Source organism: Pseudomonas mandelii (genome assembly GCF_006438925.1).
Classification (GTDB): domain Bacteria; phylum Pseudomonadota; class Gammaproteobacteria; order Pseudomonadales; family Pseudomonadaceae; genus Aquipseudomonas; species Aquipseudomonas mandelii_C.
Window position 1 is genome coordinate 56,126 of sequence record NZ_RCZA01000013.1, and the last position, 225,944, is coordinate 282,069.

Below are 225,944 nucleotides of genomic sequence, written 5' to 3' on the forward strand. Positions count from 1 at the left end.
GCGCAGCAGGACTTCGACCCGGGCGGCCATTTCATCGGTGGCGAACGGTTTGGTCAGGTAATCGTCACCGCCCGCGCGCAAGCCGCGCACACGCTCATCGACGTCGGAAAGGGCGCTGATCATCAGAATCGGCGTGGCCACGCCCATGGTCCGCAGCGTGGTGACAATCGCCAGACCATCGAGCTCGGGCAGCATGCGGTCGAGGGTAATCAAGTCGTAGTTGCCGCTGACTGCGCGTGCCAGACCTTCGCGGCCGTTGTCGACCCAATCCACGTCGAGGCCGTGGCTGCTCAATTCGGCGACGATTTCCCGGGCGGTCACGGCGTCGTCTTCGATGGTCAAGATGCGGGTCATAGGGCGGGCCTGATTAGGAGTACTCAACGTTGAGCGGCATTTTGCCAAGAAATGACCGCAGGCTTTCTAAATAAAACTTCATGCAGGTGCCTATTTGATCAATGCATAAAACCCGCCGCTACAGGCAGGTTCCTTGCAATTTGCAAGGCCATAGGAAGTTCAAACTTTCTAAATCACTGAAATCCCGAAATTTATTCAAAGTGGGCGACTGGCACGGTGACTGCACTTACTTTGTTGAAGAGTTGTAACACCATCTTTCCTGCCAGGAGCGATATAACAATGAATAGATCCTCTGATGGTTTCTATCCTGCCCTCGAAGAAACGAGCACGCTCTCTGGCGTGTCCTGGGGCGCGATCTTCGCGGGGGCCGCTGCGGCGGCGGCGTTGTCGTTGATTCTCGTGCTGCTCGGCTTTGGCCTGGGTTTTTCGGCGGTGTCGCCGTGGGCCAATGAAGGGGTGAGCGCCAAGGGCCTGGGCATTTCAACGATTGTCTGGCTGGCGGCTACGCAAATCGTGGCTTCCGGGCTTGGCGGTTACATCGCCGGTCGGCTGCGGGTGAAGTGGGCGTACATGCACGGTGATGAGGTTTACTTCCGTGACACTGCCCATGGCTTTCTGGCCTGGTGCGTGGCCACGCTGGTGACGGCGACGCTGGTGGTCGGCTCGGTCAGCAGTATTGTCAGCGGTGGCGTGCAGGCCGGGGCGAGCATGGTGGGTGGCGCTGCGAGTGCCGCGACTCAAGCAGCGGGCACGGCTGTCGGCAACACTGACAGTGATAAGTACGGTTACTTCGTCGACAGTCTGTTCCGCGATGATCGTCCGGCGGCGGTCAGTGATGACGCCGTTGGTGGCACCGTGACGCGCATCTTCGTGCGCAGCCTGAGCAACGGCGGTCAACTGGCTGCCGAAGACCGCACCTACCTGGCGCAACTGGTTGCCCAACGGACCAACCTCACTCAAGCGGACGCGGAACGTCGTGTTGATGAAGTCTATGCCCGCACGCAAAAAGCCGTGGCCGACGCCAAACTCGCCGCCCAACAAGCCGCCGACACCGCCGCCAAAGTCGCTGCCTGGACTTCGCTGTGGATGTTCATTGCGCTGCTGATCGGTGCGTTTTTCGCCAGCCTCGCTGCAACCTTTGGCGGCCGTCGTCGGGATGCCGTGGTGTATCTGGAATCCGACGCTTACGTGACCCCCACTTCACTGCCTGTTCGCTAACCCAGGAGAACTACCATGCGCTCATTACTGCTGTTCTTTCTCGGCGTACCGATCCCGATCATCATCCTGATCGCCCTGTTCATGCACTGACTTACGCTGGGGCACATGCCTCTGCCGCTTCTGCCTCTGGTGGAAGCGGCGTTTTGCGTTTTTGGGGGTGAAACAAGATCAAAAGATCGCAGGCTGCGCCAGCTCCTACGGATGTATGCGGATCCCTGTAGGAGCTGGCGCAGCCTGCGATCTTTTGATCTCTCTTCAAACCATCATTCGATCGGCGTACTGATAAATTCCTCAAGCCCTTCGGCATACGCCGTAAACGCACTGATCTGTGGAAACCGATTCACATCCACCTGATCCGGCACCACCAGATGGGTGAAGCTCCACGCCACCGCCAACGTAATCCCGTCTTGAGCAATCGTCCCGTCAGTCTTCAGCGGCTGCATTTCCAGCTCCCGCTCCAGCGCCGAATAGGCGGCCGCCAATTGTCCTTCGACCCGCTCCACCCACGGCTCAAACTGAATATGCGCGGGCCGCAGGTTGCGTTCGTAGTAAAGCTGCACCGACTTTTCGCACGCCGCCAACGCCAGACCGATCAGGCGCAGCGAGCGCAAGCGTTGAGCGAGATCGCTGGGCATCAGGCTTTTGCCAGGACCGGCCAAGGCTTCCAGGTAGTCGATGATCAGCGTCGAGTCGATCAACACCTCGCCGTCGTCGAGCACCAGGGTGGGCGCCTTGACCACCGGGTTGATCTGCTGGAATTGCTCGAAATGCCGAAACACCGAAACCGACTCGTGTTCCAGTGGGATGCCAAGGCGTTTGGCGGAGATGGCGACGCGCCGCACATAGGGCGAATCCAGCATGCCGATCAGCTTCATTGAACCGCTCCTTCAGATATCCGTTGCAGGACGGACTACCTTGGCTGAGGTTCAGCGACCTGCAACTGGCGCCGGGCTAATCCTCGAAGCCGACCTGTTCGTGAATCTCATCGACCTTCAATTCCAGCCGATAGGCCACGGCAATAAACAGCGCCTGGCACAAGCACAGTGTGGCACTCAGCGAACGGAAGGCAAACGAGCTGCCTTCGTTGACCAGCAACACGGTGCTGGCGCGCTTGGCCAGGGGCGAGAGGTTGCTGTCAGTGATGATCAGGGTTTTCGCTTGATGGTGCTGGGCAATGCGCAGGCAGTGCTGGGTTTCCTTGCCGTAGGGCGTGAAGCTGATGGCGATCACCAGATCATTGGCGCGCACGCTGCGCATCTGCTCGCGGTAGCTGCCGCCGAGCCCCGAAACCAGATGGATGCGCTTGTTGGTGTGTTGCAGGTTGTAGACCAGGTAATCAGCCACCGCGAACGAACGGCGCACCCCGACCACGTAGATATTGTCGGCATTCACCACCAGGTCGACGGCCTTGTCGAAGGCCTGATCATCGAGTTCCAGCCCCAGCCGCTCGATGCCTGACAGGGTCGCGTCGATGCACTCGCGGGCCAGATCGCCGCCGCTGGCCTTCTGCGACTTGTTGGCGATCATGCTGCGAATGCGCTGCTGGTAGTTCTGAACCGGCGTGGTCTTGTGGGTATAAGCCTCGCGGAACAGCGCCTGCATTTCGCTGAAGCCGCTGAAGCCGAAGCGCTGGGAAAACCGCACGATCGCCGACGGGTGCACTTCGCACTCGCGGGCGATGTCGCTGATGCGGTCGACCATGATCCGGTCGCTCTGCTGGCTCATGTAACTGGCGATGCGTTTGAGCTGGCGCGGCAGGCTTTCGTATTCGTTGGTGATCAGCTGCAGCAGACGCTCGGCATTGATCGGGGGGCTGGCGAGATCGCTGTCGGGCGTGCTCTCGGTCGTCGCCGGCTGATCGGTGCGGGTCATAAGGAATCCTTCTGGCTTGTTCTTATAGAGACGACAGAGAGCGTCATCCCCTGACAATAGGTTGGCTGTGCGCAGTCTACAGGGTAGGCCGGAATAAAATCTTGAGCTTGCGGTCAGTACGAGGGGTGCTGAAACGATGCACTGCCTCTGAAACGCCTGCGCCAAAGTTTATTGGAAAAAATATTCCACGTAAAAAATATTTGGAATAATTATTGATTATTCGGTCCCGGACGTTTTAGTCTGCATCCACCAAGAGTGTTCGGCGCGGCCATCGCCCCGAACGCAGGCTGATAAAAATAACAGGAGCCAGCATGGGCCAGACTCGTTTTGCCAGTGGGCGTCAATTGGATCTGATTTGCCTGGGGCGCCTTGGCGTCGACCTCTATGCGCAGCAAGTCGGAGCGCGGTTGGAAGATGTTTCAAGCTTCGCCAAATACCTCGGCGGGTCGTCCGCCAACATCGCTTTCGGCACGGCTCGGCTTGGCCTGAAATCGGCGATGCTGAGCCGGGTAGGGGACGACCACATGGGTCGCTTCCTGGTTGAATCCCTGACCCGCGAAGGTTGCGACGTCAGCGGCATCAAGGTCGATCCGGAACGCCTGACCGCCATGGTCCTGCTGGGCCTCAAGGATCGCGAAACCTTTCCCTTGGTCTTCTACCGCGAAAACTGCGCCGACATGGCACTGCGGGCCGAAGACATCAGCGAAGCCTTCATCGCTTCCAGCAAAGCCTTGCTGATCACCGGCACCCATTTCTCCACCGACGGCGTCTACAAGGCGAGCATCCAGGCGCTGGATTACGCCGAGAAGCACAACGTCAAACGGGTGCTGGACATCGACTATCGCCCGGTACTCTGGGGCCTGGCCGGCAAGGCCGACGGTGAAACCCGTTTCGTCGCCGACCAGAACGTCAGCCAGCATGTGCAGAAGATCCTCCCGCGTTTCGACCTGATTGTCGGCACGGAAGAAGAATTCCTGATTGCCGGCGGCTCCGAGGATTTGCTCACCGCGCTGCGTAATGTGCGGCGCCTGAGCGCGGCGACCCTGGTGGTCAAGCTCGGCCCGCAGGGCTGCACGGTGATTCACGGGGTGATCCCAGCACGTCTTGAAGACGGCGCCATTTATCCCGGCGTTCGGGTGGAAGTGCTGAATGTACTGGGCGCCGGCGATGCCTTCATGTCGGGCTTCCTCGCCGGTTGGCTGGAGGACGCGAGCGACGAGCGCTGCTGCCAGTTGGCCAATGCCTGTGGCGGTCTGGTGGTGTCGCGCCATGCCTGTGCACCGGCCATGCCGACCCGTGCCGAACTCGACTATCTGTTTAATAGCCCGGTGCCGATTACCCGGCCGGATCAGGACGCGGTGTTGCAGCGTCTGCATCAGGTCAGCGTGCCGCGCAAACAGTGGAAGCAGCTGTTCATTTTTGCCTTCGACCATCGCGGGCAACTGGTGGAACTGGCGCACAAGGGCGGTCGCGACCTGAACGCCATCGGCGAACTCAAGCAACTGTTTATCAAGGCTGTGGAGCGGGTCGAAGCCGATTTGCGCGAGCAGGGCATCGAGGCCGATGTCGGGCTGCTGGCCGATCAACGCTTCGGCCAGGACTCGCTGAACGCCGCCACCGGTCGCGGCTGGTGGGTGGCGCGTCCGGTGGAAGTGCAGGGTTCGCGGCCATTGGCCTTCGAACATGGTCGCTCCATCGGCAGCAACCTGATCGCCTGGCCGCAGGAACAAATCATCAAGTGCCTGGTGCAATTCCACCCCGACGACGAGCCACTGCTGCGACTGGAACAGGAAGCGCAGATCAAGGGTTTGTACCAGGCATCCCAGGTCAGCGGTCATGAGCTGCTGCTGGAAATCATCCCGCCCAAGGATCATCCGTCGACCCATCCGGACGTGCTGTATCGCGCGCTGAAACGCCTCTACAACCTGGGCATTTACCCGGCGTGGTGGAAGATCGAAGCGCAGAGCGCCGAGGAGTGGAAACAACTCGACGAACTGATTCAGGAGCGTGATCCGTACTGCCGAGGCGTGGTGTTGCTGGGGCTGAATGCACCGGCAGCGGCACTGGCCGAAGGGTTTCAACAGGCCAGCCAGAGCCAGACTTGCCGTGGTTTCGCCGTGGGCCGGACGATTTTCCAGGAGCCAAGCCGCGCGTGGATGGCCGGTGAAATCGACGATGAAACGCTGATCCGTCAGGTGCAGGGCACGTTCGTTGAACTGATCGATGCCTGGCGCACAGCACGCGCATGACGCAACACCGCAATACCTGTGGGAGCGAGCTTGCTCGCGATGACGGCGGCATATTCAACATCAATGTCGACTGATACACCGCCATCGCGAGCAAGCTCGCTCCCACAGGGTTTTGTGTCGCTCTTACTGGTTAGGTAAAACAATAAAAGGTGCAGCCATGCCCGCTATTCGAATTGGCATCAACCCGATCTCCTGGAGCAACGACGACCTGCCGTCCCTCGGTGGCGAGACGCCGCTGAGCACCGCCCTGAGCGAAGGCAAGGAGATCGGCTACGAAGGTTTTGAACTCAACGGCAAGTTCCCCAAAGACGCCAAAGGTGTCGGCGATGTACTGCGTCCCTATGACCTGGCGCTGGTGTCCGGCTGGTATTCCAGTCGTCTGGCCCGCCGCTCGGTGGCCGAAGAAATCGACGCCATCGGCAGCCATGTCGAGCTGTTGGCCAAAAACGGCGCCAAGGTGCTGGTGTACGGTGAAGTCGCCGACTCTATTCAAGGCCAGCGCATCCCGCTGGTTGAACGCCCACGTTTCCACACCGAACACGCCTGGCAGGAGTACGCCGACAAGCTCACCGAACTGGCGCGCTTCACCTTGTCCCAAGGCGTGCGCCTCGCGTACCACCACCACATGGGCGCCTACGTCGAATCCCCGGCCGACATCGACAAGTTGATGGCGCTGACCGGGAGTGAAGTCGGCCTGCTGTTCGATTCGGGCCATTGCTACATGGGCGGCGGCGAGCCGTTGCAGGTGCTGCGCAAACACATCGAACGCATCTGCCACGTGCATTTCAAGGACGTGCGCAAACCGGTGGTGCAACTGGCGCGCAACAACCTGTGGAGTTTCCCGGACTGCATCATCAACGGCACCTTCACCGTGCCCGGCGATGGCGACATCGACTTCGGCACCTTGCTCGACGTGCTGCTGGCGGCCGGTTACCACGGCTGGCTGGTGGTCGAAGCCGAGCAGGACCCAGCGGTGGCGCCAAGTTATGTCTACGCCAAAAAAGGCTACGACACCTTGCGTGCGCTGCTCGACGAGAGGATTGCATTATGAGCCTGCTGGTCAAAAGCAACGCCCGTGGCCGGACCATGGTCGAGCTGGGCAAAGGTGAGCTGGAATACGTCGGCTTCGCCGCTTACCGCCTGAGTCTGGGCGAAACCCTGCCGGTGTCGGCCGGTGATAAAGAACTGTGCCTGGTGCTGCTCAGCGGTCGGGTCAGCATCAAGGGTGAAGCGCCGGGGCAGGGCGCGTTCGACTGGGACAACATCGGCGATCGTCAGTCGGTGTTCGAAGACAAATCACCCTTCGCCGCGTACTTGCCACCCGGCAGTCAGGCGCAAGTGGTCGCGCTCAGCGATGTGCAAATAGCCGTGTGCTCTGCACCTGGATTCACTACTGAATCTAAAAGCGAAAAGATCGCAGCCTTCGGCAGCTCCTACAGCCCACGGCTGATCAAACCCGACACCATGAAGCGCAGCGTGCGCGGCAAAGGCGCCAACACCCGTTACGTTTGCGACATTTTGCCGGACACCGAACCGGCCCATTCGCTGCTGGTGGTGGAGGTGCGCACGCCGTCCGGGCACTCGTCGAGCTATCCGCCGCACAAGCACGACACCGACGATTTGCCGCACCAGAGTTTTCTCGAAGAAACCTATTACCACCAGATCAACCCGCCCCAGGGTTTCGTGTTCCAGCGGGTGTACACCGACGATCGCAGCATCGATCAGGCCATGGCCGTGGAAAACAGCGACCTGGTCGTGGTGCCCAAGGGTTACCACCCGGTCAGTGTGCCGTATGGCTACGAGTCGTATTACCTGAACGTCATGGCCGGGCCGAAACGCGTCTGGCAGTTCCACAACGATCCGCAGCACAGCTGGCTCCTGGATCTCTGAATTCCAACCTTTGCACGGAGAACAAGAACAATGAGCAACGCCCCGGTTTTAGGCCATTACATCAACGGCCAGGTGCAGGACAGCGGCAGCGAACGCTTCAGCAACGTGTTCAACCCGGCCACCGGTGCGGTGCAGGCGCGGGTGGGATTGGCGAGCGAGAAGACCGTCGACGAAGCCGTCGCCTCGGCCCTGAAAGCCTTTCCGGCCTGGTCCGAACAATCGTCCTTGCGCCGTTCGCGGGTGATGTTCAAGTTCAAGGAATTGCTCGACCAACATCACGATGAACTGGCAGAAATCATCAGCCGCGAACACGGCAAGGTGTTTTCGGACGCCAAGGGCGAAGTCACCCGGGGCATCGAAATCGTCGAGTACGCCTGCGGTGCGCCGAACCTGCTGAAAACCGAATTCAGCGACAACATCGGCGGCGGCATCGATAACTGGAACCTGCGTCAGCCGCTGGGCGTGTGCGCTGGCGTCACGCCGTTCAACTTCCCGGTGATGGTGCCGCTGTGGATGATCCCGCTGGCGCTGATTACTGGTAACTGCTTCATCCTCAAGCCGTCCGAGCGCGACCCGTCCGCCAGTTTGCTGATGGCCCGTTTACTGACCGAAGCCGGGTTGCCGGACGGCGTGTTCAACGTGGTCCAGGGCGACAAAGTGGCGGTGGACGCCTTGCTGCAACACCCGGACATCGAGGCGATTTCCTTTGTCGGCTCGACGCCGATTGCCGAATACATCCACCAGCAAGGTACCGCTCGCGGCAAGCGCGTGCAAGCGCTGGGCGGGGCGAAGAACCACATGATCGTCATGCCCGACGCGGACCTGGATCAAGCCGCTGACGCCTTGATCGGCGCCGCTTACGGCTCGGCTGGCGAACGTTGCATGGCGATCTCGATTGCGGTGGCGGTGGGTGATGTCGGCGACCAGTTGATTGCCAAGTTGCTGCCGCGCATCGACCAACTGAAAGTCGGCAACGGCATGCAGGGCGACAGCGATATGGGGCCGCTAGTTACCGCCGAGCACAAGGCCAAGGTCGAAGGTTTTATCGGCGAAGGCGTGGCCCAGGGCGCGCAGTTGATCGTCGATGGCCGCAACTTCAATGTGCCGGGGGCCGAGAATGGCTTCTTCGTTGGCGCGACGCTGTTCGACAACGTCACGACCGAAATGAGCATCTACCAGCAAGAAATCTTCGGCCCGGTGCTGGGCATCGTTCGCGTCCCGGATTTCGCCAGCGCCGTGGCGCTGATCAACGCCCATGAATTCGGCAATGGCGTGTCGTGTTTCACCAGTGACGGCGGCATTGCTCGCTCGTTTGCCCGCACCATCAAGGTCGGCATGGTTGGCATCAACGTGCCGATTCCGGTGCCGATGGCCTGGCACTCGTTCGGCGGCTGGAAACGTTCGCTGTTCGGCGACCACCACGCTTATGGCGAAGAAGGCATTCGTTTCTACAGTCGCTACAAAAGCGTGATGCAGCGTTGGCCCGACAGCATCGCCAAGGGTCCTGAATTCAGCATGCCAACCGCCAAATAATTTACCTGCGGAGAACAACAATAATGAGCAAGCCCCTGCGTTTCGCCCTGAACCGTATGGTCGCCCCACGTTTGTCCCTGCCGGCGTTCATCGAACTGGCGGTGACCCTCAAGGCCGACGCCATCGAAATTCGCAACGACCTTGAAGGCGTCGAGATCGAAGACGGTACCGCACCCGAGCGCGTCCGTGAGTTGTGCGCGGCCAAAGGTATCACCGTGCTGTCGATCAACGCGCTGTACCCGTTTGATGTGTGGAATGACGAACGCCGTGTGCAGGCGCTGAAACTTGCCGCATATGCCCGTGATTGCGGCGCGCAGGGTTTGGTGATGTGCCCGTTGAATGATCGCGCCGATTCGCGCAATGAAGCCGAACGGGCTTCGGGGTTGCGCACGGCGTTGACTGAGCTGGCACCGATCCTGCGGGATCACGGCATTCTCGGCTTCATCGAACCGCTGGGTTTCGAAGAGTGCTCGCTGCGCCGCAAGCGCACGGCAGTGGACGCGATCAAGGCCATCGGCGGGCTGGATGTGTTCCGTCTGGTTCACGACACCTTTCACCATCACCTGGCCGGCGAACATGAGTTCTTCCCTGAGCTGACCGGGCTGGTGCACATCTCCGGTGTCGAGGATGCCGAGGTACCGTTGGCGACCATTCGCGACGGCCATCGGGTGCTGGTGGGCGAGGGCGACATCCTCGGCAACGCGGCGCAAATCGACACCTTGCTCAGCAGCGGTTACAGCGGCTACCTGTCGTTCGAACCGTTTGCCGACAGCGTCCATGGCCTGGCGGATATCGAACAGGCGATCGGCGCAAGCATGGATCACCTGCAAAAAACTCTGGCCTGAGACATCCCCCTGTAGGAGCTGCCGAGTGAAACGAGGCTGCGATCTTTTGATTTTAAAGATCAAGATCAAAAGATCGCAGCCTTCGGCAGCTCCTACAGGGATCGGGTGTGTATTTGAAAGGATCGGTTATGACCACAACAAGACTGACCATGGCCCAGGCCCTGGTGAAATTCCTCGATAACCAGTACATCGAGGTCGATGGGGTTCAAAGCAAATTCGTCGCCGGGATTTTTACCATTTTCGGCCACGGCAACGTGCTGGGCCTGGGCCAGGCCCTGGAGCAGGACAGTGGCGACCTGATCGTCCATCAGGGCCGTAACGAGCAAGGCATGGCCCACGCGGCCATCGGTTTCGCCAAGCAGCACCTGCGGCGCAAGATCTACGCGTGCTCCTCATCGGTAGGCCCTGGCGCGGCGAACATGCTGACCGCCGCCGCGACGGCGACCGCCAACCGCATTCCCTTGCTGCTGTTGCCCGGCGACGTTTACGCCTGCCGCCAGCCGGACCCGGTGCTGCAACAGATCGAGCAGTTCCACGACCTGAGCATCAGCACCAACGACGCGTTCAAGGCCGTGAGCAAATACTGGGACCGCATCAACCGTCCCGAGCAACTCATGACGGCGGCGATCCACGCCATGCGCGTGCTCACCGACCCCGCCGAAACCGGCGCGGTGACCCTGGCCTTGCCACAAGATGTGCAGGCCGAGGCCTACGACTATCCCGATTACTTCCTGCAAAAACGCGTGCACCGCATCGAGCGTCGTCCGGCGACTGAAGCGATGCTCGGTGATGCGCTGGCGTTGTTCAAAGGCAAGCGCAAGCCACTGATCATTTGCGGTGGCGGGGTCAGATACTCCGGTGCCAATGCCGCCTTGCAGGCGTTTGCCGAGCGCTTCGATATTCCCTTCGCCGAAACCCAGGCCGGCAAAAGTGCGGTGGTGTCCAGCCACCCGCTGAACGTCGGCGGGATCGGTGAAACCGGCTGTCTGGCGGCGAATCTGTTGGCCAGGGACGCGGATCTGATCATCGGTGTCGGCACCCGCTACAGCGATTTCACCACGGCGTCGAAATCCCTGTTTCAGCACCCGGATGTGCAATTTCTCAACCTCAACATCAGTCCCTGCGATGCCTTGAAGCTCGACGGCGTGCAACTGTTGGCGGATGCCAAAGTCGGCTTGCAAGCGTTGGCTGAAGCCTTGGGTGATTACCGTTCTGCGTGGGGTGATCAACCGCGTCAGGCCAAGGTGCAACTGGATGAGGAAGTCGATCGCATCTATCAGGTCGAATACCAGGCGAAAGATTTCGTCCCGGAAATCAACGACCACATGGACCCGGCCGTACTGCGGGAATTCATCGAGCTGACCGGTTCCTGCCTGACCCAGAGCCGCGTCCTCGGCGTGCTCAATGAAACCCTCGCCGATGACGCCGTGATCGTCGCCGCCGCCGGCAGTCTGCCCGGAGACTTGCAGCGCAGCTGGCGCAGCAAGGGGGTGAACACCTATCACGTCGAGTACGGCTATTCCTGCATGGGTTACGAGGTCAACGCCGCACTGGGCGTGAAACTCGCCGAGCCGGATCGCGAGGTCTATGCGCTGGTTGGCGATGGCTCTTACATGATGCTGCATTCCGAGCTGGCGACTTCGATTCAGGAGCGACGCAAGATCAACGTGGTGTTGCTGGACAACATGACCTTCGGTTGCATCAACAATTTGCAGATGGAACACGGCATGGACAGCTTCGGCACCGAGTTCCGGTTCCGCAACCCGGAAACCGGCAAGCTCGACGGTGGTTTCGTGCCAGTGGATTTCGCCATGAGCGCGGCGGCCTACGGCTGCAAAACCTACAAGGTGAACACGGTTGAAGAGCTGCAAGCCGCATTGGCCGATGCGCGATTGCAGACCGTGTCGACGCTGATCGACATCAAGGTTCTGCCCAAAACCATGATTCACAAATACCTGTCGTGGTGGCGGGTCGGCGTGGCGCAAGTCTCCACCAGCGCCCGCACCGATGCGGTGGCCAAGACCCTGAATGAACGACTGGCCAAGGCCCGTCAGTACTGATTGCCCTGAACGAACAACAACAAATCTAGGAGTCATTAAATGTCTTTGAAGCTTGGAGTCATCGGTACCGGGGCCATCGGCCAGGATCACATCCGTCGTTGCAGCCAGACCCTGCTCAACAGCCAGGTGGTCGCGGTCACCGACATCAATTTGCAACAAGCAGCGAACGTGGTTTCCGACCTGAAACTGACCGCCGAGGTTTATCCCGACGGCCACGCGCTGATCAAGGCGCCAGAAGTCGAAGCGATCCTCGTTACCTCCTGGGGCCCGAGCCACGAAGAGTTCGTGCTGGCGGCGATTGCGGCGGGTAAGCCGGTGTTCTGCGAGAAGCCGCTGGCGGTCACCGCTGAAGGCTGCCGCAAGATCGTCGAGGCCGAAGTAGCCCACGGCAAACGCTTGGTGCAGGTCGGTTTCATGCGTCCTTACGATGAAGGTTATCGCGCACTCAAAGCAGTGATCGATAGCGGTCAAATCGGCGAACCGTTGATGTTGCACTGCGCGCACCGCAACCCGACCGTGGGGGAAAACTACAAGACCGACATGGCGATCACCGACACGCTGATCCATGAGCTGGATGTGTTGCGCTGGTTGCTCGACGACGATTACGTGTCGGTGCAAGTGGTGTTCCCGCGCAAGAGCAGCAAGGCCCTCGCGCATTTGAAAGACCCGCAAATCGTGCTGCTGGAAACCGCGAAGGGCACGCGCATCGATGTGGAAGTGTTCGTTAATTGCCAATACGGCTACGACATCCAGTGCGAAGTGGTGGGGGAGACCGGCATCGCCAAACTGCCGGAGCCGTCGCAGGTTCAGTTGCGCAGCGGGGCGAAGTTGTCCAACGCGATTCTGATGGACTGGAAGGATCGGTTTATTGCTGCGTACGACGTCGAGTTGCAGGCGTTCATCGATGGCGTGCGGGCCGGGCAGGTGGGTGGGCCGTCGGCGTGGGATGGCTTCGCTGCTGCCGTCGCAGCAGACGCGTGCATCGAAGCACAGAACAGCGGCCAGATCGTTAAAGTCGGCCTGCCAGAGCGCCCACACTTCTACGGCTAACCCCCGATCCCCTGTAGGAGCTGTCGAGTGAAACGAGGCTGCGATCTTTTGATCTTGATCTTAAAAATCAAAAGATCGCAGCCTCGTTTCACTCGACAGCTCCTACAGGAGGGCGGTGTCGAATTTGGGTGAAGGAGAACAAGAACATGCGCATCGCACTAGACCCCTACATGTACCGCACCCTGTCCCTGGGCAAGATGGTCGATAAGGTCGCCGAGCTCGGTTACGAACACATCGAACTCTCGCCCCGGGAAGATTTCCTGCCGTTCTACAAAGCTCCGCGGGTCGACAAGGCGCGAATCAAGGAATTTCGCAAAGCCCTGAGCGACACCGGGGTCAAGCTCTCTTCCTTATTACCGATGTACCACTGGGCCGCTGCCGACGAAGGTTTGCGAGTTGCCGCCGTACGCAACTGGAAACGGGCGATCCAGATTGCCGTGGAGATGGACTGCGAGCTGGTCAACACCGAGTTCACCGGCCAGTCAGACAACCCGCTGGTGTGCGAGAACCAGTTCATGCGCTCCATGGACGAGCTGATCCCGGAGTTCGAGCGCGAAGGTATCAAACTTGATATCCAGGCCCATCCGTACGATTTTTGCGAGCGCAACAACGAATCGGTGGACATCATTCGCGGTCTGGATCGCGAGTGGATCAACTACCTCTACGCCGCGCCGCACACCTTCTTCTATGACGACGGCAAAGGCCATATTGCCTCGATGCTCAAGTATGCCGGGTCGAAGCTGAGCCACCTGATCATCGCCGACACCTACAACCACAAGGCTTCTTCCGGGTTGCGCTACATCGTCAACCCACCGGGTGTCGTTGCCACCGTGCACCAGCATCTGGACATCGGTCAGGGTGAAGTCGATTGGGACGCGTTTTTCGGTACCTTGCGCGAGATCCAGTTCGACGGTATCGCCACGGTCTCGGTGTTTGCCTGGGAAGACCGGCCGGATGAATCCAACCGGATGATGCTTGAACGAGTCAAAAGCGAACTCTGCCACTGACGACACCACAAACCCCTGTAGGAGCTGACGAGTGAAACGAGGCTGCGATCTTTCAAGATCAAAAGATCGCAGCCTCGTTTCACTCGTCAGCTCCTACAGGAGCGTTTCGATCGTCATAACAACAAGAAGGAGTTGATTCATGCGTATCGGACTTGTCGGTTACGGCCATGGCGGCCGGTTTTTCCATGCTCCGCTGATCAGCAGTTTGCCGGCGGCGACGTTCGTGGGTGTGGTCACCCGTTCACCGGAACGCCGACAATTGCTGAGTGCCGAGCACCCAGGGGTGCCAGCGTTCGACAGCATCGGCCAACTGGTGGAGGCCGGGATCGATGTGCTGGTGGTGTCCACGCCGCTCAAGGGCCGTCCGGCACTGGTGCTCGATGGCATCGAACACGGTGTGGCGGTGGTCAGCGACAAACCGTTCGCCGCTGATGCGCAGCAAGCTCAAACCCTGATCACCATGGCTGAGCGCCAGGGCGTGCGGCTCAGCGTCTACCAGAACCGTCGCTGGGATTCGGACTTCCTGACCGTGCGCAAACTCATCGAATCCGGTGCGCTGGGCCAGGTCACCCGTTTCGAATCGCGGATCGAGCGTTACTCACCGCAGGCGGTGAACAACGGCAGTGGCGGTGGCTTCCTGCGCGATCTCGGTAGCCATCTGGTGGATCAGGCGTTGCTGTTGTTCGGCCCGGTGACACGGGTCTACGCCGAACTGGATTACCTGGAAAAAGGCCAGGTCTTCGATAACGGCTTCTTTATGTCCCTGACCCACGCCAGCGGCGTCACGTCCCACCTGGGCGGTAGTTGTCTGCAAAACACACCCGGCCCGCGCTTTCGGGTGACCGGCACCCAAGGTTGTTACAGCGTCGATGGCCTGGACGGGCAAGAAGCATCGGCACTCGCCGGGCTCTCGCCGAAATCCGAAGGTGAGCGTTGGGGTGTTGAAGAGCATCGCCGCTGGGGTTGGTTCGAACAGGGCGAAGTGCGCGAACGGGTTCCCTCCGAGCGCGGTTGCTGGAATCAGTTCTATTTACAGCTGCAAGCCGCGTTGCAGAGCGGTGGCCCGCTGCCTGTGGACGCCCGTGATGCACTGGCGACTACCCGCGTGCTAGACGCTGCGCGACTGAGCGCCGAGCGGCATCAAGTGGTGGAATTGGGCCCGTTCGAGAGTCATGGAATAAAATCAGAATAAAATTCTAAAATGAGTTGATATAGAAATTATATTCTAATAGAGTCATTTCCAGCGACCTGCCTCGCAACCTGTTTCAACCCTTTTCCCGCTTGCCTGCTTACTGAAATCGTCACGCCTCATCCATAAAACCAACAAGAATGTGGAGAAAGACTTTTCATGAAGACCAAGACCCGCTTCGCCTCACTTGCCTTGTCCCTGATGTTCGCCAGTGGCGCGGCGCTCGCCGATATGAAGATCGGCGTCAGCATGTCCCAATTCGATGACACCTGGCTGACCTACCTGCGCGAATCCATGGACAAGAAAGCCAAGTCCTATCCCGATGGCGTGCAGCTGCAATTCGAAGACGCCCGCAGCGACGTGGTCAAGCAGTTGAGCCAGGTCGAAAACTTCATCAGCCAGAAGGTCGATGCCATCGTGGTCAACCCGGTGGATACCGCCGCCACCCGGAAAATCACCGAAGCCGCCGTCAAGGCCGGCATCCCGCTGGTGTACGTCAACCGCCGGCCCGATGACCTGAAACTGCCCAAAGGCGTCGTGACCGTCGCCTCCAACGATCTGGAGGCCGGTGAAATGCAGATGCAATACCTGGCCGACAAGATGGGCGGCAAGGGCGACATCGTGATTCTGCTGGGCGACCTCGCGAACAACTCCACCACCAACCGCACCAAGGGCGTCAAAGACGTACTGGCCAAATACCCGAATATCAAGATCGAGCAAGAGCAGACCGGCACCTGGCTGCGGGATAAAGGCATGACCCTGGTCAACGACTGGCTGACCCAGGGCCGCAAGTTTGACGCGATTATCGCCAACAACGACGAAATGGCGATCGGTGCTGCGATGGCCCTTCAACAGGCTGGCGTCGAGAAAGGCAGCGTCCTGATCGCAGGTGTCGACGGTACGCCGGACGGCTTGAACGCGATCAAGAAAGGCAACATGACGGTGTCGGTGTTCCAGGACGCCAAGGGGCAGGCCGACGGTTCGATCGACACCGCTGTGAAAATGGCCAAGAACGAGCCGGTTGAACAGGCCGTGTGGGTGCCATACCGCTTGATCACCCCGCAAAACGTCGACACGTTCAAATAGCCCGTCCGTTCAATAACAACAATAAACACGCAAGGTTGCGACCGCGACCTTGCTGATGGAGTACCTGATCATGTTCGCTTCAGCGACTGCTTCGAGCACCCCGTTGGTGGGTAACCAGCCAGCTGCAACACCTGTCGATGAGCCGTACCTGCTGGAGATCATCAACGTCAGCAAGGGATTTCCCGGTGTGGTGGCCTTGTCCGATGTGCAGCTTCGGGTACGCCCCGGTTCCGTGCTGGCCCTGATGGGCGAAAACGGCGCGGGCAAATCCACCCTGATGAAAATCATTGCCGGCATCTATCAGCCGGACGCCGGTGAACTGCGCCTGAGAGGCAAACCGGTGGTCTTCGAAACGCCATTGGCTGCGCTCCAGGCCGGAATCGCGATGATCCACCAGGAACTCAACCTGATGCCGCACATGAGCATCGCCGAGAATATCTGGATCGGCCGTGAGCAGCTGAACGGTTTCCACATGATCGACCACCGGGAAATGCATCGCTGCACCGCGAAACTGCTGGAACGCCTGCGGATCAACCTCGATCCGGAAGAGCAGGTCGGCAACCTGAGCATCGCCGAACGGCAGATGGTCGAGATCGCCAAAGCCGTGTCCTACGATTCCGACATCCTGATCATGGATGAACCGACCTCGGCCATCACCGACAAGGAAGTTGCGCATCTGTTCTCGATCATTGCCGACCTCAAGAGTCAGGGCAAAGGCATCATCTACATCACCCACAAAATGAACGAAGTGTTCAGCATCGCCGATGAAGTGGCGGTGTTCCGTGACGGCGCCTACATCGGCCTGCAACGGGCCGACAGCATGGACGGCGACAGCCTGATTTCGATGATGGTCGGCCGCGAGCTGAGCCAGTTGTTCCCGGTGCGTGAAAAGCCGATCGGCGATCTGCTGCTGTCGGTGCGCGACCTTAAACTGGACGGCATTTTCAAGGATGTTTCCTTCGACCTGCACGCCGGCGAGATCCTCGGCATCGCCGGGTTGATGGGCTCGGGGCGGACCAACGTCGCCGAAGCGATTTTCGGCATCACCCCGAGCGACGGTGGCGAGATTCGCCTCGACGGCGAAGTGGTGCGCATCAGTGATCCGCACATGGCGATCGAGAAGGGCTTCGCGTTACTGACCGAAGATCGCAAGCTCAGCGGCCTGTTTCCGTGCCTGTCGGTACTGGAGAACATGGAAATGGCGGTGTTGCCGCATTACGCCGGCCACGGTTTCATCCAGCAAAAAGCCCTGCGCGCCTTGTGCGAAGACATGTGCAAGAAGCTGCGGGTCAAAACCCCGTCGCTGGAGCAGTGCATCGACACGCTGTCCGGCGGTAATCAGCAGAAGGCCTTGTTGGCTCGCTGGCTGATGACCAATCCACGGATCCTGATTCTCGACGAGCCGACCCGCGGTATCGACGTCGGCGCCAAGGCCGAGATCTACCGGCTCATCGCCTACCTCGCCAGCGAAGGCATGGCGGTGATCATGATTTCCTCGGAGCTGCCGGAAGTGCTCGGCATGAGTGACCGGGTGATGGTCATGCACGAGGGCGACCTGATGGGCACCCTCGACCGCAGCGAAGCGACCCAGGAACGAGTGATGCAATTGGCCTCGGGCATGTCCGCGGTTCACTAATGGATGTCGGCGCTGGTTGTGGCCAGCGCCGACGACGCGATAGAAGGGTGAGTGTTTATGAACGCGATACTGGAAAACAAGCCAGCAACGGCACCGGTCAAGAGTCGCCGGCGCTTTCCGACCGAATTGAGTATTTTTCTGGTGCTGATTGGCATCGGCCTGGTCTTTGAAGTGTTTGGCTGGATCGTGCGCGACCAGAGTTTCCTGATGAACTCCCAGCGTCTGGTGCTGATGATCCTGCAGGTGTCGATTATCGGTCTGCTGGCGATCGGCGTGACCCAGGTCATCATCACCACCGGCATTGACCTGTCTTCCGGCTCAGTGCTGGCGCTGTCGGCGATGATCGCTGCCAGTCTGGCCCAGACGTCGGACTTCGCCCGGGCGGTGTTCCCGTCGCTGACTGACTTGCCGGTGTGGATCCCGGTGATTGCCGGGCTCGGGGTGGGACTGCTGGCGGGGGCGATCAACGGCAGCATCATTGCCATCACCGGTATCCCGCCGTTCATTGCCACCCTTGGCATGATGGTCTCGGCCCGTGGCCTCGCGCGTTACTACACCGAAGGCCAACCGGTGAGCATGCTCTCGGATTCCTACACGGCGATCGGACACGGCGCGATGCCGGTGATCATTTTCCTGGTGGTCGCGGTGATCTTTCACATCGCCCTGCGTTACACCAAGTACGGCAAGTACACCTACGCCATCGGCGGCAACATGCAGGCGGCGCGTACCTCGGGGATCAACGTCAAGCGGCATCTGGTGATCGTCTACAGCATCGCCGGTTTGCTGGCAGGGCTCGCGGGTGTGGTGGCGTCGGCACGGGCCGCGACCGGGCAGGCCGGGATGGGCATGTCTTATGAGCTGGACGCGATTGCCGCGGCCGTGATCGGCGGCACCAGCCTGGCCGGCGGAGTAGGGCGCATCACCGGCACGGTGATCGGCGCACTGATCCTCGGGGTCATGGCCAGCGGTTTCACCTTTGTCGGCGTCGATGCTTACATTCAGGACATCATCAAAGGCCTGATCATCGTGGTCGCAGTGGTCATCGATCAGTACCGCAACAAGCGCAAACTCAAGCGCTGAGCCTCAGATAAAGCAGCCAATGCGCCACGCCTGACCCGCGTGGCGCAACCATTTGTCTTCTATATACAGCCGCGCGATTGAATTTCTTGCTATAAACGCACTCCGATAACCATCGCAAAGACTGCCGTAGAGCACTTTCAGGGCTTAGTCGGACAAATTCGCTGTCTTTTCAGTTGCTGAGGCCTCAAGTCGGCCTTAGACTGCCGCCCCTCGTAAATTGAGTGCCGGGTGGCGCTTGGAATTAAACGGCGCCTTTCCGATGGCCAACCCAGGTCCGCCGGAACGCTCCCTAATTCGCCTTAATGCACGTTTTTTTATAGAGATATCAATGACAAAGGACAAGTTGCTGGCCATGCCGGCGGATGACTACATGAATGCCGAGCAACATGCTTTTTTCTCTGAGCTGTTGCAGAACATGAAAGTCGAAACCCATGAGCGCATCGAACAGAACCGCATCGCCATCGAAAGCCTGGACACCCCGGCCGATCCGGCCGACGCTGCTTCTGTTGAAGAAGAGCGCACCTGGCTGGTGAACGCGATCGATCGCGACCAACGCATGCTGCCTCAGTTGGAACAGGCTCTGGAACGCATCAAGGAAGACAGCTTTGGCTGGTGCGACGACAGCGGCGAGGCCATTGGCCTGAAGCGCCTGCTGATCAGCCCGACCACCAAGTACTGCATCGAAGCTCAAGAGCGTCACGAACAGATCGACAAGCACCAGCGTCAGGCCTGATTTCGTAACGCCCCGCATCGCGGGCAAGCCTCACTCCTGTCAGGAGCAAGGCTTGCCCGCGATGCTTTTTTTCGTCTGCGAAAAACCCGCGCACTTCTATTGATCTGCTGCAATGCCCACTACTAATGGACCATAGATAATGGCCTTGTAGTGGCGTTTAATGCCGATACAACAATTAGAATTATTTGTGGGGTGACGAAGATGACGCGTGACGGATCTCTGGTTGCAGCAGCGTCTGCACCCGTGCTTTTGCCGAAAAACCTTTGGCTGACGCCGACCCTGCAAAGCATCGCCCTGATGCTGTTGTTGTGCGGCATGACGCTGGGCGGTTGGTCGCTTTACCTTGGCCTGCCATTGGCGATGCTGGTTATATGGCTACCTCGCTTGCGCTCGCGCGCCATCCCTGAGGCAACCCCCGTCGACAGCGCCAGCGCGATTGCCGAGTTGACTCGCGATCTTTCCTACACCACCAGTCATAACGCGTTGTCTGCCGCCGGTGTGGCCTTTTCGGTCAAGCAACTGGCCGACAAACTGCAATCGCAGCTCGGTGCCGCGGCGCAGATTGTCAGCAACGCCGAAGTAATGATCGCGACCGAACAAGCCACCTCGACACTCAGCCGGGAAGCGCTCAGCGCGGCCAGCGAGGCTCATCGGAGCAGCGCGGCAGGGCGTACGGAGCTGATCGAGTCCATCGCCCGTATGCATCAACTCAGTCAGCGCGCCAGCAACAGCCGTGAACTGATCGAAGCCCTGAGTCTGCGCAGTGATGATATCCAACGGGTCACCCTGGTGATCCAGTCCATCGCCAGCCAGACCAATCTGCTGGCATTGAACGCGGCTATCGAGGCGGCGCGGGCCGGCGAGCATGGTCGCGGATTTGCGGTGGTGGCCGATGAGGTTCGCGGCCTGGCCGCGCGCACCGCGACGGCCACTGGTGAAGTCGGGGAGATGGTCGCTGATATTCAGCAACGCACTGCGCAAGTGGTGGAGCAGATCCGTCAACTGTCCAGCGACCTCGACACCGGTGTCGAACAGGTCGAGCACACCGGTCAGCATCTGGAGAACATTGCGCGTCTGGCTGCTGGCGTCGAAAGCCAGGTCGGGGAAATCGCCAGGGGCGCCGACACCAACCGCGAACAACTCGATAGCCTGTTTCACGCCATCGAACAGATGCGCAGCGATCTGGCGATCAGTGATCAACAGACCCAGCGTCTGGCCCAGGCCGCCGTGCAAATGGAAGGTCAGGCCGAAACCATCAGCGAACGCCTCGCCGAAGTCGGGCTGGATGACTATCACCAGCGGATTTATGACCTGGCCCGTGAAGGCGCGAGTCAGATTGCAGCGCGCTTTGAAGCGGATATCGACGAGGGCCGCGTGAGCCTCGATGACCTGTTTGACCGCAATTACCAAACCATTCCCAACACCAGCCCGGCCAAATACCAGACCCGCTTCGATCGCTATGCCGATCGGGTCTTGCCGGCGATCCAGGAACCCTTGCTGCCGCGTCATGAAGGCCTGGTGTTCGCCATCGCCTGTACGCAGCAGGGCTATGTGCCGACCCACAACAAGGTCTTCAGCCAACCACTGACCGGTGATGCCCAGGTCGATACCTTGCAGAACCGCACCAAACGCAAATTCGCCGACCGCACCGGTATCCGCTGCGGCAGTCACCAGCAGGCCGTACTGCTGCAAACCTACACCCGCGACACCGGTGAACTGATGCACGACCTCTCGGTGCCGATCATGCTCAAGGGCCGGCATTGGGGTGGTTTGCGCTTGGGCTATAAACCGGAAAAATCTCGTTGAGCCGTTTTGCATACACCCCTCCCTGTAGGAGCTGTCGAGTGCAACGAGGCTGCGATCTTTTGATCTTGCCCTTTCCCAGAGGCTGAACACACGCATTAGGTCGGGCAAAGCCTACGGCAAGATCAAAAGATCGCAGCCTCGTTGCACTCGACAGCTCCTACAGGGGAATGCGTGCACTAGTCGCGATGAATCTGAGGAATGCAGGGCTGTCTGGCTGGCGCAATTGAAGGTCGACACACCCGACAGCCTGCATTGAACCGCAGGCTAGTGAATCTGATGCATGCGCAGGTTCAGGTCGTCGACCACCCGCGCCCAATCCGCGTCTTCACGCAATTGTTCTTTCAGGAAGCCTGCTTGCTGCGGGGTCCAGAACTCGGCATCGATGAGTTTCTTGTCGTCGGCCAGGGGTGAATGACTGGCAATGAAATCGTCGATGGCCTTCTCGCTGGAGTCCAGGCCGAGTTGGTCGAACAAACCTTTCAAGTCATGTGTCGGTGAATCCATGTTCATCTCCTTGCGGGTCGCGTCGAGTGCGAGATCTGAGGGGCGGCTTCAATACCTCTGAGAGAGCCGCGCTTCAGGAGTTCGATGGCGATGTTCAAAAGCAGAAGTGAGCATAGACTGCAAACCGACTATCAGGCTTTCAATGCACCTTCATCGACGGCAACCTTCAGCGCCTTGGCGGCATCCTGGGCGGCAACGGCGGCGACGTCCGAGGTCTTGAACCAGCGATCCTTCTCGACCTGGTGATACGTCACGGTGGTCAGCGGTGGTTTGGCGCGCATGACAATGACTGCCTGGAATTCGCCTTCGACCTCTCTGGCTTCGCCCCGGATAAAAAATTCACCGATATCAAATTCCGTCACGTAGCCGCCTTCCCTTGAAAATATTCTGTTGTTTTGAACGCCGCCCACCCTGGGGACGGATTTCATTGGTCGGGCAGTATGGCAGTAGTTGCATGCCGGCGGCTGAGTTAAGTCGCCGGCGTGACGAAGCGTCTATGGAAATGAACGTGGCGGGACCGTCAACCGCGTAACTCGAGGGAGCGGGCAAGGGCGCAGGCTTCGTTATGATTGCCGCGGAAACCTCTGACGCGGCCGGTGGAAGTTTCTTTGATATGAAAAAAGGCATTGCCGGCCAGAATGACCTGAAAGCGTGGCCGGGCGAGCTCTTCAGGGTAGTATTCATGCGGTTGAAACATCCCTGGGGGTAGTGTCCTCGAACTGTACGTATTGGGCGCCGGAGGGTGAGCAAAATGTGTCAGCGTGCACATATGAAGTCCTTTTCGTTGTTTTACCGACGTGCGTACGTGGTTTTGGGTAGTCTCGATGAGCATCGCTGCTCTAGAATCACCGTCAGTGTTTGGCGATCGATGTTCATCTAAAGCAATTTTTTGCTGGCGATATGTCGGAAAAGTGCTTTTTTTAAAGAGTTTTTTCCCTAAAGTTGGTAGTCCCGTTTTTCTGGCCGTCGGAAGGGCTTTTTCCTTCAACCTCTGACGAACGCCAGGCAAGACGACGTGAGTGTTGTTCCAGTAGTCTTCTCAAGCCTCGCGATGGATGAGCCCTCTGCTCGTTCCAGGATTTCAACCCGGGCCTTTTTGTAACACCTTCGGCATTGCCGCTTTTTTCTGCTGTGCGCTGTTTTCCTGCGTGCAGCATCATTTTCAGATGTGGGGATGTTTCCTTGGCAGTAAGTAATCTCGATATGCATGCTTTGTTCGTGCTGGGTGATTTGCGCGCAAAGCTGGTTAAACAGTTCCAGTCACGTTTTGTTTACATCACCGAACAGAACGCTGAAGGCATTTATATTGCCGAGATCGACACCGAAGAGGCGCTGGTGGTTGATGACAAGCCAGGGCTTAAGCTCAAGGTCGGCGATCATTTCAGCGCCTCTGTATTGCCCAGTCGCGAAGGCGGCAAGCTGGACATCAAGTTCCGCGAAATCAAACTGACGGTTTACGGCCTGGGTGATTACGCGTTCGTCACCACCGCTGATGGCCACGGGATCGTGTTCAAGGAAGGTCATAGCGTGGTGATGGTGTTCGCCGCTCACCAACAGCTGCAGGAAGGCCTGACCAAAACCCTGAAAGCCGTGACCGCCAAGGCTGCCAAGTGGCGCAAAGGGGAACTGGTCACCTTCAAGGCCAGCGAATAATGACCCTGACCCGCGCCGACTTCCACGAACAGAACCAGGCCAGTGCGCAAGCCGAAGCCCAGCGCCTGTTCGAGCAGAAGGCTGTTTTGCAAGGTGCATGGCTGGGTTGGGTGGCGTCACAGATCTATACGTTGCGTCCGGCGGAATACGCCAGCATGGTACGAAGAGCGTTGGCGCGCTTGCAGGAACCTCCCGAAAACTGATTGACCTCCCTCGAAAGCAGGAACCTCTACTACAGTCAGTTGACTGAGTATTCAGAGGCTTTGCGGTCTTCTGCCAGGCCATCCTGCTATTGCTGTGAACAGCACGAGGTGCAAAAGCATGAACGGATTTCGACGGTTACTGGCCGCTACCCTGGCCACTTTCGGATTGTTGGCTTCACCCGTTCCGGTGTTCGCTGCCCAGGCGCCGATCCACTTCGCCGACCTGAACTGGGAAAGCGGCAGCCTGATCACCGATATCCTGCGGATCATTGTCGAGAAGGGCTACGGGCTACCGACCGATACGTTGCCGGGGACGACCATCACCCTGGAGACCGCACTGGCCAACAATGACATTCAGGTGATTGGCGAAGAATGGGCTGGTCGCAGTCCGGTCTGGGTCAAGGCTGAGGCCGAAGGCAAAGTCGCGAGTCTCGGCGATACGGTCAAGGGCGCCACCGAGGGTTGGTGGGTGCCCGAATATGTGATCAAGGGCGACCCGGCGAAAGGCATCAAGCCGCTGGCGCCGGGCCTGCGCAGTGTCAGCGACCTGCCGAAATACAAGGACGTGTTCAGAGATCCGGAAACCCCGGGCAAGGGACGCTTCCTCAACAGCCCAATCGGCTGGACGTCGGAAGTGGTCAACAAACAGAAACTCAAGGCGTATGGGCTGGACGACAGCTATGTGAATTTCCGCAGCGGTTCCGGCGCAGCGCTGGATGCGGAGATCAGTTCTTCGATTCGGCGCGGCAAACCGGTGCTGTTCTATTACTGGTCGCCAACTCCGTTGCTTGGCCGCTTCAAACTGGTTCAGCTCGAAGAGCCGCCGTTCGACGCCGATGCCTGGAAAACCCTGACAGACGCCGACAATCCAAATCCGAAACCGACTCGCTCGCTGCCCTCGAAGCTGTCCATTGGCGTGTCCGCGCCATTCCAGAAACAGTATCCGCAGATTGCCGAGTTCTTCACCAAGGTCGATTTGCCAATCGATCCATTGAACAAGGCGCTGGCCGAGATGAGCGTAAAACACACTCCGCCACGGCAGGCGGCGCAGGCGTTCATGAAGGCGCACCCGGACGTGTGGCAGGCCTGGGTGCCCAAGGAAGTGGCCGACAAGGTGTCTGCAGAATTGAAGTAAAGGGTGGGCCATGGCGGTGCAAAGTCATCGATCAGCGCTGATGGCAGTCCGCCATTGCTGACGAATACCCTTACAAAATCGTTCAAGGAAGTTCATTCTGCTGCGACATTTCACGCTGGAAGTCCGAAACATGAGCCTATTGATCGCGCAATGGATGGCTGCCATCTTCCTGTTGATCAGCCTGATCCACCTGTACTGGGCGGCAGGTGGCACGTTGGGTAGCGAGGCGGCGGTCCCGCGAATATCCGCAGAGGGCGGCGCGCAATCCAGGCCGGCCTTCAAACCTTCAGGCTTTGCCACGTTGCTGGTGGCGGTCGGGTTGCTGCTGATTGCGATGCTGGTGTGCTTGCGAGTCGGTCTGTATCTGCCGACGGTGAATCACTGGTCGCTGCAATGGGTGATCAGCGCGATTGCGATGCTGATGTTCGCCAGGGCGATCGGCGATTCGCATCTGATGGGGTTCTTCAAACAGGTGAAGGATTCGAAGTTTGCCCGGCTCGACACCTGGGCTTATTCGCCGTTGTGCGTGGTGTTGGGGGCTGGATTGTTGGCAGTTGCCTGGATCTGATCTGAGGTAATGCAAGATCAAAAGATCGCAGCCTCGTTTCACTCGACAGCTCCTACATGGGTTATGCATTCCCCTGTAGGAGCTGTCGAGTGAAACGAGGCTGCGATTTTTTTCGCGATTAACTCCCGCTTTCCGTGCGCCGACTGCTCACCTCGGCCGGCACATCATCCCCCGCCATACGCTTGCGAAACAGCGCCGCCCGCGCCAGCAGCAACGTGGTCACCGGCACCGTAATCGACAACAGAATCGGAATCAGCCAGGCATGCAACACCGGCCCGGACTTGAGTGCCGAAAAGTAAATGATCGAGGCCAGCGCCACACACCAGGCGCCCAAGGTCGACGCCAGCGCCGGCGGGTGCATACGCTGGAAGTAGTCCTTCATCCGCACCAGGCCAATGGCGCCGATCAGCGCAAACAGACTGCTGAGCACCAGCAGGAGCGCCACTGGAATTTCAACCCACAGAGGCAGTTCTGCGCTCATTCGATCACCTCGCCACGCAGGAGGAATTTCGCCAGGGCAAACGAGCCGACGAAGCCGAACAGCGCAATCAGCAGCGCCGCCTCGAAGTAAGTGTCACTGGCATAACGAATGCCCAGCGCCAGCATCATCAGCATCGCGATGATGTACAGGTAATCCAGCGCCAGAACCCGGTCCTGGGCCGACGGCCCCTTGAACAGCCTGATCAGGGTCAGAATCATCGCCAGCGAAAAGATGAACAGGCTCAGCAGGATTGCGTTCGACAGCAAGGCGCTCATTCGAAGATCTCCATCAAGGGGCGCTCGTAGGTCGCCTTGAAGTGCTGCATGAACAGCGCTTCGTCATCCAGATCGAAGACGTGCAGCAACAAAATGCTGCGGTCCAGCGCCAGTTCCGACCACACGGTGCCGGGAATCACCGTGCAGATCATCGACAACGCGGCCAGGCCATTGGCGTCACGCAAGTCCAGCGGTACCTTGATGAAGTGTGAACGCGGTGGACGGCGACCGGCGTTGAGCACGCTCCAGGCCACGGCGAGGTTGGACACCACCACATCGCGACCGACAAGAAAGAACAAACGCACAATCACGCCCGGCCGACGAATACGAATCGGCAGTGGCCGCAGCTTGCGCATCATCAAAGGCGCGCAGAACCCCAGCACCGCGCCCAGCAGCAGATTGCCGGGACTCATCGACAGGTTCAGCACCAGCCACAGCAACCACAGGGCCAGCGACAACCAGGGAGCAGGAAACAGACGCTTCATGGTGTGACCTCCGCTACCGCGGCTTTGGCTTCCGGGCTTGGAATCGCACGGGTGCCGAGCACCGCCATCACGTATTGTTGCGGGTTGTTCAAGGCTTGGGCGGCCGCCTGGGTGTAGCGCAGCAGCGGTTCAGCCTTGAAGGTCAGCGCAATGCTCAAGCCTAGCAACGCAATGATCGGCACACATTCGAAACGTCGCAGCAACGGCGACGGCCGCTCCTCGGGTGTCCAGAAACGCTGGATGCCCAAGCGCGAGAACGCGATCAACGATGCCAGCCCGGACAGTATCAACAACGCGAGCAAGCCCCATGCCGCGTTCGAAACCGGCTCATCGCTGCCATTGCCCAGGCCCAGCGGATTGAGCAGGGCGCTGAGCAAGCCGAGTTTGCCAATGAATCCCGAGAGCGGCGGCATGCCGATGATCAGCAGCGAGCAGGCAATGAAGCTCAACCCGAGGAACGCCATGGTCCAGGGAATCACCTGGCCGACCACGGCTTTCTGTTCGTCATCGAGGTTGATGCCTTTGGGCGGCTGCAAGGATTCCATCGGTCGCGGCAGATCGCCGTCATCGAACAACGGCATTTCATTGGCCGAACGCGAACGCTCGATCAACTCGGCCAACAGGAACAACGCGCTCAACGCCAGGGTCGAGCTGACCAGGTAGAACAGCGCCGCGCCGATCAGGTTCGGCTGGGCGAAACCGATGGCCGACAGCAGAATCCCGGCAGACACCAGAATACTCAGGCTGGCCAGGCGCTCGAGTCGTTGTGCGGCCAGGATCGCGACGGCGGCGCAGACGATGGTCGCCATGCCGCCGTAGATCAGCCAGTCGCCGCCAAAGTACGCCGAGGCGCCGGCCTGGCCGGAAAACAGCAAGGTCCACAGACGCAGCAAGGTGTAGACGCCGACCTTGGTCATGATCGCGAACATCGCCGCCACCGGCGCGCTCGCCGCGGAATAGGCCGGCACCAACCAGAAGTTCAGCGGCCACATCCCGGCCTTGGCCAGGAACGCCACGGCCAGAATCCCTGCGCCGGCATGCAGCAGGCCACGATCGGCTTCCGGCACCAGCGGGATTTTCAGCGCCAGGTCAGCCATGTTCAGAGTGCCGGTGACGCCGTAGATCAGCGCCGCGCCGATCAGAAACAGTGACGAGGCCAGCAGGTTGATCGAGATGTAATGCAGCCCCGACGACACCCGCGACCGACCCGAACCATGGAGCATCAGGCCATAAGAGGCCGCCAGCAACACTTCAAAAAACACAAACAGGTTGAACAGGTCCGCCGTCAGGAACGCGCCATACAGGCCCATCATCTGAATCTGGAACAGCGCGTGGAAACTCGAACCGGCGCCGTCCCAACGGGCCATGGCGAACAGCAGGGCGCTGACGCCGATGATCCCGGTCAGCACCAGCATCAGCGCCGACAGTCGATCGACCACCAGCACGATACCGAACGGCACTTGCCAGTTGCCCGGCAGGTACACGCCGATGGAGCCGGGGACACCCATCTCCTGGGTCCATTGCAGCAACAGCACCGCGATGCCCAGTCCCACCAGGCTGGAAAACAGGTTGATCTTGGCCTTCAGCGGACGGTGTTTCTCGCCCAGCATCAGCATCACGGCGGCGGTCAGCAGCGGCAGCAGAATCGGTGCAGCGATCAGGTGCGGCATCAGATTCATTCTTTAGGCTCCCGGCCATCCACATGGTCGGTACCGGTCAGGCCCCGGGAAGCCAGCAGCACCACCAAAAACAATGCGGTCATGGCGAAGCTGATCACGATGGCGGTCAACACCAGCGCTTGCGGCAGCGGGTCGGTGTAGTGCAACAGATTCTGCGGCACGCCGTCCTTGATGATCGGCTCCTTGCCGATAAACAGGCTGCCCATGCTGAAGATGAACAGATTGACGCCGTAGGACAGCAGGCACAGGCCCATCACCACCTGAAACGTCCGTGGCCGCAGGATCAGCCAGACCCCGGACGCGGCCAGCACGCCGATGGCGATTGCGATGACTTCTTCCATCAGACGGTTCCTTGCGTGGCGACGGATCGAGGCAGGGCAGCGGTCTTGTGACCCCGTACCGATTGGTGAGCGAGGGCGGTGAGGATCAACAGGGTCGAACCGACCACCACGGCGTACACGCCAATGTCGAAGAACATCGCACTGGCGATGTGAATGTCGCCGAATACCGGCAGTTCGAAATGCCAGGTGTGGGTGGTCAGGAACGGATACCCGACGGCCATCGCCCCGAGCCCGGTGACCGTGGCGAACAGCAGGCCGGTGCCCATCCAGCGCAGCGGTCGCAGGCTCATTTGCGCCTCGACCCACTGGGTGCCGGCGACCATGTATTGCAGGATGAACGCTACGGACATCACCAGACCCGCGACAAAACCGCCGCCCGGTTGATTGTGGCCGCGCATGAACAGGTAGACCGACACCACAAAGGCGATCGGCAACAGCAGGCGCACCAGCACCGCCGGTACCATCATGAACCCGAGCGCGGTGTCGCTGGCGTGACGCGGGTTGACCAGGTCGGTGACCACGTCGGGTGCCAGCAGACGTTGCTGGGCCGGCAATTGCAGGCTTTCTTTCGGAGGTCGGAAGCGTCGCAGCAGGGCGAATACGGTCAGGGCCACGGCCACCAGCACGGTAATTTCACCGAGGGTGTCGAAGCCGCGGAAGTCCACCAGCATCACGTTGACCACGTTGCTGCCGCCGCCTTCGGGCAGGGCACGGCTGAGGTAGAACGAGGAAATGTCGTTCGGCGTCTGGCGCGTCAGCATCGCGTAGGCTAGCAACGCCATGCCGCCACCGACCACGGTCGACAGCAGCAAGTCGCGGATACGGCGGGTGCGCGCCTTGCGCAGGCTGCTCGGTAGCGGCGACACCTCTTCGATCCGTCGAGGTAGCCAGCGCAAACCGAGGAGGATCAACACCGTGGTCACCACTTCCACGGCCAATTGCGTCAGCGCCAGGTCCGGCGCCGAGAACCAGACGAAGGTGATGCAGGTCATCAGGCCACAGACGCTGACCATGGTCAGGGCCGCGAGCCGGTGATACTTGGCCTGCCACGCCGCGCCGAGGGCGCAGGCAATCGCCAGCAGCCAGAGGGTCACGAATACGATCGAACCCGGAATCTTCGGCCGGTCGCCCCAGCTCAGGCTGCTGTGGAGCATCGGGATCAACCCGGCCAACACGGCCGCGAGCACCACCAGGAACAATTGGGTTTGCAGGCGCTTGGTGCTGATCCGCCGCTCGAGACGACGGGCCAGGCGCATCATGATCACCAGGCTGCGTTCGAACAGGCGCTTGCCGTTGAACCGGCCAATGATCGGCGGGTACTTGAAACGCCCGTGTTTGAGCTGATTGCGCAACAGCAGATAAAGCACGATGCCGCAGGACATGGCGATCAGGCTCATGATCATCGGCGCGTTCCAGCCGTGCCAGATCGCCAGGCTGTATTCAGGCAAGGTGCCGCCTACCACCGGCAGGGCCGCCGCGGCCAGCAACGGGCCGACCACCTGCGCCGGGAAAATCCCCACGACCAGGCAGGCGAATACCAACAATTCCACCGGCGCGCGCATCCAGCGTGGCGGCTCGTGTGGGGTGTGCGGCAAGTCGGTGGCGGTCGGGCCGAAGAACACATCGACGGTAAAGCGCAGCGAGTAGGCAACGCTGAAAGTGCCGGCGATGGTCGCGACGATGGGCAGCGTCATCTCGATCCAGGCCGTGGCATTGATGAACACGGTTTCGGCGAAGAACATTTCTTTGGAGAGGAAGCCGTTGAGCAGCGGCACGCCGGCCATCGAGGCGCTGGCGACCATGGCCAGGGTGGCGGTGAACGGAATCAGCTTGATCAGGCCGCTGAGCTTGCGGATGTCCCGGGTGCCGCTTTCGTGGTCGATGATCCCGGCGGCCATGAACAGCGAAGCCTTGAACGTGGCGTGGTTGAGAATGTGAAACACCGCGGCCACAGCGGCCAGCGGACTGTTCAGGCCCAGCAGCAGGGTGATCAGGCCCAGGTGGCTGATGGTCGAGTAGGCCAGCAGCCCCTTGAGATCGTTCTGGAACATCGCGCAGTACGCGCCGAGCAACAGGGTGCAGGCACCGGCGCCGCTGACGATGTAGAACCATTCTTCACTGCCGGACAGCGACGGCCACAGCCGTGCGAGTAGAAACACCCCGGCCTTGACCATGGTCGCCGAGTGCAGGTAGGCCGAAACCGGTGTCGGCGCCGCCATGGCGTGGGGCAGCCAGAAGTGGAAGGGGAATTGCGCGCTTTTGCTCAGGGCGCCGATCAGGATCAGGGGTAGCAGAATAGGGTAGAGGGCGTGTGCGCGAATCAGATCGCCGGCGGCCAGGACCTTGTCCAGGTCATAGCTGCCGACCACATGGCCGAGCAACATGACCCCCGCCAGCAAGCACAAACCGCCTGCGCCGGTGACCATCAGCGCCATATAAGCACCGCGTCGCGCATCGGCGCGGTGGTGCCAGTAGCCGATCAACAGGAATGAAAAGAGGCTGGTCAGCTCCCAGAAAAACACGATCTGGATCAGGTTGCCGGAGATCACCAGCCCGAGCATGGCGCCCATGAACGCCAGGAAAAACGCGAAGAACCGCGGCACCGGATCGTCCGGCGACATGTAGTAGCGGGCGTACAACGAAACCAGCGTGCCGATGCCCAGCACCAGCATCGAGAACAGCCAGGCGAACCCGTCCATGCGCAGGACGAAGTTCAGGCCAAGGCTGGGCAACCAGAAAAATTCTTCGCGGATCACGCCGCCATCGGCGATTTGCGGGTACAGCAGGGCGACCTGAATGGTGCCTATCAAGGCAACCAGACCCGCCAACAAAGATTCGGTGTTACGCGCGTTGTGCGGCAGCAAGGCTGCCAGACAGCTGCCGATAAAAGGCAGAAGCAGTAGAACTATCAGGGACATAGGCTTCTAATCTGCGGAAGTTTGTGAAGCATCATACGTGCCAGCTCTCGGATCACCAAACGCCAAGCTGTCGCAGAATCCTACAAGGTAGACGGAAAAAACCTGATTCACATTGTTTCAAAGTTCTGTATGCCGCAGGTCTGGCCCCTTCGCGAGCAGGCTCGCTCCCACAGGGGAATGCATTCCAAATGTGGGAGCGAGCCTGCTCGCGAAGGCGATCTACCAGACGCTACAGATCTTGAAGCTTAACCCTGTGTTTCCCGCTCCAGCTCTTCCTCAGCTGCAACAGCCTTACCCTTGGTCTTCAACTCACTGACAATCACCGCCGCCACAATCAACCCCGCACCCACCAGCGCAATCGCCGGCAACCGCTCCCCGGCAATCCTTCCGACAATCCCGGCCCAAACCGGCTCACCCGCATAAATCAACGTCGCCCGGGTCGGCGAAACGCTCTTCTGCGCCCAGTTCATCGCCACCTGAATCGCCGCACTGGCCGCGCCCAACCCCAGCGCGCTGCATAACAGCAGCCAGGAGAAGTCCGGAATACTTTCCTGAGTCGGCACCACCATCAAAAACGCCAGCGCCGAGGTGACCGCCAATTGCACCACCGTCACCCGACGCACATCGACCTGGCCGGCATACGTGCTGATCAGAATGATCTCCGCCGCAATCGCCACGGCGCTGATCAACGTGGCAATTTCACCCGGGCTGAAATTGAAAGAAGCACCGGCCGGTCCCGACAGCAACATCAACCCGGTAAACGCCAACATGATCCCGATGCTCGGCATCAACCCCGGACGCCGCCCCAGCACCAGCCATTGCAGCAACGGCACGAAGGGCACGTACAACGCGGTAATAAACGCCGACTGACTGCTGGGAATGCTCTGTAACCCGACGGTCTGCAAACCATAACCGAGCATGATCGCCACGCCGATAAAAGCCCCGGCCTTCAATTCGAATAGGGTCAGGTCTCGCAGGTGTCGCCAGGAAAACAGCGCAACAATGATCGCCGCCGCGGCAAAGCGCAGACCGACGAAGAACATCGGCCCGCTGACGGTCATCGCATGCTGCACCAGCAAGAAGGTGCCGCCCCAGACCATGGTGATCAGCACCAGCACGCACTCGGCCTTGCTGAACCGCGAGAAACGGGAGGAAGTGTGAGGGGTATTCACCGACGTCATGACCTTGCGCGCTACCTGAGGGGGACGCACAATGCGCCGAATGTTGCGCAGTATACTGCCCAGCCCCATCGAGTGAGCAATATAGTGCACAAAGATTCCACGCAACGGACTTCGGTCCTTCAGCACGTCAGCCAAAACGTTCGACGCTTGCGCCACGCCGCCGACATGAGCCAGGCGACGCTGGCGGAAAAATCCGGGGTCAGCCGCCGGATGCTAGTGGCCATCGAGGCCGGCGAGAAGAACGTCAGCCTGACCACCCTCGACCGCGTGGCCGAAGCGCTGGACGTGGCGTTCAGCGACCTGATCCAGGCCCCGGATGCCCGTGACCCGAGCCGCATCAACGAAGTGGCCTGGGCCGGGACGATTCCTGGCAGCAAAGCCGTTTTACTGTCCAAAGCCACGGCTACCCGTGAGGTGGAACAGTGGGAGTGGTGTCTGCAACCGGGGGAAATTTACCCGTCGCAACCGGACGCCGAGGGCTGGAGTGAGCAGATCTATGTGTTCGAAGGCTGCCTGACGCTGATGCTCGGTGACACGCCACAGGAAATCGCTACCGGCGAGTTCTACATGTTCGCCAGCAACCAGCCCCACGCCTATCGCAACGATGGGCCTGTGGCGGCGCGGTTTGTGCGAAATGTGGTGATCTGACCTACCGTTCATCCGATATGAGTCCATACCTGTTATTTCTGACAGTAGACAATTACCTGACGCGAAGGCCAAATCGATGCAGCACTGTCAGGTGCTGTAATGATTGTTGTCGTGTGTGGCGATGATCTTCTAGCTCGAACTAAGGAGAGTTGAGAGGTGACTTATGAACTGAAAGAGATCCGCATTAATTCGGAGTTGTTGGCGCCCACAATCCTTCAGGCAGAAGGGTCGATTATTTACAGAGAAGCGGTAAAAAATGGAGGTACGATCCGGGTGCCAGTCATTTCACAGGCTCGGGTCGGCGACATACTAACTGTTTGGCTGAGGGCTTACGGTACATGGTCTACGGATCTGGAATTTAACGAGATTAACCTGGGCAAACCATTGGATGTTAACGTGCGATACCTTTCTTTTTCCCAAGGGAACTCAGCAGTTGTCAGTTATTCGTTGCAGCAAGGTGAGGACAAGTTACCTTCACCAGAGACGAGTTATGAACTGAAAGACTGATCGTCCACTCAGGCGATTGGCTGCACCCTTCGCCGATCCAGCCCATAACAGTGAGCTTGATGACAGGTTCTGTCCGGCGAATTTCGATTTGCTATTGAGTCATCTGGATCGGCTTTTTCGTTGATTGGATACTGCCAGGCACTACTGTCCGCCTATCAACAGCTAACAAACAGTTTGTTGTTTTTCTGTAGGTGAAACCTCTCAAGATAGTTCGGTAACCTGTTGATATTGTGTAACTCCTTTTCAGGCATGACTTCTGCAATAGGCTCTGGGTACTCACCCGAAACCCCGGAGTCGGCCCATGACAGCCTCTGCCCAACCCTCTCGCACCGCCCACGTGATCCGCTCGGACGCCGAAGCCATCGCTGTCGCTCACAAGCTCGCCGCCCGCTTCGCCATTGAGGCCAGTGTCCGCGACCGTGAGCGACGCCTGCCAGTCGCCGAACTCGACGAATTCTCCGCCAGCGGCCTCTGGGGCATCACCGTTCCCAAGGAGTACGGCGGCGCCGGCGTTTCCTACGTGACCGTCGCGGAGGTGATCAAGATCATTTCCGCTGCCGACTCATCCCTCGGCCAGATTCCGCAAAACCACCTCGGCGTACTCGACATCCTGCTGCAAACCGCCACCGAAGAGCAGAAGCGTTACTACTTCGGCAAAGTCCTGCAGGGCTATCGTTTCGGCAACGCCTTCTCCGAATCCAACAGCAAAAACGCCGGGGCCTTCGAAACCCGAATCCGTTTCGATAAAGACACCGCGCAAATCGATGGCGAAAAGTTCTACTGCACCGGCGCCTTGTTCGCGCACATCGTGCCAGCGGTGGCGGTCGATGAAGAGAACAAGGCCTTTATCGCCTTCATCGAGCGTGACACTCCCGGCTTGACCGTTATCGACAGCTGGGACGGTTTCGGCCAGCGCACCACGGCCAGCGGCGGTGTCACCCTGAACGCGGTGAAAGTCCCGCTCAGTGCGGTGATCCCGGCCCACAAGGCCTTCGACGAACCCACCGCCGACGGCCCGATTTCACAAATCATTCAGGCTGCCGTGGACACCGGCATTGCCGTCGGCGCCCTGGAAGAAACCAAACGCTACGCCCGCGAAGCCCGACCATGGATCGACAGCGGACAGGATCACGGCTGGCAGGACCCGTTCAGTATCGCTGCGATCGGCGACCTTGAATGGCGGGTCCACGGCACCGAAGCGATCCTCAAAAAGGCCGGTCGCGCCATTGACCATGCCTTGCTCAACCCCAACGAAGACACGGTGGCCCGCGCTTCGGTGGTGGTCGCCCAGGCCAAAGTGCTATCGGCCGAGATCGCCTTGCTTGCCAGCAGCAAACTCTTCGAGCTGGCCGGCACTCGCTCGGTGCTCGGCAAGTACAACCTCGATCGCCACTGGCGCAACGCCCGGACGCACACCTTGCACGATCCGGCACGCTGGAAATACCACCTGATCGGCAATTATCTGCTCAACGGCGTGAAGCCTGCGCGCCACGCCTGGAACTGAGGAGCCCACCATGAACGCTTTGACTCAACCGATTGTTGCCGGGCAGACCCTGGCCAAAAGTCAGCATGATTTGCATAACGCTCGCAGCGTGCTTGATGCGACGTTGCGTTTCGTCCGGCAGCAGGCCCAAGCCACGGATGATCCTTACGTCATCAGCCGCTTCGGCGATTTGCACATCCGCATCGAAGTCGCCGCCGCGCTGCTCGAACGCGCCGAAGACTTTCTGAACAGCGTTGATGACGACACGGAAATCAGCGTCGCTATCGCCGAGTCGCACCTGGCCAGCGCCGACGCGCTAAATGCCGTCAGCAACGCTGAATTCGAACTCACCGGCCAACGCAGCGCATTGCCTGGATCGCTGGAGGATCCGTTGCGCTGGAAACTCCACCTGATCGGTAACTTCCGCCTCAACGGTATCCATCCTCCAAGCTTACGGAGTGCGGTTTGATGGCCCGTGAAATTCGACTCAACGCGTTTGACATGAACTGCGTCGGTCACCAGTCGCCAGGTTTGTGGGCGCATCCGCGGGATCGCTCCTGGCAGTACAAGGATCTGGAGTACTGGACCGATCTGGCGAAAACCCTCGAACGCGGCAAGTTTGACGGTTTGTTCATCGCCGACGTGTTGGGCATCTACGACGTCTACAACGGTAATGGTGACGCGGCGATCCGTCAGGCGGCGCAAGTGCCGGTCAACGATCCGCTGCAATTGATTCCGCCGATGGCGCTGGTCACCGAGCATCTGGGGTTCGGCCTGACCGCCTCGCTGTCCTTCGAACACCCGTATCCGTTCGCCCGACGCCTGTCGACGCTCGACCATCTGACCAAGGGCCGCGCCGGCTGGAACATCGTCACCTCTTATCTGGAAAGCGGTGCGAAGAACCTCGGCCAGAAAAACCAGACCGAACACGACGCCCGTTACGACTTCGCCGAAGAGTACCTGGAGGTTTGCTACAAACTCTGGGAAGGCAGTTGGGAAGAGGGCGCCATCCTGCGCGATCGTGAACGGCGGATCTTCAGCGACCCGAGCAAAATCCACGAGATCCGGCACGTCGGTAAGCACTTTCAGGTGCCGGGCATTCATCTTTGCGAACCTACGCCGCAACGCACGCCGGTTCTCTATCAGGCTGGCGCATCGAGTCGCGGCAAGCAATTCGCGGCTGAGCATGCCGAGTGCGTGTTCGTCGCTGCGCCGTCGAAAGTGCTGCTGAAGAAAACCGTTGCCGACATCCGTCGTCGCGCTGCCGAGGCCGGCCGCGATCCGTCGAAGATTCTGATCTTCAACCTGCAAACCGTGATCCTTGGCGAGACTGATGCCAAGGCCAAGGCCAAGTTCGAGGAATACAAAACCTGGGTCAGTTACGAAGGGGCAATGGCGCTGATTTCGGGCTGGACCGGGATTGATTTCAGCCAGTTCAAACCGGATGAACCGCTCAAGCATGTGCACACCAACGCGATTCAATCGGCGGTGGAAGCGTTTTCCACGGCGGACCCGAACAAGGTCTGGACCCCCAACGAACTGGCTGACTGGGTGGGCATCGGCGGTTTTGGTCCGTTGTTTGTCGGCAGCCCCGAGACCGTCGCCGATTTGCTGCAGGAGTGGGTCGAGGAGACCGATGTGGACGGCTTTAACCTGGCCTATGCATTGACTCACGAAACCTTCATCGACGCCGTGGAATTACTGGTGCCGGAGTTGCAGAAGCGTGGGGTGTACAAGACCGAATACGCGCCGGGGACCTTGCGCGAGAAGTTGTTCGGGGAACGGGCGAGATTGCCGGAGATCCATCCGGGAGCGGGTTATCGAGACCTGGCGGCGTTGCGGCAGCAGGAAAAGAAAGTGGCGTCCGCATAGAAGACTCGAACACCACACAAATCCCCTGTGGGAGCGAGCCTGCTCGCGAAGAGGCCGGCAAATTCAACATTGATGCTGACTGATCCACCGCTTTCGCGAGCAGGCTCGCTCCCACAGGGGACGGTGGTGTTTTACAGATCTCAGCCCAGCGGACCACCGCACGCTTTTGCCCATGAACAGGAGGTCAATCCCATGAGCGTGCACGAACTCAAACGTCCGCCAATCGCGGACATCACCGAGTGGCGAGTGGAAGTGCCCCAGGCGTTGGAGCAATTGCGCCACTGGGCTCAGGTCAGCCCCTTGCAACCGGCCTTGCGCCACAAACGCCATGGCCAGTGGTTCGTCTGGCGCTGGATCGATGCCTTGCGCGATGTCGAGCGTTTGGCCGACGGGTTGAGTCAGCAAGGATTCACAAAAGAATCGCGTCTGGTGTTGAGCGGCGCCTTCGAGCCGAATCTATTGCTGCTGGCCCTGGCATCGCAACACATCGGCGGTGAGTTGCTGACCTTCCCGGATAACCTCGACCCCGAATCACTGCACAAAAATCTATGGCGCAGCCGTCCCACTCACGCGTTCGTCCAGGACCGACAGACCCGACAACACTGGCTCAACGAAGGCCAGTCGCTGCTGAACTTCGCTGATCTGCTCGGTCCGGTTGAACTCCCGCAACGCCTGAACCGCTGGGCACAAGGCAAGCCATTGTGGAGTGAAGAGGGCACCCAATGGCAGGCCGGCCTCAGCGTTTTGCTCGAGCATTGGCTGACCAGCGGCCAATCATTGGCCTTCCCGGAAAGCCCCGACAGTGCCAGCCGCGACCGTCGTGAAGTGGCACCCTCGGGATTGCTGTTATCGGCCGAGCGCCTGCAATTGCTGGCCGCCGAAATCGACAGCCGTCTCGCCCCACAAGGCACCTGGCGGCGACGCCTCTGCGACTGGGCCATCGCCCACCCGGAAAAAGGCCTGCAACGCCTGATCAAAAACCGCGTTCGCGGACGGCTGGGTTTTCAAAACCTGCATTTCATCTGGCAAGCCACGCGCGCCCCCGACGCGCAACCTGCGCCTGCCTGGCTATCCGAATTCAAACGGGACATCGCATGAGCTCGACCGATTCCATCCTGCAAGTCAGCGGTATTCCTCTGTCCTACTTTGGTACTGCTTGATGAACCTTCCATGGTTTGGCGCCTATTATCGTCCAAGAGATTTTTGAGATGAAACACTGAGCAGTGAGAACGCCATGACTGAAACCCAAAGCGGACAGGCCACCGACGCCATCCGCCACGCGGACATCCTGATCGTCGGCGGCGGCCTCAGCGGCGCAATGCTGGCGGCGCAGTTGCTGCGCCTGCCGGGCAAACGCCAGGTGCTGGTGATCGAACCCCGCGCCGAACTGGGACGGGGCGAGGCGTATAGCGCGGTCGAATTGGGCCATACGCTCAACGGCAATGCGGCGCGGATGAGCGTCGACCCGGACAACGCCGACGACCTGACCCAATGGCTGGCCGAGTACATCGCGGCCGGCGGCTGGCCGGAGTCTGACGAGCAACATGTGCCGGTCAGCGAATTGTTCCCGCCGCGGGGGATTTTCGGCCTGTACGTGCAGCAGCGGCTGGCCGAAGCGCGAGCGGTGGGGGCGTTGAATGGGTCAACGGTCGAGCATGTGCGGGCCGAGGTCGTTGACCTGCAAACCCGAGACGATTCTGTGTTGCTGACGTTGAGTGACGGGCAGCACTTGCAGGGCGCTTATGCGGTGTTGGCCACGGGGATGTTTCCCGCCGCGCGTACGCCACAGACCGAGTCCAGCGGCTTGAACGCGGCGGCACTTGATCCGTGGGATGTCACCGCCATGCAACAGCTCGATCCGCAGTCGACCGTGCTCATCATCGGTTCGGGCCTGACCATGGTCGATGCCGTGGTGTCGCTGGAACAGGCCGGGCATCGCGGGCCGATCGAAGTGTTTTCCCGACATGGCTTGCTGCCTCACGTGCGTCGGCAACCTCCGGCCTGGGCAGACTTTCTCGCCGAGGATCAGAGCATTCGCACACCGCGACAGCTGGTGCGCGAACTGCGTCGGCATTGCCGGGACGCCATCGCTCAAGGCATCGACTGGCAGGCGCCGCTCGACACGGTGCGGGCGCATATCGGCCGCTTGTGGAATCAGGCAACGGATGTGCAGCGTCGACAGTTTGTGCGACATGTGCGGCCGTGGTGGGAAAGCCATCACCACCGCTCGCCGCCGTTGAGTGCCGAACTGGTGGAGCGATTGCACAAGGAAGGGCGGTTGCGGATTCAGGCGGCGTCGTTCAAAGGGTTGGAGCCTTCCTCGGGCGGTGAAGTCAGTATCCGCATCCGTCGTCGGGGTGAGGCAGAAACCACCGTTGTCAGCGGCGCGGCATTGATCAATTCCAGCGGCATCGAATACGACTGGCGGCGGGTCGCCCGACCGCTGCCACAGCAACTGCTGGCCCGCGGACTTGTTCGGCCGGGGCCGTTGGCGCTGGGGATTGCGGCGGCAGTCGATGGCGCGGTGCTGGATGCAGATGCACACGTCGCCAGCCGTCTGTTCGCCATGGGGCCACCGTTGCGCGGCATCTGGTGGGAAAGCACCGCAGTGACTGACGTCGCGAGCCAGGCCAAGGCGCTCGCCGCTCGCCTGACAACAACGCCGGCCCTGTAGCAGCTGCTACAGATATCTCGAGTCTGTATTTCAACACTAAAGACAAGAAACCCCGGGGAGATCGGATCTACCCGGGGTTTGTTGTTTCAAGCGGCGCAACGCCGTTGATCAATAACGCTGATACTTCGACCCGAACTCAGGGCGGTTTTCAGCAACGTAGAGCTTGCTCACCTGGCTGTCTTTTTGATCAACACCGACGGTGTTCACGTTCAGTGTGGCCGGTTGACTGACTTTGGCCGCTGCAACGACCTGCGAGGTGGCGTGAGGGGAGGCGATGGCGGAGGTAGCGCCAAGAACCGAAAGGGCGAAACCAAGACCGATGATGCTTTTCATGATGGTGCTCCAGAGCGTGGGGAGAAGATGGGGCCACTGTAGTGCTGGAGCATCGCGATGAAAAAACACCCTGACGCATAGTTGTTATCGAGCGCGTTGATCCACTGTCAGCGGGGTGTGTTGTCGCTGAGCCAGCGCTGCTTGAGTTGTTCCAGACGCCCATCGCGGTTCATCTCGTCAAATGTCCCGAGGAATTGTCGGGGCTTTTGCGTCAGATCTCAGGACTTATGGCTGTGGCTTGACACAATCAACTGTGGGAGCGAGCTTGCTCGCGATGGCGGTGTGCCATTCAACATTGATGTTGATTGACAGGGCCTCATCGCGAGCAAGCTCGCTCCCACAGTTGATCCTCGTTGTGGGAAGGTTTTGATCAATACCGCTGATATTTCGAGCCGAACTCGGCGCGATTTTCCGCGACAACTACTCCACCGCGTACCGCAATGCTCGGGCTGACCAATGCCACACGTTCGCGCAGTTCTTGCAGACGGTCGGCACCGCCTTCGGCCACGCGATTCTCGATCAGACGATCGGAGCCGCCTTCCACCAGCAGTTGTTGAACCTGGCCAAGGGACGCAGCATTGCCGGTGTGGGCCGACGCCAGGCTCGACAGGCCGAGACCACTAACCAGTGCCAGACCGAGTGCCAGGGACGAGACTTTCGAGAAGTTGAACATGGGTAATTCTCCGTGCGTTTAGTTTGAGTGGGTCGGTAGCTGCTGCTATCCGGTGATCACAGTTAAACGCTCGGGTGTATCGGTGATGTGTGCTCGAACAAGCCGAAATCGGCGTCTGCGTATCTGTCGCGGGTTCTTATACAGACGGATACAAAACCCTATGAAAAAGTCTCCTCAGGTTCTGCTGGGGGAGCGCTTCATGATTCTGCGCCGAGCAATTCCACAGGGTAGGAGAACACGTAGCCTTCGCTGCGCACGGTTTTGATGTAGGTCGATTCCCGTGAGTCATCCATCAATCGCTGGCGCAGACGGCTGACCAGCAAATCAATCGAGCGGTCGAACAGGTCGGCGTCGCGACCCTGGGTCAGGTTGAGCAACTGGTCACGGCTGAGCACCCGTTGCGGGTGATCGAGGAACACCCGCAGCAGACGGTATTCGGCGCCACTGAGGGCCACCATCGTGCCGTCTTCGTCGAGCAAGTGCCGGGCGGTGGTGTCCAGGCGCCAGCGGCCGAAGCCCAGCAGCCGGCCGCTTTCGGTGATCAGCAGGTTGGGCGGCAACATCCGGGTGCGGCGCAACACGGCATTGATCCGCGCGAGCAATTCGCGGGCGGCGAAGGGTTTTGTCAGGTAGTCGTCGGCGCCCATTTCCAGGCCGAGGATGCGATCGGTTTCGTCGTTGCGTGCGGTGAGCATCAGGATCGGTGTGGCTTTGTGTTTGCCCGAGCGCAGTTCACGGCACAGCAGCAGGCCGTCATCGCCGGGCATCATGATGTCCAGCACGATCAGGTCCACCTGATTGGCTTCCAGAAAACTGCGCATCTGCCGGCCATCGGCGACCATGGTGGTTCGCAGTCCGTTCTTCTTCAGGTAATTGCCGACCAGCTCGCGAATCTCCCGGTCGTCGTCGACGATCAGGATGTGGTTCACATGTTCCATCGCTCAAGCCTCTTGTTGTTCGCTTTGTATCGCACTGTATCTCGCGCCCCCGGAGACACCTTACGCCTTATTAATTCCGGTTCTACGACACATGGCAGATACCTCGGGCCGATTAAATGGGTTCCATCGAGACAACACAGCTGCCTCGCAACCACCGCCCATTTGCAACCCTGAGGAAATCACCATGAACTGGAACAAACTGATTGCCGCCAGCTTCTTCGCGGTCCTGAACGTTGCAGCGTTTTCGGCCCATGCCGATGTTCAAGCTCCGTCGCAGACAACTTCTCACGGCACCCACCTGGATATCAAGAAAGTGGTTTCCGTCGTCGACAACGGCGGCGGCAATTGCGGCATTGTCGATGCTCGCCTGACCTACCTCGATTCCAGCGGCGCGCAGAAAGTCCTCGATTACAGCAAATTCGCAGAGTGCGGCAATCAGGGCAGCTGATCTTTCCACTACGCTCATCGCTGTCAAAACCGTTGAACGCGCAGTCTGCTCATCCCCCCGCGATGGCTGACTCACGTCGTCGAGAACACCAGGTCAATGACTTCCAGGGAAATCACCATGAAGATGAATGTATTGAGCAAAAAAAACGACTCACGTCGTCGTTTCTTTGGCCCATCGGTCCTCGCTTTCGCGCTGATGCAGTTAGGTGCCCTTGGTGCTGCCAATGCGCAAACCGCGACGCCAGAGCCCGTGGTGGCCAGCGCCGCTACTCTGAAGGCGGACTCGTTCGGCCCGCTGAAGCATGTCAACGCCGGGTTGCTGAATGTGGCTTACGCCGAAGTCGGCCCCGCCGATGGTCCGGTGGTGATTCTTCTGCACGGTTGGCCCTACGACATTCACAGCTATAGCGAAGTGGCGCCCTTGTTGGCGGCCAAGGGTTACCGGGTGTTGATCCCGTATGCACGGGGCTACGGCGACACGCATTTCCTGTCCGAAAAGACTGTTCGCAACGGCCAGCCCGCCGCGTTGGCCAGTGACGTCATCGACTTTATGGATGCGCTCAAGATCAAGAAGGCGGTGTTCGGTGGCTACGACTGGGGCGCGCGCTCGGCGGACATCGTTTCGGCGCTCTGGCCGGAGCGGGTGGAGGCGCTGGTCTCGGTGAGCGGCTACCTCATCGGCAATCAGGCCGCCGGCAAGAATCCGTTGCCGCCCAAGGCCGAGCTGCAATGGTGGTACCAGTTCTACTTCGCTACCGAACGCGGCCAGGCCGGTTACGAAAAAAATCGCCACGACTTCGCCAAGTTGATCTGGGAGCTGGCCTCCCCGAAATGGACGTTCGACGACGCGACTTTCGACCGCAGCGCGGTGGCCCTGGACAACCCCGATCATGTGGCTATTACGATCTTCAACTATCGCTGGCGGTTGGGCATGATTCAGGGCGAGCCTCAATATGAAGCGCTGGAGCAGCGGCTGGCCAAGGCCCCGGTCATTACGGTGCCGACCATCACCATGGAAGGTGATGCCAACGGGGCGCCACATCCGGCTGCCGAGGATTATGCCAAGCGTTTCACCGGAAAATATGAGTACCGACTCATCAATGGCGGCATCGGCCACAACTTGCCGCAGGAAGATCCGCAGGCCTTTGCCAAGGCAGTGATCGACGCGGATCACCTCTGAGATCGCGCACCTGTTGCAAGTCAGGCAGCAATCTAATGTGGGAGCGAGCCAGCCCGCTCCCACAGGGGGGATGGCCTGCTACGCAACCACTTGATAACACGGCACATACGCCGCGCCACCTGGCAGTTTCATCCGGTGCTGGGCGACGAAGGCCTTGAGCAGTTGATCCAGCGGTTGCATCACCGCCGCATCGCCACGGATCTGGTACGGCCCGTGTTCTTCGATCAGGCGGATGCCCTTGTCCTTGACGTTGCCGGCGACGATGCCGGAGAACGCGCGGCGCAGGTTGGCGGCCAGTTCGTGGGCCGGCAGGTTGCGGCTCAGTTTCAGGTTGGCCATGTTTTCGTGGGTCGGATCGAAAGGACGCTGGAAGCCTTCGTCGATCTTCAGCAGCCAGTTGAAATGGAACGCGTCATTGCGCTCGCGGCGGAACTGTTTGACCGCTTTTAGGCCTTGAGTCATTTGACGCGCGACTTCCGCCGGGTCGTCGATGATGATCTCGTAGTGTTGCTTCGCGGCGTCACCCAAGGTGGCGCCGACAAACGCATCCAGTTGCTCCAGATACGGCGCGGCATGTTTCGGACCGGTGAGGACCACGGGGAAGGGCAGGCCGGCGTTGTCCGGGTGCATCAGGATGCCGAGCAGGTACAGGAACTCTTCGGCCGTGCCGGCGCCGCCCGGGAAAATGATGATGCCGTGGCCGACGCGGACGAAGGCTTCCAGACGTTTTTCGATGTCCGGCAGGATCACCAGTTCGTTGACGATCGGGTTAGGCGCTTCGGCGGCGATGATGCCCGGCTCGGTCAAGCCGAGGTAGCGGCCGCCGTGGATACGCTGCTTGGCGTGGGCGATGGTCGCGCCTTTCATCGGGCCTTTCATCACGCCAGGACCGCAACCGGTGCAGATGTCGAGGCTGCGCAGGCCCAGTTCGTGGCCGACTTTCTTGGTGTATTTGTATTCTTCGGTGTTGATCGAGTGGCCGCCCCAGCACACCACGATCTTCGGCTCGACGCCGGGGCGCAGGGTGCGGGCGTTGCGCAGCAGGTGGAACACGTAGTCGCTGATGCCCTGGGAGGTGCTCAGGTCGATGCGCTGGGCGTCGAGTTCGTTTTCGGTGTAGACGATGTCGCGCAGGGCGCTGAAGAGCATTTCCCGGGTGCTGGCGATCATTTCGCCATCAACGAAGGCATCGGCCGGGGCGTTCAGCAGTTCCAGGCGTACGCCGCGGTCCTGCTGGTGAATGCGGATTTCGAAGTCCTTGTAGGCTTCGAGGATGGTTTTTGCGTTATCGACATGGGCGCCGGTATTGAGGATGGCCAGGGCGCACTGGCGGAATAAGGTGTAGGTGCTGCCGGATCCGGCTTCGCTCAGTTGCTGTACTTCACGTTGAGAAAGGGTTTCCAGGCTGCCTTTTGGGCTGACCGAGGCGTTGATTACTTGTCGTTGGGTCATTCAATGATCCTTAAAACGATGCCATTCATACAGGCAAAGGGCATCCGAATAGTATGTATCCATGAAAGAAGATGGCACGAACTGCGCTGTATCGCCATTTCCCCGTTTGACGATGAAAAGATGAAAAGGAGCCTCAGCATAGCTAAATCCCCTGCAGAGGCGATAATGCCCCGCAGCCTTTTTACCCATGCCCTCAAGGAACCCCGTCGCGATGTTCGAAATCCAGCCGCAGAACCCCGAACGCTATCGAAGCCAGACGCGACGCAGCACGATAATCATAGCCTTGATTTTCCTGGCCCTGGCGATGGTGTTGTCCACCACGGCGGTGGCGCTGTTCGGCGAACCCGGTGGCGACAATCTGCGATTTAACGTCGGCGGCGTGTTTGTGTCGGTGCTGCTGATGGCCGCGCTGATGCGCGGCGCGTTCTGGACCCAGCCATGGATGGCCCCGGCGGTTTACGGCTGGCAGCTCAAGCGCAGCCTGATGAGCATCACCAATGTCATGCATCAGGTGACGGCGGCGGTGGAGAAGGAGGATCCGGCGGCCATGAAGCTGCTGCGTTTCTACCATCTTGGGTTGAGCCAGATGCACGAGCTGGACGGCAACTCCAGTGATCACAGCCAATTGACCCGCGAGATGGATCAGCACAAGGCGCGGATGGCAGCGCTGGGCATCGAGACTGATCAGACGCAATTGAATCCCGCCTGGATCGAGGCGGTGAAGCAGACGCCACGCTAAAGCATTGGATCTAATGCCATTCAGCCAACGCGATCCCTGTAGCAGCTGGCGAAGCCTGCGTTCGGCTGCGCAGCAGTCGTAAAACCTGAGTGCGAGGTTTTTCTGAAACACCGCGTCGTCTGATTTCACGACGGCTTCGCCGCCGAACGCAGCCTTCGGCAGCTGCTACATGGATCGTGTTATGGCGCTTAAACCCGCAGCCGCAAGGTTTCAAACAGTTCCCTGTCTTCCTTTCTGGCCGAGCGCGCATGGCGCCGAATGACCTGCAACAGGCAATCGGTAAAGCACAGCGCTGCATTGCTCAGCGAGCCATTGCGTCGTGTCACGATGCTCAGCTGCCGGGGGTCGAACTGCTCGGCCAGCTCCAGGGCAACCACCCGGCCGAGGAAGGGCGGGGCAACGCTCACGATGGACGGCCCCCAGGTACACATGTCGGCCCGCTCGACCATCATCTGCAAGATGGCCAGTGAATGGGCCCGAACGATTCTGTTCTCATCGATCTGCGCACCGTGTTTCCAGAACAACGCTTGCATCAGCCCGTCGTGTCCGTCCGGCGCGTAGTTCAGCGTCCAGTTCTGCTCCAGTAACTCATGAATTGACCGAGCGTCCTGCCGAGCATGACCCTGACGGACCAGCACTGACGTCTGGTAATCGAGCAAGGTTTCGCAGGCAAACTCCTGGGTCGATTGCGCCGGGTGCAACTGGCCAATCGCAAAATCCATGCTGCCATCACGCAACAACGGCTGGGCCACGGCCATCAGGCTTTCGTACAGCTCCAGGCGGATTTGCGGCATGCGCTCGCGAAACGCCAGAACCACCTCGGGCAAGAAGGTCAGGGCGATCCAGGGCGTGACCCCGACACAGAGCCGCCCCTGGGCCTTGCCCCGCATGTGATCGAGTTCGGTCTGCGCATGTTCAAGTTGCTTGATCACGAGCCGGGCGTGGGTCAGCAATACTTTGCCGTATTCGGTGAAGTTCAGGCCGCTGGGGGTTCGGGTGAACAGCGGTAACTGCTGACTGGTTTCCAGCTCGCGCAGCGCTTTGGTCACGGCGGCCTGGGAGATGTCCAGCGAACGCGCGGCGGCGCGGATGCTGCCGGTTTCGGCGCTGGCAATCAGTGCTTGTAATTGATGGAGTTTCATCTGCTCACCCTGGTGACAACCTAGGGTTGTCATCATAACCAAACTGGGCCTCCCCAGCCCAGAGCCCGTTCCCTAAGATCCGACTCAGCAACCGCTCAGGTCTTATCGAAGGAATACAACAATGATCGCCGATGCAGTCTTGCCGGGAATTGCAGCCATCCAAGAGGAAATGATCGCGTTGCGCCACAGCCTTCACGCGCACCCCGAGTTGGGCTTTGAAGAATTCGCCACCAGTGAGCGGGTTGCCGCGTGTTTGACACAGTGGGGGTTTGAGGTCTGCACGGGTGTAGGCAAGACCGGTGTCGTCGCTACCCTGAAAAATGGCGAGGGCCGCTCCATTGGTTTGCGCGCCGACATGGATGCACTGCCGATTCAGGAAACCACCGGTTTGCCCTATGCCAGCCGGATCGACGGCGTCATGCATGCCTGCGGCCACGACGGTCATACGGCAACGCTGCTAACGGCTGCCAAACACCTGGCGCAGACCCGGGCGTTCAACGGCACGGTGAATCTGATTTTTCAGCCGGCCGAAGAAGGCCTGGGCGGCGCCCGGAAAATGCTCGAGGAGGGCCTGCTCGAACGATTCCCGTGTGACGCGATCTTCGCCATGCACAACGTACCGGGTTATCCCGTTGGGCATCTGGGGTTTTACAGCGGCCCGTTCATGGCGTCTGCCGACACGGTGAACATCAAAATCATCGGCAACGGTGGTCATGGCGCGGTGCCGCACAAGGCGGTCGACCCGGTGCTGGTCTGCTCCTCGATCGTGATCGCCCTGCAAAGCATCGTCTCGCGCAACGTCAATCCGCAGGACATGGCGATCATCACGGTAGGCTCCCTGCATGCCGGCAGCGCTTCGAACGTGATTCCGTCCAGTGCCGAAATGAGCCTGAGTGTGCGCGCACTGACGCCCGAGATTCGCCACTTGCTCGAAGTCAGGATTACCGAGTTGGTCAACGGTCAGGCAGCCAGTTTTGGCGCCCGGGCCCACATCGATTATCAGCATTGTCATCCGGTGTTGATTAACCATCCCGAGCCCACCGCGTTTGCCCGAGAAGTTGCGCGCGAATGGTTGGGAGAAGGGCAACTGATCGACGACCTGCGGCCCTTCACCGCGAGTGAGGATTTTGCCTTTGTCCTGGAAAAATGCCCCGGCAGTTACCTGGTGATCGGCAACGGCGAGGGCGATAGCGGGTGTCTGCTGCACAACCCCGGCTATGACTTCAATGATGCTTGCTTGCCGATCGGTGCGAGTTACTGGGTCAAGTTGGTCGAGGGTTTTCTGGGTTGAGTCGCCGTATTTTCGTTGGGCCTGAGAGGAACAAAAATAATGAACAAGATGATTGCGGCTGTTTCACTGGTGTTGTTGACGGCCACGGGTATGGCCGGCGCGGCCGACTGGTCTGGCAAAGTCCTGAAACTGGGGGTCGACCCCACGTATCCACCGCTGGAATACAAGAACCAGGATGGCACGCTGACCGGCTTCGGGGTCGACATCGCCGAGGCGCTGTGTGCCGAGCTGAAGGCCCGCTGCATTTGGGTTGAAAGCAGCTGGGACGGCATGATCCCGGCGCTGCTGGCGCGCAAGTTCGACGCGGTGGCGTCCTCGATGACCGTGACGCCCAAGCGCCTGGAACAGATTGCGTTCACCGACAAGGTCTCCAATGCGCCGGCCCGCTTGGTCGTCAAGCGTGGCTCGGGCCTGCTGCCCACCCTCGAGTCGCTCAAGGGCAAACGCATTGGTGTGGAGCAGGGGTCGACTCAAGAGGCGTATGCAAAAGCTGTCTGGGGTTCGAAGGGCATCGACGTGCTCTCCTACCAAAATCAGGACCAGGTGTATGCGGACCTGGTGGTGGGCCGACTCGATGCCTCGGTGCAGGGCGCCATTCAAGCCAGCCACGGCTTCCTCAACACCGAGCAGGGCAAGGACTATGAATTTGCCGGCGAGACTCTGGATGACCCAGCCTTTTTCGGCGTCGGTGACGGCATCGGTTTGCGCAAGAGCGATGTCGAGTTACGCGAAGACTTGAACAAAGCCCTGGCGACGATTCTGGCCAATGGCACGTACGCGCGGATCAATAAAAAATACTTCGATTTCGACGTCTACGGCGCGAAGTAACGCCCCTTCGACCATTGAAACAGAGCGGTCGCCTGGCCGCTCCATCGCAGCATCCCCCCTTCACCTCGACCTAATAAGAACAAGGAGAGTGAAATGCTTCTGGAAGGCTTTGGCCCGCAGATCCTGCTGGGCACCCTGGCCACTATCAAACTGGCGTTATGGTCATTGTTGATCGCGGTCCTGGCCGGGCTGCTCGGCGCCAGTTCCAAGTTGTCCTCCAACCGTTTGTTGCGAGCGCTGGCCACCGGTTATACGACGGTGATTCGCAGCATGCCGGACCTGGTGATCATGCTGTTGCTGTTCTTCAGCCTGCAAATGCTGCTCAACCGGATGACCGATTGGCTGGGCATCGCTCAGATCGACATCGACCCGTTTCTGGCCGGCGTCATCACCCTGGCTTTCATTTACGGGGCTTACTTTACCGAGACGTTTCGCGGCGCCTTCCAGGCGGTCCCGGCTGGCCAGATCGAAGCGGCAAGGGCGTACGGCATGACCCGTGGCAAAACCTTTCGCAAAATCCTGTTCCCGCAAATGCTCCGCCACGCATTGCCGGGCATTGGCAATAACTGGCAGGTGTTGATCAAGTCGACCGCGCTGGTATCGATCATCGGCCTGACCGATGTCATCAAAGCCACGCAGGATGCGGGCAAGGGCTCGCTGCAGTTCTTCTATTTCACGCTGGTCGGCGGCCTGATCTACCTCGCCATCACCACGGTGTCCAACGTTGTCTTGATGTGGCTCGAACACCGCTATTCGGTGGGTGTCAGGAAGGCTGCGCTATGACCGGCATTCTCGAAAACTACTGGCAGGCGTATCTGTGGAGTGACGGGCCACACTTGTCCGGGTTGGCGGTGACCTTGTGGCTGCTCATTCTTTCGGTGGTGATGGGCTTCCTGCTCGCAGTGCCGCTGGCGATTGCCCGCGTCAGCCGCAACCCGCTGATCCGTGTGCCGGTCTGGTGCTACACCTACGTGTTTCGCGGCACCCCGTTGTACATCCAGCTGCTGTTTTTCTACACCGGGGTGTACAGCTTGCATGTGGTTCGTTCCCAGGACTTTCTCAACGCGTTTTTCCGTGACGGGTTCAACTGCACGGTGCTGGCGTTCGGGCTCAATACCTGCGCCTACATGACCGAAATTTTCGCCGGTTCCATCCGGGCGACTGCCCATGGCGAAATCGAAGCCGCCAGCGCCTACGGCATGAGCCGATTCACCCTCTATCGCCGGATAGTTTTGCCGTCGGCGTTGCGTCGGGCCCTGCCGTTTTTCAGCAATGAAGTGATTCTGATGCTGCATTCCACCTCGGTGGCATTTACCGCCACAGTCCCTGATTTGCTGAAGATTGCCCGGGACGTCAACTCGGCGACCTATGCATCCTTTGCCGCGTTCGGGATCGCCGGGGTGCTGTATGCCGCCAGCGCGTTTTTCCTGATCTGGCTGTTTCGTCGCGGCGAACTGCATTGGCTCGGCTACCTCAAACCGCGGACGCACTGACCCCTCACTGGACATGCTCGAATGTATAAATTGATCGTTGAAGATGTGCATAAGAACTACGGCAGCCATGAGGTATTGAAGGGTGTCTCACTCAAGGCCAGGGCGGGTGACGTGATCAGCATCATCGGCTCTTCGGGGTCGGGGAAAAGTACCTTCTTGCGCTGTATCAACCATCTCGAACAACCGTCCGCCGGGCGCATCATCGTCAATGCCGAAGAGCTGCTCACCCGCAAGAACTCAAGGGGGGATTTGTGTGCGGTCGATCCCGCGCAGTTGCAGGGCATGCGCAGCAAGCTGTCGATGGTGTTCCAGCACTTCAATCTGTGGAGCCACATGACGGTGCTGGAAAACATCATCGAGTGCCCGATGAGCGTGCTGGGTGTCAGTCGGGCGGAGGCTCTGGAGCGGGCGCGGCATTACCTCGCCAAGGTAGGTTTGCCGGCGAAGGTCGAGACGCAGTATCCGGTCCATCTTTCCGGTGGACAGCAACAGCGCGTCGCCATTGCGCGTGCGCTAGCCATGGAACCGCAAGTGATGCTGTTCGACGAACCGACCTCCGCCCTGGATCCCGAGCTGGTAGGTGAGGTGCTCAAGGTCATGCAGCAACTTGCCGAAGAGGGGCGGACGATGGTGGTGGTCACCCATGAGATGGCGTTTGCCCGTCAGGTGTCGAACCACGTCATGTTTTTGCATCAGGGACGGGTTGAAGAACAGGGGACACCGTCTACTGTTCTGGATAAGCCGGACAGCGAGCGGTTGCAGCAGTTTCTGGCGGGAAGCCTCAAGTAACGACAAACACTGAACCGCAGCCCTGGCGAACCGGGGGGTGAGAATAGTTCTCGCGCAATTCACCTATCGGGTGTTTGATGAGGCATAGTCGCCTGCCACCAGGCGGCTCATACCCGTCAGGGGTCATAAAAAGGGTGAACGGGAAGATTCGCCCTGTGATCAATATTCAGGGAGCGTCATGGGTCATCCGTCCGTTAACAATCGAATTGAACAATCCCGCCATGGCGTGCCTGGGGTCGCCGAGCAAGTCGGGGCCACACTCAAGGTTCGCTCTGCGGTGATTCTGCTGGTCGCGGTGTGCCTGTCCATGACGGCGATCGTGATTTGGGAAGCCTGGAATTCGCGTCAGTACCATCTGCACGACAAAGAAGTGGCGATGTCCAACCTTGCCCAGACTCTGGCCTCGCAAGCGCAGGCATCGATCAAGCAAGCCGATACGTTGCTGTTGACCCTCGTGGATCGCCTCGAAAACGACGGTGTCGACCAGGCCCGGGTACCCCGATTGGAGCGTTTGCTCAGTGCCCAGCGCAGTGAGCTGAGCCAGCTCCATGGACTGTTTGTTTATGACGAAGAAGGGCGCTGGGTTGCCAATTCCAACGGCGCCGTGGTGCCCGATGCCAACAATTCCGACCGCGGATATTTCATTTTTCATCGTGATCATCCCGATCGTGGGCCTCACATTGGTCCGTCGATCAAGAGCCGTTCGAGCGGTGAATGGATCATGACGGTGTCCCGTCGCGTCAATCATCCGGATGGCCGTTTTGCCGGTGTGGCGCTGGCAACGATCTATCTCAGCCATTTCCTCGGGCTCTACGACAGCATTGACATGGGCCATAACGGCGTGATCAACCTGATCGCCGATGACGCCACCATCGTCGTTCGCCGGCCGTTCAAAGAATCTGAAATCGGCACTAGCGTCGCCAAGGGGCCGCTGTTTACGCAACTGTTGCCCAAGGGTAATTCAGGCACGGCAACGGTTCCGTCCTATGTGGATGGGGTCGAGCGGGTGGTCGGTTTTCGCAGGGTCGACGGTTATCCGCTGATCATCTTTGCGGCGCTGAATAAAGATGAAGTCCTGGCCGCCTGGCGTAAGGAGGTACTGCTGAGTACGGGCATCGTCTCGTTATTTCTGGGGTTTTTGGGCATCCTCGGTTATCGCCTCATTCGCCTGATGAAGCAGCAGAACCACGTGCAGGGTGTATTGCTGGATGCGCAGGAAAAGCTGATTGAGGTCAACCGCAGTCTAGAGTTGCTGGCGCTGGAGGACGCACTGACCGGACTGTCCAACCGGCGTCAGTTCGATCTGTTCATCCTCGCCGAAATGGGCCGCGCCAGGCGCAACCAGACCCACCTCGCGCTGCTGATGATCGATGTCGATCACTTCAAGAGCTTCAATGATCTTTACGGCCATGTGGCCGGCGATGAGTGTTTGCGTAGCATCAGCACGATCATCAGGGACAACATCAAGCGCCCCGGCGACCTGGCTGCCCGCTATGGCGGCGAAGAGTTTGCGGTGGTACTGCCCGGCACCGACTATGTGGGGGCATTTCTGGTGGCGGAAAAAATCCGCCGCGCGGTTCAGCAGGCGGGTATCCAACACAGTGAAGGGGCTGAAGGCACGGTGACGGTCAGCCTGGGGGTCGCCGCTTACGATCCGGCGTCACAAGCCCAGCCCAATGATCTGGTGGGGGCCGCCGACAAGGCGCTCTACGTGGCCAAGGCCAGCGGCCGGAACATGAGCGTCATTGCCAACTGAATTCAAACAAATCGGTCACTGCCCTGAACCAGTTTGGTGGACAGGTACGATTGCTTGAGTTTTTCCAGCCACCAGCCCAAGGCGCGGCCGTCATGATCGCCACGCCAGCCGGCATACAAAATGTTCGGCTCACGCGGGTCGGCCATCTGTTTTTCAACCAGCGTGCCGTTTTTCAGTAACGAGCTGACCCGATGCTTCGGTAACCAACCCACGCCCAACCCGTCGCACTGGGCGAGGATCTTGGCGCGCATCGTCGGCACGGCGAGCACCGGTTGGCCGCCGGAGACGCCGTAAGTGCTGCCCTCGGTAACCCTGGACGAATCGGCCACGACAATCGCCCGGTGCTGCGCAACCATGGCGCGTGATATCGGCTCCTGGGCCTTGGCCAGCGGGTGCTTGGGCGAAACTGCGAACACCCATTCCATTTCCCCCAGTTGTATCCAGCGCAAGGAAGGGATCGCCGGTGGTTCGTTGGTGGCGCCAATGATCAAGTCCGCGCGGCCTTCACGCAGGGCTTCCCAAACACCTTTCAGGACTTCCTGAGTGATGCGCAACGGCACGCCGGACTCCAGCGCATCGAACTCGTGAATCACCGGGATCAACGCTTCGAATTCGAGCAACTCATCGGTGACGATCCATAGGCGGCTCTCCCAGCCATTGGCCACTTGCTGCACCCGCTGGGTCAGTCGCGAGACGTCTTGCATCAGTCGCGCCGCCTCGTTCACCAGCAATTCACCCGCCGGGGTCAGCTGCAAGCGGTAGCGACGACGGTCGAACAGCAGGGCGTCAAAGCGTTCCTCCAGTTGCCGCGCCGCGTAGGACACCGTCGAGGGCGCCTTGCCCAAGTGGGCAGCGGCCCGGGACAGGCTGCCGGTTTCGCGGATGGCTTCGAGCAGCGTGAGATCTTCAATGGATAACATGGGTCGGAATCCTTGCACGGACAAGATCAAAAGATCGCAGCCTGCGGCAGCTCCTACGGGAAACGCATATCGCAGTGTAGGAGTTGCCGCAGGCTGCGATCTTTTGATCTTGGTGTCAGGTTGCCCGACGTAACTTCCACAACCTGATCAACCGAAGGTAGACCAGCACGTTGATCGCCAGCACCACGCTGCCCAGTCCCAGCTGAATTGCCGGCGTCAGGCCCGCCGGGTAAATGACCGGCCACACGTAATGTTCGATGAAACCGCCGCTATAACCGGTTTGCCCGGCCGCATCGCGCATGAGGTTTTCCCACTGCGTCAGCGGGCAGGGCAGGTGGAAGACTTCCACCGATACGCCCCACGCAGCCGCAGGCAGGTGCCACCAGATCAGGGGGCGCCATTTGAGCACCAGCAGCCCGCCGAACAGCACAAACAGAATGAACAACAGGTGGAACAGGACCAGCCCGTCGGCGGCGATTCGGTAAAGCATGTCGACTCCCTGACGCGTTATGCGAATGGCTCCATGGTACTCGGGCGGGTTGCTGGCGCTCTATCGATTGTTGCTGTTCAACGTCGCCAGCACTTCCTTCAGACGCACCACCGTGGTTTCGCTGCTGCGTTGCATCGGCGCGCGCAGTTCGTCGTCGATCAAGCCTTCGAGGGCCAGGGCGGTTTTCACCGGGGCGGGGTTGGGTTCGATGAACAGGCTGTGAATCAGCGGCAGCAGTTGGAAGAACGTGGCTCGACCGGCCGCCAACTGGTTGTCGCGGATCTGTTGATACAACGCCACGAACAGCTCCGGATGAACATGCGCCGAAGCGGCAATGGCGCCTTTGGCGCCCAGACACAAGGCGCTGAAGATCTGGTTATCTTCGCCGCACAGCACGTCGACCTTGCCACTGCCCAGCAGCGCCAGGGTATTGGCCTGATTGCCGCCGCAATCCTTGATCGCGACGATTCGCTCATGGGCGACGATGTTGAGCAGGGTTGCCTGCTCGAACGCCACGCCGGTGCGGTAAGGGATGTCGTAAAGAATGAGCGGAACGCTGGAGGCATCGGCGACGGTTTTGTAAAACGCTTCGAGGCCTGCCTGGGAAGGGCGGATGTAATACGGCGGCGGTACCAGTAAACCGGCCAGTGGACGTTTCAGGATCTCGCTCTGAAATTGCAGCAGCTCGGTCATATTGTTGCCGGCCAGGCCCATGACCACCCGTTCCGCCGGCACCTGCGCCAGCACCGCATCGAGTACCGCCAGTTGCTCGTGTTTGCTCAGTGCCGCCGCTTCCGCCGTGGTACCGCAGACCACAACGCCATCGACACCTTTTTCCAGCAGATGATTGACCAGCCGGCGCAAGCCGACGAAATCGATCGCACCGTTGCGAAACGGCGTAACGAGGGGAACCCAAATACCTTGAAACGATGACATGCACGTACTCCTGAAGGTTGACCGATTTCGTCACCGTCAGAAGCGTAGAAGGCAGTAAGCAAGGGGAGGGTGTCCGTAGCGCTCAATGTCCTGTCAGCTCATCTGACGGGACAGCGCGCCCCGGTCACATGAGCGACTGTTTCTTCGATTTGAGGGCGTGCGCAACGCAACCTTGCGCCTTGGCATTCAAGCCAATGACTACAGTGTTGAGGTTGAAGGTTGCGGACATACTTGCTTACACCCTGAATGAGGCGCTCAGTTTTAAAAGCCCGCGCGATTTTTGTCAATCGCGAAAATCAGCGAACTCCGCACGCATTCTGCCGTTGTGCCTGGCCGCGGACCAAGTGCGCAAGATTGTTCAAGCCAGCCGCCGCGGCTGCTGGCACAGTCTGAGGTCTTTCCCTGGTTGTAGAGCGTTATGTCCAATTCACTCATGCCGCGCAGTGCCTTTCTTCGCGGCGCTGCGGCGATCATGCCGTTGTCCCTGGCCACCGCGCCGTGGGGACTGCTGGCTGGTTCCATGGCCATCGAAGCCAATCTCACGCCCCTGCAAGGCCAGGGGTTGTCGAGCATCGTGTTTGCCGGGGCGGCGCAACTGGTGGCGATCGGCATGCTCAAGGGCGGCGCCGGGATCTTTTCGATTCTGCTGACCACGCTGTTGCTGACCTCCCAGCATTTGCTCTACGGGATGAGCATGCGTTCGGTGATTTCGCCGTTGCCGGGGCGCTGGCGTGTGGGGTTGGGCTTTTTGCTCACCGACGAGCTGTTCGCCCTGACCAGTGCGCATGACAAACAACAGTTCAACCGCTGGTATGCGTTGGGTGTCGGCCTGACGTTTTACATCGCCTGGAACCTGTTCACCCTGGCCGGCATCATGCTGGGCAGCAGCATTCCGGGGCTGGAACATCTGGGGTTGGATTTCTCCATCGCGGCGACTTTTATCGCCCTGATCACCCCGGTGGTGCGAAACGTGCCGACCGTGGTGTGCGTGGCGGTGTCGCTGTTCTGCTCGGTGCTGTTCAGCTACTGGCAATGGGGCTCGGCGCTGGTGCTGTCGGGGTTGGCGGGCATGACCGCAGGTTTTATCTGCAACAAATTCTACGGTGAACGCACATGATGGTCTGGGCGGTGATTTTCGGCATGGGGCTATTGGTGTTCCTCAACCGCTATGTGTTTCTGGAGCCGCGGCTGCCCGTGCGCTTGAGCAGCAATGCGCGGCAGTTCCTGGGTTTTGCGGTGCCGGGCATGTTGACGGCGATCTGTGGGCCGATCGTGTTCATGCCGGACAAGCAGCTGAATCTGCAGTGGGATAACCCGTACCTGATCAGTTCGCTGGTGGCGGTGGGGCTGGTGCTTTACACCCGTAATACCTTGCTCAGCATGTTGTTGAGCATGGGGTTCTTCTTTTTGCTGCGTTGGTGGCTCTAAGTCGTTCCCGTCGAAATTGTTCTACGCTTAAAGGAGATCCCTTCAGGAAGAGAGGTGAGCATGGCTAATGATCCAAAGCGTCCGGACCCGGATGAAGAGGTGGATGAACCCACGGAAGAGGAGATCGAGCGGCAGAAGCATGAGATACCGGACTGGAAACACCCCGATGACGGCAAAAGCCTGTCAGACCGCGATGTAGAGATTCCGTTGAAGCCCTGACAGCACATACAAAAAGCCCCGCTATCAAGCGTAATGCTGTTCACTTAAGCTCGGTGTTTCCAGGCAGGGCCGACCTGCCTTTTGTTGATCGTGTACATATCCGTTTCTGGGGTCACGGCGGCTTATGGTTCCGCTCTGACAGCGGGTCACTTGGAAAAGCCCCAAGTAACCAAGGGCTCTTGCCCCTTTCGTTCGGTGCCTCGCCCAGGCTCGGCATGCCCTCGCTCCGGTCCTGCTCCGTGGGCCCGCCGCCATCGGCCATCCATGGCCGCGGGCGGCTAACCCGGCATCCATGCCGGGTTGCCCACTACGCAGAACCTCCACTCGGCCTCACGAGGGGGCGTGCACCGCAAAAGCCAAAGCGAGGCGGCCTACCGGCCGGCCTGGCTTCAAGTGAACGCATTTCCCTGTAGAAGCTGTCGAGCGAAGCGAGGCTGCGATTTGTTGATCTTGCCGTTGCTGTTGCTTTGCTTTGGCTTCAGATCTGCCGCCCCTTTCCCAGAGGCCGAACGCAGGCGTTGCGCAGGGGGCACCGCGGCAAGGATGCCGCGGTAGCCGCCCCCCGGCCATGGATGGCCGATGGCGGCGGGCCCCCGGAGCAATGCCTCCGTTACGGCATGCCGAGCCTAAGCGAGGCACCGAATGGAGGGGTGAAGCCTTTTGGTTCCTTTTTGGCGTTTGAAAAAGGGACTCGCTGTAAGAGCGAAACCGCCAGCAGCCGTTACCGCAGAAACGGATATGCACCCCAACCTTAAGTGAACAGCATTACGCTATCAAAGCGGGGCTTTTCATTGGGCGATTATTAAATCAGATCGCTTCATTCCAGCGAATGTGTGTAATGCCCAATTGCTGCGCTTTGGTACGCGCAGTTTCGAGGTTGGCGTGTGCGGCGATTTGACGACCGGAGTCGGGATAAGCATGGGCGGAAGCCGAATGTATCGCATCGACATCGGAAAACTGTTCAGCCAGTTTGAAAAAGTGCTGACGAACGCCGTCGAACATATAGTGCACGGCATAAGGGACGAGTTTGCTCATATATTCCTCCTCGGGCCGAAGCTCCGTTATTGAGAGTGGTTCGATGTTGGGTCCGTTCAGTTCTTTGGCTGAATGAACCCGTGCCATCAACTCAAACGTCTTCCAGCAGAAAATCGGGGTGGGCGGCCCGATAACCCAAGGCCTTGTCGATCCAGGCGTTCAGCTCGTTGACCATGACCGGAGGTTTACCCGGATAGCGTTCGAGGGTTGTACGCAGGAGGTTGCCGATAGTGGCAATTGAATGCAGGTTGCGGGTCTTTATGTATTGCCCGATAAAACAGTCGAGTGGGTAATGTTCTGTCTTCGAAAGATAAATACACGCAAGACCATCGACTTGATTAATTGTGAAATCGTCGCGCAATTTAATTCTCTGCAAGGCTTGTTGTTGTAGGGATTTCCTTGGTTTATTGACTCTTTGGTCAATTGCGGGGTGCCGAGGGAATGCGGCGCGCATGCTATCCATAGTTATTCTAAATGTATCGAAGTGTCAGACAGGCGGTTGTCAGGTTAAGTCGCAATCAAAGCGAGGTGTTTCTTGGGTGAGACAACATGTGTAACGATCAAGTGTTCAATATGTATATATAACTGTTACTGATGCCTGCATATATGTCTGTATTGATACGTTTATGGGATTTCATCAATCAGCGCAGCGCCTTGATTTCTTGAATTGCCCACCGCTCTGTCAACCTTGTACCACTCGAAAACCTCGCTCACTTCGCCTTGCAACAGCACCAGCTGCTCCGCGCGTTCTTTGGGGGTGGCCGGGTCAAGCCATTCCCGCGCCAGCGGCGCAGACAACACCACGGGGCGCCGGTCATGAATGTCGAGCATGCCGCCCGCACTGTCGGCAGTGATGATTACAAAACCGTCATCGGCCCGCGGCTCACCACCCGGGCCGGGAAACTGTCCGATCGCCGCGCATAAAATCGGCGCCCGGTCCCGTCGGCGGATGAGCCACGGTTGCCTCGTCGAATCCCCGGCGTCGACCCATTCGAACCAGTTGTCGATCGGAACTATCGCGCGGTGCGGCCAGATCGCCCGGAAGAACGGGCCGTGGGCGACTTTTTCGACCCGCGCATTGATCGGTGCCGCCCGATCTTTCGCCCAGTGCGGCCGCCATCCCCAGCGCTGAAAATCGGCGTGCAGGCCGTTGCTCTCCAGATGCAGGAGGGCGAGTTGCGTGGTGGGCGCCGCGTTGTAGCGGGCCAGCGGTTCGTCCCCGACGTGGTTGATGAGCGCGTCGGGGATGCTCAGCACCGCGACAAAATCGTGAATGCCACGGTACTGCGACAGGCGTCCGCACATAGGCTGATGCTCTGATTGAAGCGCTCTGGCTGAAGATTTCAGCTTAGTTGCTCAGATTACTGTTCAAGGGAAAACAGTCTGTTTTGTCGCTGTTGCTGGGCAAACACTGTTCGCAGCTGGTCATGAGCTTATGCATAAATCGAATTTTAAAAGCTTCTTGTAAGAGCGTTATGGTCTATCGCAATCACCCTCAAGGAGCCCCCGATGAACCTGTCCCGATTCGTGCGCAGTCTGCTGACCAGCGCACTGTTCGCCGCACCACTGGCTTACGCCGCCGAGCCCGTCGTCCTGCACGTCGGTGATCAGAACTACTACAACATTCGCGCTTCGGTGGAGGCCTCGGGCGTACTGAAAGACGCGCCGTATACCGTCGACTGGAAGCACTTCCAGGCCGCCGCGCCACTGGCCGAAGCGCTGAATACCGGCGCGCTGGATCTGGGTTTTCTCGGCGATTCGGGTTTTCTGTTCCTCGTCGCCAGGCAGGCGCCGGTGAAGCTGATCGGCGTGTCGCGGCAGAACCCCGACACCATCGCCTTGCTGGTGCCCAAGGATTCGCCGGTCAAATCCATCGCCGATCTGAAAGGTAAGAAAGTCGCTTACTGGCCCGGTGCCTGGAGCCAGCAACTGACCCTGCGCGCCCTGGAAAAAGCCGACCTGCCGGAAGACTATGTCGACTTCATCAAACTGATGCCGATCGATGCCGCCGCCGCGTTGCCTCAGGGCAGCATCGACGCGTTCCCGGTCTGGGAACCTTACATCTCCCAGCAGATTCTGTTCTCCGGCGCCCGGCCGATCCTCACCGCCAAGAACCTGATGCCCGGCCTGAGCGCTATCGCCGCCTCGACGCCGTCGATCGACAGCAAACGCGAAGCCATTGCCGATTTTCTGGTACGCCTGAAAAAGGCCCGGGCCTGGGTCGACAACCACACCGACGAGTACGCCGATCTCTGGGCGAAGAAAGCCAACCTTGACCAGAACGTCTCGCGCCATTGGTTACGCCAGGCCCACATGACCGTCGGCCCGGTGGATGCGCAGGCAGCAGAGGATCTGCAAAGCACCGCGGACTTCCTGTTCAAGGTAAAAGCGCTGCCGGCTGCGTTGGCGACTGCGCCGATTATCGACAGCTCGTTTCAGCAGGCGTTGGCTGAATAAACGTGCGGCGTTACGTCATCACCGGGTCGCTTCTTGCGCGAATGTGTGCAAGCCGGTCGAGGTGCTTTGCAGCATCTCGATGAAGCGTAGCGCGGCGGGCGCCATGGCTTGCCCCGTGCGGGTGATCAGGCCGATAGAGCGTGTGACGCCCGGATGATCCACCGGCACTTTGACCAGATCATCGCGGCCGTCGTCCGCCGACTCAGGCAGCAGGCTCATGCCCAGCCCCTGACGCACCAGCGCCAGCACCGTCGACATGTAATTGGCCTCCAGTCCCGGCGACAACGGCAGTTGCGCGTCTGCGAACAGTTGCTCGACCAATTCGCGCACGCTGCTGTCGCGCCCGGTCAGGATGATCGGATGAGCCGTCAACTCGCCCAAGGTGACTGAGCGTCGCTGGGCCAGCGGGTGATCGGCGGGGACGAACAGACACAGCCGATCTTCCATGACCACCTGAAATTCCAGCCCATGGCTCATTCGTGCCCGGACGCCGAGGCCAAAATCCACTTCTCCATCGCGTACCAGCGTGTCGATACGCTGGGCGACGACGTCCCGCAGGCGAACTTCCACGCCCGGAAACTGCTCGCGAAACCGCTTCAGAAGCGGTGGCAGGGTTGAGGCGCACAGCGAGGGCAGGGCGGCGATGGTCACGACGCCGCGGCGCAACGATGCCAGGTCTCGCGAGGCGGTGACGATGTTTTCAAGGTCCAGCAGCAACTTCTCCATTGGCCGCAATGCGCTTTGTCCGGCGCTGGTGAGGCTGACGTGGCGTGGGCTGCGTTCGAGCAGGGCAACGCCGAGCCAATCCTCCAGTTGTTGAATTTGCACCGTCAATGCCGAAGGCGAGAGGTTCACCGCCACCGCCGCCCTGGAAAAACTTCCGGTTTGTGCAACGGCCAGAAAGGCGCGGATGTGTTGGATCGAATTCTTCATTTTGTTTTTCCGAATGCTGGCTACCGAACATTTCAATTTACAAAGATTACCTGCAATTCCAATACTCGGTGAAAACAACAACAGCGCGTCTCATCGCCCAGGCGATCAGAGATGACGAACAGGATCTGCCCATGCTTGCCACACTCGGTGTCATTACCATTCTCAGTTTGCTTGCTGCTGTCATGAGCAAACGCCTTTCACCCCTGGTTGCCTTGATCGCCCTGCCGATCATCGCCGCACTGATCGGTGGATTCGGTCTGCAGACCAGTGCCTTCATCATTACCGGAATCAAGAACGTGGCCCCCGTGGTCGGGATGTTTGTGTTCGCGATTCTGTTCTTCGGCGTGATGACGGATGCTGGCATGCTGGACCCGATCATCGACCGGATCCTGCACCGAGTCGGGACCCGCCCGACGCGGATTGTCATGGGCACTGCGCTATTGGCGTTGCTGGTGCACCTGGACGGTTCGGGGGCTGTCACCTTCCTGGTGACCATCCCGGCCATGCTGCCGTTGTACACGCGGCTGGGCATGGATAAGCGCATTCTGGCCTGCGTCACGGCCATGGCCGCCGGGGTCAACTTCCTGCCCTGGACCGGTCCGGTCCTGCGTTCTTCGGCCGCTTTGCATGTGCCGGTGGCCGACCTGTTTCAACCACTGATCCCGGTGCAGATCGTCGGGCTGGTGTTCGTCTTTACCTGCGCCTGGTTCCTCGGTCGTCGCGAAGAGCGGCGCTTGGGTCTGGGTGCCGGAGTGTCGGTGGATGTGATGCCGAAACGGGTGCTGAGCGACGCCGAGAACGCGCTGCGCAAGCCGCAGCTGTTTTGGGTCAATCTGGTGCTGACCGTGGTGGTGATGGGCGTGATGATTGCCGGGATTGTCGACCCGGTGGTGATGTTCATGCTCGGTACGGTGCTCGCTTTGTGCCTCAACTACCCCAACGTCGATGCCCAACGTGCACGTATCGACGCCCATGCGAAAACGGCGCTGACCATGGCCAGCATTCTTCTGGCGGCCGGTGTGTTCACCGGGATCATGCAGGGCAGCGGGATGCTCAAGGCCATGGCCGAGGTCGCGGTGGCGCAGATTCCCGCCGGGCACGGCAAGTTGATTCCGATGGTGGTGGGCTTCATCTCCATGCCCTTGAGCCTGCTGTTCGATCCCGATTCCTTCTATTTCGGCATCATGCCGGTGGTGGCTGAAGTCGGCCGGGCCTTGGGCGTCGACCCTGTGCAAGTGGCCCAAGCGTCATTGCTGGGGGTGCACACCACCGGGTTCCCGGTCAGCCCGCTGACCCCCGCGACCTTTCTGTTGGTGGGGTTGTGCAAGATCGAACTGGCGGATCACCAACGCTTCACCATCCCGTTTATGTTCGCGGCCTCGGTGCTCATGACCCTGACAGCGCTGCTTCTTGGAGTCTTCTGAATGAAAACCTTACGCATCGGCTCCGGTGCCGGTTACTCCGGCGACCGCATCGAACCGGCCATCGAACTGGCCGAGCACGGTGAGTTGGACTATCTGGTGTTCGAATGCCTGGCCGAGCGCACCATCGCCCTGGCCCAGCAGGCACGGCTGGTTGACCCGGAAGCGGGCTTCGACCCGTTGCTGGGGGAGCGCATGCGTCGCGTGCTGCCCTTTGTCGGTCGTGGCGCGGATGGCCAGCGCCGACGTTTGCGGGTGATCACCAACATGGGCGCCGCCAATCCGCTGGCCGCGGCGCGCGAAGTCCGACGGCTCGCCGCACAATTGGGTTTGTCAGGGCTGAAAGTGGCGGCGCTGACCGGTGACGATGTACTGGCGACACTGTTGCGCGATCTGTCGCAGCCCCTGGATAACGGCAGCACGTTGGCGTCCCTGGGTGATCGCGTCATTTCGGCCAATGCGTATCTGGGTGTGGAAGGCATCATCGACGCGCTGCACGCCGATGCCGATGTGATCATCACCGGCCGTGTGGCGGACCCTTCGCTGTTCCTCGCACCCCAGATGTTCGAATTCGGCTGGGCGGCGGATGATTGGCCGCTGTTGGGACGCGGCACGCTAGTGGGGCATTTGCTCGAGTGTGCAGGGCAGATCAGCGGTGGTTATTTTGCCGATCCGGGGTTCAAGGAGGTGGCGGATCTGGCGCGCCTGGGGTTCCCACTGGCCGAGGTGGATGCCACGGGGCGCGCGGTGATCAGCAAAGTCGCCGGTTCTGGCGGGCGCATCGATACAGCGACATGCACCGAACAGATGATCTATGAAGTGCATGACCCGGCCGCCTACCTGACACCGGACGTCACTGCCGATTTTTCGGGTGTGTCCTTCACGGCCCAAGGGCCGGACCGGGTGATGGCCCAAGGCGCCGACGGCCGGGCACGACCGCAGTCATTGAAAGTCTCGGTGGGTTATCTCGATGGCTGGATCGGCGAGGGCCAGATGTCCTATGGCGGGCCGGGCGCGTTGGCGCGAGGGCGATTGGCGCGAGAGGTGGTACTGGAACGCTTGAAACTGACGGGCGTGGTGTTTGAGGAGATCCGCGCTGAGTTGATCGGCGTCGATGCCTTGCACGGTACTGAATTGGGTTCACGGACGGACAGTGAACCCTGGGAAGTGCGCCTGCGAGTGGCGGCACGTTGCGCCGATCGCGCCGAAGCGCTGCGCATCGGCAATGAAGTGGAAACCCTCTACACCAATGGCCCTTACGGCGGTGGCGGAGCAAGCAAGTCGGTGCGGCAGGTGGTGGCGGTGGCTTCGCTATTGCTGCCGCGCGATGCCGTCACTCTGCAGGTTCATTTGGAGGACAGCGTATGAGTGGCATCAAACTGCGTGAACTGGCCCACTCTCGAACGGGTGACAAGGGCGATACCTCCAACATCTCAGTGATTGCCTTTCGTGCCGAAGACTATCCGCGCCTGTGTCAGTGGCTGACGGTGGAGCGGGTGACCGAGCATTTCGCCGAACTGCTCGGCCCACGCAGTCCGCCGGTGCGGCGCTATGAGTTGCCGAACGTCCATGCGCTCAATTTCGTCTTGCCGGGCATTCTGCGCGGCGGCGTGACCCGCTCCCTGGCGCTCGATGCCCACGGCAAAGCGCTGGGTGCGGCATTGCTCGACCTGGAACTATGAGCGCGTGATGAGGCGACGCCGGAACCAAACACTGTGTACCCTTATCCAACCTCGGCCCGCAGCGACCTGCGGGCCGACGAAGGATGAACGGGCGAAGGATTTTTGCCCTTTGAAGTGTTGACCGCAACGGTCTGGCCCAAGGCAAAACATGAAACAGCTGTTCAAGGTTTTCTCTGCACTCATCATCGCCACAGGGCTGGTTGGGTGTATCGCTTCTCCCATCGAAATGACGCCGCAGACCGAACAGCGTCTGAGCGCGCAACCACCGATCCGTTTTCTGCTGACCTTCGACGACGGTCCCAGCGCATCGAGTTTCTGGAATCCAACGATGACGGTGCTCGACAGTCTGGCCACTAACCCGGTGCAACCGAACCTCAAAGCGGTGTTCTTCGTGCAGACCCGTGCCTCACGCGCCGGCGGCAGTGAAATAGGGCGCCAGGTCATGCATCGCGAACAGGCCGAAGGTCAGATCCTGGGCTTTCACACGGCCACGCCCGGGCACACCAATCATCGCTCTCTGGACCCACAGGAACTGGAACAGTCCCTCACCAACGGCAGCGCCGACATCGCCGCGATCACCGGTGCGCCACCGACCCTGGTGCGCCCGCCATTCTGGAACTACGACAAACGCACTTTCGCGGCCTATCAGCAACACGGCATGCATGTGCTGCTGACCGACCTGAGCGCCAATGACGGCAAGATCTGGGGTTTCAACGCCAGTCCCCGACGTCGGGCCCACTTCTTGCGCACAATGTCCGAAGTGCGCGAGCGTATCGCCCTTGGCGAGTTACCGGTGGTGGACGGGGTGATTCCGGTGGTGGTGACCTTCCACGACCTCAATCGCTACACCGCCCGGCATACTCGCGAATACCTGCAAATCCTCCTCGACAGTGCACAGGCAACCGGTGTGAAAACCGCCGAAAAGCCGTTTTACGACGACACGGCAGCGCTGCAACGGGCCGCCATGGCGCGTACGGTTCGCGACAGTTCACAGCCGGTAAAATTGCCGGGGCTGTGGAATTGGATCTGGGGTGGGGATTCTCACTGAAAGGTCGCCAAAATGAGAAACAGCTAACACTTATTTTGAGCATTGGTGGGCGCAGGATGGGAAAAGCGCATCTATGCTGAGCAAGTTGGATCCGATTAATGGCCACGGAGGCGCCAGTCATGGTTTCAGTTCCTGAGCTTTGCCGCATTGTTGAGTCCGGTTTTCAACCGCTTTCCTGTGCCTGCACGGTGAATCCCGACGGAACGTTACGGATCAAAGTCTACGAACCCGCCGCCGGGCGAATTGATCTGTTGATTACTGGTGTATCACCCGAACGGCTGACCACCGTTCGTGATATCTCCAATCTGATTGGCGAGTTGCGCATCGAGATGCGCGCCGGTCGTCGGGCGTTTGCCGGCTAGGCCCGCGGTTGTAGTTCATCAATCATCTGCAAGCAATGATTCAACCCCGGCGATACGTCGCCCACGCGCCTGCTGAGAATAATCGGCGAGGTCGCGTTTTCTTCCAAAAGCGCAGTGAAACCAATGTCGTCGCGGTGCAGCAATTGCACCGAGGCCGGCACCAGGGTGACGCCGATTCCCGCTCCCACCAGACCGATGGCTGTTTGCAGCTCGTTGGTCCATTGCGCCACATGAATACTCACGCCATAGGATTCGAATAACGCGATCACATGGTCGGCGTAGCTCGGGCGCGGGTTGCCGGGGTACAGCACAAAAGGTTCTTTCGCCAGTTCGCGAAGACTGATCGGCCCGGCCAGTAATGGGTGACCCGCGGGCAGGGCGGCGACCAGCCGATCTTCGGTCAACACCGTCTGGATGATCGCCGGGTCGTCGATGCGGATTCGCCCGAAGCCGATATCGATACGCCCGGCCTTGAGCGCCTGCACTTGCTGCAACGTGGTCATTTCCGATAGCCCCAGTTCAAGCTCCAGGGGCTCGCCGCTGCGCAAACGGCGAATCAGTTCCGGCAGCACGCCGTAGAGCGTCGACGGGGCGAAACCGATGCCCAGCCAGGTCTTTTCGCCCAGACCGATCCGTCGCGTGTTGTCGCACACCTTGCTCAGTTGCTCAAGCAGGGCGGTGGAGTGCTCATGGAAAAACCGCCCGGCATCGGTCAGCTTCAGCGGCCGCCCGCGCTCCAGCAACAACACCCCGAGTTCATCCTCCAGTTGCTGCATCTGCCGGCTCAGCGGTGGTTGGGCAATGTGCAGAAGCTCGGCGGCACGGGTGAAATTGAGGGTTTGAGCCAACACCTGAAAATACCGCAGGTGACGCAGTTCCATGGGACCTCCGGAAACCAGTTTTCATACCTTAAAGGTATCAAGTCAGACCAATTCTAATTTGGCTTCCCGAAAAAAGCCGTACCAGAATCGGTTTCAGAACTTTAAGAACCTGACGGGTATCGACATGCTTGCAACAGCCATTGAATCGATCGAGACGATCATCGTCGATCTGCCGACCATCCGCCCGCACAAGCTGGCGATGCACACCATGCAGAACCAGACGCTGGTGATCATTCGCGTGCGCTGCGCCGACGGCATTGAAGGTATTGGCGAATCCACCACCATTGGTGGCCTGGCCTACGGCAATGAAAGCCCTGACAGCATCAAGACCAACATCGACAAACACTTCGCGCCGCTGTTGCTGGGCCAGGACAGCGCCAACGTGAATGCCGCGATGTTGCGCCTGGAACGCAGCATCCGTGGCAACACGTTCGCTAAATCAGGTATCGAAACCGCGTTGCTCGACGCTCAGGGCAAACGCCTTGGGCTGCCGGTCAGCGAGTTGCTGGGTGGCCGTGTTCGCGATGCACTGCCAGTGGCGTGGACCCTGGCCAGTGGCGACACCGACAAGGACATCGCCGAAGCGGAAAAGATGCTCGACCTGCGCCGCCATCGGATCTTCAAGCTGAAAATCGGTGCCGGTGAGGTCAACCGCGACCTGGCCCATGTCATCGCGATCAAAAAAGCCTTGGGCGACCGCGCCAGTGTGCGGGTCGATGTCAATCAGGCCTGGGATGAAGCGGTCGCGCTGCGCGCCTGCCGGATCCTGGGAACCAACGGCATCGACCTGATCGAACAGCCGATCTCGCGCAACAACCGCGCCGGCATGGCGCGCCTGAATGCCATGAGCCCGGCGCCGATCATGGCCGATGAATCCATCGAATGCGTGGAGGATGCGTTCAATCTGGCCCGTGAAGGCGCGGCGTCAGTGTTTGCCTTGAAGATCGCCAAGAACGGCGGCCCGCGCGCCGTGCTGCGAACCGCGGCCATCGCCGAAGCCGCCGGTATCGGCCTGTATGGCGGCACCATGCTCGAAGGTGGCATCGGCACCCTGGCCTCGGCCCATGCTTTTGTCACGCTGAACAAACTGGCGTGGGACACCGAGCTGTTCGGTCCATTGCTGCTGACTGAAGACATTCTCAGCGAGCCGCTGGTCTATCGCGATTTTGAGTTGCACGTGCCGAAAACACCGGGGCTGGGCTTGAACCTCGATGAAGAGCGTCTGGCGTTCTTCCGTCGTGACAAAACGTCTACTGCCATTCATCAAGCCTGAGGAGAGCATTATGCTGTTCCACGTAAAAATGACCGTGAACCTGCCGGTCGATATGAATCCGCAAGCAGCCGCCACATTGAAGGCTGACGAAAAAGCCCTGGCCCAACGCCTGCAAGAGCAAGGCAAGTGGCGTCACTTGTGGCGCATCGCCGGGCACTATGCCAATTACAGCGTTTTCGACGTCGACAGTGTGCAGGAACTGCACGACCTGCTCATGCAATTGCCGCTGTTTCCGTACATGGCGATCGAGGTCGAGGCGATGTGCCGGCATCCTTCTTCCATTCGCGAAGATGACCGCTGAACCCAGCCTGTTCAGTTCGCTACGCTAATAATTACAAGATGAGGAACCCACCAAAATGAACGTCAAGATTTCCCACACTGCCAGTGTCCAGAAGTTTCTCGAAGAGGCCAGCGGTCTGCTCAATGACGCCGGCGACCCACGGGTCAAGGCCCTGGTTTACCGCATCCTGCGTGATTCGGTGAACATCATCGAAGACCTGGCCGTAACGCCGGAAGAGTTCTGGAAAGCCGTCAACTACCTCAACGTGCTGGGTGCGCGTCAAGAGGCCGGGTTGGTGGTGGCCGGGCTCGGTCTCGAACATTATCTCGACCTGTTGATGGACGCTGAAGATGAACAGGCCGGCAAGGCTGGCGGCACACCGCGGACCATCGAAGGCCCGCTGTACGTGGCGGGTGCGCCGTTGTCGGAAGGCGAAGCGCGTCTCGATGACGGCGTCGATCCGGGTGTAGTGCTGTTCATGCAGGGCCAGGTCAAGAACACCGCCGGCGAACCGTTGGCTGGTGCCGTGGTCGATGTCTGGCACGCCAACACCGGCGGCACTTACTCCTACTTCGATACCACTCAATCGGAGTTCAACCTGCGTCGTCGTATCGTCACCGATGCCGAGGGTCGTTATCGCTTTCGCAGCATCGTGCCGTCGGGCTATGGCTGCCCGCCGGACGGTCCGACCCAGCACCTGCTCGATCAACTGGGCCGTCATGGTCAACGGCCGGCGCACATTCACTTCTTCATCTCCGCGCCGGATCATCGTCACCTGACCACCCAGATCAACCTCGATGGCGATCAATACCTGCACGACGATTTCGCCTATGCCACCCGTGACGAGTTGATCGCGAAGATCACCTTCAGCGACGATCAAGCACGTGCGGCGGCCCATGGTGTGAGCGGTCGTTTTGCCGAAATCGACTTCGATTTCACCTTGCAGACCTCCGCGCAACCCGACGAGCAGCAACGCCACGAGCGGGTCCGCGCACTCGAGGACTGATATCCTCGAACAGCGGAACTGGGCCACGAGAAACCGACCGTTTATCTCGTGGCCTTCTGTGTTTCTGGAATGGCCCGACGCAACCTATAACAACAATGAGAGTGACCCGATGATGCAAGCGCAACTGTTGAGTCAGCGCAGCACCGTATTCGACCACGCCGACCCTTACGCGGTGTCGGGGTACGTCAATCAGCATGTCGGTAACCATTGCATTCTGATGCCCCGGGCCGGGCGACCGCTGGCCAGCCTCAATCACCGCAAGTTTGCCAGCCTCGACCTGTGCCGCATCAGTTACGGCGGCAGCGTGCGCGTCACGTCGGGCGCGCTGGAAAGCATCTATCACCTGCAAGTGTTGTTGCGCGGCAATTGCCTGTGGCGCGGGCACGGCCAGGAGCACTACTTTGCGCCCGGCGAGTTGCTGCTGATCAATCCCGACGATCCGGTGGACCTGACGTATTCCGACGATTGCGAAAAATTCATCCTGAAAGTTCCCACGTCGTTGCTGGAATCCGTGTGCGATGAGCAGCGCTGGCGGTATCCGGGGCAGGGTGTGCGGTTTCTGGAGAATCGCTATCAGCTCGATGAGCTGGAAGGCTTTGTCGGTCTGCTGGCGATGATTTGCCAGGAAGCCGAGGCCACCGAGCAGATTCCCAAGGTGCAGGAGCACTACGCGCAGATCATCGTCAGCAAGATGCTCAGCCTGATGAAGACCAACGTCAGCCGTATCAGTCTCGGCTCACAGACGGCTACGTTCGAGGTGATTGCCAACTACATTGCGGGCCATCTCAAGCAGGACATCGACAGCGAAGAACTGGCACGCCAGGCGCGGATGAGTCTGCGCTCGTTGTACGGATTGTTTGAACGCAACGCCGGCACCACGCCGAAAAACTACATCCGGCAAAAACGCCTTGAGCGCATCAACGCCTGCCTGAGCGACCCGACCTGCAACGTGCGTAATGTCACGGAAGTGGCGATGGATTACGGTTTTCTGCACCTGGGCCGGTTTTCGGATAACTATCGCAAGCAGTTCGGGGAGTTGCCGTCGGATACGCTGAAGCGGCGGGAGTGAGATGCAGGGAGGCTTCACGGGCCTCTCGAAGTTAGCCAATCCACCGGTTATCCAAACTGATTTGCCTGCAAAAGGGATAAAGATTTTTTCAGACTAGTTCAAGCTCAGCGGCTGCGACAAGGCCAAACATTACGAGTAAAAGTCCCCAGCCGGTCCACTGTAAAACAATCAGCTTTCGCCTTAAGACAGCAGGGAAGTTCTTCAAGTCCTCGGCGCTGGCACCTCCATCGCGTAGGTAAAGGCGAGGTGTAGTCATTACTCCCATTATGGCGCCCAGTAAAAACATATTCCCCCAAGGTCCGCCGTTCCTGAATGGTGCTCGAATCATAACTGCGGGGCAATTTTGCAGGTGATTTAGCATCACATCCATTTTTGTGTAGGCAAGGTGGAGTGATATGCCAATTATTATGAATATGCCCGCAAAGTCGATTAAACCGACACAAAGAAATATTTTGTCCGCGGTACTTATGCTCACTTAATGGTCTCGTAGATTTTTTCTCTGCAGGAATGGGCGCGCCGATCAATAGAACAGTCCGGAGTTTCCGATCAACACAAGTAAAATTAGTGCTGCGAAAAGCCCCAGTGCGCTCCAGTGCATAATTATTAACTTACGTTTTAGGAAGCGAGGGAAGGCTTGCAAGTCTTCTGAGCTTAGCTCGCCCCTTTTGAGATAGAATCCGGGGAACGTGATAATTCCTGAAATTCCTCCTACAAGCATCAAGTTTCCCCACGGACCACCGTGCCTGAGCGGAGCACGAACCATGATGGCTGTGCAGTTCTTCAAATGATCCAGGATAAAATCCATTTTTGTGTATGCCACATGTAGCATTACAACGATCCAAATAGACATCGCGATAATCACTACCCCGGATGAATAACCGATAACTATTTCAATGCTGTTCATTTGTATTCTCATATATTAATTCGCCTAATGCTTCTCCCCTATCCCCCCCTAAAAACCCACCTGCAAAAGAACCTGCCCCGACTACTATCAGGCCGCATGCGAGAGTGGCCGTTCCTCCCGTCGGGATTGCTAAGCCCGCGCAGACCCAGCCCACCGTTGAGCCGGTCAATATTGCTGACGCGAAAGCACCACCTATCACTCCTCCGGCAAAACCACCAACTTCTGTAAATTTCACCCTCTTACAAGCCTCCTCATCCTCTGCCGCACATACGCCCTGAACTTTGATAACTGACCCTCCACCGCCCACAGCAGTGCCAACCCAACCGCCATACTTGACATACTTCGCCGCTTTAGAAACGCCTTCAATATGCGTGGCATAACCAGGGATCTGTCCAACAGCCCCAGCTTTTCTCCAGCGATGAACAAGACTTTTAGTCGATATGCCCAACACGTTTTTCAGATTGGGGTGATCCGGAAAGCCAATGCTCTTTTTTGTAAGTTTGGTGAGCTGGGTATTCAACTGAGCCAGCAGGCGCTTACGTTCGGAGTAAAACTCGGCGGTGTTCAAGTGATCATTGGCCTGGAAAGTCCGAGTATGCAAACTCTCGATGTCACGCAGAATGACATTCACGTCGTCCAGGTTCTTCGCGAACATGGAAAGTCCGAAGCTGGCACCGAGTGAGCCCTTCGAAAGAAAGAATGCAATCTCATCATAGTGACGCGCCATGAAATCGGCCTCTTCTGAACTGAGAGGCTTCAGGGCTCTATTTACATTACCCGCCGCTTGCATCAACAGCGCTTCTTCGAAGGTACATTGCTGGTTGTTCGGATCGCTGAGAACAATCATCGTCCCGGCTTTTACCTTATCCAGATTCGGATTCAGGGCCTTGAATTTGGCGATGACGGCGGGGGAGGCTGAAGTGAAAAGCTGAGCTTCCAGTTTGTCAGCGGTAGTGCTCCTGGGGACGACGTAGAACCCTGGTTCTTCTTGTGGGACGGCCGCAGGCCATTGCTCTTGAGGAAAAAACTTCAAGTCCGAGACTGGATGCGGCGAAGAGGTTGCCCTCAATGCGTCGGGCGAATTCGCGGTCGTCGACTCGAGGCTTTGAGCATGGACAAAGCGCAATAAGCGTTCCGGGTCGGGTTTTAATGAAGGCTGTGTGAGCGTTGAGTTCGGGATTCTTTTAACCCGTTCATTGATCGCGCCCTGAGCTTTTCGCGTAACGGCTTGCGATTGGCTAAGCAGGTCTCGTTGTTCTTGCACAAGCGCCTGTATGCCTTGCTCCGGAGTTATGTTGCCCTGCGCAACATCGTCCGCAACGCGCTTTGCATAAAAGGCGACTTCTCGATTGAACCGTTCACGCAGCATACCTTGCGCAAGATGACGGGTACCAAGAGTGCGAGCTTGCCCCACCAGTTTGCCCGCGGCACTGTTGACCTCCCATTGCTCATGACGATTCGGACTCATCCTTCATCGCCCCACGAGCTGTAACCCGCGGTTTTTGCCAGGTGGTGGGTCCAGGTAATGTCGCGGTAACGAATAGCCACCTGTTCCTGGGGCTCGGCGTCGTTTTGAAAAATGGCATGAGGCATTTCAAGCGTCAGGTCGGCAATAACTCCGCCATTGATCGAAACGGTATAAAACTTTTCCTGCATGCCAAAAGCCGACACGCGATAGAAACTTATCGTGCAGTTGATTTCTTCTCTGTTTGAAAGCGCTTGAGCAAGCAGCGGTGATGATTTATCGACGGCTTTTGTGATGATGATCGGACTATGCGTCGACTTTTTGATGTTCCCGATATTGGCGATGTTGTGGCTGTAGGAGAGCACCATGATTTCATCGGTGTGCGCTGCCTGATACTTGTTGCCGATAGAGTCCTGGGTTGAACAGCCCGCTGAAATCAATCCTTGAGCTTTTCCGTTTATGGTCATGTAACCGTGATTAGCCATAGAACCACTCCTTGTAGTCAGGCGGGCAGTCTATGGCAGAAGTTGTAAGCAGTTATGTAGTCCGATTCCGAAAATACGTTCTGCACTAAACGGATAAAGGTCTGCACCCAGCGGATAGTCCACCCCATTGCCCCGTCCTAGCATGAGCCTTGCCTGAACAATAACAATGGAGGCGGCGGCCATGACCCTGCGACCCGAATATCTTCAATCCCTGCTTGAGGACGATCCAGAACAAGGCATCTACCGCTGCAAGCGCGAGATGTTCACCGACCCGCGGCTGTTCGATCTCGAGATGCAGCACATCTTCGAAGGCAACTGGCTGTACCTGGCCCACGAAAGCCAGATCCCCAACAAAAACGACTTCTACACCACCACCATGGGGCGCCAGTCGATCTTCATCGCGCGCAACAAGGACGGTGAGCTCAATGCGTTCCTCAACGCCTGCAGCCATCGTGGCGCGACGCTGTGCCGGCACAAGTCCGGAAACAAGAGCTCGTACACCTGCCCATTCCACGGCTGGACCTTCAACAACTCCGGCAAGCTGCTCAAGGTCAAGGATCCGGCCGAAGCGGGCTACCCGTCGAGCTTCAACTGCGAAGGCTCCCACGACCTGACCAAAGTTGCGCGTTTCGAGTCATATCGCGGTTTTCTGTTTGGCAGCCTCAAGGCCGACGTAGTCCCACTGGTTGAACACCTGGGCGAGTCGGCGAAGATCATCGACATGATCGTCGACCAGTCCGCCGATGGCCTGGAAGTGCTGCGCGGTTCCTCCAGCTACATCTACGAAGGCAACTGGAAACTCACCGCCGAAAACGGCGCCGACGGCTATCACGTCAGCTCCGTGCACTGGAACTACGCTGCCACTCAGAACCAGCGCAAGCAGCGCGAGGCCGGCGATTGCAACCCGACCATGAGTGCCGGCAGTTGGGCCAAGCAGGGCGGTGGTTTCTATTCCTTCGACAAGGGCCACATGTTGCTCTGGACCCGTTGGGCCAACCCCGAGGACCGTCCGCTGTACGAGCGTCGCGATGAACTGGCCCAGGACTTCGGCAAGGCCCGCGCCGACTGGATGATCGAGAACTCGCGCAATCTGTGCCTGTACCCGAACGTGTACCTGATGGACCAGTTCAGTTCGCAGATCCGTATCGCCCGGCCGATCTCGGTCAACCGCACGGAAATCACCATTTACTGCATCGCCCCCAAAGGCGAAAGCGACCACGCCCGTTCGAGCCGGATTCGTCAGTACGAAGACTTCTTCAACGTCAGCGGCATGGCCACCCCGGACGACCTGGAAGAGTTTCGTTCCTGCCAGACCAGTTATCAGGGCAGCGTGACCGCCTGGAACGACATGTCCCGTGGCGCCGAACACTGGATCGAAGGCGCTGATGAGGCGGCCAAGGAAATCGACCTGCATCCGCTGCTCAGCGGTGTGCGCACTGAAGACGAAGGCCTGTTCGTGCTGCAACACAAGTATTGGCAGCAGACCATGCTCAAGGCCCTGGCCGCCGAGCAGTCCGAACTGATTCCTGTGGAGGCCGTGCAATGACCATCACCTATGACTCCGTGCGTGATTTTCTCTATCGCGAAGCCCGTTACCTCGATGACCGGCAATGGGACGAATGGCTGGAGTTGTACGCCCCGGACGCGACGTTCTGGATGCCGTCCTGGGACGACAACGATGAGTTGACCGAAGACCCGCAGCGGGAAATCTCGCTGATCTGGTACGGCAACCGCACCGGTCTGGAAGACCGCGTCTTCCGCATCAAGACCGAGCGTTCCAGCGCCACCATGCCGGACACCCGCACCTCGCACAACATCAGCAACATCGAGCTGCTCGAACAGGCCGACGGGTTCTGCAAAGTGCGCTTCAACTGGCACACCCTGAGCTTTCGCTACAAGACCGTCGACAGCTATTTCGGCAGCAGTTTCTACACCCTCGATGTGCGCGGTGAAAACCCGCTGATCAAGGCCAAGAAAGTGATCCTGAAGAACGATTACGTTCGCCAGGTCATCGATGTCTACCACCTGTGAGGCAGCGGTCATGACTCATTCCATTGCATTTAATTTCGAAGACGGCGTCACCCGATTCATCGACGCCAATGTCGGCGAAACCGTGGCCGATGCCGCGTATCGACAAGGCATCAATATTCCACTGGATTGCCGCGACGGCGCTTGCGGTACCTGCAAATGTTTCGCCGAGGCCGGCCGTTATGAGTTGGGCGAGGAGTACATCGAAGACGCGCTCAGCGCGGAAGAGGCCGAGCAAGGTTTCGTCCTGACCTGCCAGATGCGTGCCCAGAGCGATTGTGTGGTGCGCGTGCCGACCTCATCCGAGGTGTGCCGCACCCGTCAGGCCAGTTACGACGCGACTATCAGTGCCGTGCGCCAGTTGTCCGACAGCACCATCGCGCTGTCGATCAAGGGCGAAGCCCTGAGCAAACTGGCGTTCCTGCCGGGGCAATACGTGAACCTCGGGATTCCCGGCAGCGAGCAGACCCGCGCCTATTCGTTCAGCTCGTTGCAGCGCGACGGCGAGGTCAGTTTCCTGATCCGCAACGTGCCCGGCGGCTTGATGAGCAGCTTCCTCACCGGCATGGCCAAGGCCGGCGACAGTATGAGCCTGGCCGGGCCGTTGGGCAGTTTCTACCTGCGCGACATTCGCCGTCCGTTGTTGCTGCTGGCCGGCGGTACGGGGCTGGCACCGTTCACGGCAATGCTGGAAAAAATCGCCGAGCAGGGCAGTGAACATCCGCTGCATTTGATCTACGGCGTGACCAACGATTTTGATCTGGTGGAAATGGATCGACTCGAAGCGTTTGCCGCGCGAATCCCGAACTTCAGCTTCAGTGCCTGCGTCGCCAACCCGGACAGTCAGCATCCGCTCAAGGGCTACGTGACTCAACACATCGAGCCGCAGCATTTGAACGAAGGCGACGTCGATGTCTACCTGTGCGGCCCGCCGCCGATGGTCGAGGCGGTCAGCCAGTTCATCCGTGAAAAAGGCATTGCGCCGACAAACTTTTACTACGAGAAATTTGCCGCCAGCGCGGCGTAAGTATTCTCTGCGGCATTGTCCCTGTAGGAGCTGTCGAGTGAAACGAGGCTGCGATCTTTACAAGGGCGACATCAAAAGATCGCAGCCTCGTTTCACTCGACAGCTCCTACGCAGGGGTTGGCGCAAACACGAGGTGGGTATGAACAGATTTCACGAAAAAGTCGCGCTGATCACCGGCGCTGCCCAAGGTATCGGTCGGCGCGTTGCCGAGCGCATGGCGGCGGAAGGTGCGCGGTTGATTCTGGTCGATCGCTCCGAGCTGGTGTTCGAGGTTCAGCAGCAATTGGGGCAGGGCAGCCAGGTGCTCGCGCTGACCGCCGATCTTGAGCAATACAGCGAATGCAGCCGCGTCATGCAAACCGCCGTCGAGCGTTTCGGGCGTCTGGATGTGCTGGTCAATAATGTGGGCGGGACGATCTGGACCAAGCCTTTTGAGCATTACGAAGCGTCGCAGATCGAGGCTGAAGTGCGCCGTTCGCTGTTCCCGACGCTGTGGTGCTGTCACGCCGCGTTGCCGTTCATGCTTGAACAGGGAAGTGGCGCCATCGTCAACGTTTCCTCCATCGCCACGCGCAGTGTCAATCGCGTGCCGTACGGTGCGGCGAAGGGTGGGGTCAATGCGCTGACCGCTTGCCTGGCCTTCGAAACCGCCGGTCGCGGGATTCGGGTCAATGCCACCGCGCCCGGTGGCACCGAAGCGCCGCCGCGGGTCATTCCGCGCAACAGCGCCGATCAGAGCGAGCAAGAGAAGGTCTGGTATCAGCAGATTGTCGACCAGACGCTCGACAGCAGTTTGATGAAGCGCTATGGCACGCTGGATGAGCAGGCAAGCGCTATTCTGTTTCTGGCCAGCGACGAAGCGTCTTATATCACCGGCATGATCATGCCGGTCGGTGGCGGCGACCAGGGTTGATCCATTTACAAGCGACGCTGAAACGCTTTGATGATTTTGAGCGTGGCGTCGCTGGTGTTCAGGTTCTGGATCGCGTCCAGCGGATACCAGATGCAATCGAAAATTTCGTTTTGCGGACGGGCCTCATCGGCGTTCGCCACTGTGGCTTCGTACACATGGTGTCGGGTGCTGGCCGTTTGCAACTCCATCAGGTACAGCAACCCGTCGACCCCAAGCCCGGTCTCTTCCTGAAGTTCTCGCGTGGCGGCGTCGGCAATGGCTTCACCACGCTCAACCTTTCCGCCGGGCAGCATCCAGCGACTCCTTGGCTTGCGCACCAGGAGAATGTGCCGGTCCTGCTCGCAAATGACGGTCGCGCGTACTTTCATGTGTTACCCGATTGCCGTTTGTCATAAATCAGTCATAAAAATGCAATATTCGAGCCGGGGTGTCTGTCTCAATGGTTGGAGTGATTGACGAGGTTCAAAGTGCAACCGGATGTCGGAATCCTGGCGCGACGTCTGGTTGGCACTTCAGGGAAGGTCGGGTGTAAGGTATTCACGTGAATCCAGGATCATCACTGCCGAAATGGAGGTGACTATGAGCGTTCCGATGCTGACCAAAATGCACATGAACGGTTATGACGTACTCAGCGTGAACAACGGCCCATGGCGAGTGTGCACCAAAGGTAACCGGCTTGGAGCCTTTGGCAGTAGAGAGGAAGCACTGGCCTTTGCGGCCGCTCTTCCCGGCTACAAGGCCAGGGCAAGTCGGCCTGCACGCAGCCAGAAATCAGATAAATAGCGCACTTGCAGCCCCGGTTCGCCGGGGCTTTTCTTTGCTGGGCGCTGAAGTCCCGGGCTAATAACCGCCGCCGGTACTGCGGGAAGGCTCTCGGGCTTTTTGCTGCGCGTGGCTCCATTCCGCGCAGGTCATGAAGCTTGTATGGTCGACCTTGCCCCTGCCATCGAAACTGACGTTGTACGTCTGCTGATGGCCGGGCTGCGTTAGCTTGTAGTCAAAGCAAGTGCCAGGCTCAACGGTGCGATCCGTTATGGATAAAGGCTGGCCGCCAATCTGCTGGACTTGATCCTTGCTCATGCCAGTCTCGACCTTTGCGACCAACGGCTGATCCCGATAGATACTTGATTCGGTGCTGCAGCCACCCGACGCGGCCAGTACAACGGCCAGCGCGCATAGAGGCTTGTGCATGGCAGTGCGCCTGCTATTGAGCTTTCGTTCGAGTGATAATCTTGGCTTTCACTTCCTCGGCATAACCCTTCAGTCGTTCTTCATCGCCCTGAAACAACTCGCACAGCTTTAGGGTTGCTTGCGCATCCACATCATTGCCGGCCAGGCGTAGCTGCTCTGCGATGCGCAAAAGCTCTACCGCTGACCATCTCAAATCCGACGCAACACCTTGCAGGTTACGCCGAAGTTCGTTTTCAGATTCGTTAAGCCACATGATGACCTCCTGCCAATCTCTGCTACGAAATTTTAGTCCCATTTCCCGGATCAGGGCGTTTTGTTCGTCTGAGCCGTTGGTGCAGCCTTTTGTCGGGAAAATGAACGTGAACCCGCAGATCTGATGTCGTAGTGAGGTAGTGAATTTTTGCTAGGGCGAGGCAAACACAAATGACGACTACTGATGACTTTAGATTTCATGCCCATGAACTGATGGTTGATCTGGACGCGGCCACCACGGAAATGATGAAACTGATTTCTGCGCATCAGCTGAGCGGCCCGGAATGGGAGCGGGTCACTCAATGGCAGCATGAAGCGTATGAAAGATGGATGACTTATCTGAACGAGAGGTCGTATCCGGATCCCGGTGATCACAACGCCCCTTGCTGAGGTGAGTGCAACAGATGGATGTCTGGACAGCGACACGCTACATTCCCTTTTTTCGGGTTAAGGAAGCGTCATGCGCAAATTGATTGGGGGAGTAGGGTTGGCGTTGCTGGCGGGCTGTTCGTTGCCCGCGTCCTTGGTGCCAGGTGAGCCCAATCTCAGCAAGTACAGCAACAAGGTGCCTAAAGACTATGCCGCGTGCGTTCTGCCGGCGTGGCGACACGAGATACCCAACACGACCCAATTGGCGATTTCCAATGGCTACAGGGTCACGGCACCGAGCATCATCACGGCCGACGAGATTGTGGATATCGTGAAATCGAAGGATGGCAGTCACATATCGCTTTATCAGGGGCCGCCCTGGGCGAAATCCGGGGCGTTGCGTCAGGCAGTGCGTGATTGTCTGTAAGGTTTAGTCGGTGATATCGGTCACCTGGATGATCGGGTCGTCGCTTGCCTGAGTGCTCGCACTGGTTTTCTTTTCCCGACGATCGTTCATCCAGTTGTCCACCTGAGCATTGAATTGCGCCGGCGCTTTTCGTCCGACCTTCCTGGCGAGATCAAGAATGGTCTGCTGGGCGAGGGCGTCTTCCATCGCCGCCAGCGATGACATCGGCAACTTCGCACTGATGACCTGCCAGCACGCTATCTCGCTGGGGCGTCATGCCGGCAACAACGTTGCTGCACAGATTCTGGGCGTGGACCCGACCCCGTACAGCCAGCCTAAATACGTGACCTGTCTGGATCTGGGGGCCTGGGGAGCGGTCTACACCGAAGGTTGGGACCGCCAGGTGAAGTTGATCAAGGAGGAAGCCAAGGCGTTGAAGACCCAGATCAACACGATGTGGATCTACCCGCCCGCGGCTGATCGTGTCACTGCGCTGGCTTCGGCGGATCCGATGATTCCTGTCGCCTGAAACGTCGGCAGCGTTGCTTCGATAACGCTGCCGCTTAGAAAAAATCCCGCCCGGGTTTTCCTGGGCGGGATTTTTTTTGTGCCTTGACCGGTTGTCGCCGTGAAATTTAACGTGTACTTTTTCATGAAAATATAAGTATAAAAATTCACGAGGCCTGCATGTTTCAGCAATCTACCCAGCACGTCGCCAGCTATTACGCCCACACCTGCGCGGATCGCTTGGTGGATCGAGCGGTTCTTGAAGGCGAGCAGGATACCGAGGTGTTGATCATCGGGGCCGGCTTCAGTGGATTGCATACGGCGTTGCGTCTGGCCCTGGCCGGTAAGCGCGTGACGTTACTGGAAGCCAGTCGGGTGGCCTGGGCCGCCTCGGGGCGCAATGGCGGTCAGGCCATTCTCGGTTGGTCGTGTGACATGCCACCGTTGGAGGCAGCGCTGGGTTATGAGCGCGCGCGCCGGTTATGGGACAGCATGCGCTGGGCTGCACAGGAGTTGCGAGATTTGCCCGCGCGCCATGGTTTCGATTGTGACTATCGGCCTGGCCACCTCTGGACGTCGGTGATGCCGCGTCGGGTGAGTCTGCTGACGCAATGGCAACACGAGGCCAGTCACAAGTGGGGCCACGATGGATTGCAGTTTATTTCTCGCGAGGCGTTGCCTGATTGGGTCGCCAGTGAGCGCTACCAGGCGGGTCTGTTCGATCCTGAAGGCGGGCATTTGAATCCGCTGAAACTGGCGCTCGGCCTGGCCGCTGCGATTGAACAGGCTGGTGGACGCATTCATGAACAGAGCAAGGCGTTGAGTTATCACGAAGAAGGCGATCGTTATGTGGTCACCACTGAGCGCGGTCGCATTCGGGCTGACGTGCTGGTGCTGGCGTGCAACGCCTACCTTGATCGGCTCGATCCGAAGCTTTCGAGTTGCGTGTTACCGGTTGGCACTTATCAGGTGGCCACCGCGCCACTTTCAGAGCAACAGGCGACCGCGCTGCTACCCAGCAATGTGTGCGTCACCGACAACCAGTTTGTCCTCGATTATTTCCGCCGCACGCCGGACAACCGCCTGCTGTTCGGTGGTGGTTGCACTTACCTGGGCGGCATGCCGAAGGACATCGCCGCTGCGACACGGCCCTATCTGGAGCGCGTGTTTCCCCAGCTCAAGGACGTCGAACTGGACTTTGCCTGGGGAGGTCACATCGATCTGACCCTCAAGCGCACGCCTGACATCGGTCGACGTCGCGATCTGTACTGGCTACAGGGTTACTCCGGACATGGCGTGCTGCCGACATTGACCGGGGCGCGCGCCGTGTCCGACGCGATACTTGGCCAGCCGGATGAGCTGGCGTTGTACCAGGGTTTGTTCAATGGCAGCTTTCCCGGTGGAAAGTATTTGGCAGCACCGCTGGAAGCTATCGGCAAAGCCTGGTATCGGCTGCGCGACAGCCTTTGAAACATCAATTTCTGGAAGCCTTCAGATGGACATGCAAGAAGAAATCTCGGCGCTGGCGATCCTGATCCAGGACCTGCGCAAACACAAAAAATACACGCTGAAAGACCTGGCGGACAAAATCGGTCGTTCGGTCGGGTTTCTCTCGCAAGTCGAGCGGGGGTTGTCACGTCCCACGGTGGCGGACTTGACCGCCATCAGCGAAACACTCGGCGTGCCGACTACCTATTTCTACAGCTTGCCCAAGCCCATGGCATTGCCGTGGGTGACCCGTCCGGATGAGCGACGCACGCTGTATTACGCCGACGGGATTACCGACATCCTCGTCTCTCCGAAGATGAGGGCGTCCTTTTCAATGCTTGAAAGCCAACTGGAGCCTGGCGCCAGTAGTGGTGATCGGCACATGAACGACAGCTCGGAGCAGGGTGGCTATGTCCTCGAGGGTGAGCTGACGCTGTGGCTGGATGACGATAAGCCGGTGACATTGCGCACCGGCGACAGTTTTCAACTGGCCAGTCATACGCATTGTCGCTACGGCAACCTCTCGGATCAGCTCACCCGGGTGCTTTGGGTTTACACCTGATAAAAACAACAAGGAACACTAACGATGGATGCTGTCTGCTCTGATCTGGTTGCTGAGGTTCGCGCGTTTCGTCAGCGCTTCCCGCAGGTGCGTTACGTTGACCTGATTTCCCTGGACATCCCCGGGCATTTTTACGGTAAGCGCTACCCGATAGAAATGCTCGAGAAGGTCGCCGCCGGCAGCGCGCTCAAGCTGCCGCAAAACTGTGTGTTGCTGGGTACGCAGGGTGGTCTGTTCAAAATCGGCGACTACTGTTTCAACGACGGCGACCCGGATGCTCCACGCCGCCTGGTGCCCGGTACGCTCAAGCCCGTGAGCTGGGAAAACAACTGCTGGGGCAAATGCTGATTACCTCAAGCGGTACTGAAAAGCCTATCGTTTTCGAGCCGCGTGAAGTGTTGGCGCAGGTGCTCGAGCGCCTCGGCCGAAAAGGGATATTTCCTGTGGTCGCGTTCGAACTGGAGTTCTATCTGTTCGATCGCCAGCTACGTGACGGCTTGCCACAGTTCCCTCGCGATCAGCTGACGGACGATGCCGATGATCAGCCGAATATGCACATCGAACGGCTGTCGAGATTTTCACCGGTACTCGATGACATGGTCGAGACGGCGCGGGCGCAAGGCATCGATGCCACGGTGATCACTGCGGAGCTGGGCCCGGGCCAGTTCGAGATCAATTTCGGTCACCTTGACGACGGCCTGCGTGCGGCCGACTGGGCGGCCCTGTTCTGCCGCAGCACACGGGGGGTGGCCCTCAAGCACAACCACCGCGCCAGCTTCATGGCAAAACCCTACTTGCAGCACCCCGGTAGCGGCATGCATGTGCATGTGAGCCTTTACGACGAGGCGGGAACCAACCTGTTGGCGGCTAACGATCAGCAGGCGCTGCGCCATGCAGTGGCCGGTTGCCTTGAATTGTTGCCGCATTGCATGCCGATCTTTGCACCGAATCACAACGCAATGCGGCGCTTGAGCGGCACGGTGAATGTCGCGACGCGCGCCAGTTGGGGCTTTGAAGATCGTGACGCTTGCCTGCGGGTGCCTGAGTCGGACGCTAAAAATCTGCGCATTGAACATCGCCTGGCGGGCGCGGATGCCAATCCTTATCTCGTGTTGGCGGCGATTCTGGTCGGGCTGGAGCAAGGGCTGGAAGTGGGCCGTGAACCGATTGCATCCCTCAACGAAGATCGTGGCAGCGGAATCGACTTCCCGCTGGAGATGCTGGAGGCCGTGCGTTCGATGCAAAACAACGTGCAGCTGCGCGAGGGTTTGGGGGCAGAATTTGTAGATGTCTACTGCGAAAACAAGCGCCAGGACCATTTGGCATTCCTGCAGGACATCAGTGCGCGGGAGTATCGCTGGTACCTCTAGATCAGTCCTTTTCGTCGATCGTCCATAAAAAATGTGTGGATATTTAATGAGTTGGACGTTTTAGTAACTGAATAGTGAATCAAAATATATTGTTACAGGCGGAAATATTAAGTAATATTCGCCCCGCGTTCACCACCACGGTTTATGCATTTTGAGTCCCAGGCGTCCATCAGCTGCCTGGGATTTTTTTTGCCTGAAATTCGGCATTTGCTCAATTTCAGTGGACCGCCGAGGATCTCGGAACAGGTACGCGCTCAAACCTGGAAACCGCTTTGATCCAGAAACGCCGATAAGCTGTTTTATCCGGGGCCAACGGCTTGTGGCTGGACCATGCATGCTCGGCTTTCAAGCTGGTGCGATACGTCTCCCACTCCTTCTCCTCGGCGACTTCCTTAGCCTTGCGTTCATCATCGAAATAGCCCAGTACATACACTTCGCCCTGATCGATGCCGTGCTCGATCAGTAGATAGATATCTTTCATCAGCTTTAATCCGCTGCTACACATTCCAGGATCCCCAGACGAAGGGGCATTGTCCTGACTGTCGGCAAGTATTTTTGATTGTTGAGTTTTATCGATGAATGGCAAGGCAGCTGAGGGCGGGCACGAGCAACCCGACAATTATTGGAATCGACCCTACACGTCAGCCCCCCGGCTTCGCGTCCGAGAGGCAGGGCAGCGGACTCAGCGGAACGCCGGGACCACGTGTTTGATAAACAGCTCCAGGGATTTTTTCTTCTCCGCGTGGGGCAAGCTGTTATCGCACCAGAAGCTGAACTCGTCGACGCCCAGTTCCTGGTAGTACTTGATGCGCGGGATGATTTCTTCCGGGGTGCCGATCATGGCGGTCTTGTGCAGGCTCTCCAGTTTGAACTCCGGACGTTCGGCGAACTTCTCTTCCGGGCTCGGCGCCAGGAAGCCGTTGACCGGCACTTCCTTGTTGCCGAACCAGGCATCAAAGGTGCGATAGAACTTCGAGATCGCCTTGGCCCCGACTTTCCAACCCTCGGGATCATCCGCTGCGTGGACATGGGTGTGACGCAGGACCATCAGTTGCGGGCGTGGCACGTCCGGGTTGTTGTCCAGGGCCGCCTGGAATTTGTTTTTCAAATCGAGGACTTCTTCGTCGCCCTTCATCAGCGGCGTGACCATGACGTTGCAGCCGTTGGCCACGGCGAAGTTATGCGAGTCCGGGTCGCGGGCGGCGATCCACATCGGCGGGTTAGGCTTCTGGATCGGCTTCGGTACGCTGGTGGAGGTCGGGAATTTCCAGATATCGCCATCGTGAGCGTAATCGCCTTGCCACAGGGCGCGCACCACCGGAACCATTTCGCGTAGCGCTTGACCGCCGGAGGAGGCGGGCATGCCGCCGGCCATGCGGTCGAACTCCACCTGATAGGCGCCACGGGCCAGACCGACTTCCATGCGACCGTTACTGATCACGTCCAGCAGTGCGCATTCGCCAGCGACCCGCAACGGGTGCCAGAACGGCGCAATGATGGTGCCGGCGCCGAGGTGAATGGTGGTGGTCTTGGCGGCCAGGTAGGCCAACAGCGGCATCGGGCTCGGCGAGATGGTGTATTCCATGGCGTGGTGTTCGCCGATCCAGACGGTGCTGAAACCGCCGGCTTCGGCCATCAGGGTCAGTTCGGTCAAGTCTTCGAACAGCTGACGGTGGCTGACGCTTTCGTCCCAACGTTCCATGTGCACGAACAGGGAAAACTTCATGACGCTTACCTCGGATCTTTGTTGTTTTGTTGGTATGCCATAACACGACATATTTGCAAAATGTTTATCTTGAAAAGATCAAAAGATCGCAGCCTGCGGCAGCTCCTACATTCTAGCGGCGTACACCTGTAGGAGCTGCCGAAGGCTGCGATCTTTGCTTTCGAATCAGGCAAGAACGGGCAGGGCGCCCATCTTGCCGTGGCAATACACCAGTGGCCCGGCGTTGTGCTGGGGCACGATCAGGTTCTTCACCGCGCCGACCATGATCGCGTGGTCGCCACCTTCGTATTCGCGCCACAGCTCACATTCGATCACCGCCGTGGCGTTGGCCAGAATCGGGTTGCCCAGTTCGCTCAAGGTCCATTCGATGCCTTGCGCCTTGTCTTTGCCTTTGCGTGCGAAGGCATAGGCTTCGCTCTGCTGGCCGCCAGACAGGACGTGAATGGCAAAGCGTTTGTTCTTGATCAGTACCGGATAGGAATCGGAGCTGTAGTTGGGGCAGAACAGCACCAGGGCCGGGTCCATGGACAGCGAGCTGAAGGCGCTGGCGGTCAGGCCGACGATGTGGCCGTCGTCATCCAGCGTGGTAATCACAGTCACCCCGGAAGGAAACGAACCCATCACTTGTTTGTAGATGGCGGCATCGATCATGGGACGGTCCTCTGGCGGTGTAATGCGGGTTTTTATGTGTTTGTAGGTCTGATGGTATACCGTAATACATAGTTTGCAAGGGCTTTTTTTTCGACCCGATAAACGTACGCCTTCGGTCTTTAAGTCAATGTTTACGGGGCTTTCCCCTAGGTCTTGGGCGCGTTTATGCAGTGTGATTGCGGATCAGATGGGCTCTCAAAGACCGGATCAGCCTTGTTAAAAACTTGGAATACCATAATATTATCGACATCTGAGGGGTGGCCAAAGAGCTCCCCCGGTTTGGCTTCGTACAACTATAAGATCAGACAAACTAGAGTTCATGCACATGTCCCAGATGTCCCGGCAAGACCCCCTGATCGAGAATCACACGGTCGACTACGTCCCACTCGCGGAACGCCACGGGAAGGCCCGCGACCTTTTCACTTTATGGTTCAGTACCAACATCGCGCCGTTGCCCATCGTGACCGGCGCCATGGTGGTTCAAGTGTTCCACCTCGACCTGTTCTGGGGGCTGTTGGCGATTGCTCTCGGGCATATGGTCGGCGGTCTGGTGATTGCCCTCGCGTCGGCTCAAGGTCCGCGCATGGGGATTCCGCAGATGGTGCAGAGCCGCGGCCAGTTCGGTCGTTATGGTGCGCTGCTGATCGTGTTTTTCGCGGCGATCATCTACATCGGTTTTTTCATCTCCAACATCGTCCTGGCCGGCAAGTCCATTGTCGGCATCGCGCCTTCGGTTCCGGTGCCGGCGAGCATCCTCATCGGCGCTTTGAGCGCCACCGCGATCGGGGTGATCGGTTACCGTTTCATTCACACCCTTAACCGCATCGGGACCTGGGTCATGGGCAGTGCCTTGCTCGCCGGTTTCCTTTACATCTTCGCCCACGACCTGCCGGCGGACTTCTTCACCCGCGGCGGTTTCAACCTGTCGGGCTGGCTGGCCACGGTGTCGTTGGGGATCATCTGGCAGATCAGCTTCTCGCCTTATGTGTCGGACTACTCACGTTATCTGCCGGCGGATATCGGGATTGCCCGTCCGTTCTTCGCTACGTATCTGGGCGCGACCCTGGGCACCATTCTGTCGTTCACTTTCGGCGCGGTGGCGGTGCTGGCCACTCCGGAAGGCACCGAAGCGATGGCTGCAGTGAAGCAGTCCACCGGCTGGCTGGGACCTATTTTGATGGTGCTGTTTCTGCTCAACATCATCAGCCACAACGCCTTGAATCTGTATGGCGCGGTGCTGTCGATCATCACCTCGATCCAGACCTTCGCCAGTCAGTGGACGCCGAGCATCAAAGTTCGCGTGGTGTTGTCGAGTGTCGTGCTGGCGGGTTGCTGTTTTGTCGCATTGGGCGCGTCGGCGGATTTCATCTCGCAGTTCATCGGCCTGATTTTGGCGCTGTTGCTGGTGCTGGTGCCTTGGGCGTCTATCAACCTGATTGATTTCTATCTGATCAAGCGTGGCAGCTATGACATTGCCTCGATCTTCCGGGCGGATGGCGGGATCTACGGGCGCTTCAATCTGCATGCGATCGTTGCGTATTTCATCGGGATTATTGTGCAGCTGCCGTTTGCCAATACGTCGTTGTATGTCGGGCCGTATGCCAATCTGGTGGAAGGGGCTGATCTGTCGTGGCTGGTGGGGTTGGTGGTGACTTGTCCGTTGTATTACTGCCTGGCGACGCGTGGGCAGGGGCAGGAAAGCAAGGCAGCGAAACTGGGTTACACAAACTAGCGCCCGATTGAGTTCGCGTCTGGAATGCCCGGCCTTTGCCGGGCATTTTTGTTTGCGGGAGGTTATGTACATATCCGTTTCTGCGGTGATGGCTGATTACGGTTTCGCTCTTACAGCGAGTCCCTTTTTCAAACGCCAAAAAGGAACCAAAAGGCTTTGCCCCTCCATTCGGTGCCTCGCTTAGGCTCGGCATGCCGTAACGAAGGCATTGCTCCGGGGGCCCGCCGCCATCGGCCATCCATGGCCGGGGGTGGCTGCCGCGGCATCCTTGCCGCGGTGCCCCCTGCGCAATACCTGCGTTCGGCCTCTGGGAAAGGGGCAGGCAGATCAAGATCAAAAGCCAAAGCAAGATCAACAACTCTCTGCATCCCCTGATCGTTCCCACGCGCAGCAAAGGAATGCCGCCGGGGAGGCTCCGCCTTCCGCTGTCGACACAAGGCTTAAGTCCTGCGCATTGGTGACGCGGAGCGTCACGGGATGCATTCCTTTGCTGCGCGTGGGAACGATCAATACGCGCAGGCGGTGAGGAAACAGACCGGTCGGTAGGCCGCCTCGCTTTGCTTTTGCGCTGCACGCCCCCTCGAGAGGCCGAGTGGAGGTTCTGCGCAGTGGGCAACCCGGCATGGATGGCGGCGGGCCCACGGAGCAGGACCGGAGCGAGGGCATGCCGAGCCTAGGCGAGGCACCGAACGACAGGGGAAAGAGCCTTTGGTTACTTGGGGCCGGGCCGCGCAGGCTTTTCAAAGTGACACGCCGTAAGGGCGGAACCCTAAGCAGCCGTTACCGAAGAAACGGATATGCCCCCCAACCAAAAAGCAAAAAAAAAGGCCGCCACAACCCGACGTTGTAGCGACCCGAGGGTGACAGATAAATCACGGCCCACTGGCATGGACCGGCGCCAAATCAATGAGCCCCAGCAGCCTTGTTCAAATCACTCTCAGCCCATTCGGTATACACGCAAGCATCCGCAGTCGCCCAACGCACCCGAACCGGATCGCCAGTCTTCAGCGGCATCCCGGCGGCAGAGAGCGCCTTGACGGTCATCGAAGTACCGCCGGAAGTCATCACCGTGCAAGTCTGACTTTCACCGAGAAACAGCACTTCACCGACAATCGCCGACACTTCATTCCAGCCTGCCGCGAGCGGTTCCTGACGGGCTTGCTCAACGCTCAATGCCAAAGCCTTTTCGGGGCGAACCATCAGCAGCACATCCTGATGGGTTTGCAATCCTGCAGTCAGGCGAATCGACAACGATTGCCCTTCAAACGAAGCCACGGCATTGCCCTGAGCCTTGAGTTTGAGGAAGTTCGAGTTACCCAGGAACGAAGCAACAAAGGCATTCGGCGGATTCTGGTACAGGTCAAAACCGCTGCCCAGGCCGACGATCTTGCCGTGGCTGAAAATCGCGATGCGCTGGGACAGGCGCATGGCTTCTTCCTGGTCGTGGGTCACGTAAACAATGGTGATGCCCAGACGCCGATGCAGCTGGCGCAGTTCATCCTGCAAGTCTTCACGCAGTTTCTTGTCCAGAGCACCGAGCGGTTCGTCCATCAGCAGAATGCGTGGTTCATATACCAACGCCCGAGCAATCGCTACACGTTGCTGCTGGCCGCCGGACAGTTGCGAAGGGCGGCGATGCGCAAATTGCTCAAGCTGCACCAGTTTGAGCATCGCATCGACCCGGCGCTCGCGCTCGGCGGTGGCCAGTTTGCGAATGGCCAGGGGGAACGCGATGTTGTCGCGTACCGACAGGTGCGGGAACAGCGAATAACGTTGGAACACCATGCCGATGTCACGCTTGTGCGGCGGCACGTTGACCAGCGATTGGCCATTGACCAGGATCTCGCCGCTGCTCGGGGTTTCGAAGCCGGCTAGCATCGACAGCGTTGTACTTTTACCTGAGCCGCTGGAGCCAAGGAACGTGAGGAATTCGCCGTCCTTGATGTCCAGCGAGATGTCGTCCACGGCGGCAAAATCGCCGTAGTACTTGTTCAGGTTGCGCAGGCTCACCAACGGTTGGTCGTTCTGATGCGCGGAATCTTTGATCACTGCACTCATGTCGTACTCCTGGGCGCTCAGGCGCTGATTTCATTGCGCCGGCGAAGGGCGGCGGCGATCACCATGACCAGTACCGAGAGGCCGATCAGCAGCGTCGAGGCGACGGCGATCACGGGCGTCAGGTCCTGGCGCAGGGTGGTCCACATTTTCACGGGAAGGGTTTGCAGGGTCGGGCTGGCCATCATCACGCTCAGTACCACTTCATCCCAGGACACCAGGAACGCAAACAGCGCGCCGGCCACCATGCCCGGACGAATCGCCGGAAAGGTCACCTTGAACACCGCTTGCAAGCGTGAGGCACCGCAGATCACCGCGGCATCTTCGATGGACTGATCGAACAGCTTCAGTGAGTTGATGATCGAGATGATGGTGAACGGTAAAGCGACGATCACGTGGCTGACCACAAAGGCGAACATCGTCCCGGTGTAGCCCAGTTTCAGGAACAATGCGTACACCGCCACCGCGATGATCACCAGCGGCACGATCATCGGCAGGGTGAACAGACCGTAAAGCATCTCCCGTCCCGGGAAGCGCCCGCGCACCAGTGCAAAAGCGGTGGGCAAACCCAGCGCCACGGCGAAGAACGTGGTCAGTACCGCGACTTTGAGGCTGGCCACGGCCGCGTTCATCCAGTCGGCGTTGGAGAAGAACTGGCCGTACCATTTCAGCGTCCAGCCCGGCGGCGGGAACACCAGCCACTGGGAGGAACCGAAGGACAGCAGCACGATGAATACGATCGGCAGCAACAGGAACAACGCGATCAATCCGGTCGTGAAGTACAGGCCGAAGCGCATGCGCCGGCTCATGGCATTGGGGGTCAGGAGCATGACGGCTTACCTCGCGTTGCTGGCGCCAACCGGGGATTCCGGTTGGAGCGTCAGGTAGAAGTAGAACAACACCAGCGTAATGACGATCAGCAACGCGGCACCGGCGCTGGCCAGGCCCCAGTTGAGGAACGACTGCACCTGCTGAATGATGAATTCGGGCAGCATCATGTTCTGCGCACCACCCAGCAGTGCCGGGGTGACGTAGTAACCGAGCGACATCACGAACACCATCAGGCCACCGGAGAACAATCCCGGCCGGCACAGTGGCAGGAATACCCGGAAGAAGTTGGTCCAGGGGCTCGCGCCGCAAATGGAACCGGCCTGCAGGATCATCGGGTCGATGGCCTGCATGGTCGCCTGCAGTGGCAGCACGATGAACGGGATCATGATGTAGCTCATGCCGATCACCACGCCGGTGAGGTTATGCACCATCTCCAGCGGCTGATCGATGATGCCCATCGCCATCAACGCCTTGTTGATCACCCCGGACGCTTGCAACAGCACCAGCCAGGAGTAAGTCCGGGCGAGGAGGCTGGTCCACATCGACAGCAGCACGATGTTGAGGATCCAGCGCCCCCAGCCACGGGGCACCAGGGTGATGGCCCAGGCCAGTGGAAAGCCGAGCAGCAGGCTGAACAATGTCACCAGTCCCGCCACCGAGAAGGTGTTGAGCAATACCCGCGCATACGCCGAGTTGGCGAACAGCTGCTCGTAGTTGCCCAGTCCCGGTACCGGCTCCAGCACACCACGCAGCAGAAGCCCGATCAGCGGTGCCAGAAAGAACAGACCGAGGAACAGCAGGGCGGGGATCAGGTTGCTTGCGCCACGCCAGCGCTGTGCCATGGAAGGGGATTGGTTCATCGCAGCCGCCTTGCCGAGTGCCGAGCCGGCAGCGCCCGTGGCGCTCCCGACCTGCGTGGGTTGACGGGACGCGGTTACCGTCATTTTCATTTGACCAGCCATTCGTTCCACCGTGTCGCGATGGCCGGACCGTTTTTGGCCCAGTACGCGAAATCAAGAGTGATCTGATCCTTAGCGTAGGCAGTCGGCAGGTTAGGGGCCAGTACCGAATCCAGGCGCGCCACGCTGTCGACATTGACCGGCGCATAGGCGGTCAGGTTGGAGAAGTCAGCTTGTCCTTTGGCGCTGCTGGCGTTGGCCAGGAACTTCATGGCCGCAGCCTTGTTTTTTGTCCCTTTAGGCACGACCAGAATGTCGGCCATGACCAGGTTCTGTTTCCAGCTCACGCCCACGGGTGCGCCGTCTTCTTGCAGGGCGTGGATGCGGCCGTTCCAGAACTGCCCCATGCTGGCTTCGCCAGAGGCCAGCAACTGTTGCGACTGGGCACCGCCGCCCCACCAGACGATGTCTTTCTTGATGGTGTCGAGTTTCTTGAAGGCGCGATCCAGGTCCAGCGGGTAGAGCTTGTCGGCGGCTACGCCATCGGCCAGGAGGGCCAGTTCCAACACGCCCGGGCTTGGCCATTTGTAGAGGGCGCGTTTGCCGGGATACGTCTTGGTGTCGAACAGCGCGGACCAGTCCTGAGGTTTGCTGGCGCCGAGCTTGCTCTCGTTGTAGCCGAGGACGAAGGAGAAGAAGAACGAGCCAACGCCGTGATCAGAGACAAACCGCGGGTCGATTTTATCGCGCTGAATGACCGTGAAATCGAGGGGTTCAAGGAGGCCTTCGGCGGCGGCACGCAGGGCGAAATCGGCTTCGACATCGACCACGTCCCACTGCACGTTGCCGCTTTCGACCATGGCTTTGAGTTTGCCGTAGTCGGTCGGACCATCCTGGACCACGGTGATGCCGCTGGCCTTGCTGAACGGATCGGCCCAGGCCTGCTTCTGTGCATCCTGGGTGCTACCGCCCCAGCTGACGAAGTTGACGCTTTCAGCCGCCATTGCCACGTGACTGGCCGTGGCCAGTAAGCCGGCGAACAGTACTGCGGTTGCACGTTTGTTCAACACCATTTTCACGCCCTCATTTGTTGTGTTTTTGAGCGGGCTTGGTAATGCCCGCCTATCGGGAGCAGTAGGTCCATCTGGCCTCTAAAGGCGACCGTGCCAAGGGCTGTTATTGGTGCTTTCCCTGTAGGGCGCACTTGGCTGAAGCATCCGGTCTATGGAATATCATATTATGGTATTCCAAACTTTGTGCAAGCACTTTGCCTTACCGGCTATCAGCCAAAAAAGGTTTTTTTTAACGTCAGGCCACGGGTAGTGGCCTTCACGTTTATAGAAAGAAGCCAGGAATCATTCGGTGAAAGGGATACTTTCCACGACTTCCAGGTTGTAACCGGTCAAACCCGCGTATTTCAGCGGAGGACCAAGATGGCGCAGTTTGCCCACGCCAAGATCCTGCAAAATCTGCGCCCCGGTACCCACTTCAGAATAGATGCGCGATTGCGAACGGCTGAACTGCCTTGGCGGCTGGGTCAGCTGCGGCACTCGCTCCAGCAGCGCTTGCGATGACTCATGATTGGCGAGCACCACCACCACGCCGCGACCTTCCTCGGCGACTCGCTGCAGCGCCGCCCACAACGTCCAGTTGGACGGCCCGCTGTATTCGGCGCCGACCAGATCGCGCAGCGGATCGATCACATGCACGCGCACCAGCGTCGGCTCGTCGCGGTGCAACTTGCCCATGACCATTGCCATATGGACGCCGCCTTCGATGCGGTCTTCAAAGGTGATCAGCCGGAAGGTGCCATGCACCGTAGGCAGTTCACGTTCACCGATCCGCACCACGGTGTGTTCGGTGCTGAGGCGATAGTGAATCAGGTCGGCGATGGTGCCGATCTTGATCCCATGCTTGCGCGCGAACACTTCCAGGTCCGGGCGGCGGGCCATGGTGCCGTCATCGTTCATCACTTCGACGATCACCGAGGCCGGGGTAAAGCCGGCCAGGCGTGCCAGGTCGCAACCGGCCTCGGTATGACCGGCGCGGGTCAGCACGCCGCCTTCCTTGGCACGCAGTGGAAAAATATGACCGGGTTGCACGAGATCGGCGGGCCCGGCATTAACGGCGACCGCGGCTGCCACGGTACGCGCCCGGTCGGCGGCGGAAATGCCGGTGGTCACGCCGACGGCGGCCTCGATGGACACGGTAAACGCCGTGCTGAACACGCTGCCATTGCTCGGCACCATCTGCTCCAGCCCGAGGCGCTGACAGTGGTCGTCGGTCAAGGTCAGGCAGATCAGGCCGCGAGCTTCCCGGGCCATGAAGCTGATCGCCTCGGCCGTGCAGCAATCGGCGGCCAGCAGCAGGTCGCCTTCGTTTTCCCGATCCTCGTCATCGACCAGGAGCACCATCTTGCCTTGTCGATAGTCTTCGATAATTTCTTCGATGCTGTTGAAGGCCATGCTGGGATTCTCAGTGTTTGGTTGAATTATTTTGTGGTATACCATAATACAAAATAAACCGAGAGGTCACTATGAAGGCGTACTGGATTGCTCATGTAGATGTCACCGACCCCGATCAATACAGCCAATACACCCAGCGGGCGCCAGCGGCCTTCGTGTTGTATGGCGGGCGGATGTTGGCCCGGGGCGGGCGCAGCGAAGCGCTGGAAGGCGGGCCCACGCCGCAGCGCAACGTGGTGATTGAATTCGACTCGTACGAACAGGCGCTGGCCTGCTACCAGTCGGAGGAATATCAAGAAGCGAAACGGCACCGCGAGGGCGTGGCCCGGGCCCAGATCATCATTGTCGAGGGCGTGGAGACTTTGTGATGCCACCTGTAGGAGCTGCCGAAGGTTCGGGCCGCGTTCGGACGATTTTTTGGCGACTCGCAAACGGGCCAAGATCAAAAGATCGTCCGAACGCGGCCCGAACCTTCGGCAGCTCCTACCGAATAAAGTGGATCTTGCCGGTGTCGTCGTTGCCGATGTAGATGCCATACACACCGGCCTGGCGTTCCTCGATATAGCGTTCGAGGATCTGCCGGATCGCCGGGTAGTAGATGCTGTCCCAAGGGATGTCCTCGGGTGCGAAGAATTTGTAGTCGAGGGTTTCCGTGCCGTACTGGCCGGTGATCTCCAGGGCGATGGCGCGGAAGATGATGTACACCTCGCTGATCTTCGGCACGCTGAAGATCGAGTAGGGCGAGAGAATTTCCGCGCGCACGCCGCTCTCTTCCCAGACCTCGCGCAGCGCCGCCTGCTCGGTGGTCTCGCCGCCTTCCATGAAGCCGGCCGGCAGCGTCCAGGTGCCAGGACGCGGCGGGATGGCGCGCTGACACAGCAAATATTTGCCGTCCTGCTCGATGATGCAGCCGGCAATGATTTTCGGATTGACGTAATGGATGTAGCCGCAGCCGCGGCACATCAGGCGCTCGTGCGTATCGCCCGGCGGCAGCTGAGACCTGAGGTCATTGCCGCCGCACTTTGGACAAAAGCTCGGGCTGAACATCTTTAGCGACCTATGCGCGGTTCTTTAAGCGCGATCGGCAGGGTGATGTCGGGGATTTTTCCGGTCTCCTCCTGTTTGCGCTTGAGGTAATCCAGAGCGACGGCTGCGGCGGCGCGGACGTGGTCGACACACGCCTGATGGGCGGCCAGCGGGTCGCCGCTCTTGATGGCCTCGACCATGCGTTCCATTTCCTGATTGCTGGCGCCACGACGGTTTTCCTGGGACACCGATGTCGCCCGCAAGTAGCTGATTCGTGCCTGCAACTGGCGCAGCTGAGTGGCCGCCACATGGTTGCCGGAGCCTTCGAGCAGGACATCGTAGAAACCCTGAACCGAGTCGATGACCTGTTGCAGTTCACCTTCCTTGAGGGCCTTGCGGTTTTCCTCCAGGGCTTTTTCCAGGGCCTTGATGTCCTTGGCCTTGGCACGCAGGGTAAACAGTTGGACGATCAAACCCTCGAGCACGCAACGCAGTTCGTAGATATCGACGGCATCGGCCAGGGTAATGATGGCGACACTGGGCCCTTTGGCATCGGCGAATTCCACCAGGCCTTCGGATTCCAGGTGACGCAAGGCCTCGCGTACGGACGTGCGGCTGACGCCCAGGCGATCACACAAATCGCGTTCGACCAAGCGGTCTCCCGGCATGAGCTGGAAGTTCATGATGGCGCTTCGCAGTTTATCCAGCACGATTTCGCGCAGGGTAACGGGGTTGCGATTGACCTTGAAGCTGTCGTCGAGTGGCAGGCGTTTCATGGGGTCCGCTCTGAATGTGGCTGTCCATGCAAAAAGAGCACTTCGATCGCAAGAATCTCTGTGCTCGGTCAGGTCAAACAGCCAAGGGTTAACTGGAGGCCTCGGCATCGGCTTCGGCGAACGCTTCACGGGCGAGCCGGAAGCTGTCTACGGCAGCGGGGACACCGCAATAAATACCGACCTGAAGCAGAATTTCGCGTATTTGTTCACGAGTCAGTCCGTTACGCAAGGCGCCGCGTACATGCAGCTTGAGTTCGTGAGGCCGATTGAGGGCCGAAATCATGGCCAAGTTTATCATGCTGCGCTCTTTAAGCGACAAACCCTCACGGCCCCAGACATGGCCCCAGCAGTACTCGGTGACCATTTCCTGCAGTGGCCGGGTGAAGTCGTCGGCGTTCTCGATGGAGCGTTTCACGTAGGCTTCGCCCAGCACCTGGGTGCGGATTTTCAGCCCCTCTTTATATTTCTCGTTGCTCATCGCGGTGTGCTCCCGAAGTCTTCCAACCCGCCCATCAGGGTGTATTTGAGTTCCAGATAATCCTCGATGCCGTACTTGGATCCTTCACGGCCCAGGCCCGAGGATTTGATGCCGCCAAAGGGCGCGACTTCAGTGGAAATCAGCCCTTCGTTAATCCCGACCATGCCGTACTCCAAAGCTTCGCTCATGCGCCATGCGCGACCGAGATCGCGGGTGTAGCAATAGGCGGCGAGGCCGAATTCAGTGTCGTTGGCCATGTGGATCGCCTCGGCTTCAGTCTCGAAGCGGAACACGGCTGCCAGCGGACCAAAGGTTTCGTCTTGGGCGACTTTCATCGAAGCGGTCACGCCGGCCAGCACCGTCGGCTGGAAGAACCCGTGCCCCAGCGCATGACGTTCACCGCCGCAGAGCAGTTGCGCACCCTGAGCGAGCGCGTCCTGAACATGGTCTTCGACTTTGGCCACGGCGCGATCGTTGATCAGCGGGCCTTGATTCACGCCGGTGTCAAAACCGCTGCCGACGTGCAGTTGCTTGACCCGCTCGGCCAGGCGGGCGACGAAGGCGTCGTGAATGCCGTCCTGCACCAGGAAGCGATTGACGCAGACACAGGTCTGCCCGGCATTGCGGAATTTGGCGATCAGCGCGCCGTCCACGGCACGCTCCAGGTTGGCGTCGTCGAACACGATGAAGGGCGCATTGCCCCCCAGCTCCAGCGAGACTTTTTTCAGCGTCGGCGCGCACTGCGCCATCAGCAATTTGCCAATAGCGGTCGAGCCGGTAAACGACAGTTTGCGCACCAGCGGACTGGCGGTCAGTTCGCCACCGATGGCCACCGCGTCGCCGGTGATCACATTGAAAATGCCCGGCGGAATGCCGGCCTGTTCAGCCAACGCGGCCATGGCCAATGCCGAAAACGGCGTTTCCGGTGCCGGTTTAACAATGCACGGACAACCGGCAGCGAGCGCAGGGCCGGCCTTGCGGGTGATCATCGCGGCGGGAAAATTCCACGGCGTGATGGCCGCGACGACGCCGATCGGCTCCTTGCTGACCACGATGCGCGCATCGCCTTTGTGGCTGGGAATGGTGTCGCCGTAGATGCGCTTGGCTTCTTCGGCGAACCACTCGATAAAGCTTGCGGCGTAGAGGATTTCACCCTTGGCTTCGGCCAGTGGCTTGCCTTGTTCGAGGGTGAGGATTTCTGCCAGCGCATCGGCGTTTTCAATCATCAGCGCGTGCCAGCGTTTCAGCGTCTGGCTGCGTTCTTTGGCGGTCAGCGCACGCCAGGCCGGCCAGGCCTTGTTGGCGGCGGCGATGGCCTGACGAGCGTGCTCGGCGCCAAGATTCGGCACCCGGCCGATCAGCTCGCCGGTGGCCGGGTTGAAGATGTCCTGACAAGCGCCGCCCGGGGCATCCAGCCATTGGCCGTCGATATAGGCCTGCTGACGGAACAGTTGCGAAGCTGCTGGGTTCATATCGGCTCCTGACAAAATAAAAAGGGTCTGCGCGATTACCTGTGGGAGCGAGCTTGCTCGCGATGGCGATGTGTCAGTCACATTGATGTTGAATGTGCTGCCGTCATCGCGAGCAAGCTCGCTCCCACAGGGACCGCGCGCTGCACAAAAACGTCAGGCCAGGGTGGGCAGGGGACCCAGCTTGCCTTTGTGATAGATCATCGGCGTCACCGGTTGCTCGGGCAGAATCAGGTTCTTCACCGCGCCGACGATGATCGCGTGGTCACCGCCGTCGTATTCGCGCCACAGTTCGCACTCAATGATCGCCGTAGCGTTGCCCAGCAGCGGATTGCCCAGCGCGCTCAAGTGCCAGTCGATGCCATTGGCCTTGTCTTTGCCTTTACCGGCAAACGCATAGGCTTCGGCGGTCTGGTCGGCGGACAGCAAGTGAATCGCGAACTGCTTGCTGTCGCGCAGGATCGGGTACGTGTCAGAGGCATAGTTGGGGCAGAACAGCACCAGTGCCGGATCGATCGACAGCGCACTGAATGCGCTGGCGGTAATGCCGACGATGCCACCGTCCGGGTCCAGGGTGGTGACCACCGTGACCCCGGACGGGAACGAGCTCATGACGTCTTTGTAAATGCCGGGTTCGATCATTTCGTCAATCTCCTAGCGCATCACAAACGGATCAGGCATTGGCGCCTGGGAAAGGTTGATCCACACCGTTTTCAGCTCGGTGTAGGCCAGCACCGAATCGATGCCGCTCTCGCGTCCATAGCCGCTGTTCTTGAAGCCGCCAATCGGCGCCATGGCCGACACGGCGCGGTAGGTGTTGACCCAGATGATCCCGGAGCGCACGTCCCGGGCCAGTCGATGAGCGCGGCCCAGATCGCGAGTCCAGATGCCGGCGGCGAGGCCGAACTGCGAGTCGTTGGCAATCGCCAACGCTTCGGCTTCATCCTTGAAGCGAATCACCGAGGCCACCGGACCGAAGACTTCTTCCTGCATGATTTTCATCGAGTTGCGGTCGCATTCGAACAAGGTCGGCTCGTAGAACCAGCCATCGCCCAGATTCTGCGGACGCTTGCCGCCCAGGCGCAGGCGCGCACCTTCGGCGATGGCGTCGGCGACCAGGCCTTCGACCACGGCCAGTTGCTGCGCGGTGGCCATGGGGCCCATTTCGCTGCTGTCTTCCTGCGGGTTGCCGATGCGGATGCGTTTGGCGCGTTCGACCAAACGATCGACGAACTCATCGTAGATTTCGTCCTGCACCAACAATCGAGAACCGGAAACGCAACTCTGACCGGAGGCCGCGTAGATCCCGGCAATCGCGCCGTTGATTGCGCTGTCGAGGTCGGCGTCGGCGAAGATAATGTTCGGCGATTTGCCGCCCAGTTCCAGCGACAGCTTGGCGAAGTTCTCGGCGCTGCTGCGCACCACGTGCCTTGCTGTCGCGGCGCCGCCGGTGAAGGCGATTTTGCGGATCAGCGGATGGCGGGTCAGGGCCGCGCCAGTGCTTGGGCCGTAGCCGGTAACGACGTTGACCACGCCCGGCGGGATGCCGGCTTCCAGCGCCAGACGCGCCAGTTCGAGAATGGTGGCGGAGGCGTGCTCCGACGGTTTGATCACGATGGTATTGCCTGCCGCCAGGGCCGGGGCGAGTTTGATCGCGGTCAGGTACAGCGGGCTGTTCCAGGGAATGATCGCGGCGACCACGCCCATGGCTTCGTGCACGGTGTAGGCAAACAGGTCCGGCTTGTCGAGGGGCAGGGTGCCGCCTTCGAGTTTGTCCGCCAGGCCCGCGGTGTAGTGGAAGAACTCCGGCAAGTAGCTGACCTGGCCACGGGTTTCGCGGATCAGCTTGCCGTTGTCACGGCTTTCCAGCTGCGCCAGGTGCTCCTTGTTTTCAGCGATCAGATCGCCCAGACGCCTCAGCAGTTTGCCGCGGGCGGTGGCGGTCAGGCCACGCCAGGCCGGGCTGTCGAAAGCCGTCTGCGCAGCCTGTACGGCGCGTTCGACGTCGGCTTCGTCGGCATCGGGCAGTTCGGCCCAGGCTTGGGCCAGGGCCGGGTTCAGGCTTTCAAAGGTCTTGCCGGACAGGGCATCGACCCATTCACCGCCGATGCACATCTGGAAGCGTGCGAGTGTCATGCAACGATCCCCTTTATTTGGTTTTGTCGGGAGTACGCCGTGTCGAGAAACTCCAGCAGCAGCTGGTTGACCAGGCGCGGTGATTCTACGGGCATCATATGCCGCTGCTCGGCGAGCACGGCAACTGTCGCGCCGGGAATGCGTGCGGCCAATTGCTCGGCCATTTTCGGTGTGGAACCCGGGTCCAGTTCACCGGTGGCGATCAGTGTCGGCACCTGGATGCTGCCCAAGTCGTCAGCGCGGTACATGTCCTGGGTTGCGAACAGCTCATAGGTGGTCAGGTAACCCTGCGGGTCATTGTCTGCCAGGGTTTGGCGCAAGGCCGCAATCTGCGCCGGGTTGGCCGCCTGATATTCACGGCTGAACCAGCGCGACAGGGCAGCTTCGGCATTGGCATCCGGTCCGTGCTCGGCCGCTTGAGCGGTGCGGGCGATAACGCCGGCACGCTGTTCGGGGCTGCGATTGAACACGCTGTTGAGCACCACCAGACCTTGCAGGCGTTGCGGGTAATGCAAGGCAAATGCCCGCGCGACCAGCCCGCCCATGGAAAAGCCGATCACCGTCGCCTGAGGCACTTGCAGGTGATCGAGCAGCTCCAGCAACTGGTCGGCATAGCCGAGCAGGGGGGTGCCGCTTTCCGGGCGCGGGCTGGCGCCGTGGCCCAGCATGTCGTAGGCAATCACGCGGTACTTCGTGGCCAGGCCAACGACCTGGCCGCCCCACATTTCTTTGTTCAGGCCCACGCCGTGGATCAAAACCACGGGCTGGCCTTGGCCGGTCGCCAGGTAACTGGTGCCAGCCGGGGTGAGTTCAGCGGTGAGCCGAATCATGGAGCGCTCCTGCATGCCTTTTTGTTGTTGTTACCGACCTTGATTACTGGGCGTTCTCGGCAGCCAGTTCTTCCAGATCGATGTAACGGTTGCCGATGCGTGGGTGCAGGCGGCCGCCATCGGCGCAACCCAGTACCACCACGATTTCGTCGGCACGCGGTGCATCTTCGATTTGCATTTCCAGGGTGATGTAGTGCGAACGCAGGCCTTCGTCGTCCTTGTGCATCATCGGGATCTGGATCGAGGTGCCCGGGCCGCCGCGCTTGTTGGTGAAGCTCAGGTAGCTCTTGGCTTTCACCGCTTCGCGGTAATGGTTGCCAAAGCGCAGGGTGTGGATGACGGCGGAGGCGTGTTCGATTTCGCCGTCGGCGCCGACCACCGCGGCCTTGCCGTAAGCCTCGATCTTCTCGGCGCCGCCGATGATGCCGACCAGACGCTCGACCATCAGTGCACCGAGGTCGGAGCAGTTGGCACGAATTTCCGGTTTCAGGTCTTCGACAAAGCCGCGACCCAGCCAAGGGTTTTTCATCACGACGGCCAGGCCGACCATGGTCACTGGCTTATCGGTGGCCTTGCCGCCTTCGATAAAGGTTTCTTCGACATAGCTGACGATCTTGCGGATTTCGAAACTCATGAGCTGCTCCGTTTAGGGTGAGAGTGTCTGTGCGTCTGATGGTATACCATAATACCGGTAGCGCAAGTCCCTGAAACGGGTTTCTGGTCGGACGGTGGTGAAAAGGGAGGAGGGAACGGCTGTTGCCAATAAAAAACCAAAAAAAACCCGGCTGATGAGGCCGGGTTTTCCATTGAGTATTAATGCCTGCTACCGCGAGATGATCCCGTGATCGATCGCGTATTTGACCAGGGCCGCCGGTTTGTCGATGTTGAGTTTGCGCCGGATGCTCAGGCGATGGGTCTCTACCGTGCGAACGCTGATGTCCAGTTCGCGGGCCATCTCCTTGTTGTTCAGCCCTTGAGCCATCTTGTACAACACCTGGCTCTCGCGCGGTGTCAGCTCGTTGTCGGTATTTTTATCGGCGATGAGCCGCTGGGCGATCTCGGCGCTGTAGAACGTGCCGCCACTGGCGATGGCTTCGATCGCCGCGATGATTTCCCGCGACGGTGAGTTCTTCAGCACATAGCCGCTGGCCCCCGCGCGAACGGACTCACTCACGTATTCGTTATTGTCGTACATGCTGAGCACCAGCACCTTGAGCGACGGGTACTGGCTGCGTAACACCCGGGTCAGCTCGATCCCGTTCATGTCCCGCAGGCTGATGTCGACGAGCAACAGGTCCGGCTGGCAGCGCCCGACCATTTCAATGGCCTCCGCGCCACTCTCGGCTTCGCCCACCACTTCCAGGGGGGCCATGACCGACAGCAGCGCTTTGATCCCGTCGCGGACCAGGGCGTGATCGTCGACCAGGGCGACGCGGATCGGGTAGGGCAGGTTCATCGCGGGTATTCACTCTTGTTGTCAGGGGGCGAGTCAGCGTGTTGTACCGGGCATTTTCATTGGCAGCCAAACGTCCAGCTCGCTTCTTCCCGGCATCGAGATCAGGTCGAATCGTCCACCAAAATGTTCGACACGCTCACGGATATTACGCAGGCCAATGCCCGCATGACGACGTTCGACCTGGGCGACGTTGAAACCGATACCGTCATCGACCACCGTCAACCGTATGGAGTCGTCGGACCCGTGCAGGGTAATGGAGACGTTTTTAGCCTGGGCGTGTCGTTCAATATTAGTCAGGCCTTCTTGCACGATGCGAAACAGCGAGACCGCTGCCCCATCGACCAGGTGACAGTCGAATTCGTTGTCGTTATAGGTCACCACCAGGCCGCTGCGTTGCTCGAATTCTGCGGCGAGTTGACCGATCGCCGCCGGCAGGCCCAGGGTGTCGAGCAGCGAGGAACGCAGGTCGTGGGAGAGGCTGCGAACCTCGCCAATCGCTTCCCCCAGGCGTTCCGTGGCGTCTCTCAGCGTACTCAAACCCTTGTCGTGTGCTTGCCCATTCTCGAGCAGATGGCTGGCCAGTTCGAACTGAAACTTGATGGAGACCAGTAGCTGGCTGATGCCGTCGTGCAGTTCACGGGAAACCCGTGAGCGCTCTTCCTCTTGCAAGCTGACGATACGCTGAGTCAGGCGCTGAAGTTTCTTGTCGGCCAGACGATGCTCGCTGACGTTCAGCGTCATGCCGCTGGCGAAGACAAACAGCACCGCCACGAGGGCCACCGCGGCAATCGCCAGCATGGTTTTACGAATGCCCTGGGCCACTTCGTCACGCGCCTGCTGGGTCGCGCGCTCAACGTCTTCAAGGTAGATGCCGGTGCCGAGCATCCAGCCCCAACGATCGAGCATCACCACATAGGCGAGCTTGTCCGTCACTTGGCCGGAAGAGGGTTTGTTCCAGGCGTAGCGCTGAAAGCCTTCGCCCGATTGCGCACTTTTGAGCAGCGCCTGGATCACGGGCAAACCGTGAGGGTCCTTCATGTCCCACAGGTATTTGCCCACCAGCTCCGACTGGCGCGCGTGCATCAGGCTGCGGCCTTCGTGGTCGTAGACGAAGAAGTAGCCATTGATGCCAAAGCTGAGCTTGCGCAGTTCTTCCAGCACTTGTTGCTGTGCGTGTTCATCACCGTGGCCGTCGTCGTACAGCGGTTCGATCAGGCTTTGCGCCATTTCGACGTAGTTCTTAAGTTCTGCGCGCTTGCTCGCCAGAATGCTGTCTTCGATCAGTTGCGCCTGTTGTTCACCCAGTTGCCGGTTCATGGAAATCACCAGCGCGCAGATGACGGCGATGGCCAATACCAGCGGCAGAATCCCGAGCGCGACGATTTTGTGTTTGAGCTGCATCTCTGCTCCTGTCCGGACCGAGGGAAGGCGAAGGCCCGGCATCATATGCCAAAGATACGCGCGTCCAGTAGCGGTGCTGGACGGAATGACCTGCGGCTCAGTTGAAATGCAAAACCTGTGGGAGCGAGCCTGCTCGCGAAGGCGGCCTGACAGCCGACCATTTTCTTTCAGGTGTACATATCCATTTCTGCGGTAACGGCCGCTTAGGGTTTCGCCCTTACGGCGAGTCACTTTTGACAAACGCCCGGAGTGCCGGCCCAGCCAAAAGTAACCAAAAAGTCTCGCCCCGAGCGTCCGGCCCCTCGCCTGGGCTCGGCGTTCCTTCGTTCTGGCATTCATCTGGGGGCATCGCCTCCGGTTGGCTTCGCTTCAACCTCCTCTCGATGTGTGCGGCTTCGCCGCACGGCGCTGCGCGCCTACCCCCCAGATGAACGCCTCCACTCAGCCTCCCGAAGGGGCGGGAGGATCAAGATCAAGAGCTGCAGGCGAGCTAACGCTCGGCCTGTTGAGTGGTGAGGGGCGGAAGGCGAAAGGCGTGCGCCGATTCCCTGTGGGAGCGAGCCTGCTCGCGAAGGCGGCCTGACAGCCGACCAATTACTCGCAGGTGTACACCATTCCCCTGTGGGAGCGAGCTTGCTCGCGATGGCGGTATATCAGACGACATCAATGTTGAATGACAGATTGCATTCGCGAACAAGTCGGATCGCCGCACCGCCGCTCCTGCAAGAAGTTCAGCGTCATCTACGTAGAACTACGTAGACGCCGCGTACGTAGTAACGCGGATTTATTTGTAGACGGCATGCGGGGATATTGGGCCAGCTCCGCACAGCGGACACAATTATAAAAATTACCGCCGCAGTCCACTGGCTGTCGGCAGGAGACACGCTATGCCCCGTCTGGCTAAACACCTCGCCTGGTTTGCCGTGGCTGTCCTGGGAGCGTTTGCGCTAAGTGTCGTGGCCCTGCGCCGCGGCGAAGCGATCAATGCCCTCTGGATCGTAGTCGCAGCAGTCGCTATCTATCTCGTCGCATACCGCTACTACAGCCTGTTCATCGCTACCAAAGTGATGCAACTCGACCCCAATCGTGCCACGCCCGCTGTCGTTAACAATGACGGTCTGGACTACGTGCCGACCAACAAACACGTACTCTTCGGTCACCACTTTGCAGCCATTGCTGGTGCGGGGCCGCTGGTCGGTCCGGTCCTGGCGGCGCAGATGGGCTACCTGCCCGGTACGCTGTGGCTGATTGCCGGCGTGGTGCTGGCCGGTGCCGTTCAGGACTTCATGGTCCTGTTCATGTCCACCCGCCGCAACGGCCGTTCCCTGGGCGACATGGTCCGTGAAGAAATGGGCCGCATCCCCGGGACCATCGCGCTGTTTGGCTGCTTCCTGATCATGATCATCATCCTCGCGGTGCTGGCGCTGATCGTTGTAAAAGCCCTGGCCGAAAGCCCGTGGGGTATTTTCACGGTGATGGCGACCATCCCGATCGCGATGTTCATGGGCATTTACATGCGCTACATCCGTCCGGGCCGCATCGGTGAAATCTCCGTTGTCGGGGTACTTCTACTGCTCGGTTCGATCTGGCTGGGCGGGCAGATTGCCGCTGATCCGGTCTGGGCCAAGGCCTTTACCTTCACCGGGATCCAGATCACCTGGATGCTGATCGGCTACGGTTTTGTCGCCGCGGTATTGCCGGTGTGGCTGATTCTGGCGCCGCGTGATTACCTGTCGACCTTCCTCAAAATCGGCACCATCGTGGCCTTGGCGATCGGCATCCTGATCACCATGCCCGAGCTGAAAATGCCGGCGCTGACCCAGTTTGTCGACGGCACCGGGCCGGTATGGAAGGGCGGTCTGTTCCCGTTCCTGTTCATCACCATCGCCTGTGGCGCAGTCTCCGGTTTCCACGCGCTGATTGCTTCCGGTACCACGCCGAAGTTGTTGGCCAGCGAAGGTCATGCCCGTTACATCGGTTACGGCGGCATGTTGATGGAATCCTTCGTGGCCATCATGGCAATAGTAGCTGCGTCGGTGATCGAGCCGGGCGTGTACTTCGCCATGAACAGCCCGGCGGCGCTTGTCGGCTCTGACGCTGTTACGGTTGCTCAGACCGTCAGCAGCTGGGGTTTTGCAATTACCCCGGAAGCGCTGCAAGCGGTGGCCAAGGACATCGGTGAAACCACCATCCTGGCCCGTGCTGGCGGTGCGCCGACCCTGGCAGTCGGTATCGCGCAGATCCTGCACCACCTTCTGCCGGGTGAAAACACCATGGCGTTCTGGTACCACTTCGCGATCCTGTTTGAGGCGCTGTTCATCCTGACGGCGGTGGATGCCGGTACCCGTGCCGGCCGTTTCATGCTGCAGGACTTGCTCGGCTCGTTCGTGCCGGCGCTGAAACGCACCGAATCCTGGACTGCCAACCTGATCGCAACCGCCGGTTGTGTGGCGATGTGGGGTTATCTGCTGTATCAGGGCGTGATCGATCCGCTGGGTGGCATTAACACCTTGTGGCCGTTGTTCGGTATCTCCAACCAGATGCTGGCCGGTATCGCGCTGATGTTGGCGACTGTTGTGCTGATCAAAATGAAACGCCAGCGCTACGTCTGGGTCACCATGTTGCCCGCTGTGTGGCTGCTGATCTGCACCACCACCGCCGGCTTCATCAAGCTGTTCGATGCCAACCCGGCGATCGGTTTCCTGGCCCTGGCCAAGAAATACAGCGATGCCCTGGCCAACGGTCAGATCCTCGCCCCGGCGAAGAGCATCGACCAGATGCAGCACGTGATCTACAACGCGTACACCAACGCAACGCTGACCGCGCTGTTCTTGCTGGTGGTGTTCAGCATCCTGTTCTTTGCTCTCAAGGTCGGTATCGCCGCCTGGGGTACTAAAGAACGTACGGATAAAGAAGCGCCATTCCAGGCTCTGCCGGATGCGTAATCGAGGATTTCAGCATGTTCAATGACCTGAGTCGCCTCGGTAAATACCTCGGTCAGGCTGCGCGCCTGATGGTCGGCATGCCCGACTACGACACCTACGTCGAGCACATGCAAACCAAGCACCCGGACAAACCGGTGATGAGTTATGAGGTGTTCTTTCGGGAACGTCAGGAAGCTCGTTACGGAAGCAAGGCTGGGCCGAAGTGCTGTTGATGGACGGTGGCAGTGATGCCACCTGAATAGCTAAATAAAGAACCCGGCTGATGAGGCCGGGTTTTTTTTTGGGTGAATGGCATTGGCCGATCCGTGTTGAGTCAGCTTGCCGGGATGGTTTCGAGCGTTTCGAGATCCAGCAGGGTGAAATAACCACGGTCCGGCCTCCAGCCACCCGTATCGATGTGAATGACGTTGCCAAGGCTGACGGGCATATAAAGCGGCGTATGCCCTACGACCAGTGCGCGCAGGCCTTCAACGCCATGCGTCTCCTGCTGATCGATCCGCCTTCGTGACCACATGCAGTAGTGCTGCAACTCCTGCAGACGCCTGTTGCTTTCCGGCGACTCCAGTTCCTTTCGCAATTGCTGCCATGATGGAAATGGACAATCGGCGTGCACGATGCCGATCAGGCCGTATGCTGTTTCGACTTCGATCGCGATAGGAAGCTTGGCGAACTGCGCCGCGAATACTTGTTTCTCGAGCAGCGACAGGCCCCCGAACCATGAGCCGCCGTTGTCGATCCAGCTGTCGACATCGCAGGTATCGAAGTACACCACGTAGTCGTCATGGTTGCCTCGCACCGGGTGGAACCATGCCTTGTCCAGCCAATCGAGCGCATCATGGCACTCGGGCCCACGGTCAATCAGATCGCCAACACTGAACAGGCGATCTACCAAGCAGTTGAACCCGGCGGCATCCAGAGCGTCCTGCAACCGAGTGAAATGGCCATGAATGTCACCGACCGCGAAATCTCGGCCGGCAACGTTTGCGGCGAAACGCTTAACACGCGACATCTCTGAAATTTCGAGCATGGGAATGCCACTCCGGCAGCTCCCCAACGGGCTAGTCAGTTGAGTTTAGGCCAAGAAGTGGTACTTGACCTTTACCGCCTGCCCGACAGGATGCCCGGATCAAACACCGTCAGAGCAAGTAGGCCGTTGCTTGCCCGAAATGGTTGTCCTGCACTCCGGCGATAAGGTGCAGAGGCATGTGTTGCGCATCCATGGAGGGAACTTCGAAACTGTCCACAATCTGGGTGTGGCGCTCATTCAGCCCGGTCGACTCTTCGACAAGAGCCTTGGCCATTCTCGCGTGGTTCGCTGCGATTTCGTTGAGAGTTGACACGTTACATCTCCCGGTGACTGACCAAGCGCATCGCTGGCGTCCTAAGCGTTAATTAAAGTGCTGCCGCGTCAGAATTACGTCGTTTGGGGCTGCTACGAGCGTCTTCTGCAAACCTTGAGCCAGGCGTTGTCAAAAAAATCGCGCTACGTTTCTGATGCGACGAATGGTGGTGGTTGGCTTCTAAGGGGATATTTCCTGAGCCTATAAGGAACCTATAAGGCCGGGAAAAAGGTGATTAGACGTGCAGAAGTTGTTTTGTTAAAAAAATAGTGCATGGCTGCTATTGACGCGCCAATGCATCTCCATTCGGTTAGATGGAAATCGCCCAACATTGAGCTGGGCAACGATCAATGGGTCTGATGCCGATACAGGGATAAGTAACTGCGACTTTGGCCAACTGCTCGCGCACAGACATTGGGCTCATTGATCCCCTTTCTTTTCCACAGGTTGATCCTTTCGAACGAAGAACATCGCACAGCGTTCTGTTGGTTGCCGTTGGGTATTTCGCGCAGGGGAGTGCATGCGGACTGGCCCAAACTTGAAGGCTGACAGCGCTGGCTGCTCGGGCGATGCCGCGCTACAGTCAGCCCTTTCAGGACAAGGAAATATCATGTGGATTTTGAAAGCAGCAGTGACTCGACCCGTTTTCCGCCAATGGCTGATCACTGCTTCTATCGGCTTTTTTGCAGTGGCGGGCGGTGCGCAGGCTCAAACCACGCCACAGGCAAACCAGGAGATAAAAGGCTTGCTGGATTTTGTGGAGCGCAGTGAGTGCAAGTTCGTGCGCAACGGCAGTGAATACCCTGGGCCCCAGGCTCGGGCACACCTCGAAAAGAAGCTGAATTATCTTGAAGGCAAGAACCTGGTGAGCAGCGCAGAGGACTTCATCGACCTCGCTGCCACTAAAAGCAGCATGAGTGGCAAAGCCTATGAAGTGCGTTGCTCAACAGGCGTCCAGCCGACGAGCACCTGGCTGAAGACGGAGCTCCAGAGCCAACGCCAGCACCATTGAGCCTACCCCCCCGAAACGAGAAAGGCCGGCCCACTTGCCGTAATGCTGTTCACTTAAGGTTGGGGTGCATATCCGTTTCTGCGGTCACGGCTGCTGGCGGTTTCGCTCTTACAGCGAGTCCCTTTTTCAAACGCCAAAAAGGAACCAAAAGGCTTCACCCCTCCATTCGGTGCCTCGCTTAGGCTCGGCATGCCGTAACGAAGGCATTGCTCCGGGGGCCCGCCGCCATCGGCCATTCATGGCCGGGGCGGCTACCGCGGCATCCTTGCCGCGGTGCCCCCTGCGCAACGCCTGCGTTCGGCCTCTGGGAAAGGGGCGGCAGATCTGAAGCCAAAGCAAAGCAACAGCAACGGCAAGATCAACAGATCGCAGCCTCGCTTCGCTCGACAGCTCCTACAGGGAAATGCGTTCACTTGAAGCCAGGCCGGCCGGTAGGCCGCCTCGCTTTGGCTTTTGCGCTGCACGCCCCCTCACGCCCTGAGTCTCTCCGTCAACCCGCCGCCACCTCCACCGGTGCCTCTATCAATGTTGATCCTCGCTGTAAAAGCGGAACCATAAGCAGCCGTGACCGCAGAAACGGATATGTACCCACCCCTAAGTGAACACTATTACGGCCCACTTCCCGGGCTTTTTCGTTTCCGGGATTCGTACAGGCCGGTAGTTGTCATGAAATGAAAAGCCATTGTCGTCTGATGAGAAGCGACTCGCCAGACGGCGTCCTACAGTCCAATCAGCGCAATTCGACGCAGCACGCCCATATTGCAGACTGGAGAATAAGAAAAAATGGCCAAAGCCGTACGCTTCTACGAAACCGGTGGTCCCGAAGTCCTCCGTTATGAGGAGGTCGAAGTTGGCGACCCCGGTCCAGGCCAGGTTCGTCTTCGTCATGTGGCGGTTGGCCTGAACTATGCCGACACCTATTTTCGCAATGGCACTTACCCGATCCCGATGCCCAACGGCATGGGGGTTGAAGCCTCCGGTGTGGTCCAGGCCATTGGCGAGGGAGTGACCAATGTCCGTGTGGGTGACCGCGTCACCTATACCGGTTTTCTCAATACATTGGGGGCCTACAGCACCGAGCGTCTGATCCCGGCCGCGCCGTTGATCAAACTGCCGGAAACCATCAGTTTCGAGACCGCCGCGGCCATGACCATGCGCGGCCTGACGTCGTCGTACCTGATGCGGCGCATTTACGATTTCAAGGCCGGCGACAGCATTCTGCTGCACGCCGCCGCTGGTGGTGTGGGCCTGATCGTTTCGCAGTGGGCCAAGCAGCTCGGCCTGACCGTCATCGGCACCGTGTCCACCGAGGTCAAGGGCGAAATCGCCCGTGCCCATGGCTGCGGCCATGTCATCAATTACAGCCACGAAGATGTCGCCCAGCGCGTGCGCGAGTTGACTGATGGCGTGGGGGTCAACGTGGTGTTCGACAGCGTCGGCAAGAACACCTTCATGGGTTCGCTGGATTCGCTCAAGCGTCGTGGCCTGATGGTGTGCGTCGGCACGGCATCCGGTCCGATTCCGGCCTTCGACCCGGTGATGCTGGCGATGAAAGGCTCGCTGTTCATGACCCGTCCGGCCCTGGCCGATTACATCGCCGACCCGGCGGAAAAAGCCGCCCTGGCCGGCGAATTGTTCGACCACGTTGGCAGCGGTCGGATCAAGATCGAGATCAACCAGCACTATGCTTTGCAGGATGCCGTGCAGGCCCATCGCGACCTGGAATCACGCAAGACCACGGGCTCTTCGATTTTCGTCATTTAAGGGAGTCGTCTGCCATGAAAGTCGAACAATTGACCTGCAGCATTGGCGCCGAACTGATCGGCGTCAACCTCGCCGATGCGGTGCATGACGACGGTCTTTTTGCCGAGATTCGTGCTCAGTTGCTCAAGCATCGAGTGGTGTTCCTGCGCGATCAGGACATTACTCGCGCCGAGCACGTGGCCTTCGCCCGCAGCTTCGGTGAGTTGGAAGACCATCCGGTGGTCGGCAGTGATCCGGATCATCCCGGGCTGGTGCGCATCTACAAGAATCCGGACCAGCCGCTGGACCGCTACGAAAACGCCTGGCACACCGACGCGACCTGGCGCGAGGCGCCGCCGATATCAGTTCTGCCAGGATCTTGAGGCCGTCCTTGTCAATCCGAGGTTGGAGAATCCCCAGAAACGCCGGGCCGAGAATCAGACCGGCTAGCATGAACATGAGCGGACCATTGAGCAGACGTGACTCGAAACGCCCCGCAAATATGCTGTAGGTCAGGAGGAAAGCGGCAAGCAGGGCTAAGTTCTGATACATCGATGACCTGCTTGTCCAGGTTGATGCTACGGCAATGGCATCATTGCCATTCTGACTCGGCGCTTAAAACGCAGAAAAGTCAGGTTATTCCAGATGCTCGGGTTTGACCGGGTCCCCCGACTTCATATCCAGCTGTACCCTGACATCTTCGAACATCACGTCGTAGTTTTTGTGCATTGAACCGATGGCGCTGTACATCTTGGGTATGCCGTACTTCTCTGCAATATGCGTGACGTTGCTACCAAAATTGTAGGCTTGGTCCTTGGGCAGGAAGAATTTTTCTTCCATCTCCCTGCCCTGGATATTGCCGTGCATCGTGAACAGCATGCCTTTACCTTCCTTGGGATCCTGGTGGACTTCATAGTCGATGCATATGTTGTAACTGACATCGTCCTTGTTCAGCGCGTGGCGCTCGATGTGCAGATGACCGGGCTCAAAGGTAGCCATTGTTGTCTCTCCTTCAAAAAGGCATTGAATCAGGGCAGGTTTCAGGCCGTCCCCGGAGTTCTTTTATTGGTAGCTAATGCCAGGTTTCGCCGTACTGATGCGGGTGCCGGCCGGGCCCTGAACGATGGCCTCGATGTCCGAGAGTGAGCCGATCACCGCGACTTTGCCGGTGTGCCGGGCGAACTCGCAGGCGGCCTGAACCTTCGGTCCCATGGAGCCTGCTGCGAAGCCGAGTTTTTCCATTTCGTCGGGGTGTGCCTGAGCGATGGCCTTCTGGGTCGGTTTGCCGAAGTCGATGTAGGTGGCGTTGACGTCGGTGGCGATCACCAACAGATCGCTTTCCAGCTGTTCGGCCAGCAGTGCCGAGCACAGGTCCTTGTCGATCACCGCTTCCACACCTTGCAGTTTGCCGCTGGGGCCATACACCGTCGGGATGCCGCCACCGCCGGCGCATATCACAATGCTGCCTTTTTCCAGCAGCCATTTGATTGGACGGATTTCGAAGATGCGTTTCGGTCTCGGGCTGGCGACTACGCGGCGGAACTTGTCACCATCCGGGGCAATGGCCCAGCCTTTTTCGGCCGCGAGTTTTTCCGCCTCAGCCTTTGTGTAGACCGGGCCGATGGGTTTAGTGGGGGTCTGGAACGCCGGGTCATTGGCATCGACTTCGACTTGAGTGAGCAGGGTGGCGAAGGGCACTTCGAAGTCCAGCAGATTGCCCAGTTCCTGTTCGATGATGTAGCCGATCATGCCTTCGGTTTCGGCGCCGAGTACGTCCAGCGGGTACGGCGAAACCGAGGTGTAGGCGGCTTGCAGCGACAACAGGCCCACTTGCGGGCCATTACCGTGGGCAATGACCAGTTCATTGCCGGCATAAATCTTGGCGATCTGTTCGGTGGCGACGCGGATGTTGGCGCGCTGGTTATCCGCGGTCATGGGCTCACCACGGCGGAGCAGGGCGTTACCGCCCAGAGCAACGACGATACGCATAATGCAGTCCTTCTAAATGAGGTGACTCGGTCTCCCTGTCGAAACCCGGTCAATGTGGGAGCGAGCCTGCTCGCGAAAGCGGTGTATCAGTCGACATTAATGGTGAATGTAAGTCCGTCTTCGCGAGCAGGCTCGCTCCCACAAGGTTTGTATTCCTGCAGGAGGAGCCGCATGGGTCCTTAGATATCCGCCAACGCCGACACCAGGATCGCCTTAATAGTGTGCATGCGATTTTCCGCTTGATCGAAGGCGATGTTGGCCGGCGATTCGAAGACTTCTTCGGTCACCTCGACGCCATTGGCCAGGTGCGGGTAGCGCGCGGCGATGTCCTTGCCGACCTTGGTTTCGCTGTTGTGGAACGCCGGCAAACAATGCATGAACTTCACGCGCGGGTTGCCGGCGGCCTTCATCATCTCGGCGTTGACCTGGTACGGCAACAGTTGCTCGATGCGTTCGTCCCATGCCTCCACCGGCTCACCCATCGACACCCAAATGTCGGTGTGGATGAAGTCCACGCCCTTGACCGCTTCTTTCGGGTCTTCGGTGATGGTAATGCGCGCGCCGCTTTCTTCGGCGAAGGCTTTGCACTGGGCAATGAAGTCAGCGTGTGGCCACAGGGCTTTCGGCGCGCCGATTCGCACGTCCATGCCGAGTTTGGCGCCGATCATCAGCAGCGAGTTGCCCATGTTGTAGCGGGCGTCACCGAGGTAAGCGTAGCTGATGTCGTGCAGCGGTTTGTCGCTGTGTTCGCGCATGGTCAGGGTGTCGGCGATCATTTGGGTCGGGTGGAATTCAGCGGTCAGGCCGTTGAACACCGGCACGCCGGCAAACTTGGCCAACTCCTCGACGATTTCCTGTTCAAAGCCACGGTACTCGATGGCATCGAACATACGCCCCAGCACGCGGGCGGTGTCTTTCATGCTTTCCTTGTGGCCGATCTGCGACGACACCGGGTCGATGTAGGTGACGTGGGCACCCTGATCATGGGCCGCGACTTCGAAGGCACAACGGGTGCGAGTCGAGGTTTTCTCGAAGATCAGTGCAATGTTCTTGCCTTTCAGGTGCGCACGCTCGGTGCCGGTGTACTTGGCGCGTTTGAGGTCGCGGGAAAGGTCCAGCAAATAGTGCAGCTCGCGAGTCGTATGGTGCATCAGCGAGAGCAGGCTGCGGTTGCGCATGTTGAAAGCCATTTTGGATCTCCTTAGGTGTCGGTTATCCCCTTGGCCGCGCATGCCTTGGTGTAGGAGGTAGCGCGAGCCGAGGTGGGCAATTTTAATAGTCGATAGGGTCACGAATGATCGGGCACGTCATGCAGTGGCCGCCGCCACGGCCGCGACCGAGCTCGCCGGCGCTGATGGTGATGACCTCCACACCGGCCTTGCGCAGCAGGGTGTTGGTATAGGTGTTGCGGTCATAACCGATTACTACGCCTGGCTCCACGGCCACCACGTTGTTGCCGTCGTCCCACTGCTCGCGTTCGGCGGCGAAGCTGTTGCCGCCGGTTTCCACCACGCGCAATGCTTTGAGGTTAAGGGCCTTGGCCACAGTGTCGAGGAAGTTGGTTTCTTCGCGGCGAATGTCGATGCCACCCGGTTTGCTTTCGTCAGGGCGCAGGGTGAAGGCGACGATCTGGTTCACTACTTCGGGGAAGATCGTCACCAGGTCGCGGTCGCAGAAGCTGAACACAGTGTCCAGGTGCATCGCTGCGCGGGATTTCGGCAGGCCGGCGACAATCACTTTCTCGACTGCTTTGTGCTTGAACAAATTGACTGCCAGTTGGCCGATAGCCTGACGAGACGAACGTTCGCCCATGCCGATCAACACCACACCGTTGCCGATCGGCATCACGTCGCCACCTTCCAGGGTGGCGTTGCCATGATCCTGATCCGGATCGCCATACCAGATCTGGAAGTCGGCGTTGGTGAACTCAGGATGAAACTTGTAGATGGCGCTGGCCAGCAGGGTTTCCTGACGACGCGCCGGCCAATACATCGGGTTCAGCGTCACGCCACCGTAAATCCAGCACGTGGTGTCGCGGGTGAACTGGGTGTTGGGCAGCGGCGGGAGGATGAAGCTGGAGTGGCCGAGAAAATCGCGGAACATCTGGATGGTCTTGCCGCCGAAGCTGTCCGGCAGGTCGTCAGCAGAGACGCCGCCGATCAAGAATTCGGCGATCTTGCGCGGCTCCAGGCTGCGTAGCCAGGAACTGGTTTCGTTGACCAGGCCGAGGCCGACCGAGTTGGCGGTGATCTTGCGCTCCAGAATCCAGTCCAGGGCTTCGGGGATTGCAACGATGTCGGTCAGCAGGTTGTGCATTTCCAGCACGTCGACATTGCGCTCACGCATCTTGGTGACGAAGTCGAAATGGTCGCGCTTGGCTTGGGCGACCCACAGCACATCGTCGAACAGCAGTTCGTCACAGTTGTTCGGGGTCAGCCTTTGGTGAGCCAGACCTGGAGAGCAAACCATGACTTTACGCAGTTTGCCGGCTTCGGAATGGACGCCGTACTTAACTTTTTCGGTGGTCATTACAGTGATCCTCCAGATGAAAGAATTGTCGGGTGTTACAGAGTCAGGAAGCCGTCATACAGCCCGTAAGCGGCGACCAGAGCGCCCACAACGACTGCTGCGAAAATCAGCTTTTCGACGTTGGTGAAAACTGGTGTATTGATCTCAAGCTTCGCCTTGGCGAAGAGGATGACGCCAGGGGCATAGAGCAGGGCGGAGAGCAGCAAATATTTGACGCCGCCGGCATAGATCAGCCAAACCGCGTAAATCAATGCGACGGCGCCGATGAACAGGTCTTTCTTGCGTTCGGTCACGGCGTTTTCATAGGTTTCGCCGCGCACTGCCAGCAGAAAGGCATAAGCCGCGGACCACAGATACGGCACCAGAATCATCGAGGTGGCGAGGTAGATCAGCGACAGGTAAGTGCTGGCCGAGAACAGGGTGATGATCAGGAACAGCTGCACCATCGCGTTGGTCAGCCACAAGGCATTGACCGGCACTTGGTTAGCATTTTCCTTGCGTAAAAACGCCGGCATGGTGTGGTCCTTGGCGGCGGCGAACATGATTTCCGCACACAGCAGCACCCAGGACAGCAGGGCCCCCAGCAAGGAGATGATCAGACCGACGCTGATCAGCACTGCGCCCCACGGACCGACCACATGTTCCAGCACCGCGGCCATCGACGGGTTCTGCAGTTTGGCCAGTTCCGGTTGGGTCATGATACCCAGCGACAGCACGTTCACCAGCACCAGAAACAGCAGCACGGTGATGAACCCGATCACGGTGGCTTTACCGACGTCGCTGCGTTTTTCCGCGCGGGCCGAGAAAATGCTCGCACCTTCGATGCCGATAAACACCCAGACGGTGACCAACATCATGTTGCGCACCTGGTTCATCACACTGCCTAGGTCCGGGTTTTTGAGCCCCCAGATATCGGCGGTGAAGATCTCCAGTTTGAAGGCGAAGATTGCGATCAGCACAAACAGTAGCAGCGGTACGACCTTGGCAACGGTGGTCACCAGGTTGATGAATGCTGCTTCCTTGATCCCCCGCAGTACGAGGAAGTGCACCCCCCAGAGCAGCACAGAGGCACCAATCACGGCGGCTACCGTATTCCCTTCCCCAAAAATGGGGAAGAAGTAGCCGAGGGTGCTGAACAAGAGTACGAAGTAACCGACGTTACCCAGCCAGGCACTGATCCAATAACCCCAAGCGGACGAGAACCCCATGTAGTCGCCGAAACCGGCTTTGGCGTAGGCGTAAACACCACCGTCAAGATCAGGCTTGCGGTTGGCGAGGGTCTGGAAGACGAAGGCCAGAGTCAACATGCCGACGGCCGTAATGGCCCAACCGATCAGCACGGCGCCGACGTCGGCACTGGCAGCCATGTTTTGCGGCAAAGAGAAGATCCCGCCACCTATCATTGAGCCGACAACTAGCGCCACAAGGGCGCCGAGTTTCAGTTTTCCGGGGGATTCAGACATAAATGACGCCAATACAGGAGAAGAGATATGTCAGGTTGAATTCGTTCGTTGTTGAGTCTTCTGATTTAAATCAATGTATTGCCAGATTCCATTGCAGAACTTTAGCCAATGTTAGTTTTGCCAGGATCCTGAGGCCAAAAACACCAGTTCAAGAATCAAGCATGAACATTGAGCGGACCATGGAATAGACGTCACTCGAATCGCCCTTGGATGGGGACAGACCGCGACACCGCCCGAGGAAGTCTTACAAAGGAGCTACATTGATCTAGATGCACTTGAATGCGCGACGCGAATTGGCTTCAAAACAACCCCGAAAATCCGCCACGTACCCTTATTGACTCCGTAGATCTCACTGGCTGAATGCGGTGAATCTTGCCCGGGAGTTTTTCATGAGTCGGCACCCTCCGGAATCAAATGACCCGCAACGAACTGCCAGGTCCAAAGATGCACCCCGGCATGCGAGTGGGTTGCGTCTGTTCACTGACGACAAAAACCGTAGAGAAAATCATCAGGGCCGGATTGGCTGGAATGACCAATGATGGCGACGGCCTCTACTTGAAAGTTGGCCGTTCCGGTGGCGCCAGTTGGATCTTTCGCTACAAGATTGCCGGCAAGAGCCGAGACATGGGGCTGGGCGGGAGCCCCGAAGTAAGTCTCGCGAAAGCTCGTGAGAAAGCAGCAGAGGCCAGAAGTCGATCCGCTCACCAGTCATAAGTCGAAGCTGAGAGGCTCATAACGACCCAATGCGGACATTTACGATTGCTAAAATCAGCCAAAAATTCTCTCAGATGTGTCTACAAAACCAGGGTCGGTTCACCGCCCTACTGATTGCGGCTTTTAATTGTTATATAGAAGACCAAAAAGATAGATGCAGCATGTTCAATGGAAAATACAATAAAGAAAAAATTGTCGTCCACTGGATGCGGTATAGAAGTGATTATTGCGTAGACTTCCATCTGTCCGAATATCACTACGAAAACGGTCGCGATAGATATGGCTCCACCTAAAAATCTTTTCAGAAAATTGTCACGAAATCGCTGCAATGAACTCAGATACCAAAGCAAAACTCCCCACTCAACAAAGGCGAATGGTAGGATTGCCAACCTTCCGAGTAATAAATGTTCGCTTCCGTGGATCATTTTCAATACCCCCACTTTGAGGACTAACTTTGCCAGCTATCACCAAGGGTAGAAATCGACCATGGCGGTCATTCGCGGAATCGTTGGATCCGCGCATGTTTTTCTGCATCGTCAGGATTGCCACGAACTTACTTCAGCGTGAATGCTGTTTTGAGCGGCATGACAACCTTGTGCAAGTTGTCTTTAAGAGTGATATCTACCGTCCAGATACCTGTGGGATCACCTGGCTCTCCGATGAAATCGATCACGGGGGCGGCGAGGTACAGGTTGTTCGGCTTCCCCTTGAGGCGTCCTTGAAAACAAACGGTATCTCTCTGATTGATCGATTCTGTACCGTCTGGCCTGATGATTTTCAGATCGCACGTTATGTTTGCTTCATGATTGGCATCAAGCTCCGGGTTTGCAAAAAAAATCAGCGTGAAGATCCTTTTACCCTGGGTAACAATCTTTGCTTCGTTAAATACTGGAATGGTTTCGGGCGAAGTATTCCACTTTTTTTCCCAATCGGGATCGGAGGTGATTAATAGTAAGCCACCAAACTCGCCGACGGATCGTCTTGATTCAGTGTCTGGGGATGGATTGCCATTTGAATCCTTCCAGTAGCCGGCATGTACACTTGACCATGAAAGAGACATCGCGATGAAAACGGTGAGCAATCGACGGTTCATGAGCGACTCACTATAAGTGGGCGATATAGGTGGCGTAATGTTTTGCGCCACTTATGTCTGATAGCGCGTCTTGTCCATGTGTAATGCCCTGTTCCGCTTGAGTGTAGCGGCAGAAAGCGCGACACAGAGTCAAGAAAACGAATGACATGGTTTTTATGCACGTACGGTGTCTTGAGCATGGTGCTCACGGTCCGCTTCTGGCCGTTACTTGCCTGTCACGACCGCAGCCGACTGCTGCTGGATGCGAAGAGCCTCCCGAGCTTGTATTAATCCGAGATTGTTTATTAGCGATGTGCCCGCGAGAGGTCGACTGGCTCACCGGCATTGCCCCACAAGCCCTCAAACCTGAAATGGCTTTTAGATTTCTGTGCCTACCTCTCATCTCAAAAATCATCGATTTTTTGAAATCACACCACCCATGTATTGATTTAAATCGCGCAGATCTTTAATCCTCCATGAGTACGGCGATAGCTTTACACCATTCTCTCGCAAAGTTTTTGGAATCAAGTCTCCATTTGGACGAAGTATTATCGATGATACAATTACGCCCGGATAATCATTTAATCGTTTTTTGAAAGCGGATGTTGTTAGATCAGGTGTAGGAGGATTGCTTTTATTAGCCAATGGTCCTGTTGCTTTGAGATCTATTCCGTGGCACATGGTGCATCGCTGTAAATAAAGATTTTTTCCATTAACATTATCCGCGAAGGATAGTGATGTTTGAATTAGCGATAAAATTCCTAGCGAAGCGATGAATAATATTTTCATTATTTTTATCTTCCTTGATGGGATCAGCGTCGATTGGACGCGATTTGGTGCGCGGGAAAGATATCAGCCATCGTGTCGGCACACACAGTCATTTCTGATGCCCATTGAATCAACTCGTTTTCCAGGCGCATCCCAGTGACTGCTTCTGGCCGGACAGCGACCTCCACTCATTGTGACTGATCCACCCTTGTCCTCCCTCAACGTGGAGGACGAGCCATGAACATTATTACTACAAACAGCCATCAGGCTTGGAACAAGGGAAAGCTTGTCGGGCAGAAAGCCCCGCTTCGAGTCAGAGATATCTGGGCCATTCGGGTCAGACTCCAGCTTGCGGAGAAGACACGGATCTGGCGCTCTTCAACTTGGCTATCGACAGCAAACTGCGTGCCTGTGACTTAACCAAGCTGCGAGTACGGGATATAGCCCATGGAGAACATGTGTCGTCACGGGCCATCGTGATGCAGCAGAAAACCCAGCACCCAGTGCAATTTGAAATCACTGAGCAAACCCGAACGGTTCTGGAGGCTTGGATGCGACAGGCCCGCCTCCGCAGCGAGGACTTCTTGTTTCCGACCCGGCTGCACGACTCAGACCACCTCTCCACCAGACAATACGCTCGAATAGTCAAAGCGTGGGTGACCGCCATTGGCCTTGACCCAACCATGTACGGTACTCACACGCTACGGAGAACCAAGGCATCGCTGATTTATCGCAGGACGAAGAACCTGAGAGCTGTCCAACTCCTGCTTGGTCATACGAAGCTTGAAAGCACCGTCAGATACCTGGGAATCGAGGTTGATGATGCCCTGGAAATGGCGGAACAGACGGAAGTCTGACCATCCATAGTGACGGTCGATGCTAGACCGTCGCTATTCGACCCAAAGCTGTCGATCAATACCTGGCAGATAGCGACCAGAAAGTACCAGTGGGCGGCCTCTCTAACCTGCCAAGATCCCAAGAGCCGAAATGATACTCACCAAAATCGATATGCACCATCACTCTGAGTACTTCTGCGCGCTTTCTTGTGCGTCACTGATATAGATCACCGAACCCAACTTGGACGAACAAACTATGGTCGGTTGCGCCCAACAAAATAAAAAACAACGCTGAGCAGGAAAAACACTATGCCAGCGATGATCAAACCGTACAAAAAGTAATGCTCACGGAACGTTAGATATATAACCGATCCGTGCGTATCCAGCGGGTAGATTTTTCCACTTTGAGGATCCGGTGTTCTCAGCCCGTGAGCATCAAAGTACTTCCAGACAAAAAATGAAGAAAACCAAAAGCCTAAGGCCAGTACTCCCACGACGAGTTTAAGTGAATTCATTCTCCAGCCTCCCAGATTTTCGACCGTCCATTTTTCACCATGGTTTTGTCCACGTATGACCGCTTTTGGCTGTCACTCGTCTGCGGCAGCTGTCGACCGATTCTGTTGAAAAAGTCCGAGCGGATTGACTCATCAACCTACACTGAGTTTGAAAAGTGTCCGATTTACGCGTTGCAAGCCGTTCTGGCAGGGCAAGCGTATTGCAGTGAATCGCTCCAGCCCTATCACTTATGCCTGAGTCGTTAATCATGGATGAAGTCACTACCATGCCCTCGGATGATGTACCTGCTATTCAACATATAGTGCAGCGCAAGCTCGGACGCTGTCTGTTGCGCTTGCAACAATACGAACGGCAGCTGAAAGCCATTGTCGCGCATGGCGAGCTGAGCGGTCCCGCGGATCGGCTGCCTATCATCCGTGAGCAGAAGATCGCATGTGCCCAGAATAAGACGATGGGCACGTTGATGGGGATGTTGACCGAAAGCTTTCTGACCCCGCCGCTCCCAAATGAAGAAGAGTCACAGATGGAAGCCGATGTCGGTGACCAGATCTGGCTCAGGTATGGATGGCAGTTGGAAATGACAGCCGAGCATTATGAGGCAATGAAGGCCGACCTCAAGGAGCTGGTTGACCTGCGCAATAAACTGGTTCACCACTTCATTGAGCGTTTCGATCTCTGGTCTGAATCAGGCTGCCAGGCGGCGGATGGTTTTCTGGAGGAAAGCTACGAAACCATCAATCGGCATTGTCTGAATCTGCAATGTTGGGCCAAAACCATGATTGAGGCACGAGCTAAAATGGCTTCGTTTATACAGAGCCAAACATTTGAAGATGTGTTCGACGGTATCCGGGTGGATGGCTCAGTCGATTGGCCTGGCAGTGGGATATGCCACTGTTTACGTGAAGCAGAAACCAAGCTTGCCGAAGGTGGCTGGACTCGACTGGAAGCAGCCATCCGCTGGATTGGTGGTACCTATCCAGAGCAGATGCCCAAGCGCTACGGTTGCAGTAGCTGGAGGCATGCCCTGCACGAATCACGACAGTTCGAAATACGAAAATCCCAAGCTGATAATGAACCTACTGCCGTCTGGTATCGCAGCAAGGTCAGTTGAATGGGAAACTGAATCGTCCCTCCTTTTGTAAGTGCGTTGAGTGACTGCTCCTGGCCCAGAGTGTGTAAAAACGTCAGATTGGGTTTTCTATCATCGACGCCAGGAGACCGTGCTCACGTTTCGCAAACTGATCAAGGTCACGACGCTTTCAGGAACAGTTAAAACAGCTCAGCAGCCTTTTAAAGTCATTTGGAAGGGGTAAAAAAGACCGGTTTTTACGCCGTCAACGCTTTCATCAAGCCAGTGGTGCCGATGATTTTCATGACCCGTTTCAGGTTGTAGGCGAGCACGTTCAAGCTCATCTCGGCGCTCACCCCGTTAAGCTTTCGGGTCAAGAAATGCGTCGCACCGCGCGTTGCTCAGTCGGGCCTGCATTTCCTCCAATACGGCTTCATGCTCCCAGCGTCGAACCCGCCGTTCCGTGCTCGGTGTGCACTGCGGTTTCATTGCGCAGCCCCGGCATTTCGAACTCCAGTAACGGTGCAACGTCAGGCCTTTTTCAACGTTGGTATAGCGCCAGATCAGCGCCTCTCCAGCCGGACAAATGTATTCGTTTTTTGCCGCGTCATAGATGAAGGCATCGTTATTGAAACGCCCGTCAGCCTTGGCTCCAGAGGTCATCGGCTTGGGCACATAGGCGGTGATGCCGGCATCGTGACAAGCCAGGATTTCTTCGCTTTTGAAGTAACCTCGATCCGCCACTACCGACAACGTATCTGACGCCATCGCCTCGCGGGCCTGCTTGGCCATCGAGCTGAGTTGATCGCGGTCGGAACCGACGTTGGTCACCTCGTGCGCAACGATCAAATGGTGCTGGGTATCGACCGCTGTCTGCACGTTGTAGCCGACGATTCCCGTGCCGCGCGTCATCATGGAGCGGCTGTCTGGATCGGTCAGTGAGACCTGTTTATCCGGCGATTCGTTGAGCTGAATTTCAATGACCTGTAACTCTTTCATCTGAGCTTTGAGCTTGTCTATTTTCTCTTGCAGACGAGCAGCCTTGGGCTGAGCGATTGAGGGTTCTTGCTGATCGGCTTCGTCGAGCGCAGTCAGGTACCGATTGATACTCGATTCAATTTCTTCCATTCGCCGCTTCAGCTTGGCGCTGGTGAAATTGCGGTCGCGGTTGTTGACGGCCTTGAATTTACTGCCGTCGATGGCAACCAGATTTTCTCCGAATAATCCCAACTGCTGGCACAGCACCACAAACTGGCGGCAGACGCCTCGGATGGCCTTGCTGTTGTCTTTTCGGAAGTTGGCGATGGTCTTGAAATCGGGCATCAAACGCCCGGTTAGCCACATCAGCTCGACGTTGCGTTGGGCTTCTCGTTCCAGACGCCGGCTCGACTGAATGCGGTTCAGATAGCCGTAGATGTAGATCTTCAGCAGGACAGCGGGATGGTAAGCCGGCCGGCCAGTATCTGCCGGTATGGCGCCTTCAAAACCCAGTTTGACCAGGTCAAGTTCGTCGACAAAGACGTCGACTACGCGCACCGGATTGGTATCCGTGACGTAATCGTCGAGGCTCTCTGGAAGGAAGGTGCTTTGGCCTCGATGTTCACCTTGGATAAAGCGCTTCATGGGCGATCCTTGCGATGAAATCCTCAGAAATCATAGCAAGGGTTTGCGAAAGAGTTTTTACACACTCTGGNGCGGTTCAGATAGCCGTAGATGTAGATCTTCAGCAGGACAGCGGGATGGTAAGCCGGCCGGCCAGTATCTGCCGGTATGGCGCCTTCAAAACCCAGTTTGACCAGGTCAAGTTCGTCGACAAAGACGTCGACTACGCGCACCGGATTGGTATCCGTGACGTAATCGTCGAGGCTCTCTGGAAGGAAGGTGCTTTGGCCTCGATGTTCACCTTGGATAAAGCGCTTCATGGGCGATCCTTGCGATGAAATCCTCAGAAATCATAGCAAGGGTTTGCGAAAGAGTTTTTACACACTCTGGTTCGCTAGCTGCCATTGTCTACTCGTTTTTACGACTGTGGGGGGCTCTCGGGTGCCATCAGCACTGACAGTGTCACGCTGATGAACTTTCTCATTCCTGCTGATTGTGTCCAGCGCGCTGCGAACGTTGCCAGCGACCTCCGCACATCCGCGCTGCTCGACCCCAGAACGTCAGTTCCATAACTGCGGTCTCCAGGATGAGTTAGTTTTGATTGATTTTGAATAGTAGGGACGGGAGTAGGTCTGAGTTCGACATCGCGTTTCATCCGTGGGGAGCACAATGCAGTATGAAATCTACGATGATCAAAGCTCAATTCGAGTTCTTAGTAGCTTGAATGTCTGGCCGCCGCTGCTATAGGATGAAAGCAGGAGATGGCATTCCTCCTTTAACCGCCTTTGTGCTGATGATGCCTACGTGAACCCTGGACAGGGTGCGTAGGTGTGTCTCCCTGTCCTCCAATTTAGGACAGGATCGTGACTCAAAATCTCATATCAGCGCCCTCTCGAAATCTGCGGTTATCAGCAGCTCCTCGGCTCTACCAGCCCAGAGGAGACTTGCATCCATGCTGAAATCACTTCTAGTTATCGCCATCGGCGCATCCCTTGGTGCCTGGTTGCGCTGGATCTTGGGCATGAAGCTCAACGCCCTGTTCCCTACGATTCCCCCAGGTACTGTGGTCGCCAATATGGTCGGGGGCTACATCATTGGCCTCGCCATAGCGTTTCTGGCCGCATCCCCCTCCCTAAGCCCTGAGTGGCGCCTGCTGATCATCACGGGTTTTTGTGGGGGACTTACCACCTTTTCCACTTTTTCAGCCGAAACAGTCGCCCTGATTCAGGAAGGCAGACTGCTGTGGGCACTCGGCTCGATTTCATTGCACGTCGTGGGCTCGTAGGCGATGACGGCTGCCGGGCTTCTGTCCTATCAAATGATTGGCACGCGCTGAGGAGATGAAGATGAAAGGTTTTCTGGTGATTTTCTTTACCCAACAGAACCGTCGCTATCAAGGAAAGATGCTCGGCGACTGGATCGTTGATTTAGCCAAAGAAATGGGCCTGCGTGGCGCGACCCTCTCCACAGGTATCGAGGGTTTTGGTCACACCGGTAGGCTGCACTCCTCGCACTTTTTTGAACTGGCAGATCAGCCGACGGAGATTCGAATGGCTATCACCGAGGAGGAATCCGAAAGGTTATTCAAGCGATTGGAAGCTGAAGAAATCTCTGTGTTCTACATAAAAACTCCCATCGAGATGGGCACCGTCGGCAAAAAGGCCAATCCCCCGAACCCTTCCTGACCTTCTGGAGACAAGACTATGAGCTATGCGGACATCCCTGCTGGTAGTGCGATCCCCGATGACTTTTTCACCGTTATCGAAATCCCGGCAAACCACTCTCCGATCAAGTACGAAGTGGACAAACCAAGTGGGCAGATCTTTGTTGACCGCTTTCTTAGTACACCGATGTTCTATCCGGCCAACTACGGATTTATTCCGAACACGCTGAGCGACGATGGTGATCCGCTCGATGTACTGGTGGTTTGCCCTTACCCGGTATCGTCTGGTGTCGTCATTCGCAGTCGTCCTGTCGGTGTGATGTACATGACAGATGAAGCTGGAGCGGATGCCAAGGTGATCGCGGTACCTCATGAAAAACTCAGCTCGATGTACAGCAATGTGAAGGAGTGCTCAGACCTTCCTGCGCTGCTACTCGCACAGATCCAGCACTTCTTCGAAAACTACAAGGCACTGGAGCCGGGTAAGTGGGTGAAGATGGGCCGCTGGGGGAGCGCTGATGAGGCTAGAGGCGAGGTTCGCAAATCAGTGGCTGCCTGCCTCCAAAAATAGCCTTCTTCTCTGTAGCTTAAGGGGGAGACAAGTCCATCATTGCCCCTCGGAGGTAGGCGGCGAAATAGGAACGACAAGTTCTTGTCAGTCTCGGGGCTGTAGTATTTAAGCGTCATGTACGGGGCTAAGATATTGCTTCACGGCTGTCAAAGAGTCTCCTACTGCTCCGACAGCAGATTTGATCTCATTTCTTGATACTCCAAATTTTTTGGCCCAATGCTTGAGTTCAGTAATGTCGTTGATATTGATTCTAATCGAGTCGGTGTCGAACGTAGGATTCTGCCTTTGCATCGAAAACTCCATTGCAGGTTGAGAGGGCGAAACCAGGATGGTCGACTTAGCAAGTTCGCGCCCGTTTCTGTGGCAATCTTGTACGTTAGGTTGCGCGCTGTTTGCGGGGAATGAAACTGCGGCAGGCTTCAGAGCACTTACGAAAGATTGGATATTTTTTACGGCGTAACACCGCACGCAGATGTGCCAGTAGGTACGCCATGGCAAATTTGGTCACACCAAGGTGGAGCTTGCATTGGTTAGCGCGCCTTGAGTCGCTTCGCGAATCATCGAGTCGTCTGCGACTAGCAATATACGCATGTTACTCACCAAGACCAGCGCAGCGATCATGACCGGCGCGTCTGTATTGAAGCATCTGGGTCGATGGTTGCCCCCTGATGCATCAGCGACCTTGGAGCTTTGTCATGACTTACCCAACATAGAATCGAAGGTTTTCAACAGATCATCCATTGCCGCCTTGCAATCGGCTTGATTGGGTGTACTTGCACGCAGGGCGTCGAGTGCCCTATCAATTGCTTTGTCCAGCACATGCCAATCACTGGCAGCGCGGGGTTTAATTCCTGCTTCGGCAGAGTCCCATGAGGTTTCTAGATCCTTGATGCGAACTTTTGCTCCAGCGAGGTCGTTTTTTTCGGTGAGGCTGGAAGTATCAGCCGCGATGCTTCGGAACTCAGATAGGTCACCCAACTTTGAAGCAGACTGGGCTGATGCGCTGACCGGGGTGGGCTGTATTCCAGAGGCGACCTTATCGGAAGGTTTCGAGCAGCCAGCGGCAATGCTCAGCAAAAAAATAGACGACACGATAGCAACTTGACGGATCATAATTTGAAGAGTGGGCATGACGTTTCCTCAATGGTTTTTTAACCAGTTATTGATTTACGGATTTACGGATTTACGGTTACTGATACTTACTTGTGCTACGCCTACCAGAAGGATAATGACGCACAGGAAAATTGCGCTCGTCCAAGTAGCCCCCATGCCAAGGCCACCATAGGTTTTAGCTTGAGTAAGCAAGTCGCCGAGAGAGGCGCCAAAAGGACGGGTCAGGATGTAGGCCAGCCAAAAGGTCAGCACCACATTGCCGCCCAAGCGCCAAGCCACTAAAGTGGAGGCAATAAGCGCACCGAAAATAAAAACACCAAGCGTGAAACCCAAGCCCAGAGCTTCGGTGGCTAGATCACCGGCAGCTGTTCCAAGTGCAAAGGTGCAAAGTACGGTCGTCCAGTAAAAAAGCTCCCTTCTAGGTGTGACAATTTCACGGATCGACAGGTTTCGCTCAACCTTGTACCAGACTAGGAAGTTGACAGTCAGAAGCACAGAAAAGAGCGCGGTGCTGGTGTACAGGCTGATATCTAGCATGTCGGTCATGACGTCGGTGATCTGTGTCCCGACGATGCTTACGAGTACCACTGTTAACCAGTAGACCTTGGGGGAATATGCCTTGGTACGGAGTTGGAAATACAACGCAAGCGTCAGCAATGCTGCCATGCCGATGGAAGTCCAGGCGGCTCCTAAACCAGCGTTTACGGCCAGGAAGTCCGCCCCTGTTTCACCCACTGTAGTGGACAGTATTTTTATGACCCAGAATGACAATGTCACTTCAGGTACTTTGTTGAGCCATCCGGCTTTGTCGAGATTCATGTGATGACAGCCTCTTTTGATATGCGCTGAGCTTATGTAAAGGCGAAGTTAGATAGCGGAATTTTTCTGAGATTGAGCGAATACAGCTCTGTCGCCGCGCTTTAAAGTTTTATACCCTGTGTAATCTGATTGTACATCCTGACTCTTCTGTGGCTGCTGGTGTAGCCGCCTAGTGAGGAAATCGTCCCACTCTGAATGTGGTCTAGATAGCGAAACATTTTTCGAGGTGATATGAATCTAATTTTATAATTTAATTCTGCCATCCTATCCTGAAGCTCATAGCCTGGATTGCGTTCGTCCATTTGAAAATGTAAGCCGTGCCTTTTGATCAACCTTACATTCCATAGGGTGCAAAAGCTCTTTAAGTGTTTCTCTCTATATGGCTTCGGCTCCCTTGATTTTATTCCAAGCGCTTTAAGACTACGCCTGGTGTAATGTTTAAAAAACCGCGATGAAATTCTCCAGATCGAGCGAAAAAAACCTCTATTCAACTGCTCCAGGCATCCAACGGCTGCTACCTCTTGTTGTTCGGCGCATTGCGCGAGCATCATGTTAAAAACTTCAAGGTCATAAATGAAAGTGTCGGTATGCAAAAGAAATAGATATTCCGTTTCAATGAAACCTAAAGCGAGATCTAGAGCTCGGCCATGCGCAATGTTCCCAGCCTCAGGATGCTCGGGCTTTCGCTCAATCAGATTGATCCAATTTAAAGTTCGAAGATACTCTGTGCTTGAATCTCTGGAGTCGTTGTCCACCACATAAACAGAAATACCTTTTTCTTGTGCGACATCTTGCAGGAGTTGGAGGCACTTCTTGGTCAGTTCAAGCGACTTGTAATTAACCAAAGCGAGGCTGTAGTTTGCCTTTTCTGGGTGGTAATCGTTCATAACACACTAATTCTCGAAGTTGATAGCCTTTGTTATAGGAGGGTTGGTTTTTCTGCGCTGACTTATAGGGGGTAACAACCAGCGATGCCGCCCAGCTACTCCCCCCCCTCGAAAAATCATTCCCGTCTATTCCTGAAGTGTTTACATTGGATGCGAGCAATTAAACTGCCATAAAAGACAAGGCTTCTTGTTGCAGAACTTTTTTCGAGCGACGAACTCAACGCCTGCCTGTTTTGCTTTAGGGTATTTATTCTTTATTTATTTTGTGCCTAGGGACTTATAATTCAGTTCCCTTGCAGATGAATTTTTTGACAGGTTTGTCGCTATGGAGCGACGATGCCATGAGATGTGGTTGTTCCTCCCAATAATCGTGGCTCCTAATTGGTAGGCTAAAAATTCAGGACGTAATTCTGAAACGAAGGCAGGTCAGAGACCGCTAACGTGCATAGCGGGCGATCCAAATACAGGGGCATCAGTTGAGCCAAGAGGTAGGCATGCAATCGAACGGGTTGCCCGCCGAGTTACGAAAGCTTTAGATATGGATCCGAGGTCTCAAGCGTTTTGTGCTTTACCTATCAAGTCCACCCGGCATCCGGGCCGGGCATCGTGCACCTGTAGGGACATGTCATGTAAACGTGCCACAGCTGAAACCATACTTAAGCCCAGGCCATTGCCTGGCGTATGACGGCTGGACTCTGAGCGATAAAGTCTACGGAAAACCGCTTCCCGTTCCTCCTCCGGTATTCCGGGCCCATGGTCACGGATACTGATTCCGCAGTTGTTAGCATCTGCCGAGACTATTACTTCAACTTCACTTCCATCCGGTGAAAACTTGATGGCGTTATCGATGAGGTTGCAAACCGCATCAAACAGTAACTGCGAATCGCCCATTACTGTATCGACTCCCTCGCATGGCTTGAACACTAGACTCATACCACGCTCATCAGCGAGAGGTTCAAAGAGCTCAACTGCATCTGCGCAGATTTTATTGAAACCAACAAGGGTAAAATTGCTGCGTCTAGCACTGCCTTCTATTTCTGAAATGCGCAGCAGTGCCCGGAAGGTTTGCATTAGGCCCTTAGCATCCTCAATAGCTGTGTCGATGGCGCTGGCGTACTCTTTTTGCGTCAAGCTACGCCGCTGTGCACGTTCCAATCCAGCGATCAAGCGAGTCAGCGGTGTTCGCAGGTCATGAGCAATATCATCGCATACACCTTTGACTTCACTCATCAGCCGTTCAAGTGCATCCAGCATGCCGTTTACCACGCCGGCAATACGATCAATATCGTCGTTATTTCCCCGTGTAGGTAAACGCCCACTGAGATCGCCCTCCACAATTATTTTTATGGAGCGGCTAAGTACGTCTAAACGGCGGCGAGCAGATACGCCTAATGCAATCGCTCCTAGTAGCCCAACTACTATAAGTAGTGAGCCGCCTGAAACCAGAGCATTGACCAAAAGTTCGTCAAACTCACGAATATCGTGAATATCCTGGCCGATCAGAAGAGTGCTTCCATCATCCAGTTTGTGAACAAGGTAGCGGATAGGCCGATCATGCCCGTTAGCTTTATCCCAGAAAAATTCCGCAGGCTTATCGTATGCACTGAACGTAGGCAGGGTTGATAGCGCCCCCGTAATGGTTGTACCTGCAGAGTCGAATAGCGTATATGGGAGCCGCCCTTCGGGGTCTTGTTCCGTATGTTTAAGTATTTCTGTACGTCGTAGCGCAGGCTCTTGGGCGTTTTGGCGGTCTACCTCTCGATGCAGCGCAGTATCCACCTCTGAGATAAGATATCCGGTAGTCTGCCAATAAATATAACCAAATAACGCAAAGAACGAGCACCCAAATAGTGCCAGGAACATGAGAGCTGTTCGAAAGCTGATGGTACGTGGAATCTCACTCAGGCGAACGTAGGACATAACCAGCCCCCCGAATGGTTTGGAGCATTGGAGAATCGCCCTCGCCATCAATCTTATGACGCAGACGCCCAATATGAACATCTATCACATTGGTGCGGTCGTCATAACTATAATTCCAGACAGCTTCGAAGAGCATGGTTCGCGTGACGACTTGCCCGGCATGTTGAGCGAGATACTCCAGTAACGCATATTCACGAGGTAATAAGTCGATCTGTCTTTCGCCTCGGCGCACTGAGCGTCGTAGTAGGTCAATTTCCAGATTCCCAATGCGTAATCGACTGTCTCGATTTGCTGCGGAAGGAGGTGCCCTTCGGCGATTCAGAGCATCTAGTCGAGCAGTCAGCTCAATGAACTCGAACGGCTTGGTCAAATAGTCATCGCCTCCTGCACGAAGGCCTCGAACCCGCTCATCTAAAGCGCTTAGCGCACTGAGAATCAGAACCGGTGTGGTGATGCCGGAGGCGCGCAATGCGGTAAGCATACCTAGGCCGTCAAGCGCTCCAGGTAGCATGCGATCAAGAACAATGATGTCGAAGGTATCGCTGATGGCCGCTACCAAGCCTTCACGACCATTGTTTACCAGGGTCACGTCAAAGCCATGGTCGTTAAGGGCTGCCTCAATCTCCCGTGAGGTGACGGGATCATCCTCGATAACCAGTACGTGGGTCATAGGCGTCGCGCTGAGCTCCGGGCTGAAATTCATAGGTCGATGTAAATCAAGCGACCCCTTTGATGGCATAGTGTGCCAAGCCAGTCTATACACTGAGCTTCCGAGAAAATGAAAAAAAGTTTATTTAAGTCTTTGCGAGGTTTGTGTGCGTATTCTAGTCATTGAGGATGATGCCCGTACCGCTTCATACCTAGTGCGAGGACTCGGAGAAAGCGGACATGTGGTCGATGCCAGCGAAGATGGTCGTGACGGTCTCGCTATGGCGCTCGAGGGTATCTATGACGCTTTGATCGTTGATCGATGCCTACCCGGTATGGACGGTTTGTCGTTGGTTCGAGAGTTACGCAGGGAGGGGATGCAGACGCCAGTATTGATGCTCAGCGCCTTAGCCTCGACCCAGCAGCGTGTTGAGGGGCTTAAAGCGGGTTGCGACGACTACTTGGCGAAGCCCTATGCCTTTGTTGAAGTATTAGCTCGACTGGAAGGGTTATTGCGTCCTAGAGATCAGCAACCTGGTAAGGCGAGTACCTTGTGTATTGGCGAACTATGCCTTGACTCTGCAGCTCGGCAGGTAACATGGATGGGGCGCACGATATCGCTTGCTCACCGCGAAACCTTGATTCTAGAAAAACTCATGAGACATTGTGGTGAGGTTGTTACTCGCTTGATGCTACTTGAGAGTGCCTGGGACTATGAATTCGATCCAAACGACAACGTTATCGATAAACATATTTATCGCTTACGTCGAAAGTTAGATGATGGATTTGGAATTGCGCTAATTGCTACCATTCCTGGCGCAGGCTATCGCCTCAACGTGGTGACGAACTTGTCTGAAACTCCCGCTCGGTAATAACCAGAGCTGAAGCAGCAGGTTGGTGAAATGTTGGCGTATCATTAGAGCAGCTTTTTTGCTGCCGACCTATTACTCGGGTTGTCGGTGTACCCCGCAACCCGAGCAGGTCATTTTGACTGTTTTTTAAAGGATGAGTCCTACTGCCACACGGCGAGTAAGCGACTCTGGTTATGCGTCCTTGCGGCAGCTTTCCCGACTGCAATTCATGGCACTTAAAGCGCATGATTAAGTAGTCGGCTGCTAATGAACTTGATGAGTAAAACGTCCTGTCAATTCGAACGTGCGACATCGTTGGACGCCGCTGGGTGATTGCTGGCAACGGCGGTTGCGTGTTCAGACTGTTGGTACGTTACCATCGCAGACTCTCTTGCGGCCTCCATCTTTGCGGCTACTGTATCGCCGCCGCCTTCTGCCATCGCAGCTACAGAAGCACTCATCAAGGTTACGATCAAAAGAGCTTTCAGGGTTTTCATGGCAAATCTCCAGTGTTTAGGTTTAGCCATCACAATGCTTGCTGGCTTGGGCTAATACTGAAGCTGGGGGCATTTCACGCTCATCCCCGCAAAATGAATTTTTTGACAGGCAGATATCCTAGGTGTGTTCTGGGTAACCCTCATATCCTGGGCATCATTTCTTCCGACCACTATCTGCAGTCCAAGCGAATGAGATAGTAATGTAGAAGGGCCCCTGCCTTTCCAGGTCTCTCTGCAGCTCCGACGAGTACAGGATGAAAATATGAGTAGCGATAGTCCTAACACAAACGTTGAGCGTCTTCGTATTCCACGCACGATCTGGGCGTTGGGCTTTGTTAGCTTGTTCATGGATCTATCGTCTGAGCTGGTACACAGTTTGCTGCCTGTGTTTTTAGTCACTACGTTGGGCGCGAGTGCATTGACTGTAGGGGTGATAGAGGGGATTGCCGAGTCGACCGCCATGTTCGTCAAAATATTCTCTGGCGCCATCAGCGACTTTATAGGGCGACGCAAAGGACTAATGCTACTTGGATATGGTTTGGCCGCCCTGACCAAGCCGCTTTTCCCTTTGGCTCACTCGGTTGAGGTGGTCTTCACTGCTCGCTTTCTGGATCGTATCGGTAAAGGGATTCGTGGCGCACCGCGAGATGCACTGGTCGCAGATGTTTCGCCACCAGAGATCCGGGGCGCCTGCTTTGGGTTAAGACAATCGATGGATACCGTAGGAGCCGTTCTTGGCCCCGCTCTGGCCATATTGCTGATGTTGTGGCTCGCAGATATACAGCTTGTACTGTGGGTTGCAGTGATTCCTGCAGCGATAGCGGTGACTCTAATTGTCACGGGAGTAAAAGAGCCCGTACACGCCCCCAGCGAACACAAATTTCGCTCTCCGATTCACTGGAGAGCCTTGCTCGACTTCTCGTCTGGGTATTGGTGGGTTGTTGTCATTGGCGGGGTATTTACACTAGCCCGGTTCAGTGAAGCGTTTCTGGTATTACGGGCCCAGCAGTTAGGCTTTTCGGCCACCTGGATTCCTCTGGTGATGGTGGTAATGGCACTTTTCTATACCTTGTCTGCTTACCCTGCCGGTTGGCTATCTGATCGTATCAGCCGGACGAAACTGCTCGTTGTGGGGATGGGGTTACTCATCCTAGCGGATCTGGTGCTTGCTCAGTCCAGCTCTGCCATCACGATGATGCTGGGCGTTGCATTGTGGGGGCTTCATATGGGATTCAGCCAAGGCATTCTTGCCTCGCTTGTAGCCGATAAAGCGCCTGGAAAACTTAAGGGCACCGCCTTCGGTATTTTCAATTTGGTCAGTGGTGTATGCATGCTGATCGCCAGTGTTCTTGCGGGCTGGCTATGGCAAAGCATTGGATCAGACAGCACGTTCCTCATGGGGGCATTTCTTGCCGCAACAGCTCTGCTCTTGCTGTTACTTAAGAAACAATAATTCCAGGCAAATAGCGGAAGAATTTCGATCTGATCGAGCAACTCACCGGTTGAACAGAGCGTGTCAGTAGTAGCTAGACCCAGCATGGCGAGCTAGCAGGACTTTGCCATCCCAATCCACATCTGCCGTTCCTGGGGTTCGAGGTTGGAGCTGCCCATCGTCAAAAGCGGCAGCTAGTATGCTCCGTGGCGCATTCACACCAGGCTGGGTCGATGTCAACGTGACGAGGGATAGGGGATGATAAAGGCGCTCCTCGACAACCGAGCCCATCCACAGCGGTGAAGTACGCCCGTTCGTGAGCTCGAAATCGACGACCCACACTCGAAGAACGAGGCGCGAACGGGTCAGCGCACCATCACTATTCGGTCGAACGAGCGTCAGCCTGGGGAGGCGACCGTTGGCGAAAAGTGGAATAACCGGCAGAACTGCCGGGTCGGTCTGGACGGAAAGCCAATTCAGGGCATTCAACGGTGTCCAGTCCGCTGAGTCGCGCCACCCGTTATTCTGCAGGATATCTTGCAAGTCTTTCAGACCACCGGCCCACTGGAACGTCAGTGGCTCATTCGTCTCGCCAGTCAGATCAATACGCCGCGCCGGCAGTTGCCGCCAATCCGACGCCCACCAATCGGTGGCGGCCATGGACGGAGTTCTTACGTTGACGGCATAGCGGTCGCTGTCGGTCGCATGGCTACGATAGATATTGAATCCTCCGGCGAGAATCAGTGCTGAACATCCGGCGGCGAGCAGGCCCTTTGGCCCAATGTGTCCGACTTGGCGCCCCAGGTAGGACAGTCCGAGCAGTGCCAGCCACGCCGACCCGAATGCCAGTCCTCCGAGCACGTCGGAAAACCAATGAGCACCGAGGTAGAGGCGCGAGAACGCAATCAAAAATATCAAGGTGGCTGCACCGAGAGCGACCGCAAGGCGCCATGCCGGATGGATCTCACGCGCGATGAGAACAGTGAGGAAACCGTAGAGCACGACGTTGACCGTGCTATGCCCGCTAGGGAAGGAAAATGCGCTCCATCCGGAGTATAGAAGTTCACCGGGGCGAGCTCGATGCAACGCCACTTTGATGACGGTGTTGAGCGCTGAAGCACCGGCAATCGCAATCAGCCAATAGGCAGCGGTACGCCAGGCGCGTTTCCACATGAGCCACAGCAAGACAACCATCGTGACCGCCACCACGACGGTGGTGTCGCCAAGTTCTGTGATGGCGATCATCACCGCATCGCTTGGCGCTGTACGAAGATCCTGAAGCGCGTGGTATATCGCGCTGTCTGCGAGCAGCAATGGGTCACCGGTGACGACATCTTCAAGGATGCCAAAGAAGAGCCAGGCTGCACCGATGAGAAGCACCGCCGACAATGCGAGAGTCCGTGCTTCGGGCCGCGAAGGATCGAGTAAATGGGAGAGTCTGCGGCTCAACCAGGTGTCGTGGGTGCCGGCCCAGTACCGCAGCCGCCCCAGTGCGTCGATGAAGTAAGGGACGCCACGTCGCAACGTCCAACGCACGATATGCAGGAGCGCCCAGCCCGCCACAAGTAGAACGACCAGCAGAATCGCAAGCGGTTTTGCAGCCGCTCCGAGAATGCTGAACGTCGCGCCTACGAGAACACCGGACAGGATATGCGACGAAGCCCAAGCGAGCGCCGAGACCACATTGACGGCATAGAACCGGCTGACCGCCATGCCCAGCATGCCAGCGAGGAGTGGGATGAAGGCGCGGACACCCGGTACGAAGCGCGCGAGAAATACACTCTTGGCACCGTGACGCTCGAAAAAGGCCTCGCTGCTCTGAATCAGTTCAGGGTGACGATTCAAAGGCCAGAAACCAAGAATTTCGCGGTGGTATCGATGCCCGAGCCAGAACGAAAGACCATCACCCGCTATGGCACCTAATATGGCGGCGACCAGCAGCGGCCAGAGCAATAACACGCCACTCGGCACCAAGGCACTGAGCGCGAGGATCACGGCAGTGCCTGGAACGACGGCCCCGATGATCGGGATTGACTCGGAAAGTGCCAGAAGAAACACCGCCATATAGGCTACATGCGGATGTGCTGTCAGGAACTCGATGATCGATGAGACCAGTGACGTCATCATTCGCGGGCAACCTATGCGATGTCGGTTATGAGGCGATCAACATGTGTTTCTTTCCGGTAGATCGCACAATCGTTATGAAGTAGGTGCCACGTTAGTGGGGAACTCTTCTACGTGCTTTTCAAAGCGTCCAAAATGCAACGCCAAGGTCGGTAAGACCAACAGATTGAGTGCGGTCGAAGTCACCAACCCACCCAGGATAACGATAGCCATAGGCCCTTCGATTTCATTGCCTGCTGCACCACTGGCGAGCGCCAGCGGTAGCAATCCCAACGCGGTCACCACCGCTGTCATCAGGATCGGTACCAGTCGTTCAGCAGCACCTCTTCGAGCGGCTTCCGGGCCCCATGTCATACCTTCTTCATTCACGAGGTGTGAGTAATGGGAGATGAGCATGATGGAGTTGCGCAGCGTGATCCCAAACAGAGTGACAAAACCGACAAGCGATCCCAGTGAAAGATTTCCACCGTAGATCAGCACTGTCAGGACACCACCTACCAGGGCGAAAGGTAGATTCACGAGCACTAAAATCAATGCCCGCACGCTTTTGAGCGCGAGGAATAGCAGGAGGATGATTCCGATGATGGCAATCGCTGTGTAAACCAGTAAGTCCTGTTGCGATTGCACACGTGCTTGCTCCTCTCCGGCAAACAAGACGAAGGTGCCCTTGGGGAGCGTGACCTCGTTGTTGATTCGCTGTTGAGCCTCTTGAACGAAGTCACTCACCGCCCGACCATGTACGGCGGTCGAGACTGTTTGCAGGCGTTGGCCACCGCTGTGCATGATTTGGTAACGGCTGGTGGTTTGAGTGATCATGGCCAGTTGATCGAGAGGCACCGTTGTTCCTGTTCTATTACGCAGTAGCAATGATCCGACAGTCGCGATGCTGTGGTGGGCCGAGGGAGCCAATGAGACGGTGACGTCATAAGTCTGGTTGCCCTGATAGATTTGGCTGGCGGTCACACCGTCGTAGGCAGTCTGGATCGCTTCCATCACATCAATCGGCTCAAACCCCCAGTGCGTCAATTGTTCAGTCCGAAGCCTGATGGTCAATTGCGGCACATGCTGGGCTGACTCGACTCTCAGGCCGATGGTGCCTGGGATTTGAGCTATCACCTGGGCGATTTCCTGGGCTTTGCTGTCCAGCACATCCAGGTCAGGGCCAAAGACATTGATAACGACCGGCGCGGTGACGCCGGAGATGCTTTCGTCCACCCGTTCAGTCAGGAACGTGTTCACCGACGTTGTCAGTCCCGGGAAGCTGGCCAGCACTTGTTGAATACGCGCGACGGCCTGGGATTCCTCGGTGGCGGACAAGCTATTCAAATCCACTTCGAACTCACTGACGTGCACGCCGGTGGGGTCGACCACTTCACTGGCTCGCCCTGCGCGTTGCGCTACCAATCGCACGCCGGGGACTGTACTCAGTGCCTGCGCTACACGGTCGCCCACACGCATGGATTCGGTCAAAGAGGAGCCTGGGGCCAACGCCATATGGATCAGGTAATGCCCCTCCTTCAATTCCGGTATGAAGTTGCCGCCAAAAAACGGCAGTGCGCTGGCCGCCACGGTGCAGAGAATGACGATCATCCAGACGATTGAGCGAGAGTGCGACTCGATGCTCGCGAGTATTTTCAGATAACGCGCCTTCAGTCGCTGCACCAACTTTGGCTCTTGCGATTGAAGTGGCTTGGCGGTCAACAACATAAACGCCAGCGCTGGCGTGACCGTCAGGGCCACCACAAGGGAGGCCAAAATCGCCAGGATGTAGGCAAGCCCCAAGGGCGCGAACAGTTTTCCGGCGATCCCCGACAGTGCCAGTACGGGTAGGAAAATCAGTGCAACAACCAACGTCGCATACACCACGGCACTACGGACTTCGAATGAGGCGCGCAATACCACCAAGGCGGGTGATAAGGGATGCTCCAGCGTTTGGTTTTGGCGCAGTCGACGGAAGATGTTCTCAACGTCTACTACTGCATCGTCCACGACCTCTCCCAAGGCAATGGCCAGACCGCCCAAAGTCATAGTGTTGAGGCTCACACCGAAGTGATGGAGCACGATCACCGCCGTCAACAAAGACAGCGGAATCGCGGTAGCTGAGATGATTGCAGTGCGGATATTGAGCAAGAACAGAAACAGCACCAAGACAACTAACAACCCGCCCAATAGCAGTGCCGTCTGCAAGTGACCCATCGCGGTTTCAATAAACCTGGCTGGGCGGAAGATGTCCGGATGCAGGCTCACCTGTTCTGCTTCGAGCGCCGGTTTCAAGCTGTCCAGGGTGCTTTCAACCTGAGTGGAAACGCTCATCATGTCAGCGCCATATTGGCTTTCCACCATCAGCGATACCGCTGGCTTACCCTCGATGGCCGCCGCACCCACGGCGGGAGCAGGCCCATAGGCCACCGTTGCAATATCGCCCAAGCGTACAGCGATACCATTTTGGTAGTTGAGCACCGTTTGAGCCAACTGCTCTGGTGTAACGGTTTGACCCTCGGTGTTCAAGACGATGCGCTGGTTAGCGGTTTCCAGAAACCCCGCACCTCTAACCCCCGTGGCGCGCTGGGCAGCGCTCAACACGTCCTGCAGAGAAAAACCGTATTGCACCAGCTTTTTGGGATCTGCCTGAATCTGAAACTGCTTTAGATCGCCACCGAATACGATTACGTCCGCCACGCCGGGCACGCGCAACAATTGTGGTTTGATCGTCCACTCCGCCAGTGTGCGCATCTCCATCAGCGAGCGGGTATCGGAGGTAATACCTGCGACAAGGGTGACGCTGGTCGAAGACGTCAGTGGTAATAGCGCTGGTGTTTTGACTCCCTGCGGGAGAGTGCCGGTGAGCGTACTGAGTCGTTCCGCAGCCAGTTGTCTGGCTCGATAGATTTCAGCCCCATCCTTGAAGGTCAGCGTCACCATGGATAGCCCCGGTAACGACTTGGAGCGCATGCTTGCAAGCCCCAGCGTGCCGCCCATTGCATTTTCGACTGGCTGGGTGACCAGCGTTTCAACCTGTTCGGACGATAACCCGGGGGCTTCGGTTTGAATCACCGCGAGCGGTGGAGCGAACTCGGGGAAGACATCTTGCCGGGCCTGGGTCAGGGTGTAGATGCCATAACCTGCCAGCAGACATGCGAGGGCGATAACAACCCCTCGGAAACGGACAGCGAAGCGGATAATTGAATTCAACATGAGGTATTCGCTGCCGTCTGGTTAGTCGTCACATTCGGGGTCTTTGCAGGCCGATGCTGTGATGGGTGGGCGCTGCTCTTCGGATAACAACAGTTGTGCACCATGCACCACGACACGCTCACCGGACTCAAACCCTGTGCTTACCAGGTATCCATTGTTGTAGGGGGTTTGGTCTGCGACAGGGCGGCGGGTAAACCGGTCTTTGGCAATTTGCACATACGCCCACGGCTGTCCGCCGAACCAGAGGATGGCGGCTTCAGGTATGGAGAGACCGGTGCTCTCTGATGTGGGTAACGGTAAATAGGCAACCACTTTACTACCGACGGGGAAGGGTGCCGCCACTCGGTAAAGGTATGCGCGGCCTTCAGTCGAAGGGTCGACCTGAGGCGAGATAGAAATGAGCTGGGCTGTTTCCCTATGATGTTCGTTGGACTCAACCGCGATCAATTCAGGAGCGGTTAAATCAACTCCGAGGGGAAGAACAATGCGCAATAGCACTTCCTCGCGGCTTAACAACTTTTGCAGTAAAGGGGCGTCCTGCGCTCCGATCATGCTTGCCAGGGGCGCACCGAACTGTTGGCGTGCGTTGTTGTGTATCGACCGTATGCTGGCACCAGCAGCCTGTAACTTGGCCTTGTCTGTAATCCACGCCGCTTGCGAAGTTTGCAGTACCTTCAAAGACACACTCTGATTAGCCTTGAACAGCGCGAGGTTACGTTCATATTCCTGGCCAGAAGTCGAAGCGGCAGACTGTGCGGCTGCTGAGTCTGCTTGAGCCATTGTGTAACGGGTGCTCAGATCGTTGAGCCCTTGCACATCAAGCACGCTACCGTAAGCAAGGTGTTCCACTTGATGTTTGGACGCCGTGATCGGCTCACTTTGGATACCACTGATTGTTTGGGTTGCTTCATCCAGCGTGACGATGGTCAAACCTCCTTCGGTAGAGACCCTTGTCTGAGGGGCGGCGGCTGGAGTTGCTGGCGCGACCTGCGTGGTTTGATAGAAGAAAGAACCTAAGGCACCTAGTCCGACAGCAGCTATCACTGCGAGGGCGATCAGTAAGGTTTTCCTACGAAAAGGTGTGTTCATTTTCGAATGACCGCCTCGGTTGACTGGTCGTGCAATGGGATTCCATCGAGCGGTTGCTGAATGGCATTTTCAAGTTGGCTGATGGCTTGCTGGGTTTGAACCACTGCCTCCACGTGGGTCATTGCATCGACATTCACGGCTCGGCGTGACCGTGATAGCGCCAGTCGGTCTATCGCGCCTAAATCAAAGGAGCGTTGGTCAGCTTGAAAGGCGGCTGTTCTTGTCACCACCTGGGTGTCGATCAGCGCAAGGTTTTCCTTGGCCAGGTGATAGTGCTGTAGAGCGCTGTCGGTCTGATTGATCGCTTGGTCTTGAAGCGTTTCGACATGGATGGCGGCCTCTTTGCGATGCGCTTCGGCCTCCGCGATAGGCCCTTCATTACGGTTGAACAGGGGGAGGGTAATGCCTGCCGGTGTCACGCTGTACTTGTTCACCCCTTGGTCGAACGAGTATCCGAGCCCCAGTGACAGATTTGGATATTGCCGCGCAACTTCTAGCTGGAGAGCGGCTTGGCTCGCTTCGTACTCGGCCAGGGCGCCCAGGATGTCAGTGCGATTCAGAATGGTTTGGCGGCGGGCAGTGTTATCGGGGATCGGCGGGGTCAGGTGATCGAAATCTCTCAGATCTATCTTGATGGACTCAAGAGCCCTGAGAGGAATGCCAATAGTCTGAGCGATCAATGCTTTGGCGTCCAGCGTCAGCTTTTCACTATTAGCCAGGTCGCTACGGTCACGTTCCAGAATGATCTGCTCCTGGCTCAACTCGAACGTCGAGGCCGACCCCAACGAAAGCTGCTTCTCCAGCATGGTGACTATGTTTTGCTGGATGTCGGCTTGGCGCTCGATAATCGCGTGGTGCTGGCTGGCGGCGTAAAGGTCGAGCAACGCGCTGCGAAGACGACTCCTGATCTGCCAGGCGGTTTGACCGATATTCAGACGGGCTGCGTCTGAGAGTTGCTGCGCTTGCGCTACTCGATACCCACGTTTACCGGCCGTCTCAATTGGGATGTCGAGGGCCAGTCCGTATGTCCACGGTTTTATCGGTTGATCGGCGTATTGCAGTGGTAACGACAAGGTCGGATTGGGTCGTTGGTTCGCTGTTTCTGTCGCCGCCTCACCGCTAGCAAACCTGGCCCGTACCGCGTACAAATCGGGGCTGTAGTAGTAGGCCGCCAGCGTTAAGGTGTTCAGATCCCAGTCGTTAGTGGTTTTGGGCTGGTGTGCAGTTATGAAACGCTGAAGCTCCGTATTGGTCAGCGTCCGTTCTTCATAGGCAGCCATCATTTTCAGAGGCACCAGTGGTTGCGGCTGATAACTCGCGCAGCCAGTGAGTAGCACTACCACCGTGATAAAACACTGTTTTTGCATCCGCATTTTCTTTGAGAGCAAAGTGGCGGAGCGAGCAGGATTTCGCGAATAAAGCATTGCCTCTCCCCCTATTGATGAGTGTTGCGGCGAGTGGTTGCTGGAAAAACTCGTTGATATAGGCGCTCAAGAATGTCGAGCAGACGCTCGTCGAGATTCCTCCAAATCAGCACCTGTGGTACCAACCACGCGCTGATCAACGAGATCAGCAGCGACCCGGCAATATCGAATGGAAAATGCACGCCTAAATAGATACGCGCCCAGCCAACCGATGTTCCTAGCATCAAAATCAGCACACCAAGTTTGTGCCGCGATGCCAGTATCAGAGCCATGGCTAACGTGAACATCACAGTGGCGTGATCGCTGGGAAAAGACGATTCCGGGGCGTGTTCGAGGAAGTTTTGTCCTAGCCCCAGCATGAAGGGACGCGGATGAAACCAAAGGCTACTGATCAGCAGATTGCATCCAAGCGCGAACGCGATGCTCAGCGTGGCGGTCACTGCAGCGGCTCGATGGTGGCGTGTGCCTTTGAGCCACAATCCGATTAGTAATAGCGGTACGCCTGCGATGAGCCACTGCGCCAGAAAAGTCGCCAGTAGTCGCGTTTCCGCCGAGGAGTGCACGCTGGCGTTGATAGCCAAAAACAGAGTGCGATTGAGTTCTTCCATGAGGAGACCTCGTCAGGTGATTAGGAAGCCCCACGTTGTGATCACGGTGCGAGCGCACCATAGTGGTTGCTTCCTTAAGTCCACCTTAAGTCTGACGCTGGCAGTCTCATCGTCTTTGTTGGCCCGAGAGGTCGCGGGTTAAGAATGCTGAGAGGCCGAGTGGGGTCAGAATCATCTATGGCCTTGGCACCATATGCGCGCAGGCAAGACTTCGGCACACTGAGCGTTACTCCAGCGAAGCGCTGACTGATGTGAGGAGAGGGATCAGGTGATGCGGATTTTACTTGCAGAAGATGACCCGATGATCGGCAGCGGCTTGCAAAAAGGCTTGCGTCAGGAAGGGTATACGGTGGATTGGGTCGCGGACGGCAAGGCCGCCGTCCTCGCTTTGGAGACCACCCCGTATGCGCTGCTGCTACTCGACCTGGGACTTCCGCGCCAGGATGGCATGGAGGTACTCAAGGTTCTGCGCCAACACGACGAGACCTTACCGGTAATCATAATCACCGCCCGCGACTCGCTACCTGATCGGGTGGCTGGCCTTGATCACGGTGCTGACGATTATTTGGTTAAACCGTTTGCCATCGAGGAATTGGTGGCACGGATCCGAGCTGTCAGCCGCCGTCAATCAGGGCGTGTTCAGACCGAGCTTCGGGGAGGCCCATTGCGCCTTGATCCGGTACGACACCTGCTGTGGTTGCGCAATGAACCTGTCAGCCTGTCGGCCAAAGAATACGCATTACTACATGAGCTAATGAAAGAGCCGGATGCGGTGATCTCCCGTGAGCAGCTAGAGGATCGCCTGTACGGCTGGGGCGATGAAGTGGGCAGCAATGCGGTGGAAGTTCACATTCATAATCTTCGTAAAAAGCTCGGGGCCGAGGTCATTCGCACTGTTCGAGGTGTCGGTTATCACATTGGAGAAGACGCATGAGTTCACTCCGCCGGCGTCTGCTGTTATGGCTGCTGCCAGCCACTTTTCTGGCTGGGCTGCTGGCAAGTGTTGGTACCTATTGGGGGGCCGTCCTTGAACTGGATGATTTGCTCAATGAGCAAATGCGTTACATCGCAGAACATATCAGTGTGGATCCTGGTGAGCGCATTGCACTGACGGATACGAGGGATAAACCCAGTCCACTGCGTGATGATAATGCTGACGAAGTGCTGCTTCAGGTTTGGAATGCAGGAGTCTTGAGCTTTACGACCGACTCGGCCCTGATACTCCCGCCACCGATGCAAACTGGACTGAGTGATGTTCAGGTCGGGGATCAAACGTGGCACACATTCGTCAGCCAGCGAGGCGACAAGGTTTTCCGCGTAGCCCAAGCGCAAAATAAACGCTGGGAAGAGCTGGCCGGTTTAGCCGTGCACTTGCTGTGGCCAGTAGTGTCACTGATTCCCTTTCTGGCCCTGTTTTTGTGGTTTGGTATCAGCTACGGACTGAAGCCACTGAAAACAGTGGCGACAGAACTTTCGGAGCGCAACGTGAATAGTCTGCAGCCTATCGCTTCGAAAGAATTGCCTAGCGAAGTCAAACCTCTGGTCGATGCCCTTAACGATTTGCTGGGACGGCTGGCGAATGCCTTCACCATGCAAAAACACTTCATCGCTGATGCCGCGCACGAGCTACGAACACCCGTGGCGGCACTGAGCATTCAAGTAGAGCTGGCGCAGCGTGCCACTCAAGATGCAGAACGGGCGGTATCGCTGTCAGAGGTACAGGCGGGTGTCACACGGCTTACTCATCTCACACAACAGTTGTTAACCTTGGCTCGTTTGGAGCCTGACGCGCAATCATCAGTCATGCAGAGCGTCGACTTATCCGCTCTCTGCAAGTCCGTGATCAGTGATCAGGTTCGTAGGGCCGAAGCCTCAGGGATTGATCTTGGGTTGGCCGAGCATGCGGCTTCAAGCATTTCAGGAGATCCCGAAACGCTACGTATTCTGCTCAATAACCTGGTGGAAAACGCCATTCGTTATGCGGGGGCTCATGCAAAGGTTGACTTGGCAGTTCGCGATACTGAGCAAGGGGTCGTGCTTGAGGTCTGCGATAACGGCTCAGGAATAAATGCGGCAGAGCGTGAACGGGTGCTTGAGCGATTCTATCGAGGCAACAATCAAACAGGCCCCGGTAGCGGACTGGGGCTTTCAATTGTTAAAACGATTGCAGAGCAGCACGGGGCCCAGGTCTTACTTGATGCAGCCCCAAATGGCGTGGGGCTGCGGGTACAGATCATGTTCCCTACTAAATTGTGGAAACTTACAGAGCAGGAAAATACTCCATAACAAGACTCTATGCGATTGCTGATTCCAGGCTAAAGCAACTGATGACTATCAGACTCTTGCGGGGTTGGTCATGAGCTTGCTGGATCGTCTGCCGATCATTGGAGACAAGCTCAATTGGCAGGAATGGAGCATGACCGTTGTTGAGGTCGAAGAGCGCCGGGGTGACAAGGGTGTTGTTGCGTAAAGAGTAAATGTAGAAAGCGAGGCCGCATTTGCGGCCTCGTTTGTTTAAAGCATTAACCGCTTTTGGCGATCCGGAAACTCAACCGCACCTGGGTTCCCTCGTCTTCACGGCTGCACACACTGACCCACCAAAGCGTTCCATTATGCGCTTGACCATGACCAGCCCTACACCGAGCCCACCTTGCTTGTTCGTTGAAAAAGGTTGGAACAGCCTCTGTTTCTGTTTCTGTTTTGGCGTAAGCGGGCGGTGAACCCATCTTGCTTTTTATCATCGTGAGTTCGCAGCTCCAGAGGTAGCCAAAGTAGTGCCTTCATCAGTCGCGACAAAATGTGAGTGATCGACCTGGGCACGCTGGGTGAGATGTAGAAACAAAAAAGGCCGCAAATGCGGCCTTGTTTTATTCAGGGTGTTACTCGTGTGAATGGCCGTGCTCAGCGCTTTCTGAGGTCGCGCCTTTTTCACCGCCGCCGCATGCCGTTATCAGGCCAAGGAAGCAGGTCAGGAGCATTGATCGAATCAGCGTTGCTGGGGCTTTCATGGGAAGACTCTTCAAAAAATGGATGAAATAAATGGTCTGTGGTCAGGCCGAGCGCCGCATTTCGGCAGTAGAACAGCCATCGCCGCTTTGAATTACTGTTTTACGCTCAAGTAATCGCCGGCCGTTTTCAGTGAGATGGTCACGTCATTGTTGCTGCGATTACGCCAAAACCAACCATGGGTGCCGTCAAAAATGGCGGTGAATTCACCTTTATCACTTTTGACCTGCTTGCCCTTGTTGTAGCTGTGGAAGTAACCCTTTTCACCGTTGTAGGGCTCGCCATGTGTGTCGTAGTTCACTGGCCCACCAACCGCTGTCCATTCATAGCTGACAGTCTTGTTCTTTAGCACTTCCAGTTTGATTTCTGCCCCTTCACTTGGTCTGAGCGTGACGGTCATTTGATTCGTCCTCAATGCAGGGTCAGGTGTCGCCACTGGCTGAGCAGCAGGTTTCGCAGCAGGTTCGACTCGCGCAACTCGGGGAGCTGGAGCTGCCGGTTGCGGTGGCATGGTATCCGCCAACGCCTCCTGGGCAAGGGTGATCTTCAGTTCGCCCATCTGGGTCAGGCCCAGTGCGCGGCCTACACCAGTTGGATCAATGGCGTATTCCGATGGCATGACCACGGTCACCAGCAGGCCGACAGCAGTCAGTAGTGCAATTACAGTCGAACGCACCAGTTTGCGAGTGCTGGGTAATTCATTAACAGTTGGAAGCGGAGTATTGAACATAGTCAGAATTCCTTACGCGGAGACAAACAGGCCGGTGAACTGGTAGCCCATCAGCAGGAAACCGGCACTCATCATGGCGACGTTGGCGGTATAGGCGTGGCGCCAGAAACTGCCGGTGCGCCGCCAATACCCCATCAAAATGAGAATTGCGCTAAGGGCCAACAATTGGCCGATCTCAACACCAACGTTGAAGGCGATCAGGTTCGGAATCAGTCCATCAGGAGAGATCTCGTACTCCTGAATCTTCGTCGCCAGGCCGAAACCGTGGAACAGGCCGAATATCAGCGTGGCCACCTTGGTGTTGGGTTGGAAACCGAACCAGCGCTGGAATGCACCCAGGTTATCGAGCGCCTTGTACACCACTGAGAAGCCGATGATGGCGTCGATGATGTACGAGCTGATGCTGACCTCTGTAAGTACGCCAAGCAGCAGCGTGACCGAGTGGCCTACAGCGAACAGCGTGACGTAGAGCCCCACGTCTTTCAGGCGGTAGAGAAAGAAGATCACCCCGAACAGAAACAGCAGGTGGTCGTAGCCCGTCATCATGTGCTTGGCGCCCATGTAGATGAAGGGCAGCAACATGACGCCAGAACTTTCCTGGATGAAACCCTTGTCACCTTCCGCGACGGCATGAGCCATCGCCTCGGGCATCCCGAGGAAAAGTGCAGCGACAAGTAAAAACAACAGCAATAGCGGGCGGTGCGATGGCGCAGTGAATGCGACAACGCCGCTCATTGAATGCGAATGCATAGATCAATCCTACGTTGCAGGGATCAAAGGCCGCAGTGCGGCGATGGTCAGGATGCGAACGAAGGACGGGGTGGGCGCTCGATCAAGAAAATCGGCGGGCGAGGAACGGAATATCGGCGTGCATCAACTCGTATTGACAGCTTCGGTTGTGCAGCCAATCTCAACGCGGACGTGAGCTGTGGCGTTTCGTGCTGATGGTCAGGAGTGAGCGGCGAGTGGTAGTGATCCGAGTAGCTCGCGCTCGACATCTCTGCATGCTGCTCATGGGGGTGATAGCCGTCTTGCGTGATCTCCCAGGCAGGCGATTTTGTCGTTACCGACAACGTATAGGTATGCCCGGCCCAGGCCACAAACATGGCGAGAACAAGTGCGAATACCACTGTCGTTGTCAGGGATCTGCTAAGCATAGTGTCCGGAGTTTCTAACTCGTTCGTTGTGGCCGCGATACGTTTGACCATATCCCCCCAGGGGGGATAGGATGCCAGCGTAATTCATTGAGGCCTGAGGCTCAAGTCATGAGTGAGCACGAACACGAACACGAACACAGCCACACCCACCAAAGTCACGAGGCGATCATTAAACGCCTCAAACGGGCGGACGGCCATTTACGCGGCATCATCACCATGATCGAAGAGGGTCGTCAGTGCGTGGACATTGCTCAGCAGTTGCATGCAGTTGAGAAAGCCGTATGTCAGGCAAAACGAACGCTCATCCAAGATCACATTGATCACTGCCTCGAGGACACCGTTTCGGCCCTGAACAATGGCGAGCGTGCCCCGCTAGAAGCGTTCAAACAAATCACCAAGTACCTCTAGGTCTGATATGCCCAACTTCGCTGAACTCTTGCAACAGGGTGGTTCGCACGCCTGGCTGTACTTCCCGAGCGCCATTCTGCTCGGTGCTTTGCATGGGCTTGAACCGGGCCATTCAAAAACCATGATGGCGGCCTTTATCGTGGCCATCCGTGGCTCGGTCAAACAAGCTGTTTTGTTGGGACTGGCCGCGACGCTGTCGCACACCGCTGTGGTCTGGTTAGTCGCCATCGGTGGCATGTACCTGGGCAAAGGCCTGGACGCTCAAACCACTGAGCCATACTTCCAGCTGGCATCCTCCGCCCTGATCATCGTAATTGCGCTATGGATGCTGTGGCGTACCTGGCACGGTGAGCAGATGTTCAAGTTCGAGCAAGGTGATGATCACCACCATGGCGAGCATGACCACGGCCATCATGATGAGACCCACCGAATCGATACTGGCCATGGCCGTGTTGAGCTGTCGATCTTCGAAGACGGCATGCCACCGCACTGGCGCCTGAAGACATTGACCGGGCACGCTTGGGCAGCCTCAGATGTTCGTCTGATGACTACTCGTCCGGACGGCAGCACCCAGTCGTTCACCTTCGTCGAGCGCGAGGGCTTCCTGGAGTCGGCAGTCGATATCCCCGAGCCTCATGAGTTCAGTGCTCGCTTGAGTCTTGGGCACGCGGGGCACTCCCATGATTATGACTTGGAATACCAGGAGCATGATCACGGCCACGCGCATTCCCAACTGGAAGGGTTGGAACTGTCGATTGATGGGTATCAGGATGCACATGAGCGTGCGCATGCCAACGATATCCGTAAACGCTTCACTAACCGCGAAGTCACCACCGGCCAAATCGTCATGTTCGGTCTGACTGGTGGTTTGATTCCTTGTCCGGCTGCCATCACCGTTCTCTTGCTATGTCTCCAGGTCAAAGAGGTCGCCTTGGGTGGCGTGCTAGTCCTGTGTTTTAGCGTTGGTCTGGCACTCACACTGGTAACCGTCGGTGCTGCAGCCGCTATTGGTGCCAAGCAGGCTTCCAACCGTTGGCCATGGCTGGGTACCGTTGCGCGTCGTGCGCCCTACCTGTCCAGTGTCCTGATCATCGGTGTTGGTCTGTACGTGGGCTTTCATGGCTGGATCAGCCTGAACGCATAAGGCGACGCCCGGGTGTTTGAGATCACCAGTTACGTTGGTCTTTTTCTGGCGGCATTCGGTGCCGCCACGCTGCTCCCGATGCAGTCTGAAGCGGTGCTGGTTGGAATGTTACTTTCCGATCAGTACGTCACTTCATCGCTCTTGGCGGTCGCCACATTCGGCAACGTGCTCGGTTCTGCACTGAACTGGATTCTCGGTCGCTCTATTGAGCGATTTCGCCACAAGCGATGGTTCCCGGTGAGCGCGAAAAAGCTCGAAAAAGCCCAGCAGTCCTATCTGCGCTATGGGCGCTGGTCATTATTGCTGAGTTGGGTGCCCATCGTTGGTGACCCTCTGACGGTCGTCGCTGGAGTCATGCGCGAGCCACTCTGGAGTTTCCTGCTGATTGTCACCCTGGCCAAAGGCCTACGCTATCTAGTGCTGACCGCAGTCACGTTGGGGTGGGCATGATGACTGCTCATACGAACCAGCATTCCTTACTCAACAGCCGAAGCAGTAGCCTGGATCTGATCAAGTGGTTGGCGATGCTGACCATGTTTATCGATCACTTACGTTTGGTGTGGCCGGAGTTCAGCAACCTGTTCATTCCAGGGAGACTTTCGTTTCCGCTGTTTTGTGTCGCCATTGCGGCCAACGTGGCGCGCTCCAAACCGGGCGAGTGGCTAACGGCGGCGAACGCTCGATACCTTGCGTTGATGCTGTTATTTGCCGCCATTTCAGAAGTGCCTTATCGCTATATCAGCACCTCGGGATCATTCAAAGTATTGGTGACCCTCGCATTGGGGCTGGTGATTGCCTGGGGGTGGCAACATCGCACTCTGTTGAGCTGCGCTATGGCGTTGATGTCCGCAGCAATTGCCTACGTGCTGGATGATCCACTGATGTACGGTTTCTGCGGTGCACTCGCACCAGCGGCTGTCCTCGTAGCAATCAAGAGACCTGGTGTTCTTTGGTTGCTGCCAGCGGCACTATGCCTCTGGAGCAATAGCCGCAGTAGCATCGTAACCAGGGCGTTGGACTTGGATGTGTATTCACTGCTGGCCTTGAGCACTGCGTTCGCCGCTCCCCTGATCGGACTCTGGCTTCTGCGTCAGACCTTCACCTTTAGAGTCTTGCCGGTCGGGCAATGGGCCTACTGGTTCTATCCGGGGCACCTTGCTGCTTTGCAAGCTCTGCGGCTTCTGATCTGAGGGATGTCAACTCAGATAGGTAGGAGACTGGTGCTTATAGCTAGTTGCGGGAAGAAGTTATTCGTTCTGCTGAGCGCTTCACGCAGCATCGGCTGCTGAATGTCGCTTAACCCCTGCAGACCATATGTCATCGGTTAGTCAGTGAGCGGATACTGCATCCAGGCTATTTTCGAGGGCTGGTAATAATCGGTGCTAGAAATTACATTGAGCGACAGAACTATAAGTAAGCGAGAAATACTCGCCAACGCCGACAGGGGCTAGAAAAGATGGACGCATACCAGCGCCGCCGACGCATCCAATTCTGGTTGGGCTCATTCCCAGTGTTAGTAGGCTTTACCATTCTAGTTCTCGCCTTGATTCTGTCTGGCGGAGGGGCCACGTTAAGCCCTCAAGAACTTGATGGCTTAAGCTTGGGTCAGCAAACGAAGTCGGCCCCTCAAATGACCAACCATAAAGCAGCTGCAATTCTGGCGGTGTCTCAATAACCAAGCGTACCGATGCTGCAGATGTAGCAGCTGAGCCATGCGCATGCCTGGAAAACTCATCGCACGGGTATTAACCCACTTACCTTGATGGCAGTCCTAGCGGCCTTTGAGCTCATGAACTGCAACAACGCTGCAGCCTCCTTTTGCTGTCCGCCACCAGTAGAGATGGCCGCAGAATACATCGTCATTTTCTGCACCTGATCTGGAATAAGCCCGATCACATCAATACCTTCCGTATGCATCAATTCACTCAGTTGTTGGAAGCCTATCTCTGCTTCGCCACGAGCGACTGCTTCTCCGACGGGTTCGACGGAAATCGTCCGTGTCTTGATCCTCAAGCTTTCTGAAATGTGCATTTGAGGGAAGAGAATGCGGGACAGGTATGTTCCGCTGGGCGTATCCGATAGAGCCAGGGACTTGGCACTGAGTAGCGTTTTTTTGAAGGCTTTCATGTTGCCTATATCGGGCTTTCTTGCACCTTTTTGGACGGCCATGGCAATGAACGACTTGCCAAGATCAATTCGACTCGTTTTTTGCAGCTGCCCCTGATCGATCAGATTTCGAAGCTCCCAATCCTCCATGATTACGACATCTGCTTTTTCACCGCGCAAGAGCCGATTAGTGATTGCAATTGGGGTATTCCCGGTAGGTGGAGACTCTTTGATGACCAGGCTGAATCCCGTCTCTTTTTCATAAACGGGAGCTAAGGATTGAATCGCCGCGATGAAGCCTCCAGACACAAATAGGGTAAGCGTTTTGGTAGAGGTCGCATCCTGTGCCTCGATGCCATCTGCCAAGAACAACAAGCAGGCCAATGCGAGCCTCAGTAAGGTCTTCGTCATGACGGAGTATCCTGAATCCAGCGTAGAAATGAGGTTTAGCAGTGGAGGCGCGAAAAAATAGTCACATTTCAAGCAATGTCGAAATTAAGGAGGGTTAAGAAAAATTTAGTTTACCGTCCGATGCACCCTACCTAGGCTGCATCCATCTTGAGATCTACGGCGCTTGGAGCCTGCTTGAGTCTTAGGTTTGCAATCGTTGTGTGGAGTAAAAAATGAATCGCGCGCTAGTAATAGAGGACGATGAGGTTACAGCCAAGGCTATTGTTAACACGCTTACCTCTCATGGATTCGATGTTCAGTGGGCGGCTAACGGTCGTGATGGATTGTCAGCGGCTATTTCTGGCGACCATGACGTGATAACGCTTGACCGAATGCTGCCTGATTTTGATGGTTTGACGATAGTCAGCACGTTGAGAAGCCTCGGTATTCTGAAGCCAGTCTTGATGATCAGCGCATTGTCTGATGTCGATGAGCGGGTGAAAGGGCTTCGTTCGGGCGGCGATGACTACCTGACCAAACCGTTCTCTACGGTTGAAATGATCGCCAGGGTGGAGGTGCTGCTGAGGCGCCCAACCGCAGGTGAAAGTGAGCGTCATTTGAGCTTTGGCAACCTCCATATCGATCTCATTGAACACTCACTCAGTCGTTCGAATGTGCACATTCCGCTTCTCCCAACCGAATTCAAACTGCTCACTTATTTCATGCGCAACGCGGGTCAATTGGTCACTAGAACCATGCTTTTTCAGGCGGTTTGGGGATATCACTTCGATCCTGGCACGAACATTATTGATGTTCATATCGGTCGGCTGCGGAAAAAAATCGAGGGGAGCGGTTCCCCTGTCATTCAAACAATTCGCGGTTCTGGTTATGTACTTGCTTCCCAGGAGTGAGCGCTGGCGTTCTTCCAATAGTCGCCTTCTCGGGCTTTACGCCTTGTTTTTTATCGCTTGGGGAGCCGTTTTTACGGGGGTGCTTTATTGGAAAATCTCAACCTATCTCGGGGCTGTTGCCGAGCGGACATTGATGCAACGCGCCCACTATTATCAAAAAATCGATGATGCCAGTCTGGAGGGTGAACTGGCTGCCAGTGAGGTGTATTCGACTTCGGGGATCGACGCCTACGGTTTGTTCAAAGCTGACGGCACCCATATCGCCGGTGACCTTCTCCGGTTACGAGCAAGTCTCCCTGATGATGGCCAGGTACATTATCTGGAGCGAGGATTGAGCATCGCATTGCCACGCGAGCAAACCCGAAGCAGCCATGCGTTAATGCAACATCGGCGTGATGGTCGAATTTTGATCCTGTCGCGTGATGGGGGGTCTATTTCCGCAGTCGGCGGCATCATTGAGCAGGCATTATTTTGGGGGTTTTCTCTTACCCTGATTCCTGGGTTGATAGGTTGGTGGCTCTTGAGGCGAAGGCCCTTACGCAGGGTACAGCGACTTCAAAGCTGCACCGAGAGTATCGTCTCGGGCAACCTCGGCGAACGTCTGCCGCTTTCTTCACGCCTTGATGAACTCGACATGTTGGCCAATGCCGTCAATGTCATGCTTGAGCATATAGAACAGCTTATGCACGAGGTTAAAGGTGCTTGTGATGGTATCGCGCACGATCTGCGCACTCCCTTGACCCGTCTGCGTGCCCACCTTTACCAGCTGCAGCAGTTGCCCCTTGATAGCTCCCACGCAGAGACCTTGGACATGGCTTTTGAACGAGCCCCATGAAAGACAGGACACCGTTTCCCCCTTACGATAAGGGATAGGCAAACGGTTATGTTTATGACTAACAGCAACGATAAGAGTGGGGAGCTTTTGGGCCAGGAGCGGCGGCGCCGCTGGAGCCCAGAGCAAAAACTGGCCATGGTTCGCGAGAGCCTTGAGCCAGGGCAAAGCGTTTCGGTGGTGGCTCGGCGTAACGGCATCAATGCCAACCAGTTGTTCCTGTGGCGCAAGCTGTACCAGGACGGCAGCCTGTCGGCGGTCAGTGCTGGCGAGGCCGTGGTGCCTNTGAACGAGCCCCATGAAAGACAGGACACCGTTTCCCCCTTACGATAAGGGATAGGCAAACGGTTATGTTTATGACTAACAGCAACGATAAGAGTGGGGAGCTTTTGGGCCAGGAGCGGCGGCGCCGCTGGAGCCCAGAGCAAAAACTGGCCATGGTTCGCGAGAGCCTTGAGCCAGGGCAAAGCGTTTCGGTGGTGGCTCGGCGTAACGGCATCAATGCCAACCAGTTGTTCCTGTGGCGCAAGCTGTACCAGGACGGCAGCCTGTCGGCGGTCAGTGCTGGCGAGGCCGTGGTGCCTGCTTCCGAGCTGAGCGATGCGCTCAAGCAGATCCGTGAACTGCAACGGATGCTGGGCAAGAAAACGATGGAAGCAGAAATCCTCAAAGAGGCCGTGGAGATCGCCCGGTCGCGAAAATGGATTGCGCACTCACCCTTGTTGCCGGGGGACGACCAGTGAAGCTGGTCAGCGAATGTCTCGGTGTGGCGCGCTCGCAATTAACGGTTCGAATCAAGCAATCGGTATCGCCCAAAGTACGGCGCCGCAGGCCTGTGGACGATGCTGATCTGGTGGTTGAAATCCAGCAACAGGTCAGCGAACTGCCCAGCTATGGATACCGTCGCGTCTGGGGACTGCTGCGTCGTGCACGTGAAAAGCGGTCGCTGCCCGCGATCAACGTGAAACGGGTTTACCGGGTCATGCGTGATCACAATCTGCTGCTTGAACGCCGGATCAAACAGCCCGGCGTGCCGCGTCGGCACGAAGGCCGTATTGCCGTGAAAACCAGCGATACGCGTTGGTGCTCGGACGGCTTTGAGTTCCGCTGCGAGGACGGCGCCAAACTGAGCGTAACCTTCGCCCTGGACTGCTGTGATCGCGAAGCCATCGGCTGGGTCGCCAGCCCGACCGGGTACAGCGGCGATGATATCCGCGACTTGATGCTGGAAAGCGTGGAGAAGCGCTTCGGTGATCAACTGCCTGCCACGCCGGTGCAATGGCTAAGCGACAACGGCTCGGCGTACACCGCCGAACAGACGCGCCTGTTTGCTCGACAGATCGGTTTGCAGCCGGTGACCACACCTGTGCGCAGCCCGCAGAGCAATGGCATGGCCGAGAGTTTCGTGAAGACGATCAAGCGTGACTACGTGGCGCACATGCCCAAGCCGGATCGAGAAACGGCGTTGCGTAACCTGGCAATTGCCTTCGAACACTACAACGAGCAGCATCCGCACAGCGCCTTGAACTATCGCTCACCGAGGGAGTTCAGGCGCTTAGCGGCAGCATCAATTTAACAGGGAGTTGGTGTCCGGTTTTGTAGGGGCAAGTCCANCAGACGCGCCTGTTTGCTCGACAGATCGGTTTGCAGCCGGTGACCACACCTGTGCGCAGCCCGCAGAGCAATGGCATGGCCGAGAGTTTCGTGAAGACGATCAAGCGTGACTACGTGGCGCACATGCCCAAGCCGGATCGAGAAACGGCGTTGCGTAACCTGGCAATTGCCTTCGAACACTACAACGAGCAGCATCCGCACAGCGCCTTGAACTATCGCTCACCGAGGGAGTTCAGGCGCTTAGCGGCAGCATCAATTTAACAGGGAGTTGGTGTCCGGTTTTGTAGGGGCAAGTCCATTGGACTAGCTATAGACCGAACTCTCGCGTTCAAGTAGATCCAGCCATAGATACCCACGTAGAGGCCAACACCAATAATCAGCACGCTGGAAATCGAAAAGAGATCGTAGCTTTGTATTCTCTCACTGCCTGCGTTCCTGTCGATTACGGAATCATCCCAGGCATGTACCCAATTTGACACGATCGCCGCGTTGGAAGAAATTGATGATTCGCCTCTTCTCTTCGACCTGAAATCCTGTGGCTGTATCTGCAGCCCAAATTTTCAACACGACCGATTGGATGTTCCCCCCGACCTAGGGCCCAGTCGATTACTGGGTGCCTGGTTTCCTAATAGGAGTGACAAATTGCTGACTCGGCCCGACAAAGATGCGCTACGTGCGATGCTGGAATCGCAAGTACAAGAAAAGCTACAGCACGACCCTGACGTGGTAACGACTTATGCAGCACAGCCTGAACCCGAACGAAAGCCATACACCAGTAAGCCCACGGTTCAGGACAAGGCATTTCACAAGGAGCTCGAGCAGATGCGCGCGGACGCTGAAGCTGGAGTGATTCATAAGCCGAAGCGCGAACCTGAGGACGGAGGCGTGTCTAGCCTTGCGCTGGATGATTATCCGAATTTGTAAAACGTACCGCCGAGAGGCTATCAGGTGTGGGACGGCTTGGTGCCAGCTCTAGATCATTGGTGACCCCGCATCCATGGTGGGCCTATTCAATCAAGCGAGCACTTTTATTGCTTCACGCATAAAAATCTCAACGGTCTTAGGGCCCATCCCATCGAATTCTTTTAATCGTTTTTCGACATCACGGTGATCGCCACTCACCTTGAAGATATTTCCTACCTTTCCAGACTATTCGTCGTCGATCCTGCACAAGCAGCGTCGAACTCTTTCAACTGATCAGGTAAGAGCATTAGGTCGATAACTGTCCTTCTTGACGAGCAGCAATCGGCCGTGGCGGCTAACTTCATCTCGGCCCGATAAGTTCGCGGATCTGTCGCTTCGTCCTGGCCATCGCCCATGAACACACGCTAAAGCGGTGTGGCCATGAGTTTCATAATTTTTAAGGCTTGCTTAAGGACTTTAAAGGTCGCCGGCGGACAGACTTTCCCTAACGATCAGGAGAGCCGCACAAGGGCAGAAAATTTCCAGTGATTTGCATGTCGGCACACTGGGATGAAGCCACACTGGCCGAATCCAGCCGCTATGAGCCCATCGAATGCTTGCGTAAACCCTTCAGCGGCGATGCCTTGCTGAGCGCCGTCGAGTTTGCGCTGCGATGTGAGCGATGAACAATCACGTATTGGACGGCGATTGCGGCGTATCAGGATTGAGTTGCTGACGCCTGAATTGCCCAGGTGGCTGGCCATGAATCTGGCGAAAGCGTCGGGAGAAATAAGCCTCGTCAGCGAAACCGCACAACCTCGCCACCTCCCCCACCGGTCGTGTCCCATTGAGCAGGTAATTGCGTGCCGCGTGCATCCTGCGCTCGAGCACCAGCTCTGTGAAGGTCTTGCCGATTTCCTTGCGCAACCAGTGCGTCAGATACGTCGGTGACAGGTAAGTCGCAGCAGCCACCTTGATCAGGTTCAGATCGGGGTCGGCAATATTCTTGCGCAAGTATTCGGACATCCTGCTCAGCGCATCGCGTCGGCTGACTTCGGCGGCATTCTCTTCGGCCAACCGTTTGAGCGGCTCGGCATACAAGGCACAAACGCTCCCCACCAGTTGCAGCAGCAACCCCTTGAGCATCTCGCGGGTGCCGAACTGACGGTTCTCATCCAGGACTCGCATCTGTTCGATCAAGGCACAGACTTTGCGGAAGTCCTCATCGCCCAGAATGAAATCCAGATGCTCCTGAAAGCGGAACGGCGACAACTCCGGCGCCAGGAGAATCGAGACTTCCTCCAGGTCCATCGGGTCGCACTGCAAATGTGGCAGCAGGAAGGTCTGGGAAAAATTGATCACCATGAAATTGCTGTCGGCCGGATGCGGAATCACGTGCACGCGATGCGGCAGGATGAAGGCCAGCGTATTGCGCGGAAATGGACGTTCGACATTGCCGATGTGCTGCACGGTATCGCCACCGAGGTTGACCTGGATCTGGAAATACTCGTGGCGATGCGGGCTGGTTTCGGCGCGCCGTCCCTTTTTGTCGCGGATGTAAAAGTCCGTCAATTCGCTGCGTTGCTGCATGACGTAAGTGGGCACTCGATCGGGTGACGACATCGCCTGGGATTCCTCGACAGGTACATGGACAGGTTGTCGTCGCGCCGGGACGCAAGCGGCGACTGCGGTGATTGTGAAGGCAGACACCGCCGGCTTCAACACGTCATAGGATGACAACGAAATACAGAGAATTAATTGTATCCGTGTGTGATGTGTCGCCTGTCCAAAAAACCACGAGCACACGTAAATATTTAATCATTTAAAAACAATAACTTACTAAACACATAAAGCATAACTAAGGAAATGAGCTGATTTGATTTTTCTTGGACACCTGCATTAATCGCCTTTTCCAGAAGAAAAAACGATCTAACGGCTCCGTTGATTTTGAGAGGTTGTACGACCACTGTGACAACCAATGCAGCCCGACCCTTCCAAAAACAAATCAAAAGGTGCGCACGTGATGAACCTGTTTTTCCCCCTCGCCAACCCTCCCCCGATCGAGCCAGTCCGAAGGCGTATCTGAGCGCCTGACAGCGGCTGTCCGCGCCTCTCATTCAAGTAGCGATTGCTCTGCCCCGGCACTGCGGGCACGGCTTCGGCTGCGCGCGAACATCTCGATTCTTCTAAAAATAAAAAGGTCTACTCATGTCGAACTCACAAACCTCCCCGTCCACCGCGCCGTCGGTGAGTGCCGGCACCCGGGATGCCCTGCTGCCTCAGCGACTACCGACGCGTCGGCGTTGGTTCATGCTGTCGTTGCTGCTGATTGCGACCATCATCAATTACATCGACCGCGTAAACATCTCGATTGCCGCACCGTTCATGGCCAAGGACCTGGGCCTGGACAAGATCGAAATGGGCCTGATTTTTTCCGCGTTTGCCTGGACCTATGCACTCGCCTTGGTGCCTGCCGGGTTCATTGCTGATCGCTTCGGTTCCCGGTTCACTTACGGGGTGTCGCTGATCAGTTGGTCGACGGTCACCGTGTGCCAAGGCCTTGCCACAGGATTCGCGTCGCTGTTCGGACTGCGCCTGGCCGTCGGTGCCATGGAAGCTCCAGCGTTTCCGGCCAACAGCCGAGCGGTCACGGTCTGGTTCCCGGCCCGCGAACGGGGCCTGGCCAGCAGCATTTACGTGTGCGGCCAATATCTGGGCACGGCACTGTTTACCGGCGTGCTGTTATGGCTGGCCACGACCTACGACTGGCGCCATGTGTTCTACAGCACCGGGATACTCGGCATTGTTTTCGGTGTGATCTGGCTCTACTTGTACCGCGATCCGCTGAGCTGCAAGAACGTCAGCCAGGAAGAACTGAAGTACATCGAAGCCGGGGGTGGATTGGTCAAGAGCAGTCAGGAGCGCACCCGGTTCAACTGGCGGCAGATCACCGAGCTGTTCAGCTATCGGCAAATCTGGGCGATTTGCATCGGCAAGTTCGCCAGCACCTCGGCGTTGTACTTCTTCCTGACCTGGTTTCCGACGTACCTGATCGAAGAACGTAAGCTGACCATGATCAAGGCCGGGATCTTCGCGGTACTGCCGTTCGTGGGTGCAACGGTCGGCATTCTGCTGGCCGGCATCGTCTCCGACTTGCTGATACGCCGTGGTTACTCAATGTCCTTCGCTCGCAAGTTGCCATTGGTGGTCGGATCGATGCTGGGTATGTCGATTGTGCTGGTGAATTTCACCGACTCGAATGTGATCTGCATTGCCGTGCTGACCATTGCCTTCTTCGCCCAGGGAATCGCTTCGTCGTCGTGGGCGGCCGTATCGGAAGTCGCGCCCAAGGAACTGATCGGCCTGACCGGCGGGGTCACCAGCCTGGCCGCCAACATCGGCGGGATCGTCACCCCGATCGTGATTGGCGGCATCGTCCACGCGACAGGCTCGTTTGCCTACGCCTTCTGGTTCATTGGTGGCGTGGCGTTGATGGGGACCTTGTCCTATTCGTTGCTGCTCGGTCGCTTGTATCGCATCGAACTCAAGGCGCGCTGAGCCAAGAAACCGTTTTTCTCCAACACGAGACGGCATTCGTCCAACTTCGCAAAAGATTGCCGCCGTACGCTGACGCTTCTAACAGGACGACTACAAAATGACGATGACCGAGTACGTGTTTACCCCGGATCTGCCCGTGACCTTGCCGGTTGCCAGCAGCCAGCAGCGCTTTCCCGTTGGCCGGGTATTTTGCGTCGGCCGCAACTACCCTTGGCCAGACGCCCAAGGCCAGTCCCGCCAACCGCCAGTGTTCTTCATGAAACCGGCGAGCAACGTGGTGGATGCGGCAGGTGAAGTGACTTTCCCGCCGTTGACCGAAGAGTTTGTCCACGAAATCGAATTGGTCGTGGCCATCGGTGAAGGCGGCGCCAATATTCCGGAGAGTCAGGCGCTGGCCTATGTCTGGGGCTATGCCGTCGGTCTTGATCTGACCCGTCGTGATGTCCAGCGCGCGGCCAAAAGCAATGGTTTGCCGTGGGAAGGTGCCAAGGTGTTCGACGGCGCCGCGCCGATGACCGCCATCGTGCCGGTGACTCGCGCCGGACACCCGGACGGCGATTTGTGGCTGAACGTCAACGGCGAAGAGCGCCAGCGCGACAGCCTCGACAGCCAGATCTGGTCGGTCAGTGAAATCATCAGCCGCATCTCGCAATCGGTAGCACTCCGGGCCGGTGACTTGATCATGACCGGCAGTCCGGCAGGCGTCGATGTGCTGCAACCAGGCGACATCATCAACGCCGGGATCGACGGCATCGGCCAACTGGAAATGCGCGTCGGTCAGCGACCTTGAACCCGGCATACGCCCTGGTGAATTGAGAAAGGAGATAACAACATGAACAGTCCTTTGAAAGTGGCCCTGGTCACCGGCGCCGGTAGCGGAATCGGCCGCGCCGTGGCCCTGGCTCTGATGGCCGACGGATTCACCCTGGTATTGGCCGGACGTCGGCCGGAGCCGTTGCAGGCCTTGGTCGAATTGGCGCTCAGCGAAGGACACGAAGCGCTGGCGGTGCCCACTGATGTGCGCGACCCGGCCAGTGTCGACGCGCTGTTTGCCACCATCACCGAGGTATACGGACGCCTGGACGTGGTGTTCAACAACGCCGGGGTCAACGCCCCTGCCGTGCCGCTCGATGAGCTGACGTTCGAGCAGTGGCGAAACGTGATCGACACCAACCTCAACGGCGTTTTCCTCTGCGCCCGTGGTGCCTTCGCACTGATGCGCCGGCAACAGCCACAGGGCGGACGCATCATCAATAACGGCTCGATCTCGGCGCATACCCCACGCCCCTTCAGCAGCGCCTACACCGCCAGCAAACACGCGGTGCTGGGGCTGACCAAATCCCTGGCCCTGGACGGGCGTGAATTCAACATCGCCTGCAGCCAGATCGACATCGGCAACGCCCTGACCGAAATGTCGGTGCGCATGACCAAAGGCGTGCGCCAGGCCAACGGCACCATTGCCGTGGAGCCGATGGTGGACGTCAAGCATGTGGCCGATGCCGTGCGCTACATCGCCGGTCTGCCGCTGGAGGCGAACGTCCTGAACATGACCGTCATGGCCAGTGCCATGCCGTTTGCCGGTCGCGGTTGAACCGGCCTTTTTATTCCGTTACGCGAGGTTTACATGAAGCCAGAAGTCTTGCAGCTCAGCCCGATCCTGATCCCCGAAATCAATGCGCGGCTCGATGAGTTGTTTACCGTCAGACGTTACTTCCATCAGGCCGACAAGCAGGCTTATTTGCAGGTACACGGCGCGAACATTCGCGGGGTGATCACCGGCGGGCATACCGGTATCAGCCAGGCGCTGATGGCGCAGCTACCGAAACTGGAAGTGGTGGCGGTCAACGGCGTGGGCACCGATGCGGTGGATCTGGCTTACGCCCGGGATCGCGGGATCCGCGTGACCGCAACCATCGGCGCGCTGACCGAAGACGTCGCCGACCTGGCCATCGGATTGTTGATTGCCGTGTGCCGGGGTCTGTGCACCAGTGATCGTTATGTGCGTTCGGGGCAATGGCCCCATAGCCCGACACCGTTGGCCCCGTTGCCGTTGGCGCGTCAGGTGTCGGGCATGCGCATCGGCATCGTCGGCATGGGCCGGGTCGGCCGTGCAGTGGCGACCCGGGCCGCAGCGTTCGGCTGCCCGATCAGTTACACCGATCTGCAGCCGATGAGCGATGTGAACCACACTTTCATCGCCGATCTGAAGCAGCTGGCCAGCAACAGTGATGCGCTGATTCTCGCGGCCGCTGCCGACAAGGCTGAAGCCATCATCAATGCCGAGGTACTGCAGGCACTGGGCAAGGACGGGTATCTGATCAACGTGGCGCGCGGCAAGCTGGTCAACGAGGTCGATCTGGTGGCGGCGCTTGCCGCTGGTGAGATCGCGGGTGCGGCGCTGGATGTGTTTGTCGATGAACCGAACGTCCCCGAGGCACTGTTCGGCAACGAGAAAGTGGTACTGCAGCCCCATCGCGCCAGTGCGACGCTGCAGACCCGCACGCGAATGGGAGAGATGGTGGTGGCGAGCCTGGTGGACAGTTTCGCCGGGAGAATACCGCAGGGTTCCGTGACTGACTGAACGCTGGCCGCCGAGGAGACATTGCGTCCCCTCGGCGGTTCGGTGTCAGGTAAACAGATCGACCCCCAACTGGAAGGCGACCCACAGCGCGAGGCCTGTAGCAAAGAGCAGCGCGATGTTTTCAAACAGGTTGTTGCGATATTTCTTGTCCAGCAGCGACTTCTGGTTGGACATGATCAGCAGGCCCAGGGAAATGACCGGCAAGCCAATGATGTTCAACGCGCTGACACCAATGGTCAGGGTTACGAAGTCCGGCATGCCTGGCAGCGACCAGATCAACGGCGTCACGAGGATGAACAGCATGAACCATTTATGCATCGGATCATGATGAAACTCCTTGCCGTACTTTTCGCGACGATCAGGACGAACGTGTTGGAAGGCATCGGTAATCAGCATCGGGAACGCAGTGGTCTTGCCTGAAATACTGGCAAACAGTGTCGCGAACACGCCGATGAAGAACACATACCAACCAATCGGGCCGAAGAAAATTTCCAGCGCCTTGCCCAGGTCGCCCAAAGTCTTCACCTCGATGCCGTTGGGCCGCAGGATTTCCGCGCCGACGATCCAGATGGCCAGGTTGATGACGATCCCGACGAACACTGCAAACAGCAAATCGTTACGTTGAACACGTTTGTGCTGCGGCCCTACCCAGCCCTTTTGGCGCATGACATACGGATGCACGAAGTTGGCAATGGAGCCTGCAACCGCGCCGATAACCGATACCGCCACCAGCAGCGCGCCATGCACGCCTTCATCCGGGGGGATGCTGAAGCCGATGGTGCCTTTGACGATGCCGACGACATCGGGGCCGGACATCACGGCCAAGGCAATAAAGGCCAGGGTCATGATCGCCAGCAGCACCTTCATCACGCCTTCGATCATCGAATAAATATTACGACCCACCAGCATCCACACAGCGAGTACCACCGCCAGTGAACACAGCAGTGGCTGGTCGATTTTCAACAGCATCGCCAGCGACTCACCCGCCCCCTTGATCATGTAGGCGTTCATCAAGTGCCCCATCAACAGGGCGTAGACGAGCATGAACCAGGCGAAAAAGGGATTCAGTTGCGCATAGCCTTGCAGGATGGTCATGCCCTGGTTATTGCACAACTGGAAGCGAGCGATGATGTTTACGATCAGGTATCTCAAGAGCAGAGAGACCGCCAGCACCCACATCATCGCGTAACCGTAATTGGCCCCAGCCACGGATGACGTGATCAGGTCACCTGCGCCCAGCCAGGACAGTACGGCGATGATTCCGGGGCCCAGCAGTTTGAGTATTCGGGAAAATCGATTTTGTGCGGGCGCCGCAGCCTGGCCTCCGACGGAACGAATGCTCGTCATAGAGGGTATCTCCATTTATTTTTTTTGTGAGAACGAGCGCAGTCGAACATGGTAGATACGACGTCGTATAACAATTCTTAAGCGAGTGTGTTTAGAGATGTTTCAAGATCGCAGGGCGGGAACGTCGGGCTGCGTGGATGGGCATCGAACCAGGCTGGGCTCGTGTAACCACTGCGCCTGAGCCACGACGTATTTTTTCCAACTTGAGAAAACAGCGATTGATGTCGCAAAAGGACAGTCATAGGATGACAGACCACAACCATAAAAATAAGGAATCATCTGTGAGAAGCCCCCTCCTCTTGGCCGCTGCCGTTGTCTACGGCCTCAGCCTGCAAGCCAATGCCGCCACTTTTGCCTATATATCGAGCCCGGGAGACGGTTTGATTTCCCAGTATCGCCTTGACCAGAACAACGGCGCGCTGCGCCTGATTGAACAGGTCAACGCCGGTGATCAGGTCAACCCCATGGCCATCACCCCTGACGGCAAAGTGTTGTTTGCCGCCTTGCGGGTCAAGCCGTTTCAGGTGCTGGGCTATAGCATCGATCCCAAGAGCGGACATCTGACGCCGCTGTCCAAAGCGCCGCTGGCAGAAAGCATGGCTTACCTGTCTACCGATAGAAAAGGACACTATCTGCTCGGTGCATCCTACGGTGCCGACACCGTCAGCGTGCAGGCCATCGACAAGGCCTATCAGCCTTCTGCCAGCATCCTGAGCTACAAGACAGGCCCGCATGCACATTCGGTTCGTACCGACCCGAGCAACCGTTTTGCCTACGCGGGCAATCTTGGCGCGGACCAGGTGCTGCAATATCGCCTTGATGCCAAAACCGGCACGCTCACCCCCATCGGCAGCGGCTACATCAGTGTCCCGGACAATACCGGGCCTCGGCACCTGGCCTTTTCCCCGAACGGCAAATACCTGTACGTGGTCGGTGAAATGAGCGGCACGGTCACAGCGTTTTCAATCAATGACAGCACCGGCGCATTGACTCAGGTTGCCGTTGCCAATGGCATTCCCGAGCGTTTGAAACTGGCTCACGGCGAAGTGCGTGATGCACGTAACAACGACTTGAAGGACGACCCCACACCACGTATCTGGGCGGCGGACCTGCGGATCTCGCCCGATGGCAAGCTACTGTTGATGACCGAGCGCACCAGCAGTTCGGTTTCGGCATTCGCGGTTTACCCTTCAACAGGCGGCTTGAGCTTTCTCGAGAATTATCCGGTGGAAGAGAAGCAGCCACGCAATATCGCTTTTTCACCCAACGGGCGCTGGTTGCTAGTGACGGGCGAGAAAAGCGAAAAAGTCGGCACTTACGCGGTCAGCAACAACGGCGCCTTGAAACGCGTCGGTGAAGCGGCGTCGGGCAAAGGCGCGTTATGGATTGAGGTACTGCAAACATCGGCGGAGTAATCTTCGGGCGGAAAAAGACGCGACGCATGGGGGGCGGGAGTTGGCTCATTCCGACCTCCATGGTTTGGCGGTGTGTGCCTTGAATCGTCGTAGGTTTCTACGGGCGCATTCGCCTGGTTTTAGCTGTTTTTTAGTGGGTCCAGGTGCTGGGCAGATATACGATCCCGTCGTCATTGAACTCATGCGGATTGAGTACGCGCATCCACATCACTTGCAGACTCAGGTCTGATCTTGAACCAGAGGGAGTACATCGCTGGAAGGAACACCAATGTCAGCACTGTGCCGGCAAACGTACCGCCAATCAGCGTGTACGCCAGCGTGCCCCAGAAGACCGAATGGGTCAGCGGAATGAAAGCCAACATCGCTGCCATCGCCGTGAGGATCACCGGCCGCGCCCGCTGTACAGTGGCTTCGACCAATGCGTCATAAGGCGCCAGGCCGGCTTGCTCATTGGAATGAATCTGACCGATAAGGATCAGCGCGTTGCGCATCAGAATCCCTGACAACGCAATCAGTCCCACCAAGGCGTTGATCCCGAACGGCTGTTGGAACAGCAGAAGAATCGGCGCCACACCAATCAGCCCCAGGGGGGCGGTGGCGAAAACCATGATCATCGCCGACATCGAGCGCACTTGAATAATGATGGTCAGCAACATCAGCGCGATCATGATCGGGAACAACGGCAGCAATGCCTTGTTCGCTTTACCCGACTCCTCGATCGCGCCTGCCAACTCAATCCGGTAGCCCACAGGCAACTGTTCAATGACCGGTTGCAGTTGCTTCATCACGGCGTTGGAGACATCCGGGGGCTGAAGTCCTTCAGCCACATCACCGCGTACGGTGATGGTCGGCGTACGGTCACGGCGCCGCAGAATGGGCTCTTCCATTCGCGCATCCACCGTCCCGACCTGAGACAGCGAGACCCGTTGACCCTGAGCACCGGTCAGCGTGAAGGCGTCAATTTTTGAAGGATCCAGACGTGTGTTTCCAGCAGAGCGGGCGACCACCTGGACCGAACGGATATCTTCACGCACTTGGGTGACAGGCGCTCCGGTCAACAGAAACTGCAGTTGCTGAGCGACATCAGTGGAGGTTAAGCCAAATGCCTGCAAACGATCCTGATCCAGCGTGAGGTGGAGTGCCGGAGCGCGCTCGCCCATGTCGGTGTTGACGGTTCTCATCATGGGACTAGCAGCCATGACCTCGCGCACCTGTGCGGCGATATCGCGCAACACTGTCCGGTCCGCGCCCATAACCCGAAAGGCCACCGGGTACGGCGAATAAGGACCGAACACCACCTGTGTGACACGCACCCGTGCTTCAGGCGCCAAACCATCAGCCGCGGCTTGCCGCAGCCGGATTTTGAGCGCCTCGCGCTCTTCCTGGCTCGCCGTCAGCACGACGATTTTTGCAAACGAAGGATCGGGCAACTCAGGTGCCATCGCCAGATAGAAGCGTGGCGCGCCCTGACCGATGTAGGCAGTAACTATCCGAGCCTCCGGTTGTTTTGCCAACCACGCTTCGACCTTGGCCGCCGCCGAATCGGTTTGCTCGATCGACGTCCCGTACGGCATCTGCACCTCAACCAGCACCTCGGGCCGGTCGGATGTAGGGAAGAACTGTTTCTTCACCAAGCCCATGCCAAGAATCGCCACAATGAACAAGGCCACGACGGATATCGCAACAAGGCCTTTACGGCGAATTACCGCCCCCAACAGACGCCTGAAACGCAGGTAATTCGGTGTACCGTAAATCGCTGCATGTCCCCCCTCAGGCACCTTGATCTGCGGCAACAGTTTGACGCCCAGGTAAGGTGTGAACACCACTGCCACCACCCAGGAGGTAATGAGCGCAATGCCGACGATCCAGAACATATTGGCGGTGTACTCACCGGCCGTAGATTTGGCAAAACCGTTGGGCATAAAGCCTATGGCAGTGACCAGCGTGCCCGACAACATGGGGGCTGCAGTATGGCTCCAGGCATAGGCGGAGGCTTTGATTCGGTCGTAGCCCTCCTCCATCTTCACCACCATCATTTCAATGGCAATGATTGCATCGTCCACAAGTAGCCCCAGCGCCAGAATCAACGATCCCAGCGTAATCCGGTCAAAGTCTTTACCTGTGGCAGCCATGACAATGAACACCGCAGCCAGAGTCAACGGCACCGCCGCAGCGACGACGATACCGACTCGCCAGCCCATGCTGAGGAAGCACACCAGCAACACCACCCCGAGCGCCGCGAAAAATTTGACCATGAACTCGTTGACGGCCCCGTCAATATTCACCGCCTGATCGGTGACCTTGGTCAGCGTCATGCCTAAAGGCATTTGCTCATTGATCGACGTTGTCTCGGCGTCGAGCGACTTACCTAAATCAAGGCCGTTCCAGCCATCGCGCATCACTACACCGAGCAACAATGCGGGTTCTCCGTTGTTGCGCACCGAGAACGTAGAGGGGTCCTCATAACCACGCTTGACCTCAGCCACATCGGACAATTTGAGGGTTCTGCCCTGCACTACCAGCGGCGTATCTCGAATCTTCTGCAAGTCATCAAACGCACCATCCAGTCGGATGAAAACCTGTGGGCCCTTCGCCTCAACCGAACCGGCCGGAGTCATCATGTTCTGCGCGTTCATCGCACTGAAGATATCTCGTGCGGAAACACCCAGTGTCGCCAGACGCTCGTATGAAAATTCGACAAAAATGCGCTCGGACTGCTCACCAATGATATTGACCTTCTTCACTCCCGCCACATGCAGCAGACGCTGGCGCAAGACCTCGGCCTCGCGCACCAGCAAGCGCTGTGGTTCGCCCTTGGCCTTTAGCGCATATAGAGCGAAGGTGACATCGGCATACTCATCATTGACCATCGGGCCGATCACCCCGGACGGCAACCCCTTCTCCTCATCAAGGATTTTCTTGCGTGCCTGGTAAAACTCCTCCGGGACGGCGGAGGGCGGCGTGCCGTCGAGCAGATAAACTGTGGTGAAAGCCAAGCCTGGCCGGGTAAAGGTCTCGGTCCGGTCGTACCAACGCAGTTCCTGCATGCGCTTTTCCAGCTTTTCAACCACCTGGTCCTGCATCTCCTGAGCAGTCGCCCCAGGCCAGGCAGTAACCACCGTCATTTGTTTGATGGTGAAGGCAGGGTCTTCCGCGCGCCCCAGTTTGAAGAAGGCATACAGTCCACCTACGGAAATCAGCAGGATCAAAAACAGCGTGATCGAACGCTCACGCACCGCTAGTGCGGACAGATTGAACCCGATCATCGGCGCACCTCGGCCACCGGTGCTTGGGCGCTGACGGCCATTTGAGACCTAACCCGTTCCCCTTCACTTAACAGATGCGCGCCCAGCGCGACGATACGATCGTCGATCTGGAGGTTGCCCGTCACTCGAGCAGTTTCTGCATTGCTTAGGCTGAGGACCGTGACAGGGCGCCACGTCACCTGCTCAGGGTCGCCCCCAACAGCCCAGACACCAGGACCTTTACCCGCGTCATAGAGGGCAGCGATAGGCACTTGTAATTCATTGGCATTGGCGACTGGCGTACCGTCTATGGCTACTGAGATGGTCGAACCCAGGATGGCATCAGCAAGCGCGCCCTCCAACACATAGCGCGCCTCAAATGTACGGGTTTGCCGGTCAGCCGAATCGGACAACTGGCGTAAACGCGCGCTGCCTGCACGTTGGTTTTGCCCATAAAGTTCAACCGTCGCCGACGACCCCAACGCAGGACGTAGCGTTTCAGGCAACTGGATCACTGCCTCGCGCTGCCCAGAATGGGCAACACGTACCACTACCTGACCTGCGCCTATCACCTGCCCCGGCTCTGCCAAGGTGTCGACAACAACCCCGTCAGCATCAGCCAGCAACGTCGAATAGCCGGTAGAGTTTCTCGCCACATCAGCCTGGGCTTTGGCCGCGTTAAGCTGCGCTTTCGCCGAGTCGGCAGCCGCTTTGAACCCTGCATAAGCTGAAGCAGATACAGCACCAACAGACACCAAATCCCGGTAGCGAAGCTCATCATCGGAGGCCTGCCGGGATCGGGCCATGGCGGCCAGCACCGCTTCCTGCTGCGCCCGCGCGGTCAGCGCCAGATCATTAGCATCGATTCGCATGAGTGGCTGCCCGCGCTTGACGCTCTGCCCGGTGTCCACCAAACGTTCCAGCACTTTCCCAGGAACTCGAAACCCGAGATCGCTCTGAACTCGAGCTGCGACGATACCGGTGAATACGCGATCTGCAGACGCGGAGGGTTGAACCACCGCAATGCGCACCAAGGGCATTTGGAGGCGAGGATCTGGAGGTATGGCCTCGTTGCATGCGACTAAGGCAAACGGCAACAAGCCAATGAAAATGAATGACATGTGGCGACGCTGGATCATAGAGACCTCTTGGAAGCGGATATGCCATGCTTATTCAAGTGACCAATTAAGTCAATAGTCACAACTCAGACAAATGAAAGTTGCCCTGATGATCAGAGCAACGCAGAGGGATTTGAGATCTGATTTTTTAGATACGCATGCTGCCGCGGATGCGCAACGGATCCATCAGCCAAGCCTTTTAAGGCATCAGACCGCGTAGAATCAGGTTGGAAATGAGCCCAGGAGCCTCTTCAACAACATCGAGGTTGTACTGCAACAGCAAAGGATTGATGAAGGGCCGTAGAGCGAGATGAATCGATTCCACTGTCTCGTCCAACGGGGTCTTGCGCTCAAACTCACCGAGTTCCCGCCCCTCTCGCACGATCTGCAGCACGAAGCTCTTGATGCGCGCGTCATAAACTCGCGAGCTGGGCCAGCTTTCCGAAGCGGCGAACGCCGCGATGTCATAAAGTTTTCGGTCATTAAAAAACAGGTCTACACCCTTGGTGATCAAGGTTTTGACCAAACGTCGAAAGCGCTCAGTCGGGGAGATACCCTCAACATTGATAGCCTGCTCAACAGCCGCAACGATTTCCGACAGACAATTTCTACAAATAGCCTCACCAATCGCCTGCTTGGAATCGAAGAACTTGTAGATGTAAGCCTTGGAAAAACCGATGGCTTTCGCCAGGTCGGAGACTGTTGTCTTGCTATAACCGTATTGACTGAAATGTTCGTTGGCCGCCGCGACAATCTGGTCTCGGATGTCGTGATCGGCTGGGCCGCGGGCGCTGGGCGAAGAAACTGATGGTTGGTTCATGCGAGCAGCTTACGCACCCTGAAGGTAGTTGACAACTTGTGACCAAATTGTAATATCGTCACAAATCGATCATTCCGAAGGTATCACATGTACCCTCCTCGTTTTGCCGTCTTGCTGTGGTTCGGTATGGTTGCGGGTTGCGCAGTGGGCCCTGACTATTCAGAGCCCGATGTGCAATTGCCTGAGCATTTTTTGGCGCAAACACCTAAAGCACACCAAGTTGATGCAGCACCAACTGATCTCGCCGCTTGGTGGAACGCGTTCAATGACCCCGTACTCAGTCAGCTGATCAATAGAGCCTTTGAACAAAATCTCGATTTAGCTCAAGCAACAGCAAGGATCGAGCAGGCTCACGCGGGTTTGGGGGCAGCTAACGCAGCGCTTTTGCCATCGGCTACAGTCAATGGCCAAGCGGCCAGAGCCCGGCAGTCCGTGGAGACACCGTTGGGCCAAGTACTGAATTCAGATCCATCCTATAATCGCTACGGTAGCGCCTATGAGGCGAATCTGAATGCAGGCTGGGAACTGGACGTATTTGGCGGACTACGCCGAGGCAAAGAGACAGCCTTCGCCGACTATCAGGCCTCCCAAGCCGGAGCAGTTGCCACACGCCTCGCAGTGGTAGCGCAGACTGCAGACCTTTACATCAGCATCCGTGGCCTGCAAGCACGCCTGGAAATTGCCCGAAAGCAAGTAGACACGCGACAACAACTGCTCACCACCATCGAGCATCTGTATGCAAAAGGATTAGCTGCTGAACTACAGTTGAACCAGACCCAAGGGTCGCTGAATCAAGCACAGGCAACCGTGCCGGTACTGCAGGCTGGCCTTGCAGCTGCGATGAATGCGCTGGATGTCATGTTAGGCAAACCGCCGGGTACTTACAGCGCGCAATTGATTAAGTCGGCGCGCATCCCTGACGTGCCAAGTCTCGCCGACTTAGGCTCTCCGGCCGATCTGCTGCGTCGGCGTCCAGATTTGATCGTCGCTGAGCGCCGACTGGCGGCATCGAATGCTCGCATCGGCGAAGCCATCTCCGAGTACTACCCCAAATTTTCTGTGGGTGCGCTGCTAGGCAGCGCTACATCTGAATCCAGCGGGAATCTTTTCAGCAACGGTGCCAGTCAGGCCTCGGCGGTCCTGGGACTACGCTGGAGGCTATTCGATTTTGGCCGCATCAACGCCCAAATTGACTTGGCGAAGGGTCAAGAAGCTGAAGCGTTAGCCGTTTACCGCCAGTCAGTTCTGCGGGCCTCCGAGGATGTCGAAACCGCTTTTTCGGCACTGATCAACCGCGAGCAGCAATCCGAAAAGCTAGCCCAGGGCGAGTCTGCTTATGCGAAAGCACGAGCGACGTCGTTTACCGCGTATGAAAAAGGCGTGGTCAGCCTGATAGAAGTATTGGACGCCGATGAAAACCTTTTAGCGGCATCTGATGGTAGAGCCCAAGCACAAACTGAATCGGCTCGTGCTGCAGTGGCCACATTCAAAGCATTGGGCGGCGGCTGGCAGCGCGAAGACTCAAATGGCCGTTTGATCTCGAGTGCACAATGAGCATCCCTTCGGGACGCTCAAACAATGGATGATCTTCTACGGATGATGGTTTTCGGCCAGAAGCCAAACCTACTGAGCAACAGCGACTTGATTACGCCCCAGCGCCTTGGCTCGATACAGCGCTTTATCAGCATTGTTCATCAAGCTGTGCAGATCTTTATTACCGGCATCCATTGACGCTACGCCGAGGCTGGCTGTTACGCAGTGAACAGGCTCGATCATCAATCCAGCAATAGTCTGGACGAGCTGTTCTGCAATCTTAACGGCGGCCTCAATGGAGGTGTCCGGGAGCAGAACTGCGAATTCTTCTCCACCTAACCGGCCGTGGATATCCGTTGCACGAAAGGAAGAACTGATGACCACACCCATTTGGCGCAAAACCTGATCCCCAACCTGATGGCCGTAGGTGTCGTTGATATGCTTGAAGTGATCCATGTCCAACATTACGGCGCACAACCCTGACCGGTTGGTTTCACATTCGTTGTAGAGCTGCTGGGCATGCTCGAAAAAAGCTCGTCGACTCTTCAGGCCGGTCAGTTCATCAGTTTGTGCTGCACGGGTTGAAATACTGTTCGCCTGTTCCATTTCACGGGTTAGTCGAAAGGCGGTTTCCAGTGCCTCGGACATTTTCCGTGTAGCGCGGGCAAGAAATGACGCGAACACCAAAACCGAGAGTGCCATGCCGACTTGAATCGTGGACGATTGAAACAGCAGCCAGGCGGTGCATGGCAACAGAACCAGACCAATGGACACTAGTGTCATATCGCGATAGGCCGAGTAGCAGGACACCGCGCTGACAGACATCCCGACAGTAAAGAGCATGACCAACGCCTGCGATAAAAGATCGTCTGCTGGCATGACAATGAATGCGCCTCCCCCCCAGATACTGGCGGATAACACGAGCGTGCTCCAGTATTTGCGCTCCCAGCGTTGAGGCGTACGTTTACTTTCGTCGCTGCGAAAATAGGCAACAAACATCGAGATGCGCAACAGCGTCGATCCGGTCAGTATGGCCAGCCACCAAAGAATAACGCTGTGCTCAAAACGATCCCAACACAGCCAACACAGCATGATGGCAGCGAGGTAGCTACCAAAAACCGCAGAAACTGATTGGCGAAATAGTTGATGCAATCGGTCAGTTCGCACCCGCCCGGCTATGAAAAATTCTTGGTCACTCCAAGATCCTGGGCCATCCATGTGATCCACCTGATCATGACTCAATTAAAAAACTATTGTGGCACCCTGCCACCAACGCAAACAACCGAATTACGCTCGTGGCCGTCCGCAAAGCTCTTGGAGAATCACCCCGCCTCGTAGCCAAGCCCAAACGCCAACCAATTCAATGAGCTGCGCTCCTGTCGACCCATGAGGAGTGATCGTTATGGGACGATTTCAACTTTCGGCACATCGAGTGTGGCTTGATCGAGTGGTCTCGCTCCATTGCAGAGTCGGATCTAGATCACACCCTCAATTACATAAGCATGAAGGGAGTACCGGCTGACAGAAGCTTTTATGGTTTGGTCATGTCCATTTCTTCAACCATCAGACGCATCGGCGAAACAGCGCAGCCATCCGGGCTGGTTGTCGATCCCGAGTGACGGCAAATGGCCAGAAGAGCTCTTTATGCCTAGGCGCGCGTTGCTCGTCGCTGCACGTAACATCAACCGGGTTGATCGACGACCTTAATCTGCGTCAGCCCTACCCGCTCAGCCTGCTCTAAAATCTCCTCCGGCGTTGCGTCCGCAGTGGGCATGATCAGGCTGTTCTCTCCATCCCCAAAATGCAGCTGTAGCAGGTGCATCGCCGCCTCACGGACGGGCAACTGAGGCTGCTTGAATTCGAAGATGTAAGTGCGGGGCTCGCCGTTGAACAGGTATTCCAGGGAGTAGTTGCGCATGGTGGGATCCTCGTAATGGGAGGGAAGTACTTCGCTGATTTGGCTCCCAAGTAAATGGTGCGTTACGTGCGCAACGTGCTCAAGAAAGTCCTCCTCCATGCAGCCGCCGGACAACGAACCACGAACCACGAACCACGATGCTCCCCTGTCGGAACAGGCGCATCAATCGGCAGATCTGAATAAGGAACTGACCAAGACCGGTCCACGCAGTACTCATTGGTTGAACGGTTTAACCGATAGCCGATCAATCCTCATGGAGAGGCCCGCCTTACACGGGCTTTTGCCCGCGCTTTCGTATCCGCCCTGTCATGCCTTCGTCACACCCACCAAGCACAATGCGGTCAGCCAAAAGGATTTGGCCCCATCGACAGAGAACCCGGCTAAGTGCCAGGTTTTTTCGTTCCAGCGACATGCTTTTCACGAAGTGCTCACAGAACAGAGCGCAGATTGAACGGACAAAAGGATTTGACCCCATACAGAGAGCCCGCCATGCGCGGGCTTTTTGTTGTCAGACATTCCTGCGGCTAAGCTCCCCACTCTCTCGAAATGTAGTCAGGGAGGGTGTAGTCCTTCGCACGAGGTTTGGCGTGTCGGACCGCGGTATCGGTGAGGGTCATCGTACAATCTCCGTCTCGTTTGGATGGAGGAGATTTGTACGGTTTGCCGACTGTCGGAATTCCCAAGCTGTCAGTAGTGACGGCAGCACGGGCCAGGAGGGTCTGCAATCGTTGCCGCACGGCTCCTGGCAGTTGCCATTGCACGCATAGTCAAAGGGTTTTTGCGTAGCGCAAACGCCTCAATAGATCATCGTGAAAGAGGCGTAGTCGTCCGCGATACGAACAACGCTAGTACAGCAGCAATCAGAAGAAATACCCCACTCGCGATGAATGTGGCCTGATAGCCAACTCCGTCATACAGCAACCCACCCACCGTCGCGCCAAGCGTAATCGCCAACTGAATCACCGCCACCATCAGGCCGCCTCCGGTCTCAGCATCTCGTGGAAGCGTGCGTGACAGCCATGTGAACCAGCCTACTGGCGCGCATGTAGCAATCAGACCCCATACCCCCAGCAAGACTGCAGTAGTCCACATCGAACTACCATAGACCAGTAAAGTCACGGCTATCCCCGACATCAACAATGGGATGATCATGAGTACCCGATAAAGGCTTTTGTTCAACACCGAACCGATCACCATCGTACCCGCCAATCCTGCCATCCCAATGATCAGCAATAGCAGGGACAGTTCAGACACATTAACGTGGGTCACCGACTCGAGAAACGGGCGCAGATAGGTAAACAACGCAAACTGCCCCATGAACAGAAAGCCTACTGCCGCCATACCTAACGCGACCTTGGCACTACCTAGCAGCCGAAACACATCAGTTGCAGATCCAGACGCCTTATCGCCAGGCATTTTCGGCAAGGTAAACGCCTGCCAACAGAGCGCGACAGCCGCAAGCGGCACCACACAAAAGAACGCTCCTCGCCAACCGATCAGTCCGCCCATGAAGCTACCAATGGGTGCGGCTACCGCTGTAGCCAACGCGGTGCCACCCTGAATCAAAGCGATGGCCTTGGGTACAAAGCCTTCTGGAGCAATCCGCATGATGACGGCGGTCGACATTGCCCAGCTGCCTCCAATCGCGATCCCCAAAATCGCTCGACCAACCATCAGCGTTGAATAATTTGGGGCAAAGGCGACGAGAGTACCGGAGGCAATCATCAATGCTGTCAGGAACAGTAAAACGGGCCTACGGTCGAGTCGGCGAATGACTGAGGAAATGAAAAGACTGGTGACAACCGCGAAGAGGCCGGAAATGGAAATCGCTTGTCCAGCCTGCCCCTCAGTCAGCACTAGATCGGTCGCAATCGGTGTGAGCAAACTCACCGGCAGAAACTCCGAAGTCACCAGGGCGAAGGCGCACAGCGACATCGCCAGGACGGCTCCCCATACCTGTCGGCTCGCTGCTTGAATAGGTAAAGCAGTACTGTTCATCTAATCTCCTCCAATACGTAAAGCTCCAACACCTGCGAAGAAAGCGTGGCGTCGGCATTGCTATGCGGGTACATCGAGTGATCCCCTAGGCTCAGAACTGCTGAGCTGAAAGGAATCGAAAGGCCCCGCTCAATGCCGGGGCCAGGTATTAGGTTGCGTGGCCGTTTGACGACAACGTCACTTGAGGTTGGTTTGGAAGAACGAGGTCAGCTTGCCAAAAGGGATGAGGTCGACCCGATCGTAGAGATCCACGTGGCCCGCACCTGGAATGATGACTAGCTCTTTGGGTTGGCCAGCCAGTCGATAAGCCTCTTCACTGAATTCACGCGAGTGAGCATTTTCACCAGCGATGAACAGCATCGGGCGCGGTGAGATCGTCTCGATATCGTTGAACGGATAGAAGTTCATGAACTTGGCGTTGCTGATCAGCGTCGGGTGAGTGGTCAGTAACGGTGACTGACCTTTGGGGGTGAACTCACCACGTGGCGTGCGGTAGAAATCGTAGAACTCGCGTTCGATAGGATTGGATTTGTCCGTCAGCTCATGGACAGTTCCGCTGGTGTACTTGGTTTCGCCACCGGTGAACTCGACATAACGCTGCTCGGCAGCAGCGGCGATAGCTTGCTTCCTCTGCTCGACAGTGACGGAATGCTTCAGGCCATTTCGGTTGGCTGCGCCCATGTCGTACATGCTGACCGTGGCAATGGCCTTCATCCGAGGGTCGATCTTGGCGGCGCTAATGACGAAGCTGCCGCTACCACAAATGCCCAGGACACCTATCCGGTTCCGATCAACGAATGTCTGTGTGCCAAGGTAATCCACAGCGGCACTGAAGTCTTCAGCATAGATTTCTGGCGAGACCGCGTTGCGCGGTTGCCCGCCGCTTTCGCCCCAGAACGACAGATCGATGGCAAGGGTGACGAAACCTTGCTCTGCCAGTTTCTGGGCATACAAGTTCGAACTCTGCTCTTTGACCGCGCCCATGGGATGGCCAACGATGATCGCAGCGCTTTTACTGCCAGGTTTCAAATCTTTAGGAACGAACAGATTCCCTGCAGTTTTCATCTGGTACTGATTTTTGAAGGTCACCCGTTGCATCGTGACCTTCTCACTTTTGTAAAAGTTATCGGCTCCGTTAGACATGTCGGCTCCCAGTGCAGAGAGCGACGACATCAGAAGGCCGAGCAAGATTACAAGTTTTCTCATGAAGTGCTCCCATCAGTGAATAGATGCTGATCGACGTGGTTGCCGGGTCTGGATCAGCAGATCGTGTGCGCCCTGCCTGTGACCACAGGTGAGGCTTGCCCTATTCTCTGGGAATACGTCATGCTTGATAATCTAATCAAAGCTTGTTGAAGTTATAAGCACAGCTAATCAATTGCGACAGGCAGGGTCCAATGCCACGACATAACCTGAACGATCTTCTGGCCTTTGTGACGATCGCCAGAGAAGGCAGCTTTACACGAGCGGCCGCCCACTTGGGTGTCACGCAGTCCGCCCTGAGCCAGACTGTTTCCGGGCTTGAAAAGCGGCTGAAGATTCGTCTACTTACGCGCACCACTCGTAGCGTTTCGCCGACCAGTGCGGGTGAACGCTTGATGCAAGCCATCGGTCATCGTTTCGACGAGATCGAGGCCGAGCTGGATGCGTTGACCGAACTTCGTGACAAGCCTGCAGGTACGGTGCGCATTACCTGCGGTGATTTTGTTCTAAAGACAATCCTCCTTCCGCGACTCACGCCTTTGCTCCTTGAATACCCCGATATCAAGGTTGAGTTTGATATCAACTATGGCTTCCGAGACATCGTTGCTGACCGCTTCGATGCGGGCATCAGATTTGGCGACACCGTCGATAAAGATATGATCGCCGTTCCAATCGGACCCGAGGTAAGGATGGCTACAGTGGCATCGCCATCATATTTCGCACGCAACCGTGTGCCAAAAAAACCGCAGGATCTGGTGAATCACAGCTGTATCGACATACGCTATCCAACCCTAGGCGGACTTGATGCCTGGGAATTCGAAAAGCGCGGTCGCAAGGTCAACGTGCGTGTCGTTGGCCAGGTCATTGTGAACACAAGTGCGCACGTCCCGGCTGCGGCTGTTAACGGCTTAGGCATCGCCTATTTACCGGAAGAAGAGTTTGCCCCGCACATTGAGGATGGTCGCTTGGTGCGGGTACTGGAAGACTGGTGCCCTTTGTTCTCGGGCTATCACTTGTACTACCCAAGCCGTCGTTTGCCGACGCCGGCCTTTTCGCTGGTTCTGAATGCTCTTCGAGGCGAGGCTTTATTTTAACGCAGCGTATGTTTGGTGCTTGGACACGACAGTTACCGGGTGCTGTCGATGATTTGACCTCCGTCAGGCGTGAGGCTGTATCCCGTCAAGAACTGCGCAGGCCGCGAGGGCACGTTGAGCTACGACCGTCTGGTGCTGGCGGCCGGCAGCCAGTTGGCCCGCCCCACGGTGCCAGGCCTTGCCGAGCACGCCTTCGACGTTGATCAGATCGAAGCCGCAGTGCGCCTGGAAAACCACATCAAATCCCTCAAGAACCGGCCGTACAGCGCTGCCCGTAACACGGTGGTGGTCGCCGGTGGCGGTTTCACCGGGATCGAGACCGGCACCGAGATGCCGGCACGTCTGCGGGCCGTGCTCGACGGCGATCAGGACGTGCGAGTGATCATCATCGACCGTGCCCCGCAGATCGGAGCGACGATGGGTGCAGGGATTCGTGCGTCGATCATCGAGGCGTCCGAACACCTGGGTGTCGAATGGGTGGTCAACGCCACTGTCGCGGCAGTGGACGCAAACGGCGTGCCCCTTGCCGATGGTCGCCACATCGAGAGCCAGACGGTGGTCTGGACCGTCGGTTTCCGCGCCAGCCCGCTGACCGAACAGATGAACAGCACCCGCGATGCCCAAGGCCGCCTGCACGTAGATGAGAACCTGAAGGTGTTCGGCCAGGACAATGTCTACGCCGCCGGCGACGTCGCCTATGCCGCCACCGACGACCTTGGTAACTTCGCAGCCATGTCCTGCCAGCATGCGATCTCTCTGGGACGCTATGCCGGGAATAACGTCGCCGCGGATCTTCTAGGCGTCGCGCCAACCCCCTACCGCCAGCCCAAGTACGTGACCTGCCTCGATCTGGGTGTCTGGGGCGCGGTGTACACCGAAGGCTGGGATCGCCAGCTCAAGCTGGTCAAGGAAGAGGCCAAGGAACTCAAGACGCAGATCAACACCCAATGGATCTACCCGCCGGCAGCTGATCGGGCCACCGCCCTGGCAGCGGCCGACCCGATGATTCCGGTGGCCTGATCACCCGGCCTGAACACGGCGCCCGTCCAGCAGGACGGGCGCCCGCCGAGCAACGCTGTACCTTTCGAGGGAACTGGCTATGTTCGCATTCTTCGTGTCACCCCAGCGTGTCCTGAAACTGTTCAAGTACTTGCTGACAGGCGCAATGGTCATCCTGGTCATCGGGACCCTGCTGGCCTACAGCCTCAGCGCTGTCGATGACCTGGCCAGCACTTGCCAAACTGCTGGGCATGCCGCAACCAGCATCAATCGAGATCGACTACGTGATGCACGGGATGGCCCATCAGCACTTCGTGCTGGCGGGCCTTTTTTTATCTAACCATGCGCTGCTGCTCCGTCACTCTCGCGCCGAGAGAACGGTTTTCGCCTGAAGTTCTTGACCCAGGAAATAGGAGAACGGCCATGACAATGCAACTGGACTACCTTTCCGACGGTTCGTCGGCATCCATCTGGAGGGGATGGCTGAGTCTAAGAGTCTGGAGATCGAACAAGAGCTGATCGCTAAATGCGACATCCCGGTTTTCTCAGACGAACCACACGGGATGGCAATTGTGTTGGTCCGTTTCTGGTAGGCGTACCGTCGCCATTTTCTGACCACGGTAGTCAAGTTGACTGTCCTAACCGGTGACAAATAAATCCCCGACCATTACAATTTGATTAACATCGACCGTTTCAAGGTACAGACAATTCCATGGAAAATAAAACTGCACGACTAACTGTGCTCATTGATCCCGTCAAGAAAAAAGCGCTTGAGGAGCTTTGCGCATCTCAGGATCTGACGCCTTCTCAGGTCGTTCGTCAGCTCATTCGGGACTATCTGGAGACGCATGGCGTTTCCTACGCTACCAAAAGCAAAACTGCGGCCAATGGTAAGTGATTCATCTGCGCATGAGCGGGTACGACGAATGCCTGCTCATCGCCCCTTCTACTCTCTTGCAACTCATCTCCAACCTTGGGTCTTGTCGATCTCGGCGTAACGGCCCAGTGCGCCACTGAAGTCAGCATGATACGGCTGTGAGCCGAGTGCGTGAAAAATCCCTGCCTTGTCGATCTTGCCAAGGACTCTTTCATCCGAAGCCAGAGGCGCCAAGAAGAAGATCAATAAAATCAACGTGACGGCGTGCGCAAAACCCGCGATGGGGCTGTTGCCGCCATTGCGGATGTTGGTCGCTGTTCGAGTGATCACGAGGCCTAGGGTAGCGCCACGACGCCGACGAAGCCCCCCCCCGAGACGCTATTCGAAGTCAATGCTCGCGCCGTAACAAGCCTGCTTTCCAGGCCTCTCGAATCGCAATCATGACTAGCCTCGCATTGGCCGCATGTGCATACTATTCACACGCAGTGATAATCGAAAAGCAATTATCCTCGCTTCGTACGATACCAGCGACACTGTAGATTCGGTGCCGAGAGCGCATAAACATATGCCCGGAGACCCCGCATGAAACGCGAAGACGTCAAAACCAAACACGCTGAAGGCATGCACTTCGACACGCATGTGATAGTCAATCCGGCCAATACGCACGAGTGGATCATTCTTTTCAAAAAGGAAGCAGGCAGAAGCTATTTTCTGGTCAATGACAACGAGGAAATTGAGTCATTTGGACACCTCGATGAACTGATCCATGAGCTTCGAGAGCTTGGTATCAAGTCCGCCGAAGTTCATTTCTGATGATTCCACCTAGAGAGTTTGATCATGTCAGTAAAGGTTGAGTATCTGTCCGGTCAGAGCGGAGCGCTTTGATCTGTTTGTTTTGGTAGCCGCTGCATCCAATTTCGGACTGAGCAGGGGCAAAGGACTATGCCGCCATACTCAAAGAAAGAATCGACGCACCCATGCCTTCCCGCCAACTCACCCCGCCGCTCACAGTCAAGACCACTGATCAATGCTGATCCGGACATTTCCCTCCATTGGGCAACCTCGACGCTTGTCGAGTAGAGACAGAACACCAAGCCCCTTGACGATGAAAGCCATCGAAAGACAGCTCAGAACACCCCATGAACTGTTGCCTATTAATTGACGGTGGGCTGGCCAGGTTTTATCGCGCACGGTACTGAAGCCCCAGGCACCACTAGCCCTCGCGCACTCAAACAGGATTGCCGGGCACCTCTCTCATCGCGTTTATCATGGCCAACTCCCCTTCGCCCCCAGCTATTTTGATCCGCTATACCGTCTTCATCTGAGCCTATCGTTCTCGCCCATAACTTCAGCGCCTTGACGCTTGGGACATTCGCGCGCGCAAAAAAATGGCCACACGAGGTGGCCTAAGACGGGTTCAAGCATAGGAGGATCTCTATTGACCACCAGATACAGGCCCGCCCTGAAGTCTTAGGGCCAATAGAGTGGCTCCGCTGGCTGATAAACCCCTTCATCAGCAGCGCTCAGCCGGCAATTTGATCCTGGTCTGTGGGTCAGGACCTCGCTGCCTTGCATTATAATAGTGTTAACATGCAGTTGTAATCAATGTCTAATTAGGGGATCGCATGACTACCGACTTCAAGAAGGCCGCGCTGGATTACCACGAATTCCCAATCCCTGGAAAAATCAGCATCGCGCTGACCAAGCCTGCCAACACAGCCGCCCAACTCGCACTGGCCTACAGCCCAGGCGTAGCCGAGCCCGTACGCGAAATTGCGAAGGACCCAGAGAATGTCCTTTTTCACGGCTGGCAGCTGCCGCACTTGGGATTATCCAGTCGCTGCACCTTCTGAAATTCGGCAGTCCGCCACGTGCAAAGTCATCTGCTTTTTGGCTGATCACTTAAGCCCCCTCTGCTGCTCCAGCAGACGATCCTGTTCACCGATCAGAAGAAACAACAGCCAACAGCTTCAACACTTAATGAGCAGACCCGTCTAAATCGCGAGAACCCGGTGATATCAGATATGCGTAATCGGTTGGCTTTTTTGCTTCTCATACCTTTGAGACAAGGGTGAATAAATGCCGATCAAATATGTCAGGAGCCTCACCGGGCGAAGGCGTACCACAACCGCAAACCGACAGCTTGGGTTTGCCTTGGCCTTCGTCGCGGGAGCAATCAACGCTGGCGGTTTCCTGGCAGTGCATCAGTACACCTCACACATGACAGGCATCGTCTCTTCGATGGCAGACAACAGTGTACTGGGAGCCTACGACCTGGTGCTTAGTGGCGCCGGCGCATTGTTGTCCTTTCTGGTTGGGGCTGCGTGCTCTGCAGTCATGGTCAATTACTCCCGACGCAGACGGTTGCACAGTGAATTTGCAGTGCCCCTCTTGTTCGAAGCCTTTCTGCTCATCTGCTTTGGATTTATGGGCGCTCAGCTTTCCACCGTGGATGGTTTGTTCGTGTCCGTCACCGTGATGCTGCTGTGTTTCATCATGGGTCTACAAAATGCGGTGATCACCAAAATTTCCAAAGCCGAAATCCGAACGACTCACATCACCGGCATCATCACGGATATCGGTATCGAGTTTGGAAAACTGTTTTATTGGAATGCCGTCAGCACATCGACCCATCCAAAAGTTCTCGCCAATCGGACCCGGCTCAAAATACTGATACTGCTCGCACTGAATTTCTTCTTCGGCGGCGTGGTGGGTGCATTTGGCTTCAAACACATTGGTTACATCTCAACGGTACCGCTCGCGATGGTTCTGGTGACGCTGGCAATCGTGCCCGCCTTTGATGACGTCAGGCTTTTTGTCCGCCGCGTCATACGAAAGTGAGCCAACGACTTTTGATGAGCGCGAGTCCGCTGGTTTTGGCCTGGCGGTACGACTACCAGAACGATTCGAGCCACAATTCGTGCTCTTTTATTCCTGCCTGAAAGCCACTTCAATATGTAACGCACAGACGTTCAAACACCTTACCGCCTCAAGACGAAAACGCTCCTTGTCACCGCAATGCATTATCATTGTATGTTAATGTAATGCGCATATTCACAGAAGCAATGACGGCACGCTTGACCCGGTAGCTCGCCCCGTAGCAGCAGCATCCTCGAGTAGTTCTGTGCGGCGCGAGATCTGACACCCTCTCAGGACGCCCGTCATTTGATCCGCGATGACCTGCGCAGTCACGGCGCGGAGGATGAAACACAGCACACTGGCGCGGTGAAAGCCGTCAGACCATCAACGCCTATCAGCAGACTCGTGACACCAGTCTCAATGACCCAATCAATACAGCAGGCTGACAAAGCCCTGTTAAGGAAGAGACCATGAGCAGAACAATCGCAATCATCAAGGGCGACGGCATCGGCCCTGAGATCATGCAAGCGACGCTACGCGTACTCGATGCCCTTGACTGCAATCTTCGCTACGACTTCGTAGAGGCCGGCCTGGAGGCGCTGCAGCAACATGGGCAGTTGATGCCACCCGCCTCCATCGACACGATCGCCAAACATGGCATCGCACTTAAAGGCCCTCTGACGACACCGATTGGACGTGGGTTCTCATCGATCAACGTTCACCTTCGCCGCCATTTCGATCTCTACGCCAATGTCCGACCAGCGATCAGTTTCCCAGGGACCCGTTCGCGCTTCGAAGATATCGACATCATCACGGTGCGCGAAAATACCGAGGGGGCGTACTTACCCGAAGGACAAAGTATTTCATCGGACGGCGAAGTCGCTTTGGCGAGCATTCGCGTCACACGCACAGCCTCCGAACGCATCGTGCGATACGCGTTCGAGCTGGCTCGTAGCAAAGGCCGTAAGAAAGTTACCGCGGTGCACAAGGCCAATATCATCAAGTCTTGCTCCGGTTTGTTTCTTGAGGTCGCGCGTGAGGTTGCGGCGGATTATCCGGAGATCGAATTTCACGAGATGATCGTCGATAACGCCTGTATGCAGCTGGTGATGAATCCCCATCAATTCGATGTCATTGTCACCACCAACCTGTTTGGTGACATCCTTTCAGACTTGTGCGCAGGCCTGGTGGGTGGATTGGGCTTGGCGCCTGGGTCTAACATCGGCGCCGATGCGGCCATCTTCGAAGCGGTCCACGGTTCGGCACCGGACATCGCGGGCAAGAACATCGCGAACCCCTGTGCATTGTTGTTGGCGGCTGCGGACATGCTTGATCACCTATACATGGTAGACAAAGGGACACGCATCCGTACCGCTATCCGCGTTGTCCTGCAAACCTCCTGCGATCAAGTGACACCGGATATGGGGGGAACCGGTACGACTGAGTCCTTCGCTGACGCCTTGGTGGCCTACTTGCGTGACTAGATAGACATAATCGCCAGCTCAGTCAGAGCTGGCGTTTTTATATCAAGACCTCGAAGCCATCATTAGTGACCAGGACCATCTGCTTCAATCTTTAAAATAAAACAAGGGCTTAACATTTAATTACTTACTGCGATTTCTGCCATCGATTATCGGCACCGCATAAGGGTATAGATGCGGAGCGTCAATACGCTCTTTCAACTTTGCCGCGTAGTCTTTTGCGCCCTGCTCATTGCGGAACTGAATTCGCCGGGCACCTACACACACGGACCATAGATCTTCACTCTGACTAGACAGATGTTCGACCCTGACAGACATGACGACACTCCAGGGAAAAAGAATTCAAAAATGAATTTCAGCAACCTTGATACCGATTTCACGCAGTTCATGAATCAAATCATCAAGGTGTCGGAAGGGTTCAATCTCTTCGTTGTCATTGACCAGGAAAAAGCTTCGCCCTGCTTCCTTTTTAAAGAAGGCAATCCACTCCTGGGTGTTGGCCGGATTGGCGATTAAATGGGTGTCAAACTGAATACCTTCAACGTGTTTGATTTTTACGTCCTCACGTTTCATGCAGCTCTCCAAGCGCTCACGTATTTCCGTTCTCATGCGTGATTTTGCCTCCCTGCAATTGAGCAAAAAACTTCGTCCCAGCCTGAGGCAAGGGCGAGCAGATTGCCTTTCTATTATCACTGCATGATAATATTATGCACATATGAGCCCTCGGAGGCTAGTCATGAGCAGAACCACCTAACCCATGAGGCACGCCGGCCAGAGCGGCCCCGCCCGATGCTTTGTCTTTGAACGCACACGACCTTGCGGGTGAACTTCAAGTGATAAAAGGCTCTGACGGCCAGATCGAGAACAAAACCGAGCCATAAAAAGCTCTCGCGATCAACAATGAGCTATCAGCGCCATGCTTTGAAGGTAATTCTCTGTACGGGTCCAAAGTGACTTATTTGACCGAGATGATTGCACCTTGAAGTGCACATATGGCGTCATGCTCAAACGCATGAGATGAGTTCCTCGCCGCAACGGATCGCATTTGCTTTTGATTTACCGCCTACGGTTTCTGAATTTTAAGGACGAAAGTCATCATGCGAAAAACAGAAATCATTATGTGTGTTCCGCTCAATGCGCCAACTCTGGAACCCGGGCAGCAATTGCTGGTTTGCTTTGAGCTATGCGTCGTCGTCCAGCAGCGAGAAACGAAAATCTATCAGGTTGTGTTTGACTGCAAAGCACCTAAAACAGCACGAATTCTTTGGACAGAGGACGAGTGGATTTTCATCGGCAGGCACAAGCAAAATGCTGAAAAAGATCCTTCGCTGGTTACATTTGTATCAACACTTAAAACTGAATAGAGGGCTTCCTGTCGGCGCTGATTGAAAACTGACCCACCCTGCCGATTGAAAATTGACCCTTGGGAAAAAGGTGATTTTCTCGGTGGTTGCGGCAGCTCATGTTCGAGCTGTTCTTGGATTAGGGCAGATCACTCTGCCCTCGGGTATCACCTGATTCAGCATTCGATAATGTTCACCGCCAGACCGCCTCGCGCGGTTTCCTTGTACTTGCTTTTCATGTCTGCTCCCGTTTGACGCATGGTGCGGATCACCTTGTCGAGCGAGACGAAATGTTGCCCATCACCACGCAAAGCAAGGCGCGCGGCGTTGATGGCCTTCACCGAGCCCATGGCATTGATCTGACAGTTACCGGGTCTCCAGTCGTGCCTGTCAGGTCGAGCGTTGCTAAGTAGCTCTGTGTGTCAGTTTCGCCCCTCCTCGAAAAATAGATGTCCTAATAAGTTCGGTGCCACAGGCTGCTATCGGCCGATTCTGTTGAAAACAGTCGGCCATGGTTTCCACGGCAGAAAAGTACGCGCTGGAGATTGAAATCTTTACTTTGAGCAGAGGATTCCGGGCTCAGATTTCGCGTAGCTGCGCGCAAAAAAGGCGTTTTCAGCAGTCAGTAAGCGGGCAGTCTGGAAGGACCGACTTTTTCAACACAATCGGCCAAAAGCAGACGGTCAGCGCGGTTCTGGTTTCGCCCGATAGCGAATGCTCACAGCAGCAGATGCATGCCAACTCTAGCCATTCACCGCATGACCCAGCGGTAGTGATGTTCCTCTCTACTGAGCACTATCCCAATCTTATTTCTTGGTCGGGATGGAAAGTCGAGCAACTTTGGTCACAGCGAGTGGTACCTCATGTAGAGGTAGGTTTTCCTGGAGATGTTAGCCTAGACATGATCACTGAGGTGCATATTGGGGAAGACGCAAACCCGGAGGGCTTCTGCCGACTCACCGACCTTTATAATCGGTTGGAGCGAAACTCTGAGTGAAGCATGCACATCAGCGATCTCCATCCATAACGGAAATGCCGAACAGCCCTACGGGGCTGCATCGGAAAGCGCTCATTGATTTCGGAGCCTTACTAACCGTTACATGTGTTTTATCGTCCATAAATCAGATACTTACCTAATTTAACTTTTTTCGTCTTTTTATGTGCGGAACGACTGAGTAACTCCCTTCCCGCATAGTCGTATTTCCATGGTAACGCCTCACGGCATGTGGCGCGTTGGTGCACAACATTCATGTACACCGACATCGGCGGCTGCCCTGTTGTCGCTGACCCAAAACTGACCCGGGTGTTCAACGGCTTCTGCTCACTTTTCGAGCAGGAGAACACAGGATGATCAGCATGGAAATATTGGGAAAAATCCGGCGGATGTACTTCCGCGACAAGCTCTCGCTGCACCAGATAGCCGAACGTACCGGGTTGTCGAGAAACACCCTTCGAAAATGGGTCAGAGCGCACGAAGCCACTCAGCCGGCGTACCAGCGGTGCGCGACCGTCAATCAACTCAGCCCATTCCACGACACGCCGGAACAGGCACTGAAAGCCGATTCGTTCCGGGCAAAGCACAACCGCAGAAGTGCCAAAGCACTTTTCGAGCAGATCAAGGCCGAGGGTTATGACGGCGGCTACAGCCAGCTCACGGCGTTTGTACGCTCGTGGCGTGCCGCGTTTCGGCGTCTACGACAACATGAAAACAGCTGTCGACAGGTCAATAAAGGCAAGGAGCGGTCGAAATGATGCCGATGCTGCAATGATTGCCAGCCACGAGCGCCTCTTTGATCGAGGTCAGGTCAGTTTTGGCTGGCAGCATTACATCCCATTCATCGAAGGGGACCTAAGACGTCACAGCAACGGTGATCGGATCATGATGCAGATACTGGCGGCTGTGCCCATTGCCGGTTTCGACCCGGTGCTGGTAGCGGTAAAACGGGTGCTTGAGTCGGGAAGTCTGAACGCCGATCACATCTTAAATGTTCTCGCCCGACTCCCCGCTACTGCACCGCCGCCTCTCGTAGAAACCAGCCTGCAACTCAAGATGGCTCCCGTTGCGGCCCACGGAGAAGCTTCGACGGCACCCTCGAATCTACGCACTAGTACTAGCGATCAAATGCGGCTTGAAGTTCTGCCTGACCGCTGATACCGCTCTGCAGCAAGAGCATGAGAAGCAGGCGCGCCTTTTGAGGGCTCAGATCGCCGGCCATCACTGCACCTGCTTCGTAGCTGGTCTTGCCGCCGCCAACGAAACCATAGACCGGCATCGTGCGGCCGTTGGGCACTCGGGTCGCAACCACCACCGGTACGTTCTTCGAAAGGGCGTACTTGACCGCCTCGAACATAGAGACGTTCATGTTGCCCATGCCAACAGCTTGCACCACGATGCCTTTGGCACCCTGGTCGACGGCATAGCGCAGCAGCGATCCATCGGCCCCACCGAACATGGCTAGAATCTCTACGCGCGGCATCTCTGCGGTACCGATGTCGATATGCTGGCGGCGCAGCGGTGCGTTAGTGAAGATGACCTTGTCCTCCCAGACCTCGCCAAGAAAGCCGAAGTCACCAGACTTGAAGGTCTCGACATCTCCTGTGTGAGTCTTGGTGACGCTGCGCGCCGCATTGATCTGGTTGTTCATCGCCAACATCACGCCCTTGCCGCGGGCTTGCGCCGTGGTAGCAATGCGGATGGCATTGAGCAGGTTTCGCGGACCATCGAAATCGGGCGAGGATGCATTACGCTGCGCACCGATCAGGATCACCGGTTTGTCGGACTTGACGGTCAGGTCCAGCCAGTAAGCCGTTTCCTCCATCGTATCGGTGCCGTGCGCGATGACGACGCCGGCGACCTCGGGACGCGCGAGCGCATCATCAACGGCCTTAGTGAGACGTGTCCACCACTTCGCTTCGACATAGTTGGCCGACATGTTCGAGAAGTTGTTGACTTCGACGATCGCGTATTTGCCGGCATCCGGCACCGTCTGCATCAGGTCATCTCCCGAAATCGCGGGGACGACGCCTTTGGTCACCGGGTCGATCTTCATGGCTATCGTCCCGCCCGTGGCGATGAATTGCACCACAGGTTGTGCTTGGGCCGATGCATCCATCGCCGCGAGGCATATCGCCAAAGTTACAAGCGTTTTTCTCAATGTCCTCATGCATGAATAGTTGCGCCCGTTGGCAACTTGGGTGGTTTTATCGCCATATCGCGTAGCCGAAGCGCTGAGAAGGGTTCCGATCGAAACTTCCATTCATCCATCCAAATTTTTTGTTGTGTTGGGATTGGGTTTTCAAGCAGCAATGAGAATGTTGTTGCGACAAATCTTATGCGCTGCTGGTACCAGCGTCTATCTCACACGAGAAAATCTGAACATTCAGAAGGGGCATGGATGAAGACAATTGAAGAGTTGTGAACGGGACGACACTCTCCATAGAGTCCCATAGCAGAATGGGAAACCCCGAAAAGGATTGACCAGCGATAATCAACTCCTCAGCCGCCCACACAAGCTCTATCTACAGTTCTCTGCGCTGATCAGAAATCCAATTCCTTTGTCTGCTTTGATAGAGAAGTCATCGACCATCTCTCGAGCAATGCATACGAGCTTCTAAGGGTGTGTTTCTAAGAAGGTACATATCTAACGATTCACCAGTACCAGATGACTGGCCGTCTGCCAGAGCGTGACGTGATGCTGTTGTGGCTCACTCACACCACTGGTATTCGTGTCACCGAGCTGGCCTTGCTGGAGATTGGCGACGTGCTGTATCCCAGCGGCTCTCGCGTGATGCGGAAAGACTAGCAAGCTTGCGGCTAGGGAGAGGTTCCTGGTTAGACTGGGACAGCTGTTCGCGGCTGAGAGAGACGGTAACAAAAAGGTTTATCGAGTATGACCTCGAGCCTGAGATTTTTGGTCGCCTTACGGATGAGGTTTCTCTTGAGCTATCTCTGATTGATGAGGCAGCTCACACAAAAAAGGGGCGCGCATATCTCAGTCGAGCGTGGCGCGAAGCGAACGACTTCACTCGGTCGCTTTTTACCTGTCACGACTGACCGCTTTGGGTCGTTTTCTGCCTCTCGTCAAGGGCAATAATCGGCCAAAAGCAGTCAATTAAATTGCTCAGTCATCAGACGGCATCATCAAGACCGGCCCCTGTTGGGAAATTTATAAAGGCGTCTCAACGTTCATAGGCAACATGCCGTTTCGGTCGCAACTTCCCAATCGGATCCTGACACACATTTAAATGATACTAGCATCAACATTCCCACTGTGGTGGCGTCCAGTTCCAATAAATGCTTGGGTGACTCAATTCTAAAGTTGTCGATAGATGCCATGTTTTTGCCATAGGCGGGCCTCACCGCCATCGAAGAACAGTTGTCCGTCGGGCGGTTGAGTGCGGATGCAGGAGGTAGTTCATCTCCATCGAACACCGTTACGGATGAACTACTCCGCCTGCGCTGATAGCCGTATCAGGCCGGCAAAGCCAAAAATGAGCCCTGCGGTTCACTAGCCGCCAATGCGGGGTCGACAAAACGCGGAGAGACTGGATAAATCCCGCCCCGCGTCCGAGCAATGCCGCCTGCAATGTGGACCGCATCCAAGGAGCGATGGTTATGTTCGCCAGCGAACAGACGAACAGCCCTCCAAGTCTCCACACTCAAGTTGAAAAGCTACGTCCACCAAGCGCTGCTCGGTGCTGGCGCAATGCGTTGGCGCACCTATAAAAATGCACGCAATTGTATGATGCGTTTCAGGCTCAGGACCTTATGAACAGCATATGGACACGCCTACAGAAGGTATTTTCTCGCTCGTCCGGTTTTTGGCGAACCCGTCTGTTTCCTCCACCCCGATTCAAATACGAGCCCATATTGCGCTCGGAGCTTTTCAGCGCCGATCAGATGGCCAGTCACGGCATCGCCTTGGCCGGGCAGCATCGCCTGACCACGCTGTCCGCACGGGACTCGATGCTGCACAGGCTCGATGACAACGAGGAGTTGCTCAAACGCAGCAGCACGGCGCTGGCCAACGCGCAAGTGTCCAGCCGACGAGTGACGCCGGCAGCGGAATGGCTGCTGGACAATTACTATCTGATCGATGAAAACATTCGCACCGCCAGAACGCACCTGCCCAAAGGCTATAGCCGTGAGTTGCCACGCCTGATCAACGGCCCGTCGGCGGGGCTGCCTCGCGTCTATGACATCGCGCTGGAGACCATCTCCCATGGCGACGGTCGAGTCGATGAGGAAAGCCTGAGCCGCTTCATTTTTTCCTATCAGACAGTGATGCCCCTTGCGCTGGGTGAACTGTGGGCGATACCGATCATGCTGCGTCTGGCGTTGATCGAAAACCTGCGGCGAGTGGCCTCCAGGGTCATGGCCAACGCCGACGAGCGCAATCTGGCCGATGACTGGGCCGAACACCTGATCGAAACCTCGGAACGAGACATCAAAAGCGTGGTGCTGACCGTTGCCGACATGGCCCGCTCCGAACCGCCGATGACCGCCGCCTTTGTCGCCGAATTCACCCGCCGCCTGCAGGGCCAGAGCGCGGCACTGGCCCTGGCGCTGAACTGGATGGAGCAGACGCTGAGTGAGACAGGCTCCAGCATCGAACGCCAGGTGCAGCTCGATGCGCAACAACAGGCAGCGGATCAGGTGTCGATTGGCAACAGCATCGGCAGTTTGCGCCTCCTGTCCGCCACGGACTGGCGCGAGTTTGTCGAGTCGATGAGTCATGTTGAGCAGATTCTCAATGAAGACCCGGCAGAAATTTACCGGGCGATGGATTTCAGTACCCGCGACAGCTATCGGCATGTCATAGAACGCCTTGCCCGAAGAAGCCCCCAGCACTCGGAAATCCAGGTCGCCCGCGCCGCGATCAATCTCGCCGCGGCCGGAACCGCCTCAGTCCCCTGCGAACTGCTGGCGCGCCATGTCGGGTATTACCTGATCAGCGCAGGGCTGCCGACGCTGGAGCGACGACTCAATGCCAGGGTGCCGCTTCATGAGCGCTGGAAACGGTTGTTGCAGCAGTCGCCGCTGATGTTTTATCTGGCGCCGGTGGCTGTTCTGACGCTCATCTTCGCCTGGCCTTTACTGGCCTCCGCGCAGCGCGACGGGATGCCCGATGCGGCGCTTCTGATGATGGCGATTCCCTGCCTGATCATGACCAGCCGACTGGCGATCAGCCTGATCAACTGGTTGGTGACGTTCAGTCTGTTGCCGACGATGCTGCCGAAAATGGATTTTGCCAGCGGTATTCCCGATGGCGCGCGAAGCCTGGTGGTGATCCCGACGCTGATCGCCAGCCTGGCAGACGTGGACGAACTGGTGGAAGGTCTTGAAGTGCGGTTTCTCGCCAACCGCGACAGCAACCTGTATTTCGCGTTGCTCAGTGATTTTCTGGATGCGCCTGAAGAGTCTCAGCCACAAGATGCCGAGCTGCTCACACAAGCCTCCCGTGCAATCACCCTGCTCAACAGAAAATACGCGGACGGATTCAGCGACCGATTCTTTCTGCTGCATCGGCCGCGTCGCTGGAATGCGAGCGAACGTGTGTGGATGGGCCACGAGCGCAAACGCGGCAAGCTGATTGAACTCAACGCCCTGTTGCGTGGCCATGGAGAGGAACGCTTCAACGCCATCGTCGGCGACATCACGCCATTGCTCGGGGTGCGTTACGTGATCACGCTGGACACCGACACCCTGCTGCCGCGCGATGTCGCTCGCCAATGCGTGGCGGCCATGATGCACCCGTTGAATCGTCCGTTGTTCGACAGTGACGGTGAGCAGATCATTTCCGGCTACGCGGTGTTGCAACCGCGAGTGGGCATCAGCTTGACCAGCGCCACGCGCTCGATCTACGCCCGGCTGTTTGGCAGTGATGCCGGCGTCGATCCCTACACTCGCACGGTATCGGACGTTTACCAGGACCTGTTCCAGCAAGGTTCCTTCATCGGCAAGGGCATCTACGACGTGGACGCGTTCACCTGCGCCCTGGAAGGCTGCTTGCCGGATAACCAGATTCTCAGCCACGACCTGATCGAAGGGTGTTATGCACGATCCGGCCTGCTCAGCGACGTGCAAGTCTACGAGCAATACCCTTCGCACTACGGTGCCGATGTCAAACGACGGCATCGCTGGGTTCGCGGCGACTGGCAACTGCTGCCGTGGACATTGCCCTGGGCGCGCAATGCCGACGGCAAGTGGGTGCGCAACAGGCTGAGCGTCATGGCACGCTGGAAGATTCTGGACAATCTGCGACGCAGCCTGGAACCGCTGGCGCTGTTGCTAATGTTCGCATGGGGCTGGTTTGCCAGCAGTCAGCCAATGAACTGGACCCTGACTGTCATCGGGTTGATGGTGATTCAACCGTTGCTGCGAGCGGTGACCGATCTGATGCAGCCCCCCGCTAATGTGCCCTATGGGCAGTACCTCAGGGCGCTGCTGGGTGATCTGGCACAAGACCTCGCCCGGGCTGGTCTGACGCTCGCCTGGCTGCCCTTCGAGATGTTCTACAGCGCTGACGCCATCCTGCGCTCGCTCTGGCGAATCGGCTTCAGCAGACGCCGGCTGTTGCAATGGCAGCCCTCGCGCGAGGTGGAGCGAACCACCGAAAACCGGCTGCCCGGCCTCTATCGCCAGATGTGGATCGAGCCGGTGTCGGCCCTGATCTCACTGGCCCTGCTGGTGAAGGATCCGCAGACGCTGGCCATCGCCAGTCCGCTGCTGTTGTCGTGGTTAGTAGGCCCCTGGATCGCTTGGTGGCTCAGTTCGGCACCCAAGCAGTCGGTGTTCGCACCGTCGACGGATGATTTGCGCTTCCTGCGGTTGCTGGCGCGCAAGACCTGGGCGTTCTTCGATCAATACGTCGGGCCCGAGGATCACTGGCTGCCACCGGACAACGTGCAGGAAGACCCCAGGCCTGCCATTGCCCATCGCACCTCGCCGACCAATATGGGCATGTCGCTGCTCGCCCACCTGGCCGCTCACGATTTCGCTTACTTGAGCACCGAACGACTGCTGTCCCGGCTTACGGCGTCGCTGGACAGCATGGACGGTCTGGAGCGTTATCGGCAGCATTTCTATAACTGGTACGACACGCAGACCCTCGAGCCGCTGCGTCCGCATTACGTCTCCACCGTCGACAGTGGCAACCTGGCGGGTCTGCTGTTGACCTTGAGCACCGGCATTGCGCAGCTGGCAGACGCCCCGATGTTCGGCCCTGCCGTGATCAAGGGCCTGCGCGATACCCTGGACATCCTTGCAGATTCCCAACGCGCCTCGGGGGCGGATGAATACGCCCTGCCACTGAGAAAAGGTCTTGAACCGATCTCGCAAATTGCGACCCCTGAGGCGCTGGCAGACCTGCTGCACACGGCTCACATCATGGTCACCAGCCAACCAGCGGACACCGACGAGGAAAGCCTCTACTGGCGAGAAGCGTTTACCCGTCAATGCATCGACTGGACAGAAGAACTGCAGCGTTATCGCCTCCCTGCCCCCTCGGTCACGATTGAATCGCCTCGCACCTTGCGTCAACTGGCCAGCCTGAACCCCGCCGACTGGGCCGCCGAGCATCACCCTGAAATCGAGCGGGTCCGCAGTGACGCCGCGCAGCGTCTGGAAACCCTGACGCGTCTGGCGTTATTGGCCACGTTGCTGGCGCAGATGGATTTCTCGGTGCTTTACGACCACCAGCGTGACCTGTTTGTCATCGGTTACAACGCCGAGGAGCGCAGGCTCGACACGGGTTACTACGACCTGCTGGCGTCCGAGGTGCGGCTGACCAATTACGTGGCCATCGCTCAGGGACAAATCCCCCAACGCGCCTGGTTCACCCTGGGAAGGCTGCTGAGTGAAAACGCGGGCGTACCGACGTTGCTGTCCTGGTCGGGCTCGATGTTCGAATACCTGATGCCCATGCTGGTGATGCCCAACTTCGAGGGCAGCCTGCTGGATCAGACTTGCCGCGCCGCCGTGTCAGTGCAGATCGAACAGGGCAACAGGCTGGGCATTCCGTGGGGCGTTTCGGAGTCGGGTTACTCCACCGTCGACGCGCACTTCAATTATCAATACCGCGCCTTCGGCGTTCAGGCCCTGGGGCTCCAGCGCGGGCTGAGCAATGACGTCGTGATAGCGCCCTACGCGAGCGCCCTGGCGTTGATGGTCGATGCCGATGCGGCCTGCAAGAACCTGCAACGCCTCGCCCTGCAAGGCTCCGCCGGACGTTTCGGTCTGTATGAAGCCGTGGATTACACCGAGGCCCGCTTACCCCGCGGCCAACACTTCGTCGTGGTCCGGTCGTTCATGGCTCACCACCAGGGCATGAGCTTGCTGGCCTTGACCGGCCGACTGCTCGATCAACCCATGCAACAGCGTTTCGAGGCCGACCCGGCGCTGCGATCAGCCCTGCTGCTGCTACAGGAGCGGGTGCCGAAATCCGCCGCGCCGTACCTGCAAACCGCACAGTCGCCGGTACTCGGCGATGTCGGTCAAGGCCAGGATACGGGGCTTCGGGTGTTCTCCGATCCGGGACGCAAGCGTCCGGCCGTGCAGTTGCTTTCCAACGGTCGCTACCACGTCATGCTGACCAGCGGCGGCGGTGGTTACAGCCGTCGTAATGAAATGGCGATCACCCGTTGGCAGGAGGACACCTCACAGGACAATTGGGGGATGTTCTGCTACCTGCGCGATGTCCAGAGCAACACGGTCTGGTCGGCTGCGCATCAACCGACGATGCATCAACCCGAGAGCCACGAGGCGATCTTCTGCGATTCCCGTGCAGAGTTCCGTGCGCGCAACCTGGATTTCGACACGCACCTGGAGATTGTTGTCTCGCCTGAGGACGACATCGAACTGCGCCGCCTGCATGTCACCAACCGAGCGTCTTCGGCCAAGACACTGGAGATCACCACCTACGCCGAAGTCGTGCTGACAACCCCGGTCAACGACGCGATGCACCCGGCGTTCAGCAAGCTGTTCGTGCAGACCGAATTACTGCCTGCGCTTCAGGCCATTATCTGTAGCCGCCGCCCCCGGGCCAGCGATGAACCGACGCCGTGGATGTGCCATTTGCTGGCGGCACACGGGGTGGACATCGATGCGATCTCGTACGAAACCGATCGCGCCCAGTTCATCGGCCGAGGACGCAGCCTTGTGTCACCTGCCGCCCTTGATGCCGATTGCCAGCGCTTGTCAGGCAGTGCAGGCCCGGTGCTCGATCCGGTGATCGCGATTCGCTGCAGGATTACCCTGCAACCCGGCCAACAGGCCACCATCGACCTGGTCACCGGTGTCGCCGACAGCCGTGATGACTGCCTTTACCTCATCAACAAATACCGCGACCGCCACCTCGCCGACCGCGTGTTCGACCTGTCCTGGACCCATAGCCAGGTGCTTTTGCGTCAACTCAACGCCTCGTTGTCCGATGCCCGTCTGTTCGAGCAGATGGCCTCGTCGTTGCTTTACGCGAACGCCTCGATGCGCGCCAACCATGCGGTGCTGATTGCCAATCGCCGCAATCAGCCGGGGCTTTGGGGTCAGGCCATCTCCGGCGACCTGCCCATCGTGTTGCTGCAAATCCAGAGCCTGGACAACATCGCCCTGGTGCAGCAATTGATTCAGGCCCACGCCTACTGGCGGCAAAAGGGGTTGGTGGTCGATTTGCTGATCTGGAACGAAGATCAGGCGGGTTATCGCCAGCAACTGCAAGACGCGATCCTCGGCCTTATCACCTCAGGCAGTGAAGCCACTCTGCTGGATCGCCCGGGCGGTATTTTTGTGCGCCCCGCGCAGCAGATGTCGAATGAGGATCGCGTGCTGTTCCTCTCGGTTGCCAGGCTGGTGCTGAGCGAAGATCTGGGCAGCCTGGCCGAACAGATTCATCGGCGCAAAGTATCACCGGTGCACGCGCCGTTTGTGGCGACCCGGCATTTTCAGGCTCGGCCGGCATCGGTACGACCGAACCGTCCCTTCCTGCTGTTGAGCAACGAATATGGCGGCTTCAGCGCCGATGGCGGTGAGTACATCATCACCGGGCTCGCGCCCGATCCGACACCCGCGCCCTGGGTCAACGTGATCGCCAATGCACATCTCGGCACGGTGGTCTCGGAAGCCGGCAGTGCCTATACCTGGGCCGAAAACGCCCATGAATTTCGCCTGACGCCCTGGCACAACGATCCGGTCACCGATCGCAGCGGCGAAGCCATTTACCTGCGTGATGAAGAGACCGGGCACTTCTGGTCTGCCGCGCCTCAACCCTGCCCTGGACAAGGCCCGTACCAGACCCGTCACGGTTTCGGTTACAGCGTGTTCGAACATGAAGAAGACGGCATTTACAGCGAGCTGTGGATCTACGTGGCACTGGATGCGCCGATCAAATTCTCGAGGCTAGTGTTGAGCAACCGCTCGGGACGCCGCCGGTCATTGTCGGTCACGGGGTATGTGGAATGGGTGCTGGGCGATCTGCGCAGCAAATCGGCGATGCATGTGGTCACCCAATCGGATCCCGCCAGCGGGGCTTTCTTCGCCCGCAACGCCTATTCGGTGGAGTTTTCCGAGCGGGTGGCGTTCTTTGACACCGACACGATCGATCACGGTGTCAGCGGTGACCGTACTGAATTCATTGGCCGCAATGGCACCCTCGCCTCACCGGCAGCGATGCAGCACGCCGGTCTGTCCGGGCGCATGGGCGGCGGTCTGGACCCTTGTGCAGCCCTGCAAGTGTCGATCGAACTCGGCGAGGGCGATACCCGGGAAGTCATCCTGCGTCTGGGGGCGGCGTCTTCCAGTAACGCCGCCACCCAGCTGGTGCAGCGTTATCGGGGCAGCCTGGTGGCCGCCGAGGAATTGCATAAAGTACGGGAACACTGGCGCTCATTGCTCGGGGCGATTCGTATTGAAACGGGCGCGCCTGAGGTCGACGTCATGGTCAACGGCTGGTTGATGTATCAGGTCATCGCGTGCCGTTTCCAGGCCCGAAGCGGCTACTACCAGTCAGGTGGCGCCATCGGTTTTCGCGATCAGCTGCAGGACAGCATGGCGATGATCCATGCCGATCCGGCAGCCGTGCGCGCGCATCTGTTGCTGTGCGCCGGCCATCAGTATGTGGAGGGCGATGTGCAACACTGGTGGCACCCGCCGATGAATCGAGGGGTCCGCACCGCCTGCTCCGATGACTTTTTGTGGCTGGTGACCGCCACCAACCGCTATGTCGAAATGACCGCAGACGTGGGTGTGCTGGAAGAGGTCGCCGGATACCTGGAAGGACGCCAACTGGTGGCCGGCGAAGAGTCCTACTATGACCTCCCCGGTGTATCGCCCCTGCGAGAGTCCCTGTATCAACACTGCGTGCGGGCCATCGAACACAGCCTGCGCCGCGGTCATCATGGGTTGCCGCTGATGGGCTCCGGTGACTGGAACGACGGCATGAATCGCGTCGGCCACCTGGGTGCAGGTGAAAGTGTCTGGCTGGGCTTCTTCAGCTATCAGGTGCTGGAGCAATTTGCGGTGACCGCTCGCCTGCACGGTGATCACGCATTTGCCAAACGCTGCAGCGACAGCGCGCTGACACTGCAACGCAACCTCGATAAAACGGCCTGGGACGGCGCCTGGTATCGCCGCGCCTGGTTCGATGACGGACAAATGCTCGGCTCCGCGAGCAATGAAGAATGTCGTATCGACTCCATTGCTCAAAGCTGGTCAGTGCTGTCGGGGGCCGGCTCTGCCGTCCGCCAGATCAAGGCCATGCAGTCATTGGATGAGCATCTGATCAAACATGACATCCGCGCCGTGTTGCTGCTGGATCCCCCGTTTGACAAGGGCACCCTGGACCCCGGCTACATCAAAGGCTACGTGCCAGGCGTGCGCGAGAACGGAGGTCAGTACACCCATGCTGCCGTTTGGGCGGGCATGGCGTTTGCGCTGCTGGGTGAAGCCGGAAAAGCCTGGGAACTGCTGAATCTGATCAACCCCGCCGCCCCTGCCAACAACGCTCAAATCGACACCTATAAGGTCGAGCCCTATGTCATGGCCGCGGATGTCTACGGCGCCGCGCCCCATGCAGGCCGAGGTGGCTGGACCTGGTACACCGGTTCTGCGGGCTGGATGTATCGGCTGATTGTCGAGTCATTGCTGGGCGTACAACGCAGTGGCCGCACGCTCAGAATCGAACCGCTGATACCCGTCGACTGGCCGGGCTTCATCTTGCACTACCGCTTCGGCAAAACCCTCTACCACTTTGATGTGCGTCAGGGCAGTTCGACCTTCACCTCCATGACCCTCGATGGCCAGCCATTGAGTGACGCTGCGTTGACACTGGATGACGGAGGTCTGGAGCATTGGGTCCGGGTAGATTGTCGCGCCCGGTCACCCAGGCCTCAGGCGCTGGAATTCGAGCATGCCGCCGATGAATAGACATTGATCACCAGCCATGGCGTGCATGGGAGTACCCTGAGCGGGCACGCCCCTGTTCCGCCAAGGATGCTCTGTCATGCATGCCTCCCCCGATCCAAGCCACAATCATTTGCTGGCGGCGCTCCCGGCCGTCGACCTCCAGCGCCTTGTTCCGCACCTGGAGCAGGTCAGTCTGGCGCTGGGCGATGTGCTGTATGAGCCGGGGGACACCTTGCGGCATGTTTACTTCCCGACCGACGCCATCGTTTCCCTGCTGCATGTCACGGAAAACGGCTCGTCAGCAGAAATCGCCGTGGTCGGAAACGAGGGTTTGATCGGCATTGCGCTGTTCATGGGCGGCGAAAGCACCTCCAGTCGGGCAGTGGTGCAAAGTGCCGGTGGTGCATTTCGCCTGCCGGGGCAAAAACTCAAGAAAGAGTTCAACCGTCATGGCGATCTGCTCCTGCTGATGCTGCGTTACACCCAGGCGCTGATCACTCAGATGTCACAGACCGCCTTGTGCAATCGCCACCATTCGATCGATCAGCAATTGTGTCGATGGCTGCTGTTGTCGCTGGATCGCCTGCACGGCAATCGCCTAAACATGACCCAGGAGCTAATCGCTAACATGCTGGGCGTGCGCCGCGAAGGCGTCACGGAAGCGGCGGGCAAACTGCAGCGTCAAGGCGTCATCGAGTACAGCCGGGGCCAGATCACGGTTCTAGATAGAGCGCGCCTTGAACGGCTCAGCTGCGAGTGCTACCTGGTGGTCAAGACCGAAACCGATCGGCTATTGCAGTACACTCGTCGTCAGGACGAGTGATGCTTTCGAATGGATTGCCGGCGGCAATACTGGCTGTCCCTTAAACCTTTAAACGAGCGGATATTGCTCCCGCTAACCGCGCATAAGACTAGGGTGAAGGAGCAGTCCCATAAATGAGCCGGAGTTCATCGCATGTCTTATGACGCAAGCATCACCACACGTTTCAAGGATGAAACCGATGGGCTGGCCGGCGAATACTGGGTGGAATCCTTGGCGGATGGCACTCCCCCTGATTCGAGAGTTGGCAGAGTCTGATCGAGGCCGGAACCTGGCCTTTTTCAGCGAGCTGGGCAAAGGCAAACCGCATTTTTATCTTTTTTTAGCCTCGTTCAGCAATCTGGTAGAACCCCACTACCAGCTCACGGACATTAATCTGCCAATCGCATGGCTTACATAGCTCTGGCATACGAAGGCAGCCAGCTCATTGAAATCGGTACCGCGCGTTACGGGGCGTACGAAGGCGATGCTCATTGCGAGTTCGCCGTTGCTGTTCGCGACCGCTGGCATCGACAAATCCCGTCAGGTGGGTTTCCGGGAAGATCAACAGATCCGTGTCAGCCGCGCAGGTAGCGATGGCCTCCAAGGTACGCCCGAGGTTGTGAACGACATCACCGTCACGGCCAGCCAGTTGCACCAATTCAATCTTCATCTCTGTTCCTTGCACAGTTAAGTAGGTGCCCAACCAGCCAGGGTTGGCCAGAGTATGGAGCGCGGTAGAGCGACACGTAATTACCCCCAGGGTTAACCACGAATGAGTAGTGATGTGAGAGCGACATTGCAGGATGGGGTCGGAATTAAGTGAGCGCCCGCTAATCCAGACGGGGGATCGCCCCAGTTTCTGATTGGTTCAGTCGCCCTGCTGGACTCTACGTCCATATTAGGAATGGCTGCTGTGGGTCGTTTTCTGCCCCTCGCGACGGGCAGAAAACGGCCAAAAGCAGACATTCACCTGCCAATTTTATGTCCTGCTCCAGATTTGCTGGACTTTCCCCTATATTAACTATCATTCAAATAAGCGACCCAAACTTAATCGTCATATTTATGAAGTCATATGCAAACCAGTTGCCATAATGAGAAATCGCTTCATCCACGTATCTATGATATCGGTCTGGTTAATGCCCAAAATAAAGACAAGCATCACCCATGGATAGCGCACTAATTAAAAGTTGGTTGACTTTTTACTCCAACTTACCATTCGTCGTCATGCAGAAAAAAAATTCAACTTTTCGAAAGCGGGTGACTCCCACTAATACAGCCATCAAGGCGGTGGGTACATTTTTCTGATTGATTGACGATTGCTGATAGGAGATAGTAATGAACTACGAAGATCGCGATACCTATGGCATGTACAAAACCAACCTCCTACGAGATGCCGGCTCTGAGGAACAGGGGCCTGGCCCCGACCTGATGGGGGCAGACACGCTCATTGGAAATGATGTTTATAACCATAATGAAGAAGACTTGGGAGATATTAAGGAAATCATGCTGGATGTTCGCAGCGGTAGAGTAAGTTATGCTGTTCTATCTTTTGGTGGCTTTCTTAGCATGGGAGAAAAACTGTTTGCGGTACCTTGGAATGCATTGACACTCGATACAGTAAATAAGCGCTTCGTACTAAACATAGAGAAAGAACGCTTGGAAAATGCACCAGGTTTTGACAAGGACAATTGGCCTAATATGGCCGACGAGTCTTGGGCAACAGAAATCCATTCTTTCTATGGAACTAAACCCTACGATTACGATACTATTCGGAGATAAAGTATCGACAAAGCTAATGTCCATATCCGAAACGAAGAGTGATGCGCGCCGAGCAAACAACGACATGTTAAAATTGGTCGTTGGGGGTGCCAAACCCTAAGGCGCGCATTGCGGTGAAAAAAGGTTTGTCGAAGCAACAAGGGTTTAAGGGTGGATTCTGCTGACCGCCATCGAATCCAAGGCTAAGTCCCAGCCGCATCGTACCCGCAGTGCGGCGTCTGAATTCGCTCACATCAGAACAGCCAAACTGGGTAGCTATAACTGCTAGGTATGAGGCAGAGAACGGCCAAAAGCAGCCCTATATGCCGAGGCGCTCTTTGCTGGCCGCTGCACCTGGCATCAACTGGATTGATCGACGACCTTAATCTGCGTCAGCCCCACCAGCTCAGCCTGCTCTAAAATCTCCTCCGGCGTCGCGTCCGCAGTGGGCATGATCAGGCTGTTCTCCCCATCCCCAAAATGCAGCTGTAGCAGGTGCATCGTCGCCTCATGTAAGGGCAGCTGAGGCTGCTTGAGTTCAAATATGTGTGTGCGGGGTTCGCCGTTGAACAAGTATTCCAGGGTGTAGTTGCACATGGTGAGATCCTTGTAATGGGACAAGTGCAGTAAGCGTTCAGCGATCACACCTTCCCATTGCAACTGCTGGCGCCGTTGATCGATCCCGCTATCATGCAGGGCGTAGATCACGAATGTAGATAACGCTATGCCAAGATTGTCATTCGCCGTCAGAATTTTGTTCGCATGCTGCCTTTTCATCGCAACCGCTAATCACATCCGTGCAGACGTTTCGCATGGATTGCTCTGGGACTACGGATACGGGCCTAGCGCTTACTTGGCTAGCCGTATTTTCTGGGGGGCGCTTACGTTTTTTGACCCGCTTGCAGCACTGCTACTTTTCATCAAACCAAGAGCCGGAATCGTGCTTACGGTAGCGATTATTTTGGTCGACGTAACTCATAACACTTTTTACGTCGCATTGAAGCAGCAGTGGCTGGAGCCGTTCTACCTGTCCCAGGTAGCTTTCCTTATCGTAGTATTCCTACTCTCACCCATCGCTTGGAATGGCCCTATTCGAGACGTAGCGCTCACCAATCCAGTCCGAGTGTGATTCGCTCCACTTATGAGGTAGAAGCTCTTCGATTTCACTCGCCCGCTGCGTCGGCAAGCGCGTCAGAACGTCTTTCAGATAAGCATACGGATCATGCCCGTTGAGCCGCGCCGATTGGATCAAACTCATGATCGCCGCCGCCCGTTTGCCACTGCGCAGCGAACCTGCGAACAACCAATTCGAGCGTCCAAGTGCCCACGGCCTTCTCTGATTTTCGACCGCGTTGTTATCGATGGGTACAGCGCCGTCTTCGAGATATCGAGTCAGTGCAGTCCAGCGCTTAAGGCTGTAATCAAGAGCTTTGGCGATAGCCGACCCTTCGGGCACAAGGTCGCGCTGGGCCATCATCCAGGTATGCAGTGCGTCGATAACGGGCGCCGTTTTTTCCTGCCGTATTCGCCAGCGATCTTCAACGGTCATCTCCCGCGCTTGCCGTTCAATTTCGTACAACCCGCCAATTGAGTGCAGCGCCTGCTCGGCCAGTTGGCTTTTGTTCGTCGCGTGCAGATCGAAAAACTTGCGGCGGGCGTGGGCCATGCAGCCGATTTCGGTGATGCCTTGTTGGAAGCTTGCTTTGTAGCCGGCGAAATCGTCGCAAACCAGCTTGCCATTCCACTGGCCAAGAAAGTTGCGTGCATGTTCGCCCGCACGGCTTGGGCTGAAGTCGTAAAGCACAGCTTTGAGTGCCGAAAAAGGCGTGGTGCAGTAGGCCCAGACGTAAGCACGGTGGGTTTTCCTCTCGCCCGGTGCGAGCATCTGCACCGGCGTTTCGTCAGCGTGGATCACGCCTTGAGCAAGCACTGTTTCGCGCAGCGCATCGACCAAGGGCTGGAGCTGTACACCGGTTTGGCCAACCCATTGCGCCAGTGTCGAGCGGGCGATAGCCAGGCCGGCGCGGCCAAAGATTTTCTCTTGGCGATACAGCGGCAAATGGTCGGCGAATTTGGCCACCATCACGTGAGCCAGCAGCCCTGCGGTCGGGATGCCCTTGTCGATTACCTGGGCCGGAACCGGTGCCTGAGTCAGCGTTTCACACTCGCGGCAGACCCATTTCCCGCGCACATGCTGCTCCACGCTGAACATGCCCGGCGTGTAATCCAGCTTCTCGCTGACGTCCTCGCCGATCCGCTGGAGCTGGCAGCCGCAGGCGCATTGGGTGTTGTCTGGTTCGTGATAAATCACGGTGCGCGGAAACTGCGCAGGCAAAGGAACACGCTTTGGCTGCTTGCGTGGCTCGGCTGGCGCAGCCGGCGGATTCAACGCCTTCAGCTCGGCTTCAATGGCCGCGATGTCGGTGTCGAGCAGGTCGTCGAGCAGGCTGCCTTGAGCAGGGCTCAATTGTTCACTGCGCTTGGCAAACTTGTTCCGTTTGAACCAGGCGATTTCGTGGGTGAGTTGCTCGATGATGGTTTGGTCGCGATCGTTCTTCTTGCCCATCCTGTCGACTTGCAGCCCGAGAGAATCAACCTGCGACAGCAACTGCGCCGCGAGGGCACGCAGTTGGTCGGGGGACATTTGGTCGAGGTTGGGTGAGGACGTCATGCCGCGAACTTTGCCAGAGCAGGCCGTTCGCGGCGATAGACCAATGGGCTAATGGCGGGTGTTAAAGCAGTGTGATTGCACCGCCAGCCCCAACGCGTTGCCAAGGTAGGCCGAGCACCAAGGCCTGAAGTTGCTCAGTATCCAGCTCCATCTCGCAGCCTTGTCGAATGCCTGGCCAGTGAAACTTGCCTTGATTCAACCTGCGAGCAGCCAGCCAGACGCCAATCCCGTCATGCACCAGCACTTTCATACGAGTGGCGCGGCGGTTCGCGAACAGATAAGCGCAGTGCGGCTTCGCCGCACCGAACACCGCAATCACCCTGGCCAGCGCAGTTTCAGTGCCGGCACGCATATCCATGGGCTCGGTGGCGAGCCAGATGGCATCGACGCGAATCATTGCGCGAGTCCACGGACAAAGCGGGCGCAGCCTTCAGGATCGGAAGTTGGCCATTTCACTGTGATCGATTGCTCGCCAAGCGGCAGCTCAATAATCGCCAACGCTTCCGCCTGCCGTTTGGGCGTAGCTCTCAACGGAACAAAAGCCGGCAACGCCGCTGGCGGCTGGTCTCGGTAAAGTGGTAGCCACTTGCGGATAACGTTGGCGTTGATGCCGTGGCTGATGGCAACGCTAGATAGGGTTGCGCCCGGTTGCAGGCATTCCTGAACAACCTGGGCCTTGAAGGGTTTCGGATAAGAGCTTCGTTGGCGCATGGAAATCCTGACGTTAAGGGCTATCGCGTCCGCTTAAAAATACGCGGACACCATCGCCCTTAATGCTGGAGTTCGGAAGGTGTGTTCGCCGGCCCCTTACCAAGTGCAGGCGACTATCATGACTTATCCGTCAGCTTTTAGCTCAACTGCAGACCCGAGATTGGTCATCAAGGAGCTATAGATACGCCTCGGTATGTATGCCTGCACTTGCACGTCTGGGAGCCGTCAGTTCATGGCGTTGAACTCTCCTGTCATGGCTACCGTCTAGCGCATAGGTGAGCACAGAAACTACGCCTTAAATCCCTGACGTTAATGGAGATTGCCATGGCAGGCCGCGCACGTTTGAATGACTTAAACGACACCCTTCTCGGCCCTATCGCTAAAACTGTTGATTGCGACGTACTCATCACTCCCATTACACCCGGTGCCTTTCAGGTGCAGGTGCTATCGCCAGTGCCAGATGACCTACACAAGGCTCATTGCTTGACCATTAACCTTTCTTCAGGTGAGCGCTTGAACGGCACGGTGCCTCACGCGCGCAAAGTGGAGAACGCTGATTTGGAGTTGCAGATCGATGTATGAAAATCCATTGCCGTAGCCAGGTTTCGGAGATCCTTTAATGAGCAAATCGCATGCTGTGACAGCTACCGTTCAAATCCTGATGTTTGAACGCAACGAATGGGTTCCCAACAACCCGCGCCTGCCGGTGCTCGTTTACCCCAACGCGATTGCTGTTCAAGGCAGCGACCCAGCTGCGCTGTTCGAAAAAATCTTTAGCGCCAATGGCTGGCCGCCGCAATGGCGATACGGGGTTTATAGCTACCATCACTACCATACCGAAGGTCATGAAGTGCTTGGCATCGCCAGCGGCCAGGCCCGGTTGATGCTGGGCGGCCCGGATGGCCATGTACTTGAAGTCAGTTCAGGCGACGTATTGCTACTGCCTGCCGGCACCGGCCATTGCAATTTAGACTCCAGCGAAGACTTTCTGGTCGTCGGTGCTTATCCGCCGGGTCAGCATGCCGATATCTGCCGCGAGGCGCCAACCAAGGCCCAACTGGCAAGCATCGACACACTGCCGTTTCCCGAGCAAGACCCGGTGCAAGGCTTGCAGGGCGCCGTACACCAGTATTGGGTTGGCCAGTGTTGAAAGGCTGCGGTCAATCACAAGCGGCACGAACCTTTCCGCTGAAAACTCTGAAGCCATAGGTGTTGTAGATGAGCGTCACCGGTATCAGCACCGCGAAACCGACCAACATGAAAACCTGACTGTTCGGACTGGAGGCGGCAGCTTGCAAGGTCAGGTGCGGCGGGACAATCAACGGATATAGCGCTGCGATCATCAATGCGAACGCCAAAACGAAGATCCCCAATGCTGCGAACAGCGGCAGATACTGCCGGCGGCTTCGAAAACCCAAAATGAAGCCGATCAGCAGTGCAATGAGCAGTGTTGCGGCCGGCAGCCAGACAAGAAGATTGGAAAGCCGATACGCATATTGAGTGTCCAGTGTCGCTGTCCAGATAACCAACACGGCCAGAAGCACCAGGGTTACGATGGCCAGCACCCTCGCCTGTCGACCTGATCGCCGTTGCAGATCTTCGACAGTGCGCCAATACAGCCAGCAGGCGCCCAACCACGTGTAGCCCGACACGAGCACCGCACCACAATACAACGGAAACAGACCTGACCACTCCCAGCCGTCCCCGCTGTACTGACCGCCCTGATTAGGCAAGCCTTCTACAAGCGTGCCCAACACAATCCCCTGAGTTGCCCCGGCTAGCAGCGAACCGACCAGTAGCAAGCCATCGACCATGCGCTTGATACGATAGCTGGGCGAGTAGTCTCGAAATTCCAGCGCTACCGCGCGAAGAATCAACGCCAAAAACATCGCGATAAACGGCAGATAAAGCGCCGGCAGCAAGGTGGCGTAAGCCAGCGGAAACAACGCCAGCAGACCACCGCCTCCCAGCACGAGCCAGGTTTCATTGGCGTCCCAGATCGGCAAGATGGTCACGGCCATGGCCCGACGATCCTTGCCGCAACGAGTCAGCCCCATCAGCACCCCGACACCCAGATCAGTGCCGTCCAACAGCACGTAGTTCAATACCGAGAACGCCAGGGCCGCAGCGGACAGCAGGACTATCCAGTCATTCTCCAACATGGATGTATTCCCTCAAGGTTTACCCGTCTCGTCAGCCAGAGTAGGTTGCGGCCCGGGCTCGCCCTCGTGAGGAGGCTCACGCAGTAGTCGCAACAGCACCCATAGACCCACGCCGAAGATCACCAGATAAATCGACAGTATTGTCCACGTCGCCCCTACTACCTGCCGTCGAGACACCGAAGACAGGCTGTCAGCCGTGCGCAGCAATCCATAAACGGTGAAGGGTTGGCGTCCGACCTCGGTCACCACCCAGCCGCTCAACATCGCCAGAAATCCTGCCGGGGCCATCAACACACTGCCTCGGAGCATCCAGCGCGCGGTGTACAAGCGGTGACGCCAGCGCAACACCACGCTGATCAGGCCCTGCCCCAGCATCAACAAGCCCAGGCCGACCATCAAACGAAAAGCGAAGAACACCGCTGGCACAGGCGGTATGTCCTGCGGCGGGAATTCGTCCAGGGCGGCGATGGTGCTACTCAAGTCATGCCGCAAGTACAGCGACGCGATGCGCGGAATCGCCACTTCCCAATGGTTGCGCCGCTCAGTCATGTCTGGAAGGGCGAATAAGCGCAACGGCTCCCCTGCACCTTCCGCCGGTCGCGTCCAGGAGCCTTCGATGGCGGCGACCTTTTGTGGCTGTACTTCCAGGCTGTGCTCACCATGCAGATCTCCCACCACGATTTGCACAGGTATGAGCAACACAAGCACCCACAGCGCCATGGAGTATGCAAGCCGGGCTCGCGGGTTCTCGGGCTCACGTAACAGCTGCCAGGCGCTGACACCTGCCACCAGCGTGGCGCTGCCGATCAGCGTGGCCAACGTCATATGCACAAACCGGTATGGGAACGACGGATTGAAAATGATTGCCCACCAGTTTTCGGCAATGAAGCGGCCATCGGTGCCAATGGAGTAACCGGCGGGTGTCTGCATCCAGGAATTGGCCGACAAAATCCAGAACGCGCTGATCAGCGATCCGAGGGCTACCGCGCAGGTAGCAAAGAAATGCAGACGAGGGCCAACTTTTTTCAATCCGAATAACATGATGCCAAGAAAACCAGCTTCCAGGAAAAATGCCGCCTGCACTTCGTAGAACATCAATGGGCCGAGAATATCTCCTGCCTGCGTCGAAAGCCGCGACCAATTTAGCCCGAACTGGTATTCCAGAATCAGACCCGAGGCAGTGCCTACCGCAACGTTGAGGGCAAACACTTTTAGCCAGTAAAGGTAGACGTCCAGGTAGATCCTTCGCCCGCGCCAAAGCCACAGTGCTTCGAGCACCACCAGAAAGTTGGCCAAGCCGATGGTGAAGGCCGCCAGCACGATATGAAAACTGATGGTGATCGCGAACTGGGCACGCGCCGCCATCAGCGCAGAATCAACCGCGTCCATGCTGAACACGCACCGTTAGCCAATGAGCGTAGGAATCAGCTATTAGCAGCGAGCGATGGCTAGGAAGATAGCCGAAGGTGTTGGCGGGAAGAGGCATGGTACATGTCCGATGCGGTATTGGTCGGTTGACTCTCTTGGGCGTCAATGATTCCGAAAGTCAAAGAGTCGAAATCTTCCTCTCTGGGCAGGTAGAATCATTCGGGAGGCATCGGCCAAAAATGGGCGACTGGTTTTAATGCTTCCCTCACGATATGTGTTCATGTTTTTAGATCATACGATGCAAAACGATAAACAGAGAGTCCGCCCTGCCAGCCACTTCAGGGACGAGCTGATTGGGCTGCAGCTGGCAAGGTTAACAAATAGACAATAGCTTTCCCTGCTGAACTTACCTCATTCCGCTCGTAAAATTTCCACGAGTCAATGTTCTCGCCGAGACTTCAACTATTGGCATACGCCTTGCTTTTTCAGGTAGACGCGGAAACGAGAATGGAGATGATTATGGCGTTGGAAGCGGCAGTGGCTCTTCCTATGGCTGTATTAGCAGCACCTGCGATAGTGATGGCAGCGTTAGCGTTAGGAGCAGTAGCCACATCGGCAATGGTCATAGCGATGGGCTTTGCGGATCACGTCAATCAGGATATTGATCTTCTGGGTGCTCTAGCACCAATTCATGTGATGTTCCTGGTGCTTATACAAACAGGAAGCCTAGCGGTGATCACGGAGTTGATGCAGCATGTGAACCTGATGATGATCATGGCCGCCTTATAGGCCTCAGTCTCCCCCAATATAGGGTATTCCTGGCCCCCGAAGCCGGTTTTTTGTTTTTCTTTTTTAAAACGTCGTTTGGATTACTAGAAAGAACAACACACGCCACGCTCTAATGGTGAGAGTTAGCTAATGATTTTCACAGCGGCAGCACGAATCAGGATTTTTTCCTGGTGAAAACGCTCTTCAAGATCGCGTTTGTAGCTTTGCCACCAAAGCCGATCAACAGCTTCAACCATGACCTCATAAACGATGATGTCGTCCTCTGATCTTTCGTTGCCTTCCAGTAACGAGATACCTTTCGCCGGATTGCGAGTGAACGCCGTCACTCCTCCAAACTGTTCGGCCAACTGCTCCCGTACACGGCGAAAAAGCTCGACGGGCTGAGGCGTGCCATCGTTCGTGTTGAGCGGCAAAAAAATCTCGATCAGGTGCATTTGGATAACCTCGACATCTTAGGAGGTCGTTTCGTGAACAAGGCAGATGCCTGTTCATAGGATCACTTGTGTCGCCTCTCGGGTGAAAATTTCAATGGTCTTGGGGCCAATCCCTTCGAAAGCGGTAGAGCGATTCTTAAAATCCTGGCGATCGGCACTCGCCTCTACAATATTACTCGCCCCCCCAAACATATTCGTTGCTGGGTTTGTGAGCCAAGGCTCGGATCTTAGTATTGGCCGGCAATATCGAAATCAAGCCCCGAAAGACTCGGGGCTTGATGGTGTCAGACGGCATCAGGGTTTGCGGCCTCCACCTCCGCTCATCCCACCATCCTTGCGTCCCATATCAGAGGATTTATCGCGGTCATCGGCAAGGTTGCTGCCGCGTCCGCTTCCTTGCCCACCGCTGGACGATTGATCAGCCTTGTTGGCCTGTTGTCCGCCTGCGGCCTGGCCACCTTTTTGGCCTGGTTTGGACATGTTTTCTTTATCGTCGGCAAATTCGCCTCCGCGATTCGTACCCTGCCCGCCTCCAGACATGCGATCGCTCTCTCGGGATTGTTGTCCGCCGGAAGCTTGACCACCTTTTTGGCCTGCTTCAGTCTCGCGTTGTGGATCGTTGGCAAAATTTCCGCCAGAGGCTTCTCCACCTTTTTTACCGGCTTCAGAGGCCTTGTCACGGTCATTAGAAAAATTGCCTGGATTTTTGTTTCCTGTATTGGCCATTTTTGTACACCTCTACATCATTAGTACGAGCATGGGCTCGTCTAATTCGGAGGACGCGCAAAACAGAAAGTTTGAATGAAGATATCGGGCTCGCGACGAGTGGATTAGGGTATTTGGTTCCATTGAAAATGCGCGCATTCGACTGACGGCGTATCACCGTCCATCGACGGAGCCTTACGCCGGCTTTCATACCAAAGGTTCGATATTTACTAGACTTAATAACTCCTAGGAGCCCTCCACGCATCACACTCTGGAGGTCAATCGATGACTGAACACATCGTGCATTTTCATTGCCAGATCGATCAGGGAACGACTGAGCGCTTCCGGGACTGTTGCCTCGAAGCCATCGATCAAGGCGCCACCTCCTTGCTCCTCAATCTTTCTACAAGCGGGGGTAGCACTAACTTTGGCTTCACCCTCTACACGTTCCTTAAGTCATTGCCGGTACCGCTATGCGCGATCAACGCGGGCAACATCGAATCAATGGGCATCATTATGTTTTTGGCGGCAGGCCGACGTATCACCTCGCCCCACTCACGCTTCCTGATTCACCCGATGAACTGGTATTTCAGCCAAAAATCAGTTGATCATCAGCGTCTGCGTGAATACCTGTCGAGCCTCGACAATGACCTCGCGCGTTACGTGCAAATTTTCACACTCGAAACTGCTGATGCAGAGACCAAACTCGATATTTTTCATTGCCTTTCAGCGGAAGAAAAAGTCATCGCGGCACACGAATCCCTGGCCTATGGCATTGCTCATGAGATGAAGCAAATGATGTTCGCTGATGATGTCAAACATTGGAAAGTCAGCGGTGGCTGAGCCTAGCCCGCTCCGCAATATATCCGTACCCGCTTACCATTATCCCTTGGCATAGCCGCCTTGGCTGCTCGCGGCGCGGCAGCGCTGACAGCTTCCTTGATATCGAGCAGGCAGAATTCCTGATCATCTTCATCACCCACCCCCAGCAGCAACGCGTAACGCTTTAATCCAAGCGAACTGCAGCCTTTTACCCAGTACGCCGAGTGGAGCATTTCGACGTTGTCATCCTTTGACCTGCCCTTAAGAGCGGTCACTAACGCATGGATTTGAGGTGTGGAGCAAAGCATCTTAAGAGCGTCACGTTCTGATCTCGAAAGTGACCAAAAACGCTTTCCGAGCGGGATGGTTGGCCGAGTGTCCTCAATGCGCTCCTGAGCCAGATGTTTCCACGTCCTCTGCGCTGCACTTCGCATACCTGCCTTCACTTGAACAGGTCGAGGTGGTTCTTCAGCTACATCGTCTTCGAACGCCTGCTCATACCCACGCATCATTTCTTCAAGCATTCGTGCAGTCGCAACGCCGGGCAAATCCGAGCCTCGAGCCTCGAGCTGCGGTTGCCAACGACAACGCCAACCTGACCAAGTCGTGCACAGGATTGCCGATAACGGTCTGATCAAGGTCACGAATATGTATGTCGATTCGGCCCTTCAGATCACCAGTGGGCCCGAGGTTACCTGCAGACAGTCTCCGCAGATCCAAACAGCGGGCCCACCTGGAAGACGCCTGCCTGACTGACTATGCAGCCACTCGTAAAATTGACACCGTGCTACGCTTTGATTTGGTCGAATCGAAATAAAGGGACTCCCATCGAAAGATCCTTCTCAGACGTTCGAGAGTGGCCATGAAGCAGATCCTAATCAGTGGTATCACCCTAGCGATAATCGGCACGATGACGTTTGGACTGCTCCAATGGAGAGCTGTCGAAAAGCAGAATCAAGACATGTCGTGTAATGAAGCTAAGTACGCCCTAAAAGGAGTGGAAATTCGAGCGCGAGCGTTGGCTGCCGGGATGACCGTAGAGGCATACGCTAACGCTGAAGAAGAGGAAGTGACGAAACTAATCAGTGCTCTCGAAGGCGCTAATAGCGATGCTGATATTGATTCGGTCATAGAAAGTCACGCTGCCGCCATAAAAGCGGAGGACGCCGCTGTTGAAGCTGAGGTTGACGCTCGAGGCGATCAAGCATTCCTCGAGCAACGGTTAAAGAAACAGCGGATCCCCGTCGATGTTAAACAACAGCTCGAACGCGCCGCAAAGGCAGTCAGTCTCACTTGTAGTTAGTGCTCAATGATTTCAGGCCCACTGCACTCAAAGTTACCCTTGTTCCGTCTCCAAAGCACTCATCCGAGTCAACTAAACAAAGCCCTCGAAGGTCTCTTTTTGTGCTCAAACCAAGCTCACTTGGCCAGCCAGGACTCGACAGTGTCGGAACCGTATTTCGCTTTCCATTCCTTCAGCGTTTTGTGGTTGCCGCCTTTGGTTTCCACGACTTCGCCAGATTCTGGATTTTTGTAAACCTTCACTTGGCGTGGCTTGCGGCTGCCGGCTTTTTGCTCAGAAGCTGGCGCGCGACGACCAGCCTTAGGGTCAAGCAAGTTGATCACGTTCAGCAGGCTATAGCCGTACTCGGCGAGCAAAGCGCGCAGCTTTGTTTCAAATTCAATTTCTTTCTTCAGGCCAGCATCGCCTTTCAGCGTTTCGAGAGCTTCGAGCTGCTCTGCTAGGTGTTTTTCGAGCTGACGGAATTCGGCGAGCTTGGACATGGGAAATCTCTATGTGATTAGTCTCCTAACGTTACACCAAAAACTCCGATTTGCATGAAGTAAGCGTGTTTACTTTGCTCATTAATTCGCATCCATTACGGGATTCGCACTTGCGCAAACTTCCCTCAATCAACATTTGGCGATGAGAGAAGGTTCGTAAAACCGCAACGAAACATTGGTGCAATGGCGCCGTCTCTGAAACAAGTTTGCGGAACGGAACTGGGAGCCAAGGTGTCATTTGTATTAGACACCTTGGTGTCGCCGATCCTGTTGAGATAGAGAGGTCGTTTTTATGAACAATATCATCTACATCGTTGGTGCAGTTGTGATCGTCCTAGTTATCCTGTCGTTTGTCGGTCTTGTATAGCCTGAGCTGCTAATCACATCACTGAATCACCGGTTTGGCGCTAACAGCCTTTGAAGTGCCAGGGCGAATTCCCGAAGATGCCTCTTTGAGACGCCCCAAGCGCTGCCACCTGAGAACCGTTCTGGTGGTGGCAGTTGCGTGAGGATGAAATAGATCAGCTTCGCCCCGCATGACTTCACTGGCTCCGCCACACGGCTGCCACATTCGACGCACCGCTGCGCGATATGAAGGACCTGCAGGCAGATTTACGGCATAACAGTCTGAGTACAACGCAGAACACTTACTACAACCCACTTGATGAGCAGCGAGCCAAATCGGTCAAAGGTCTCAAAATGAAGAGATAGATGCACGTTTTAGCTAGCCTCGCAGCACCGATGTTCAGGCTACAACCTCAAAGAAAAACGACGAACTCTACATTAAAACCGAAAGCGCGGTCCCTTCATCTCTGGCCCCGCTATTTTCGTCCATTGTGTGCTCATAGCGCGTGCCGCAGCCTGAGTAATGCGCGGCAACGCGGTCAAGCGCAGCGTTATCGGCATGCCGGCGTCACGCGTGACGACATGGCGGGATGCTCTCGCTTAAGCTCAGTAGGGAAGGCAGCAGATCTGCTCTCGCATCGCGATTCCTCCATAGGAAGGAACAGCGTAGCAATGCAAAATGTTTGAACAGGTATGGGGCGCAATTAAGGGAGAGTGCCATAGATTTAGAAAGCTTTGAGAGACTGCTTTTGGCCGATTTTTGCCCGTCGCCACCGTCTGCTTTGGGTCCAGGCTGTGTGAAAACGCGCTAAATACGTCGAAAACGGTGAGTCGCGAGGATTGCCTGTGGAATCAGCGGACGGAAGCGCGAATCACCTATGTCAGCTACATAGACGTTCGTAATGCCGTTTGGGCCGCGTCAGCGGCCCAAACGGCATTACGAACGGGCGAGCCAAGCGGCTGGATTCACGCCCTGATCGCCTCAAGCAGTCCTGTGATGCCGAAGATCCTCATCATTCGTTTGAGGTTGTAGGCGAGCACATGAAGGCTCATCTCAGTGCTTACCCTCGGCAGGGTTTTGGTCAGGAAGTGGGTACTTCCCATCCAGAACTTGAGCGTTCCAAAAGGATGTTCAACGGTCTGTCGACGAACCCTCATCATCGCTGGATCATGCTCTAGTCGAGCCTGCATCGCGTCGACTACAGCCTCATGTTCCCAGCGCTTCACACGGCGCTCCTTACCCGTCGTACATTGCTTTTGCATTGCGCAGGACTGGCAGCCCGAGAAGTAATAACAATGCAATAACATGCCGTCTTCCATCGACGAATGCCGCCTGGTGAGTAACTGCCCCGCAGGGCATCGATACTCGTCCGACGCAATAAGATAGATGAAATCCTGCTTGCCGAATCTGCCTTCGGCTTTGCTGCCCGATGTCAGGGGTTTCGGCACGAAAGTAGTGATGCCGGCTTGCTCGCAAGCAAGGATTTCCAGACCTTTGTAATAGCCTCGATCAGCCACCACCGTTAGCAATTCAGCCCCGATTTCTTCACGCGCTTGGTTCGCCATATTGCTCAGCTGCCCGCGATCATTACCAACGTTGGTCACCTCATGGGCAATGATCAGGTGGTGTTTGTCGTCGACAGCTGTTTGTACGTTGTAGCCAACCGTTCCGGTGCCTCGGCCGCTCGTAGCCATTGAGCGTGCATCTGGGTCTGTGAGGGAGATCTGCTGGTCTGGACTGTCGTGGAGCTGCACCTCGATTTCCTTGAGTTTCTGCATCTGCTTTTTCAGTGTTTCTATCTTTTCTTTCAGTCGCTCTGCTTTGGTCTCGGCCACTTCGGGCGTTGCCCGATCCGCCGAATCCATCGCCGCCAGATAGCGATCAATGCTCTGCTCGATCTGCTGCATGCGTACCTTCACCTTGCCCTGAGTGAAGTTGCGGTCGCGATTATTGACGGCTTTGAATTTGCTGCCGTCGATGGCGATGATCGACTGAGAGAAGAGATTGAGGTTGCGGCAAAGAACTACGAACTGGCGGCATACGTTGCGAATGGCTTTGCCGTTGTTCTTGCGAAAGTCGGCAATGGTTTTGAAGTCCGGAGCCAAACGCCCCGTTAGCCACATCAACTCGACGTTGCGCTCGGCCTCACGCTCAAGCCGGCGGCTGGACTGAATCCGATTGAGGTAGCCGTAGATATAGATCTTCAGCAACACCGCTGGGTGGTAGGCCGGACGACCCGTTGCGGCAGGATCGACGCCCTCAAAACCAAGTGCGCCCAGGTCGAGTTCATCGACGAAAACATCGACCACGCGCACTGGATTTTCTTCGGCTACGTAATCGTCCAGACACTCCGGCAGCAAGGTGACTTGCGTCCGAGCCTCACCTTCAATAAATCGCTTCATGATCGCCCCCGCTACGATCTCAACGATCAGAAGATTAGACAATTGCGGGAGTTTTCACACAGCCTGGACCCAAAGCTGACGGTGGCGACAGACAGAAATCGGCCAATAGCAGTCGTTGGAACGAGCAATGACAAATGATTGGCTATGCTTCATCTGCTGCCGCGAACTGGTCGAGCAGACTGCACTTTTTGTCCTCAACGTATAACTCCCTTCAGCGTCCACTAAAATTTAAGGCGTCATCTCCCATTTAGGGGCTATCAAGAGTTGTATGGCTGGTTGTTGTAGCGATCGAGGAGCTGGCGTGAAATCGCCGCGAGTGTGGCGAGGACGATTTTATCCATAACGATGGAGATGAAACTGTGAAACAACTCATCCAGCTCCTGACAGTCCCTGCAGCCTGCATTGTGCTGACACTACCCAGCTTGACTGCTGCGCAGGAGAGCCCCGTTATTCCCACGTCGATCAGCACACCGGACAAAGTCGAGACGCGCATCGGCGCGCTCGACTTCAAGGACGGCATGCCGAGCAAGCAGACCATCGACAAGGTCTATGACAATCTGGACTTCACGCGCGCGTTCGAGGCGTTTGTGAACACCTACCAGGGCGTGAACATGGCCGCCATCCGCAAGGGCTTTCTGAGCATCGCGGTAAAAGACAACGAAGTAATCATCTGGTCCGAACTGATGGATGCCAAGTTGCTGTTTCTGACGACCAACGCCGATACCGTCTATTTCGGGAGCTTCATAGACATCTCAAAGGGCCCGATGGTGGTCGAGACACCGCCCAAGGCGCTGGGCACCTTCGACGATATTTGGTGGCGTTGGATCATTGATTTCGGCTTGCCCGGACCCGACCGCGGCGAAGGCGGGAAATACCTCATCCTGCCGCCGGGGTATGACGGTCCGCTGCCCGAGGGCGGATTCTATATCGCTCGCTCCCGCACCAACCGCGTGCTGCTCTTGGGCCGCTCGTTCATGGAGAAAAACGATCCGAAGCCCGCGGTCGAATTGATCAAGAAGACGACCAGAATCTATCCCTATGAAGCGGGTGGCGAGGGCACGAGCATCGCCGAGTTCCTGAGCGGTAAAGCTAAACTTGGCAAAATCACCCCCCCGCCGCCGCCTGTGTTCCACGAAGGCAGCGGCAAGGTAATGAACACCATTCCACCCAGCGATTTCAGCTACTACGAGATGCTTAACGAGGTGGTGCAACAGGAGCCTGCAACTGCGCTCGACCCGGAATTGATGGGACCGGTGGCCGCCATCGGCATCATCAAAGGCAAGCCGTTCAATCCCGATGCGCGGATAAAGAAGATTCTCACCGAGGCGGTGGCGCTCGCCAATGCCACCTCGCGCACCCTGTTTACGGCGCCTCGCGACCCAGCTTGGTACTACTATCCCGGATCGGGTTGGCAGAACATGCTGTTCTCCTCCGGCTACGAGTTCGAGACGCCGGTCCCGGAAATTACGCCCGAGGGCGTCAAGCCCTACCCGCCCACCGGCTACCGCCAGTTGGACGCGCGAACGTCTTTCTTCTACGGCGTCACCGGCATCACGCCCGCGATGGCCATGCGCGTGGCGGGCATCGGCTCGACCTACCTGTGGACGATGGTCGATGCCGACAAGCAGTACTTCGACGGCGCCAAGACCTACAAGGTGACGCTGCCGAAGGACATTCCGCAGGCGAATTTCTGGTCGTGGACGCTCTACGACACCATGACGCGCTCGATGCTCGACACGCCGCAGCGCTACCCGCGTGCGGGCAGCCAGAGCTATCCGTCCCCCGCCGCCGAAGCGGATACCGACGGCTCCACGACAGTTTACTTCAGTCCCACCCAGCCTACGGGTGTCAAACGGGGCAACTGGATTCAGACCATGCCGGGTAAGGGCTATTTCCCGATGCTGCGGCTCTACAGCCCGCTTCCACCGTTCTTCGCCAAGACCTGGCGGCCGAGCGAGGTCGAGGTGGTGAAATAGGCAGCTCAACAAAGACGCACTGAAAGGAATCAACCAATGAAAATAACTAATCGCACTTTCATTAACGGGGTGTTGGCTGCCGTGCTCGTCGCCACCGTCATCATCGTCGCGGGTGAAGCTACAGCCCAGACATCCTCCGCAATCCCTCCGGCAATCACCACGCCCGACCAGATCCAGACGAGTCTCGGCACGCTCGAGTTCAAAGACGGCGCGCCGAGCAAAGAGACCGTCGCCAAGATCTACGACAACCTCGACCTGATGCACGGCGTCGAGGCGTTCGTGAACGCTTACCAAGGCGCGTCGGTGGCGGCCATCTTCAAAGGCTTCAACGAGGCCGGCGTTCCGGACAACACTGCCCTGATCTGGTCGGAGCTGATGGACTCAAAGTCCCTGTTCCTAACTGCCAATGCAGACACCATCTATTTCTGGGTCAATCTGGATGTCACCAATGGACCACTGGTGGTCGAGACGCCTCCGATGTCACTCGGCGTCATCGACGACATCTGGTTCCGCTGGGTGACCGACATCGGACTGCCAGGGCCCGACCGAGGCGAGGGCGGGAGATATCTACTGGTGCCGCCTGACTACAAAGGCATACTTCCGGAGAACGGTTACTTCGTGAACAGGCTGCGCACGAACCGAGCGACGATGTTAGGCCGGTCATTCCTCGAGAACGATGACCCCAAGCCTGCGGTTGCACTCATCAAGAGGACGCTCAAGGTCTACCCTTATGTACCGGGCGGCTACGGCACGAGCATTGGCTCGGCACTTGAAGGTAAAGCCACGCTGCTGCGCACCCCGGAGCACAAACTGGAATGGTCCTTCCTCAAGCCCCCGCCGCCGGTGAAGTTCACCGAAGGCAGCGGCAAGGTCATGACCACCATTCCGCCGAGCGACTTCAGCTACTTCGAAATGATCAATGATCTGGTCCAGAAGGAGCCGGAGGGTTCCTTCGATCCGGAGATCATGGGTTCGCTGGCCGCAATCGGCATCGTCAAGGGCAAGCCTTTCAATCCGGATACGCGGATGAAGAAAATCCTGACCGATGCGGCGGCCATCGGATCGGCCACGGGCCGAACCCTGGGCTGGAATGCGCGCCCATCCGAGGGATGGTTTTACTATCCCGGCTCCGCCTGGACGAACATGCTCTTTGCCGGCGGTTACAACTTCGAAACGCCGCCGCCACAGGTCAGCGCGGACGGCACCATCACACCCTACCCGCCCACCGGTTATCGCATGCTCAACGCGCGCACGGGGTTCTTCTTCTACGCCACCGGCATCACCCCAGCGATGGTTATGCGGCTGACGGGCATCGGCTCGCAATACCTCGCCGCGTTTGTGGATTCCAAGGGCGATTACTTCGATGGGAGCAAGACCTACAAGATGACGCTCCCGCCGAAGATCCCGGCGGAGAAGTTCTGGTCCCTGACACTCTACGACAATCAGAGCCGCTCGATGCTCGATACGCCGCAGCGCTACCCGCGCGCGGGCAGCCAGAGTTATCCGACGCCCGCCGCCGTGGCGAACTCCGATGGCTCCACGACCGTGTACTTCGCCCCGAGTAAGCCAGCAGAGGTCAGCGACGGCAACTGGATACAGACCGTTCCGGGTAAAGGCTGGAGCACGATCCTGCGCTTCTACAGCCCGCTCGAACCGTTCTTCACAAAGCAGTGGCGGCCGACTGAGATCGAACTCGTGAAGTGAGCAAACCAATCAATGACCGAAAGGACACCACCATGAAAACAAAAACGATCTTCACCACCGCACTCGCTACTTGCTCAACTCACCCATGTTGCCGCAGTTCAAGCGCGATGCTGAGGGCGGGCTGACTTTGCTGATCCAGAACGAATCCCCTGGCAAGGACAAGGTAAGCAACTGGCTGCCTGCGCCGAAAGGTCCGTTCATGATGGCCATGCATCTTTACTGGCCGAAAGAAGAAGTCGTGGATGGCAAGTGGACCCAGCCTCCGCTTCGTCATTCGTGATGAATTGACCGCCAGCAGAAATTAGCGACGCAGTTGTTTCTGGCGGTGAATGATCGCTATTGGCCGTTTTCTACAGGTCGCGACAGGCCGGTTTGGGTCGTTTTCAGCCGGTCGCGATAGGCAGTAATCGGCCAGTAGCGGTCATTGAGTGCCTACAAAAAAGCCAAGGCGACTCACACAAATGCAATGGTCGCGGTAGGATTCGGCTCGTTCCGTTACCAGACGCACCGACGACGCTCGCGCATTCAACTTGTGGGCCTGGCGACGCTGGAAAAAATCGCGGATCGGCTCGAACGCTTCTATCGAGTGTTGCTCCGTAGAAAGCTGAAAACCGTGCTGCAAAACGTCATTGAAGGCCCAATGCGAGTGCTCAAACGCCCCCGTGCCGAATGTATCGAGGAAGCTGAGGCCCTATTGCACAAGGTCGGCCTGTACGATCGCCGCGACTATTACCCCGCGCACCTGTCCGGTGGCCAGCAGCAGCGCGTGGCTATCGCCCGCGCGCTGGCGATGAATCCACAAGTCATGTTGTTCGACGAACCGACCTCGGCCCTTGATCCTGAACTGGTTGGCGAGGTGTTGCGCGTGATGCGCTCCCTGGCCGAAGAAGGCCGCACCATGCTGGTGGTCACCCACGAAATGGGTTTTGCCCGCCACGTATCCAATCGGGTGGTGTTCATGCACGGCGGCCTGATCGATGTGCAGGGTACGCCGACGGAACTATTCGAAGGCTTGCCCACCGAACGCTTTCGGCAATTCGTCTCTAGCCATAACGATAGAAGTGCCGAGTAAGTATTGCCCATGGTGCGCGTCTTGGAGCGCACTATGCCAGTCCGCTTCAGACCGGGCGAGGAGCGAAGGCGCGCGGACGATTACCGCTGGAGCAAGTCATTGGTCAGCCCCATCTCCATTTTTTTCTGCAGTGGAAACCGAAGCCGATTTTTTCCACGCAAAAAAAAGCGCTACTCAATGAGTGGCGCTTTTTCTATATTTTGAGCGGGAAACGAGACTCGCATCTAGCGTCCGACCCATTGAAATCTAAGGGTTTTCTTTCATTCATGAAGCAGGAACAGACTTGATTCTGGACTTGTTTTCAGGGTGTATCAAGAGCAAAAAAAGAGTGAATCCAAGCCACGCTATTGGATTCTACCTATAGGCAATTGACGATTGCGGCAACAAGGCCAGCTTTGAACTGGTGTCATCGAGATTGCCTGCATGGCTTATGCTCGGCGCAAGTTCTTCAAACTGTAATATAAAAAACCTTAGCCGCTATGCGGCAAGCTCGACGTAGCTAGACTCCCCTCCTCCAGTCGCGCCCGACAACCATCGCCATACGAAGGTCAGAGTGGTACGTCCTGCGAGATCAACGCCTACCGTGCCACGAGACCAGCCGGCAAGAATCTCGCCATCCGTAGTTAAGCCTGATAAAGAAGCTCAATGGTATCGGGGCCTGTCGCGCGCCCGACTTGGATCCCGCCACTTACGGTCTGCTCGTCGCACGGGACTACAAACCGGCACGCTTGCATCCAATGCGAGCGAAGATAGGTTCCCGGTAGTAGAGCCAGTTTTCGCGCCTCCTTACCTGCCGGATCCTCAGCTGAATCATCTGCTTGGCACTAGTTTTTTTTGCGGTAGGCCATCGAGTCATCGATACGTTTGAGTATGTAATCGCCCGCAGCCACCGGCGGATACAGGCTCTGCGCCGGGTCGATACCCAAATCGCAGGGATCGACTCCAGCGCTATAGGTCGGGTCGTAGAAGGTCGCGATGGAGTAGCGCTCATGACCTGAAGTGTTGATCACTCGGTGTAGGGTTGAACGAAAACGATCATTGGACCAATGCGCCAACAGGTCTCCGACATTCACTACTAGACTACCCGGGATCGGCGTGGCCTCGATCCAGCGATTGGAGCCCAGCTCGCGCACCTGCAAGCCGCCGCTGTTGTCTTGATAGAGCAAGGTAATGCAGCCGTAATCGGTGTGCGGGGCCACACCGAACTGGTCGGCCTCAGCCTGGGAGGGCTGCGGTGGGTAATAGACCATCTGCGTGCGCTGCAGCGGCTTGGTGTATTTATCCGTGAAAAAATCCTCCTCGATTCCCAATCCCACCGCCACCGCGCGCAACAGATCAGCCCCAGCCTTGCCGATTTCCGCATAGTACTCAGCCAATGCCTCACGCAGCTGGGGCATGAATGTGGGCCACTGATTCGGCCCTCGCAAGGCCTCACCGGCAAGGACGCAAGGATCATCCTCCGCCAGCTCCAGACCGATACTGAAGAATTCCTTGTGATCGGGCTTGGTGGCTTCATACATGGTCGCTCCACCCAGTGCATGCCAGCCTCGATGCCGGTTGTTCACTGCCACCTGGCGTTTGACCTCAACCGGAAAGGCAAAGAACTGCTCGGCAGCCGACATGGCTCTGTCTATCACCGTTTGCGGTACACCGTGATTGATGATGTAGAAGAAGCCGGTTTCGCTACAGGCTTTTCGAATGGCGTCTCCGGCTCGACGAATACTCGCCTGATCACCTTCGCGGACACCGGACATATCGATCAAGGGCAGATTGGTGCTCGAGGTCATGTTCACTCCTGGGTGCATCGTGCATGCAGTGGTGGGATAACGGGTTTCGCCAGCGAATGACGAACCGGTATATACAGGACAAAGCATTTACTGTGCCGACCAAACAGGCAGTCGCCAGCAAGCCTCGGGCTAAAGCGAATAGCACTTTCTAATAACAGCACAAGACCGCGATAAATCTGTTACCCGCCGGTTTCCCTTCGCCCCAGCAGGGGGCGGAGAGACCTCATTTGGTGCAACCTTTGGTTACAGGCCTGAACAAAGAAACACCCGTGATTCTTTTTTCGTTTTGGATTAACAGGGTCTGGAACGCTGGTTGGCGAGCGGAGTTGGGATTTTGGCCTGCATTTTGCCTTACCTGTATATACAGGAGCATATAGCTACCCTATTCCTCACCACCCTGACCTCAGGACACTTTCAATGTACGCATCGCTGCAGCTCAAACCCGGCCAACTCACCCTCGATCAATTGCGCGCCATTTACCAGTTGCAAAGCCCTTTCGAACTGGACCCGGCCGCACGCGACGTCGTCGATGCCAGTACTCGTACAGTAGACGAGATCATCGCCAACCAGCACACGGTGTACGGCATCAACACCGGGTTCGGCCTGCTGGCACGGACCTCCATCCCCACCGAGTCGTTGGCCAAGCTGCAACGCAACCTGCTGCTGTCGCACTGCACGGGCACCGGCCCGTTACTGGATGACGCCAGTGTCGGCCTGATCATGGCGCTCAAGGTCGGCTCCCTGGCCCGTGGTTTTTCCGGGATTCGCTGGGAAGTCATTCAGACCCTGAGCAAGCTCTATGCTGCCAGGGTTTATCCGTGCATACCGTCGCAAGGGTCGGTCGGCGCTTCGGGCGATCTGGCGCCGTTGGCGCATATGTCCGCAGTGCTGATCGGCGTCGGCCGGGTGCGTCATGAAGGCCGTGAGATGGATGCCCTCGAAGGCCTGGCGATTGCCGGTCTGGAACCGATGGTGCTGGGCCCGAAGGAAGGCCTGGCGCTGATCAATGGCACCCAGGTTTCGACGGCGCTAGCCTTGCGTGGTCTGTTCGCCTGCGAAAAACTGTTCAGCGCTGCGGTAGTCGCCGGCAGCCTGAGTGTTGAAGCGTTGAAAGGCTCGGACGTGCCGTTTGACCCACGGATCCAGGCGGTTCGCGGGCAGCCGGGGCAAATCGACGTGGCGTCGTTCTACCGCGAACTGCTGGCCACCAGCGAGATTCGCGAATCCCATCGCGATTGCGACCGGGTGCAGGACCCTTACTCGCTGCGCTGCCAGCCTCAGGTCATGGGCGCGTGCCTGGATCACATGCGTTTCGCCGCCGGGGTGTTTCTGCGTGAAGCCAACGCCGTCTCGGATAACCCGCTGGTGTTCTGTGCCGATGGCGACGTGCTCTCCGGTGGCAACTTCCACGCCGAGCCGGTCGCCATGGCCGCCGATGTGCTGGCCTTGGCCATTTCCGAAATTGGTGCCCTGTCCGAGCGGCGAATCGCCCAACTGGTTGATCCGGCACTGTCGGGGCTGCCGGCCTTTCTGGTGCGCGAAGGCGGTCTGAACTCCGGCTTCATGATCGCTCAGGTCACCGCTGCCGCCCTCGCTTCGGAGAACAAGACCCTCGCGCATCCAGCGTCAGTCGATAGCCTGCCGACTTCGGCCAACCAGGAAGACCACGTCTCGATGGCGACCTTTGCGGCACGTCGTTTGCTGGACATGGCCGGTAACAGCAGCGCGGTGGTCGCCATCGAACTGCTGGGGGCGGCTCAAGGCGTGGACTTGCATGCCCCGCTGCAGACCTCGGAAAAGCTCGGCGAAGTACTGACGATGATTCGCCGTGAAGTCGCGCACTACGATGAAGACCGCTATTTCGCCCCGGACATCGCCGCTGCACGGGCCTGGGTCGAGAACGCTGCGTTCACTCGCTGGTTGCCTGCCCAACGTCTGTATGGCTGATTTGTACATCCCGCTCTGTAAACCTGAGCAAAATCCGTTCGCCGCCGCGTTGCTGCGGCGAACACCTACTCTTTCGTAGCCGATGGGAAGTGCCATGCGCCGCTATTATTCAGGCCCGGACTATCGTCGAGCACAGAGCATTGCCGAGTTGGCAGTGATGGCCCGTCGACGCTTGCCGCATTTCGCCTGGGAATACCTGGAGGGTGGTGCGGAAGAAGAGTTGACCTTGCGCCGCAACCGCCAAGGCTTCGCTGAAATCGCCCTGCTCCCGCAGACCCTGGTGCCCTGTTCTGTAACGCAACCCCAGCGCTCGCTGTTTGGTCGAGCGTTGCCGCTGCCCATCGCCATCGGTCCCACCGGCTACAACGCCATGCTCTATCGCGATGCCGATATTCACTTGGCCCGGGCCGCTACGGAGCGCGGCCTGCCTTTCACCCTGAGCACCGTTTCCACCAGCTCACTGGAGCAAGTGGTGGCGGCGGTGCCTGAGGTGAATCTCTGGTTCCAGCTATATTGCCTGCGTGATCCCAAGGTCCAGGAAGACCTGTTGCTACGCGCCAGCGCCGTGGGCTGCACGACCTTGTTGTTGACCAGCGATGCCGTGCTGCTGGGCAACCGGGAGTGGGACAAACGCAACTTTGTTCGCCCCCGGCAACTGAGCCTGCGCAACAAGCTCGACGTGCTGTGTCATCCACGCTGGATAGCTCAGGCAATGTGGCCACATGGCCTGCCGAACCTGGGCAACATCGAACGCTATCTGCCACCCGAGCAACGCAACATCGAAGGTGCCGCCCATTTTATCGGCAGCCAGATGGACACCGGGCTCGACTGGGATGCCCTCGCCCGACTGCGCGACCGCTGGCCACAAACACTGCTGCTCAAAGGGGTGTTGCACCCGGGCGATGCCGAGAAAGCTGTTGCGCTGGGCCTCGATGGACTGGTGGTGAGTAACCACGGCGGTCGGCAACTGGACGGCGTTCCCGCCAGCATCGACTGCCTGCCGGCGATTGCCGCCGTGACCAAAGGCAAGCTGACGCTACTGCTCGACAGCGGCGTGCGCCGCGGCACCGACATTCTCAAAGCCTGCGCCCTTGGTGCCGATGCAATTTTGCTCGGGCGCGCTACGTTGTATGGAGTGGCTGTTGGCGGACAAGCAGGTGCCCGTCATGCCCTCGACCTGCTCGCACAAGAGTTACGTTTAGCCCTGTCATTACTCGGCACGCCGGACCTGAACCAGCTCGACCGTCGTCAACTGTGCGCGACGTCTTCCACTTCCTTCACCGTGAGTTGAACCGATGAACGATCTGCAACAGACCCTCGAACAGTTGCGCCAGGCGCTGGGTGATGCCGCAGTGGTGACTGGCGCCGATATCAGTCAACGGCACTACAGCGACTGGACCGGCCATGCACCGGCCTGCCCTGCCGCGCTGTTGCTGCCGCGCACCACGGAGCAGGTCGCGAGCGCCTTGCGCATCTGCAATGACGCGGAGCAATCGGTGGTGCCCCAAGGAGGGATGACCGGACTGGCGGGCGGCGCAGTGCCTCGTGAGACGGACATTGCCCTGTCCCTTGAGCGGCTGCGCGGCATCGAGGAAATCGACCCGGCGGCGGCGACCATCAGCGTCTGGGCCGGCACGACGCTGGAGGAAATCCAGCAAGCGGTGCTCGAGGCGGGTTTTGTCTTCCCCCTGGATCTCGGCGCCCGTGGTTCGTGCCAGATCGGCGGCAACATCGCCACCAATGCCGGCGGCAATGCGGTGATCCGCTACGGCATGACCCGTGATTTGGTCCTCGGACTTGAGGTAGTCCTGGCTGATGGCCGGGTACTCAACTTGCTCAACAAGATGATCAAGAATAACTGCGGTTATGACCTGAAACAGTGCTTCATCGGCAGCGAAGGCACTCTTGGGGTGATCACTCGTGCGGTATTGAAACTGGCGCCACAGCCTGGCGAAACCACCACCCTGCTCTGCGCCCTGCCCGATTACGCCAGTGCGGTCAGTCTGCTGCGCCGGGTACAGCGCAGCGTCGGCACGCCGCAAGCGTATGAGCTTATGTGGCAAGACTTCTTCCGCCTGGGGGTTTCCTGGCTGGAAAACCCGACCGCCCCGATGTCTCTGGATCATCCGCTGTATGTATTGCTCGAGTGCGCCAGTCCTCGGGAACTGCTTGAACAAACACTGGAGGAGGCCTTTGCCGCCGGTGAAGTGGTTGATGCGGTATTGGCCAGTTCCCAGGCCCAGGCTCGGGCACTCTGGAAGATCCGTGAAGCGACCGGCGAATTTCCCCTGCGCATGACCCCGTTGAACTTCGACGTCAGCCTGCCCATCGGCCTGATCGGCGACTTCGCCGAACGCTGTCGCCAGCGCCTGGAGCAACGCTGGCCGGGCAACCACAGTGTGTATTTCGGTCACATTGGTGACAGCAACCTGCACCTGACCATCGACTGCGCATCCTTGCCCCAGCCCGCGCCCATCCTTGAGGTCGAGGAACTGGTTTACAGCGCTGTCGGCGAACTGGGCGGTTCGGTTTCCGCGGAACATGGCATCGGCCTGCTCAAGCGCGAGTTTCTCCATCACTCGGTCAGCCTCGAGGCTCGCCAGGCGATGCAGCAACTCAAGAATTGCTTCGACCCCAAGGGCATTCTCAACCCGGGGAAAATCC

The 225,944-nt window shown here is 57.4% G+C and carries 208 protein-coding genes, 21 pseudogenes and 1 riboswitch (2 of these 230 running past the window's edge); of the genes and pseudogenes, 122 read left to right on the forward strand and 107 right to left on the reverse strand.

What is annotated here, in order from left to right; genetic code table 11:
* Positions 1–354, reverse strand: the 5' portion of a protein-coding gene (locus EAH74_RS26070) for a response regulator transcription factor (RefSeq protein ID WP_033058247.1). Its footprint begins 330 nt before the window's first position; the window shows 354 of its 684 coding nt (coding positions 1–354); its start codon is at positions 352–354; its stop codon lies beyond the left edge, outside the window.
* Positions 355–633: 279 nt separating this feature from the next.
* Here EAH74_RS26070 and EAH74_RS26075 point away from each other — a divergent pair, with 279 nt between their 5' ends.
* The gene (locus tag EAH74_RS26075; RefSeq protein ID WP_140682150.1) at positions 634–1,572 is read left to right on the forward strand and encodes a hypothetical protein; all 939 of its coding nucleotides are present in this window, start codon (positions 634–636) and stop codon (positions 1,570–1,572) included.
* A 263-nt stretch (positions 1,573–1,835) separates the two neighbouring features.
* Here EAH74_RS26075 and EAH74_RS26080 read toward each other — a convergent pair whose 3' ends face one another.
* Entirely contained in the window at positions 1,836–2,447 is a 612-nt protein-coding gene (locus tag EAH74_RS26080; RefSeq protein WP_140682152.1) for a glutathione S-transferase, read from the reverse strand.
* A 76-nt stretch (positions 2,448–2,523) separates the two neighbouring features.
* Positions 2,524–3,444, reverse strand: a complete 921-nt coding sequence (locus EAH74_RS26085; protein ID WP_140682154.1) for a MurR/RpiR family transcriptional regulator — start codon at positions 3,442–3,444, stop codon at positions 2,524–2,526.
* A 311-nt stretch (positions 3,445–3,755) separates the two neighbouring features.
* Between EAH74_RS26085 and EAH74_RS26090 the strand changes: the two genes are divergently transcribed.
* The 14 genes from EAH74_RS26090 to EAH74_RS26155 all read left to right on the forward strand — a co-directional run bounded on the left by EAH74_RS26090 (position 3,756) and on the right by EAH74_RS26155 (position 21,608).
* Positions 3,756–5,693 (forward strand): bifunctional 5-dehydro-2-deoxygluconokinase/5-dehydro-2-deoxyphosphogluconate aldolase, encoded by a 1,938-nt coding sequence (locus EAH74_RS26090; protein WP_140682156.1) that lies wholly within the window; start codon positions 3,756–3,758, stop codon positions 5,691–5,693.
* Between the two features lie 157 nt (positions 5,694–5,850).
* On the forward strand, positions 5,851–6,744 hold the full coding sequence (gene iolE / locus EAH74_RS26095; protein ID WP_140682158.1) for a myo-inosose-2 dehydratase: 894 nt from the start codon (positions 5,851–5,853) through the stop codon (positions 6,742–6,744).
* On the forward strand, positions 6,741–7,583 hold the full coding sequence (gene iolB / locus EAH74_RS26100; protein WP_140682160.1) for a 5-deoxy-glucuronate isomerase: 843 nt from the start codon (positions 6,741–6,743) through the stop codon (positions 7,581–7,583). The genes iolE and iolB overlap by 4 nt, the downstream gene beginning before the upstream one ends.
* A gap of 30 nt (positions 7,584–7,613) precedes the next feature.
* Complete coding sequence (locus tag EAH74_RS26105) at positions 7,614–9,116, forward strand: CoA-acylating methylmalonate-semialdehyde dehydrogenase (RefSeq protein WP_140682162.1); 1,503 nt, start codon at positions 7,614–7,616, stop codon at positions 9,114–9,116.
* A gap of 23 nt (positions 9,117–9,139) precedes the next feature.
* Positions 9,140–9,961 (forward strand): TIM barrel protein, encoded by an 822-nt coding sequence (locus tag EAH74_RS26110; RefSeq protein ID WP_140682164.1) that lies wholly within the window; start codon positions 9,140–9,142, stop codon positions 9,959–9,961.
* A 128-nt stretch (positions 9,962–10,089) separates the two neighbouring features.
* Complete coding sequence (iolD, locus tag EAH74_RS26115) at positions 10,090–12,021, forward strand: 3D-(3,5/4)-trihydroxycyclohexane-1,2-dione acylhydrolase (decyclizing) (RefSeq protein WP_140682166.1); 1,932 nt, start codon at positions 10,090–10,092, stop codon at positions 12,019–12,021.
* A gap of 39 nt (positions 12,022–12,060) precedes the next feature.
* A complete protein-coding gene (locus EAH74_RS26120) occupies positions 12,061–13,071 on the forward strand; it encodes a Gfo/Idh/MocA family protein (protein ID WP_140682168.1) in 1,011 nt (336 codons plus the stop codon).
* 146 nt (positions 13,072–13,217) lie between these two features.
* On the forward strand, positions 13,218–14,078 hold the full coding sequence (locus EAH74_RS26125) for a sugar phosphate isomerase/epimerase family protein (RefSeq protein ID WP_140682170.1): 861 nt from the start codon (positions 13,218–13,220) through the stop codon (positions 14,076–14,078).
* Between the two features lie 139 nt (positions 14,079–14,217).
* Complete coding sequence (locus tag EAH74_RS26130; RefSeq protein WP_140682172.1) at positions 14,218–15,270, forward strand: Gfo/Idh/MocA family protein; 1,053 nt, start codon at positions 14,218–14,220, stop codon at positions 15,268–15,270.
* A gap of 156 nt (positions 15,271–15,426) precedes the next feature.
* Positions 15,427–16,353, forward strand: coding sequence for a sugar ABC transporter substrate-binding protein (locus EAH74_RS26135; protein ID WP_140682175.1), 927 nt, complete (start codon positions 15,427–15,429; stop codon positions 16,351–16,353).
* A 70-nt stretch (positions 16,354–16,423) separates the two neighbouring features.
* Entirely contained in the window at positions 16,424–17,989 is a 1,566-nt protein-coding gene (locus tag EAH74_RS26140; protein ID WP_140682177.1) for a sugar ABC transporter ATP-binding protein, read from the forward strand.
* Positions 17,990–18,046: 57 nt separating this feature from the next.
* Positions 18,047–19,069 carry an ABC transporter permease gene (locus EAH74_RS26145; RefSeq protein ID WP_008153855.1) on the forward strand — a complete coding sequence of 341 codons (1,023 nt, stop codon included), beginning with the start codon at positions 18,047–18,049 and terminating at the stop codon, positions 19,067–19,069.
* Between the two features lie 328 nt (positions 19,070–19,397).
* Positions 19,398–19,802, forward strand: coding sequence for a TraR/DksA family transcriptional regulator (locus EAH74_RS26150; protein WP_007907888.1), 405 nt, complete (start codon positions 19,398–19,400; stop codon positions 19,800–19,802).
* A 201-nt stretch (positions 19,803–20,003) separates the two neighbouring features.
* On the forward strand, positions 20,004–21,608 hold the full coding sequence (locus tag EAH74_RS26155) for a methyl-accepting chemotaxis protein (RefSeq protein ID WP_140682179.1): 1,605 nt from the start codon (positions 20,004–20,006) through the stop codon (positions 21,606–21,608).
* A gap of 264 nt (positions 21,609–21,872) precedes the next feature.
* Here the strand turns inward: EAH74_RS26155 and EAH74_RS26160 are convergent, their stop codons facing one another.
* The 3 genes from EAH74_RS26160 to EAH74_RS26170 all read right to left on the reverse strand — a co-directional run bounded on the left by EAH74_RS26160 (position 21,873) and on the right by EAH74_RS26170 (position 22,881).
* Complete coding sequence (locus tag EAH74_RS26160; protein WP_033057641.1) at positions 21,873–22,112, reverse strand: DUF2789 domain-containing protein; 240 nt, start codon at positions 22,110–22,112, stop codon at positions 21,873–21,875.
* Between the two features lie 131 nt (positions 22,113–22,243).
* Positions 22,244–22,474, reverse strand: a complete 231-nt coding sequence (locus EAH74_RS26165; RefSeq protein ID WP_140682181.1) for a hypothetical protein — start codon at positions 22,472–22,474, stop codon at positions 22,244–22,246.
* A gap of 158 nt (positions 22,475–22,632) precedes the next feature.
* On the reverse strand, positions 22,633–22,881 hold the full coding sequence (locus tag EAH74_RS26170; RefSeq protein ID WP_140682707.1) for a hypothetical protein: 249 nt from the start codon (positions 22,879–22,881) through the stop codon (positions 22,633–22,635).
* 413 nt (positions 22,882–23,294) lie between these two features.
* On the opposite strand from EAH74_RS26170, the gene EAH74_RS26175 reads away from it, so the two are divergent.
* The 4 genes from EAH74_RS26175 to EAH74_RS26190 all read left to right on the forward strand — a co-directional run bounded on the left by EAH74_RS26175 (position 23,295) and on the right by EAH74_RS26190 (position 25,671).
* The gene (locus EAH74_RS26175; protein WP_008151679.1) at positions 23,295–23,765 is read left to right on the forward strand and encodes a hypothetical protein; all 471 of its coding nucleotides are present in this window, start codon (positions 23,295–23,297) and stop codon (positions 23,763–23,765) included.
* Positions 23,765–23,968 (forward strand): hypothetical protein, encoded by a 204-nt coding sequence (locus EAH74_RS26180; protein WP_140682183.1) that lies wholly within the window; start codon positions 23,765–23,767, stop codon positions 23,966–23,968. The genes EAH74_RS26175 and EAH74_RS26180 overlap by 1 nt, the downstream gene beginning before the upstream one ends.
* A 118-nt stretch (positions 23,969–24,086) precedes the next feature.
* A complete protein-coding gene (locus EAH74_RS26185; RefSeq protein ID WP_140682185.1) occupies positions 24,087–25,103 on the forward strand; it encodes an ABC transporter substrate-binding protein in 1,017 nt (338 codons plus the stop codon).
* A gap of 130 nt (positions 25,104–25,233) precedes the next feature.
* The gene (locus tag EAH74_RS26190) at positions 25,234–25,671 is read left to right on the forward strand and encodes a DUF3995 domain-containing protein (protein ID WP_123367232.1); all 438 of its coding nucleotides are present in this window, start codon (positions 25,234–25,236) and stop codon (positions 25,669–25,671) included.
* A 118-nt stretch (positions 25,672–25,789) separates the two neighbouring features.
* Here EAH74_RS26190 and EAH74_RS26195 read toward each other — a convergent pair whose 3' ends face one another.
* From EAH74_RS26195 to EAH74_RS26230, 7 genes are all read right to left on the reverse strand, one after another.
* Positions 25,790–26,152 carry a Na+/H+ antiporter subunit G gene (locus tag EAH74_RS26195; RefSeq protein WP_140682187.1) on the reverse strand — a complete coding sequence of 121 codons (363 nt, stop codon included), beginning with the start codon at positions 26,150–26,152 and terminating at the stop codon, positions 25,790–25,792.
* Positions 26,149–26,427 (reverse strand): K+/H+ antiporter subunit F, encoded by a 279-nt coding sequence (locus EAH74_RS26200; RefSeq protein WP_008151692.1) that lies wholly within the window; start codon positions 26,425–26,427, stop codon positions 26,149–26,151. The genes EAH74_RS26195 and EAH74_RS26200 overlap by 4 nt, the downstream gene beginning before the upstream one ends.
* Entirely contained in the window at positions 26,424–26,912 is a 489-nt protein-coding gene (locus EAH74_RS26205; protein ID WP_140682189.1) for a Na+/H+ antiporter subunit E, read from the reverse strand. Before EAH74_RS26205 ends, EAH74_RS26200 begins: the two co-directional genes overlap by 4 nt.
* Entirely contained in the window at positions 26,909–28,591 is a 1,683-nt protein-coding gene (locus tag EAH74_RS26210) for a monovalent cation/H+ antiporter subunit D (protein ID WP_140682191.1), read from the reverse strand. Before EAH74_RS26210 ends, EAH74_RS26205 begins: the two co-directional genes overlap by 4 nt.
* The gene (locus EAH74_RS26215; protein ID WP_123367228.1) at positions 28,588–28,932 is read right to left on the reverse strand and encodes a Na+/H+ antiporter subunit C; all 345 of its coding nucleotides are present in this window, start codon (positions 28,930–28,932) and stop codon (positions 28,588–28,590) included. Before EAH74_RS26215 ends, EAH74_RS26210 begins: the two co-directional genes overlap by 4 nt.
* Positions 28,932–31,850: a monovalent cation/H+ antiporter subunit A gene (locus EAH74_RS26220; RefSeq protein WP_140682193.1), complete on the reverse strand. Its 2,919-nt coding sequence runs from the start codon at positions 31,848–31,850 to the stop codon at positions 28,932–28,934. The genes EAH74_RS26215 and EAH74_RS26220 overlap by 1 nt, the downstream gene beginning before the upstream one ends.
* Positions 31,851–32,095: 245 nt before the next feature.
* The gene (locus tag EAH74_RS26230; protein WP_193560150.1) at positions 32,096–33,100 is read right to left on the reverse strand and encodes a DMT family transporter; all 1,005 of its coding nucleotides are present in this window, start codon (positions 33,098–33,100) and stop codon (positions 32,096–32,098) included.
* A gap of 15 nt (positions 33,101–33,115) precedes the next feature.
* Between EAH74_RS26230 and EAH74_RS26235 the strand changes: the two genes are divergently transcribed.
* The 7 genes from EAH74_RS26235 (at position 33,116) to EAH74_RS26265 (ending at position 40,215) form a co-directional block, all read left to right on the forward strand.
* Positions 33,116–33,679: a helix-turn-helix domain-containing protein gene (locus EAH74_RS26235; protein ID WP_140682199.1), complete on the forward strand. Its 564-nt coding sequence runs from the start codon at positions 33,116–33,118 to the stop codon at positions 33,677–33,679.
* A gap of 156 nt (positions 33,680–33,835) precedes the next feature.
* Positions 33,836–34,186, forward strand: a complete 351-nt coding sequence (locus tag EAH74_RS26240; RefSeq protein ID WP_140682201.1) for a hypothetical protein — start codon at positions 33,836–33,838, stop codon at positions 34,184–34,186.
* Positions 34,187–34,487: 301 nt separating this feature from the next.
* Positions 34,488–35,690, forward strand: coding sequence for an SfnB family sulfur acquisition oxidoreductase (locus EAH74_RS26245; protein WP_140682203.1), 1,203 nt, complete (start codon positions 34,488–34,490; stop codon positions 35,688–35,690).
* A 10-nt stretch (positions 35,691–35,700) separates the two neighbouring features.
* On the forward strand, positions 35,701–36,138 hold the full coding sequence (locus EAH74_RS26250; protein WP_140682205.1) for an acyl-CoA dehydrogenase: 438 nt from the start codon (positions 35,701–35,703) through the stop codon (positions 36,136–36,138).
* On the forward strand, positions 36,138–37,541 hold the full coding sequence (locus EAH74_RS26255) for an LLM class flavin-dependent oxidoreductase (RefSeq protein WP_140682207.1): 1,404 nt from the start codon (positions 36,138–36,140) through the stop codon (positions 37,539–37,541). Before EAH74_RS26250 ends, EAH74_RS26255 begins: the two co-directional genes overlap by 1 nt.
* 192 nt (positions 37,542–37,733) lie before the next feature.
* On the forward strand, positions 37,734–38,639 hold the full coding sequence (locus EAH74_RS26260) for an acyl-CoA synthetase (protein WP_140682209.1): 906 nt from the start codon (positions 37,734–37,736) through the stop codon (positions 38,637–38,639).
* 136 nt (positions 38,640–38,775) lie between these two features.
* Positions 38,776–40,215: an FAD/NAD(P)-binding protein gene (locus EAH74_RS26265; protein WP_140682211.1), complete on the forward strand. Its 1,440-nt coding sequence runs from the start codon at positions 38,776–38,778 to the stop codon at positions 40,213–40,215.
* Between the two features lie 108 nt (positions 40,216–40,323).
* Here EAH74_RS26265 and EAH74_RS26270 read toward each other — a convergent pair whose 3' ends face one another.
* The 3 genes from EAH74_RS26270 to EAH74_RS26280 all read right to left on the reverse strand — a co-directional run bounded on the left by EAH74_RS26270 (position 40,324) and on the right by EAH74_RS26280 (position 42,159).
* Positions 40,324–40,548 (reverse strand): hypothetical protein, encoded by a 225-nt coding sequence (locus EAH74_RS26270; RefSeq protein WP_140682213.1) that lies wholly within the window; start codon positions 40,546–40,548, stop codon positions 40,324–40,326.
* Positions 40,549–40,918: 370 nt separating this feature from the next.
* Positions 40,919–41,221 (reverse strand): phage infection protein, encoded by a 303-nt coding sequence (locus EAH74_RS26275; protein WP_140682215.1) that lies wholly within the window; start codon positions 41,219–41,221, stop codon positions 40,919–40,921.
* 197 nt (positions 41,222–41,418) lie between these two features.
* Positions 41,419–42,159 carry a response regulator gene (locus EAH74_RS26280; protein WP_140682217.1) on the reverse strand — a complete coding sequence of 247 codons (741 nt, stop codon included), beginning with the start codon at positions 42,157–42,159 and terminating at the stop codon, positions 41,419–41,421.
* A gap of 184 nt (positions 42,160–42,343) precedes the next feature.
* Between EAH74_RS26280 and EAH74_RS26285 the strand changes: the two genes are divergently transcribed.
* On the forward strand, positions 42,344–42,607 hold the full coding sequence (locus EAH74_RS26285; RefSeq protein ID WP_123367966.1) for a DUF2790 domain-containing protein: 264 nt from the start codon (positions 42,344–42,346) through the stop codon (positions 42,605–42,607).
* Positions 42,608–42,724: 117 nt separating this feature from the next.
* Positions 42,725–43,786 carry an alpha/beta fold hydrolase gene (locus EAH74_RS26290; protein ID WP_140682219.1) on the forward strand — a complete coding sequence of 354 codons (1,062 nt, stop codon included), beginning with the start codon at positions 42,725–42,727 and terminating at the stop codon, positions 43,784–43,786.
* Between the two features lie 78 nt (positions 43,787–43,864).
* On the opposite strand, the gene ppnN is transcribed toward EAH74_RS26290, so the two are convergent.
* Complete coding sequence (ppnN, locus tag EAH74_RS26295; protein WP_129443452.1) at positions 43,865–45,238, reverse strand: nucleotide 5'-monophosphate nucleosidase PpnN; 1,374 nt, start codon at positions 45,236–45,238, stop codon at positions 43,865–43,867.
* Between the two features lie 211 nt (positions 45,239–45,449).
* Between ppnN and EAH74_RS26300 the strand changes: the two genes are divergently transcribed.
* Positions 45,450–45,977 (forward strand): DUF3087 domain-containing protein, encoded by a 528-nt coding sequence (locus EAH74_RS26300; RefSeq protein ID WP_140682221.1) that lies wholly within the window; start codon positions 45,450–45,452, stop codon positions 45,975–45,977.
* A gap of 188 nt (positions 45,978–46,165) precedes the next feature.
* On the opposite strand, the gene EAH74_RS26305 is transcribed toward EAH74_RS26300, so the two are convergent.
* Complete coding sequence (locus EAH74_RS26305) at positions 46,166–47,119, reverse strand: LysR family transcriptional regulator (protein WP_123367970.1); 954 nt, start codon at positions 47,117–47,119, stop codon at positions 46,166–46,168.
* Between the two features lie 121 nt (positions 47,120–47,240).
* Here EAH74_RS26305 and EAH74_RS26310 point away from each other — a divergent pair, with 121 nt between their 5' ends.
* The 6 genes from EAH74_RS26310 (at position 47,241) to EAH74_RS26335 (ending at position 53,276) form a co-directional block, all read left to right on the forward strand.
* Complete coding sequence (locus EAH74_RS26310; RefSeq protein ID WP_140682223.1) at positions 47,241–48,410, forward strand: M20 aminoacylase family protein; 1,170 nt, start codon at positions 47,241–47,243, stop codon at positions 48,408–48,410.
* A gap of 39 nt (positions 48,411–48,449) precedes the next feature.
* Positions 48,450–49,238, forward strand: a complete 789-nt coding sequence (locus tag EAH74_RS26315; protein ID WP_140682225.1) for an ABC transporter substrate-binding protein — start codon at positions 48,450–48,452, stop codon at positions 49,236–49,238.
* Positions 49,239–49,331: 93 nt separating this feature from the next.
* Positions 49,332–50,021, forward strand: a complete 690-nt coding sequence (locus EAH74_RS26320; protein WP_123367973.1) for an ABC transporter permease — start codon at positions 49,332–49,334, stop codon at positions 50,019–50,021.
* Entirely contained in the window at positions 50,018–50,731 is a 714-nt protein-coding gene (locus tag EAH74_RS26325) for an ABC transporter permease (protein ID WP_140682228.1), read from the forward strand. The genes EAH74_RS26320 and EAH74_RS26325 overlap by 4 nt, the downstream gene beginning before the upstream one ends.
* A 21-nt stretch (positions 50,732–50,752) precedes the next feature.
* Complete coding sequence (locus EAH74_RS26330) at positions 50,753–51,520, forward strand: ABC transporter ATP-binding protein (RefSeq protein ID WP_140682230.1); 768 nt, start codon at positions 50,753–50,755, stop codon at positions 51,518–51,520.
* A 178-nt stretch (positions 51,521–51,698) separates the two neighbouring features.
* Positions 51,699–53,276, forward strand: a complete 1,578-nt coding sequence (locus EAH74_RS26335; RefSeq protein WP_140682232.1) for a sensor domain-containing diguanylate cyclase — start codon at positions 51,699–51,701, stop codon at positions 53,274–53,276.
* Between the two features lie 2 nt (positions 53,277–53,278).
* On the opposite strand, the gene EAH74_RS26340 is transcribed toward EAH74_RS26335, so the two are convergent.
* The 3 genes from EAH74_RS26340 to dapA all read right to left on the reverse strand — a co-directional run bounded on the left by EAH74_RS26340 (position 53,279) and on the right by dapA (position 55,622).
* Complete coding sequence (locus EAH74_RS26340; RefSeq protein WP_140682234.1) at positions 53,279–54,196, reverse strand: LysR family transcriptional regulator; 918 nt, start codon at positions 54,194–54,196, stop codon at positions 53,279–53,281.
* 115 nt (positions 54,197–54,311) lie between these two features.
* Positions 54,312–54,686 carry a DUF2784 domain-containing protein gene (locus tag EAH74_RS26345; protein WP_140682236.1) on the reverse strand — a complete coding sequence of 125 codons (375 nt, stop codon included), beginning with the start codon at positions 54,684–54,686 and terminating at the stop codon, positions 54,312–54,314.
* A gap of 60 nt (positions 54,687–54,746) precedes the next feature.
* Positions 54,747–55,622 (reverse strand): 4-hydroxy-tetrahydrodipicolinate synthase, encoded by an 876-nt coding sequence (dapA, locus tag EAH74_RS26350; RefSeq protein ID WP_140682238.1) that lies wholly within the window; start codon positions 55,620–55,622, stop codon positions 54,747–54,749.
* 418 nt (positions 55,623–56,040) lie between these two features.
* Here dapA and EAH74_RS26355 point away from each other — a divergent pair, with 418 nt between their 5' ends.
* From EAH74_RS26355 to EAH74_RS33130, 3 genes are read left to right on the forward strand one after another with little or no spacing between them, the layout of a single operon-like run.
* Positions 56,041–56,739, forward strand: coding sequence for an AzlC family ABC transporter permease (locus tag EAH74_RS26355; protein ID WP_140682240.1), 699 nt, complete (start codon positions 56,041–56,043; stop codon positions 56,737–56,739).
* Positions 56,739–57,050 (forward strand): AzlD domain-containing protein, encoded by a 312-nt coding sequence (locus tag EAH74_RS26360; protein WP_165353329.1) that lies wholly within the window; start codon positions 56,739–56,741, stop codon positions 57,048–57,050. The genes EAH74_RS26355 and EAH74_RS26360 overlap by 1 nt, the downstream gene beginning before the upstream one ends.
* Positions 57,051–57,110: 60 nt before the next feature.
* Entirely contained in the window at positions 57,111–57,269 is a 159-nt protein-coding gene (locus EAH74_RS33130) for a hypothetical protein (protein ID WP_170206228.1), read from the forward strand.
* A gap of 807 nt (positions 57,270–58,076) precedes the next feature.
* Here the strand turns inward: EAH74_RS33130 and EAH74_RS26370 are convergent.
* The 3 genes from EAH74_RS26370 to EAH74_RS26380 form a co-directional block, all read right to left on the reverse strand.
* Entirely contained in the window at positions 58,077–58,304 is a 228-nt protein-coding gene (locus tag EAH74_RS26370; RefSeq protein WP_140682244.1) for a DUF6555 family protein, read from the reverse strand.
* 91 nt (positions 58,305–58,395) lie between these two features.
* Entirely contained in the window at positions 58,396–58,665 is a 270-nt protein-coding gene (locus EAH74_RS26375; RefSeq protein WP_140682709.1) for a hypothetical protein, read from the reverse strand.
* Between the two features lie 263 nt (positions 58,666–58,928).
* Positions 58,929–59,609 carry an SOS response-associated peptidase gene (locus tag EAH74_RS26380; RefSeq protein WP_140682246.1) on the reverse strand — a complete coding sequence of 227 codons (681 nt, stop codon included), beginning with the start codon at positions 59,607–59,609 and terminating at the stop codon, positions 58,929–58,931.
* Positions 59,610–59,813: 204 nt separating this feature from the next.
* Here EAH74_RS26380 and EAH74_RS26385 point away from each other — a divergent pair, with 204 nt between their 5' ends.
* Positions 59,814–60,761 (forward strand): ABC transporter substrate-binding protein, encoded by a 948-nt coding sequence (locus EAH74_RS26385; RefSeq protein WP_140682248.1) that lies wholly within the window; start codon positions 59,814–59,816, stop codon positions 60,759–60,761.
* 18 nt (positions 60,762–60,779) lie between these two features.
* On the opposite strand, the gene EAH74_RS26390 is transcribed toward EAH74_RS26385, so the two are convergent.
* Positions 60,780–61,694 (reverse strand): LysR family transcriptional regulator, encoded by a 915-nt coding sequence (locus EAH74_RS26390; RefSeq protein ID WP_140682250.1) that lies wholly within the window; start codon positions 61,692–61,694, stop codon positions 60,780–60,782.
* Between the two features lie 131 nt (positions 61,695–61,825).
* Between EAH74_RS26390 and EAH74_RS26395 the strand changes: the two genes are divergently transcribed.
* The 5 genes from EAH74_RS26395 (at position 61,826) to EAH74_RS26415 (ending at position 66,207) form a co-directional block, all read left to right on the forward strand.
* Entirely contained in the window at positions 61,826–63,118 is a 1,293-nt protein-coding gene (locus EAH74_RS26395) for a CitMHS family transporter (protein ID WP_140682252.1), read from the forward strand.
* Entirely contained in the window at positions 63,119–64,483 is a 1,365-nt protein-coding gene (locus EAH74_RS26400; protein WP_140682254.1) for an acyclic terpene utilization AtuA family protein, read from the forward strand.
* Complete coding sequence (locus EAH74_RS26405; RefSeq protein WP_140682256.1) at positions 64,480–64,797, forward strand: AtuA-related protein; 318 nt, start codon at positions 64,480–64,482, stop codon at positions 64,795–64,797. The genes EAH74_RS26400 and EAH74_RS26405 overlap by 4 nt, the downstream gene beginning before the upstream one ends.
* Positions 64,798–64,945: 148 nt before the next feature.
* The gene (locus tag EAH74_RS26410; protein WP_140682258.1) at positions 64,946–65,845 is read left to right on the forward strand and encodes a polysaccharide deacetylase family protein; all 900 of its coding nucleotides are present in this window, start codon (positions 64,946–64,948) and stop codon (positions 65,843–65,845) included.
* A 119-nt stretch (positions 65,846–65,964) separates the two neighbouring features.
* Positions 65,965–66,207, forward strand: coding sequence for a DUF1652 domain-containing protein (locus tag EAH74_RS26415; protein WP_140682260.1), 243 nt, complete (start codon positions 65,965–65,967; stop codon positions 66,205–66,207).
* Here the strand turns inward: EAH74_RS26415 and EAH74_RS26420 are convergent.
* Positions 66,204–67,088: a LysR family transcriptional regulator gene (locus EAH74_RS26420; RefSeq protein ID WP_123367988.1), complete on the reverse strand. Its 885-nt coding sequence runs from the start codon at positions 67,086–67,088 to the stop codon at positions 66,204–66,206. The two genes, EAH74_RS26415 and EAH74_RS26420, sit on opposite strands and share 4 nt — an antisense overlap.
* A gap of 124 nt (positions 67,089–67,212) precedes the next feature.
* On the opposite strand from EAH74_RS26420, the gene EAH74_RS26425 reads away from it, so the two are divergent.
* From EAH74_RS26425 to EAH74_RS26440, 4 genes are all read left to right on the forward strand, one after another.
* Entirely contained in the window at positions 67,213–68,361 is a 1,149-nt protein-coding gene (locus EAH74_RS26425) for a muconate cycloisomerase family protein (protein ID WP_140682262.1), read from the forward strand.
* Between the two features lie 10 nt (positions 68,362–68,371).
* Complete coding sequence (gene catC / locus EAH74_RS26430) at positions 68,372–68,662, forward strand: muconolactone Delta-isomerase (protein ID WP_033057703.1); 291 nt, start codon at positions 68,372–68,374, stop codon at positions 68,660–68,662.
* 55 nt (positions 68,663–68,717) lie between these two features.
* Positions 68,718–69,647, forward strand: coding sequence for a catechol 1,2-dioxygenase (gene catA, locus EAH74_RS26435; protein WP_140682264.1), 930 nt, complete (start codon positions 68,718–68,720; stop codon positions 69,645–69,647).
* A 109-nt stretch (positions 69,648–69,756) separates the two neighbouring features.
* On the forward strand, positions 69,757–70,716 hold the full coding sequence (locus EAH74_RS26440) for an AraC family transcriptional regulator (protein ID WP_140682266.1): 960 nt from the start codon (positions 69,757–69,759) through the stop codon (positions 70,714–70,716).
* Between the two features lie 520 nt (positions 70,717–71,236).
* Here EAH74_RS26440 and EAH74_RS26450 read toward each other — a convergent pair.
* The 3 genes from EAH74_RS26450 to EAH74_RS26460 are packed head-to-tail and all read right to left on the reverse strand — an operon-like array spanning position 71,237 to position 73,570.
* Positions 71,237–71,620: a hypothetical protein gene (locus tag EAH74_RS26450; protein WP_140682270.1), complete on the reverse strand. Its 384-nt coding sequence runs from the start codon at positions 71,618–71,620 to the stop codon at positions 71,237–71,239.
* On the reverse strand, positions 71,607–73,088 hold the full coding sequence (locus EAH74_RS26455; protein WP_140682272.1) for a hypothetical protein: 1,482 nt from the start codon (positions 73,086–73,088) through the stop codon (positions 71,607–71,609). Before EAH74_RS26455 ends, EAH74_RS26450 begins: the two co-directional genes overlap by 14 nt.
* On the reverse strand, positions 73,085–73,570 hold the full coding sequence (locus EAH74_RS26460) for an Hcp family type VI secretion system effector (protein WP_140682274.1): 486 nt from the start codon (positions 73,568–73,570) through the stop codon (positions 73,085–73,087). The genes EAH74_RS26455 and EAH74_RS26460 overlap by 4 nt, the downstream gene beginning before the upstream one ends.
* 181 nt (positions 73,571–73,751) lie before the next feature.
* On the opposite strand from EAH74_RS26460, the gene benA reads away from it, so the two are divergent.
* The 4 genes from benA (at position 73,752) to EAH74_RS26480 (ending at position 77,538) form a co-directional block, all read left to right on the forward strand.
* The gene (gene benA / locus EAH74_RS26465; RefSeq protein ID WP_140682276.1) at positions 73,752–75,116 is read left to right on the forward strand and encodes a benzoate 1,2-dioxygenase large subunit; all 1,365 of its coding nucleotides are present in this window, start codon (positions 73,752–73,754) and stop codon (positions 75,114–75,116) included.
* The gene (benB, locus tag EAH74_RS26470; RefSeq protein ID WP_140682278.1) at positions 75,113–75,601 is read left to right on the forward strand and encodes a benzoate 1,2-dioxygenase small subunit; all 489 of its coding nucleotides are present in this window, start codon (positions 75,113–75,115) and stop codon (positions 75,599–75,601) included. Before benA ends, benB begins: the two co-directional genes overlap by 4 nt.
* 10 nt (positions 75,602–75,611) lie before the next feature.
* Positions 75,612–76,625, forward strand: coding sequence for a benzoate 1,2-dioxygenase electron transfer component BenC (gene benC / locus EAH74_RS26475; RefSeq protein ID WP_123367996.1), 1,014 nt, complete (start codon positions 75,612–75,614; stop codon positions 76,623–76,625).
* A 139-nt stretch (positions 76,626–76,764) separates the two neighbouring features.
* Positions 76,765–77,538, forward strand: a complete 774-nt coding sequence (locus tag EAH74_RS26480) for a 1,6-dihydroxycyclohexa-2,4-diene-1-carboxylate dehydrogenase (RefSeq protein ID WP_008154556.1) — start codon at positions 76,765–76,767, stop codon at positions 77,536–77,538.
* Between the two features lie 5 nt (positions 77,539–77,543).
* On the opposite strand, the gene EAH74_RS26485 is transcribed toward EAH74_RS26480, so the two are convergent.
* Positions 77,544–77,906: an NUDIX hydrolase gene (locus tag EAH74_RS26485; RefSeq protein ID WP_140682280.1), complete on the reverse strand. Its 363-nt coding sequence runs from the start codon at positions 77,904–77,906 to the stop codon at positions 77,544–77,546.
* Positions 77,907–78,117: 211 nt separating this feature from the next.
* Here EAH74_RS26485 and EAH74_RS26490 point away from each other — a divergent pair, with 211 nt between their 5' ends.
* Positions 78,118–78,321, forward strand: coding sequence for a DUF2188 domain-containing protein (locus EAH74_RS26490; RefSeq protein WP_140682282.1), 204 nt, complete (start codon positions 78,118–78,120; stop codon positions 78,319–78,321).
* Positions 78,322–78,378: 57 nt separating this feature from the next.
* On the opposite strand, the gene osmE is transcribed toward EAH74_RS26490, so the two are convergent.
* Both osmE and EAH74_RS26500 read right to left on the reverse strand, forming a co-directional pair.
* On the reverse strand, positions 78,379–78,729 hold the full coding sequence (gene osmE / locus EAH74_RS26495) for an osmotically-inducible lipoprotein OsmE (protein ID WP_140682284.1): 351 nt from the start codon (positions 78,727–78,729) through the stop codon (positions 78,379–78,381).
* 13 nt (positions 78,730–78,742) lie between these two features.
* Positions 78,743–78,982 carry a hypothetical protein gene (locus EAH74_RS26500; protein WP_140682286.1) on the reverse strand — a complete coding sequence of 80 codons (240 nt, stop codon included), beginning with the start codon at positions 78,980–78,982 and terminating at the stop codon, positions 78,743–78,745.
* A 170-nt stretch (positions 78,983–79,152) separates the two neighbouring features.
* On the opposite strand from EAH74_RS26500, the gene EAH74_RS26505 reads away from it, so the two are divergent.
* Complete coding sequence (locus EAH74_RS26505; RefSeq protein WP_140682288.1) at positions 79,153–79,371, forward strand: hypothetical protein; 219 nt, start codon at positions 79,153–79,155, stop codon at positions 79,369–79,371.
* 70 nt (positions 79,372–79,441) lie between these two features.
* On the forward strand, positions 79,442–79,777 hold the full coding sequence (locus EAH74_RS26510; RefSeq protein ID WP_140682290.1) for a hypothetical protein: 336 nt from the start codon (positions 79,442–79,444) through the stop codon (positions 79,775–79,777).
* A 3-nt stretch (positions 79,778–79,780) separates the two neighbouring features.
* On the opposite strand, the pseudogene EAH74_RS26515 reads toward EAH74_RS26510, so the two are convergent.
* Positions 79,781–79,966: pseudogene (locus tag EAH74_RS26515) on the reverse strand (RrF2 family transcriptional regulator); the annotation flags it as partial.
* Here EAH74_RS26515 and EAH74_RS26520 point away from each other — a divergent pair.
* The 4 genes and pseudogenes from EAH74_RS26520 to EAH74_RS26535 all read left to right on the forward strand — a co-directional run.
* Positions 79,965–80,285: pseudogene (locus EAH74_RS26520) on the forward strand (NAD(P)/FAD-dependent oxidoreductase); the annotation flags it as partial. The pseudogenes EAH74_RS26515 and EAH74_RS26520 sit on opposite strands and share 2 nt — an antisense overlap.
* A gap of 158 nt (positions 80,286–80,443) precedes the next feature.
* Positions 80,444–81,733, forward strand: a complete 1,290-nt coding sequence (locus EAH74_RS26525; RefSeq protein ID WP_140682292.1) for an NAD(P)/FAD-dependent oxidoreductase — start codon at positions 80,444–80,446, stop codon at positions 81,731–81,733.
* Between the two features lie 25 nt (positions 81,734–81,758).
* On the forward strand, positions 81,759–82,313 hold the full coding sequence (locus EAH74_RS26530) for a helix-turn-helix domain-containing protein (protein WP_140682294.1): 555 nt from the start codon (positions 81,759–81,761) through the stop codon (positions 82,311–82,313).
* Between the two features lie 24 nt (positions 82,314–82,337).
* Positions 82,338–83,683 (forward strand): annotated as a pseudogene (locus EAH74_RS26535) (glutamine synthetase family protein).
* 217 nt (positions 83,684–83,900) lie between these two features.
* Here EAH74_RS26535 and EAH74_RS26540 read toward each other — a convergent pair.
* From EAH74_RS26540 to EAH74_RS26550, 3 genes are all read right to left on the reverse strand, one after another.
* Positions 83,901–84,164, reverse strand: coding sequence for a hypothetical protein (locus EAH74_RS26540; RefSeq protein ID WP_140682296.1), 264 nt, complete (start codon positions 84,162–84,164; stop codon positions 83,901–83,903).
* Positions 84,165–84,365: 201 nt separating this feature from the next.
* Positions 84,366–85,409, reverse strand: a complete 1,044-nt coding sequence (locus EAH74_RS26545) for an LLM class flavin-dependent oxidoreductase (protein WP_123368005.1) — start codon at positions 85,407–85,409, stop codon at positions 84,366–84,368.
* Between the two features lie 165 nt (positions 85,410–85,574).
* On the reverse strand, positions 85,575–86,060 hold the full coding sequence (locus EAH74_RS26550; protein ID WP_095129262.1) for a flavin reductase family protein: 486 nt from the start codon (positions 86,058–86,060) through the stop codon (positions 85,575–85,577).
* Positions 86,061–86,385: 325 nt separating this feature from the next.
* Between EAH74_RS26550 and EAH74_RS26555 the strand changes: the two genes are divergently transcribed.
* Complete coding sequence (locus EAH74_RS26555) at positions 86,386–87,792, forward strand: purine-cytosine permease family protein (protein ID WP_140682298.1); 1,407 nt, start codon at positions 86,386–86,388, stop codon at positions 87,790–87,792.
* A 903-nt stretch (positions 87,793–88,695) separates the two neighbouring features.
* Here EAH74_RS26555 and EAH74_RS26565 read toward each other — a convergent pair.
* From EAH74_RS26565 to ribBA, 5 genes are all read right to left on the reverse strand, one after another.
* A complete protein-coding gene (locus EAH74_RS26565) occupies positions 88,696–89,850 on the reverse strand; it encodes an ABC transporter ATP-binding protein (protein WP_140682302.1) in 1,155 nt (384 codons plus the stop codon).
* 17 nt (positions 89,851–89,867) lie between these two features.
* Positions 89,868–90,677, reverse strand: coding sequence for an ABC transporter permease (locus EAH74_RS26570; RefSeq protein WP_056740508.1), 810 nt, complete (start codon positions 90,675–90,677; stop codon positions 89,868–89,870).
* Between the two features lie 6 nt (positions 90,678–90,683).
* Entirely contained in the window at positions 90,684–91,628 is a 945-nt protein-coding gene (locus tag EAH74_RS26575; RefSeq protein ID WP_170206636.1) for an ABC transporter permease, read from the reverse strand.
* Positions 91,625–92,650, reverse strand: coding sequence for an ABC transporter substrate-binding protein (locus EAH74_RS26580; RefSeq protein ID WP_140682306.1), 1,026 nt, complete (start codon positions 92,648–92,650; stop codon positions 91,625–91,627). Before EAH74_RS26580 ends, EAH74_RS26575 begins: the two co-directional genes overlap by 4 nt.
* 282 nt (positions 92,651–92,932) lie before the next feature.
* Positions 92,933–94,042, reverse strand: a complete 1,110-nt coding sequence (gene ribBA, locus EAH74_RS26585) for a bifunctional 3,4-dihydroxy-2-butanone-4-phosphate synthase/GTP cyclohydrolase II (protein ID WP_056740511.1) — start codon at positions 94,040–94,042, stop codon at positions 92,933–92,935.
* A 71-nt stretch (positions 94,043–94,113) separates the two neighbouring features.
* On the opposite strand from ribBA, the gene EAH74_RS26590 reads away from it, so the two are divergent.
* The gene (locus tag EAH74_RS26590) at positions 94,114–94,410 is read left to right on the forward strand and encodes a DUF1330 domain-containing protein (protein WP_140682308.1); all 297 of its coding nucleotides are present in this window, start codon (positions 94,114–94,116) and stop codon (positions 94,408–94,410) included.
* A gap of 115 nt (positions 94,411–94,525) precedes the next feature.
* Here the strand turns inward: EAH74_RS26590 and EAH74_RS26595 are convergent, their stop codons facing one another.
* The 10 genes from EAH74_RS26595 to EAH74_RS26640 form a co-directional block, all read right to left on the reverse strand.
* A complete protein-coding gene (locus EAH74_RS26595) occupies positions 94,526–95,089 on the reverse strand; it encodes an NUDIX hydrolase (protein WP_140682310.1) in 564 nt (187 codons plus the stop codon).
* Between the two features lie 2 nt (positions 95,090–95,091).
* On the reverse strand, positions 95,092–95,844 hold the full coding sequence (locus EAH74_RS26600) for a GntR family transcriptional regulator (protein WP_123368013.1): 753 nt from the start codon (positions 95,842–95,844) through the stop codon (positions 95,092–95,094).
* 88 nt (positions 95,845–95,932) lie between these two features.
* Positions 95,933–96,322, reverse strand: coding sequence for a carboxymuconolactone decarboxylase family protein (locus EAH74_RS26605; protein WP_140682312.1), 390 nt, complete (start codon positions 96,320–96,322; stop codon positions 95,933–95,935).
* A complete protein-coding gene (locus tag EAH74_RS26610; RefSeq protein WP_140682314.1) occupies positions 96,319–97,794 on the reverse strand; it encodes an NAD-dependent succinate-semialdehyde dehydrogenase in 1,476 nt (491 codons plus the stop codon). Before EAH74_RS26610 ends, EAH74_RS26605 begins: the two co-directional genes overlap by 4 nt.
* Positions 97,795–97,947: 153 nt before the next feature.
* Positions 97,948–98,433 carry a flavin reductase family protein gene (locus EAH74_RS26615; protein WP_046049785.1) on the reverse strand — a complete coding sequence of 162 codons (486 nt, stop codon included), beginning with the start codon at positions 98,431–98,433 and terminating at the stop codon, positions 97,948–97,950.
* 12 nt (positions 98,434–98,445) lie between these two features.
* A complete protein-coding gene (locus EAH74_RS26620; RefSeq protein WP_033057762.1) occupies positions 98,446–99,927 on the reverse strand; it encodes an aldehyde dehydrogenase in 1,482 nt (493 codons plus the stop codon).
* Positions 99,924–100,757, reverse strand: coding sequence for an alpha/beta fold hydrolase (locus tag EAH74_RS26625; protein WP_140682316.1), 834 nt, complete (start codon positions 100,755–100,757; stop codon positions 99,924–99,926). The genes EAH74_RS26620 and EAH74_RS26625 overlap by 4 nt, the downstream gene beginning before the upstream one ends.
* A gap of 43 nt (positions 100,758–100,800) precedes the next feature.
* Positions 100,801–101,391, reverse strand: coding sequence for an amino acid synthesis family protein (locus EAH74_RS26630; protein WP_003182108.1), 591 nt, complete (start codon positions 101,389–101,391; stop codon positions 100,801–100,803).
* 189 nt (positions 101,392–101,580) lie between these two features.
* Positions 101,581–102,213, reverse strand: coding sequence for a response regulator (locus tag EAH74_RS26635; protein ID WP_140682318.1), 633 nt, complete (start codon positions 102,211–102,213; stop codon positions 101,581–101,583).
* Between the two features lie 33 nt (positions 102,214–102,246).
* The gene (locus EAH74_RS26640) at positions 102,247–103,614 is read right to left on the reverse strand and encodes a cache domain-containing protein (protein ID WP_140682320.1); all 1,368 of its coding nucleotides are present in this window, start codon (positions 103,612–103,614) and stop codon (positions 102,247–102,249) included.
* 887 nt (positions 103,615–104,501) lie between these two features.
* Here EAH74_RS26640 and EAH74_RS26650 point away from each other — a divergent pair.
* The gene (locus EAH74_RS26650) at positions 104,502–106,559 is read left to right on the forward strand and encodes a carbon starvation CstA family protein (protein WP_140682322.1); all 2,058 of its coding nucleotides are present in this window, start codon (positions 104,502–104,504) and stop codon (positions 106,557–106,559) included.
* Between the two features lie 14 nt (positions 106,560–106,573).
* Positions 106,574–106,771 (forward strand): YbdD/YjiX family protein, encoded by a 198-nt coding sequence (locus EAH74_RS26655; RefSeq protein ID WP_007900300.1) that lies wholly within the window; start codon positions 106,574–106,576, stop codon positions 106,769–106,771.
* A 101-nt stretch (positions 106,772–106,872) separates the two neighbouring features.
* Here EAH74_RS26655 and EAH74_RS26660 read toward each other — a convergent pair whose 3' ends face one another.
* Together EAH74_RS26660 and EAH74_RS26665 are read right to left on the reverse strand one after the other, a co-directional pair.
* On the reverse strand, positions 106,873–107,586 hold the full coding sequence (locus EAH74_RS26660; protein ID WP_140682324.1) for a metallophosphoesterase: 714 nt from the start codon (positions 107,584–107,586) through the stop codon (positions 106,873–106,875).
* A 109-nt stretch (positions 107,587–107,695) separates the two neighbouring features.
* Positions 107,696–107,899 (reverse strand): hypothetical protein, encoded by a 204-nt coding sequence (locus EAH74_RS26665; protein WP_140682326.1) that lies wholly within the window; start codon positions 107,897–107,899, stop codon positions 107,696–107,698.
* Positions 107,900–108,509: 610 nt separating this feature from the next.
* Here EAH74_RS26665 and EAH74_RS26670 point away from each other — a divergent pair.
* The 3 genes and pseudogenes from EAH74_RS26670 to EAH74_RS26685 all read left to right on the forward strand — a co-directional run.
* Positions 108,510–108,911, forward strand: coding sequence for a DUF5329 domain-containing protein (locus EAH74_RS26670; RefSeq protein ID WP_140682327.1), 402 nt, complete (start codon positions 108,510–108,512; stop codon positions 108,909–108,911).
* A 783-nt stretch (positions 108,912–109,694) separates the two neighbouring features.
* Positions 109,695–110,675, forward strand: coding sequence for a quinone oxidoreductase family protein (locus EAH74_RS26680; protein WP_140682330.1), 981 nt, complete (start codon positions 109,695–109,697; stop codon positions 110,673–110,675).
* A gap of 14 nt (positions 110,676–110,689) precedes the next feature.
* Positions 110,690–111,016, forward strand: a pseudogene (locus EAH74_RS26685) (TauD/TfdA dioxygenase family protein); the annotation flags it as partial.
* 274 nt (positions 111,017–111,290) lie between these two features.
* Here EAH74_RS26685 and EAH74_RS26695 read toward each other — a convergent pair.
* The 5 genes from EAH74_RS26695 to arcD form a co-directional block, all read right to left on the reverse strand.
* Entirely contained in the window at positions 111,291–111,653 is a 363-nt protein-coding gene (locus EAH74_RS26695; protein WP_140682332.1) for a DUF5064 family protein, read from the reverse strand.
* Positions 111,654–111,716: 63 nt separating this feature from the next.
* A complete protein-coding gene (gene arcC / locus EAH74_RS26700) occupies positions 111,717–112,643 on the reverse strand; it encodes a carbamate kinase (RefSeq protein WP_140682334.1) in 927 nt (308 codons plus the stop codon).
* A 179-nt stretch (positions 112,644–112,822) separates the two neighbouring features.
* A complete protein-coding gene (locus tag EAH74_RS26705; RefSeq protein ID WP_140682336.1) occupies positions 112,823–113,833 on the reverse strand; it encodes an ornithine carbamoyltransferase in 1,011 nt (336 codons plus the stop codon).
* An 82-nt stretch (positions 113,834–113,915) separates the two neighbouring features.
* Entirely contained in the window at positions 113,916–115,172 is a 1,257-nt protein-coding gene (gene arcA / locus EAH74_RS26710; protein ID WP_140682338.1) for an arginine deiminase, read from the reverse strand.
* A gap of 35 nt (positions 115,173–115,207) precedes the next feature.
* A complete protein-coding gene (arcD, locus tag EAH74_RS26715) occupies positions 115,208–116,635 on the reverse strand; it encodes an arginine-ornithine antiporter (protein WP_140682339.1) in 1,428 nt (475 codons plus the stop codon).
* Positions 116,636–117,049: 414 nt separating this feature from the next.
* Here arcD and EAH74_RS26720 point away from each other — a divergent pair, with 414 nt between their 5' ends.
* Positions 117,050–117,349: an Arm DNA-binding domain-containing protein gene (locus EAH74_RS26720; protein WP_240050564.1), complete on the forward strand. Its 300-nt coding sequence runs from the start codon at positions 117,050–117,052 to the stop codon at positions 117,347–117,349.
* 553 nt (positions 117,350–117,902) lie between these two features.
* Here EAH74_RS26720 and EAH74_RS26725 read toward each other — a convergent pair.
* A complete protein-coding gene (locus tag EAH74_RS26725; RefSeq protein ID WP_140682341.1) occupies positions 117,903–118,442 on the reverse strand; it encodes a hypothetical protein in 540 nt (179 codons plus the stop codon).
* A gap of 390 nt (positions 118,443–118,832) precedes the next feature.
* Positions 118,833–119,210: a c-type cytochrome gene (locus tag EAH74_RS26730; protein ID WP_140682343.1), complete on the reverse strand. Its 378-nt coding sequence runs from the start codon at positions 119,208–119,210 to the stop codon at positions 118,833–118,835.
* 216 nt (positions 119,211–119,426) lie between these two features.
* Here EAH74_RS26730 and EAH74_RS26735 point away from each other — a divergent pair.
* Positions 119,427–120,046: pseudogene (locus tag EAH74_RS26735) on the forward strand (tyrosine-type recombinase/integrase).
* A 233-nt stretch (positions 120,047–120,279) separates the two neighbouring features.
* Here EAH74_RS26735 and EAH74_RS26740 read toward each other — a convergent pair.
* Positions 120,280–120,540 carry a hypothetical protein gene (locus EAH74_RS26740; RefSeq protein ID WP_140682345.1) on the reverse strand — a complete coding sequence of 87 codons (261 nt, stop codon included), beginning with the start codon at positions 120,538–120,540 and terminating at the stop codon, positions 120,280–120,282.
* Positions 120,541–120,788: 248 nt separating this feature from the next.
* Between EAH74_RS26740 and EAH74_RS26745 the strand changes: the two genes are divergently transcribed.
* Positions 120,789–121,652: an OST-HTH/LOTUS domain-containing protein gene (locus EAH74_RS26745; protein ID WP_140682347.1), complete on the forward strand. Its 864-nt coding sequence runs from the start codon at positions 120,789–120,791 to the stop codon at positions 121,650–121,652.
* A 215-nt stretch (positions 121,653–121,867) separates the two neighbouring features.
* On the opposite strand, the pseudogene EAH74_RS26750 reads toward EAH74_RS26745, so the two are convergent.
* Both EAH74_RS26750 and EAH74_RS26755 read right to left on the reverse strand, forming a co-directional pair.
* A pseudogene (locus tag EAH74_RS26750) lies at positions 121,868–123,233 on the reverse strand (IS1182 family transposase).
* 71 nt (positions 123,234–123,304) lie between these two features.
* Positions 123,305–123,532 (reverse strand): annotated as a pseudogene (locus EAH74_RS26755) (transposase); the annotation flags it as partial.
* Positions 123,533–123,960: 428 nt separating this feature from the next.
* Positions 123,961–124,022, forward strand: a riboswitch (Fluoride riboswitch).
* A 142-nt stretch (positions 124,023–124,164) separates the two neighbouring features.
* On the opposite strand from EAH74_RS26755, the gene crcB reads away from it, so the two are divergent.
* From crcB to ppa, 3 genes are all read left to right on the forward strand, one after another.
* Positions 124,165–124,497 carry a fluoride efflux transporter CrcB gene (gene crcB / locus EAH74_RS26765; RefSeq protein ID WP_140682349.1) on the forward strand — a complete coding sequence of 111 codons (333 nt, stop codon included), beginning with the start codon at positions 124,165–124,167 and terminating at the stop codon, positions 124,495–124,497.
* A gap of 61 nt (positions 124,498–124,558) precedes the next feature.
* Positions 124,559–124,897, forward strand: a complete 339-nt coding sequence (locus tag EAH74_RS26770; protein WP_140682351.1) for a DUF190 domain-containing protein — start codon at positions 124,559–124,561, stop codon at positions 124,895–124,897.
* An 18-nt stretch (positions 124,898–124,915) separates the two neighbouring features.
* Entirely contained in the window at positions 124,916–125,446 is a 531-nt protein-coding gene (gene ppa / locus EAH74_RS26775; RefSeq protein WP_140682353.1) for an inorganic diphosphatase, read from the forward strand.
* Positions 125,447–125,551: 105 nt separating this feature from the next.
* Here the strand turns inward: ppa and EAH74_RS33980 are convergent, their stop codons facing one another.
* The 6 genes from EAH74_RS33980 to EAH74_RS26805 all read right to left on the reverse strand — a co-directional run bounded on the left by EAH74_RS33980 (position 125,552) and on the right by EAH74_RS26805 (position 130,855).
* The gene (locus tag EAH74_RS33980; protein WP_430539801.1) at positions 125,552–125,749 is read right to left on the reverse strand and encodes a DUF3606 domain-containing protein; all 198 of its coding nucleotides are present in this window, start codon (positions 125,747–125,749) and stop codon (positions 125,552–125,554) included.
* Between the two features lie 390 nt (positions 125,750–126,139).
* Positions 126,140–126,577, reverse strand: a complete 438-nt coding sequence (locus EAH74_RS26785) for a hypothetical protein (RefSeq protein ID WP_140682357.1) — start codon at positions 126,575–126,577, stop codon at positions 126,140–126,142.
* Positions 126,578–126,613: 36 nt separating this feature from the next.
* Entirely contained in the window at positions 126,614–127,378 is a 765-nt protein-coding gene (locus EAH74_RS26790; protein ID WP_140682359.1) for a COG4705 family protein, read from the reverse strand.
* 101 nt (positions 127,379–127,479) lie between these two features.
* The gene (locus tag EAH74_RS26795) at positions 127,480–128,265 is read right to left on the reverse strand and encodes a glycosyltransferase (RefSeq protein ID WP_140682361.1); all 786 of its coding nucleotides are present in this window, start codon (positions 128,263–128,265) and stop codon (positions 127,480–127,482) included.
* 552 nt (positions 128,266–128,817) lie between these two features.
* On the reverse strand, positions 128,818–130,185 hold the full coding sequence (locus tag EAH74_RS26800) for a sensor histidine kinase (RefSeq protein WP_240050565.1): 1,368 nt from the start codon (positions 130,183–130,185) through the stop codon (positions 128,818–128,820).
* Positions 130,163–130,855: a response regulator transcription factor gene (locus tag EAH74_RS26805; RefSeq protein ID WP_031319143.1), complete on the reverse strand. Its 693-nt coding sequence runs from the start codon at positions 130,853–130,855 to the stop codon at positions 130,163–130,165. The genes EAH74_RS26800 and EAH74_RS26805 overlap by 23 nt, the downstream gene beginning before the upstream one ends.
* Positions 130,856–131,000: 145 nt before the next feature.
* Between EAH74_RS26805 and EAH74_RS26810 the strand changes: the two genes are divergently transcribed.
* Positions 131,001–131,705, forward strand: coding sequence for a response regulator transcription factor (locus EAH74_RS26810; protein WP_140682363.1), 705 nt, complete (start codon positions 131,001–131,003; stop codon positions 131,703–131,705).
* Between the two features lie 272 nt (positions 131,706–131,977).
* Here EAH74_RS26810 and EAH74_RS26815 read toward each other — a convergent pair whose 3' ends face one another.
* A complete protein-coding gene (locus EAH74_RS26815) occupies positions 131,978–132,181 on the reverse strand; it encodes a co-regulatory protein PtrA N-terminal domain-containing protein (protein ID WP_140682365.1) in 204 nt (67 codons plus the stop codon).
* Between the two features lie 262 nt (positions 132,182–132,443).
* On the opposite strand from EAH74_RS26815, the gene EAH74_RS26820 reads away from it, so the two are divergent.
* Positions 132,444–133,634, forward strand: a complete 1,191-nt coding sequence (locus EAH74_RS26820) for an MFS transporter (protein WP_140682367.1) — start codon at positions 132,444–132,446, stop codon at positions 133,632–133,634.
* A 63-nt stretch (positions 133,635–133,697) separates the two neighbouring features.
* On the opposite strand, the gene EAH74_RS26825 is transcribed toward EAH74_RS26820, so the two are convergent.
* The 5 genes from EAH74_RS26825 to EAH74_RS26845 form a co-directional block, all read right to left on the reverse strand.
* On the reverse strand, positions 133,698–135,740 hold the full coding sequence (locus EAH74_RS26825) for a bifunctional DedA family/phosphatase PAP2 family protein (protein ID WP_240050566.1): 2,043 nt from the start codon (positions 135,738–135,740) through the stop codon (positions 133,698–133,700).
* 72 nt (positions 135,741–135,812) lie between these two features.
* Positions 135,813–138,932, reverse strand: coding sequence for an efflux RND transporter permease subunit (locus EAH74_RS26830; RefSeq protein WP_140682369.1), 3,120 nt, complete (start codon positions 138,930–138,932; stop codon positions 135,813–135,815).
* A 21-nt stretch (positions 138,933–138,953) separates the two neighbouring features.
* Positions 138,954–140,021, reverse strand: a complete 1,068-nt coding sequence (locus EAH74_RS26835; protein WP_140682371.1) for an efflux RND transporter periplasmic adaptor subunit — start codon at positions 140,019–140,021, stop codon at positions 138,954–138,956.
* Entirely contained in the window at positions 140,018–141,445 is a 1,428-nt protein-coding gene (locus EAH74_RS26840) for a TolC family protein (protein WP_140682373.1), read from the reverse strand. The genes EAH74_RS26835 and EAH74_RS26840 overlap by 4 nt, the downstream gene beginning before the upstream one ends.
* Before the next feature lie 11 nt (positions 141,446–141,456).
* On the reverse strand, positions 141,457–142,053 hold the full coding sequence (locus EAH74_RS26845; RefSeq protein ID WP_140682375.1) for an undecaprenyl-diphosphatase: 597 nt from the start codon (positions 142,051–142,053) through the stop codon (positions 141,457–141,459).
* A 271-nt stretch (positions 142,054–142,324) separates the two neighbouring features.
* On the opposite strand from EAH74_RS26845, the gene EAH74_RS26850 reads away from it, so the two are divergent.
* From EAH74_RS26850 to EAH74_RS26860, 3 genes and pseudogenes are all read left to right on the forward strand, one after another.
* Positions 142,325–142,987 carry a response regulator gene (locus EAH74_RS26850; protein ID WP_140682377.1) on the forward strand — a complete coding sequence of 221 codons (663 nt, stop codon included), beginning with the start codon at positions 142,325–142,327 and terminating at the stop codon, positions 142,985–142,987.
* Positions 142,984–144,339, forward strand: coding sequence for an ATP-binding protein (locus tag EAH74_RS26855; RefSeq protein ID WP_140682379.1), 1,356 nt, complete (start codon positions 142,984–142,986; stop codon positions 144,337–144,339). The genes EAH74_RS26850 and EAH74_RS26855 overlap by 4 nt, the downstream gene beginning before the upstream one ends.
* A gap of 22 nt (positions 144,340–144,361) precedes the next feature.
* A pseudogene (locus EAH74_RS26860) lies at positions 144,362–144,530 on the forward strand (transporter associated domain-containing protein); the annotation flags it as partial.
* A gap of 45 nt (positions 144,531–144,575) precedes the next feature.
* Here EAH74_RS26860 and EAH74_RS26865 read toward each other — a convergent pair.
* The 3 genes and pseudogenes from EAH74_RS26865 to EAH74_RS26875 all read right to left on the reverse strand — a co-directional run.
* A pseudogene (locus EAH74_RS26865) lies at positions 144,576–144,730 on the reverse strand (ATP-binding protein); the annotation flags it as partial.
* Positions 144,731–145,153: 423 nt separating this feature from the next.
* Positions 145,154–145,789: a transmembrane anchor protein gene (locus EAH74_RS26870; RefSeq protein WP_140682383.1), complete on the reverse strand. Its 636-nt coding sequence runs from the start codon at positions 145,787–145,789 to the stop codon at positions 145,154–145,156.
* A gap of 12 nt (positions 145,790–145,801) precedes the next feature.
* Positions 145,802–146,539, reverse strand: coding sequence for a HupE/UreJ family protein (locus EAH74_RS26875; RefSeq protein ID WP_140682385.1), 738 nt, complete (start codon positions 146,537–146,539; stop codon positions 145,802–145,804).
* A 515-nt stretch (positions 146,540–147,054) separates the two neighbouring features.
* Here EAH74_RS26875 and EAH74_RS26885 point away from each other — a divergent pair.
* Genes EAH74_RS26885 through EAH74_RS26900 form a run of 4 tightly spaced genes read left to right on the forward strand, consistent with a single transcriptional unit; the run spans position 147,055 to position 149,688 of the window.
* Positions 147,055–147,354 carry a metal-sensing transcriptional repressor gene (locus tag EAH74_RS26885; RefSeq protein WP_140682388.1) on the forward strand — a complete coding sequence of 100 codons (300 nt, stop codon included), beginning with the start codon at positions 147,055–147,057 and terminating at the stop codon, positions 147,352–147,354.
* 7 nt (positions 147,355–147,361) lie between these two features.
* Complete coding sequence (locus tag EAH74_RS26890; protein WP_140682391.1) at positions 147,362–148,498, forward strand: nickel/cobalt efflux protein RcnA; 1,137 nt, start codon at positions 147,362–147,364, stop codon at positions 148,496–148,498.
* A 12-nt stretch (positions 148,499–148,510) separates the two neighbouring features.
* The gene (locus EAH74_RS26895) at positions 148,511–148,948 is read left to right on the forward strand and encodes a YqaA family protein (protein ID WP_140682394.1); all 438 of its coding nucleotides are present in this window, start codon (positions 148,511–148,513) and stop codon (positions 148,946–148,948) included.
* Positions 148,945–149,688: a TraX family protein gene (locus EAH74_RS26900; protein WP_140682397.1), complete on the forward strand. Its 744-nt coding sequence runs from the start codon at positions 148,945–148,947 to the stop codon at positions 149,686–149,688. Before EAH74_RS26895 ends, EAH74_RS26900 begins: the two co-directional genes overlap by 4 nt.
* A gap of 541 nt (positions 149,689–150,229) precedes the next feature.
* Here EAH74_RS26900 and EAH74_RS26910 read toward each other — a convergent pair.
* Positions 150,230–151,015: a substrate-binding domain-containing protein gene (locus EAH74_RS26910; RefSeq protein ID WP_140682403.1), complete on the reverse strand. Its 786-nt coding sequence runs from the start codon at positions 151,013–151,015 to the stop codon at positions 150,230–150,232.
* Positions 151,016–151,227: 212 nt separating this feature from the next.
* On the opposite strand from EAH74_RS26910, the gene EAH74_RS26915 reads away from it, so the two are divergent.
* From EAH74_RS26915 to EAH74_RS26945, 6 genes and pseudogenes are all read left to right on the forward strand, one after another.
* The gene (locus tag EAH74_RS26915) at positions 151,228–151,905 is read left to right on the forward strand and encodes a response regulator transcription factor (RefSeq protein ID WP_140682405.1); all 678 of its coding nucleotides are present in this window, start codon (positions 151,228–151,230) and stop codon (positions 151,903–151,905) included.
* A complete protein-coding gene (locus tag EAH74_RS26920) occupies positions 151,883–152,740 on the forward strand; it encodes a HAMP domain-containing protein (protein WP_240050567.1) in 858 nt (285 codons plus the stop codon). The genes EAH74_RS26915 and EAH74_RS26920 overlap by 23 nt, the downstream gene beginning before the upstream one ends.
* 54 nt (positions 152,741–152,794) lie before the next feature.
* A pseudogene (locus EAH74_RS26925) lies at positions 152,795–153,067 on the forward strand (transposase); the annotation flags it as partial.
* A 26-nt stretch (positions 153,068–153,093) separates the two neighbouring features.
* A protein-coding gene (locus EAH74_RS26930; protein ID WP_430539799.1) for an IS3 family transposase occupies positions 153,094–154,313 on the forward strand; the annotation gives its coding sequence in 2 pieces (ribosomal slippage) (positions 153,094–153,433 and positions 153,433–154,313; 1,221 coding nt in all).
* 38 nt (positions 154,314–154,351) lie between these two features.
* Positions 154,352–154,612: pseudogene (locus tag EAH74_RS26935) on the forward strand (integrase core domain-containing protein); the annotation flags it as partial.
* A 381-nt stretch (positions 154,613–154,993) separates the two neighbouring features.
* Positions 154,994–155,275, forward strand: a complete 282-nt coding sequence (locus EAH74_RS26945) for a hypothetical protein (protein ID WP_140682411.1) — start codon at positions 154,994–154,996, stop codon at positions 155,273–155,275.
* Positions 155,276–155,365: 90 nt separating this feature from the next.
* Here EAH74_RS26945 and EAH74_RS33985 read toward each other — a convergent pair.
* Positions 155,366–155,497 (reverse strand): annotated as a pseudogene (locus EAH74_RS33985) (DNA methylase); the annotation flags it as partial.
* Between the two features lie 311 nt (positions 155,498–155,808).
* On the opposite strand from EAH74_RS33985, the gene EAH74_RS33645 reads away from it, so the two are divergent.
* Positions 155,809–155,940: a hypothetical protein gene (locus tag EAH74_RS33645; protein WP_274609972.1), complete on the forward strand. Its 132-nt coding sequence runs from the start codon at positions 155,809–155,811 to the stop codon at positions 155,938–155,940.
* Positions 155,941–155,944: 4 nt separating this feature from the next.
* Here EAH74_RS33645 and EAH74_RS26955 read toward each other — a convergent pair whose 3' ends face one another.
* Complete coding sequence (locus EAH74_RS26955) at positions 155,945–156,877, reverse strand: helix-turn-helix transcriptional regulator (protein ID WP_046048641.1); 933 nt, start codon at positions 156,875–156,877, stop codon at positions 155,945–155,947.
* Positions 156,878–157,462: 585 nt separating this feature from the next.
* Between EAH74_RS26955 and EAH74_RS26960 the strand changes: the two genes are divergently transcribed.
* The 4 genes from EAH74_RS26960 (at position 157,463) to EAH74_RS26975 (ending at position 161,393) form a co-directional block, all read left to right on the forward strand.
* Positions 157,463–158,812: an MFS transporter gene (locus EAH74_RS26960; RefSeq protein WP_140682414.1), complete on the forward strand. Its 1,350-nt coding sequence runs from the start codon at positions 157,463–157,465 to the stop codon at positions 158,810–158,812.
* Positions 158,813–158,909: 97 nt separating this feature from the next.
* Positions 158,910–159,602 (forward strand): fumarylacetoacetate hydrolase family protein, encoded by a 693-nt coding sequence (locus tag EAH74_RS26965; protein WP_140682417.1) that lies wholly within the window; start codon positions 158,910–158,912, stop codon positions 159,600–159,602.
* A 42-nt stretch (positions 159,603–159,644) separates the two neighbouring features.
* Positions 159,645–160,403: an SDR family oxidoreductase gene (locus tag EAH74_RS26970; RefSeq protein WP_140682420.1), complete on the forward strand. Its 759-nt coding sequence runs from the start codon at positions 159,645–159,647 to the stop codon at positions 160,401–160,403.
* A 33-nt stretch (positions 160,404–160,436) separates the two neighbouring features.
* Entirely contained in the window at positions 160,437–161,393 is a 957-nt protein-coding gene (locus EAH74_RS26975) for a 2-hydroxyacid dehydrogenase (RefSeq protein ID WP_140682423.1), read from the forward strand.
* Between the two features lie 45 nt (positions 161,394–161,438).
* On the opposite strand, the gene EAH74_RS26980 is transcribed toward EAH74_RS26975, so the two are convergent.
* Complete coding sequence (locus EAH74_RS26980; RefSeq protein ID WP_430539800.1) at positions 161,439–162,755, reverse strand: Nramp family divalent metal transporter; 1,317 nt, start codon at positions 162,753–162,755, stop codon at positions 161,439–161,441.
* A 266-nt stretch (positions 162,756–163,021) separates the two neighbouring features.
* Here EAH74_RS26980 and EAH74_RS26985 point away from each other — a divergent pair, with 266 nt between their 5' ends.
* The gene (locus tag EAH74_RS26985) at positions 163,022–164,155 is read left to right on the forward strand and encodes a lactonase family protein (protein ID WP_170206637.1); all 1,134 of its coding nucleotides are present in this window, start codon (positions 163,022–163,024) and stop codon (positions 164,153–164,155) included.
* Positions 164,156–164,334: 179 nt separating this feature from the next.
* On the opposite strand, the gene EAH74_RS26990 is transcribed toward EAH74_RS26985, so the two are convergent.
* From EAH74_RS26990 to EAH74_RS27000, 3 genes are all read right to left on the reverse strand, one after another.
* The gene (locus EAH74_RS26990; RefSeq protein ID WP_140682431.1) at positions 164,335–167,421 is read right to left on the reverse strand and encodes an efflux RND transporter permease subunit; all 3,087 of its coding nucleotides are present in this window, start codon (positions 167,419–167,421) and stop codon (positions 164,335–164,337) included.
* The gene (locus EAH74_RS26995; RefSeq protein WP_140682434.1) at positions 167,418–168,539 is read right to left on the reverse strand and encodes an efflux RND transporter periplasmic adaptor subunit; all 1,122 of its coding nucleotides are present in this window, start codon (positions 168,537–168,539) and stop codon (positions 167,418–167,420) included. Before EAH74_RS26995 ends, EAH74_RS26990 begins: the two co-directional genes overlap by 4 nt.
* A 178-nt stretch (positions 168,540–168,717) precedes the next feature.
* Positions 168,718–169,338 carry a TetR/AcrR family transcriptional regulator gene (locus EAH74_RS27000; RefSeq protein ID WP_123366074.1) on the reverse strand — a complete coding sequence of 207 codons (621 nt, stop codon included), beginning with the start codon at positions 169,336–169,338 and terminating at the stop codon, positions 168,718–168,720.
* Between the two features lie 87 nt (positions 169,339–169,425).
* Here EAH74_RS27000 and EAH74_RS27005 point away from each other — a divergent pair, with 87 nt between their 5' ends.
* Positions 169,426–170,892, forward strand: a complete 1,467-nt coding sequence (locus tag EAH74_RS27005) for an efflux transporter outer membrane subunit (RefSeq protein ID WP_140682437.1) — start codon at positions 169,426–169,428, stop codon at positions 170,890–170,892.
* 69 nt (positions 170,893–170,961) lie between these two features.
* On the opposite strand, the gene EAH74_RS27010 is transcribed toward EAH74_RS27005, so the two are convergent.
* The 4 genes from EAH74_RS27010 to EAH74_RS27035 all read right to left on the reverse strand — a co-directional run bounded on the left by EAH74_RS27010 (position 170,962) and on the right by EAH74_RS27035 (position 175,993).
* Positions 170,962–172,089, reverse strand: a complete 1,128-nt coding sequence (locus tag EAH74_RS27010; protein ID WP_140682440.1) for a GGDEF domain-containing protein — start codon at positions 172,087–172,089, stop codon at positions 170,962–170,964.
* A 463-nt stretch (positions 172,090–172,552) separates the two neighbouring features.
* Positions 172,553–172,789 carry a hypothetical protein gene (locus tag EAH74_RS27020; RefSeq protein ID WP_140682443.1) on the reverse strand — a complete coding sequence of 79 codons (237 nt, stop codon included), beginning with the start codon at positions 172,787–172,789 and terminating at the stop codon, positions 172,553–172,555.
* 804 nt (positions 172,790–173,593) lie between these two features.
* Positions 173,594–174,787: an MFS transporter gene (locus EAH74_RS27030; RefSeq protein ID WP_140682446.1), complete on the reverse strand. Its 1,194-nt coding sequence runs from the start codon at positions 174,785–174,787 to the stop codon at positions 173,594–173,596.
* 177 nt (positions 174,788–174,964) lie between these two features.
* Entirely contained in the window at positions 174,965–175,993 is a 1,029-nt protein-coding gene (locus EAH74_RS27035; protein WP_140682449.1) for an alpha/beta hydrolase, read from the reverse strand.
* Positions 175,994–176,184: 191 nt separating this feature from the next.
* On the opposite strand from EAH74_RS27035, the gene EAH74_RS27040 reads away from it, so the two are divergent.
* The 4 genes and pseudogenes from EAH74_RS27040 to EAH74_RS27050 all read left to right on the forward strand — a co-directional run bounded on the left by EAH74_RS27040 (position 176,185) and on the right by EAH74_RS27050 (position 178,981).
* The gene (locus EAH74_RS27040) at positions 176,185–177,084 is read left to right on the forward strand and encodes a LysR family transcriptional regulator (RefSeq protein ID WP_140682452.1); all 900 of its coding nucleotides are present in this window, start codon (positions 176,185–176,187) and stop codon (positions 177,082–177,084) included.
* Between the two features lie 96 nt (positions 177,085–177,180).
* Positions 177,181–178,104: pseudogene (locus EAH74_RS27045) on the forward strand (NAD(P)/FAD-dependent oxidoreductase); the annotation flags it as partial.
* Positions 178,105–178,301: 197 nt separating this feature from the next.
* The gene (locus tag EAH74_RS33015; protein ID WP_161600342.1) at positions 178,302–178,475 is read left to right on the forward strand and encodes a hypothetical protein; all 174 of its coding nucleotides are present in this window, start codon (positions 178,302–178,304) and stop codon (positions 178,473–178,475) included.
* Positions 178,476–178,795: 320 nt separating this feature from the next.
* Complete coding sequence (locus EAH74_RS27050) at positions 178,796–178,981, forward strand: ribbon-helix-helix protein, CopG family (RefSeq protein WP_045060687.1); 186 nt, start codon at positions 178,796–178,798, stop codon at positions 178,979–178,981.
* Between the two features lie 192 nt (positions 178,982–179,173).
* Here the strand turns inward: EAH74_RS27050 and EAH74_RS33990 are convergent.
* Positions 179,174–179,287 (reverse strand): annotated as a pseudogene (locus EAH74_RS33990) (SulP family inorganic anion transporter); the annotation flags it as partial.
* A 255-nt stretch (positions 179,288–179,542) separates the two neighbouring features.
* Between EAH74_RS33990 and EAH74_RS27060 the strand changes: the two are divergent.
* From EAH74_RS27060 to EAH74_RS27075, 4 genes and pseudogenes are all read left to right on the forward strand, one after another.
* Positions 179,543–179,773 carry a hypothetical protein gene (locus EAH74_RS27060; protein ID WP_140682455.1) on the forward strand — a complete coding sequence of 77 codons (231 nt, stop codon included), beginning with the start codon at positions 179,543–179,545 and terminating at the stop codon, positions 179,771–179,773.
* Positions 179,774–180,585: 812 nt separating this feature from the next.
* Positions 180,586–180,753 (forward strand): annotated as a pseudogene (locus EAH74_RS27065) (malate dehydrogenase); the annotation flags it as partial.
* A 286-nt stretch (positions 180,754–181,039) separates the two neighbouring features.
* Positions 181,040–181,801, forward strand: coding sequence for a YoaK family protein (locus tag EAH74_RS27070; protein WP_140682458.1), 762 nt, complete (start codon positions 181,040–181,042; stop codon positions 181,799–181,801).
* A gap of 488 nt (positions 181,802–182,289) precedes the next feature.
* Complete coding sequence (locus EAH74_RS27075) at positions 182,290–183,303, forward strand: isocitrate dehydrogenase (RefSeq protein ID WP_140682461.1); 1,014 nt, start codon at positions 182,290–182,292, stop codon at positions 183,301–183,303.
* Between the two features lie 339 nt (positions 183,304–183,642).
* Here the strand turns inward: EAH74_RS27075 and EAH74_RS27080 are convergent, their stop codons facing one another.
* Positions 183,643–183,873 (reverse strand): hypothetical protein, encoded by a 231-nt coding sequence (locus EAH74_RS27080; protein ID WP_140682464.1) that lies wholly within the window; start codon positions 183,871–183,873, stop codon positions 183,643–183,645.
* Positions 183,874–184,397: 524 nt separating this feature from the next.
* Between EAH74_RS27080 and EAH74_RS27085 the strand changes: the two genes are divergently transcribed.
* Positions 184,398–184,664: a hypothetical protein gene (locus tag EAH74_RS27085; protein WP_140682466.1), complete on the forward strand. Its 267-nt coding sequence runs from the start codon at positions 184,398–184,400 to the stop codon at positions 184,662–184,664.
* Positions 184,665–184,819: 155 nt separating this feature from the next.
* Here the strand turns inward: EAH74_RS27085 and EAH74_RS27090 are convergent.
* Positions 184,820–184,999: pseudogene (locus tag EAH74_RS27090) on the reverse strand (L-serine ammonia-lyase, iron-sulfur-dependent, subunit beta); the annotation flags it as partial.
* Between the two features lie 991 nt (positions 185,000–185,990).
* Between EAH74_RS27090 and EAH74_RS27100 the strand changes: the two are divergent.
* Positions 185,991–186,795 (forward strand): annotated as a pseudogene (locus tag EAH74_RS27100) (hypothetical protein).
* Here the strand turns inward: EAH74_RS27100 and EAH74_RS27105 are convergent.
* The gene (locus EAH74_RS27105; RefSeq protein WP_240050568.1) at positions 186,755–187,900 is read right to left on the reverse strand and encodes an asparaginase; all 1,146 of its coding nucleotides are present in this window, start codon (positions 187,898–187,900) and stop codon (positions 186,755–186,757) included. The pseudogene EAH74_RS27100 and the gene EAH74_RS27105 overlap by 41 nt on opposite strands.
* 405 nt (positions 187,901–188,305) lie before the next feature.
* On the opposite strand from EAH74_RS27105, the gene EAH74_RS33455 reads away from it, so the two are divergent.
* From EAH74_RS33455 to EAH74_RS33650, 4 genes are all read left to right on the forward strand, one after another.
* Positions 188,306–188,446: a hypothetical protein gene (locus tag EAH74_RS33455; protein ID WP_240050569.1), complete on the forward strand. Its 141-nt coding sequence runs from the start codon at positions 188,306–188,308 to the stop codon at positions 188,444–188,446.
* Positions 188,447–189,411: 965 nt separating this feature from the next.
* Positions 189,412–198,060, forward strand: coding sequence for a GH36-type glycosyl hydrolase domain-containing protein (locus EAH74_RS27115; RefSeq protein ID WP_140682472.1), 8,649 nt, complete (start codon positions 189,412–189,414; stop codon positions 198,058–198,060).
* Between the two features lie 76 nt (positions 198,061–198,136).
* Positions 198,137–198,862 (forward strand): Crp/Fnr family transcriptional regulator, encoded by a 726-nt coding sequence (locus EAH74_RS27120; RefSeq protein ID WP_140682475.1) that lies wholly within the window; start codon positions 198,137–198,139, stop codon positions 198,860–198,862.
* Positions 198,863–198,994: 132 nt separating this feature from the next.
* Positions 198,995–199,117: a hypothetical protein gene (locus EAH74_RS33650; protein WP_275671807.1), complete on the forward strand. Its 123-nt coding sequence runs from the start codon at positions 198,995–198,997 to the stop codon at positions 199,115–199,117.
* Positions 199,118–199,373: 256 nt separating this feature from the next.
* Here the strand turns inward: EAH74_RS33650 and EAH74_RS27125 are convergent.
* A pseudogene (locus EAH74_RS27125) lies at positions 199,374–199,511 on the reverse strand (carbon-nitrogen hydrolase); the annotation flags it as partial.
* A gap of 665 nt (positions 199,512–200,176) precedes the next feature.
* Between EAH74_RS27125 and EAH74_RS27130 the strand changes: the two are divergent.
* On the forward strand, positions 200,177–200,620 hold the full coding sequence (locus EAH74_RS27130) for a PRC-barrel domain-containing protein (protein ID WP_140682478.1): 444 nt from the start codon (positions 200,177–200,179) through the stop codon (positions 200,618–200,620).
* A 339-nt stretch (positions 200,621–200,959) separates the two neighbouring features.
* On the opposite strand, the gene EAH74_RS27135 is transcribed toward EAH74_RS27130, so the two are convergent.
* The 4 genes from EAH74_RS27135 to tnpA all read right to left on the reverse strand — a co-directional run bounded on the left by EAH74_RS27135 (position 200,960) and on the right by tnpA (position 203,981).
* A complete protein-coding gene (locus EAH74_RS27135) occupies positions 200,960–201,196 on the reverse strand; it encodes a hypothetical protein (RefSeq protein WP_140682727.1) in 237 nt (78 codons plus the stop codon).
* Positions 201,197–201,665: 469 nt separating this feature from the next.
* Positions 201,666–203,270: an IS66 family transposase gene (gene tnpC / locus EAH74_RS27145; RefSeq protein ID WP_140682484.1), complete on the reverse strand. Its 1,605-nt coding sequence runs from the start codon at positions 203,268–203,270 to the stop codon at positions 201,666–201,668.
* Positions 203,271–203,331: 61 nt separating this feature from the next.
* Entirely contained in the window at positions 203,332–203,667 is a 336-nt protein-coding gene (gene tnpB, locus EAH74_RS33460; RefSeq protein ID WP_140682487.1) for an IS66 family insertion sequence element accessory protein TnpB, read from the reverse strand.
* Positions 203,664–203,981 (reverse strand): IS66-like element accessory protein TnpA, encoded by a 318-nt coding sequence (gene tnpA / locus EAH74_RS27155; protein WP_140682490.1) that lies wholly within the window; start codon positions 203,979–203,981, stop codon positions 203,664–203,666. Before tnpA ends, tnpB begins: the two co-directional genes overlap by 4 nt.
* Before the next feature lie 324 nt (positions 203,982–204,305).
* Here tnpA and EAH74_RS27160 point away from each other — a divergent pair, with 324 nt between their 5' ends.
* Both EAH74_RS27160 and EAH74_RS27165 read left to right on the forward strand, forming a co-directional pair.
* The gene (locus EAH74_RS27160) at positions 204,306–204,563 is read left to right on the forward strand and encodes a hypothetical protein (RefSeq protein ID WP_140682493.1); all 258 of its coding nucleotides are present in this window, start codon (positions 204,306–204,308) and stop codon (positions 204,561–204,563) included.
* Between the two features lie 37 nt (positions 204,564–204,600).
* Complete coding sequence (locus tag EAH74_RS27165) at positions 204,601–205,131, forward strand: cupin (protein WP_140682496.1); 531 nt, start codon at positions 204,601–204,603, stop codon at positions 205,129–205,131.
* 10 nt (positions 205,132–205,141) lie between these two features.
* Here EAH74_RS27165 and cydB read toward each other — a convergent pair whose 3' ends face one another.
* Complete coding sequence (gene cydB / locus EAH74_RS27170) at positions 205,142–206,143, reverse strand: cytochrome d ubiquinol oxidase subunit II (RefSeq protein ID WP_140682499.1); 1,002 nt, start codon at positions 206,141–206,143, stop codon at positions 205,142–205,144.
* 12 nt (positions 206,144–206,155) lie between these two features.
* Positions 206,156–207,532: a cytochrome ubiquinol oxidase subunit I gene (locus tag EAH74_RS27175; RefSeq protein WP_140682502.1), complete on the reverse strand. Its 1,377-nt coding sequence runs from the start codon at positions 207,530–207,532 to the stop codon at positions 206,156–206,158.
* 486 nt (positions 207,533–208,018) lie between these two features.
* On the opposite strand from EAH74_RS27175, the gene EAH74_RS27180 reads away from it, so the two are divergent.
* Positions 208,019–208,300, forward strand: a complete 282-nt coding sequence (locus EAH74_RS27180; protein WP_140682506.1) for a hypothetical protein — start codon at positions 208,019–208,021, stop codon at positions 208,298–208,300.
* Positions 208,301–208,422: 122 nt separating this feature from the next.
* Here the strand turns inward: EAH74_RS27180 and EAH74_RS27185 are convergent, their stop codons facing one another.
* Together EAH74_RS27185 and EAH74_RS27190 are read right to left on the reverse strand one after the other, a co-directional pair.
* Positions 208,423–208,734 (reverse strand): hypothetical protein, encoded by a 312-nt coding sequence (locus EAH74_RS27185; protein ID WP_140682509.1) that lies wholly within the window; start codon positions 208,732–208,734, stop codon positions 208,423–208,425.
* A gap of 294 nt (positions 208,735–209,028) precedes the next feature.
* The gene (locus tag EAH74_RS27190) at positions 209,029–209,460 is read right to left on the reverse strand and encodes a general stress protein (protein ID WP_140682512.1); all 432 of its coding nucleotides are present in this window, start codon (positions 209,458–209,460) and stop codon (positions 209,029–209,031) included.
* Positions 209,461–209,724: 264 nt separating this feature from the next.
* On the opposite strand from EAH74_RS27190, the gene EAH74_RS27195 reads away from it, so the two are divergent.
* Entirely contained in the window at positions 209,725–210,282 is a 558-nt protein-coding gene (locus tag EAH74_RS27195) for an ATP-dependent Clp protease proteolytic subunit (RefSeq protein ID WP_046817303.1), read from the forward strand.
* 26 nt (positions 210,283–210,308) lie between these two features.
* On the opposite strand, the pseudogene EAH74_RS27200 reads toward EAH74_RS27195, so the two are convergent.
* Positions 210,309–211,040 (reverse strand): annotated as a pseudogene (locus EAH74_RS27200) (DUF2252 family protein); the annotation flags it as partial.
* Positions 211,041–211,123: 83 nt separating this feature from the next.
* Here EAH74_RS27200 and EAH74_RS27205 point away from each other — a divergent pair.
* Positions 211,124–211,564, forward strand: a complete 441-nt coding sequence (locus tag EAH74_RS27205) for a hypothetical protein (protein ID WP_140682515.1) — start codon at positions 211,124–211,126, stop codon at positions 211,562–211,564.
* 116 nt (positions 211,565–211,680) lie between these two features.
* Here the strand turns inward: EAH74_RS27205 and EAH74_RS27210 are convergent, their stop codons facing one another.
* On the reverse strand, positions 211,681–212,046 hold the full coding sequence (locus EAH74_RS27210; protein WP_140682518.1) for a histone-like nucleoid-structuring protein, MvaT/MvaU family: 366 nt from the start codon (positions 212,044–212,046) through the stop codon (positions 211,681–211,683).
* A gap of 507 nt (positions 212,047–212,553) precedes the next feature.
* On the opposite strand from EAH74_RS27210, the pseudogene EAH74_RS33465 reads away from it, so the two are divergent.
* Positions 212,554–212,757: pseudogene (locus tag EAH74_RS33465) on the forward strand (site-specific integrase); the annotation flags it as partial.
* A gap of 600 nt (positions 212,758–213,357) precedes the next feature.
* On the opposite strand, the gene EAH74_RS27220 reads toward EAH74_RS33465, so the two are convergent.
* Positions 213,358–214,794, reverse strand: a complete 1,437-nt coding sequence (locus EAH74_RS27220) for an IS1182 family transposase (protein ID WP_140682521.1) — start codon at positions 214,792–214,794, stop codon at positions 213,358–213,360.
* 359 nt (positions 214,795–215,153) lie between these two features.
* Here EAH74_RS27220 and EAH74_RS27225 point away from each other — a divergent pair, with 359 nt between their 5' ends.
* From EAH74_RS27225 to EAH74_RS27240, 4 genes are all read left to right on the forward strand, one after another.
* Positions 215,154–216,770: a DUF1254 domain-containing protein gene (locus tag EAH74_RS27225; protein WP_205012927.1), complete on the forward strand. Its 1,617-nt coding sequence runs from the start codon at positions 215,154–215,156 to the stop codon at positions 216,768–216,770.
* 36 nt (positions 216,771–216,806) lie between these two features.
* Positions 216,807–218,474, forward strand: coding sequence for a DUF1254 domain-containing protein (locus EAH74_RS27230; RefSeq protein WP_140682524.1), 1,668 nt, complete (start codon positions 216,807–216,809; stop codon positions 218,472–218,474).
* A gap of 70 nt (positions 218,475–218,544) precedes the next feature.
* Positions 218,545–218,754 carry a DUF1214 domain-containing protein gene (locus EAH74_RS27235; protein WP_275671808.1) on the forward strand — a complete coding sequence of 70 codons (210 nt, stop codon included), beginning with the start codon at positions 218,545–218,547 and terminating at the stop codon, positions 218,752–218,754.
* 144 nt (positions 218,755–218,898) lie between these two features.
* Entirely contained in the window at positions 218,899–219,546 is a 648-nt protein-coding gene (locus EAH74_RS27240; RefSeq protein ID WP_275671809.1) for an ATP-binding cassette domain-containing protein, read from the forward strand.
* Positions 219,547–220,023: 477 nt separating this feature from the next.
* Here the strand turns inward: EAH74_RS27240 and EAH74_RS33470 are convergent.
* Together EAH74_RS33470 and EAH74_RS27250 are read right to left on the reverse strand one after the other, a co-directional pair.
* Positions 220,024–220,229, reverse strand: a pseudogene (locus EAH74_RS33470) (hypothetical protein); the annotation flags it as partial.
* A 141-nt stretch (positions 220,230–220,370) separates the two neighbouring features.
* The gene (locus tag EAH74_RS27250) at positions 220,371–221,333 is read right to left on the reverse strand and encodes an isopenicillin N synthase family dioxygenase (protein WP_140682531.1); all 963 of its coding nucleotides are present in this window, start codon (positions 221,331–221,333) and stop codon (positions 220,371–220,373) included.
* A 417-nt stretch (positions 221,334–221,750) separates the two neighbouring features.
* Here EAH74_RS27250 and hutH point away from each other — a divergent pair, with 417 nt between their 5' ends.
* From hutH to EAH74_RS27265, 3 genes are all read left to right on the forward strand, one after another.
* Positions 221,751–223,280 (forward strand): histidine ammonia-lyase, encoded by a 1,530-nt coding sequence (gene hutH, locus EAH74_RS27255; protein ID WP_140682534.1) that lies wholly within the window; start codon positions 221,751–221,753, stop codon positions 223,278–223,280.
* A gap of 94 nt (positions 223,281–223,374) precedes the next feature.
* Positions 223,375–224,571 (forward strand): alpha-hydroxy acid oxidase, encoded by a 1,197-nt coding sequence (locus EAH74_RS27260; RefSeq protein ID WP_140682537.1) that lies wholly within the window; start codon positions 223,375–223,377, stop codon positions 224,569–224,571.
* Positions 224,572–224,575: 4 nt separating this feature from the next.
* Positions 224,576–225,944: the 5' portion of an FAD-binding oxidoreductase gene (locus EAH74_RS27265; RefSeq protein WP_140682540.1), read on the forward strand. It continues 8 nt past the right edge of the window; 1,369 of the gene's 1,377 nt are visible here — the first part of the coding sequence; the start codon lies at positions 224,576–224,578; its stop codon lies off the right edge, out of view.

Excerpts from the sequence above, each read along its gene's own strand:
- EAH74_RS26405 (WP_140682256.1), top strand. The coding sequence starts at position 64,480 with ATGAGTGGCATCAAACTGCGTGAACTGGCCCACTCTCGAACGGGTGAC.
- arcD (WP_140682339.1), bottom strand. The coding sequence starts at position 116,635 with ATGTCTGAATCCCCCGGAAAACTGAAACTCGGCGCCCTTGTGGCGCTA.
- EAH74_RS26680 (WP_140682330.1), top strand. The coding sequence starts at position 109,695 with ATGGCCAAAGCCGTACGCTTCTACGAAACCGGTGGTCCCGAAGTCCTC.
- EAH74_RS26620 (WP_033057762.1), bottom strand. The coding sequence starts at position 99,927 with ATGACACTCGCACGCTTCCAGATGTGCATCGGCGGTGAATGGGTCGAT.
- EAH74_RS26575 (WP_170206636.1), bottom strand. The coding sequence starts at position 91,628 with ATGAAAATGACGGTAACCGCGTCCCGTCAACCCACGCAGGTCGGGAGC.
- EAH74_RS26420 (WP_123367988.1), bottom strand. The coding sequence starts at position 67,088 with ATGGAACTGCGTCACCTGCGGTATTTTCAGGTGTTGGCTCAAACCCTC.
- EAH74_RS26855 (WP_140682379.1), top strand. The coding sequence starts at position 142,984 with ATGAGTTCACTCCGCCGGCGTCTGCTGTTATGGCTGCTGCCAGCCACT.
- EAH74_RS26640 (WP_140682320.1), bottom strand. The coding sequence starts at position 103,614 with ATGCAGCTCAAACACAAAATCGTCGCGCTCGGGATTCTGCCGCTGGTA.
- tnpC (WP_140682484.1), bottom strand. The coding sequence starts at position 203,270 with ATGACGTCCTCACCCAACCTCGACCAAATGTCCCCCGACCAACTGCGT.
- crcB (WP_140682349.1), top strand. The coding sequence starts at position 124,165 with ATGCTGAAATCACTTCTAGTTATCGCCATCGGCGCATCCCTTGGTGCC.
- EAH74_RS26330 (WP_140682230.1), top strand. The coding sequence starts at position 50,753 with ATGTATAAATTGATCGTTGAAGATGTGCATAAGAACTACGGCAGCCAT.
- EAH74_RS26720 (WP_240050564.1), top strand. The coding sequence starts at position 117,050 with ATGACCCGCAACGAACTGCCAGGTCCAAAGATGCACCCCGGCATGCGA.
- EAH74_RS27105 (WP_240050568.1), bottom strand. The coding sequence starts at position 187,900 with ATGGAAGTTTCGATCGGAACCCTTCTCAGCGCTTCGGCTACGCGATAT.
- EAH74_RS26705 (WP_140682336.1), bottom strand. The coding sequence starts at position 113,833 with ATGGCTTTCAACATGCGCAACCGCAGCCTGCTCTCGCTGATGCACCAT.
- iolE (WP_140682158.1), top strand. The coding sequence starts at position 5,851 with ATGCCCGCTATTCGAATTGGCATCAACCCGATCTCCTGGAGCAACGAC.
- EAH74_RS26425 (WP_140682262.1), top strand. The coding sequence starts at position 67,213 with ATGCTTGCAACAGCCATTGAATCGATCGAGACGATCATCGTCGATCTG.
- EAH74_RS26660 (WP_140682324.1), bottom strand. The coding sequence starts at position 107,586 with ATGCTCGAAATTTCAGAGATGTCGCGTGTTAAGCGTTTCGCCGCAAAC.
- EAH74_RS26200 (WP_008151692.1), bottom strand. The coding sequence starts at position 26,427 with ATGAGCGCCTTGCTGTCGAACGCAATCCTGCTGAGCCTGTTCATCTTT.
- iolB (WP_140682160.1), top strand. The coding sequence starts at position 6,741 with ATGAGCCTGCTGGTCAAAAGCAACGCCCGTGGCCGGACCATGGTCGAG.
- EAH74_RS27120 (WP_140682475.1), top strand. The coding sequence starts at position 198,137 with ATGCATGCCTCCCCCGATCCAAGCCACAATCATTTGCTGGCGGCGCTC.
- EAH74_RS26145 (WP_008153855.1), top strand. The coding sequence starts at position 18,047 with ATGAACGCGATACTGGAAAACAAGCCAGCAACGGCACCGGTCAAGAGT.
- EAH74_RS27010 (WP_140682440.1), bottom strand. The coding sequence starts at position 172,089 with ATGGATGGCCCAGGATCTTGGAGTGACCAAGAATTTTTCATAGCCGGG.
- EAH74_RS26320 (WP_123367973.1), top strand. The coding sequence starts at position 49,332 with ATGCTTCTGGAAGGCTTTGGCCCGCAGATCCTGCTGGGCACCCTGGCC.
- EAH74_RS26740 (WP_140682345.1), bottom strand. The coding sequence starts at position 120,540 with ATGAATTCACTTAAACTCGTCGTGGGAGTACTGGCCTTAGGCTTTTGG.
- EAH74_RS26840 (WP_140682373.1), bottom strand. The coding sequence starts at position 141,445 with ATGCTTTATTCGCGAAATCCTGCTCGCTCCGCCACTTTGCTCTCAAAG.
- EAH74_RS26875 (WP_140682385.1), bottom strand. The coding sequence starts at position 146,539 with ATGCATTCGCATTCAATGAGCGGCGTTGTCGCATTCACTGCGCCATCG.
- EAH74_RS26920 (WP_240050567.1), top strand. The coding sequence starts at position 151,883 with ATGTACTTGCTTCCCAGGAGTGAGCGCTGGCGTTCTTCCAATAGTCGC.
- EAH74_RS27135 (WP_140682727.1), bottom strand. The coding sequence starts at position 201,196 with ATGTGCAACTACACCCTGGAATACTTGTTCAACGGCGAACCCCGCACA.
- EAH74_RS26395 (WP_140682252.1), top strand. The coding sequence starts at position 61,826 with ATGCTTGCCACACTCGGTGTCATTACCATTCTCAGTTTGCTTGCTGCT.
- EAH74_RS26290 (WP_140682219.1), top strand. The coding sequence starts at position 42,725 with ATGAAGATGAATGTATTGAGCAAAAAAAACGACTCACGTCGTCGTTTC.
- catC (WP_033057703.1), top strand. The coding sequence starts at position 68,372 with ATGCTGTTCCACGTAAAAATGACCGTGAACCTGCCGGTCGATATGAAT.
- EAH74_RS26345 (WP_140682236.1), bottom strand. The coding sequence starts at position 54,686 with ATGCTTTACCGAATCGCCGCCGACGGGCTGGTCCTGTTCCACCTGTTG.
- EAH74_RS33455 (WP_240050569.1), top strand. The coding sequence starts at position 188,306 with ATGACTGGCCGTCTGCCAGAGCGTGACGTGATGCTGTTGTGGCTCACT.
- EAH74_RS26610 (WP_140682314.1), bottom strand. The coding sequence starts at position 97,794 with ATGAACCCAGCAGCTTCGCAACTGTTCCGTCAGCAGGCCTATATCGAC.
- EAH74_RS26850 (WP_140682377.1), top strand. The coding sequence starts at position 142,325 with ATGCGGATTTTACTTGCAGAAGATGACCCGATGATCGGCAGCGGCTTG.
- EAH74_RS26490 (WP_140682282.1), top strand. The coding sequence starts at position 78,118 with ATGAGCGTTCCGATGCTGACCAAAATGCACATGAACGGTTATGACGTA.
- EAH74_RS26870 (WP_140682383.1), bottom strand. The coding sequence starts at position 145,789 with ATGTTCAATACTCCGCTTCCAACTGTTAATGAATTACCCAGCACTCGC.
- EAH74_RS26980 (WP_430539800.1), bottom strand. The coding sequence starts at position 162,755 with ATGGAGATACCCTCTATGACGAGCATTCGTTCCGTCGGAGGCCAGGCT.
- EAH74_RS26080 (WP_140682152.1), bottom strand. The coding sequence starts at position 2,447 with ATGAAGCTGATCGGCATGCTGGATTCGCCCTATGTGCGGCGCGTCGCC.
- EAH74_RS33650 (WP_275671807.1), top strand. The coding sequence starts at position 198,995 with ATGTCTTATGACGCAAGCATCACCACACGTTTCAAGGATGAAACCGAT.
- EAH74_RS27130 (WP_140682478.1), top strand. The coding sequence starts at position 200,177 with ATGAACTACGAAGATCGCGATACCTATGGCATGTACAAAACCAACCTC.
- EAH74_RS26125 (WP_140682170.1), top strand. The coding sequence starts at position 13,218 with ATGCGCATCGCACTAGACCCCTACATGTACCGCACCCTGTCCCTGGGC.
- EAH74_RS27050 (WP_045060687.1), top strand. The coding sequence starts at position 178,796 with ATGGAAAATAAAACTGCACGACTAACTGTGCTCATTGATCCCGTCAAG.
- EAH74_RS26275 (WP_140682215.1), bottom strand. The coding sequence starts at position 41,221 with ATGTTCAACTTCTCGAAAGTCTCGTCCCTGGCACTCGGTCTGGCACTG.
- EAH74_RS27195 (WP_046817303.1), top strand. The coding sequence starts at position 209,725 with ATGACTGAACACATCGTGCATTTTCATTGCCAGATCGATCAGGGAACG.
- EAH74_RS27020 (WP_140682443.1), bottom strand. The coding sequence starts at position 172,789 with ATGCGCAACTACTCCCTGGAATACCTGTTCAACGGCGAGCCCCGCACT.
- EAH74_RS26790 (WP_140682359.1), bottom strand. The coding sequence starts at position 127,378 with ATGAATCTCGACAAAGCCGGATGGCTCAACAAAGTACCTGAAGTGACA.
- EAH74_RS26805 (WP_031319143.1), bottom strand. The coding sequence starts at position 130,855 with ATGACCCACGTACTGGTTATCGAGGATGATCCCGTCACCTCACGGGAG.
- EAH74_RS26615 (WP_046049785.1), bottom strand. The coding sequence starts at position 98,433 with ATGATCGAACCCGGCATTTACAAAGACGTCATGAGCTCGTTCCCGTCC.
- EAH74_RS26380 (WP_140682246.1), bottom strand. The coding sequence starts at position 59,609 with ATGTGCGGACGCCTGTCGCAGTACCGTGGCATTCACGATTTTGTCGCG.
- EAH74_RS26885 (WP_140682388.1), top strand. The coding sequence starts at position 147,055 with ATGAGTGAGCACGAACACGAACACGAACACAGCCACACCCACCAAAGT.
- EAH74_RS26505 (WP_140682288.1), top strand. The coding sequence starts at position 79,153 with ATGACGACTACTGATGACTTTAGATTTCATGCCCATGAACTGATGGTT.
- EAH74_RS26800 (WP_240050565.1), bottom strand. The coding sequence starts at position 130,185 with ATGTCCTACGTTCGCCTGAGTGAGATTCCACGTACCATCAGCTTTCGA.
- EAH74_RS27000 (WP_123366074.1), bottom strand. The coding sequence starts at position 169,338 with ATGAACCAACCATCAGTTTCTTCGCCCAGCGCCCGCGGCCCAGCCGAT.
- EAH74_RS27185 (WP_140682509.1), bottom strand. The coding sequence starts at position 208,734 with ATGCACCTGATCGAGATTTTTTTGCCGCTCAACACGAACGATGGCACG.
- EAH74_RS26440 (WP_140682266.1), top strand. The coding sequence starts at position 69,757 with ATGATGCAAGCGCAACTGTTGAGTCAGCGCAGCACCGTATTCGACCAC.
- EAH74_RS26480 (WP_008154556.1), top strand. The coding sequence starts at position 76,765 with ATGAACAGATTTCACGAAAAAGTCGCGCTGATCACCGGCGCTGCCCAA.
- EAH74_RS26835 (WP_140682371.1), bottom strand. The coding sequence starts at position 140,021 with ATGAACACACCTTTTCGTAGGAAAACCTTACTGATCGCCCTCGCAGTG.
- EAH74_RS26910 (WP_140682403.1), bottom strand. The coding sequence starts at position 151,015 with ATGACGAAGACCTTACTGAGGCTCGCATTGGCCTGCTTGTTGTTCTTG.
- EAH74_RS26995 (WP_140682434.1), bottom strand. The coding sequence starts at position 168,539 with ATGATCCAGCGTCGCCACATGTCATTCATTTTCATTGGCTTGTTGCCG.
- EAH74_RS27005 (WP_140682437.1), top strand. The coding sequence starts at position 169,426 with ATGTACCCTCCTCGTTTTGCCGTCTTGCTGTGGTTCGGTATGGTTGCG.
- EAH74_RS26990 (WP_140682431.1), bottom strand. The coding sequence starts at position 167,421 with ATGATCGGGTTCAATCTGTCCGCACTAGCGGTGCGTGAGCGTTCGATC.
- EAH74_RS26485 (WP_140682280.1), bottom strand. The coding sequence starts at position 77,906 with ATGAAAGTACGCGCGACCGTCATTTGCGAGCAGGACCGGCACATTCTC.
- EAH74_RS26185 (WP_140682185.1), top strand. The coding sequence starts at position 24,087 with ATGAACGGATTTCGACGGTTACTGGCCGCTACCCTGGCCACTTTCGGA.
- EAH74_RS26670 (WP_140682327.1), top strand. The coding sequence starts at position 108,510 with ATGTGGATTTTGAAAGCAGCAGTGACTCGACCCGTTTTCCGCCAATGG.
- EAH74_RS26215 (WP_123367228.1), bottom strand. The coding sequence starts at position 28,932 with ATGGAAGAAGTCATCGCAATCGCCATCGGCGTGCTGGCCGCGTCCGGG.
- EAH74_RS26210 (WP_140682191.1), bottom strand. The coding sequence starts at position 28,591 with ATGAATCTGATGCCGCACCTGATCGCTGCACCGATTCTGCTGCCGCTG.
- iolD (WP_140682166.1), top strand. The coding sequence starts at position 10,090 with ATGACCACAACAAGACTGACCATGGCCCAGGCCCTGGTGAAATTCCTC.
- EAH74_RS26625 (WP_140682316.1), bottom strand. The coding sequence starts at position 100,757 with ATGATTCGGCTCACCGCTGAACTCACCCCGGCTGGCACCAGTTACCTG.
- EAH74_RS26415 (WP_140682260.1), top strand. The coding sequence starts at position 65,965 with ATGGTTTCAGTTCCTGAGCTTTGCCGCATTGTTGAGTCCGGTTTTCAA.
- EAH74_RS26795 (WP_140682361.1), bottom strand. The coding sequence starts at position 128,265 with ATGAACGATTACCACCCAGAAAAGGCAAACTACAGCCTCGCTTTGGTT.
- EAH74_RS26155 (WP_140682179.1), top strand. The coding sequence starts at position 20,004 with ATGACGCGTGACGGATCTCTGGTTGCAGCAGCGTCTGCACCCGTGCTT.
- EAH74_RS26460 (WP_140682274.1), bottom strand. The coding sequence starts at position 73,570 with ATGGCTAATCACGGTTACATGACCATAAACGGAAAAGCTCAAGGATTG.
- EAH74_RS26255 (WP_140682207.1), top strand. The coding sequence starts at position 36,138 with ATGGCCCGTGAAATTCGACTCAACGCGTTTGACATGAACTGCGTCGGT.
- EAH74_RS26205 (WP_140682189.1), bottom strand. The coding sequence starts at position 26,912 with ATGAAGCGTCTGTTTCCTGCTCCCTGGTTGTCGCTGGCCCTGTGGTTG.
- EAH74_RS26955 (WP_046048641.1), bottom strand. The coding sequence starts at position 156,877 with ATGTCGTCACCCGATCGAGTGCCCACTTACGTCATGCAGCAACGCAGC.
- EAH74_RS26960 (WP_140682414.1), top strand. The coding sequence starts at position 157,463 with ATGTCGAACTCACAAACCTCCCCGTCCACCGCGCCGTCGGTGAGTGCC.
- EAH74_RS26595 (WP_140682310.1), bottom strand. The coding sequence starts at position 95,089 with ATGTTCAGCCCGAGCTTTTGTCCAAAGTGCGGCGGCAATGACCTCAGG.
- benC (WP_123367996.1), top strand. The coding sequence starts at position 75,612 with ATGACTCATTCCATTGCATTTAATTTCGAAGACGGCGTCACCCGATTC.
- EAH74_RS27070 (WP_140682458.1), top strand. The coding sequence starts at position 181,040 with ATGCCGATCAAATATGTCAGGAGCCTCACCGGGCGAAGGCGTACCACA.
- EAH74_RS27250 (WP_140682531.1), bottom strand. The coding sequence starts at position 221,333 with ATGACCTCGAGCACCAATCTGCCCTTGATCGATATGTCCGGTGTCCGC.
- EAH74_RS26965 (WP_140682417.1), top strand. The coding sequence starts at position 158,910 with ATGACGATGACCGAGTACGTGTTTACCCCGGATCTGCCCGTGACCTTG.
- osmE (WP_140682284.1), bottom strand. The coding sequence starts at position 78,729 with ATGCACAAGCCTCTATGCGCGCTGGCCGTTGTACTGGCCGCGTCGGGT.
- EAH74_RS26110 (WP_140682164.1), top strand. The coding sequence starts at position 9,140 with ATGAGCAAGCCCCTGCGTTTCGCCCTGAACCGTATGGTCGCCCCACGT.
- EAH74_RS27030 (WP_140682446.1), bottom strand. The coding sequence starts at position 174,787 with ATGAACAGTACTGCTTTACCTATTCAAGCAGCGAGCCGACAGGTATGG.
- tnpA (WP_140682490.1), bottom strand. The coding sequence starts at position 203,981 with ATGCGCCAACGAAGCTCTTATCCGAAACCCTTCAAGGCCCAGGTTGTT.
- EAH74_RS27075 (WP_140682461.1), top strand. The coding sequence starts at position 182,290 with ATGAGCAGAACAATCGCAATCATCAAGGGCGACGGCATCGGCCCTGAG.
- hutH (WP_140682534.1), top strand. The coding sequence starts at position 221,751 with ATGTACGCATCGCTGCAGCTCAAACCCGGCCAACTCACCCTCGATCAA.
- EAH74_RS27115 (WP_140682472.1), top strand. The coding sequence starts at position 189,412 with ATGAACAGCATATGGACACGCCTACAGAAGGTATTTTCTCGCTCGTCC.
- EAH74_RS26250 (WP_140682205.1), top strand. The coding sequence starts at position 35,701 with ATGAACGCTTTGACTCAACCGATTGTTGCCGGGCAGACCCTGGCCAAA.
- EAH74_RS27180 (WP_140682506.1), top strand. The coding sequence starts at position 208,019 with ATGGAGATGATTATGGCGTTGGAAGCGGCAGTGGCTCTTCCTATGGCT.
- EAH74_RS26600 (WP_123368013.1), bottom strand. The coding sequence starts at position 95,844 with ATGAAACGCCTGCCACTCGACGACAGCTTCAAGGTCAATCGCAACCCC.
- EAH74_RS26150 (WP_007907888.1), top strand. The coding sequence starts at position 19,398 with ATGACAAAGGACAAGTTGCTGGCCATGCCGGCGGATGACTACATGAAT.
- EAH74_RS26555 (WP_140682298.1), top strand. The coding sequence starts at position 86,386 with ATGTCCCAGATGTCCCGGCAAGACCCCCTGATCGAGAATCACACGGTC.
- EAH74_RS26695 (WP_140682332.1), bottom strand. The coding sequence starts at position 111,653 with ATGGCTACCTTTGAGCCCGGTCATCTGCACATCGAGCGCCACGCGCTG.
- ppa (WP_140682353.1), top strand. The coding sequence starts at position 124,916 with ATGAGCTATGCGGACATCCCTGCTGGTAGTGCGATCCCCGATGACTTT.
- EAH74_RS26565 (WP_140682302.1), bottom strand. The coding sequence starts at position 89,850 with ATGAGTGCAGTGATCAAAGATTCCGCGCATCAGAACGACCAACCGTTG.
- EAH74_RS26510 (WP_140682290.1), top strand. The coding sequence starts at position 79,442 with ATGCGCAAATTGATTGGGGGAGTAGGGTTGGCGTTGCTGGCGGGCTGT.
- benA (WP_140682276.1), top strand. The coding sequence starts at position 73,752 with ATGACCCTGCGACCCGAATATCTTCAATCCCTGCTTGAGGACGATCCA.
- EAH74_RS26335 (WP_140682232.1), top strand. The coding sequence starts at position 51,699 with ATGGGTCATCCGTCCGTTAACAATCGAATTGAACAATCCCGCCATGGC.
- EAH74_RS33130 (WP_170206228.1), top strand. The coding sequence starts at position 57,111 with ATGGCTAATGATCCAAAGCGTCCGGACCCGGATGAAGAGGTGGATGAA.
- EAH74_RS26650 (WP_140682322.1), top strand. The coding sequence starts at position 104,502 with ATGCCCCGTCTGGCTAAACACCTCGCCTGGTTTGCCGTGGCTGTCCTG.
- EAH74_RS27085 (WP_140682466.1), top strand. The coding sequence starts at position 184,398 with ATGCGAAAAACAGAAATCATTATGTGTGTTCCGCTCAATGCGCCAACT.
- EAH74_RS26085 (WP_140682154.1), bottom strand. The coding sequence starts at position 3,444 with ATGACCCGCACCGATCAGCCGGCGACGACCGAGAGCACGCCCGACAGC.
- EAH74_RS26890 (WP_140682391.1), top strand. The coding sequence starts at position 147,362 with ATGCCCAACTTCGCTGAACTCTTGCAACAGGGTGGTTCGCACGCCTGG.
- EAH74_RS26815 (WP_140682365.1), bottom strand. The coding sequence starts at position 132,181 with ATGAAAACCCTGAAAGCTCTTTTGATCGTAACCTTGATGAGTGCTTCT.
- EAH74_RS26105 (WP_140682162.1), top strand. The coding sequence starts at position 7,614 with ATGAGCAACGCCCCGGTTTTAGGCCATTACATCAACGGCCAGGTGCAG.
- EAH74_RS33015 (WP_161600342.1), top strand. The coding sequence starts at position 178,302 with ATGACCTGGCCAGCACTTGCCAAACTGCTGGGCATGCCGCAACCAGCA.
- EAH74_RS26915 (WP_140682405.1), top strand. The coding sequence starts at position 151,228 with ATGAATCGCGCGCTAGTAATAGAGGACGATGAGGTTACAGCCAAGGCT.
- EAH74_RS26340 (WP_140682234.1), bottom strand. The coding sequence starts at position 54,196 with ATGTTATCCATTGAAGATCTCACGCTGCTCGAAGCCATCCGCGAAACC.
- arcA (WP_140682338.1), bottom strand. The coding sequence starts at position 115,172 with ATGACCACCGAAAAAGTTAAGTACGGCGTCCATTCCGAAGCCGGCAAA.
- EAH74_RS26785 (WP_140682357.1), bottom strand. The coding sequence starts at position 126,577 with ATGCCCACTCTTCAAATTATGATCCGTCAAGTTGCTATCGTGTCGTCT.
- EAH74_RS26975 (WP_140682423.1), top strand. The coding sequence starts at position 160,437 with ATGAAGCCAGAAGTCTTGCAGCTCAGCCCGATCCTGATCCCCGAAATC.
- EAH74_RS26220 (WP_140682193.1), bottom strand. The coding sequence starts at position 31,850 with ATGTCCCTGATAGTTCTACTGCTTCTGCCTTTTATCGGCAGCTGTCTG.
- tnpB (WP_140682487.1), bottom strand. The coding sequence starts at position 203,667 with ATGATTCGCGTCGATGCCATCTGGCTCGCCACCGAGCCCATGGATATG.
- EAH74_RS26360 (WP_165353329.1), top strand. The coding sequence starts at position 56,739 with ATGGTCTGGGCGGTGATTTTCGGCATGGGGCTATTGGTGTTCCTCAAC.
- EAH74_RS26580 (WP_140682306.1), bottom strand. The coding sequence starts at position 92,650 with ATGGTGTTGAACAAACGTGCAACCGCAGTACTGTTCGCCGGCTTACTG.
- EAH74_RS26730 (WP_140682343.1), bottom strand. The coding sequence starts at position 119,210 with ATGAAAATATTATTCATCGCTTCGCTAGGAATTTTATCGCTAATTCAA.
- EAH74_RS26820 (WP_140682367.1), top strand. The coding sequence starts at position 132,444 with ATGAGTAGCGATAGTCCTAACACAAACGTTGAGCGTCTTCGTATTCCA.
- EAH74_RS26385 (WP_140682248.1), top strand. The coding sequence starts at position 59,814 with ATGAACCTGTCCCGATTCGTGCGCAGTCTGCTGACCAGCGCACTGTTC.
- EAH74_RS26570 (WP_056740508.1), bottom strand. The coding sequence starts at position 90,677 with ATGCTCCTGACCCCCAATGCCATGAGCCGGCGCATGCGCTTCGGCCTG.
- EAH74_RS27165 (WP_140682496.1), top strand. The coding sequence starts at position 204,601 with ATGAGCAAATCGCATGCTGTGACAGCTACCGTTCAAATCCTGATGTTT.
- EAH74_RS26180 (WP_140682183.1), top strand. The coding sequence starts at position 23,765 with ATGACCCTGACCCGCGCCGACTTCCACGAACAGAACCAGGCCAGTGCG.
- EAH74_RS27160 (WP_140682493.1), top strand. The coding sequence starts at position 204,306 with ATGGCAGGCCGCGCACGTTTGAATGACTTAAACGACACCCTTCTCGGC.
- EAH74_RS26525 (WP_140682292.1), top strand. The coding sequence starts at position 80,444 with ATGTTTCAGCAATCTACCCAGCACGTCGCCAGCTATTACGCCCACACC.
- EAH74_RS26280 (WP_140682217.1), bottom strand. The coding sequence starts at position 42,159 with ATGGAACATGTGAACCACATCCTGATCGTCGACGACGACCGGGAGATT.
- EAH74_RS27060 (WP_140682455.1), top strand. The coding sequence starts at position 179,543 with ATGAAACGCGAAGACGTCAAAACCAAACACGCTGAAGGCATGCACTTC.
- EAH74_RS33980 (WP_430539801.1), bottom strand. The coding sequence starts at position 125,749 with ATGGAGTTTTCGATGCAAAGGCAGAATCCTACGTTCGACACCGACTCG.
- EAH74_RS26160 (WP_033057641.1), bottom strand. The coding sequence starts at position 22,112 with ATGGATTCACCGACACATGACTTGAAAGGTTTGTTCGACCAACTCGGC.
- EAH74_RS26355 (WP_140682240.1), top strand. The coding sequence starts at position 56,041 with ATGTCCAATTCACTCATGCCGCGCAGTGCCTTTCTTCGCGGCGCTGCG.
- EAH74_RS26970 (WP_140682420.1), top strand. The coding sequence starts at position 159,645 with ATGAACAGTCCTTTGAAAGTGGCCCTGGTCACCGGCGCCGGTAGCGGA.
- EAH74_RS26390 (WP_140682250.1), bottom strand. The coding sequence starts at position 61,694 with ATGAAGAATTCGATCCAACACATCCGCGCCTTTCTGGCCGTTGCACAA.
- EAH74_RS26135 (WP_140682175.1), top strand. The coding sequence starts at position 15,427 with ATGAAGACCAAGACCCGCTTCGCCTCACTTGCCTTGTCCCTGATGTTC.
- ribBA (WP_056740511.1), bottom strand. The coding sequence starts at position 94,042 with ATGGCCTTCAACAGCATCGAAGAAATTATCGAAGACTATCGACAAGGC.
- EAH74_RS26630 (WP_003182108.1), bottom strand. The coding sequence starts at position 101,391 with ATGAGTTTCGAAATCCGCAAGATCGTCAGCTATGTCGAAGAAACCTTT.
- EAH74_RS26400 (WP_140682254.1), top strand. The coding sequence starts at position 63,119 with ATGAAAACCTTACGCATCGGCTCCGGTGCCGGTTACTCCGGCGACCGC.
- EAH74_RS26075 (WP_140682150.1), top strand. The coding sequence starts at position 634 with ATGAATAGATCCTCTGATGGTTTCTATCCTGCCCTCGAAGAAACGAGC.
- EAH74_RS26265 (WP_140682211.1), top strand. The coding sequence starts at position 38,776 with ATGACTGAAACCCAAAGCGGACAGGCCACCGACGCCATCCGCCACGCG.
- EAH74_RS26170 (WP_140682707.1), bottom strand. The coding sequence starts at position 22,881 with ATGTGCACGCTGACACATTTTGCTCACCCTCCGGCGCCCAATACGTAC.
- EAH74_RS27220 (WP_140682521.1), bottom strand. The coding sequence starts at position 214,794 with ATGAAGCGATTTATTGAAGGTGAGGCTCGGACGCAAGTCACCTTGCTG.
- EAH74_RS26285 (WP_123367966.1), top strand. The coding sequence starts at position 42,344 with ATGAACTGGAACAAACTGATTGCCGCCAGCTTCTTCGCGGTCCTGAAC.
- EAH74_RS26140 (WP_140682177.1), top strand. The coding sequence starts at position 16,424 with ATGTTCGCTTCAGCGACTGCTTCGAGCACCCCGTTGGTGGGTAACCAG.
- EAH74_RS26770 (WP_140682351.1), top strand. The coding sequence starts at position 124,559 with ATGAAAGGTTTTCTGGTGATTTTCTTTACCCAACAGAACCGTCGCTAT.
- EAH74_RS26305 (WP_123367970.1), bottom strand. The coding sequence starts at position 47,119 with ATGAAACTCCATCAATTACAAGCACTGATTGCCAGCGCCGAAACCGGC.
- EAH74_RS26530 (WP_140682294.1), top strand. The coding sequence starts at position 81,759 with ATGGACATGCAAGAAGAAATCTCGGCGCTGGCGATCCTGATCCAGGAC.
- EAH74_RS26370 (WP_140682244.1), bottom strand. The coding sequence starts at position 58,304 with ATGAGCAAACTCGTCCCTTATGCCGTGCACTATATGTTCGACGGCGTT.
- EAH74_RS27230 (WP_140682524.1), top strand. The coding sequence starts at position 216,807 with ATGAAAATAACTAATCGCACTTTCATTAACGGGGTGTTGGCTGCCGTG.
- EAH74_RS26325 (WP_140682228.1), top strand. The coding sequence starts at position 50,018 with ATGACCGGCATTCTCGAAAACTACTGGCAGGCGTATCTGTGGAGTGAC.
- EAH74_RS26900 (WP_140682397.1), top strand. The coding sequence starts at position 148,945 with ATGATGACTGCTCATACGAACCAGCATTCCTTACTCAACAGCCGAAGC.
- EAH74_RS27175 (WP_140682502.1), bottom strand. The coding sequence starts at position 207,532 with ATGGACGCGGTTGATTCTGCGCTGATGGCGGCGCGTGCCCAGTTCGCG.
- EAH74_RS27205 (WP_140682515.1), top strand. The coding sequence starts at position 211,124 with ATGAAGCAGATCCTAATCAGTGGTATCACCCTAGCGATAATCGGCACG.
- EAH74_RS27035 (WP_140682449.1), bottom strand. The coding sequence starts at position 175,993 with ATGAGAAAACTTGTAATCTTGCTCGGCCTTCTGATGTCGTCGCTCTCT.
- EAH74_RS26190 (WP_123367232.1), top strand. The coding sequence starts at position 25,234 with ATGAGCCTATTGATCGCGCAATGGATGGCTGCCATCTTCCTGTTGATC.
- EAH74_RS26300 (WP_140682221.1), top strand. The coding sequence starts at position 45,450 with ATGTTCGAAATCCAGCCGCAGAACCCCGAACGCTATCGAAGCCAGACG.
- EAH74_RS26090 (WP_140682156.1), top strand. The coding sequence starts at position 3,756 with ATGGGCCAGACTCGTTTTGCCAGTGGGCGTCAATTGGATCTGATTTGC.
- EAH74_RS26315 (WP_140682225.1), top strand. The coding sequence starts at position 48,450 with ATGAACAAGATGATTGCGGCTGTTTCACTGGTGTTGTTGACGGCCACG.
- EAH74_RS26245 (WP_140682203.1), top strand. The coding sequence starts at position 34,488 with ATGACAGCCTCTGCCCAACCCTCTCGCACCGCCCACGTGATCCGCTCG.
- EAH74_RS26725 (WP_140682341.1), bottom strand. The coding sequence starts at position 118,442 with ATGAACCGTCGATTGCTCACCGTTTTCATCGCGATGTCTCTTTCATGG.
- EAH74_RS26825 (WP_240050566.1), bottom strand. The coding sequence starts at position 135,740 with ATGATGACGTCACTGGTCTCATCGATCATCGAGTTCCTGACAGCACAT.
- cydB (WP_140682499.1), bottom strand. The coding sequence starts at position 206,143 with ATGTTGGAGAATGACTGGATAGTCCTGCTGTCCGCTGCGGCCCTGGCG.
- EAH74_RS27080 (WP_140682464.1), bottom strand. The coding sequence starts at position 183,873 with ATGAAACGTGAGGACGTAAAAATCAAACACGTTGAAGGTATTCAGTTT.
- EAH74_RS26260 (WP_140682209.1), top strand. The coding sequence starts at position 37,734 with ATGAGCGTGCACGAACTCAAACGTCCGCCAATCGCGGACATCACCGAG.
- EAH74_RS27210 (WP_140682518.1), bottom strand. The coding sequence starts at position 212,046 with ATGTCCAAGCTCGCCGAATTCCGTCAGCTCGAAAAACACCTAGCAGAG.
- EAH74_RS26455 (WP_140682272.1), bottom strand. The coding sequence starts at position 73,088 with ATGAGTCCGAATCGTCATGAGCAATGGGAGGTCAACAGTGCCGCGGGC.
- benB (WP_140682278.1), top strand. The coding sequence starts at position 75,113 with ATGACCATCACCTATGACTCCGTGCGTGATTTTCTCTATCGCGAAGCC.
- EAH74_RS26500 (WP_140682286.1), bottom strand. The coding sequence starts at position 78,982 with ATGTGGCTTAACGAATCTGAAAACGAACTTCGGCGTAACCTGCAAGGT.
- EAH74_RS27190 (WP_140682512.1), bottom strand. The coding sequence starts at position 209,460 with ATGGCCAATACAGGAAACAAAAATCCAGGCAATTTTTCTAATGACCGT.
- EAH74_RS26845 (WP_140682375.1), bottom strand. The coding sequence starts at position 142,053 with ATGGAAGAACTCAATCGCACTCTGTTTTTGGCTATCAACGCCAGCGTG.
- EAH74_RS26120 (WP_140682168.1), top strand. The coding sequence starts at position 12,061 with ATGTCTTTGAAGCTTGGAGTCATCGGTACCGGGGCCATCGGCCAGGAT.
- EAH74_RS26605 (WP_140682312.1), bottom strand. The coding sequence starts at position 96,322 with ATGAGCAACGAGAAATATAAAGAGGGGCTGAAAATCCGCACCCAGGTG.
- EAH74_RS26745 (WP_140682347.1), top strand. The coding sequence starts at position 120,789 with ATGGATGAAGTCACTACCATGCCCTCGGATGATGTACCTGCTATTCAA.
- EAH74_RS26635 (WP_140682318.1), bottom strand. The coding sequence starts at position 102,213 with ATGAACCTGCCCTACCCGATCCGCGTCGCCCTGGTCGACGATCACGCC.
- EAH74_RS26130 (WP_140682172.1), top strand. The coding sequence starts at position 14,218 with ATGCGTATCGGACTTGTCGGTTACGGCCATGGCGGCCGGTTTTTCCAT.
- EAH74_RS33645 (WP_274609972.1), top strand. The coding sequence starts at position 155,809 with ATGTCGGCACACTGGGATGAAGCCACACTGGCCGAATCCAGCCGCTAT.
- EAH74_RS26590 (WP_140682308.1), top strand. The coding sequence starts at position 94,114 with ATGAAGGCGTACTGGATTGCTCATGTAGATGTCACCGACCCCGATCAA.
- EAH74_RS26450 (WP_140682270.1), bottom strand. The coding sequence starts at position 71,620 with ATGAACAGCATTGAAATAGTTATCGGTTATTCATCCGGGGTAGTGATT.
- EAH74_RS26655 (WP_007900300.1), top strand. The coding sequence starts at position 106,574 with ATGTTCAATGACCTGAGTCGCCTCGGTAAATACCTCGGTCAGGCTGCG.
- EAH74_RS26550 (WP_095129262.1), bottom strand. The coding sequence starts at position 86,060 with ATGATCGATGCCGCCATCTACAAACAAGTGATGGGTTCGTTTCCTTCC.
- arcC (WP_140682334.1), bottom strand. The coding sequence starts at position 112,643 with ATGCGTATCGTCGTTGCTCTGGGCGGTAACGCCCTGCTCCGCCGTGGT.
- EAH74_RS26310 (WP_140682223.1), top strand. The coding sequence starts at position 47,241 with ATGATCGCCGATGCAGTCTTGCCGGGAATTGCAGCCATCCAAGAGGAA.
- EAH74_RS26540 (WP_140682296.1), bottom strand. The coding sequence starts at position 84,164 with ATGAAAGATATCTATCTACTGATCGAGCACGGCATCGATCAGGGCGAA.
- dapA (WP_140682238.1), bottom strand. The coding sequence starts at position 55,622 with ATGTCATCGTTTCAAGGTATTTGGGTTCCCCTCGTTACGCCGTTTCGC.
- catA (WP_140682264.1), top strand. The coding sequence starts at position 68,718 with ATGAACGTCAAGATTTCCCACACTGCCAGTGTCCAGAAGTTTCTCGAA.
- EAH74_RS26230 (WP_193560150.1), bottom strand. The coding sequence starts at position 33,100 with ATGGGGCTGGGCAGTATACTGCGCAACATTCGGCGCATTGTGCGTCCC.
- EAH74_RS26830 (WP_140682369.1), bottom strand. The coding sequence starts at position 138,932 with ATGTTGAATTCAATTATCCGCTTCGCTGTCCGTTTCCGAGGGGTTGTT.
- EAH74_RS26195 (WP_140682187.1), bottom strand. The coding sequence starts at position 26,152 with ATGAGCGCAGAACTGCCTCTGTGGGTTGAAATTCCAGTGGCGCTCCTG.
- EAH74_RS27260 (WP_140682537.1), top strand. The coding sequence starts at position 223,375 with ATGCGCCGCTATTATTCAGGCCCGGACTATCGTCGAGCACAGAGCATT.
- EAH74_RS27040 (WP_140682452.1), top strand. The coding sequence starts at position 176,185 with ATGCCACGACATAACCTGAACGATCTTCTGGCCTTTGTGACGATCGCC.
- ppnN (WP_129443452.1), bottom strand. The coding sequence starts at position 45,238 with ATGACCCAACGACAAGTAATCAACGCCTCGGTCAGCCCAAAAGGCAGC.
- EAH74_RS26410 (WP_140682258.1), top strand. The coding sequence starts at position 64,946 with ATGAAACAGCTGTTCAAGGTTTTCTCTGCACTCATCATCGCCACAGGG.
- EAH74_RS26545 (WP_123368005.1), bottom strand. The coding sequence starts at position 85,409 with ATGAAGTTTTCCCTGTTCGTGCACATGGAACGTTGGGACGAAAGCGTC.
- EAH74_RS26270 (WP_140682213.1), bottom strand. The coding sequence starts at position 40,548 with ATGAAAAGCATCATCGGTCTTGGTTTCGCCCTTTCGGTTCTTGGCGCT.